The organism is Lysobacter firmicutimachus (genome assembly GCF_037027445.1).
Taxonomy (GTDB): domain Bacteria; phylum Pseudomonadota; class Gammaproteobacteria; order Xanthomonadales; family Xanthomonadaceae; genus Lysobacter; species Lysobacter firmicutimachus.
Map to the genome: position 1 here is coordinate 4,949,005 of NZ_JBANDL010000002.1, position 230,014 is coordinate 5,179,018.

The 230,014-nt window shown below is 70.2% G+C and carries 184 protein-coding genes (2 of these 184 running past the window's edge); 85 read left to right on the forward strand and 99 right to left on the reverse strand.

Translation table 11 applies throughout. From position 1 onward, the window contains the following. The 4 genes from V2J18_RS21365 to V2J18_RS21380 form a co-directional block, all read left to right on the forward strand. Positions 1-199, forward strand: partial view of a nucleotide-binding protein gene (locus V2J18_RS21365; RefSeq protein WP_336132831.1) — the end only. Its footprint begins 431 nt before the window's first position; only the last 199 of its 630 coding nucleotides appear in the window; its start codon lies beyond the left edge, outside the window; it ends in the stop codon at positions 197-199. A 157-nt stretch (positions 200-356) separates the two neighbouring features. Beyond that, positions 357-833, forward strand: coding sequence for a SixA phosphatase family protein (locus V2J18_RS21370; RefSeq protein ID WP_064745936.1), 477 nt, complete (start codon positions 357-359; stop codon positions 831-833). Beyond that, the gene (locus tag V2J18_RS21375; RefSeq protein WP_261369967.1) at positions 830-1,537 is read left to right on the forward strand and encodes a YceI family protein; all 708 of its coding nucleotides are present in this window, start codon (positions 830-832) and stop codon (positions 1,535-1,537) included. The genes V2J18_RS21370 and V2J18_RS21375 overlap by 4 nt, the downstream gene beginning before the upstream one ends. Beyond that, positions 1,534-3,528 carry a phospholipase D family protein gene (locus tag V2J18_RS21380; protein ID WP_064745937.1) on the forward strand — a complete coding sequence of 665 codons (1,995 nt, stop codon included), beginning with the start codon at positions 1,534-1,536 and terminating at the stop codon, positions 3,526-3,528. Before V2J18_RS21375 ends, V2J18_RS21380 begins: the two co-directional genes overlap by 4 nt. A 130-nt stretch (positions 3,529-3,658) precedes the next feature. Here the strand turns inward: V2J18_RS21380 and V2J18_RS21385 are convergent, their stop codons facing one another. Then, positions 3,659-4,171 carry a hypothetical protein gene (locus tag V2J18_RS21385; RefSeq protein WP_141233293.1) on the reverse strand — a complete coding sequence of 171 codons (513 nt, stop codon included), beginning with the start codon at positions 4,169-4,171 and terminating at the stop codon, positions 3,659-3,661. A 53-nt stretch (positions 4,172-4,224) separates the two neighbouring features. Continuing rightward, the gene (locus V2J18_RS21390; protein ID WP_336132834.1) at positions 4,225-7,083 is read right to left on the reverse strand and encodes a hypothetical protein; all 2,859 of its coding nucleotides are present in this window, start codon (positions 7,081-7,083) and stop codon (positions 4,225-4,227) included. 726 nt (positions 7,084-7,809) lie between these two features. On the opposite strand from V2J18_RS21390, the gene V2J18_RS21395 reads away from it, so the two are divergent. The 3 genes from V2J18_RS21395 to V2J18_RS21405 all read left to right on the forward strand — a co-directional run bounded on the left by V2J18_RS21395 (position 7,810) and on the right by V2J18_RS21405 (position 9,783). Further along, positions 7,810-7,995, forward strand: a complete 186-nt coding sequence (locus V2J18_RS21395; RefSeq protein ID WP_064745940.1) for a hypothetical protein — start codon at positions 7,810-7,812, stop codon at positions 7,993-7,995. 215 nt (positions 7,996-8,210) lie between these two features. Next, positions 8,211-8,663 (forward strand): hotdog fold thioesterase, encoded by a 453-nt coding sequence (locus tag V2J18_RS21400; RefSeq protein ID WP_064745941.1) that lies wholly within the window; start codon positions 8,211-8,213, stop codon positions 8,661-8,663. Between the two features lie 64 nt (positions 8,664-8,727). Continuing rightward, positions 8,728-9,783 carry a LacI family DNA-binding transcriptional regulator gene (locus V2J18_RS21405; RefSeq protein WP_064745942.1) on the forward strand — a complete coding sequence of 352 codons (1,056 nt, stop codon included), beginning with the start codon at positions 8,728-8,730 and terminating at the stop codon, positions 9,781-9,783. A gap of 152 nt (positions 9,784-9,935) precedes the next feature. Here V2J18_RS21405 and eda read toward each other — a convergent pair whose 3' ends face one another. The 5 genes from eda to zwf all read right to left on the reverse strand — a co-directional run bounded on the left by eda (position 9,936) and on the right by zwf (position 15,770). Then, positions 9,936-10,580 (reverse strand): bifunctional 4-hydroxy-2-oxoglutarate aldolase/2-dehydro-3-deoxy-phosphogluconate aldolase, encoded by a 645-nt coding sequence (gene eda, locus V2J18_RS21410; RefSeq protein WP_064745943.1) that lies wholly within the window; start codon positions 10,578-10,580, stop codon positions 9,936-9,938. 32 nt (positions 10,581-10,612) lie between these two features. After that, the gene (locus V2J18_RS21415) at positions 10,613-11,293 is read right to left on the reverse strand and encodes an HAD family hydrolase (protein WP_064745944.1); all 681 of its coding nucleotides are present in this window, start codon (positions 11,291-11,293) and stop codon (positions 10,613-10,615) included. Positions 11,294-11,347: 54 nt separating this feature from the next. Next, positions 11,348-13,180 carry a phosphogluconate dehydratase gene (gene edd / locus V2J18_RS21420; protein ID WP_336132836.1) on the reverse strand — a complete coding sequence of 611 codons (1,833 nt, stop codon included), beginning with the start codon at positions 13,178-13,180 and terminating at the stop codon, positions 11,348-11,350. A 333-nt stretch (positions 13,181-13,513) separates the two neighbouring features. Next, positions 13,514-14,269: a 6-phosphogluconolactonase gene (gene pgl / locus V2J18_RS21425; protein ID WP_186442479.1), complete on the reverse strand. Its 756-nt coding sequence runs from the start codon at positions 14,267-14,269 to the stop codon at positions 13,514-13,516. Beyond that, positions 14,253-15,770, reverse strand: a complete 1,518-nt coding sequence (gene zwf, locus V2J18_RS21430; protein WP_336132838.1) for a glucose-6-phosphate dehydrogenase — start codon at positions 15,768-15,770, stop codon at positions 14,253-14,255. Before zwf ends, pgl begins: the two co-directional genes overlap by 17 nt. A 150-nt stretch (positions 15,771-15,920) precedes the next feature. Here zwf and V2J18_RS21435 point away from each other — a divergent pair, with 150 nt between their 5' ends. Genes V2J18_RS21435 through nagA form a run of 3 tightly spaced genes read left to right on the forward strand, consistent with a single transcriptional unit; the run spans position 15,921 to position 18,863 of the window. Next, positions 15,921-16,673, forward strand: coding sequence for a GntR family transcriptional regulator (locus V2J18_RS21435; RefSeq protein WP_064745950.1), 753 nt, complete (start codon positions 15,921-15,923; stop codon positions 16,671-16,673). Positions 16,674-16,708: 35 nt separating this feature from the next. Then, positions 16,709-17,719: an SIS domain-containing protein gene (locus tag V2J18_RS21440; RefSeq protein WP_064745981.1), complete on the forward strand. Its 1,011-nt coding sequence runs from the start codon at positions 16,709-16,711 to the stop codon at positions 17,717-17,719. 10 nt (positions 17,720-17,729) lie between these two features. Then, positions 17,730-18,863: an N-acetylglucosamine-6-phosphate deacetylase gene (nagA, locus tag V2J18_RS21445; RefSeq protein WP_336132839.1), complete on the forward strand. Its 1,134-nt coding sequence runs from the start codon at positions 17,730-17,732 to the stop codon at positions 18,861-18,863. 13 nt (positions 18,864-18,876) lie between these two features. Here the strand turns inward: nagA and V2J18_RS21450 are convergent, their stop codons facing one another. The 4 genes from V2J18_RS21450 to V2J18_RS21465 form a co-directional block, all read right to left on the reverse strand. Further along, the gene (locus V2J18_RS21450; RefSeq protein ID WP_336132840.1) at positions 18,877-19,194 is read right to left on the reverse strand and encodes a hypothetical protein; all 318 of its coding nucleotides are present in this window, start codon (positions 19,192-19,194) and stop codon (positions 18,877-18,879) included. 65 nt (positions 19,195-19,259) lie between these two features. Continuing rightward, complete coding sequence (locus V2J18_RS21455) at positions 19,260-19,556, reverse strand: cyclic-phosphate processing receiver domain-containing protein (RefSeq protein WP_336132841.1); 297 nt, start codon at positions 19,554-19,556, stop codon at positions 19,260-19,262. 207 nt (positions 19,557-19,763) lie between these two features. Further along, on the reverse strand, positions 19,764-20,318 hold the full coding sequence (locus tag V2J18_RS21460; protein WP_336132842.1) for a GNAT family N-acetyltransferase: 555 nt from the start codon (positions 20,316-20,318) through the stop codon (positions 19,764-19,766). 66 nt (positions 20,319-20,384) lie between these two features. Continuing rightward, complete coding sequence (locus tag V2J18_RS21465; protein ID WP_336132843.1) at positions 20,385-20,750, reverse strand: hypothetical protein; 366 nt, start codon at positions 20,748-20,750, stop codon at positions 20,385-20,387. Positions 20,751-21,090: 340 nt separating this feature from the next. On the opposite strand from V2J18_RS21465, the gene V2J18_RS21470 reads away from it, so the two are divergent. Further along, positions 21,091-24,786 (forward strand): indolepyruvate ferredoxin oxidoreductase family protein, encoded by a 3,696-nt coding sequence (locus V2J18_RS21470; protein WP_336132844.1) that lies wholly within the window; start codon positions 21,091-21,093, stop codon positions 24,784-24,786. Between the two features lie 67 nt (positions 24,787-24,853). On the opposite strand, the gene V2J18_RS21475 is transcribed toward V2J18_RS21470, so the two are convergent. The 3 genes from V2J18_RS21475 to V2J18_RS21485 are packed head-to-tail and all read right to left on the reverse strand — an operon-like array spanning position 24,854 to position 26,449. Further along, positions 24,854-25,096, reverse strand: a complete 243-nt coding sequence (locus V2J18_RS21475; protein ID WP_064745960.1) for a hypothetical protein — start codon at positions 25,094-25,096, stop codon at positions 24,854-24,856. A 23-nt stretch (positions 25,097-25,119) separates the two neighbouring features. Beyond that, on the reverse strand, positions 25,120-25,875 hold the full coding sequence (locus V2J18_RS21480; protein ID WP_336132845.1) for an anti-sigma factor family protein: 756 nt from the start codon (positions 25,873-25,875) through the stop codon (positions 25,120-25,122). Between the two features lie 58 nt (positions 25,876-25,933). Further along, the gene (locus tag V2J18_RS21485; protein WP_336132846.1) at positions 25,934-26,449 is read right to left on the reverse strand and encodes an RNA polymerase sigma factor; all 516 of its coding nucleotides are present in this window, start codon (positions 26,447-26,449) and stop codon (positions 25,934-25,936) included. Between the two features lie 273 nt (positions 26,450-26,722). Here V2J18_RS21485 and V2J18_RS21490 point away from each other — a divergent pair, with 273 nt between their 5' ends. Beyond that, positions 26,723-27,799 (forward strand): catalase family peroxidase, encoded by a 1,077-nt coding sequence (locus tag V2J18_RS21490; RefSeq protein ID WP_336132848.1) that lies wholly within the window; start codon positions 26,723-26,725, stop codon positions 27,797-27,799. Continuing rightward, entirely contained in the window at positions 27,796-28,368 is a 573-nt protein-coding gene (locus V2J18_RS21495; RefSeq protein ID WP_336132849.1) for a cytochrome b, read from the forward strand. The genes V2J18_RS21490 and V2J18_RS21495 overlap by 4 nt, the downstream gene beginning before the upstream one ends. Before the next feature lie 156 nt (positions 28,369-28,524). Here V2J18_RS21495 and V2J18_RS21500 read toward each other — a convergent pair whose 3' ends face one another. From V2J18_RS21500 to V2J18_RS21510, 3 genes are all read right to left on the reverse strand, one after another. Beyond that, positions 28,525-28,827, reverse strand: a complete 303-nt coding sequence (locus V2J18_RS21500; RefSeq protein WP_336132850.1) for a putative quinol monooxygenase — start codon at positions 28,825-28,827, stop codon at positions 28,525-28,527. A 235-nt stretch (positions 28,828-29,062) separates the two neighbouring features. Further along, entirely contained in the window at positions 29,063-30,964 is a 1,902-nt protein-coding gene (locus V2J18_RS21505) for a M61 family metallopeptidase (protein ID WP_336132851.1), read from the reverse strand. A gap of 395 nt (positions 30,965-31,359) precedes the next feature. Further along, positions 31,360-33,051, reverse strand: coding sequence for an NAD(P)/FAD-dependent oxidoreductase (locus V2J18_RS21510; protein ID WP_064745967.1), 1,692 nt, complete (start codon positions 33,049-33,051; stop codon positions 31,360-31,362). A gap of 308 nt (positions 33,052-33,359) precedes the next feature. Here V2J18_RS21510 and V2J18_RS21515 point away from each other — a divergent pair, with 308 nt between their 5' ends. Beyond that, positions 33,360-34,949, forward strand: a complete 1,590-nt coding sequence (locus V2J18_RS21515; protein ID WP_064745968.1) for an OpgD/OpgG family glucan biosynthesis protein — start codon at positions 33,360-33,362, stop codon at positions 34,947-34,949. A 427-nt stretch (positions 34,950-35,376) separates the two neighbouring features. Here the strand turns inward: V2J18_RS21515 and mnmG are convergent, their stop codons facing one another. Together mnmG and V2J18_RS21525 are read right to left on the reverse strand one after the other, a co-directional pair. Continuing rightward, entirely contained in the window at positions 35,377-37,266 is a 1,890-nt protein-coding gene (mnmG, locus tag V2J18_RS21520; RefSeq protein WP_064745969.1) for a tRNA uridine-5-carboxymethylaminomethyl(34) synthesis enzyme MnmG, read from the reverse strand. A 600-nt stretch (positions 37,267-37,866) separates the two neighbouring features. Beyond that, the gene (locus V2J18_RS21525) at positions 37,867-38,370 is read right to left on the reverse strand and encodes a hypothetical protein (protein ID WP_064745970.1); all 504 of its coding nucleotides are present in this window, start codon (positions 38,368-38,370) and stop codon (positions 37,867-37,869) included. A 613-nt stretch (positions 38,371-38,983) separates the two neighbouring features. Here V2J18_RS21525 and V2J18_RS21530 point away from each other — a divergent pair. The 9 genes from V2J18_RS21530 (at position 38,984) to V2J18_RS21570 (ending at position 47,798) form a co-directional block, all read left to right on the forward strand. Next, positions 38,984-39,658, forward strand: a complete 675-nt coding sequence (locus V2J18_RS21530) for an ABC transporter ATP-binding protein (RefSeq protein WP_064745971.1) — start codon at positions 38,984-38,986, stop codon at positions 39,656-39,658. Then, a complete protein-coding gene (locus V2J18_RS21535) occupies positions 39,642-40,616 on the forward strand; it encodes an HlyD family secretion protein (protein WP_064745972.1) in 975 nt (324 codons plus the stop codon). The genes V2J18_RS21530 and V2J18_RS21535 overlap by 17 nt, the downstream gene beginning before the upstream one ends. Further along, positions 40,613-41,587: an HlyD family secretion protein gene (locus V2J18_RS21540; RefSeq protein WP_336132853.1), complete on the forward strand. Its 975-nt coding sequence runs from the start codon at positions 40,613-40,615 to the stop codon at positions 41,585-41,587. The genes V2J18_RS21535 and V2J18_RS21540 overlap by 4 nt, the downstream gene beginning before the upstream one ends. Continuing rightward, a complete protein-coding gene (locus V2J18_RS21545) occupies positions 41,584-42,933 on the forward strand; it encodes an efflux RND transporter periplasmic adaptor subunit (protein WP_336132854.1) in 1,350 nt (449 codons plus the stop codon). The genes V2J18_RS21540 and V2J18_RS21545 overlap by 4 nt, the downstream gene beginning before the upstream one ends. Further along, complete coding sequence (locus tag V2J18_RS21550) at positions 42,930-44,180, forward strand: ABC transporter permease (protein ID WP_336132855.1); 1,251 nt, start codon at positions 42,930-42,932, stop codon at positions 44,178-44,180. Before V2J18_RS21545 ends, V2J18_RS21550 begins: the two co-directional genes overlap by 4 nt. 107 nt (positions 44,181-44,287) lie before the next feature. After that, a complete protein-coding gene (locus tag V2J18_RS21555) occupies positions 44,288-45,295 on the forward strand; it encodes a pyridoxal-phosphate dependent enzyme (RefSeq protein ID WP_064745976.1) in 1,008 nt (335 codons plus the stop codon). A gap of 219 nt (positions 45,296-45,514) precedes the next feature. Continuing rightward, positions 45,515-46,321, forward strand: coding sequence for a V4R domain-containing protein (locus V2J18_RS21560; RefSeq protein ID WP_064745977.1), 807 nt, complete (start codon positions 45,515-45,517; stop codon positions 46,319-46,321). 143 nt (positions 46,322-46,464) lie between these two features. After that, on the forward strand, positions 46,465-47,217 hold the full coding sequence (locus V2J18_RS21565; RefSeq protein ID WP_064745978.1) for an MHYT domain-containing protein: 753 nt from the start codon (positions 46,465-46,467) through the stop codon (positions 47,215-47,217). Between the two features lie 152 nt (positions 47,218-47,369). Beyond that, on the forward strand, positions 47,370-47,798 hold the full coding sequence (locus tag V2J18_RS21570; protein ID WP_336132856.1) for a ketosteroid isomerase-related protein: 429 nt from the start codon (positions 47,370-47,372) through the stop codon (positions 47,796-47,798). Between the two features lie 27 nt (positions 47,799-47,825). On the opposite strand, the gene V2J18_RS21575 is transcribed toward V2J18_RS21570, so the two are convergent. The 6 genes from V2J18_RS21575 to bioB all read right to left on the reverse strand — a co-directional run bounded on the left by V2J18_RS21575 (position 47,826) and on the right by bioB (position 53,334). Then, the gene (locus tag V2J18_RS21575) at positions 47,826-48,818 is read right to left on the reverse strand and encodes a multidrug resistance efflux transporter family protein (RefSeq protein ID WP_064745983.1); all 993 of its coding nucleotides are present in this window, start codon (positions 48,816-48,818) and stop codon (positions 47,826-47,828) included. After that, positions 48,815-49,723, reverse strand: coding sequence for a malonyl-ACP O-methyltransferase BioC (bioC, locus tag V2J18_RS21580; RefSeq protein WP_064745984.1), 909 nt, complete (start codon positions 49,721-49,723; stop codon positions 48,815-48,817). Before bioC ends, V2J18_RS21575 begins: the two co-directional genes overlap by 4 nt. Further along, positions 49,720-50,529 (reverse strand): pimeloyl-ACP methyl ester esterase BioH, encoded by an 810-nt coding sequence (gene bioH / locus V2J18_RS21585; RefSeq protein ID WP_336132858.1) that lies wholly within the window; start codon positions 50,527-50,529, stop codon positions 49,720-49,722. Before bioH ends, bioC begins: the two co-directional genes overlap by 4 nt. An 82-nt stretch (positions 50,530-50,611) precedes the next feature. Beyond that, the gene (locus V2J18_RS21590) at positions 50,612-51,049 is read right to left on the reverse strand and encodes an ACT domain-containing protein (RefSeq protein ID WP_064745986.1); all 438 of its coding nucleotides are present in this window, start codon (positions 51,047-51,049) and stop codon (positions 50,612-50,614) included. After that, positions 51,046-52,278 carry an 8-amino-7-oxononanoate synthase gene (gene bioF, locus V2J18_RS21595; protein ID WP_064745987.1) on the reverse strand — a complete coding sequence of 411 codons (1,233 nt, stop codon included), beginning with the start codon at positions 52,276-52,278 and terminating at the stop codon, positions 51,046-51,048. The genes V2J18_RS21590 and bioF overlap by 4 nt, the downstream gene beginning before the upstream one ends. A gap of 18 nt (positions 52,279-52,296) precedes the next feature. After that, positions 52,297-53,334, reverse strand: a complete 1,038-nt coding sequence (gene bioB, locus V2J18_RS21600; protein ID WP_425606086.1) for a biotin synthase BioB — start codon at positions 53,332-53,334, stop codon at positions 52,297-52,299. A gap of 91 nt (positions 53,335-53,425) precedes the next feature. Between bioB and V2J18_RS23190 the strand changes: the two genes are divergently transcribed. Next, positions 53,426-54,337 (forward strand): ComFC family protein, encoded by a 912-nt coding sequence (locus V2J18_RS23190; protein ID WP_425606087.1) that lies wholly within the window; start codon positions 53,426-53,428, stop codon positions 54,335-54,337. Between the two features lie 389 nt (positions 54,338-54,726). Here V2J18_RS23190 and V2J18_RS21615 read toward each other — a convergent pair whose 3' ends face one another. The 4 genes from V2J18_RS21615 to V2J18_RS21630 form a co-directional block, all read right to left on the reverse strand. Then, positions 54,727-56,433: a M64 family metallopeptidase gene (locus tag V2J18_RS21615; RefSeq protein WP_064745990.1), complete on the reverse strand. Its 1,707-nt coding sequence runs from the start codon at positions 56,431-56,433 to the stop codon at positions 54,727-54,729. 844 nt (positions 56,434-57,277) lie between these two features. Next, entirely contained in the window at positions 57,278-58,564 is a 1,287-nt protein-coding gene (locus tag V2J18_RS21620) for a hypothetical protein (RefSeq protein ID WP_064745991.1), read from the reverse strand. Between the two features lie 730 nt (positions 58,565-59,294). After that, complete coding sequence (gene plsB, locus V2J18_RS21625) at positions 59,295-61,961, reverse strand: glycerol-3-phosphate 1-O-acyltransferase PlsB (protein WP_336133155.1); 2,667 nt, start codon at positions 61,959-61,961, stop codon at positions 59,295-59,297. A 290-nt stretch (positions 61,962-62,251) separates the two neighbouring features. Next, positions 62,252-63,205, reverse strand: coding sequence for a hypothetical protein (locus V2J18_RS21630; protein ID WP_336132859.1), 954 nt, complete (start codon positions 63,203-63,205; stop codon positions 62,252-62,254). Positions 63,206-63,531: 326 nt separating this feature from the next. Between V2J18_RS21630 and V2J18_RS21635 the strand changes: the two genes are divergently transcribed. The 4 genes from V2J18_RS21635 to V2J18_RS21650 are packed head-to-tail and all read left to right on the forward strand — an operon-like array spanning position 63,532 to position 68,179. After that, a complete protein-coding gene (locus tag V2J18_RS21635; protein ID WP_064747485.1) occupies positions 63,532-64,035 on the forward strand; it encodes a Csu type fimbrial protein in 504 nt (167 codons plus the stop codon). A 10-nt stretch (positions 64,036-64,045) separates the two neighbouring features. Further along, positions 64,046-64,801 (forward strand): fimbrial biogenesis chaperone, encoded by a 756-nt coding sequence (locus V2J18_RS21640; protein WP_064747487.1) that lies wholly within the window; start codon positions 64,046-64,048, stop codon positions 64,799-64,801. 4 nt (positions 64,802-64,805) lie between these two features. Beyond that, a complete protein-coding gene (locus V2J18_RS21645; RefSeq protein ID WP_336132860.1) occupies positions 64,806-67,163 on the forward strand; it encodes a fimbria/pilus outer membrane usher protein in 2,358 nt (785 codons plus the stop codon). Next, positions 67,160-68,179: a Csu type fimbrial protein gene (locus V2J18_RS21650; RefSeq protein ID WP_336132861.1), complete on the forward strand. Its 1,020-nt coding sequence runs from the start codon at positions 67,160-67,162 to the stop codon at positions 68,177-68,179. Before V2J18_RS21645 ends, V2J18_RS21650 begins: the two co-directional genes overlap by 4 nt. Positions 68,180-68,325: 146 nt before the next feature. Here the strand turns inward: V2J18_RS21650 and V2J18_RS21655 are convergent, their stop codons facing one another. The 7 genes from V2J18_RS21655 to V2J18_RS21685 form a co-directional block, all read right to left on the reverse strand. After that, positions 68,326-81,075 (reverse strand): autotransporter-associated beta strand repeat-containing protein, encoded by a 12,750-nt coding sequence (locus V2J18_RS21655; protein WP_336132862.1) that lies wholly within the window; start codon positions 81,073-81,075, stop codon positions 68,326-68,328. Positions 81,076-82,214: 1,139 nt separating this feature from the next. Then, the gene (locus V2J18_RS21660) at positions 82,215-83,120 is read right to left on the reverse strand and encodes a 5'-nucleotidase, lipoprotein e(P4) family (RefSeq protein WP_336132863.1); all 906 of its coding nucleotides are present in this window, start codon (positions 83,118-83,120) and stop codon (positions 82,215-82,217) included. Between the two features lie 73 nt (positions 83,121-83,193). Continuing rightward, positions 83,194-83,754 carry a hypothetical protein gene (locus V2J18_RS21665; RefSeq protein ID WP_186442598.1) on the reverse strand — a complete coding sequence of 187 codons (561 nt, stop codon included), beginning with the start codon at positions 83,752-83,754 and terminating at the stop codon, positions 83,194-83,196. 64 nt (positions 83,755-83,818) lie between these two features. Further along, a complete protein-coding gene (locus V2J18_RS21670; protein WP_336132864.1) occupies positions 83,819-84,328 on the reverse strand; it encodes a GNAT family N-acetyltransferase in 510 nt (169 codons plus the stop codon). A 104-nt stretch (positions 84,329-84,432) separates the two neighbouring features. Next, positions 84,433-85,458, reverse strand: a complete 1,026-nt coding sequence (locus tag V2J18_RS21675; protein ID WP_336132865.1) for a DUF4272 domain-containing protein — start codon at positions 85,456-85,458, stop codon at positions 84,433-84,435. Between the two features lie 97 nt (positions 85,459-85,555). Then, a complete protein-coding gene (locus tag V2J18_RS21680; RefSeq protein ID WP_336132866.1) occupies positions 85,556-86,143 on the reverse strand; it encodes an HNH endonuclease in 588 nt (195 codons plus the stop codon). Positions 86,144-86,182: 39 nt separating this feature from the next. Then, positions 86,183-88,165, reverse strand: coding sequence for a UvrD-helicase domain-containing protein (locus V2J18_RS21685; RefSeq protein ID WP_336132867.1), 1,983 nt, complete (start codon positions 88,163-88,165; stop codon positions 86,183-86,185). A 235-nt stretch (positions 88,166-88,400) separates the two neighbouring features. Here V2J18_RS21685 and V2J18_RS21690 point away from each other — a divergent pair, with 235 nt between their 5' ends. Together V2J18_RS21690 and V2J18_RS21695 are read left to right on the forward strand one after the other, a co-directional pair. Further along, complete coding sequence (locus tag V2J18_RS21690; RefSeq protein ID WP_336132868.1) at positions 88,401-89,138, forward strand: SEL1-like repeat protein; 738 nt, start codon at positions 88,401-88,403, stop codon at positions 89,136-89,138. 110 nt (positions 89,139-89,248) lie between these two features. Then, positions 89,249-89,875: a thymidine kinase gene (locus tag V2J18_RS21695; RefSeq protein WP_064748546.1), complete on the forward strand. Its 627-nt coding sequence runs from the start codon at positions 89,249-89,251 to the stop codon at positions 89,873-89,875. Positions 89,876-90,108: 233 nt separating this feature from the next. Here V2J18_RS21695 and V2J18_RS21700 read toward each other — a convergent pair whose 3' ends face one another. Further along, positions 90,109-90,936 carry a nucleotidyltransferase domain-containing protein gene (locus V2J18_RS21700; RefSeq protein WP_064748545.1) on the reverse strand — a complete coding sequence of 276 codons (828 nt, stop codon included), beginning with the start codon at positions 90,934-90,936 and terminating at the stop codon, positions 90,109-90,111. A gap of 126 nt (positions 90,937-91,062) precedes the next feature. On the opposite strand from V2J18_RS21700, the gene V2J18_RS21705 reads away from it, so the two are divergent. Together V2J18_RS21705 and V2J18_RS21710 are read left to right on the forward strand one after the other, a co-directional pair. Beyond that, complete coding sequence (locus V2J18_RS21705) at positions 91,063-91,590, forward strand: GNAT family N-acetyltransferase (protein ID WP_064748544.1); 528 nt, start codon at positions 91,063-91,065, stop codon at positions 91,588-91,590. A 4-nt stretch (positions 91,591-91,594) separates the two neighbouring features. Continuing rightward, complete coding sequence (locus tag V2J18_RS21710; protein ID WP_336132869.1) at positions 91,595-92,212, forward strand: YiiX family permuted papain-like enzyme; 618 nt, start codon at positions 91,595-91,597, stop codon at positions 92,210-92,212. Here V2J18_RS21710 and V2J18_RS21715 read toward each other — a convergent pair. Then, positions 92,122-93,495 carry a hypothetical protein gene (locus V2J18_RS21715; protein ID WP_336132870.1) on the reverse strand — a complete coding sequence of 458 codons (1,374 nt, stop codon included), beginning with the start codon at positions 93,493-93,495 and terminating at the stop codon, positions 92,122-92,124. The two genes, V2J18_RS21710 and V2J18_RS21715, sit on opposite strands and share 91 nt — an antisense overlap. Before the next feature lie 88 nt (positions 93,496-93,583). Then, complete coding sequence (locus V2J18_RS21720; RefSeq protein ID WP_336132871.1) at positions 93,584-94,228, reverse strand: DUF938 domain-containing protein; 645 nt, start codon at positions 94,226-94,228, stop codon at positions 93,584-93,586. 178 nt (positions 94,229-94,406) lie between these two features. On the opposite strand from V2J18_RS21720, the gene V2J18_RS21725 reads away from it, so the two are divergent. Together V2J18_RS21725 and V2J18_RS21730 are read left to right on the forward strand one after the other, a co-directional pair. Further along, complete coding sequence (locus V2J18_RS21725) at positions 94,407-95,270, forward strand: helix-turn-helix transcriptional regulator (protein ID WP_336132872.1); 864 nt, start codon at positions 94,407-94,409, stop codon at positions 95,268-95,270. Continuing rightward, on the forward strand, positions 95,270-96,586 hold the full coding sequence (locus V2J18_RS21730) for a type II toxin-antitoxin system HipA family toxin (protein ID WP_336132874.1): 1,317 nt from the start codon (positions 95,270-95,272) through the stop codon (positions 96,584-96,586). The genes V2J18_RS21725 and V2J18_RS21730 overlap by 1 nt, the downstream gene beginning before the upstream one ends. A 26-nt stretch (positions 96,587-96,612) precedes the next feature. Here the strand turns inward: V2J18_RS21730 and V2J18_RS21735 are convergent, their stop codons facing one another. After that, complete coding sequence (locus V2J18_RS21735) at positions 96,613-98,061, reverse strand: Hsp70 family protein (RefSeq protein WP_336132875.1); 1,449 nt, start codon at positions 98,059-98,061, stop codon at positions 96,613-96,615. Between the two features lie 164 nt (positions 98,062-98,225). Here V2J18_RS21735 and V2J18_RS21740 point away from each other — a divergent pair, with 164 nt between their 5' ends. The 6 genes from V2J18_RS21740 to V2J18_RS21765 all read left to right on the forward strand — a co-directional run bounded on the left by V2J18_RS21740 (position 98,226) and on the right by V2J18_RS21765 (position 104,496). Next, entirely contained in the window at positions 98,226-100,820 is a 2,595-nt protein-coding gene (locus V2J18_RS21740) for a DEAD/DEAH box helicase (protein WP_336132876.1), read from the forward strand. After that, positions 100,817-102,184, forward strand: coding sequence for a ribonuclease H-like domain-containing protein (locus V2J18_RS23195; protein WP_425606088.1), 1,368 nt, complete (start codon positions 100,817-100,819; stop codon positions 102,182-102,184). The genes V2J18_RS21740 and V2J18_RS23195 overlap by 4 nt, the downstream gene beginning before the upstream one ends. A gap of 318 nt (positions 102,185-102,502) precedes the next feature. Beyond that, complete coding sequence (locus V2J18_RS21750; protein WP_064748534.1) at positions 102,503-102,814, forward strand: I78 family peptidase inhibitor; 312 nt, start codon at positions 102,503-102,505, stop codon at positions 102,812-102,814. Between the two features lie 121 nt (positions 102,815-102,935). Then, a complete protein-coding gene (locus tag V2J18_RS21755; RefSeq protein ID WP_336132878.1) occupies positions 102,936-103,355 on the forward strand; it encodes an I78 family peptidase inhibitor in 420 nt (139 codons plus the stop codon). 242 nt (positions 103,356-103,597) lie between these two features. Further along, the gene (locus V2J18_RS21760) at positions 103,598-104,062 is read left to right on the forward strand and encodes a guanyl-specific ribonuclease (protein WP_336132879.1); all 465 of its coding nucleotides are present in this window, start codon (positions 103,598-103,600) and stop codon (positions 104,060-104,062) included. Beyond that, entirely contained in the window at positions 104,059-104,496 is a 438-nt protein-coding gene (locus V2J18_RS21765; protein ID WP_336132881.1) for a barstar family protein, read from the forward strand. The genes V2J18_RS21760 and V2J18_RS21765 overlap by 4 nt, the downstream gene beginning before the upstream one ends. 9 nt (positions 104,497-104,505) lie before the next feature. Here the strand turns inward: V2J18_RS21765 and V2J18_RS21770 are convergent, their stop codons facing one another. Together V2J18_RS21770 and V2J18_RS21775 are read right to left on the reverse strand one after the other, a co-directional pair. After that, entirely contained in the window at positions 104,506-104,739 is a 234-nt protein-coding gene (locus tag V2J18_RS21770) for a hypothetical protein (RefSeq protein ID WP_064748531.1), read from the reverse strand. Between the two features lie 66 nt (positions 104,740-104,805). After that, positions 104,806-106,071, reverse strand: coding sequence for a TCR/Tet family MFS transporter (locus V2J18_RS21775; protein WP_336132882.1), 1,266 nt, complete (start codon positions 106,069-106,071; stop codon positions 104,806-104,808). A 483-nt stretch (positions 106,072-106,554) separates the two neighbouring features. On the opposite strand from V2J18_RS21775, the gene gltB reads away from it, so the two are divergent. Beyond that, a complete protein-coding gene (gene gltB, locus V2J18_RS21780) occupies positions 106,555-111,024 on the forward strand; it encodes a glutamate synthase large subunit (protein ID WP_064748529.1) in 4,470 nt (1,489 codons plus the stop codon). 301 nt (positions 111,025-111,325) lie between these two features. Then, positions 111,326-112,858 (forward strand): FAD-dependent oxidoreductase, encoded by a 1,533-nt coding sequence (locus tag V2J18_RS21785; protein WP_064748528.1) that lies wholly within the window; start codon positions 111,326-111,328, stop codon positions 112,856-112,858. A gap of 271 nt (positions 112,859-113,129) precedes the next feature. Here the strand turns inward: V2J18_RS21785 and folE are convergent, their stop codons facing one another. The 8 genes from folE to V2J18_RS21825 form a co-directional block, all read right to left on the reverse strand. Next, positions 113,130-113,723, reverse strand: coding sequence for a GTP cyclohydrolase I FolE (folE, locus tag V2J18_RS21790; protein ID WP_064748527.1), 594 nt, complete (start codon positions 113,721-113,723; stop codon positions 113,130-113,132). Positions 113,724-113,931: 208 nt separating this feature from the next. Then, positions 113,932-114,294 (reverse strand): hypothetical protein, encoded by a 363-nt coding sequence (locus tag V2J18_RS21795; protein ID WP_336132883.1) that lies wholly within the window; start codon positions 114,292-114,294, stop codon positions 113,932-113,934. Positions 114,295-114,426: 132 nt separating this feature from the next. Continuing rightward, positions 114,427-116,115, reverse strand: a complete 1,689-nt coding sequence (locus tag V2J18_RS21800) for a sensor domain-containing diguanylate cyclase (RefSeq protein WP_336132884.1) — start codon at positions 116,113-116,115, stop codon at positions 114,427-114,429. 444 nt (positions 116,116-116,559) lie between these two features. Further along, the gene (locus V2J18_RS21805; protein ID WP_064748524.1) at positions 116,560-118,011 is read right to left on the reverse strand and encodes an efflux transporter outer membrane subunit; all 1,452 of its coding nucleotides are present in this window, start codon (positions 118,009-118,011) and stop codon (positions 116,560-116,562) included. After that, positions 118,004-121,174: an efflux RND transporter permease subunit gene (locus V2J18_RS21810; RefSeq protein WP_064748523.1), complete on the reverse strand. Its 3,171-nt coding sequence runs from the start codon at positions 121,172-121,174 to the stop codon at positions 118,004-118,006. The genes V2J18_RS21805 and V2J18_RS21810 overlap by 8 nt, the downstream gene beginning before the upstream one ends. Positions 121,175-121,311: 137 nt before the next feature. Further along, on the reverse strand, positions 121,312-122,526 hold the full coding sequence (locus V2J18_RS21815; RefSeq protein WP_064748522.1) for an efflux RND transporter periplasmic adaptor subunit: 1,215 nt from the start codon (positions 122,524-122,526) through the stop codon (positions 121,312-121,314). Further along, positions 122,523-123,470 carry an SDR family NAD(P)-dependent oxidoreductase gene (locus V2J18_RS21820; RefSeq protein ID WP_064748521.1) on the reverse strand — a complete coding sequence of 316 codons (948 nt, stop codon included), beginning with the start codon at positions 123,468-123,470 and terminating at the stop codon, positions 122,523-122,525. Before V2J18_RS21820 ends, V2J18_RS21815 begins: the two co-directional genes overlap by 4 nt. After that, a complete protein-coding gene (locus tag V2J18_RS21825) occupies positions 123,467-123,850 on the reverse strand; it encodes a DUF2798 domain-containing protein (RefSeq protein WP_079248224.1) in 384 nt (127 codons plus the stop codon). Before V2J18_RS21825 ends, V2J18_RS21820 begins: the two co-directional genes overlap by 4 nt. Positions 123,851-124,193: 343 nt before the next feature. Here V2J18_RS21825 and V2J18_RS21830 point away from each other — a divergent pair, with 343 nt between their 5' ends. Further along, positions 124,194-125,351 carry a LysR family transcriptional regulator gene (locus V2J18_RS21830; RefSeq protein ID WP_064748518.1) on the forward strand — a complete coding sequence of 386 codons (1,158 nt, stop codon included), beginning with the start codon at positions 124,194-124,196 and terminating at the stop codon, positions 125,349-125,351. A gap of 337 nt (positions 125,352-125,688) precedes the next feature. Here V2J18_RS21830 and recD read toward each other — a convergent pair whose 3' ends face one another. From recD to recC, 3 genes are read right to left on the reverse strand one after another with little or no spacing between them, the layout of a single operon-like run. Then, a complete protein-coding gene (gene recD, locus V2J18_RS21835; RefSeq protein WP_336132885.1) occupies positions 125,689-127,521 on the reverse strand; it encodes an exodeoxyribonuclease V subunit alpha in 1,833 nt (610 codons plus the stop codon). Then, positions 127,518-131,090 (reverse strand): exodeoxyribonuclease V subunit beta, encoded by a 3,573-nt coding sequence (gene recB, locus V2J18_RS21840; RefSeq protein ID WP_336132886.1) that lies wholly within the window; start codon positions 131,088-131,090, stop codon positions 127,518-127,520. The genes recD and recB overlap by 4 nt, the downstream gene beginning before the upstream one ends. Then, a complete protein-coding gene (recC, locus tag V2J18_RS21845; protein ID WP_336132887.1) occupies positions 131,087-134,470 on the reverse strand; it encodes an exodeoxyribonuclease V subunit gamma in 3,384 nt (1,127 codons plus the stop codon). Before recC ends, recB begins: the two co-directional genes overlap by 4 nt. A 537-nt stretch (positions 134,471-135,007) precedes the next feature. Between recC and V2J18_RS21850 the strand changes: the two genes are divergently transcribed. From V2J18_RS21850 to V2J18_RS21875, 6 genes are all read left to right on the forward strand, one after another. Then, the gene (locus tag V2J18_RS21850; protein ID WP_064748510.1) at positions 135,008-135,796 is read left to right on the forward strand and encodes an ABC transporter ATP-binding protein; all 789 of its coding nucleotides are present in this window, start codon (positions 135,008-135,010) and stop codon (positions 135,794-135,796) included. Beyond that, the gene (locus tag V2J18_RS21855) at positions 135,796-136,545 is read left to right on the forward strand and encodes an MlaE family lipid ABC transporter permease subunit (protein ID WP_064748508.1); all 750 of its coding nucleotides are present in this window, start codon (positions 135,796-135,798) and stop codon (positions 136,543-136,545) included. The genes V2J18_RS21850 and V2J18_RS21855 overlap by 1 nt, the downstream gene beginning before the upstream one ends. A 334-nt stretch (positions 136,546-136,879) precedes the next feature. Next, positions 136,880-137,446, forward strand: coding sequence for an outer membrane lipid asymmetry maintenance protein MlaD (gene mlaD / locus V2J18_RS21860; RefSeq protein WP_064748552.1), 567 nt, complete (start codon positions 136,880-136,882; stop codon positions 137,444-137,446). Continuing rightward, entirely contained in the window at positions 137,443-138,105 is a 663-nt protein-coding gene (locus V2J18_RS21865) for an MlaC/ttg2D family ABC transporter substrate-binding protein (protein ID WP_064748506.1), read from the forward strand. Before mlaD ends, V2J18_RS21865 begins: the two co-directional genes overlap by 4 nt. Before the next feature lie 2 nt (positions 138,106-138,107). Beyond that, positions 138,108-138,395: an STAS domain-containing protein gene (locus V2J18_RS21870; RefSeq protein ID WP_064748504.1), complete on the forward strand. Its 288-nt coding sequence runs from the start codon at positions 138,108-138,110 to the stop codon at positions 138,393-138,395. Between the two features lie 309 nt (positions 138,396-138,704). Then, positions 138,705-139,682, forward strand: coding sequence for an MlaA family lipoprotein (locus tag V2J18_RS21875; protein ID WP_075575164.1), 978 nt, complete (start codon positions 138,705-138,707; stop codon positions 139,680-139,682). 234 nt (positions 139,683-139,916) lie between these two features. Here V2J18_RS21875 and V2J18_RS21880 read toward each other — a convergent pair whose 3' ends face one another. Beyond that, entirely contained in the window at positions 139,917-141,506 is a 1,590-nt protein-coding gene (locus V2J18_RS21880) for a DNA recombination protein RmuC (RefSeq protein ID WP_336132888.1), read from the reverse strand. A gap of 182 nt (positions 141,507-141,688) precedes the next feature. Further along, positions 141,689-142,693: a LysR family transcriptional regulator gene (locus tag V2J18_RS21885; RefSeq protein WP_079248222.1), complete on the reverse strand. Its 1,005-nt coding sequence runs from the start codon at positions 142,691-142,693 to the stop codon at positions 141,689-141,691. Between the two features lie 92 nt (positions 142,694-142,785). Here V2J18_RS21885 and V2J18_RS21890 point away from each other — a divergent pair, with 92 nt between their 5' ends. The 3 genes from V2J18_RS21890 (at position 142,786) to V2J18_RS21900 (ending at position 144,751) form a co-directional block, all read left to right on the forward strand. Then, positions 142,786-143,724, forward strand: a complete 939-nt coding sequence (locus V2J18_RS21890; protein WP_336132889.1) for a DMT family transporter — start codon at positions 142,786-142,788, stop codon at positions 143,722-143,724. Between the two features lie 206 nt (positions 143,725-143,930). After that, positions 143,931-144,254: a hypothetical protein gene (locus V2J18_RS21895; protein ID WP_336132890.1), complete on the forward strand. Its 324-nt coding sequence runs from the start codon at positions 143,931-143,933 to the stop codon at positions 144,252-144,254. A gap of 95 nt (positions 144,255-144,349) precedes the next feature. Continuing rightward, a complete protein-coding gene (locus V2J18_RS21900) occupies positions 144,350-144,751 on the forward strand; it encodes a hypothetical protein (RefSeq protein WP_336132891.1) in 402 nt (133 codons plus the stop codon). 114 nt (positions 144,752-144,865) lie between these two features. Here V2J18_RS21900 and V2J18_RS21905 read toward each other — a convergent pair whose 3' ends face one another. Then, the gene (locus V2J18_RS21905; RefSeq protein WP_221670735.1) at positions 144,866-146,035 is read right to left on the reverse strand and encodes a class I SAM-dependent rRNA methyltransferase; all 1,170 of its coding nucleotides are present in this window, start codon (positions 146,033-146,035) and stop codon (positions 144,866-144,868) included. Positions 146,036-146,171: 136 nt separating this feature from the next. Between V2J18_RS21905 and V2J18_RS21910 the strand changes: the two genes are divergently transcribed. The 3 genes from V2J18_RS21910 to V2J18_RS21920 are packed head-to-tail and all read left to right on the forward strand — an operon-like array spanning position 146,172 to position 148,339. Beyond that, a complete protein-coding gene (locus tag V2J18_RS21910) occupies positions 146,172-146,954 on the forward strand; it encodes a rhomboid family intramembrane serine protease (RefSeq protein WP_336132892.1) in 783 nt (260 codons plus the stop codon). 33 nt (positions 146,955-146,987) lie between these two features. Then, on the forward strand, positions 146,988-147,578 hold the full coding sequence (locus tag V2J18_RS21915; RefSeq protein ID WP_336132893.1) for a hypothetical protein: 591 nt from the start codon (positions 146,988-146,990) through the stop codon (positions 147,576-147,578). Next, entirely contained in the window at positions 147,575-148,339 is a 765-nt protein-coding gene (locus V2J18_RS21920; RefSeq protein WP_336132894.1) for a transporter, read from the forward strand. The genes V2J18_RS21915 and V2J18_RS21920 overlap by 4 nt, the downstream gene beginning before the upstream one ends. Here the strand turns inward: V2J18_RS21920 and V2J18_RS21925 are convergent. Continuing rightward, a complete protein-coding gene (locus V2J18_RS21925; protein ID WP_064748492.1) occupies positions 148,301-149,215 on the reverse strand; it encodes a hypothetical protein in 915 nt (304 codons plus the stop codon). The two genes, V2J18_RS21920 and V2J18_RS21925, sit on opposite strands and share 39 nt — an antisense overlap. 399 nt (positions 149,216-149,614) lie before the next feature. Between V2J18_RS21925 and V2J18_RS21930 the strand changes: the two genes are divergently transcribed. The 3 genes from V2J18_RS21930 (at position 149,615) to V2J18_RS21940 (ending at position 152,726) form a co-directional block, all read left to right on the forward strand. Further along, positions 149,615-151,336 (forward strand): M20/M25/M40 family metallo-hydrolase, encoded by a 1,722-nt coding sequence (locus V2J18_RS21930; protein ID WP_336132895.1) that lies wholly within the window; start codon positions 149,615-149,617, stop codon positions 151,334-151,336. Positions 151,337-151,387: 51 nt separating this feature from the next. Beyond that, positions 151,388-152,113, forward strand: coding sequence for an aspartate/glutamate racemase family protein (locus V2J18_RS21935; RefSeq protein WP_064748501.1), 726 nt, complete (start codon positions 151,388-151,390; stop codon positions 152,111-152,113). A gap of 94 nt (positions 152,114-152,207) precedes the next feature. After that, on the forward strand, positions 152,208-152,726 hold the full coding sequence (locus V2J18_RS21940; RefSeq protein WP_064748490.1) for a cytochrome c oxidase assembly factor Coa1 family protein: 519 nt from the start codon (positions 152,208-152,210) through the stop codon (positions 152,724-152,726). A 7-nt stretch (positions 152,727-152,733) separates the two neighbouring features. Here V2J18_RS21940 and V2J18_RS21945 read toward each other — a convergent pair whose 3' ends face one another. Next, positions 152,734-153,210, reverse strand: a complete 477-nt coding sequence (locus V2J18_RS21945) for an Lrp/AsnC family transcriptional regulator (protein ID WP_064748489.1) — start codon at positions 153,208-153,210, stop codon at positions 152,734-152,736. A gap of 131 nt (positions 153,211-153,341) precedes the next feature. On the opposite strand from V2J18_RS21945, the gene phhA reads away from it, so the two are divergent. Next, complete coding sequence (gene phhA / locus V2J18_RS21950) at positions 153,342-154,238, forward strand: phenylalanine 4-monooxygenase (RefSeq protein WP_064748488.1); 897 nt, start codon at positions 153,342-153,344, stop codon at positions 154,236-154,238. A gap of 234 nt (positions 154,239-154,472) precedes the next feature. Here the strand turns inward: phhA and V2J18_RS21955 are convergent, their stop codons facing one another. The 3 genes from V2J18_RS21955 to V2J18_RS21965 form a co-directional block, all read right to left on the reverse strand. Next, positions 154,473-155,861, reverse strand: coding sequence for an FAD/NAD(P)-binding protein (locus tag V2J18_RS21955; protein WP_336132896.1), 1,389 nt, complete (start codon positions 155,859-155,861; stop codon positions 154,473-154,475). 413 nt (positions 155,862-156,274) lie between these two features. After that, the gene (locus V2J18_RS21960; protein WP_064748486.1) at positions 156,275-157,651 is read right to left on the reverse strand and encodes an alpha/beta hydrolase family protein; all 1,377 of its coding nucleotides are present in this window, start codon (positions 157,649-157,651) and stop codon (positions 156,275-156,277) included. A gap of 137 nt (positions 157,652-157,788) precedes the next feature. Next, positions 157,789-158,499, reverse strand: a complete 711-nt coding sequence (locus tag V2J18_RS21965) for a hypothetical protein (RefSeq protein WP_336132897.1) — start codon at positions 158,497-158,499, stop codon at positions 157,789-157,791. 28 nt (positions 158,500-158,527) lie between these two features. On the opposite strand from V2J18_RS21965, the gene V2J18_RS21970 reads away from it, so the two are divergent. The 4 genes from V2J18_RS21970 to sigJ all read left to right on the forward strand — a co-directional run bounded on the left by V2J18_RS21970 (position 158,528) and on the right by sigJ (position 162,236). Further along, positions 158,528-159,772 (forward strand): sensor histidine kinase, encoded by a 1,245-nt coding sequence (locus V2J18_RS21970; protein ID WP_425606089.1) that lies wholly within the window; start codon positions 158,528-158,530, stop codon positions 159,770-159,772. Beyond that, a complete protein-coding gene (locus V2J18_RS21975; RefSeq protein WP_425606090.1) occupies positions 159,769-160,419 on the forward strand; it encodes a response regulator transcription factor in 651 nt (216 codons plus the stop codon). The genes V2J18_RS21970 and V2J18_RS21975 overlap by 4 nt, the downstream gene beginning before the upstream one ends. A gap of 391 nt (positions 160,420-160,810) precedes the next feature. Beyond that, positions 160,811-161,254, forward strand: coding sequence for a carboxymuconolactone decarboxylase family protein (locus tag V2J18_RS21980; protein WP_336132899.1), 444 nt, complete (start codon positions 160,811-160,813; stop codon positions 161,252-161,254). A gap of 94 nt (positions 161,255-161,348) precedes the next feature. Beyond that, complete coding sequence (sigJ, locus tag V2J18_RS21985) at positions 161,349-162,236, forward strand: RNA polymerase sigma factor SigJ (protein ID WP_336132900.1); 888 nt, start codon at positions 161,349-161,351, stop codon at positions 162,234-162,236. A 334-nt stretch (positions 162,237-162,570) separates the two neighbouring features. Here the strand turns inward: sigJ and V2J18_RS21990 are convergent, their stop codons facing one another. The 5 genes from V2J18_RS21990 to V2J18_RS22010 form a co-directional block, all read right to left on the reverse strand. Beyond that, on the reverse strand, positions 162,571-163,269 hold the full coding sequence (locus V2J18_RS21990; protein WP_336132901.1) for a helix-turn-helix transcriptional regulator: 699 nt from the start codon (positions 163,267-163,269) through the stop codon (positions 162,571-162,573). Between the two features lie 79 nt (positions 163,270-163,348). After that, positions 163,349-164,608 (reverse strand): NIPSNAP family protein, encoded by a 1,260-nt coding sequence (locus tag V2J18_RS21995; protein ID WP_336132902.1) that lies wholly within the window; start codon positions 164,606-164,608, stop codon positions 163,349-163,351. A 25-nt stretch (positions 164,609-164,633) separates the two neighbouring features. After that, the gene (locus V2J18_RS22000) at positions 164,634-165,230 is read right to left on the reverse strand and encodes a hypothetical protein (protein ID WP_222423760.1); all 597 of its coding nucleotides are present in this window, start codon (positions 165,228-165,230) and stop codon (positions 164,634-164,636) included. A gap of 310 nt (positions 165,231-165,540) precedes the next feature. Continuing rightward, positions 165,541-167,049 carry a sensor histidine kinase gene (locus tag V2J18_RS22005; protein ID WP_336132903.1) on the reverse strand — a complete coding sequence of 503 codons (1,509 nt, stop codon included), beginning with the start codon at positions 167,047-167,049 and terminating at the stop codon, positions 165,541-165,543. A gap of 2 nt (positions 167,050-167,051) precedes the next feature. Next, on the reverse strand, positions 167,052-167,717 hold the full coding sequence (locus V2J18_RS22010; protein ID WP_336132904.1) for a response regulator transcription factor: 666 nt from the start codon (positions 167,715-167,717) through the stop codon (positions 167,052-167,054). 219 nt (positions 167,718-167,936) lie between these two features. Between V2J18_RS22010 and V2J18_RS22015 the strand changes: the two genes are divergently transcribed. Next, complete coding sequence (locus V2J18_RS22015) at positions 167,937-168,464, forward strand: GNAT family N-acetyltransferase (protein WP_336132905.1); 528 nt, start codon at positions 167,937-167,939, stop codon at positions 168,462-168,464. Position 168,465: 1 nt separating this feature from the next. Here the strand turns inward: V2J18_RS22015 and dinB are convergent, their stop codons facing one another. After that, a complete protein-coding gene (dinB, locus tag V2J18_RS22020) occupies positions 168,466-169,602 on the reverse strand; it encodes a DNA polymerase IV (protein WP_336132906.1) in 1,137 nt (378 codons plus the stop codon). Between the two features lie 59 nt (positions 169,603-169,661). After that, the gene (locus V2J18_RS22025; RefSeq protein WP_064748145.1) at positions 169,662-170,114 is read right to left on the reverse strand and encodes a hypothetical protein; all 453 of its coding nucleotides are present in this window, start codon (positions 170,112-170,114) and stop codon (positions 169,662-169,664) included. A gap of 215 nt (positions 170,115-170,329) precedes the next feature. On the opposite strand from V2J18_RS22025, the gene V2J18_RS22030 reads away from it, so the two are divergent. From V2J18_RS22030 to V2J18_RS22045, 4 genes are all read left to right on the forward strand, one after another. Further along, complete coding sequence (locus V2J18_RS22030; RefSeq protein ID WP_336132907.1) at positions 170,330-170,818, forward strand: hypothetical protein; 489 nt, start codon at positions 170,330-170,332, stop codon at positions 170,816-170,818. 77 nt (positions 170,819-170,895) lie between these two features. Then, the gene (locus tag V2J18_RS22035) at positions 170,896-171,939 is read left to right on the forward strand and encodes a class 1 fructose-bisphosphatase (RefSeq protein WP_064748143.1); all 1,044 of its coding nucleotides are present in this window, start codon (positions 170,896-170,898) and stop codon (positions 171,937-171,939) included. A 187-nt stretch (positions 171,940-172,126) separates the two neighbouring features. Beyond that, positions 172,127-173,581, forward strand: a complete 1,455-nt coding sequence (locus tag V2J18_RS22040) for a sigma-54 dependent transcriptional regulator (RefSeq protein ID WP_336132908.1) — start codon at positions 172,127-172,129, stop codon at positions 173,579-173,581. 69 nt (positions 173,582-173,650) lie between these two features. Then, the gene (locus tag V2J18_RS22045) at positions 173,651-173,878 is read left to right on the forward strand and encodes a sigma-70 family RNA polymerase sigma factor (RefSeq protein ID WP_336132909.1); all 228 of its coding nucleotides are present in this window, start codon (positions 173,651-173,653) and stop codon (positions 173,876-173,878) included. Between the two features lie 203 nt (positions 173,879-174,081). On the opposite strand, the gene V2J18_RS22050 is transcribed toward V2J18_RS22045, so the two are convergent. The 7 genes from V2J18_RS22050 to V2J18_RS22080 all read right to left on the reverse strand — a co-directional run bounded on the left by V2J18_RS22050 (position 174,082) and on the right by V2J18_RS22080 (position 179,927). Then, entirely contained in the window at positions 174,082-175,419 is a 1,338-nt protein-coding gene (locus V2J18_RS22050; RefSeq protein ID WP_336132910.1) for a transporter, read from the reverse strand. Positions 175,420-175,454: 35 nt separating this feature from the next. Beyond that, positions 175,455-176,171 (reverse strand): hypothetical protein, encoded by a 717-nt coding sequence (locus V2J18_RS22055; RefSeq protein ID WP_064748140.1) that lies wholly within the window; start codon positions 176,169-176,171, stop codon positions 175,455-175,457. 57 nt (positions 176,172-176,228) lie between these two features. After that, a complete protein-coding gene (locus tag V2J18_RS22060; protein ID WP_075575124.1) occupies positions 176,229-176,957 on the reverse strand; it encodes a C39 family peptidase in 729 nt (242 codons plus the stop codon). A gap of 89 nt (positions 176,958-177,046) precedes the next feature. After that, positions 177,047-177,865, reverse strand: coding sequence for a hypothetical protein (locus V2J18_RS22065; protein WP_064748139.1), 819 nt, complete (start codon positions 177,863-177,865; stop codon positions 177,047-177,049). Between the two features lie 68 nt (positions 177,866-177,933). Beyond that, positions 177,934-178,701 carry a hypothetical protein gene (locus V2J18_RS22070; protein ID WP_336132911.1) on the reverse strand — a complete coding sequence of 256 codons (768 nt, stop codon included), beginning with the start codon at positions 178,699-178,701 and terminating at the stop codon, positions 177,934-177,936. A 51-nt stretch (positions 178,702-178,752) separates the two neighbouring features. Beyond that, positions 178,753-179,391, reverse strand: a complete 639-nt coding sequence (locus V2J18_RS22075; RefSeq protein WP_336132912.1) for a hypothetical protein — start codon at positions 179,389-179,391, stop codon at positions 178,753-178,755. Continuing rightward, positions 179,388-179,927, reverse strand: coding sequence for a hypothetical protein (locus V2J18_RS22080; RefSeq protein ID WP_336132913.1), 540 nt, complete (start codon positions 179,925-179,927; stop codon positions 179,388-179,390). The genes V2J18_RS22075 and V2J18_RS22080 overlap by 4 nt, the downstream gene beginning before the upstream one ends. A gap of 353 nt (positions 179,928-180,280) precedes the next feature. Between V2J18_RS22080 and V2J18_RS22085 the strand changes: the two genes are divergently transcribed. After that, positions 180,281-180,997, forward strand: coding sequence for a 2OG-Fe(II) oxygenase (locus tag V2J18_RS22085; RefSeq protein WP_064748135.1), 717 nt, complete (start codon positions 180,281-180,283; stop codon positions 180,995-180,997). A gap of 320 nt (positions 180,998-181,317) precedes the next feature. Here the strand turns inward: V2J18_RS22085 and V2J18_RS22090 are convergent, their stop codons facing one another. Both V2J18_RS22090 and V2J18_RS22095 read right to left on the reverse strand, forming a co-directional pair. Beyond that, positions 181,318-181,752 carry a response regulator gene (locus V2J18_RS22090; RefSeq protein ID WP_064748134.1) on the reverse strand — a complete coding sequence of 145 codons (435 nt, stop codon included), beginning with the start codon at positions 181,750-181,752 and terminating at the stop codon, positions 181,318-181,320. Continuing rightward, positions 181,745-182,911: a sensor histidine kinase gene (locus V2J18_RS22095; RefSeq protein WP_075575123.1), complete on the reverse strand. Its 1,167-nt coding sequence runs from the start codon at positions 182,909-182,911 to the stop codon at positions 181,745-181,747. Before V2J18_RS22095 ends, V2J18_RS22090 begins: the two co-directional genes overlap by 8 nt. Before the next feature lie 122 nt (positions 182,912-183,033). Here V2J18_RS22095 and V2J18_RS22100 point away from each other — a divergent pair, with 122 nt between their 5' ends. The 3 genes from V2J18_RS22100 to V2J18_RS22110 all read left to right on the forward strand — a co-directional run bounded on the left by V2J18_RS22100 (position 183,034) and on the right by V2J18_RS22110 (position 187,670). Further along, positions 183,034-184,839: an SLC13 family permease gene (locus V2J18_RS22100; protein WP_336132914.1), complete on the forward strand. Its 1,806-nt coding sequence runs from the start codon at positions 183,034-183,036 to the stop codon at positions 184,837-184,839. Positions 184,840-185,028: 189 nt separating this feature from the next. Then, complete coding sequence (locus V2J18_RS22105) at positions 185,029-185,259, forward strand: hypothetical protein (protein ID WP_064748131.1); 231 nt, start codon at positions 185,029-185,031, stop codon at positions 185,257-185,259. A 536-nt stretch (positions 185,260-185,795) separates the two neighbouring features. Continuing rightward, positions 185,796-187,670, forward strand: a complete 1,875-nt coding sequence (locus V2J18_RS22110; protein ID WP_336132915.1) for a M4 family metallopeptidase — start codon at positions 185,796-185,798, stop codon at positions 187,668-187,670. 110 nt (positions 187,671-187,780) lie between these two features. On the opposite strand, the gene V2J18_RS22115 is transcribed toward V2J18_RS22110, so the two are convergent. The 3 genes from V2J18_RS22115 to V2J18_RS22125 all read right to left on the reverse strand — a co-directional run bounded on the left by V2J18_RS22115 (position 187,781) and on the right by V2J18_RS22125 (position 190,391). Next, a complete protein-coding gene (locus tag V2J18_RS22115; protein WP_336132916.1) occupies positions 187,781-188,506 on the reverse strand; it encodes a lysozyme inhibitor LprI family protein in 726 nt (241 codons plus the stop codon). A 9-nt stretch (positions 188,507-188,515) separates the two neighbouring features. Next, positions 188,516-189,355: a lysozyme inhibitor LprI family protein gene (locus V2J18_RS22120; RefSeq protein ID WP_336132918.1), complete on the reverse strand. Its 840-nt coding sequence runs from the start codon at positions 189,353-189,355 to the stop codon at positions 188,516-188,518. Between the two features lie 133 nt (positions 189,356-189,488). Continuing rightward, positions 189,489-190,391, reverse strand: coding sequence for a LysR family transcriptional regulator (locus tag V2J18_RS22125; protein WP_336132919.1), 903 nt, complete (start codon positions 190,389-190,391; stop codon positions 189,489-189,491). Positions 190,392-190,508: 117 nt separating this feature from the next. On the opposite strand from V2J18_RS22125, the gene V2J18_RS22130 reads away from it, so the two are divergent. Beyond that, positions 190,509-192,080 (forward strand): MFS transporter, encoded by a 1,572-nt coding sequence (locus V2J18_RS22130; protein WP_336132920.1) that lies wholly within the window; start codon positions 190,509-190,511, stop codon positions 192,078-192,080. A gap of 69 nt (positions 192,081-192,149) precedes the next feature. Here V2J18_RS22130 and V2J18_RS22135 read toward each other — a convergent pair whose 3' ends face one another. Continuing rightward, entirely contained in the window at positions 192,150-193,253 is a 1,104-nt protein-coding gene (locus V2J18_RS22135; RefSeq protein WP_336132921.1) for a PA0069 family radical SAM protein, read from the reverse strand. Positions 193,254-193,381: 128 nt separating this feature from the next. Further along, positions 193,382-194,122 (reverse strand): SIMPL domain-containing protein, encoded by a 741-nt coding sequence (locus tag V2J18_RS22140; protein ID WP_336132922.1) that lies wholly within the window; start codon positions 194,120-194,122, stop codon positions 193,382-193,384. Positions 194,123-194,314: 192 nt separating this feature from the next. Between V2J18_RS22140 and cls the strand changes: the two genes are divergently transcribed. The 3 genes from cls to V2J18_RS22155 all read left to right on the forward strand — a co-directional run bounded on the left by cls (position 194,315) and on the right by V2J18_RS22155 (position 197,043). Continuing rightward, positions 194,315-195,751: a cardiolipin synthase gene (gene cls, locus V2J18_RS22145; protein WP_425606091.1), complete on the forward strand. Its 1,437-nt coding sequence runs from the start codon at positions 194,315-194,317 to the stop codon at positions 195,749-195,751. Positions 195,752-195,914: 163 nt separating this feature from the next. Then, positions 195,915-196,181: a hypothetical protein gene (locus tag V2J18_RS22150; RefSeq protein WP_064748124.1), complete on the forward strand. Its 267-nt coding sequence runs from the start codon at positions 195,915-195,917 to the stop codon at positions 196,179-196,181. Between the two features lie 106 nt (positions 196,182-196,287). Further along, positions 196,288-197,043, forward strand: a complete 756-nt coding sequence (locus V2J18_RS22155) for a pyridoxine 5'-phosphate synthase (protein WP_336132923.1) — start codon at positions 196,288-196,290, stop codon at positions 197,041-197,043. Between the two features lie 270 nt (positions 197,044-197,313). On the opposite strand, the gene V2J18_RS22160 is transcribed toward V2J18_RS22155, so the two are convergent. The 12 genes from V2J18_RS22160 to dnaA all read right to left on the reverse strand — a co-directional run bounded on the left by V2J18_RS22160 (position 197,314) and on the right by dnaA (position 211,595). Next, complete coding sequence (locus V2J18_RS22160) at positions 197,314-197,724, reverse strand: ExbD/TolR family protein (RefSeq protein ID WP_336132924.1); 411 nt, start codon at positions 197,722-197,724, stop codon at positions 197,314-197,316. Between the two features lie 319 nt (positions 197,725-198,043). Continuing rightward, a complete protein-coding gene (locus V2J18_RS22165; RefSeq protein WP_064748121.1) occupies positions 198,044-198,457 on the reverse strand; it encodes an ExbD/TolR family protein in 414 nt (137 codons plus the stop codon). 15 nt (positions 198,458-198,472) lie between these two features. Continuing rightward, a complete protein-coding gene (locus V2J18_RS22170) occupies positions 198,473-198,889 on the reverse strand; it encodes an ExbD/TolR family protein (protein ID WP_064748120.1) in 417 nt (138 codons plus the stop codon). 43 nt (positions 198,890-198,932) lie between these two features. Beyond that, positions 198,933-199,682 (reverse strand): MotA/TolQ/ExbB proton channel family protein, encoded by a 750-nt coding sequence (locus V2J18_RS22175; RefSeq protein WP_064748119.1) that lies wholly within the window; start codon positions 199,680-199,682, stop codon positions 198,933-198,935. Positions 199,683-199,780: 98 nt separating this feature from the next. Then, positions 199,781-200,458, reverse strand: coding sequence for an energy transducer TonB (locus V2J18_RS22180; protein ID WP_336132925.1), 678 nt, complete (start codon positions 200,456-200,458; stop codon positions 199,781-199,783). A 146-nt stretch (positions 200,459-200,604) separates the two neighbouring features. Beyond that, complete coding sequence (locus V2J18_RS22185; protein ID WP_064747140.1) at positions 200,605-201,831, reverse strand: tetratricopeptide repeat protein; 1,227 nt, start codon at positions 201,829-201,831, stop codon at positions 200,605-200,607. Positions 201,832-201,975: 144 nt separating this feature from the next. Further along, positions 201,976-202,779, reverse strand: a complete 804-nt coding sequence (locus V2J18_RS22190) for a M48 family metallopeptidase (RefSeq protein ID WP_064747141.1) — start codon at positions 202,777-202,779, stop codon at positions 201,976-201,978. A 70-nt stretch (positions 202,780-202,849) separates the two neighbouring features. Then, the gene (locus V2J18_RS22195) at positions 202,850-203,446 is read right to left on the reverse strand and encodes a CPBP family intramembrane glutamic endopeptidase (RefSeq protein ID WP_336132926.1); all 597 of its coding nucleotides are present in this window, start codon (positions 203,444-203,446) and stop codon (positions 202,850-202,852) included. 178 nt (positions 203,447-203,624) lie between these two features. After that, positions 203,625-206,054 (reverse strand): DNA topoisomerase (ATP-hydrolyzing) subunit B, encoded by a 2,430-nt coding sequence (gene gyrB / locus V2J18_RS22200; protein WP_064747143.1) that lies wholly within the window; start codon positions 206,052-206,054, stop codon positions 203,625-203,627. A gap of 955 nt (positions 206,055-207,009) precedes the next feature. Further along, positions 207,010-208,095, reverse strand: a complete 1,086-nt coding sequence (gene recF, locus V2J18_RS22205; RefSeq protein ID WP_336132928.1) for a DNA replication/repair protein RecF — start codon at positions 208,093-208,095, stop codon at positions 207,010-207,012. 534 nt (positions 208,096-208,629) lie between these two features. Continuing rightward, positions 208,630-209,730 (reverse strand): DNA polymerase III subunit beta, encoded by a 1,101-nt coding sequence (gene dnaN, locus V2J18_RS22210; protein WP_064747145.1) that lies wholly within the window; start codon positions 209,728-209,730, stop codon positions 208,630-208,632. 521 nt (positions 209,731-210,251) lie between these two features. Then, the gene (gene dnaA, locus V2J18_RS22215; protein ID WP_064747146.1) at positions 210,252-211,595 is read right to left on the reverse strand and encodes a chromosomal replication initiator protein DnaA; all 1,344 of its coding nucleotides are present in this window, start codon (positions 211,593-211,595) and stop codon (positions 210,252-210,254) included. A gap of 294 nt (positions 211,596-211,889) precedes the next feature. Here dnaA and rpmH point away from each other — a divergent pair, with 294 nt between their 5' ends. The 4 genes from rpmH to mnmE all read left to right on the forward strand — a co-directional run bounded on the left by rpmH (position 211,890) and on the right by mnmE (position 215,942). Then, entirely contained in the window at positions 211,890-212,030 is a 141-nt protein-coding gene (rpmH, locus tag V2J18_RS22220; RefSeq protein WP_036139660.1) for a 50S ribosomal protein L34, read from the forward strand. Positions 212,031-212,091: 61 nt separating this feature from the next. After that, positions 212,092-212,526 carry a ribonuclease P protein component gene (rnpA, locus tag V2J18_RS22225; RefSeq protein WP_064747147.1) on the forward strand — a complete coding sequence of 145 codons (435 nt, stop codon included), beginning with the start codon at positions 212,092-212,094 and terminating at the stop codon, positions 212,524-212,526. Between the two features lie 15 nt (positions 212,527-212,541). Beyond that, positions 212,542-214,266: a membrane protein insertase YidC gene (gene yidC / locus V2J18_RS22230; protein WP_336132931.1), complete on the forward strand. Its 1,725-nt coding sequence runs from the start codon at positions 212,542-212,544 to the stop codon at positions 214,264-214,266. Between the two features lie 308 nt (positions 214,267-214,574). After that, positions 214,575-215,942 (forward strand): tRNA uridine-5-carboxymethylaminomethyl(34) synthesis GTPase MnmE, encoded by a 1,368-nt coding sequence (gene mnmE / locus V2J18_RS22235; protein ID WP_336133158.1) that lies wholly within the window; start codon positions 214,575-214,577, stop codon positions 215,940-215,942. A gap of 57 nt (positions 215,943-215,999) precedes the next feature. Here mnmE and V2J18_RS22240 read toward each other — a convergent pair whose 3' ends face one another. Next, on the reverse strand, positions 216,000-218,486 hold the full coding sequence (locus V2J18_RS22240; protein ID WP_336132932.1) for a S8 family peptidase: 2,487 nt from the start codon (positions 218,484-218,486) through the stop codon (positions 216,000-216,002). Positions 218,487-218,803: 317 nt separating this feature from the next. Here V2J18_RS22240 and V2J18_RS22245 point away from each other — a divergent pair, with 317 nt between their 5' ends. From V2J18_RS22245 to V2J18_RS22265, 5 genes are all read left to right on the forward strand, one after another. Continuing rightward, the gene (locus V2J18_RS22245; RefSeq protein WP_336132933.1) at positions 218,804-219,643 is read left to right on the forward strand and encodes a DUF6689 family protein; all 840 of its coding nucleotides are present in this window, start codon (positions 218,804-218,806) and stop codon (positions 219,641-219,643) included. Between the two features lie 76 nt (positions 219,644-219,719). Continuing rightward, positions 219,720-220,607, forward strand: a complete 888-nt coding sequence (locus V2J18_RS22250; protein ID WP_336132934.1) for an FHA domain-containing protein — start codon at positions 219,720-219,722, stop codon at positions 220,605-220,607. Next, positions 220,607-223,954, forward strand: coding sequence for a protein kinase domain-containing protein (locus V2J18_RS22255; protein WP_336132935.1), 3,348 nt, complete (start codon positions 220,607-220,609; stop codon positions 223,952-223,954). The genes V2J18_RS22250 and V2J18_RS22255 overlap by 1 nt, the downstream gene beginning before the upstream one ends. Further along, on the forward strand, positions 223,951-224,742 hold the full coding sequence (locus V2J18_RS22260; RefSeq protein WP_336132936.1) for a sensor histidine kinase: 792 nt from the start codon (positions 223,951-223,953) through the stop codon (positions 224,740-224,742). Before V2J18_RS22255 ends, V2J18_RS22260 begins: the two co-directional genes overlap by 4 nt. Before the next feature lie 55 nt (positions 224,743-224,797). Further along, on the forward strand, positions 224,798-225,424 hold the full coding sequence (locus V2J18_RS22265; RefSeq protein ID WP_336132938.1) for a response regulator: 627 nt from the start codon (positions 224,798-224,800) through the stop codon (positions 225,422-225,424). Between the two features lie 182 nt (positions 225,425-225,606). Here the strand turns inward: V2J18_RS22265 and V2J18_RS22270 are convergent, their stop codons facing one another. From V2J18_RS22270 to V2J18_RS22285, 4 genes are all read right to left on the reverse strand, one after another. After that, positions 225,607-226,707 (reverse strand): alkene reductase, encoded by a 1,101-nt coding sequence (locus V2J18_RS22270; RefSeq protein ID WP_336132939.1) that lies wholly within the window; start codon positions 226,705-226,707, stop codon positions 225,607-225,609. A gap of 617 nt (positions 226,708-227,324) precedes the next feature. After that, positions 227,325-228,128 (reverse strand): 2,5-didehydrogluconate reductase DkgB, encoded by an 804-nt coding sequence (dkgB, locus tag V2J18_RS22275; protein WP_336132941.1) that lies wholly within the window; start codon positions 228,126-228,128, stop codon positions 227,325-227,327. Positions 228,129-228,466: 338 nt separating this feature from the next. Further along, positions 228,467-229,576: a TFIIB-type zinc ribbon-containing protein gene (locus tag V2J18_RS22280; protein WP_064749370.1), complete on the reverse strand. Its 1,110-nt coding sequence runs from the start codon at positions 229,574-229,576 to the stop codon at positions 228,467-228,469. Beyond that, positions 229,576-230,014, reverse strand: partial view of an SPFH domain-containing protein gene (locus V2J18_RS22285; protein WP_336132942.1) — the final stretch only. The gene runs 626 nt beyond the window's last position; the window shows 439 of its 1,065 coding nt (coding positions 627-1,065); its start codon lies beyond the right edge, outside the window — the gene reads right to left on this strand; the stop codon is at positions 229,576-229,578. The genes V2J18_RS22280 and V2J18_RS22285 overlap by 1 nt, the downstream gene beginning before the upstream one ends.

Genomic DNA, 230,014 nt, shown 5'->3' on the forward strand with positions numbered 1-230,014 from the left:
CAAGCCCTGGACCAACGCCTCGCAGCAGGCGGTGGAACTGCTGCGCGAATGGCCCTACCCGGTGGTCGGGCAGATCCGCGACAGCCAGGCCTATGTGGTCATGACCGCGCTCGGCAAGAGCCTGTTCGACTACCACTCGCAGCAGATCCGCGACCACCAGGCCGACTGGCAGCCGCTGCTGAAGTGGATCCGCAAATAAGCCCCTCGCCCGCGCGCGCCGGCGTCGCCGCCTGCGGCGCGCGTTCACGCGCCTGCCGCCGATGCGCCGCTACCCTTGGGCGACGCCGGCAGGCATGCTTCGACCACGTTCGCGCCCCCGCCGCGGTCCGTTTCCTTTCCTCACCACACTGGCTCTCATGCGCGAATTGATCCTGTTGCGTCACGCCCACGCCGAGCCCGCCGCCCAAGGCCAGGCCGACCTCGACCGCCCGCTGTCCGCCGAGGGGCTGGCCGAAGCCGAAGCCGCCGGACGCTGGCTGGCACAGAACAAACTGGTCCCCGACTGCGTACTGTGTTCGCCGTCGCGGCGCACCCGCGAGACCCTCGAGGCCGTGCTCGGCGCGGTCGGCTATGTCGAACAGCGCATCGAGCCGTCGATCTACGAGGCCACGCCGGGCACCCTGATCGGCCTGGCCGATACCCACCCGGAGGCCGACCGGCTGATGCTGGTCGGCCACAACCCGGGCCTGGAGCGGCTGGCGGCGCTGCTGCACAGCGGCCAGTCCGGCGACTACCGCGGCATGCCGCCGGCGGGCATCGCCGTGCTCACCGTGCCGCCCGGCACCAGCCTGGAACCGGGCATCGCCCAGCTCAGCCAGTTCTGGTGGCCGTGAGCCCATCGGCGCCGGCGCCGAGGCGCTGGCGGGGCCGGGCCCTGCGCGTCCTGGGCGGTATCGCGCTGGCGCTGTGCGCCGCAGCGGCCGGCGCGGCGCAGCCCCCGGCCGCGCCGCACAACCCGCCGTCGAGCCAGGGCTTCGATCCGCTCCACACCCGTTTCGGCTTCGAACTGCGCACCCGCTGGGGCCAGAAGGTCAGCGGCGAGTTCCCGCGCTACGAAGGCGAGGTCGCGACCCTCGCCGACGGTCGCCACCAGGTCCGTATCCGCCTCGCCACCGCCGCGGTGGTGGTCGGCGACTCCGAGCGCTACACCCGGCTGGCGCGCGGCGAGCGTTTCTTCGATGCCGCCCGCTATCCGACCATCGAATTCGTGTCCGAGCCGCACGCCGCCGACCTGGTCCGCACCGGCGGCCCGCTGCGCGGCCGGCTGACCCTGCATGGGGTCAGCCGCTGGGAAACCTTCGTCCTGCCGCCGGGCGCCTGCGCCCGCCCCGGCGAGGACTGCGACGCTTACGCCTACGGCAGCGTCAGCCGCTACGACTACCGCCTGGACGGCTGGCAGCTCGCGCTCGGCGACCGGGTCCGTTTCACCATGCAGGTACGGTTGAAGCCTGCAGGCCTCAGAATGGCCGACCCGAAACCCAGCGATAGCAAGACTCCGGCCGGCGACGGCGCGGAACGCAAGGAGCCGTCCCGTTGAACCCCGTGCCGCGCGGCCTGGCCGCCGCCCTGCTGGCCTTGAGCCTGTCCGCCTGCGCGACCCTGAGTCCGGCGCAGCGCGACCGCGCCAGCGAGATCGCCGCGCAGGCCCGCTCGCAGCAGCTCGACTGCACCGCCGCCGACGCCTGCGCCCAGCCCTCGCCGCTGCGCGAACTGGGTCTGCGCGCGCGCGCCGCCTCGACCCCGGAACAACCGCGCCATTACGCCCTGATCCTGGACCGCGGCCCCGACGCGATGCTGGCGCGGCTGGACCTGATCCGCGGCGCCCGCCGCAGCCTGGACCTGCAGACCTACATCTTCGACGAGGACGACGCCGGCAAGCTGGTGCTGGACGAACTGCTCGCCGCCGCGCGCCGCGGCGTGCGCGTGCGCCTGCTGCTGGACCAACTGTCGGCGCTGCGCCACGTCGACACCCTGGCCGCGCTGTCGGGCGCGCACGTCAACTTCGAAGTCCGGCTGTACAACCCGGTGCTGCAGCGCGCCCGGATAAGCTATCCGCAGTACGTGCTCGCCGCGGCCTGCTGCTGGCGCCGGCTCAACCAGCGCATGCACACCAAGCTGCTGCTCGCCGATCGCCAGACCGGCATCGCCGGCGGGCGCAACTACCAGGACGACTATTACGACTGGGACGACGAGTACAACTTCCGCGATCGCGACGTGCTGGTCGCCGGTCCGGTCGCCGACCTGATGGGCGACGACTTCGAACTGTTCTGGAACGACCGCCGCAGCGTGCCGGTCGAGCGCCTCGGCGATGTCGGCCGGCGCCTGCTCAAGCAGGGCGTGCCGGAACTGCCCAAGGCCGAGTTCGAACGCCCGCAGCGCGCCGCGCGCATGCGCGAGGACGCCGCCGACACCGAGCAGGTGCGCCAGCGGCTGGCCGCGCACGCGCTGGAGGTCGGCGCGGTGCGCTACATCTCCGACACGCCGGACAAGCATCGCGAGGACAGCGCCGCTGCCGCGCTGGCCTCCGATTCGCTGCGCAACCTGATCGCCAACTCGCGCAGCGAAGTGATGCTGCAAACGCCCTACCTGGTGCTGTCGAAGTCGGCGCAGCAATTGTTCCGCACCCTGCACGAACGTCCCGACGCGCCGCGGGTGATCGTCTCGACCAACAGCCTGGCGGCGACCGACGCCTTCATCGCCTACGCGCTGTCGTACAAGTACAAGCGCCGCTACCTGCGCGAGTTCGGCTTCGATATCTACGAGTACAAGCCCTTCCCGGCCGATGCGCCGATCGACATCGCCGCCACCGGCGCGCAGCTGCCCGACCTGGATCTGCCCGGCCTGCCCGACTCGGACGGCGCGGACCAGAGCGTGCGCCGCGATCGCAGCCGACCCAGCCGCGTCGCGTTGCAGGGCAGCGGATCGCGCGGCAGCCTGCCCGACCGCAGCAGCGTGCTCTACGGCCAGCGCTACCGCCAGCCGCTGGCGCGCGAGTACGCCGCGATCCGCTACGCGCGCCGGCGCAGCAACGAGCCGGTGCCGCTCAAGCGCGCCGGCGTGCGCATCGGCATGCACGCCAAGTCGATGGTCATCGACGAACGCATCGGCGTGATCGGCACCCACAACTTCGACCCGCGCGGCGATCACTACAATACCGAAAGCGCGGTGGTGATCGACGATCCGGCCTTCGCCCGCGCATTGGCGGACAGCATCCGCCGCGACATCGCCCCGGCCAACTCTTGGGTGATCGCGCGCCGCGACAAACCGCCGGTGTTCTCGGGCCTGGAGTATTCGCTGGCCAAGATCTCCGAGCATTTGCCGATCTTCGACCTGTGGCCGGTGCGTTACGCGACCAGCTACGAATTCGTGCCGGGTCCGAACTGCCCGCACCCGCTGTACCGCAACGACCCGGGCTTCCGCGCCTGCTACAAGCCGGTCGGCGACTTCCCCGAGGTCAACCTCGGCGTGAAGAGCCTGACCACGCGCATGTTCACCGCCTTCGGAGCGGGCTTGGCGCCGATTCTTTAGAAGCGCGGATCGTAGACGCGGCGGCGCCCGACCGTCCGCACGCTGCGGCGTTGCTGCAGCGGGGCGCGAGCGCAGCCGCTTCGAACGCAAGGACGCGCCCCGGGCATGGCCCGGGGTCCGCCGCCGGGCGCTACCTCCGCCCGGGGTCGCGTTCGACGATCGTGCCCGGGGGAAGATCGGGCCGAGCCGGGCCGTCGTCGGTGATCACCCAGTAGCGGCCGTCCCTCTGCTTTTCGATACGCGCCCTGGGAATGTTGGAGCGGACGCTTTCGGCCGGCGTCGGCGCAACCCTGGGACCGAACCGCTCGCGGGCCACGTAGGCCATGCGTTCGGCTTCCGGCAGCGTTTCGGGATCGGCCGGCGCGATCGGTTCCTCGGCGGCAGCGCGCGCCGGCGTTCCCGGGTCGTGGTCGGTCAGGTGCCGGTTCAGCAGTTCCTGGTCGCGCACCTCGGACCGCCCCGCGCGCTCGGATCCATCGCCGCTGCGCTGCGCTCCCGGGACGGACGCCGAGCCGGTGGCCGATCGGGTGGCGTCTTGCCCGAACCACCCCGCGAGCTTGCCCCGCAGCGGCTCGCAAGCCACCAAGAGCAACCCTCCGAACAGCGCCGCCAGCGCGGCGCCCCAGACCCATTTCGCTTGCATGATTCGCTGCCTCATTGGTAGGCAGCGCCCCGTCGCCGGGGCGCTGCGCGCGATCACTCCACCAGCTTGCCGGGATTTTCCCGTACGAACTGCTCCTTGGCGCTGCGCATGCCCTGCGAGAACGGCGCCTCGTACATGTTGCGCAAACCGCCCGCGTAGTAGTCGTTCGCCGTAGCGTACGCGCCCGCTCGCTTGCGGTCGTTGAGGTAATCGAGCTGCGCCGGGTCCTTGTCGATCAGATACTTGTAGATGCTGGTATTGATGTCGTAAACGCAGCCGCCGCGGTTCTTGCAGTACGCGCTGTCGTCGTGCAGGACGCCCGCCCGCCAGATTTCCGTCGTCGACTTCGCCGACACCGTGCCGTAGGCGGCATGGGCCAGGAACGAGATCGGGCGGCCGGTGGCCTTGGTGGTGAGATACCGGCTATCGGCCAGCCGGTCCAGATCTTCGTTCAGGTACGTCTGCACGACTTCCGCCAGGCCTTCGGTGATCGCCGTGCTCGGCCAACCGTTGTTGCCCGCGTGACTCAGGAACAAACTCTTGCGATCCAACTCGTGCGCCATTTCGTGCCCAAGCTCCCAAGGGACGTACATCCCGGCGCGGTAGGACGGATTGTCGGCGAAGGCATAGATCCAGAAGGCTCGGTTCAAGCCCGCCTCCGACCGGTCGGACACCTCGCCGTACGAGGTGCCGCCTGCGAACGTCGCGTTCTGGTGATATTCGTTGAAATCGATGATCCCTTCGACGAACGGCGAGAAGCTTTCCTGCCAGTTGTAGGAGTTCGCGGTTACGTAGAAATCGCCGGCGCGATAGTTATGGCCGTTCTTCTCCGATTCGCTCCAGCGGTTCCGCAACACCTTCTTGTAGAAGTGCTCGTGCGCCAGATCGAACTCTTTGACGATCCGATCCATGATGTAGGTAGATGAAGCTGCGACCAAATCGCTCGGCTTCTGCGCCCAGACGCGCCAATCGTAGCCGCCGCGGTTGTAGGTGAACTTGACGTCGAAGTAATAGTCGTCTGCGCCCGCCCGGTCCCGATAGGGCCGGCACATGCTGTATTGCTCGCAGCCCCCCAGCAGACCGGTCTTGCTCAGTACGTAGCTCAAGGCCATGACCATGCCCTTGTGCCGCGTCTTGCCGGCGAGGATCGCGTTGCTGACCGTGGCGGTGATCGGCTTGATCCGATCCCTCCACCAGGCCAGCAGCACGTCGTACTGGAGAGCGGCCTGGTAGCGCGAGGAGAACTGGTACGTACCGTAGGCCTCCATCAGCTCGCGCATCAGTGCGGCCTGCGCCCCGCCCGATTGGTAAGGACTCTCGGACAGGATCGCGCTGTTGGCGGCGTCGAACGCCGCGCCGTAGGTGTTGTAGAAGGCGTTGCGCAACGTCGATTCGTTGCGGATCCGTTCGGCGGCCACCTGCCCCCTCGTCGTCCGGCATTGGTACTTGAACTTGCCGATGCTGACTTCGGATTGGCTGTAGCTGCCCCGGCTGTCGGTGACCAGCAGGGTTCCGTCGCTATTGCGATACACCGGAAGCCCTTGCAGCAGCTGGACGTCGAACATGGTCAGGGGATATTCGACCGCATCGATCCCGCTGCCGGCGTTGAGCTTGAAGGTCGCCGAATAGGTGTAGCTGCCGTTGCGCGCGTCCGTAGCCTGCAGATAGACCTTCTGCGGCAGGCCGCCAGGCGTGGTGCCATAGCTGGTGTTGGTGGCGATATTGCGCTTGTCCTTGGCGTCGTAGTACCCGGCCGAGCCCACGCTGAGGCTCAACGGAAAGTACAACGGGTTGTCGCCGACGGACTTCGGCGTGTAGTTGGGCTTATAGACGATCTCGAACTGCACGCTGTCGCAATGCGGCGCGACCGCATTCACCTCGACGTTCGGGTTCTGGTAGCTCTGATCGTAGGCCCGGTTCGACATGCTGAAGCTGACCCAGCTCCCGGTCGAAATCGCTTGTCGATAGCCCTTATCCGTGCCTGCGGCGAACGCGACGTCGACCCGGTCGTCCGCGCCCGGCAGGGCGCCGGAGTCGGTCTTGCGCTTCGGGTAGCGCACTTCGGTGGTGAACGGCTGGGCGTTGTGCGCCAGCTTGGTCGAGAACAGGCTGTTGCGCAGCACGTTCATCAGATAGCCGGGCAAGCGGCTCATGAACGCGTTGGCGTTGAGGTATTCGTGCGCCCGATGTCCCGGCGCGTCGGCCGGAACGAACAAGGACACATAGTTGTTCATGTACTTCAGACGCTCGATCACCGCCTGGGTGGTGGTGATCAGATAGTCCTTGCGCGCGGCGTCGTAGGGCAGCGTATCGGCGCCGTCGGCGAACAACAGGGCGATGTTGCGGACCAGTTCGCTGTTGGTCGCGGTGGGGAAGTTCGCCGGCGCGTCGCTGTTGAACGCGTAGATGGAGCGGTTCGGCGTGCCCGAGCTGTAGACCAGCACGTCCATGGCGGTCTGGATCTTCTCGATCAGCCAGCTCGGCTGGCTCGAGATGGGCCGGTCGATCGGCTGGTTGACCAGCCCCATGCGCAGGAACGCCACCAGGCTGTTGAGCTCGTTGAGCTTGGAATCGAACGCATCGGCGTCGCCGCTCAGGCCCGGCAGCTCCCGCGCTTTGCCGGCGATCGCGTCCGCGACCCAGTACAGGTGGTCCGCGGTATAGACGTCGCTGGCCGAAACCTGGCCCGCGCCCATCCCCACATTCGAATTGATGCAGACGATTCCGCCGCTGAAATTCATCTGCGCCACCTTGGCGGCGAAGTTGGAATCGTTCCAGAACTTGGCGACGTTGTTTTCCGGACGACTGCATGTGTCGTCGCGCGGATTGCTTACCGCAGCCGCGGTCGCTGCCGCCGGAACGGCCCCCGCCGCCATCAGCAACAACGCCAATGAACCACTTTTCGCTCGCATGATCGAACCCCTGTTGGCGAGGCCCCGGGCGTGGCCCGGTCTCGGATACGTGGAGAAACGCGTTTTGGGCACATGCGGTAGCCGGATCCGCTATCCGTTTCGGAGTCTCCCCCCGGCTGGGTGGCACAGCCGGTTCCGATGCCGCGGCGACACGCCCAAGCGCGGATCGAGCGTCGGCCGGCGCACCCGGGCCGGGCTCCGACGTTCGACTGCGCGCTCAGGGCCTCGCTCGACGGCGTCCGTCGATCCTGCGTTCCCCGGGACGATGTTCCGCTCCGGGGCCTTCGAGCCCGATCCCATTAGGGCAGACCTGCGCGCAAAATCGTATACGGAATACTCTTAGATGCCGGACCGGGCACAGCCCTCGTCCGACGCGGCCTGATGCGGGCCCAAACGGCCCGGAGGGCTCGGCACAGGGGCGAAAGGCAGCGGGCGGGGGGCGTCGCAGGCGGCCCGGGTGCAGCGGCCGCGCGCCCGGGCGGTCACATTTTCCGCCCTTGCTAGGTCTTCAGTCATAGGCGCGGCGATGCAACCAAGCCGCTCCAGCAGACATCATCTACGAACCCTGGCAGGTGCGCCGCACCCGCCGCCCGGTCCGGACCCCCTGTTCAGGATCTCGCCGAAAGAACCATGACTTACGGCACGGGTGGGAACTACGTTAGGTGTTGTACTTTACCAACACACCGAAGCACTACGACTCCACAACACGAGGAAGAGGAAACCGCCATGAACGCTCTGACCACCAACCGCACCGCCACCACGACCGCCCCGACCAACGCCAAGACCGCCGCTCCGGTCCGCCACCTGCACCGCCAGCGCGATTTCGGCGTCGGCTACGGCAACAGCAGCGGCTACGCCAGCAACCGCAGCTACACCAGCAACTGGGTCCAGCCGCGCTTCCGCTTCGCCTGATCGCCGGTCGCCGACCATGGACCGGCCGATCGCAGCAATACCCCTGCCCCTTTCACCCCGACCCGGATCGGCGCGCCCTCGCAGTCACTGCCCGGCGCGCCGAATCCGGGCTTCTTGATCCACCGCGCGGGTTCCGCGCCGCTGCCGTTTCCGTCGCAACGCGTTCCGCCGCATCGCGGCTGGCCGGGCCTCGCCCGCGCCGCTATCGTGGCGCGATGAACGCCCCCGACTCCGCTTCCGCCGCGCGCCCTGTGTTCCGCGGCACCACCACCGTCGACGACCTCAACCGGCTTTCGCGCAACACCGCGATGGAACCGCTCGGCATCGTCTTCACCGAAATCGGCCCCGACTACGTGCGCGGCACCATGCCGGTCGACGCCCGAACCCACCAGCCCTACGGCCTGCTGCACGGCGGCGCCTCGGTCCTGCTCGCCGAAACCCTGGGCAGCAGCGCCGGCAACCTGTGCTGCCCCGAGGGCAAGGTCTGCGTCGGCATCGAGATCAACGCCAACCATGTGCGCGGCGTGCGCCGCGGCCTGGTCACCGGCACCGCGCGGCCGCTGCACATCGGCGGCAGCACCCAGGTATGGGAGATCCGTATCGAAGACGAGGCCGGCCGCCTGGCCTGCATCTCGCGCCTGACCCTGGCCGTGGTACCCAAGGTCTGAGCCGGCGAGTAGGCTAGACCTCCGACGGCGCCGTCCGCGCCGGCCGCGCCGCCGCAGGAGCCCCGTGCGCCGACCCACCATCAAAGACGTCGCCGAACTCGCCCAGGTCTCGCTGAAGACCGTCTCGCGGGTCATCAACGACGAATCCGGCGTCCGCGCGCGCACCCGCGCGCGGGTGCACGAGGCCATCGCCGAGCTCGACTACCGGCCCGACCCCTCGGCGCGCAGCCTGCGCAGCGCCCAGCCGTATGCGCTGGGCGTGGTCTACGACAATCCGAACCCGTACTACATCATCAGCGTGCAGAACGGCGTGCTCGCCGCTTGCCGCGAGACCGGCTACGGACTGCAGATCCATCCCTGCGATTCGTCCTCGCCGCTGTTGGCCGCCGACCTGATCGACCTGGTCCAGGGCGCGCGTCTGGCCGGGCTGGTGCTGGCGCCGCCGATGTCCGAGCGCATGGAGCTGGTCAGCGAACTGGTCGCGCACGGCATCAAGCTGGTGCGCATCGTGTCCGCCGCCGAGGACCCCAAGGACGGCTCGCCCTGCGTCTGGGTCGACGACCGCGACGCCGCCTACGACATCACCGAGCACCTGATCCAGCTCGGCCACCAGCGCATCGGCTTCCTGTGGGGCGGCAAGTCGCACCGCTCCAGCTGGGAGCGCTACAAGGGCTATGCGCAGGCGCTGGCCGACTACGGCATCGGCGAGGACGAAAACCTGGTCCTGCCGGGCGACTATTCCTTCGACGACGGCTTCCGCGGCGCGCGCCGCCTGTTCGCCCTGCCGGACCGGCCGACCGCGATCTTCGGCAGCAACGACGAGATCGCCGCCGGCGTGCTGGCGGCGGCCAAATCCTCGGGCATGCACGTGCCCTACGACCTGTCGATCGCCGGCTTCGAGGACAGCCCGTTCTCCAAGCAGTCCTGGCCGACGTTGACCACGGCGCGGCAGGCCACCGAAGAAATCGCCCGGCATGCAGCGTACCGGCTGATCGCCGAGCTGCGCCGCGAGACCGACCAGCCGGTGGAAGCGCCGGCCAACGAGGGCTTCAGCCCGATCCTGGTGGTGCGCGGCTCGACCGCGCCGCCGCGGCCGGCCGGGGGCCCCGGGGGCGCCTGAGCCGGCGCAGCGGTCGGAACCGGAACCGGTCGTCGCGCGCCCTCACCCCGGCCCTCTCCCGCAGGCGGGAGAGGGAGACCGGCCGGCTTCGCCGCAATTTCCCCGGGCGGCGCATCCGTCCCCTCTCCCATACGCGAGAGAGGAAAACACACTCACTTCAACGCCGCCGCCTCGCGCGCCAGCGCTTCGATCTTGGTCCAATCGCCGGCCTGCACCGCCGCCGCCGGCGCCACCCAGGAGCCGCCGACGCAGGGCACGTTCTTCAACGCCAGATACTCGCCGGCGTTGTGCGCGCCGATCCCGCCGGTGGCGCAGAAGCGCAGCTCGGGCAGGGGCCCGCCGATGCCCTTGAGCGCGGTCGCGCCGCCGATCGATTCGGCCGGGAAGAACTTGAGCTGGGTGTACCCCTGCTCCAACAATGCCATCGCTTCCGAGGCGGTGGCCGCGCCGGGCAGCCACGGCAGGTCGATGTCGCGCGCGGCGGCGAGCAGGCCCGGCGAACTGCCCGGCGACACCGCGAAAGTCGCGCCGGCCTTCAACGCGTCGGTGAAATCCGACGGCCGGCGCACGCTGCCGACGCCGACCGCAGCGCCTTCGACTTCGGCCGCGATCGCGCGCACCGCGTCCAGCGCCACCGGCGTGCGCAAGGTGACTTCGATCGCCGGCAAGCCGCCGGCGACCAGGGCGCGCGCCAGCGGCACGGCATCCTTCACGTCCTCGATCACCAACACCGGCACCACCGGCGCCAGCGCCAATACCGCGCCGACGCGCTTTTGCAGATCCTGGATCGAACTCATGGATTGAAACTCCGGATTCACGGGCGCCGCGCTTACGGACGCGCAGCCACTTCGTCGATGTGCTTGAGCAGGTCGGCCGGGTCCTCGTAGACCCGGAACGCGCCGGCGCGCTCGAGTTCTTCCTGGCCGTAACCGCCCGACAGCAACCCCACGCCGAGCGCACGCGCGCGGCGCGCGGCGAGCAGGTCCCAGATGCTGTCGCCGACCACCACCGAATGCTCGATGTCGGCGCCGACCTGGTCGGCCGCGGCCAGGAACAGATCCGGGTCGGGCTTGGCGTGCTTGACCATGTCGCGGGTGATCACCACCGAACGCTCCGGATCGACGCCGAGCGCGACCAGATTATGGCGCGCGGTCTCCATCCGGCCGCTGGTCGCGATCGCCCAGGGAATGCCGTTGTCGCTCAGATACGCCAGCAGCTCGACCGCGCCCGGCAGCGGCCGGATCTGGGTCGCCTGCGCGGCGTAGGCCTGCGCATGCAGACGGTGCAGGCGCTCGACCCGCTCCGGGGTGATGTCGATCCCGGTCTCGCGCAGCAGGATGTTGGTGAACAAGCCGCCGCTCATGCCGATCTTGCGGTGGATCCGCCACACCGACAGCGGAATGCCGTCGGCGTCGAGCGCGTGCTTCCACGCCAGCACATGCTGGTAAACGCTGTCGACGAGCGTGCCGTCGAGGTCGAACAGGAAGGTGGTACGTACGGGGGCGGGCATGGGCGGCCGGGATTGGGGATGAGGGGATTCGGGATTCAGGACTCGAGCGGGCGATCAAAGCGGCAGCGGCGGAAACACCCCGGCGCCCTGATCGGCCGGCGCCGCGTAACCGCGGAAGGCGGCGAACAGCTCGCGGCCGAAACCGACGTGGTGCGCCGACAGGTCGGCCGTGGTCTGCTCGCGCGCGGCCCAATCGGCCGGCTCGATCACGCTCAAGCTGCCCGCCACCGCATCCACCCGCACCACGTCGCCGTCGCGCAGCTTGGCCAGCGGGCCGCCGGCGCTGGCTTCGGGGGTGACGTGGATCGCCGCCGGCACCTGCCCCGACGCGCCGGACATGCGCCCGTCGGTGACCAGGGCGACGCGGTGGCCGCGCTTCTGCAGCACGGTCAGGGTCGGGGTGAGCTGGTGCAGTTCGGGCATGCCGTTGGCGCGCGGGCCCTGGAAGCGCACCACCACGACCACGTCGCGGTCGAGTTCGCCGCGCTCGAAGGCTTGCTTGACCTCGTGCTGCTCGGCGAACACCCGGCACGGCGCCTGCACCGTCCAACGGTCTTCCGGCACCGCCGAGACCTTGATCGCGGCGGTGCCGAGATTGCCGTTCAGCACGCGCAGGCCGCCGTCGGCGCGGAACGGCTCGGCGACCGGGCGCAGCACCGCGGTGTCGGCGCTGGCCGGCGCCGAGGGCACATAAGCGACCGTGCCGTCGTCGGCCAATCGCGCTTCGACCCGGTAGCGCGCCAGGCCCGGGCCGGCGACGGTTTCGACGTCGCCGTGCAACAGGCCGTGGTCGAGCAGTTCGCCGATCAGGAAGGCCAGCCCGCCGGCGGCGTGGAAATGGTTCACGTCGGCGCTACCGTTCGGATACACCCGTGCCAGCAGCGGAATCGCCGAGGACAGCGCGTCGAAGTCTTCCAGACGCAATTCGATGCCGGCCGCCGCCGCCATCGCGATCAGGTGCAGCAGGTGGTTGGTCGAACCGCCGGTGGCGTGCAGGCCGATCACGCCGTTGACGATCGCGCGCTCGTCGACGATCCGGCCGATCGGACGGTAGTCGTCGCCCAGCGCGGTGATCTGCGCGGCGCGCTGCGCCGCCTGCGCGGTCAGCGCATCGCGCAGCGGCGTATTGGGATGGACGAAGCTCGAACCCGGCAGGTGCAGGCCCATCATCTCCATCAACATCTGGTTGGAGTTGGCGGTGCCGTAGAAAGTGCAGGTGCCGGGCCCGTGGTAGCTGCGCGCCTCGGCCTCGAGCAGTTCCTCGCGGCTGGCCTCGCCGGTGGCGTAGCGCTGGCGCACGCGCGACTTCTCGTCGTTGGGCAGGCCCGAGGTCATCGGCCCGGCCGGCACGAAGATGCCCGGCAGGTGGCCGTACTGCAGCGCGCCGATCAGCAGGCCGGGCACGATCTTGTCGCACACGCCCAGGTACAGCGCCGCATCGAACATGTCGTGCGACAGCGCGATCGCGGTCGACATCGCGATCACATCGCGCGAGAACAGCGACAGCTCCATGCCTTCGCGGCCCTGGGTGACGCCGTCGCACATCGCCGGCACGCCGCCGGCGACCTGGGCGGTGGCGCCGCAATCGCGCGCCGCGGTCTTGATCAGTTCGGGAAAGCGCTCCAGCGGCTGATGCGCGGAGAGCATGTCGTTGTAGGAATTGACGATGCCCAGGTTGGGCGCGACGCCGCTGCGCAGCGCCTGCTTGTCGCCGACCGTGCAGGCGGCGAAGCCGTGGGCCAGATTGCCGCAGGACAGACGCCGCCGGTGCGGACCGCTGCCGCTGGCCGCCTCGATGCGGGCCAGATAGGCGGTCCGGCGCGCTCGGCTGCGTTCGACGATGCGTTGCGTGACTTGCGCGACTACGGGGTGCAGTTGGGTATTCACGGGTACTCGGTCAATGCCAGGCGCTGGCGGAAGAAGCCGGACGCTCCTCTCTCCAACGACAGAGGCCGACCGGTTCCCCCTTCGAAAAGGAGGTAGGGGGGATGTGCTCTTCCTACACCTTCCGCAGAAGCAAAGGCAAAAGCAAATCCCCCCACGCCCGCGAAGCGGGCGCTGCCCCTTTCGTCGAAAGGGGCGACAGCAAAAGCCGTAACTTGGGAGGGGAGGGAGTCAGGGCTTGGCTGTCTTGGGCGCCCAAGCTGTGGCGGGCGCCAAGGAGTCCGAGATTAGGGATTCGGGATTAGGGATTGGCAGAGCAGAGCGGACGGCTCTCGCTCACGGGCTCCAGTAAAGGGTCGGGGGGTGCGGGGCGCCCAGCAGCACGGAACGGATCGGCAGGTTGTTGCGCGGGTCGCGCTGGGCGTTGTCGAGCACCGCGCGCTTCTTCTCGCCTTCGATGTGCAGGTACAGCGCCGGCGCGGTGAAGATCGCGCTCAGGGTCAGGGTCATGCGCGGCTCCGGCATGGCCTCGGTGCGGATCGCCATCACCGGCGCGCGGCCGCGCGGCTGCAGGCCGATTTCGCGCAGCGCCGGGTTGTCGCGGCCCAGGTCCGGAAACAGCGAGGCGACATGGCCGTCGTCGCCCATGCCGAGCACCGCGACGTCCAGCGGCAGGCCTTCGTTGGCGATCTTGGTCAGCACCGGCATCAGCGCCGCTTCCGGCGTCTCGGTCGGCCGGTACAGCGGCAGCAGGCGCGCCGCGACGGCGTTGTGCTGCAACAGGTGCTCGCGCAGCAGGCGTTCGTTCGAACGCGGATGCTCCGGCGGCAACCAGCGTTCGTCGATCGGCAGCACGGTGACCCGCGCCCAGTCCAGGGTCTGGGTCGACAACGCCTGGAAGAAGCGCTTGGGCGTGTTGCCGCCGGACAGGGCGATGCAGGCCTCGCCGTGGCGAGCCAGGGCACCGCGCAGGTCGGCGGCGACCTGGCGCGCCAGCGCCTGGGCCAGGTGTTCGCCGTCGTCGAACAGGCGCTCGTGCAGCGGCAGCGGCAAGGGTTCGATCACTTTCAGTCGCTCAGCCTGCATCTTCATGCCAGGTCCTCCCATCGCGTTCGATCAAGGCCACCGCGGCGCTCGGGCCCCAGCTGCCGGCGGTGTACGGACGCGCCGCGTCGGCGCTCGCCGCCCAGGCGGCGCGGATCGGGTCGATCCATTTCCAGGCCGCGTCGACTTCGTCGCGGCGCATGAACAACATCGGGTTGCCGCGCACCACGTCCATCAACAGGCGCTCGTAGGCGTCGGCCTGGCGCCCGCCGAACGCGGCGGCGAAGCTCATGTCCAGCGGCACGTGGCGCAGGCGCAGGCCGCCGGGGCCCGGCACCTTGTTCATCAGCCACAGCTTCACGCCTTCGTCGGGCTGCAGACGCAGCACCAGCTTGTTCGGCGCCAGGCGGCTGGACGGGTCCTGCTCGGTCAGGTCTTCGAAGATCGAATGCGGCACCTGGCGGAAGGTGACCACGATCTCCGAGACGCGCTCGGCCAGGCGCTTGCCGGTGCGCAGGTAGAACGGCACCCCGGCCCAGCGCCAGTTCTTCACTTCGGCTTTGAGCGCGACGAAGGTTTCGGTCAGCGACTGCGCGCCGAGTTCCTGCGCATAGCCCGGCACCGCGCGGCCTTCGACCGCGCCGGCCTTGTACTGGCCGCGCACGGTCATCTGCGCGGCGTTGCCGTTCTCGATCGGGCGCAGCGCGCGCAGCACCTTCAGCTTCTCGTCGCGGATCGCGTCGGCGGCGAGCGAGGACGGCGGTTCCATCGCCACCAGGCACAGCAACTGCAGCAGATGGTTTTGGACCATGTCGCGCAACGCGCCGGACTTGTCGTAGTACGGCGCGCGCGATTCCACGCCGACGGTTTCGGCGACGGTGATCTGCACGTGGTCGATGTGCTCGGCCTTCCACAGCGGCTCGAACAGCGCATTGCCGAAGCGCAGCGCAGTCAGGTTCTGCACCGTCTCTTTGCCGAGGTAGTGGTCGATGCGGAAGATCTGGGTTTCGGCGAACACCCGCGCCAGCGCGTCGTTGATGGTGTCGGCGCTGCGGCCGTCCTTGCCCAGCGGCTTCTCCACCACCACCCGCGTCTTCGGGTTGACCAGGCCGTGCGACTGCAGGCGGTCGCCGACCACGCCGAACAGGTCCGGGCCGACCGCGAGATAGAACACCCGCACCCGTTCCTGGTCGGGAAACTCGCTCGCGAACTCCGGCCAGCCGGCATCGGAACTCAGGTCCAGGCGGCGGTAATGCAGCAGCGCCAGGAAACCGTCCAAGGCCTCGCCCTGCTGCGCCTGCTCGCCGGCGAAGCTGCGCAGCGCGTCGCGGACCTTGCCGCGGTAGTCCTCGTCGCTGCGCTCGTCGCGGGCGATGCCGACCAGGCGGGTGCCGGCGACGATCTGGCCGTCGACATAGCGATGGAACAGCGCCGGCAGCAGCTTGCGCAGGGCCAGGTCGCCGGTGCCGCCGAAGATCACCAGATCGAACGGGGCCAGCGGCGCCGAATGCGGGGCCTGGGAGGGGGACGGCACGGAGTAGACGCTCATGGTCGGGCTCGGACTGGTCTGGGTGAAACCATACCAGCAAAGATACCAGTAAGATACCACTCCGACAAATTAACCATAATTCAATCATTTATACGCGACTTACGCGCCTTTGTTGCCGCCATTGGTCTTGCACTGGTATCTTTTCACACTATGCAGCCCTACCTGCTCGACGAGTTCCGCCGGCAGTCCGACGCGCGACGCGCGCCGGCCTACCAGCACCTGCGCCGGACCCTGCAGCACGCGATCGAGAACGGCGAGCTGACCGCCGGCCAGGCCCTGCCCGGCGAGCGCGAGCTCGGCAAATGGCTGGACCTGTCGCGGGTCACCGTGCGCAAGGCCATCGCCGGCCTGGTCGCCGACGGCCTGCTGGTGCAGCGCCAGGGCGCCGGCACCTTCGTCGCCGAGCGCATCGTCAAATCGTTCTCGCGCCTGACCAGCTTCACAGACGACCTGCGCGCGCGCGGCCTCGATCCGCGCTCGACCTTCCTCGAGCGCGGCGTCGGCGAGGTCACGCCGGAAGAAGCGATGGCGCTGAACCTGTCGCCGGGTGCGCAGGTGATCCGCTACTACCGCCTGCGCACCGCCGACGGCGTGGCGCTCGCGCTCGAGCGCACGGTGGTTCCCGCATCGGTGCTGACCACGCCCGACATGGTCGAGAACTCGCTGTACGAAGCCTTCGCCAAGCTCGGCATCCGCCCCAGCCGCGCCCTGCAGCGGCTGCGCGCGATCGCCTTCGACGCCGAGCAGGCGCGGCTGATGAACCTGCCCGAAGGCGCGCCCGGATTGTTCATCGAACGCCGCACCTTCCTCGACGACGGCCGCGTCGTCGAATTCACCCGGTCCTTCTACCGCGGCGACGCCTACGACTTCGTCGCCGAACTACAGAGCGAAACCACGCCGTGACCACCCAGACCCTGCTCGACCCGACCGGTACCCGCATGTACGCCGAGGCGCAGGAGGCCGGCGATGCGGTCGCGCGCCAGTTCCAAGCCAATGCCGACCTCGTCGACGACCTGGTCGACCGCCTGCGCCAGCGCCCGCCGCGCTTCATCGTCACCTGCGCGCGCGGCAGCTCGGACCACGCCGCCACTTACGGCAAGTACCTGTTCGAAACCCAGCTCGGCCTGGTCACCGCCTCGGCCTCGCCGTCGGTGGGCTCGGTCTATGCGGTCAAGCCGCAGCTGCAGGACGCGCTGTTCGTCGCCGTCTCGCAGTCGGGCAAGAGCCCGGACCTGGTGCGCAACGCCGAGATCGCCAAAGCCGCCGGCGCCCACGTCGTCGCCCTGGTCAACGTGACCGATTCGCCGCTGGCCCAGATCGCCGACACCGTGCTCGGCCTGCACGCCGGGCCGGAGACCAGCGTGGCGGCGACCAAGAGTTACCTGTGTTCGCTGGCCGCGCTGCTGCAGCTGACCGCGCGCTGGAGCCACGAGGCGCGCCTGTTCGACGCCGTGCACGCCCTGCCCGACGCGCTGCGCGAGGCCTCGCGCCAGGACTGGTCGGCGCTGGTCGACGGCCTGGTCGATGCGCGCAATCTGTTTGTGATCGGCCGCGGCCTCGGCCTCGGCGCGGCCCAGGAAGCGGCGCTCAAGTTCAAGGAAACCTGCGGCCTGCACGCCGAGGCGTTCAGCAGCGCCGAGGTCAAGCACGGGCCGATGGCGATCGTCGGCCCGGGCTTCCCGGTGCTGGCCTTCGCCCAGGACGACGGCACCGGCGACGGCACGGTCGCGGTGGCGCGCGAATTCCGCCAGCGCGGCGCGCCGGTGTGGCTGGCCGCGCCGGGCATCCACGGCGGCGACAGCCTGCCGCTGGCGCGCTCGCTGCATCCGGCGATGACGCCGCTGATCACCGTGGCCAGCTTCTACAAAGCGGTGAACGCCTTGTCCGTGGCGCGCGGGCACAACCCGGACCTGCCGCCGCATCTCAACAAAGTCACCGAAACGGTTTGAGGACACTGCCATGACGGCCACCGCCTTCGTCAACGGCCGCGTGCTCGGCGAGCGCGGCTTCGAATCCGACCTCAGCGTGATCGTCGAGGAAGGCCACATCGTCGCGGTGCTGCCCGGCCCCGCGCCGCGCAGCGCCGACACGATCGATCTGCGCGGCCGCTATCTGGTGCCCGGCTTCATCGACACCCAGGTCAACGGCGGCGGCGACGTGCTGTTCAACGACCAGCCGACGGTCGAAGGCGTGCGCCGCATCGCCCAGGCACACCGCAAGTTCGGCACCACCGGCCTGCTGCCGACCCTGATCAGCGACGACGTCGCGGTGATGCGCGACGCGATCGGCGCAGTGCGCGAGGCCATGCACCAAGGCCTGCCCGGCGTGCTCGGCATCCATCTGGAAGGCCCTTACCTGGCGCAGGCGCGCAAAGGCGTGCACGACCCGGACAAGTTCCACACCCCGGGCGAGGACGAACTGGAGCTGGTCGCCTCGCTCGGCATCGGCAAGACCGTGCTGACCCTGGCCCCGGAACGTTTCGACGACGCCGTCCTGCAGGCCCTGGCCGCGCGCGGCGTGCTGGTCTGCGCCGGCCACACCGCCGCCGATTACCAACGCCTGCGCTCGGCCTTCGCCCACGGCGTGCGCGGCGTGACCCATCTGTTCAACGCCATGACCCCGCTCGGCAGCCGCGAGCCCGGCGGCGTCGGCGCCTGCATCGACGACCCGGACAGCTGGTGCGGGGTGATCGTCGACGGCGAACACGTGCACGACGCCTCGCTGCGCATCGCCATCGCCGCCAAGCCGCGCGGCAAGATCATGCTGGTCACCGACGCGATGCCGCCGGTCGGCGGCGAGCGGGAGGACTTCGTCCTCTACGGCCAGACCATGACCTGCCGCAACGGCAAGTGCAGCACCGCCGAAGGCACCCTGGCCGGCTCCGCGCTGGACATGGCCAGCGCCGTGCGCAACACCGTGCGCCGGCTCGGCCTGCCGCTGGACGAAGCCTGCCGCATGGCCTCGGCCTACCCGGCCGACTTCCTCGGCCTGGGCGACGAGTTGGGCCGGATCGCGCCGGGCTACCGCGCCGACCTGGTCGCGCTGGACGAGGACCTGCAGGTGACCGGGACCTGGATCGGCGGCTTGCCTTGAGCGCTGCCGGGCGCTAGATCCGTTCCGGCGCGGCTTCGGCGCCGAGCAGGATCGGGTTGAACACCTCCAGCACGGTCGCGAAGCCGACCGGCCGCGCGCCCTCGCTGATATCCAGGCGGCGTCCGACCCAGAGCGTGCCCGGGTAGTGTTCGGGCGTCAGCAGCCACACTTCAGCCTCGGCGGATTCCCCGGTCAGGACTTCGGTCGCATCGAGAAAACGATGCTGAGCGGACGTGTGGTAATCCGGCCGGATGCGGTAGTGCGGCCGGTAGCCGTCGAACACGCGCCTACGCCGGCCGTCCGCGCCAAGCCCGGTCAGTTCGAAGCGCACGCGAGCATCGGCGGCGCGCATTGGGTACAACACTTGGGTCATGGGACTTGGGTCATGGATTCGGTTCAGGGGATCCGCGCCAGGCGCTCGATCGCGGCGATCCCCGCTTCCATCTGCAACCGCGCCGAAGGATTGGCCGAGTGCACGCGGATCGACGGCGGCACGAACCCGTCCAGGGCGACCGCCTCCTCGATCCAGGCGATCACGTCGTAGCCGGTGCCGCGCGCGTCGTCGCCGAGGTCGTGATCCAGGCTGATCTCGGTCACCCCGCCTTGGCGCAGCAGGGCGATGGCCTCATCGGGCCAGTACACCCGCACCCAGCCCTCGGGCGTGGAGCGTTCGTCGTCGAGATACACACGCATGGCGGCAATCTAGCCGATGCGGCCGGCGCGCCGCCAGGAGCGCGGCTCACGGTACCCTTGTAGGAGCGGCGTGAGCCGCGACCACCGAAGCGGTGAGATACCACGCCATTCGCCGAAATCCGGGAAGGGCAAATCGCAGCCGCAGGTCCGAATTTCGCCGAAATATGCTTACGTCCACCTCTTCGGTGGTCGCGGCTCACGCCGCTCCTACAGGGGACTAGCGCGCCAGTCTCGACGTAGCAGGCCGTACAGGGCGGTGTCGGAGACTTCGCCGGCGACGATCCAGCGCTCGCGCAGCAGGCCTTCGCGGACGAAGCCCAGACGCTCCAGGCAACGCACCGAGGCGCGGTTGCGCGGGTCGGTGTCGGCCTCGACCCGGTGCAGGTCGAGCGCGTCGAAGCCGTAGTCGAGCAGGGCGCGCAGCGCTTCGCCCATGTAGCCCTGCGACCAGGCCGCGGCGGCGAGCACGTAGCCCAGTTCGGCGCGACGGTTCTGCGCGTCGAGCTGGAACAGGGTGCAGTAGCCGATCAGGCGGCCGTCGCGCTCGAGGCCCAGGCGCAGGTACTGCCCGGCCGCCATCGCCTCGCGGTCGCGTGCGATCAGCGCCTGCGCCTGGTCGATCGCGTGCCACGGCGGCGAACTCCAGTAACGCATCACCCTCGGGTCGGAGCAGATCGCCAGCAACGCCGATGCGTCGTCGCCGCGCAAGGGACGCAGCCGCAGGCGCGGGGTGCTCAGGACGACGGAATCGAAAGCGGCCATGCGTGCATGGTAGCCGCGCCCGGTATCGGCCGTAGCGGATCGGCAACGCGCTGCCGCCGCGGGCGCTCAGTTCGCGCGCGGCGTTCCGCAATCCGCGCAAAAACTCGCGCGCGGCGTGCGCAAGGGCTTGCCGCAGTGGGCGCAGGGCGGGCCGATCTGGCTAAGCCGATGATGATCGATCGCATAGGCCTCGAAAAAACTGCAGCCCGGCTCGACCACCGGATAGCCCACCAGGCTCTCGTAGAAGTCCGCGACGACTTCCACGCGGCTCTTCGCCGGCTGCGGCAAGCGCCGGCCGGAGGCGTCGCGGCTGCCCTCGCGCTTGTACTTGCCTACGTAGTCTTCGATCAGCGCCAGGTACCGCGCCCACTCGGCTTCGTCGAGCATCGGCACCACGCGCTTGCATCGCCAGCAGTACAGGTCCTGGGTCACGCCTCCTCCTCCTCGGCATCGTATGTCGCGCCGGCTGCGAGGCCGAACCGGACCGGCCGCGCTCGCGCCGCCGTGCCCGTCGCCGCCTCGCCGGCGCGGCCGCGAATCATGGCATCCACGCAACCGAAAGCGCAGGCCCGGCAATGCGCTTCGGTACGGATGTCGCATTCAGCCAACGCCCGCCGCCCCCGTCGGGCACCCCCGGCGTCGCCTGGCGGCCCGATTCGGCACAAAGGCTATAATTCCGAGTCTTTGTTCGGGCCTCGGCGCGCCACCGCCGTCCCGCCGGACGCCGCCCCGCCCCGCCAGCCAACCCGCGGCACCGCCGCGAGAGCCCGCCATGACCAGCACCGCAGAACTCAGCTCGCCGTCCTCGGCGAACACCGAACTGACCAACTCCGTACTCGATCCGGATTACACCCTGGAGCACAAGTACACCCGTCAGGAAGGCCGCATCTATCTGTCCGGCGTGCAGGCGCTGGTGCGCCTGCCGCTGATGCAGCGGCTGCGCGACCAGGCCGCGGGGCTGAACACCGCCGGCTTCATCTCCGGCTACCGCGGCTCGCCGCTGGGCGGCTTCGACCTGGAACTGTGGCGCGCGCGCAAGCATCTGGAGGCGGCCGGGGTGAAGTTCGCCCCGGGCCTCAACGAGGACCTGGGCGCGACCATGGTCTGGGGCACCCAGCAGACCAACCTGTTCCCGGGCGCCAAGGTCGAAGGCGTGTACGGCATGTGGTACGGCAAGGGCCCGGGCGTGGACCGCACCGGCGACGTGTTCAAGCACGCCAACGCCGCCGGCACCAGCAAGTACGGCGGCGTGCTGGCGCTGGCCGCCGACGACCACGCCTGCCGCTCCTCGACCCTGCCGCACGGCTCGGAGGGCGAGTTCACCAGCGCGATGATGCCGATCCTCAATCCGGCCGGGGTGCAGGACATCCTCGACATGGGCCTGATCGGCTGGGCGATGTCGCGCTATACCGGCCGCTGGGTCGGCTTCAAGACCATCGCCGAGACGGTCGAATCCTCGGCCTCGGTCGACGTCAATCCGCTCGCGCTGCAGATCGTCGCCCCCGACGACTTCGTGATGCCGCCGGGCGGCCTCAATATCCGTTGGCCGGACCCGCCGATGGACCAGGAGATGCGCCTGCACCAGTACGCGGTCAAGGCCGCGCAGGCGTTCGCGCGCGCGAACCGGATCGACCGCATCGTGATCGATTCGCCGAACCCGCGCCTGGGCATCATCACCACCGGCAAGAGCTACCTCGACGTGCTGCAGGCGCTGGAGTACTTGGGCCTGGACGCGCGCGCCTGCGCCGACCTCGGCATCCGCGTGTACAAGGTCGGCATGACCTGGCCGCTGGAGCCGGTCGGCCTGCGCGCGTTCGCGCGCGGCCTGGACGACATCGTCGTGGTCGAGGAAAAGCACGCCTTCATCGAAAGCCAGATGAAGGAGTCGATGTACAACTGGGACGAGGGCCGCCGGCCGTCGATCGTCGGCAAGTACGACGAGAATGGCGAGTGGATCCTGCCCTCGACCGGCGAACTGACTCCTGCGCGCATCGCCGGCGTGATCGCGCGCCGCATCCAGCGCTTCCACAACTCCGAGCAGATGCAGAACGTGCTGCGCTGGATGGAGGAAAAGGAAAGCGAACTGGCGCTGCCGCGCGCCGCGTTCCCGCGCGTGCCGCACTACTGCTCGGGCTGCCCGCACAACACCTCCACGGTGGTGCCGGAAGGCTCGCGCGCGCTCGGCGGCATCGGTTGCCATTACATGGTCACCTGGATGGACCGCGCCACCGACACCTTCACCCAGATGGGCGGCGAAGGCGTGACCTGGTGCGGGCAGTCGGCGTTCACCGAGACCGAGCACGTATTCCAGAACCTCGGCGACGGCACCTATTTCCACAGCGGCTCGCTGGCGATCCGCCAGTCGGTCGCCGCCGGCGTCAACATCACCTACAAGATCCTCTACAACGACGCGGTGGCGATGACCGGCGGCCAGCCGGTCGACGGCACCCTGTCGGTGCCGCAGATCGCCCACCAGGTGCGCTCCGAAGGCGTGCACACGATCGTCCTGCTGTCCGACGACATCGGTAAGTGGAACAAGCGCGAGCTGTTCCCGAGCGACGTCGAGTTCCACGACCGCAAGGAGCTCGACGCGGTCCAGAAGCGCCTGCGCGAAACCAAGGGCGTCAGCGTCCTCATCTACGACCAGACCTGCGCCACCGAGAAGCGCCGCCGGCGCAAGCGCGGCAAGATGGTCGACCCGCAGAAGCGGGTCATGGTCAACACTCTGGTCTGCGAAGGCTGCGGCGACTGCGGCAAGAAGTCGTTCTGCGTCTCGGTGTTGCCGAAGGAAACCGAGTTCGGCCGCAAGCGCGAGATCGACCAGTCGAACTGCAACAAGGACTATTCCTGCGTGAATGGTTTTTGTCCCAGCTTCGTCACCGTCGAGGGCGGCGGGCTGAAAAAGAAGAAGGGTTCCTCGGCCAAGGACCGTTTGTCCGATCTGCCGATGCCGGTCCTGCCGTCGCTGGACCAGCCCTGGAACATCCTCATCACCGGCGTCGGCGGCACCGGCGTGGTCACCATCGGCGCCCTGCTCGGCATGGCCGGCCACCTGGAAGGCAAGGGCGCCAGCGTGCTCGACCAGACCGGCCTAGCGCAGAAGGGCGGCGCGGTCACCACCCACATCCGCATCGCCAAGACCCCGCACGACATCCACGCCGTGCGCATCGCCGCCGGCGAGGCCGACCTGGTGCTGGGCTGCGACATGGTCGTGGTCAACGACTACTGGGCGCTGTCGAAGATCCGCGCCGGCCGCAGCCAGGTCGTGCTCAACAGCTACGAGGCGATGCCGGGCACCTTCACCACCCGTCCGGACATGCAGTTCCCGGCCACCGACATCGTCGCCGCGATCAAGCTCGCGCTCGGCGACCAGGACCCGCATCTGGTCGACGCGACCCAGCTCGCCACCGCCCTGCTCGGCGACGCCATCGCCGCCAACCTGTTCATCCTGGGCTACGCCTGGCAGCGCGCGCTGGTGCCGATCGCCTTCGACGCGCTGATGCGCGCGATCGAACTCAACGGCGCGGCAATCGAGATGAACAAGACCGCCTTCGCCTGGGGCCGCCTGGCCGCGATCGATCCGCTGGCGGTGGCCGAAGCCGCCGGCGTCACCCGCAAGGTGCCGACCGCCGCCGAAGCCACCCCGCACGATCTGCCGCACCTCAAGCCCGGCGAGTGGGAGGGCAACGAATGGGGCGCGACCTCGGCGCCGCGCGCGACCCGCAACGAGGACGAGCTGCGCCACGTGCCGGCGAAGGCCGCCGACGGCGACGGCGTCGCCTTCCTGCCGCTCGACGACCTGCGCCTGTCGCGCTCGCTCGACGAACTGATCGCGCGCCGCGTCGCCTTCCTCACCGACTACCAGGACGCCGCCTACGCCAAGCGCTACAGCGATTTCGTCGCCAAGGTGCGCGAGGCCGAGCAGAGCAAGGCGCCGGGCTCGACCGATCTGGCCGAGGCGGTGGCGCGCTACTTCTTCAAGCTGATGGCCTACAAGGACGAGTACGAAGTCGCGCGCCTGTACACCAGCGGCGAGTTCCAGCGCCGCCTGCAGCAGCAGTTCGACGGCGACTACAAGCTCAAGTTCCACCTCGCTCCGCCGCTGCTGGCGAAGAAGGACGCGCAGGGCCGGCTGATCAAGCAGGAGTTCGGTCCCTGGGTGTTCACCGCGTTCAAGTGGCTGGCCAAGCTGCGCAAGCTGCGCGGCGGCACCTTCGACCTCTTCGGCTACACCGAAGAGCGCAAGATGGAGCGCCGCCTGATCGCCGACTACGAGAAGACCGTCGGCGACCTGCTGTCGTCGCTGGACGGCGGCAACGTCGACCTGGCGGCGGAAATCGCCAGCATCCCCGAGCACATCCGCGGCTACGGCCACGTCAAAGAAGACCACCTGCACAAGGCCAAGGCGCGCGAGGCGGAGCTGCTGAAGGAATTCCGCAATCCGCTGCGGATCGTGCAGGCGGCGTAAGCCCACAGGCAGCGAAAAAGCCCCGCTCGCGGGGCTTTTTCTTTGGCCGCCGGACGCGCGCGATGCCTCAGGCGTTGAAGCGGCGGCCGATCTCGTCCGCCAGCGCCTGCACTTTGGCCGACTCGGTCGGCATCTGCGGTTGGTGTTGCGAGGCGCGCACCAGCGCGACCCGGGCCAGTTCCAGCGCCGGGTCTTGATACTGCGCGATCGTGAAGCGGCGCCAGTCCTGCTGCGTCGCCGAGCCTTCCGCCAGCGAGCGCAAAAACGTTTCGAACGCGTCGCGCGTTTCCGGGGTGTGCGCAGAGATCATCGTCGTGGCCTTGGCTGAATGCGTCAGATGGCGCCGGCGAGCGCCCGCCTGACGACCGCCGCCGACGCTCCGTCGCTCACCATTGCATAGTTGTACGCGCCGCGCGACCAATACTGGGCCAGCAGGCCGCCGTCGCGGCGGTCGCCGCGCGGCAGCAGGTAGTGGCGCGGGCCCGGCGGGCGGATGTAGAAGCTGATCGCCGCGCCGGCCGGCCCCTGGTAAAGCACCAGCGCCGCGGGGCCCTGGTCGGTGGCGAGGGCGCGCGCGCCGACCGGGCGATAGCCCGCGGCACTCAGATCGGGCAGGCGCATGGGTTCGCGGAAATTCGCATCCAGCCACGACTGCACCTCGCCGCCGGCCGCGTCGGTGCGCAGATCGCGGCGCACAGCGAACAACCGGTGTGCGGCGATCGCGTCGGCCATCGGCGCGGCCGCGATCATCGACCGCGGCGCAGGGCGGCTCCATTCGCGCGCCTGCCAGCCGACGATGCCGCCCACGCCGAGGCTCAGCAGCACCGACGCGGCGACCGCGTAGCGCGCGCTGCGCCTGCGCGCGAGACCGCTGCGCAGGCGCGCGGGGTCGAGCATGGGCTCGGGCGGCGGCACGGCGCCGGCGAGTCCGGCGCGCAGTTGCTGCGCGTCGCGTTGCCAGGCCTGCAGTTCGGCCAGGCGCTCGGGTTGGCGCGCCAGCCAGGCCTCGACCTCGGCGCGGCGCTCGGGGTCCAGGCGCCCGTCGATGTAGGCGTGCAGGTCGTGTTCGTCGGGGGCTTGGGGCGTCATACGGAACTCGCAAACGGAAGCAGAGCGCGGCGGCGCGGGTTACGGCGGGACGGGATGGTCATTTCAACAGCCTCAACGGCGGCGCCGCGGTCTCGCCTTCGCTGAGCCGGCGCAGCGCCTGTCGCGCGCGCGACAGGCGCGACATCACCGTGCCGATCGGAACCTCGAGGATGTCGGCCACCTCCTGATAGCTCAGTCCTTCGACCGACACCCACAGCAGCAGGCTGCGTTGCTCCACCCGCAACTGCTGCAACGCTTCCAGCGCCGAACGCGCCATGAACTCGCGTTCGGCCGAGGGCTGGCTTTCCGTCGCGCCCAGCCCGATCCGCGCCAGCAGGCCGGCGTAGCGCTGGGCGCGGCGCTGGCCGTCGAGGAATTGGCGATACAGGATCGAGAACAGCCACGGCCGCAGCGCGGCTTCGTCGCGGCGCTGGCCCCAGCCGGCGATCGCGCGTTCGAGCGCGCTCTGGACCAGGTCGTCGGCGGCGTGCGGGTCGCGCGCCAGCCAACGCGCGAAGCGTCGCAGCGAGGGCAGCTGTTCGCGCAAGGCCTGATCGAGTTCGTGCGGGGACATGGGCGCAGGGCCGGTTCGGAAGGGATTCGTCCGTAGGACGCCGCCGAGCGCAGTGTATTCCCGCGGCGCTCGCCGCGCCGGCGACGTCCGCGTTCGCGACCGGCCGACGGCGCGGGGATCGAAGCGTCGCCGACGGCGGCGACGCGGCCGCGGCTTGCGCCGCCCCTACCGGGGCCGCGTCGCGCCTGGCCAATCCCCGCGCATCCCCGATCCCGGCGGGAATAAACCGCGCCCGTACGCGTCCTACCCGGTATCGCAGCCACGGCCTTCGCCATGAACCAGCCCCTCGCCCCGCCCCGACCGCCCTTCCCCTTCGCCCGCTGGGCCCTGATCGCGCTCGCGGTCGGCGGCCTCGGCACCGCTTTCGCCTACGTCGCCGGCCCGCTCGACCCGCAGCGGCTGACGCCGCATCGCCTGGTCGACCGGTTGCAGGCCAACGGCGGCACGCATCCGGGCTATCGCCGCAATCACGCCAAGGGCGTGTGCGTGATCGGCCGCTTCGACAGCAGCGGCGCGGCGGCGCCCTACTCGCGCGCCGCGCTGTTCGCGGCCGGCGCGCGCACGCCGCTGGTCGGCCGCTTCGCCCTGCCCGGGGGCAACCCCTACGCGCCCGACGGCGGCGTGCCGATCCGCAGCTTCGCCCTGCGCCTGACCCAGGCCGACGGCCAACAGTGGCGGACCAGCATGAACAACATGCCGGTGTTTCCGGTGGCCACGCCGCAGGCTTTCTTCGAACAGCTGCAGGCCACCGCGCCCGATCCGGCCACCGGCAAGCCCGATCCGGCCCGGCAGAAGGCGTTCTTCCAGGCGCACCCGGAAACCGCCGCGTTCCGCGCCTGGATCAAGGACCAACGTCCGTCGGCCAGCTACGCGACCGAACCCTACTACGGCCTCAACGCGTTCTATTTCGTCGCCGCCGACGGCGCGCGTCACGCGGTGCGCTGGCAGGTCGAACCGGACAACGGCGCGGCCGCCGCGCCGCTGGGCGCCCAGGACGTCGACGCGCTCGCCGGCGAGCTCGAGCGCCGTCTGGCGCGAGGGCCGCTGCGCTGGCGCCTGTGGGCGACCTTGGCCGCGCCCGGCGATCCGATCGACGACGCCACCCGCCCCTGGCCCGCGCAACGCCAACGGATCGACGCCGGCACGGTGGTGATCGAACGCGCCCAGGACCAGGACAGCGGCGAATGCCGCGACATCAATTACGACCCGCTGGTGCTGCCCGACGGCATCGTCGCCTCGGCCGATCCGCTGCTGCCGGCGCGCTCGGCCGCCTATGCCGAGTCCTATCGCCGCCGCACCCTCGAGGAAGCGCGCGCCGGCGGCCGTCCGCCCAAGGAGAGCGCACGATGAACCGCGACGAGACGATGTTCTGGTGGCCGGCGCGCGTGCTGCACTGGCTGATGGCGATCATGATCCTGGCCATGCTGTTCGTCGGCGCGGGCATGGTGGCGAGCGTGTCGGAGCGGCACGCCTGGCTGTTGGCGCTGCACAAGCCGCTGGGGATCGCGATCCTGGCGCTGGCGGTGTTGCGCATGGCGCTGCGGCTGTGGCGCCGGCCACCGCCGTTGCCGCGCGAACTCGGCGCGGCGCAACGGCTGGCGGCGCAGGCTTCGCACTGGCTGCTGTACGCATTGATGCTGGCGATGCCGCTGATCGGCTGGGCGATGCTGTCGGCCGGCGGGTATCCGGTCGAGCTCGGCGGCGGCTGGCGGCTGCCGCCGATCGCGCCGTTCGACCCGAGCTGGTTCGCGACGCTGCGTTGGCTGCATCGGACTCTGGCCTATGCGCTGTTCGCGCTGGTGCTGCTGCACCTCGGCGCGGCCCTGCATCACGGGCTGATCCGACGCGACGGGGTGTTGCGCAGCATGTTGTGGCGACGCCGCGATGCCGTCGCGGCAGCCGAAGGCGATGCGGATTGAAAGATCGCGCTCGCGCAGCGCGGGACGCTCCCGCGAGCCTGCGTTCGCGAACCGCGCCGGCCTCGTCGCTGCGGTTTCGCGGCCGCGGCTTGCGCCGTTCCTACCCCGGTGCCGGTGCGTTCGCCGGCATCGGCAACCACACGCTGCGCACCGGCGTTAACCGGCCGGCGCCCACCCATGGCCGCCGACCGGTTCGGTTTCGACGTGCGAATCGAAGCCGGCGATCAGCGGCCGGGCCCGGGCGATCGCCGCCTGCACCTGCGGCAGCGCCAACGAGGCGCGGTGGCTGTCGGCGCTGTCCCAGACTTCGGTGATCCAGATCGCGTCGGCGTCCTTGGGATCGCGCGCGACGACGTAGCTGAGGCAGCCCGGCATCGCCTCGATGCCGTCGAGCAGGATCGCCGTCAGCGCATCGCGCTGGCCGGCGACGGCGGTCATTTTTCCGATCAGTCCGTACATGGCGGGAGCATCCGAAGAGGTAGGGGCGACGCCGGCGGCGTGCGCCGGTCGTGGCGGTGCGGCGGAAGCGTTATCTGCGGGCCGGTCGCGGCAACCGAAGCGGACGCGCGCGGCGTGGGCCGGGGCCGCCGCGACTGTCGCGCCGAACTGTAGCGCCGAACCGAGGACAGATCGCGGACAAGCCCGGCGCGTCGGGAGACGGCGACCCGCGGCAGGTCGCCATGCCGGGCGCCGTTCACTTCGGCGCGAAGATCTTGCCCAGGCGATCCGGCGTACCGGGGACGCGCTCCAGCCGCGGGTACTTCAGGCCTTCGCGGTAATCGATCCGCACCGTGCGCACCACATCGGCGTTCTTGACGATCAACTCGATCGGCTTGCCGTCCTTGGCCGCGGTCACCGCGTCCTTGAGCCGTTCGCCGTTGGCGGCATAGCCGTTGACCGCGAGCAGGTGGCTGCCCGGAGCGATGCCGGCATTGAACGCCGGCCCGTCCCAGCGCACCGAGACCACGTTGGCGTCGCTGTTGGCCACGCTCATGCCCAGCGAATAAGTCAGGTCGGTCGCCTTGCGTTCGCCCTCGGCGAGCTTCTGGTACTCGCTCGGGGTGTCGGCGAAACTCAGTTTCCAGCCGCTCGCGGCCAGGCCGTCGAGCGGCGGCGCATGGGCGTCCAGGCGCGCGCGCAGGAAGCCGGCCCAATCGAACGCGACGACGCCGTTCAAGGCCGCGACCACGTCCTCGAACGCGTACGGCCGGACCCGGTAGTCGCCGTCCTCGCCGCCGAAAAAGGCGCGCGCGAAATCGTCGAGAGAACGCTTGTCGCCGCTGAGTTCGCGCAGCTTGGCGTCGACCGCGAGCCAGACCAGTTGGCCGCCGCTGTAGTAGTCCTCGCTGAGCTGGTAACTGCCGTAGGGCTTGGGCCGGCGCTGGGCGATCACCGGGTCGTAGGTGGTGTCCTGCAGCGAGCGCCAGGCCAGGCCAGGCCGATCGTGCGCGTAGCGCGCCACCACCTGGGCCAGCGCGTCGCGGGCGAACTCCTGCTTCCACAGGCCCGAGCGCGCGGCGAGCACATAGCCCCAGTACTGGGTCTGGCCTTCGTAGACCCACAGCAGCTCGTCGTTCAAGGGCTGGTTGAAGTTGTCGACCACCAGCCCGGCCGGGCGCCGCGACTTGCCGTTCCAGGCGTGGACGAATTCGTGCGCGAGCAAGTCGCGGCCGGTCGCACTGCCGCCATCCCAACCGGTGAAATAGTCGGTGTCGACGCCGTTCTCGCTGGAGCGGTGGTGCTCCAGGCCGATGCCGCTGAGCTGGCCCGACAACGACAACAGGAAATCGTAGCGATCGTAGGGCTGCGAACCGAACAGACGCCCGGCCTGCACCACCAGCTCGCGATGCGGCTTGAGCTGTTCGGGTTTGGCTTCCAGATACTTGGCCGCGTCGGCGACCACGTTGAGCCGCACCGGAATCTTGGCCCCCGGCGCCAGATCGAACTGCTTGAAATGGCGGCCGGCGAACACCGGCGAATCCAGCAGGGTATGCAGCGGTACCGTGCGGTAGCGCAGGCGGTCGCCGTCGCGCGCTTCCAGCTCGAGCGCGGTGCCGGCCTGCCAGCCGGCCGGCAGGGTCAGGCTCGGCGCGACCTCGATCGTGCGCGCCGGCACGCCGGCCGGGTACAGCGCGACCTGGTTCCACTGCAGGTTGAGCACGTCCGGCGTCATCACCACTCGGCCCTGGTTGCCGGCGGTCGGGGTCAGCACGTCGAAGCTCAACTCCAGCTCGTTCACGCCCTCGGGCACGACCAGCTTGAACGCGTACACGTCGAGCGGATCGCGCTGCCAGGCGATGGCCTGGCCGTTGCCGCGGATGCGCAGGCCGGCCAGCTTCTCGATCGGCCCGGTCGGCGAATGGTTGCCTTGGATCCATTGCGGATACAGCAGGGTCAGCGCGCCCGCCCGTACCGAAATGCGCTGGCGCGCGTGCAGCACGCGCCGCGACAGGTCGCTGGCGTCGACGTCCAGGCGCATGACGTCGGCAGCGGCCGCCGCCGTCGACGGCGCAGTTTGCGCGGCGGTCGGGAACGGAACCGGGGCGAGGGCCGAGGCGATCAACAGCGGCAAGGCGGCGGCGGCGAGTCGGGGCATGGCGAGTCCGGTGGCACGAAGACGATCCCGCATCCTACCCATCGCACCCGCCCTGCCCCCTGCCATTCGGCATGACCGCGCCGACCGGGCCGTGCTTGGCCCGATCGCGCACACGGCATGCGCAACGAGGGCGCAAGGCGAGCCTCCTGCGGTCGTGCCCGCGAAGGCGGGACATCGAGACTTCATCCCAGCATGGCGCTGAAGTCTCTGGATGCCCTGTCTGCGCCGGCATGACGGGTTCGCCGCGATGCGATCAAGCCCATCCAGCGTCGATCCCGCGAAGGCGGGAGCCCAGCGGTCATTCCGGCCGGACGCTCCGATCTGCGGAGCCGGGCGAACTGGAAGGGCCCGGCGGCAGCGCCGCCGGCGACGCCCGCTCGAGCCTGGGCGCGGCCTCAGCCGCGCGCCACTCCCGCCAGAATGCTCAACGCCACCGCTTCGGCGGTCTTGATCCCGTCCACCGCCGCCGACAGGATGCCGCCGGCGTAGCCCGCGCCTTCGCCGGCCGGGAACAGGCCGCGGGTATTGAGGCTGTGGCCGTCGGGGCCGCGGGCGATGCGCACCGGCGAGGACGTGCGCGTTTCGACGCCGGTCAACATCGCATCGGGCATCGCGAAGCCCTTGATCTGCTTGTCGAACGCCGGCAGCGCTTCGCGGATCGCCGCGATCGCGTACTCGGGCAGCGAGTTGCCCAGGTCGGTCAGGCGCACGCCCGGCGTGTACGACGGCTGCACCGCGCCGAGCGCGGTGGAGGGCCGGCCGGCGAGAAAGTCGCCGACGGTCTGCCCCGGCGCTTCGTATTCGCCGCCGCCCAGGGCGAAGGCCTGCGCCTCCCAATGCCGCTGCAGGGCGATGCCGGCCAGCGGGCTGCCGCCTGGGTCGGCGGTGTCGTCGTAGGCGCGATAGTCCTCGGGCGTGATCCCGACCACGATCGCCGCATTGGCGTTGCGTTCGTTGCGCGAGTATTGGCTCATGCCGTTGGTGACCACCCGCCCGGGCTCGCTCGCGGCCGCGACCACGGTCCCGCCGGGGCACATGCAGAAGCTGTACACCGAGCGGCCGTTGCGGCAGTGATGGACCAGCTTGTAGTCGGCCGCGCCGAGGATCTCGTGGCCGGCCTGCGGCCCGAAGCGGGCGCGATCGATCAGCGATTGCGGGTGCTCGATGCGGAATCCGATCGAGAACGGCTTGGCCTCCATGTACACGCCGCGCGCGTGCAGCATGGCGAAGGTATCGCGCGCGCTGTGGCCGAGCGCGAACACCACGTGGTCGGCGCGCAGTTGCGTGCCGTCGGCGAGCTGCACCCCACGCAGTTGCCCGTCTTCGATCAGCACGTCGTCGACCCGCTGCGAGAAGCGGATCTCGCCGCCGAGCGATTGGATGGTCTCGCGCATGTTCTCGACCATCGACACCAGGCGGAAGGTGCCGATGTGCGGCTTGCTGACGTAGAGGATTTCCTCCGGCGCGCCGGCCTTGACGAACTCGGTCAGCACCTTGCGGCCGTGGTGCTGCTTGTCGCTGATCTGGCTGTAGAGCTTGCCGTCGGAAAAGGTGCCGGCGCCGCCTTCGCCGAACTGCACGTTCGACTCCGGGTTGAGCACGCGCTTGCGCCACAGGCCGAAGGTGTCGACGGTGCGCTCGCGCACCGCCTTGCCGCGTTCCAGGATGATCGGGCGGAAGCCCATCTGCGCCAGCACCAGGCCGGCGAACAGGCCGCAGGGGCCCATGCCGATCACGATCGGCCGCAGCGGCAGCGAGGCCGGCGCGCGGGCGACGAACTTGTATTCGGTGTCGGGCGTCGGCAGGACCTTGACCTTGTCGGCGCCGGCCGCGCCTTGGCGCGGGCCTGGGGACGGCCCGGCCGCGGCGGCGTGTTCGCGCTGCAGGATCTCGGCCTCGCGCGGCGTATCGACGTCGATCGAGTAGATCAGCTCGATGCCGCCGCGCTTGCGCGCGTCGTAGCTGCGCTTGGCGACGGTGTAGCCGCTCAGTTCGGCCGCGGCGATGCCCAGGCGGGCGAGGATGGCGTCGGTGAGCGCGCTGGTCGGATGGTCCAGCGGCAGTCGGAGGTCGGTGAGTCGAAGCATGGCGATATTCTAGAGGCTTCGGTCGCGAGCGGTTTTTGCCGCGGCGCGGGACCCGGTTTTCGCGGCGCCGGGCGGCCGCCCCGGCCCTCTTGGCGTCGCACGTCCTGCGATCGCCGACGCGGAGCGTGCGCCGGAAGCGATCGTCGGAGCGGTCGCAAGCCATCGACGTCCCTGCCCCCTTCGCGCAAGAACGGCCGGCCCTTCAAGCCCATTGGCTCGGGATGCCCCGCTCTCAACGCCCGCATAACCATCGCCGCAGCGGGATTGGCTAGCATGCTGCGTCCCGTTGCCACGACGTCGCCTGCCCCATGATCCGACGCCAGTTCCTCAAGCGCGCCGCCGGCGCTCTCGCCGCCGCCGGCCTGCCGCTGCCCCTGTTGGCCTTCGCTGCGCCCTCGGCCCGGCTGGGTCCGCCGCAACCGTTCGATTTCGCCGCGCTCAAGGGCCAGGCCCGGGCCCTGGCCGAGCGCGCTTACGTCGCCCGCAACGCGACCCTGCCGGCGCCGGTGGCGGCGATGGACTGGGACCAGTACCAGTCGATCCGCTTCCAGCGCGACCATGCCTTGTGGGGCGCGGACGACGGCAAGTTCCTGGCCCAGTTCTTCCACCTCGGCCTGTTCTTCAAGTCGGCGGTGCGCATGTACGAAGTCGCCGACGGCCAGGCGCGCGAGATCGGCTACGACCCGACGATGTTCGATCGCCGCCGCAGCGGCCTGGACGGCAAGCCGCTGCCGGCCGACCTGGGCTTCGCCGGCTTCCGCCTCAACACCCGTCGCGACCCGGACCGCGATTTCGCCGCCTTCCTCGGCGCCAGCTATTTCCGCGCGGTCGGCGGCGAAGGCCAGTACGGCCAGTCCGCGCGCGGGCTGGCGATCGACACCGGCACCGGCCGGCCCGAGGAATTCCCGGACTTCACCGCGTTCTGGCTGGAGCGCCCCGCCCCGGGCTCGGACACGCTGATCGTCTACGCCCTGCTCGACTCGCCCAGCATCGCCGGCGCCTATCGCTTCGCGATCACCCCGGGCGAGGTGTTGCTGATGGACATCGACTGCGCGCTGTATCCGCGCAAGACCATCGAGCGCATGGGCCTGGGCCCGTGCACCAGCATGTACCAGGTCGGCGAGAACGACCGCCGCATGGACTGGGACTGGCGTCCGGAAATCCACGACACCGACGGCCTGGCGATGTGGACCGGCCGCGGCGAGTGGATCTGGCGGCCGCTGTGCAATCCCGAGCGACTGCGCTTCAACATGTTCGCCGACGAAAACCCGCGCGGTTTCGGCCTGCTGCAGCGCGACCGCAACTTCGATCATTACCAGGACGACGGCGTGTTCTACGAGAAGCGCCCCTGCCTGTGGGTCGAGCCCAAGCAGGCTTGGGGCGCCGGGTCGGTGCAGTTGGTCGAGATCCCGACCGTCGACGAATCCTTCGACAACATCGTCGCGTTCTGGAACCCGCGCGAGAAGCCGCAGCCTGGGCAGGAACTGCTGTACGGCTATCGCCTGTACTGGGGCGCGCAACCGCCGGCGACGCCGCCCCTGGCGCGCTGCGTCGCCACCCGCACCGGTCTGGGCGGGCGCATCGGCTTCAAGCGCGATTACTTTTCCTGGCGCTTCGCGGTCGACTTCGCCGGCGGCCGCCTGGCCGAGTTGGCCAAGCGCAACGCCAGCGTCGAACCGGTGGTGCAGATCGGCCGCGGCGGCCGACTGGAAACGGTGTCGTGCCGGCCCCTGCACGAGATCGGCGGCTACCGGGCGATGTTCGATGCGGTGCCGCCGGACGACTCGACCGAGCAGATCGATCTGCGCCTGTTCCTGCGCGACGCCAGCGGGGCGCTGAGCGAGACCTGGCTGTATCAGTGGTCGCCGCCGAGCAAGAGCGAGCGGCGCTTGTACTGAGGCCGGGAACGCGCAGCACGAGCAGGAACGAATCCCCCGTCTTCAACGGGGGGAAGTGCAACGCCAAGCATCGTCGCTCGTGCAGACATGCCGCGGCACGGCGACGCCGACGTTGGCAGCGCGTTGCGTTGTCCGTCAGCCGCTGGCCTGGGCGCTTGGTTGCCGTTGGCGGTCGACGATCGGTGCTTGGCCGCGAGCGACCGGCCGTTGGCTGTTAGCCATACTGTTTCGCCTCTTCGACGAAGCGCGCCAGTTCGCCCTTTGAAAAAAGCGGCTGGCGCTCGCGCTGGCCCGGCATGCGGACGCACGGCCTGCGCTGGGGGATTTGCCTGAGTCGCGCAACGCGGCGAACCCGCAGCAGCGAAGCCCTCGCCAAGCCCGGCTCCGCTTCAACCAATCCCCAATCCCGGCTCCCTAATCCCCGCCCTCAAGCCACTCGCGTACGCCGCGCTCGGGCCAGGTGCACCAGCAACAGCGAAATCGCCGCCGGGGTCATGCCGGGAATGCGCTGCGCCTGGCCGACGGTCTGCGGGCGCACCCGATCCAGCTTCTGCTGCACTTCCGCCGACAGGCCGCGCACCGCGGCGTAGTCGAAGCCGTCCGGAATCGGCGTGCTCTCGTTGCGCTGCTGACGCTCGATCTCGTCGCGCTGGCGGTCCAGGTAACCGGCGTACTTCACCCCGATCTCCACCTGCTCGGCGACCTCGTCGTCGGCCACCGCCGGCCCCAGCGAGGCCACCTGCATCAGCTTGGCGTAGTCCAGTTCGGGGCGCTTGAGCAGATCGCGCGCGCTGCTTTCGCGGCTGACCTCGACCCCGAGCGCCTGCGCGATCTCGCGCCCCAGCGCATTGTTCGGCGCCGCCCAGATCGCGCCCAGGCGCGCGGTCTCGCGCTCGATCGCCTCGCGCTTGCGCGCGAACGCGTCCCAGCGCGCGTCGTCGACCAGGCCCAGCTCGCGCCCGAACGGGGTCAGGCGCAGGTCGGCGTTGTCCTCGCGCAGTTGCAGCCGGTACTCGGCGCGCGAGGTGAACATGCGGTACGGCTCGCTGGTGCCGTGGGTGATCAGATCGTCGACCAGCACGCCCAGGTAGGCCTCGTCGCGGCGCGGGCTCCAGCCTTCGCGGCCGAGCACGAAGCCGGCGGCGTTGACGCCGGCCAACAGGCCCTGCGCGGCGGCTTCTTCGTAGCCGGTGGTGCCGTTGATCTGGCCGGCGAAGAACAGCCCGGCGACCGACTTGGTCTCCAGCGTGCTCTTGAGCCCGCGCGGATCGAAGAAGTCGTATTCGATGGCGTAGCCCGGGCGGGTGATGTGGGCGCGCTCGAAGCCGCGGATCGAGCGCACCAGGTCCAACTGCACGTCGAACGGCAGCGAGGTCGAGATCCCGTTCGGGTAGATCTCGGCCACGTCCAGGCCCTCGGGCTCGACGAAGATCTGGTGGCTGGCCTTCTCGGCGAAGCGCACCACCTTGTCCTCGATCGAGGGGCAATAACGCGGGCCGATGCCTTCGATCTGGCCGGTGTACAGCGGCGAGCGGTCGAGCGCGCCGCGGATGATCTCGTGGGTGCGCTCGCTGGTGTGGGTGATCCAGCACGACACCTGACGCGGATGGTCGGCACGCGTGCCGAGGAAGGACATGACCGGACGCGGATCGTCGCCCGGCTGCTCCTCCATCACCGAGTAGTCCAGGCTGCGGCCGTCGATGCGCGGCGGGGTGCCGGTCTTGAGCCGGTCGACCACGAACGGGCCTTCGCGCAGCCGTGCCGCCAGGGCCACCGCGGGCGGATCGCCGGCGCGGCCGGCGGCGTAGGTGGTCTGGCCGACATGGACCTTGCCGGCGAGGAAGGTGCCGGCGGTCAGCACCACCGCCGGCGCGCGGAAGCGCAGGCCGGTCTGGGTCAGCACGCCGACCACCCGGCCGGCGTCGAATGCGATGTCGTCGACCGCGGCCTGGAACAGGGTCAGGCCGGGCTGGGCCTCGACCGCTCGGCGGATGAAGCTGCGGTACAGGGCGCGGTCGGCCTGGCAGCGGGTGGCGCGCACCGCCGGGCCCTTGCTGGCGTTGAGCCGGCGCCACTGGATGCCGGCGGCGTCGGCGGCGCGGCCCATGATCCCGCCGAGGGCGTCGATCTCCTTGACCAGATGGCCCTTGCCGATGCCGCCGATGGCCGGGTTGCAGCTCATCGCGCCGACCGTCTCCACCGAATGGGTCAACAGCAGCGTGCGCGCGCCGGCACGCGCCGCGGCCAGCGCGGCCTCGGTGCCGGCGTGGCCGCCGCCGACCACGATCACGTCGTATTGGTAGAAGGAGTCGCTCATCGCATCGTCGTCGTGGCTGCGGTCGTCGCCCGCGGACGACCCGGTCGCAATTTTAGGCCAGGCGCGCGGCCCGGGGCTTCACCCAGAGTTGGCACACTTCATGCTTGGGATAGAAGTGCACCTTGCGGGGCAGGCGCTAGACGCCGGCTGGAATTGGAACAGGGGCTGGCCAAGCGCTCGCGGGGGAAGCCGGGGGGCCGAATGTCGGGGGACATTCGGCCCCTTTTTTATTGCGCGTTTTTTGCGCGCGCGGCGCGCTCGCTGCGCCATCGCCGCCACTGCGAGGCCGCCGCCGCCGAGTCGCTCGCGACGCGCAAGTCCTTGAATCGCATAAAGCAAAAGCGCACGCCGATGCGTGCGCTTTGGCTGTGTCCCCGGCTTGCGGGGGAATGGGCGCCGACGCCTGACGGGGACGGAACAGGGGGGATCCGTGATTCCTCGCCAGGCGCCGACATAGAAGTCTTGCTTACCGAAAACGTCCAAATACGACGTAAGCGGTCAGTAGCGGTAGATTGCGGTCACTTCGGCCTGAACGCAAGTGCGCACCGTTCCACTTTGCAGTGCCGGGGCGCACGACCGTGCACCCCGGCAGGGCTCCGTTCAGCGTTGGACCTCGCGCCAGGGCACGCCGCGCCGGCCGCTGGCGGGCGGGCTCGACGGCTGCGGCCGCGGCTGCGGGATGCTGCTCGGTTGCGGGATGCCGCTGGGGCCCGGGCCGCTCCAGCGCTGGCCGCGGTCCGTACGCGCGTCGCGCCACGGAATGCCGCGCGGATGGTCCGGCAGCGACGGCCGGGTGGTCGGCGGGCGGTGCGGACGGTTCGGGTAGTAGTGGCGCGGATACGGCGACGGGTAATAGCCGTAGGGATAGCCGTAACCGCCGTAACGGTAGGGATTGCCGTAGTAGCCGCCGTAGCGGTAGTACGAGCTGCCGTAGCCGTAGGGGTAATAGCCGTAGCCGTACGGCGCGCCGTAGTAGCGATAATCGACGCTCGGGCGGCCGTAGTAATACGAACCGCCGCCGCTGCCGCCGCGCAGGGAATAGTCGGTGACGCAGCCCGCCAGCAGGGCGGTTGCGAGCAAGGGCAATAGCAGTTTGCGAATCATGTCGGACCCCCGGTATCAGGGGTCCAGCTTCGATCCGGCGTTTTGAACTCGGGCTTAATTCGGCCCGGCCCGGCCTGTACGGTTCAGCCCGCGGCCTGGGCGTCGGCCGTGGCCTGGGCGTTGGGGGCCGACACCATGGTCGGGTCGAGGCGGGGCGGTATGCATCCGACGAGCAGGACCGCGAGCAGGCATACCGATAATTTGCGGAGCATGATGCATCCCCTGTTTTATTGGGCGTCGACGGAATACCGCGCCGTGGGTTCGCTTGGGCCATCGTGGCGCGTCGCCCGGAGTATAGCCAACCGCACTCCGGCGTCGTTCCGTGACCGGATCGGCGCACGATGAGATCCAAACTAGCCGCGGCCGGGCGCGAATTCCGGTACGGGCTCACAGATTCGCATGGCGCGGCCGTGCCGCGCGCGGCCGCGATCGGCACACTTGCCGCGCGCCCCTGGGCTTGAGGTAGATTGCCGCCACGGTCGACCGGCCCGTCCGCGCGATGCGCGGAGGCGATCCGCCGGCGGGAACCTTCCGCGTCTGCGGCCGGTCCTGTATCGCGGCGCCGGGAGCGGCGCCGTCGCGCACCACCTCATCTTTGGCCCGGCAGTTCTCGATGATCGAATTGGAAGCGGTCCATCGTCGCTACGAGATGAATGGGCAGGCGGTAAACGCATTGGATGGGGTGGACCTGAGCATCGAAGCCGGCGAATTCGTCGCCATCACCGGCGCCTCCGGCTCGGGCAAGTCCAGCCTGCTCAACATCCTCGGCTGCCTCGACCGCCCCACCCGCGGCCGCTATCTGATCGAAGGCCGCGACGTCGCCGCGCTCGACGACGAAGCCGCCAGCGACATCCGCAACCGCCGCATCGGCTTCGTGTTCCAAAGCTTCCATCTGCTGCCGCGGCTGAGCGTGCTGGAGAACGTGCTGCTGCCGCTGCGCTTCCATCGCGCGCCGCCGGCCGACAGTGCGCAGCGGGCGCGGCACTTGCTCGACCGGGTCGGCCTGGGCGCGCGCAGCGGGCATCGGCCCAGCGAGCTATCCGGCGGCCAGCAACAACGCGCGGCGATCGCCCGCGCCCTGCTGCTGCAGCCGGCGCTGCTGCTCGCCGACGAGCCCACCGGCAACCTGGACTCGAAAAGCGCCGCCGACGTGCTCGACCTGATCGGCGAAGTCCATGCCGGCGGCCAGACCGTGGTGCTGGTGACCCACGACCGCGACCTCGCCGCGCGCGCGCCGCGCGAGGTGCGTCTGCACGACGGCAGGATCGAACATGACTCGGCGGCCTGATCGCTACGGCGCCGCGGCGCTGGCGCTGCTGGCCTGCGCGCCGGCGGCGGCGGCCGTGCTGACCGGCGAGGTGCGCTCGGTCGGCGCGCAGCCGATCTACACCCCGCAATCCAGCACCGCGCCGGTGACGATCCGCTACTTCGTACCCGAAGGCCAGGCGGTCAAGGCCGGCGAAGTGGTGCTGCGCATCGACCCCGGCCAGGCCGGCACCCAGATTCCCGAGCTCGACGCCAAGCTCGAACAGACCCGGGCCAAGGCCGCCAAGGAATTGGTCGAACTTGAGGTCAAGACGGTCGACGCCGAAGTCGCGCTGGCCGACGCCGAGGCCGCGCTGGCCACCGCCAGGATCGAAGCGGCGATTCCGCGCGGCCTGATCTCGCAGCTCGACTACGACCGCCATCAGGGCGAATTGGACAAGACCACCCGCGAGCTCAAGCTCAAGCGCGAGCAACTCGCCGCCGCGCGCGCCGCCCATGCGCGCCGGAGCGAGGACGCGCGGTTAGAGCTGGCCAAGCTGAGCGGCCAACGCGACTACTACGCCCTGCTGCTGCGCCAGTCGGAGGTGCGCGCCGAACGCGACGGCATCGTCCTGCACGGGTTCAATACCAGTTGGAGCGGTGGCCGCATCGACGAAGGCAGCTCCACCATGCCCGGCAGCAAAGCCGGCGAGATCGCCAGCGGCGGCAGCGGCATGCAAATCCGCGCCTGGGCGCTGGAGCCGGACCGGCGCGGCTTGCGCGTCGGCCAGCCGGTGCAACTGGCCTTCGACGCTCTGCCGCGGCAACGCCTGCAGGGACGCATCACCGCGATCGCCGGCGCACCCGACCGCAAACCCGAATGGGGCGAAGGCCGTTACTTCAGCGTCGACATCGCCCTGCCCGAACGGCATGCGCTCAAGTTGCTGCCGGGCATGAGCGTGCGGGTCAGCCCCCTGGCCGCACCCGGAGCGGCGCGATGAATCCGCGCCGCGGCTTCCTCGCCTTGGCGCTGGCCGCCGGCGCCACCGCGGCCGCGGCCGCGGCCGCGCCGTTGCGCGTGGACGGCGAAGTCTATGCACGCCGCACGTCGGCGCTGATGCCGCCGACGGTCGAGCGCATGTGGCAGTTCAACATCACCCAGCTCGCCCCCGACGGCGCGCCGGTCAAGCGCGGCCAGCCGGTGATCGCCTTCGACAGCAACGAGGTGGTCAAGCAGCTTGCGGAAAAGCGCAGCCGGCTCAAGGAAAAGCAGGTCGAGCTGGACAAACTCGACCTGGAACTGGCCGAGCGCGAGCGCACCGAACGCCTGGCCACCGACGAGGCGCGCGCCGCGCTCGACAAGGCGCAACGCAAGACCCAGCAACCGGCCGAGCTGATCGCCGGCATCGAGTACCGCAAGCTGCTGATCGCACGCAGCCAGGCCGAGCGCAAGCTGGCCCTGGCGCAACGCCGCGAAACCTTGTCCGCCGAGCAACGCCGGCAGGAGCGGCGCCTGCTCGCCGCCGAGCGCGCGCAGCTGCAGGCCGACGTCGACCGCCTGCAGCGCTCGCTGGCGGCGCTGGAAGTGCGCGCGCCGCGCGACGGATTGATGATGCACCGAAGCAATTGGGAAGGCGAAAAGTACGACGTCGGCTCGCAGGCCTGGGTCGGCCAGACGGTGGCCGAGATTCCCGACATGAGCACGCTGGCGGTGCGCGCCGAACTGCCCGAGCGCGAGCTGCAGCGCGTCGCGGTCGGCGCGCCGGTGCGGATCGTGGTCGAAGGCGGCGCCGGCAGCGTGCTGCGCGGACGGATCGAGTCGGTCGGACGCGCGGTGCGCAGCAAATCGCAAGTACAGCCGGTGCCGGTGCTGGACCTGGACGTGCGCCTGGACGATCCGCGCGCGCCGTTGCGTCCGGGCCAGGCGGTGCGGGTCGAGATTCCGGCGCCGACGCGGAGCGCGCGGCCATGAGCGCGTACCGGCTTCGATTGCGCGCCGTCGCGGCAGCGAGCCTGGCGCTGGCCGGCGGCTTGGGCGTCGCATCGACGACCGGTTGCACCGCCGAGCAGGCCCCGGCGGCGACCGAAATCGTGGCCACGGCGCCGCTGCGGCTCAGTGTCGCCGGCGAAGGCGAGCTCAAGCCGGCCAAAGCCACGCCCTTGCAGGTGCCCGGGCGCAATTGGTCGGCGCGGCAACTGGAGTGGATGTTGCCGGAGGGCAGCGCGGTCAAGCGCGGCGACCTGATCGCGCGTTTTTCCGCTGCGCAAGGCCAACAGGAACTGGCCCAGACCCTGATCGACCTGCAGCGCAACGAACTCGCCCGCGCGGCCAAGCAGGGCGATCTCGACACCGCGCAAAGCAAGGTCGCGGTCGACCTGGCCCAGGTCGCGGTGCAACTGGGCATCGCCGAGCGCTACGCCGGCGCCGACCTGAGCACGATGGCGCGCAACGAGGTGCTGGACGCGGTCGAGGACGCACGCTTCCTGCACGCCAAGCGCGACACCTTGGAATGGCAGCGCGACCAGGCCGGCGTGCGCGGCGGCGCCGAGCTGGCGGTGCTCGACGCCCAACGCGCGACCTTCGACATCACCGCCAAAGCGCGCCAGGCCGACCTGGACGCGCTGGAACTGCGCGCGCCCAACGACGGCGTGCTGATGCTCAGCGCCAACTGGTCCGGCGACAAGCCCAGCGTCGGCGCCACCCTGCGCGCCGGCTTCGACTACGGCAGCCTGCCCGACGCCTCGGCGATGGAACTGGAACTGAGCCTGCCGCAGATCGAGGCGCAGGGGGTCGAGGTCGGCGACGCGGTCGAGATGGCGCCGGTCGGCCGCCCCGAGCAGCGCATCGTCGCCAAGCTGTCGTGGGTCGCCAGTGCGGCCAAGGTCCGCAGCCAGGAAAGTCCGGTGAAGTATCTGTCGATGAAGGCGCCGATCCCGGCCGAAGCGATCGCGCGCTACAAGCTGGTGCCGGGACAACGCCTGCGCGCGCGGGTGATTCTGTTCGACGCGCCGCGTACGCTCAGCGTCGCCAACGTCGCCATCGAGGGCGATGCCGGCAAGGAGTACGTCAGGGTGCGCCAGGGCGGCGACTTCCTGCGCCGCGAGGTGCGCCTGGGCGCGCGCGGACCGGCGCGCTCGCAGGTGCTGTCCGGCTTGCGCGACGGCGACGAAGTGCTGCTGGCCGCGGCCGGCGCGGTCGCCGCTCACGACGGAGCCGGCGACGACGACACGGATGCCGGCGGCGACGCGGTGCCGGCCAGTACGGCCGCCGACGCTCCCGCCGCGGCGGCGCGCAGCCCGCGCCAGGCCCGGCCATGAGCGCGCTGTTGAAGGCGTTGCCGCCGATCTGGCGCGAGGCGGTAGAGGAGCTGTGGCGGCGACGCCTGCGCACGCTGCTGACCCTGCTCGGCCTGATCTTCGGCGTCGGCGCCATCGTCGCCATGCAAGCGGTCGGCGAAGGCAGCCGGCGCGAAGCGCTGCGCCTGGTCGAGAGCCTGGGCCTCAACAATCTCATCGCCGAAGCCAAGGCCCAGGACGAAAACAGCCTGCGCGAGACCCGCGCGCGCAGCCTCGGCCTGAGCCTGGCCGACGCCGACGCCGCGTTGGCGGTGGTGCCTGGCGCCGAGCGCTACGCCGCGGAAAAGCCGGTGCGCACCCATTCGGTGTTCAGCGACTACGGCCGCAGCGACGCCCAGACCAGCGGCGTGAGCCCGGACTACTTCGCCCTGTCCTCGCTGCGCATCGCCCGCGGGCGCGCCCTCGGCGCCCAGGACGACCTGCGCCTGGCCGCGGTCGCGGTGCTCGGCCATCAGGCCGCGGCGGATCTGTTTCCCGGCATGGACCCGATCGGGCAGTTGCTCAAGGTCAATCACGTCTGGCTGGAAGTGGTCGGCGTGCTGGCCGACCGCGACCTGAGCAAGGACCAGTTCGAAGGCGTGCAGTTGGGACTGGAGAGCAACCGCGTCTACCTGCCGCTGGCCAGCGCCCGCGCGCGCTTCCGCTTCCAGCCGCAAGAGGACGAAGTCGACCGCTTCCTGCTGCGCCTGCGCGATCCGTCGCAACTCGCCGCCGGCGCGCGCGTGCTGTCGACCGTGCTGACCCAGCGCCACGCCGGCATGGCCGATTTCCGTCTGGTGGTGCCGCAGCAGTTGTTCCAGCAGCACCAGAAGACCCAGCGCATCTTCCGCGTGGTGATGGGGGCGATCGCCGGCGTCAGCCTGCTGGTCGGCGGCATCGGCATCATGAACATCATGCTCGCCAACGTGCTCGAACGCCGGCGCGAGATCGGCTTGTTGCGGGCGCTCGGCGCGCGCCGGCGCGACGTGATCGCGCAGTTCCTGCGCGAGGCCACGGTGATCTGCGTCGCCGGCGCCGCGCTGGGATTGCTGTTCGGCATCGCGCTGGCCTATCTGATCGCCTTCTTCGCCGGCTGGCAGGTGGCCTGGGCGCCGCTGCCGGTGCTGTCCTCGGCGCTGTTCTGCGCCGCCGTCGGCCTGGCCTTCGGCGTCTACCCCGCGCGCCAGGCGGCGCGCCTGGACCCGATCGCCGCCCTGCGCCACGATTGATCCACCGCCGGGCCCGGCGCCGGACCCGGCACACACTTCGCAGCCGTCCCGACGCACCCGCCACGCCCCGCACGCTGCGTTCGCCGCCCCTGCGCTACGCTTGGGCCATGAACGACCTGACCGTCTCCCCCGCGGCCGATGCCGCCCTCGCCCCGGCCGCGCCGGAATTCGCCGACATCCTCGCCGCCGCCGCGCGCATCGCGCCGCACGCGCACGCCACGCCGGTGCTGCGCTCGCGCGCGATCGACGAATTGGCCGGCTGCGAGCTGCACTTCAAATGCGAGAACCTGCAGCGCGGCGGCGCGTTCAAGTTCCGCGGCGCCTGCAATGCGGTGTTCGCCCTCAGCGACGAAGACGCCGCACGCGGCATCGTCACTCAAAGCTCGGGCAATCACGGCGGCGCGATCGCGCTGGCCGCGCGCCTGCGCGGCACCACCGCGACCGTGGTCGCGCCGCACAACACGCCGCAGGTCAAGCTCGCCGCGATCCGCGCCTACGGCGCGCGCATCGTGCCCTGCGAGCCGCTGCAATCCTCGCGCGACGCGGTCACCGCCCAGGTGCTGGCCGACACCGGCGGGGTGCTGGTGCATCCGTTCAACGATCCCAAGGTGATCGCCGGCCAGGGCACTGCGACCCTGGAACTGCTCGGCCATGCGCCGCAGTTGGACGCGGTGATCGCCCCGGTCAGCGGTGGCGGATTGCTGTCCGGCACCGCGATCGCGGCGCACGGCGTCGATCCGGCGATCGAGGTCTACGGCGCCGAACCGCAAGGCGCCCGCGATGCGCACGATTCGCTGCGCGAAGGGCGCAGGATCACCGGCCGCACCCCGGACACGATCTGCGACGGCCTGCGCGCCGAGCTGGGCACGCTCACCTTTCCTATCCTGAGCCGGCACGTGCGCGAGATCCTGCTGGTCGACGACGCCCAGGTGATCGCGGCGATGCGGCTGATCTGGGAACGCATGAAGCTGGTGGTCGAGCCCTCCGGCGCGGTGCCGCTGGCGGTGGTCCTGGCCCAGCGCGAACGCTTCGCCGGACGCCGGGTCGGGCTGATCGTGTCCGGCGGCAATGTCGATCTGGGATTGGCGTCCGCCTGGTTCGCCGACGCCTCCTGACCGGTTCGCGAACGGTTTCGCGTTTGTTATGCGGCAGCGTTTTCTACGGACGCGTACGGCCGCATAAAACGCGGAAAAACTCCCTTCATCTGTGATCTTGGTTTGCGTTTTTTGTGAACGCAGCTGGCACGCTGCGCCATCGCGCGCCAGTCCCTGTCATGACGCGCCGCTCGGACAGCGAGCGTCTTCAGGAACATGCACAGGCCAGGGGAGTTACACATGGTGGATGTCGAATTCCGCGTGGTGTCCGACCGGCGCGACGGGCTGCTGCTCGCGCTGGGACAGGTGGTGATCGCCAACGGTTTCACCCTGCTGCGCCAACGCATGCTCAACAGCGAGGAGGGCGTGGTCCTGAGCATGGTCGTGCGCGGCCCGGCCGAGTCCTTGCTGGTGCTGGAAGAACGCCTGGGAACGCATCACCTGGTGCAGAGCTTCGAGGCCTCGGCCTACGAGGGCGGCAACGGCGCGGCCGCAGCGCCGGCACCGGTGCGCAGCAACGGCGCGGCCAGCGCGCCGAACATCCCGCCGCCCGCCGCGGCGCCGGCCGCCGCAGCCGCGCCGGCCCAGGCGACCGCGGCGCCGATCGATACCCAGCGGGTGGAGACCCTGCTGCCGCAGCTGGCGCGCAACTACCCCAACATCCTGCTGCAGTTGGTGGCGCTGGAACGCGAGCTACCGCCGAGCCAACGCGAAGCGACCCTGCGCTACATCGGCCAGCGCGTCGGCGCCTGGGTCTACAAACGCGACTACGCGCTGGGCGGACAATTGCCGCTGCACGACTCGGTGCGGCGCATCGCCCTGCCGGCGATGCGCCAGCTGGTCCAGGCCGAACTGCAGGACGACGCCCTGCGGATCCGCAATAGCCCCTTCTGCCATCGCGGCGAAAGCGGCGAATGCTGCCACTTCCTGCGCGGCATGCTCGGCGGCCTGCTGGAAGGCCAGCACGGCGCCGACGGCGTGCGGGTGGTGGAAAGCCAATGCCGCAACACCGGCGCGGAGGCGTGCCGGTTCGAGTTCCAGGCCTGACCGGTCCGACACCGGTCGGCCACGGCGCGGACGGCCGTGGCGCTACGGACACTCCGGTCGACCGCCGGAGCCGCATTGCCGCTACGGCGCGGGGAAGGCGCCGGCGCGGCCCCTAGCCAGACAACCCACCAGGGGGTTCCGCCATGCCGATCGATCACGCCATCCAGTGCATCCATGACCCGTTCCTCGTCGTCCTGTCCTATGTCGTGTCGGTGCTGGGCTCGTTCACCGCCTTGCAGCTGGCGATCGCGATCCCGAGCGCGACCACGCCGGGACAACGCTGGCGCGCGGTGACCGCCGCCGGCATCGCGATGGGCGGCGGCGCGATCTGGGCCATGCATTTCATCGCCATGCTCGCCTGCAAGATGGACGTGGCGGTGACCTACGACCTGCCGATCACGGTCGGCTCGGCGATCATCGCGGTGGTCTCGTGCATGGCCGGCCTGGCCATCGCCGGCAGCGGCCTGTTCAACTGGGGCAAGCTGATCCTCGGCGGCGTGCTGATGGGCCTGGGCGTGACCGGCATGCATTACGCCGGCATGGCGGCGATGCTGATGCCGGCCGACACCGTCTACAACACCAACCTGGTGCTGGCTTCGGCGGCGATCGCCGTGGTCGCCTCGATCGTCGCCCTGTGGCTGGCGTTCAACCTGCGCGGCTGGGGCCAGATGCTCGGCAGCGCCCTGGTCATGGGCGTGGCGGTGTGCGGCATGCATTACACCGGCATGCTCGCGGCCAGCTTCATCCCCAACAAGGCCGGCAGCGCCGCGCTCGCCGGCGGCATCAGCGGCGGCTACCTGGGCATCGGCATCTTCGTCGTCACCACCGCCCTGCTCGCCGCGGTGCTGACCCTGAGCCTGCTGCGCCAACGCCAGCGTGCGATGGTGCGGATTTGATCCTGCGCGCCCGATCCCGCCGATCGGGCGACCGCCGCGACGACACAAGGCCCGCCACGCGCGGGCCTTGTGTCGTCCGGCCGCCGCGGCCACGGCGCGCGCCGGCGGGATCGGCGATCATGTCCGCCGGCCCCGCACCGCCTGGAGTTCCGATGAAGATCGACGGCACCCGCCGCGACGACCGCGCCACCGAGCTGGTGCTGTCCTATTACGCCGCGTTCAACCGCGGCGACTGGGACGGCATGCTCGCCACCCTCGCCGACGACGTCGCCCACGATCTCAACCAGGGGCCGCGCGAAACCGGCCGCGCGGCCTTCGCCGCGTTCCTGCAGCGCATGGCCCGGCATTACCGCGAACAGTTGCGCGACGTCGTGGTGATGACCGCGCCCGACGGCGCCCGCGCCGCGGCCGAGTACGTGGTCCATGGCGAGTACCTGGTCACCGACCCGGGCCTGCCGGAAGCGCGCGGGCAACGCTACGTGCTGCCCGGCGGCGCCTTCTTCGAGATCGCCGACGGCCGCATCCGCCGAGTCAGCAACTACTACAACCTCGGCGACTGGACCGCCCAGGTCGGCGCCTGAGCAGCGCCGCGCGGCCCGGCGCGGCGCTCAACCGCCGCGGTCGCTGCGCAATTGCTTCACCCGGCGTTCGTTGCCGGCCGCGGCGCGCGCGGCGACCACGCTGAACATCACGATGCCGACCCCGACCAGGCAGGCGCCGGCCAGGGTCCGGCCCTGCGGCCAGGCCTCGCCCAGCCACAGCGCGCCGATCACGGTCGCGAACAGGATTTCCGCCGCCTGCATCGCCTCGGCCGCGGCCAACGCGGTCGGCTCGTTGCGCACCATGCCGGTGGCCTGGAAGAACAGCACGGTCGCGATCACGCCCGCGCCCAGGGCCACGCCCGCCGCCAGCCACAGCTGTCCCGGCGGCGGCGCACCGGCCTGGACGCCCGCATACGCGGCCACCGCCCACCATAGCGGCTGGCTCGCCAGGGTCATGCCGAACACGCGCTGGGTGGCGTTGAGTTCGATGCCGCTGCGCTCCAGATGCAGCAGCAGGCCGCGATTGCCCAACGGGTAAGCGAAGGCCGAAACCGCCACGCACAGCAGCGCGATCCAGCCGGCGCGATCCAGCCGGCCGCCGCCGTGGCCGAACTGCATGATCAGCACACCGGCGACGATCAGCAGGCCGACCAGCAGCGCCGGCAGCGGAATCCGCGCACGCGCGTCGCGGTACAGGAACGGCGCGCACAGCATCCCGGCGATCACGGTCAGTTGGAAGGTACCGGCGATCAGCCACGAGGGGCCGCTGGCGGCGGCGTAGCTGAGGCAGACGTAGAACAGCACGAAGCCGATGCCGCTCCACAGCAGCCACGGCCAGGGATGGGCGCGGATCGCCTTCCACACCGGCTTGACCCCGCCGAGCAGCGGCATCGCCAGCAACAGCATCGGCAGGGTGAACAGATAGCGCAGCGCTGCGGTCCACGCCCAATGCCCGCCGGCGGTGGCGGCGGCGCGGTTGAGCACGTAGGTGCAGGTGAAGAACAGCGCCGAGGCCAGCGCGATCAACACCGCCCACAGGGCGTGGCGGCGCGCACTCATCGCTGGCGCACGCGGATGCTGGACACCGGCACCTGCACCTCGTCGACGCCGCCGACCCGGATCGGCGCGCCCGGCGCCGGGCCCCAGGCATGGGCGTAGATGACTTCCCAGGTCGCCGGCAGGCGCCCGTCGCCGCCGCGCAGCGCTTCGTAGGCCTGCGCGGCGCGGGCGAAGCGGGCGCGGCCGGTCAAGCTGCGGCGACGGTCGCTCATCGCATTGGTCGCGCCGAGCGTGCGCAATTCGCGCATCAGATGGCCGAGGTCGGGATGGCCGAGCACGAACTCATCGCGGTCCAGCACCGGGTTCTTGAAACCGGCGGCGATCAGCGCATCGCCGAATTGGGCGATCGACGGGAACAGGCTGACGTGCGGCGCCGAGTCGGCTTCGGCGAAGGCGCCGCGCAGCTCGAACAAGGTGTCGGGGCCGAAGGTCGATACCAACAACAGGCCGCCGGGCTTGAGCACGCGGCGGAAGCCGGCGAACACCGCCGGCAGGTCCTCGACCCACTGCAGGCACAGATTCGAGAACAGCACGTCGACGCTGGCATCGCGCAGGGGCAGCGCACGCGCGTCGGCGCAGACCAGGTCGGGCCGGCGCGGGCCGCCGAGCAGGCGCGGCCGCCAACTGCCGCTGCCGGCGTGGCCGCGCGCCTCGCGCAGCATCGGCAGGGCCAGGTCGAGGCCGATCACCTGCGCGCGCGGCCAGCGCTGTTGCATCGCCGCGGTCAGATGGCCGGGGCCGCAACCGACGTCGACCACCACTTCGGGCACCCGGTCGTCGAGATAGTCCAGGGTTTCCGACAAGCGCGCACCGACTTCGCGCTGCAACGCGGCGGCGCCGTCGTAGCCGTGCGCGGCACGCGAGAACGAGCGCCGGACCTGGCGATGGTCGAACAGATCGGTCATGGCGAACACACGGCCTGTGCGGCGTTGGAGCGAACCGGCGCGACGAACTCGCGCAGCAACTGCGCGACCTGCGCGGTGGCGCCGAGGAAGGGCGCGTGGCCGGCGCCGGCGATGACTTCGCTGTGCGACTGCGGCGCCAGCGCCGCGGCGGCGGGCATCGCGCCGGCCGGCACCAGCCGGTCGCGACGACCGGAGATCCACAGGCTGGGCACGCGCAAGCCGGGCAGTTCGCCGCGCACGTCGAAGCCGTCGAGCAGCGCCAGGCCTTCCTGCAAGGCGCGCTCGGCCGGCTCGCCGCGCTCGAACGCGCGCTGCTTGAGGCAGCGCAGGTCGTCCTGGGCGCTGCTGGAACCGAGCGCTTCGAGAGCGAGGAAGCCCTCCAGCGTGCCGCGGAAGTCGCTCTTCAAGGCGCGGCCGAAATTGCGGAACAACTCCGGCGAGACGCCGTGCGGCCAGTCCTCGCCGGTGACGAAACGCGGCGACGAGGCGACCAGGATCAGCCCGCGCACGCGCGCGGCATGGTCGAGCCCGGCGCGCAACGCGACCTGTCCGCCCAGCGACCAGCCCAGCCAGTAGGCGTCGGGAAAACGCCCGACCAATTCGCTCGCGAGCGCCCCGGGGTCGAGCGGCGTGGCATCGTCGCGGGCGTAGCCGTGGCCGGGCAGATCGACCAGATACAGGGTGCAGTGGTCGGCCAGCGCCTCGGCCAGCGGCGCGAACAAGCCGCCGTGCATGGCCCAGCCGTGGATCAGGACGAGCGCCGGGCGGCCGCTGTCGGGCGCCGCGCCGGTGGTTTGGATGTACATGGAGAATCCGTAATGCGTCGTTTCGTTGCCGGGCGCCCGATCCGGTTCGGTCCGGACGCTGCGGCGGTCGTTGCGGGGCGAATCAGGCCGGTGCCGGCGCGGCGTCGCCGCGCAGCGCCAGCAGCGCGGCGATCGCGTCCTCGCGCCGTGCCGTCGGCACCAACAGGTGATCGTGGTGATAGCCGGCCAACACGTTGCAGGCGATGCCGTGCCGCGCCAACGCCTGCGCCACCGCCGCGGTCAGGCCGACCGCCTGCAGCGCCGAATGCACCCGCAGGCTCAGCCAGGCGGCGACGAAGTCGTAGCCCAGGCCGTGCGCATCGGCGTGTTCGCGGCGCAGCACGCAGGTCGGCCCTTCGGCCTCGACGATGCTGGCCTGGGCCAACTCGCGCGGCAGCGCCTCCCAGTGCGGCGCGCTGACGAACACGTACTCGCCCTCGCGCACGTCGATCTGCAAGCTGGCCAGCATCTTCGCCAGATCGGTTTCGGCGCGCGCGGCCGGCGGTACGGCAGCGCTCATCGGGCCGCGGTCGCCGGCGCGGCCGGCGCGTCGTCGCTGCGCTCGATCGCGACCCGTTCGGCGGCGCGCGCCAAGGCCTCGATCAGGCCGTCGACCTGCTCGCGCGTATGCAGCGCCGAGAAGGTCACGCGCAGGCGCGCGCGGCCGTCCGGCACGGTCGGCGGGCGGATCGCCGCGACCCAGTAGCCTTGCTGCTCCAGCGCCTGCGCCATCGCCAGCGCACGGCGGTCGCTGCCGCATACCACCGGCTGGATCGGCGTGGACGAAGGCAGCAGCTCCAGGCCGAGCTTGGCCGCGCGTTCGCGGAAGTGCGCGGTCAACTCGCTGAGCTTTTCGCGCCGCCAATGATCGTTGCGCGCCAGCTTGAGCGCCGCGCGCGTGGCCGCGGCCTGCGCCGGCGGCAACGCGGTGGTGTACAGATGGCTGCGCGCGGTTTCGGCCAGATGGCCGATCAGGTCGGCATCGCCGTGCAGCGCCGCGCCGTAGCTGCCCAGCGCTTTGCCGAAGGTCGCCAGCTGCAGCGGCACTTCCTGCGCCGACAAGCGCGCCGCGGCGACCGTGCCGCGGCCGTCGGGGCCGGTCACGCCGACGCCATGCGCATCGTCCACGTACAGCAGCGCCTTCTGCGCGCGCGCCACCAGCGCCAGATCGCGCAGCGGCGCGATGTCGCCGTCCATGCTGAACACGCCATCGGTGGCGAGCATCGCCAGGCCATCGGGCACGTTGCGCAGCTGCCGGATCGCGCCTTCGGGATCGGCGTGCGGATAGCGCCGCAGGCGGCAGCCGGACAGGCGCGCGGCATCGATCAGGCTGGCGTGGTTGAGCTTGTCCTGCACGCAGACGTCGTCTTCGCCGAGCAGGGCCTGGACCGCGGCCAGATTGGCCATGAACCCGCTGCCGAACAGCAACGCGCGCGGCGAGCCCAGCCAGTCGGCCAGTTCGCGCTCCAGGGCCTCGTGCTGGGCGTGATGGCCGCAGACCAGATGCGAGGCCAGGCCGCCCACGCCTTCGCGCGAGGCCGCGTCCTGGAACGCGTTGATCACCGCGAAGTGCTGCGACAGGCCGAGGTAGTCGTTGCCGCAGAAGTTGAGCAGCGAGCGCCCGTCGATTTCGCAGCGGGCCCCGTCGCGATGAGCGACCGCGCGGTGATGGCGCGTGCGCGCCTCGGCCACGCGCTGGTCGTGCGCCGCCTGAATCCGTTCGCGCCAAAGGGGTCGCTGGCTGCTCATTGCGATAGCTCCGCCGCCTCAGGCGGCGCAGGTGTGGACGGGCTCGACCGGGGGCTCGAGATGCTCCTCAATACTCGCATGGACGGTGCCCGCGGTCTCCACGATCTGCATCGGCCGCAGGCCCAGGCGGGCGAACAGGGCCAGGTCGCGCTCGGTGTCCGGGTTGCCGGTGGTCAGCAGCTTCTCGCCGTAGAAGATCGAGTTGGCGCCGGCCAGGAAACACAGCGCCTGCAGTTCGTCGCTCATGGCTTCTCGCCCGGCGGAGAGACGGACCATGGACCTGGGCATCATCAGCCGCGCGACCGCGATGGTGCGCACGAACTCGAACGGGTCCAGCTCGGCGGTGCCGGCCAGGGGCGTGCCCTCGACCTGGACCAGGCGGTTGATCGGCACCGAATCCGGGTGCGCCGGCAGGTTGGCCAGGGTCTGCAGCAGGCCGGCGCGCTGTTCGCGCGATTCGCCCATGCCGACGATGCCGCCGCAGCAGGTCTTCATGCCGGCGTCGCGGACGTGCTCCAGCGTGTCCAGGCGGTCCTGGAACTCGCGGGTGCGGATGATCTCGTTGTAGAACTCCGGCGCGGTGTCCAGGTTGTGGTTGTAGTAGTCCAGCCCGGCCGCCTTCAGCGCCTGGGCCTGGTCGCCGGAAAGCATGCCCAGGGTGGCGCAGGTCTCCAGCCCCAGCGACTTCACTTCGCGGATCATCGCCGCGACCTTGGGGATGTCGCGGTCCTTCGGCGAGCGCCAGGCCGCGCCCATGCAGAAGCGCGAAGCGCCGGCGGCCTTGGCCTGGCGGGCCTTTTCCAGCACCGCTTCGGTGCTCATCAGCTTGGTCGCGTCGACCCCGGTGTGGTAACGCTGGGCCTGCGGGCAGTAGGCGCAGTCCTCGGGGCAGCCGCCGGTCTTGACCGACAACAGCGTGCTGACCTGGACCTCGGCCGGGTCGAAGTTCTCGCGGTGCACGGCGCCGGCGCGATGCAGCAATTCCGGGAACGGCAGGTCGAACAGGGCGCGCACTTCGGCGCGGGACCAATCGTGGCGAAGCGGGGTCGTTGGCACTAGGGCTGGCTCCACAGCGGGGACTTCACTGACGGCGGGCAGAGGAACGCACCGACAGCAGGGGCGAGTCGGAGCCGGCAGTCTGGGAAGCATGACCCAGACTGTCAACCGCGCCCTGCCCGTTCCAGTTGACAGTCTCTGGCGGCGATTGGGCTGGGCGCTGTGGCCGGCACACTGCCTGGTCTGTCGCGAGGCTGCCGCGGCGGGCTGCGATCTGTGCCCGGCCTGCGCCGCAGACTGGCCGCACGCGGGGCCGGCCTGCCTGCGCTGCGCGCTGCCGCTGCCGCTGCCGCTGCCAGCAGCGATGCCATTGGGCGGCGATGACGGCACGTTGGCGGCGATTGCCGGCCCATCGCGCGATTTGTGCGGAGATCGCGCCGGCGCCGCGCTCGGCGAGCGGCCCACGCACGGCGGCCTGCCGGTCGTGGGCGATGCTCCGGTCTGCGGCGACTGCCTGCGCCGCCCCCCGCCGCTGGACCGGGTCCGCGCCGCCTGCCTGTACCGGCCGCCATTGGATCGCCTGCTGCCGCGCTTCAAGTTCCACCGCGACCTCGCCGCCGGCCGCCTGTTGGCGACGATGATGGCGCAGGCCTTCGCCGGGGCCGGCACGGCGGCGCCCACCGAGGCCGGCGACCTCGGCGCGGTTCCGCCGCCGGTGCTGATCCCGGTGCCGCTGCACCCGGCCCGGCTGCGCCGGCGCGGCTACGACCAGGCCCTGGAGCTGGCCCGGCCGCTGGCGCGCCGGCTCGGCCTGGACGTGCGCGACGGCGCCCTGCGGCGCTGCCGCGACACCGCCGCGCAATCGCGGCTGGACGCGCGCCAACGCCGGCGCAACCTGCGCGACGCCTTCGCCTGGCACGGCGGCCCGGCGCCGGCGCATGCGGTATTGATCGACGACGTCATGACCACCGGCGCCACCCTGCATGCCGCCGCACGCACCCTGCGCCGCGCCGGCGCGCGACGCGTCGAAGCCTGGGTCTGCGCGCGCGTACCGCTGGGGTGACGCCACGCGGGAGCGGCGTGCCACGGGAATCTCCTTCGGTCGCCAGCGGCGATCACCGCAGCGGTGAATGCCGCGTCGCCGCCCGACCTCGGGCGGTACGGGGCGAGCCGATCGGAAGCGCGGTCTGCGCTCGGCGTCCGGGCCATTTGCCGCCCTGTCGTGGCCCGCCCTCCCCCCTCTCCCGCTCGCGGGAGAGGGGTTCGATGCAGGCGATGAGCGCCGGGGCTATCGGCGGTGTTTTTTGGCACGAGCCCGCTTATCCGAGCTTCGGCTGCTGCGCTTGGATACGTCGGTGGGGCGCGGCGTGCGGCCGAAGCAAAACCCAGTGGGACGCCGCTGCTACAGCGCCATGACGACGCGCGGGCGTCGCGACATCGCGCGGCCGCGCCTCAGCGCACCTGCGCCAGCGTGCGCGCCGCGTTGCCGACCCGGATCGTCCAACGCCGCTGGTGCCGCAGCAGATCGCCGGCCATCGACGGCTGCACGAACGCGGTGCGGTCGGTCACGCGCAATTCCAGGGTGCGGGTCGCCGGCGTCGTCGCGGTCTGGACGAAGTCGTAGCTGGGCGAGGTCGCGCCGGGGATCGCCACGCCATCGAGATACCACTGCACGCCGAGCGTGCCGGCGCCGGGCCGCAGCAAGCGGGTCGAGAACCGGCGCGTGCTGCCGCGCACGTAGTTCACGGTGGCCGACGGCACCGGCGACTCGCTGCCCGGCTCGATCAGGTCGATGCCGGCCGCCGGCGAGCCGAAGCCGCCGCGATACAGCTTGCGCACGTACTCCTGCCGGCACACTGGGCAGAACGAGGTGCCGAGCGCGCGCATCAGGCAGCTCGCATCGACCGGCCGGTACATGCCGGCACTGCGATAACGCGCGCCTTCGAACAGGCCGGTGCCGGCCGTGCCGTCCGGCGTCGGAATCGGCAAACCGGGGGTGAACCAGCTGCGCCACTTCACCAGGCTGGCATTGCTCTGGTTGGTGACATTGGCTTCGCAGGGCACACTGCCGCCGACGTCGCTGCAGGCCGGGAAGCCGGGATAGGGCGTTTCGTACTCGTCCGCCAGGCCGTGGAAGCTGTGGCCGAATTCGTGGATCGCGATCAACGCGGCGCTGGAGTGCGCCGACAGCACCGCATAGGAGCCGCCCGCGCCGCCATAGACGGGGTCGTTGACGGTGACGATGATCTTGTCCCAATCGGGAAAGCCCGCCGCCGCGGCCATCACTTTGGACGAACGCGCGGTCAGCAGGCGATGGATCTGGCTGGTGCAAAAGGTCGCGTCCAGCGCGGTGGCGACGAAGCGGCCGGCGCGCGGGTCGCTGCGCGCGGCGCTGTCGGCGCAGCAGTTCGTGCCGGTGCAGCCGGCCTGATACGGCGGGTGGTCGGCGCCGGACTGGCCGGAGGCGACGAAGCCGGCCTGCCAGTTCACGAAGCTCTGGTACTCCTTATACGGACTGACCTGGAACATCGCCGTCTTCAAAGCGGCGGCATGTTCAGCGAACAGACTTTGCTCGGCGGCGGTGTAACCGTCGCCGAGCACCAGGATATCGAGCCGATTGGCAGAGTTGAGCGCCTTGTCGCCCACCGCGCCGGATACGCCGGCGGACACGGTCGTCGCCGCCAACCGCAACCGCGACGCGTCCAGGGCCAGCGCGCGCAGATCGAATCGCTGCGCAGTCCGGCCGGCGCCTTCGCCGAACTCGATCGCATCGGCATCGGCCAACGGCACCCGCACCACGAAGGCGCGATGCGGATCGCGCAGCAGCGGATGCGACTCGATTGTTCCGTCGCCGTACCGCGGATCGCGGGCGAACTCGGCGCGCAGGAAGTTCGCCTGTCGTGCTTCATAAGCCATGGCGCTCTTGGCGCCGTTGCGCAGCGCGCGGTAGGCGATACGTTCGACCCCACGCTCGACCGCCAGCGCGCCGGCGCGGTCGTGCTGCCCGTCGGCCAGTTGCACCTGGGTGTAGAACACCGGCTCGGCGCGCCCCTGGGCGTCGCGTTCGAACACGATGTAATGGGCCGGCACCGCGGCCTGGGCGGACGATATCGCCAGCAGGCACAGGCCGGCGAAACGCAGCAACGGCGAGAACGTCATGACGGACACTCCGACGGGCAAGGTGGGCGAGGACGCGCGACGCGCGATTCACGCCGGCGCATCGTCCGGCCGCGATCGACGACAACGGCACGCTACGCCAGGTCGGCCCACGCCTTGGTCGGATCGGTCACAGTCTGCCGCCCCCGGCCCCCGGGCGATCTGTGATGCACGGCGGCGAACGAGAACATCGCGGTTATGCCGCTTCTGCCCGGCATAGCCGGAGCACCGAGTCCGCCGTTGCCGTTGCCGTTGCCGTTGCCGTTGCCGTGAAGAGCTTGGCGCCGCCTCGAACTCGCGAGACCGCCCTGAGCCCCGGAGGGCGGCCCGCAGGGAGACGGGCCGTGCGCAGCCAGGCCCGGGAGGGCCTGTGCGGAGCAGCCCCGCGCATGCTCCGTCCTATAGTGGCTTTTGACTCGAACCCCCCCCCACGTTTTCTTTGGTTGCTTTTGACCGAAGGAAATCCAGTAGGGCGTTGTCGCGTTGGACAAAGAAAGTGACCCGGCCGCTTGCAGACGGAAGCTTTGCTTGAAGCGTTGAAGCTTTTGAGGCCTTCGAGCGACAAACGCCGCGAGACCGCACGAGCGCGGTCGCGGCTTACGCCGCTCCTACAGGGGGCCTTGGACAAAGACGCGGCGAGAGTGATGGATGGCGGTCGCGGCTTGCGCCGCTCCTACAGGGGGCCTTGGACAAAGACGCGGCGAGAGTGATGGAGGGCGGTCGAGGCTTGTGGCCGAAGGAAATCCTTGTGGGGATGCCGCTCCTACTCCACGACGGTTTCGGGCTTCGATCGATGGCGTCGGCGTTGGGTTTTCTGCGCGTACCGTGATCCCGGCTTGCGCCGCTCCTACCCTTCGCGCGGCAAGCGGGCGATGGCGCGATCGAAGGTCGCGGCCAACAGCACCACCCGCAGCACATCGGTCAGCAACGACGTACGGAACGACAGCGGCGTAGTCAGGAACACCGCCCAGGGCTGGCCGATCACCCGCTGCCAGTCCGGATCCTGCGGACCGATCCACAGCGTCATCAGCCGCCACGACCAGGAATCGAGGTAGGCCAGCAACTGCCAGCACACGCACAGGGTCAGCAACGCCGGCAAACCCGCGCGCAGCACCAGGCGCAGGCTGTTGACCACCGGCACGCCCTTGCTGGTCCAGCCGGCGCTGGCCTTGTCGGCGAGCATGCGCAGGGTGAAGTGCATCGACTTGAAGCGCTGGGTGACCTTGCCCAATGCCTCGTCGGCGGCGTCCAGGCGTTGCGCGCGGCGCAGGTCGATGCCGTAGACGATCGCGGTGATCGCCAGCCAGATCAGCGGCAGCGCCACCGCGCCGGCGGCGGTGGAGAAGAACTCCCACAGCGGCGCCAGACCGCGCTTGGTCGGCGCCAGGGTCTTGTACAACGCGGTCGGGCTTTCCCACCACGTGGTCACGGCGACGTAGACCACCCGCTCGTGCCACCAGTCCTGGGCCAGCTTGGTCAACTGCGCGATCGCGGCGACGCCGACGAACACCCAGTAGGCCTCGCAGCTGGTCGCGATCACGTTCCACAGCGCGTGCCCGCTGGCGGTCGCGCGGCGCTTGCTGAACCAGCGCACCGCCCAGGCCACCGCCAGCGCGATCCACAGGCCCTTGAGCTTGAGCACCTGGTTGAGGTTTTCCTTTTCCCAGACGCTGAACACGTACTCGGTGCGGAATTGCCGGCGCAGGTCCTCCAGCAGGCCCCAACCGGCGTAGTAAGCGAAGAACGGCAACATCGCGATCGCCAGCGCGGTGATCCACTGCTTGCGTACCGCCTTGGTGTCCGGCGTGAGGGTGCCGCCGGCCAGCATCGGCAGCGACGGCCGCAGCGACTGGAACATCAGGATGGTGCCGGCCAGCTGGGTCACGATCAGCACCGACAGAGCCGCGAACGACAGCAGCACCGAGCGCTCGCCGAGCTTGACCGCCAGGTCCATCAGCAAGTCGTAGCAGACCCGCTGAGCGAAGAACCAGAACGCCAGCGCCGGCCAGTGCCGCCACAGCAGGCGCGCGGTGAGCGCCGGAATCTCGAGCCAGGCGTTGCCCGTCGCCGGAGCGGCGTCGGAAGCGACGGTGGTCGCCGAGGGCGTCGGCAGGGACAACGTGGACGTGGACATCGACGGCAACCGGGCAGAGTCGGAGGCGATGGTACCCGGCGAACGCGGCGGTTGGCAGTGACGGGTATCAGGCGCCCCTGGCCGGCCGAAGCATCGCGTCCTCACGCGGCCTCTGCGGTTGCCTCTGCGGTTGCGGTTGCGGTTGCGGTTGCCGTTGCCGTTGCCGTTGCCGTTGCCGTTGCCGTAAAGAGCTTGGCGCCGCATCGAACTCGCGAGAACACCCTGACACCCCGAAGGGCGGCCCACAGGGAGGCGGGCCGTGCGCAGCCAGGCCAGGGAGGGCCTGTGCGGAGCAGCCCCGCGTCAGCTGCGTCCCATAGTGGCTCTTGATCCGAAACGGCCATGGCGTTTCTTTGGTTACTTTTGACCGAAGGTCATCCAGTAGGACGTTGTCGCCTTGGACAAAGGACAAAGAAAGTGACCCGGCCGCTTGCGGACGGAAGCTTTGCTTTAGAGCTTTAGAGCTTTAGAGCTCTAGAACTCAAGAGCTTCAGAGACCTGCGAACGACAAACGCCGTGAGACCGCAAGAGCGCGGTCGCGGCTTACGCCGCTCCTACAGGAGGCCCAGGACAAAGACGCGGCGAGCGGGAGAGCGCGCGGTCGCGGCTTGCGCCGCTCCTACCCCCGCGAGGGTTTTGAGCTTCGATTAATGACGAAGGCGTTGATTTCTCTGCGCGTCCCGTGGTCGCGGCTTGCGTCGCTCCTGCTGGGGGAGCGGCGCAAGCCGGGTCAGGACGAAGCCGCGGTTTTTTCCGCGCCTTCCGGCTCCGGCTTCGCCGCCATCTCCGGGCTGATCTTCTCGATCGTGTGGCGCAGCTCGCGGCCGAGGATGACCTTGGCGTCCTTGGCCCAGGCGTCCAGGCGCTGGTCGAAGGCCAGCTTGCTCTCGCTGTCCGGCCACACCAGCTTGAGTTCGCGCAGCTTCTGGATGAAGCCGCGGAACAGGGTCTTGTCGAAGAACTCCGGCGCTGCCGGCGCGTACAGCAGCGACAGGCGTTGCGCGGCGAGCTGGCACAGGCTTTCCAGTTCGCCGGCCGAGAGCGTGCCGGGGCCGTTCTTCACCAGCACCGAAATGGCGATGTAGTAGCGCTCGAAGGCCTGTTGCAGCGAATGGCCTATCGCGCGCAGGCGGAACACCTCGTCGGTCTGGCCGGCGTTGCGGGCCAGGATGCCGCCGTCGTCGTCGCTGACCCGCTCCAGCAGGCCTTCGCGGATGAATACCTCGACCGTGCGGGTCAGGCGCTGCGCCCACTCGTCTTCGCTCCACGGCAGGAACAGCTCGGCCTGCAGGAAGGGATACACGCTGCGGCCCAGGCGCAGCACGCCGGCCAGGCTCATGCGCCGGTTGTGCTGGAAGCAGCAGGCGATCCACGAGGCCGCGGTGAACAGGTGCAGGACGTTGTTGCGGAAGTAGCTCAGCAGCACCGCCTTGTCTTCGCCGTCGACGCCGAGCACGTCGCCGAGCGGGTGGGCGACGCGCTCGAGCACGCCGATCTCCTCGCCGTGGGCGACGATTTCCTGCGGCGTGTGCGGGGTCACCGTGACCCGGTCGGAATACGGCAGCTCGGCCAGCAAGGTCTTGCTGAGCGCGATCTGCGCCAGCAGATCGGCTTCGCCCATCGCGTGCTTGGGCGTGGACAGCAGCGCCAGCGCCAGCAGGTTGATCGGGTTGACGTCGGCGGCGCGGTTGACGTTGACCTGGATCCGTTCGGCCAGGGCGTCGACGGTGTCCGACAGCCAGGCCGGCTTGTCGTCCTCGCCGATCGGCTGGCCGGTCCACTGCGGCGCATGCTCGGCGAGCAAGTCGTTAAGCCGGATCGGCTCGCCGAAGTTGACCACCACCTGGCCATAGTTGGAGCGCAGCACCTTGGGAATGCCCCACAACAGCTGCCAGATCGATTCTTTTTCCTTCGGCTTGCCGGACAGCTCGTCGAGGTAGCTGTTGCCCTCCATGAGCTTCTCGTAGCCGATGTAGACCGGCTGGAACAGCACCGGCCGGGTCGGCTGGCGCAGAAAGCCGCGCACGGTCATCACCAGCATGCCGCCCTTGGGCGGCAGCAGCCGGCCGGTGCGCGAACGTCCGCCCTCGATGAAGTATTCGATCGAATAGCCGCCGGCGACCAGCTGCGCCACGTATTCGGAGAACACCGCCGAGTACAGCGCGCTGCCGCGGATGCTGCGGCGCAGGAAGAACGCGCCGCCCTTGCGCAGGATGGTGCCGACCACCGGCAGGTTGAGGTTGATGCCGGCGGCGATGTGCGGCGGCACGATGCCCTTGGTGTAGAGCAGGTAGCTCAGCAGCAGGTAGTCGAGGTGGCTGCGGTGGCTGGGCACGTAGACCACTTCGTAGCCGGGCGCGGCCTGCTTGAGCTTGTCCAGGTGGTGGACCAGCACGCCGCGGTAGATCCGGTTCCACACCGGGGTCAACAGGAAGCTGGCCGAACGCACCACCGGGTGCGAATAGTCGGCGGCGATCTCGTAGGCCATCGCATGGGCTTTCTTCCATGCGTCGGCGTTGCTGCTGTTGTCGCGCTTGGCCTGGTCGGCGATGGCGTCCTTGACCGGATCGGCGGCGAGCACGCGGTCGATCAGCATGCGCCGGGTCGACAGGTCGGGGCCGATCACCGCCGCGCGGATGCGGCGGAAATGGGTGCGCAGCACGCGCGAGAGCTTGCGCACCGTGCGCTCGGGCTCCAGGCCTTCGGCGACGATGCCGCGCAGCGACACCGGCGGGGCGAAGCGGACCGTGGTGTGGCGGCCGTTGAGGGCGATCGCCAGCAGCCGGCGGAAGCGGCCGACCAGGGTCCAGTTTTCCGAGAACAGCACCGAGAACCAGCCGCTGGTGCGGTCGGGGGCGCGGCCGACGAAGATCGACACCGGCACCAGCTGCACGTCCAGCGCCGGGTCGGCGCGATGCGCCTGCAGCAGGCGCGCCAACGAGCCGGAGTGGGTCTTGGACGACGGCGGGCCGGACGGGGCCAGGGTGCCGGCGTGGCGCCGCGACAGGGCGACGTAGGCGCGCTTGCGGCCGAGCGGGTCGCCCGGCAGCGGCTGCAGCGGCGACGGCAGGCCGGCCTCGCGGCAGGCGCGTTCCAGGATCAGGGCGTTGGACAGGCCGTAGTCTTCCAGCACGTAGCAGACCGGGCGGCCGTCCCATTCTTCGGCGACGTGTTCGGCCGGGTCCTTGGGCTCGATGCTGATCGACACCCACGGCGCCATCAGCTTGCCGAGCAGGCGCGCCCACCACGGTCGCGGCGCCGCCGGAGCGGCCGGGCGCAGGGCGAGGGTCGCGGCACTCATCGGCAGCTCGGGCTGGGACGGCGGCGGCTCGGCGCCGGCCGGGGCCGCGCTCACGGCGGGCCGGGCCGCTACGGGCTCGTCCGAAGCGGTTTCCATCGGCGCCGGTTCGCCCGCCGGCTCGTCGCTCTCGGGCGAGGCGGCCGCAGACGCAGCGATGTCGGACGCAGCGGGTTCGAAGGTCGGCGACGCGACGGGAGCGGGTTCGTCGGCGGCCTGGTCGGCCGGCGGCCGGGCTTCGGCCGAGCGGGCGGGTTCGGCCGGGTCGCCCGCTTGGGCATTGGGGAACGGCAGGGGCGTTTGTTTCGGCATCCGAATCATTATGCCTATTCGGCTTCGGCGCGCGCCTGACCCGCTGCGGCGGCGCCACCGGCCGGCGACGCGGCGGTTCAGCGCGCCGGTACGGCGGTCGCGGCCGGTGCCGCGGCCTTGCCGGCACGCGCGCCCGCGGCCGGTGCGGCCCGCGGCTTGGCCGGCGCGTCGGCCTCGGCCTCGGCATGGCGCAGCAGGTCGCTGAGGTACCAGCGGCCGTCGCGGCGCTCAACCAGGACGTAGGCATCGACCGCCTCGCCGGCCAGGCGGTAGCGGATCCGCACCCGGGCGGTGTCGCCGGTCTGCTCGGCCAGGCTGGCCTGGACGCTGCCCAGGGCGGCGTCCAGGTCCAGGCCGTAGCCGGTCAGCACCCGCTTGAGCCGTTCCACGAACGGCCCCAGCCGGCGCAGGCTGCGGTCCATGCCGGCATGGGCGAAGGCGTCCGGTGCGGCCAGGCCGGTCGCGCGCGCGGCCGCGACCAGCTGCGGGATCGCCTCGCGGGCGCGCTTGGAGTCGCCCAGCGGCGCGGTCTGGGCCCAGGCGCTGATCGCGACGATCAACTGCGCGTGGTGGTCGCGCTCGGTCTCGCTGTAGCCGGGCTCGTTGCGTACGTACTGGGTCGCGAACAGGCCCAGGGTCTTGGCCGCCGAGCGCAGTTCGGCGTCGGCACCGGCGAACTGGCGCCGGTAGGTCGCGACCAGGGTGCGTTCGGCGTCCTGCGCGGCCAAGGCGGCGATGAAGCTGGGGAAGCGGTCGTCCAGCGGCAGTTCGGTCAGCGGCCAGACCGTGCGGCCCTCGCTCCAGGCCGTTTCCAGGCGCGCGTGCAGCGGCGCCGGCACGGCGTGGCGGGCATAGGCCTCCAGGTCGTTGCGGCGCAGGTCGGCGACCAGTTGGGTCACCGCCTGCACCGGCTGGGTCGCGACCGGCTCCGGCGGCGACGGCGCGCGGCCGCAGCCGACCGCCGCCAGCACACCGACCAACAGCACGGCGGTCGGCAGTAGCGCGGCGCAGGCGCGTCGGACGATGGTCATCGGGTGCGGCTCCCCAGTCGCGGACCGGCATCTTGGCCGTGGGCCGGGACCGACACAAGCGGATCGGGGATCACAGCGACGGCGACGCGCACTAGTTGCCGCGTCGTGTCGGCTTTTCGCGCAAACGGCCCAAATGTAAATACGTGAATTAAATCACGTTATCGGGACTGAACAGGCACAGGACCGCCGCCTGTGACCGGCGGCTCCTTGTGTCCGTTTATGGCCGGCTATGGTGCCGGTATTGGCATGTTTTCTGCGTTGTATGAGTTTAGCCGGCAGCCTCGCCGGCACGCCCGCAGCGCGATCCGCGCAAGGAGAACCGATCCATGCGTTCCGCCTCGCTCCGTTCCGTCGCCGTCCTCGCCCTGCTCGCCGCCGCCGCGCCCGCGCTGGCCGCCGACGACAGCACCACCTTCGACGTCACCATCACCATCACCAGCAGCTGCACCATCAGCGCCACCGCGCCGACCGACGTCAATTTCGGTTCGGTCGCCTCGACCGCGACCAATGTCGATGCGCAGGGCCAACTGGTCGTCACCTGCACGCCCGGGACGGCCTACACCATCGCCCTGGACAACGGCCAGAACGGCAGCGACGTCAACAGCCGCAAGATGAGCGACGGCACCACCGAGGTGCCCTACCAGCTCTACCGCGCCGCCGCGCGCGGGTCCGGCGACGTCTGGGGCAGCACCACCGGCAGCGGCGGCAACGTCCTGGCCGGGTCCGGCTCCGGCGCGGCGCAGAACATCCCGGTCTACGGGAGGACCCCCAGCGCCAACTTTCCCGCTGCGACTTATAGCGACGTGGTGACCGCCACGATCACCTATTGACCGGGCGCCGATGCGCGGCCGTCGGCCTGCCACCGCCGTCCGCGGCCTGGCCGCAGCGTTGTGCTGCGCGGCGGGATTCGCGCTCGCGCCGGCCGCCGGCGCCGGCGGGCTGCAACTGACCCCGACTCAACTGACCCTGAGCGCGCGCAGCCAGGCCGACGGGCTGTGGCTGATCAACGGCGGCGACCGGCCGCTGCAGGCCCAGGTGCGAGTCTTCCGCTGGGTCCAGACCGACGGCGAAGAGCGCTTCGAACCCGGCCGCGCGCTGGCGGTGAGCCCGCCGATGCTCGAGCTGGCGCCCGGCGCGCGCCAACTGGTGCGGGTGATCCGGCTCGGCCCGCCGCCGGCGGAGGAGGAAAGCTATCGCCTGATCGTCGACGAACTGCCGCCGGCCGAAGGCGAGCGCAAGCCCGGGCTGCAATTCGTCTTGCGCTATTCGGTGCCGGTGTTCCTGGCCCCGGCCGGCGACCCGGCGATCGCGCCGGCGCTGAGCGCGCAACTGCGCTTCGAAACCGACCGCCCCAGCCTGGAATTGCTCAACCAGGGCCGCCGGCACGCGCAGGTGGCCGATCTGGTGTTCGTCGACGCGCAACAGCGGCGCCACCCGATCGCCGCCGGCCTGCTCGGCTACGCCCTGCCCGGCCAACGCGTGCGCTGGCCGCTGAACGCTCCGGCCGAGCTGCTGCGCGGCCCCGGCACCCTCAAAGCGAGGATCAATGGCGAACCCACCGAGCAGGCCCTGGCGCTGGACCCGCCGGCTCGCTGATGCCATGACGGCCGGCCTGCTCGCGGCGATGCAGCCGATGCATGCGGCGGAGCCGCCGCCGCTGCTCGCCCGTGCCGGCGAAGCCCAGGCCGCGAGCATGCCGCTGTATCTGGAAGTCAGCCTCAACCAGGGTCCGTACGGGACGCCGCAACCGTTCGAGCTGCGCAGCGGCCGCCTCCACGCCAGCGTCGCCACCCTGCGCGCGCTCGGCTTCGTTCTCGCCGAGCGCGACCCGGCCGAGGTCGTCGCCGTGGACGGCCTAGCCGGCGTGGTCGTGCGCTACGACGCCGCACTGCAACGGGTCGCGATCGACGCGCCGCTGGCGCAGCTGTCGCTGGCCACCACCCGGCTCAATCAGCCCGGCCTGGACCTGCCCGAAGCCACCGCCTCGCCCGGCCTGCTGCTGAACTACGACCTCTACGCCAGCCGCGACCGGCGCAGCGACAACGTCACTGCCTATGCCGAACTGCGCGCGTTCGGTCTCGGCCCGGGAGTGTTCAGCCAGACTGTCGCGACCCGCCACTACCGCAACGAGGACGCACCGCGTCGCACCGACTCGGTGCGCCTGGACAGCACCTGGCGCTGGTCGGCACCGGCCTCGATGCTCAGCCTCAGCGTCGGCGACGTGGTCAGCGGCCGGCTCGACTGGACCCGGCCGCTGCGCCTGGGCGGCCTGCGCCTGGGCCGCGATTTCGGCTTGCAGCCGTACCGCATCACCACCCCGCTGCCGACCTTCGCCGGTGAGGTCGCGGTGCCGTCGGCGGTGGATCTGTACGTCAACGGCCTGCGCCAGTACAGCGGCGAGCTGCCGCCGGGCCCGTTCCAGCTCGCTACCGTGCCCGGCATCAGCGGCGCCGGCAGCGCCCAGATCGTCATCACCGACGCCTTCGGCCGCACCCGCCAACTCGACTTCCCGTTCTACGCCGCGCAGCAATTGCTCGCGCGCGGCCTGTCCGACTGGTCGTTGAGCCTGGGCCTGGCACGCGAGGACTATGCGCAACAGTCGTTCTCCTACGGCGATTCGGCATTGGCCAGCGCCGAACTGCGCTACGGCCTGAGCGACCGCCTGACCGTGGAAGCGCACGGCGAAGGCGGCGACGGCATCGCCAACGCCGGATTCGGCGCGGTCGCCCTGCTCGGCCGCGCCGGCGTACTGAGCGGTTCGCTCGCGCACGGTCGCGACGCGCGCGACGGCCGGCCTTGGGAACGCAGCGGCTGGCAGTACGCCGCGGCCTACAACTGGGGCAATGGCCGCTTCAATGTTTCGCTCGACAGCCGCCGCGCCGAGCGCGGCTACCGCGACCTGGCCTCGCGCTACGGCCTCGGTCCGGCGCGGGTCAGCGAACGCGCTCTGCTCAGTTGGAACGACGAGCACCTAGGCAGCGTCGGCCTGAACTACGTGCGCCTGGCCTATCGCGACGAAGACGGCCGCCGCCAGGCGCCGGCGCGTTACGCCGGCCTGCATTGGAGCCGCAGTTTCGGCGGCCGCGCCCACCTGAGCCTGAGCTACAACCAGAACCTGGATCTGGCCTCCGACCGCAGCGCCTACCTCGGCCTCAGCCTCGACTTGGGCGAACGCACCCGCCTGGCGGCATCGCTGCAGCGCGATCGCGGCCGCGATCAGGCGATGCTGGACGTTTCGCAGCCGGTGCCCGGCGACGGCGGCTTCGGCTGGCGCCTGCAGGCGCGCGGCGGCGACGGCGCCGAAGGCGGGCTGGCCGAACTGGGCTGGTTGAACTCGGTCGGCCGCTTCGGCCTCGGCGTCGCGCGCGTCGCGGACCAGGACTACGCCTACGCCAGCGGCAGCGGCGCATGGGTGTGGATGGGCGGCCACACCTTCGCCGCGCGTTCGGTCAGCGATGCCTTCGCGGTGGTCTCCACCGACGGCGTCGCCGGCGTGCCGGTGCTGCTGGAGAACCGTCCGATCGGCCGCACCGACGCCGACGGCATGCTGCTGGTGACCCCGCTCAACGCCTGGCAGCGCAACCGCCTCGGCATCGACCCGATGGCGCTGCCGGCGCAGTGGCGGGTCGATCGGGTCGAAGCCCAGGCCACGCCGCGCGACCGCTCCGGCACGGTGGTGCGCTTCGGCCTGACCCCGGTCCGCGCCGCGGTGGTGGTGCTGCACGACGCCGCCGGCCGACCGCTGCCGCCGGGCAGCCGGGTGCGCAGCGACCACGGCGAAGACGCCTGGGTCGGCTACGACGGCGAGACCTATCTGGAAGCGCTGCAGGACGACAACCGCCTGCGCGCGACCGCGCCGGACGGCCGCATCTGCCAGGCGCGCTTCGCTCACGCCGACGGCAGCGACGGCATCGCCCGCATCGGTCCGTTGACGTGCCGCGCGGAGGCGCCGCGATGAACGCCCCGGTCCGCACGCTCGTCGCGCTCGCGCTGCTGTGGCTGTCGCTGTCGATCGCGCCGGCGGCGCGCGCGGCGACCACCTGCAGCGCCTCGATGACCGACCTCAACTTCGCTCCGAGCAACGGCGGCGTGGTCGACGCCACCGCGACGCTGACCGTCACCTGCTCGACCTTCGGCCTGTCGCTACTGGCCAACGCCAAGGTCAACATGTGCGTGAGCATCTTCAGCGGCACCGACGGCGGCGGCACGCTCAATCCGCGCAGGATGATCAACAGCTTCGGCGATCCGCTGCAGATGCAGCTCTACACCGATGCCGGACGCAGCGCGATCTGGGGCGCGCGCGGCAACGCCACCGTGCCGAACTTCCTGCCGCTGCAATTCAACTACTCGGTGCCGGTGCTGGGCGGCAATCAGACCCTGACCGCGACCCTGTACGGCCGCATTCCGGCGCAAAGCGGGCTCAATGCCGGCACCTACCTCAATCGCTTCACCGCCGCCGCCGACACCAAGATCGAATTCCGCTACGACGAAGTGCTGCTCGGCAATGCGACCATGCCGACCTCCTGCACCGCAGGCGGCAGCGCCGGCACCTCCAGCAGCTTCCCCTTCACCGTCAACGGCTCGGTGCCCAACGCCTGCACCCTGACCCCGAAGCCCGTGCCGGCGCTGGGCTTCGGCAGTACGCCCGGCTTCATCACCGGCAACATCGACCAGACCACCAGCATCGGCCTGGTCTGCACCGGCCGCACCCCGTGGCAGATCGGCCTCAACAACGGCCTGCACGCCAGCGGCAATGTGCGCCGCATGGCCAACGGCAGCGGCCAGTTCGTGCCCTACGAGCTGTACCGCGACGGCGCCCGCAGCCAGCGCTGGGGCAACACGCTCAACAGCGACACTCTCAGCGGCACCGGCAGCGGCACCGGCCAGTCGCTGACCGTGTACGGCCGGGTCGCGCCGCAGACCGCCACGGTCGGCAGCTACAGCGACACGATCACGGTGTTGGTGACGTACTGACGCGGTCCGCGGACGCGGACACGACCGTCGCACGCGGGCGCCGGACGGTCGCATCCGCGACGAAGGCGGTGTTTCGGGCCGCGCCGTAACGCAGCGGGGCGGCCGGGCCCGGCGGCCGGCTCATGCCGAGCCGGCCGCCTCGGCGGTCACCAGCGGACCCTCAGCCCCAGGTTGGCCTGACGCTGCTCGACCTCGCTCCCGTCCAGGCTCTGGCCGTACGAAAGCACGCCGAACAGGCTGACGGACGGGTTCAGTTCGGCCTCCACGCCGACATCGAGGGTCGCCATCAGCCCCAGTTCGTGATTCGGGAACGCCTGCCGCTGCGCGTTGGCGCCGGGCGGCAGCACGACCAGGGCATCGTCCTTCTCGCCCAGCGTGTCCTGCACGCCCAGCGTCGCCCACGGCCGCACCCTCGCGCCCGCCGCGGTTTCGAACAGCTTGTCGACGCGCACGGCCAGCCGCGCGGTGCCCAGCAAATCGTCGTCCATCACCAGCCGCTTGCCGCCGGCATCGAGCTTGTCCTGCCACTGCATCGCGCTGGCGCTCAGGTTGAACTGCGGCTCGACGGTCCAGCCGTTGTCGAGATGGAAGCGATGTCCCAGCTGCGCGCTTGCGGTCAGGCTGTTGCCATCGATCTTTTCCTTGAAACCGTCGGCCACCGCGATGCTGGCCTCGGGCCGCTGGCCGACCAAGGTCAGGTCGAGGTAGGTGCCGCGCTTCCAGCTGACGCTGCCGTACATGCCGACCATCGGCGTATCCACGCGCACATGGGCCTCGCCGATGCCTTGCAGATCGGTCGAGTTGGCGCCGCTGGCCCAGTAGTTGCCGCGCTGGAACGCCACGAACACGCCGCCGCGCAGGTGACGCGTCTCGCGGTCCTGCAGCAGGGTGTCGACGCCGGCGTACAGCCCGAGCGTGTCGCCGCTGAAGGCGAAGCCCGGGTCGGCGCCCATCTTCAGCTCGCTGCCGGTGACGGCCATCCAGAAGCCCTGGCATTCGCCCTCCAGCTGCCAGTAGGCGCGCTCCATGTCGTCTTCGTGCGAGCCGCAACGCGGCGTGTCGCCGCGGATGCCGGCCATGCGTTCGAACAGCAGGCGGTTGCTTTCCTGGATCAGGCTGGCGCCGATCCCGGGCAACACCGCGTAACCGCCGATCTCCGGCAGGATGTCGCTGGCCTCGGTGTTGAGATACCAGCCGTCGCCCTGGCGATCGAAGGTCCATGGGAACACGCTGCCGTTCAACCGCACCACGCCGTCGGTCGCGTCCGCGGCGATGAAATGGCCCTCGGTCGCGGCGTTGTCGTTCGGGGCCGCGATCACCCGGATCGAGGCCGGCTGTTGCGGCGTCTCGCTGCCGTCGCTGGCGAAAGCCACCGCGGTGCTGCCGACCACATCGCCGCCGATATCCAGGCCGCCCGAGCTCTGGCCGCCCGGCGACACGGTCAACGCCAGCCGGCCGCCGCCGGTGTAGTTGCCGCTGACGCCGAAGCGCGCGTTGCCGACCGTGATCAGACCCGAATTGGCCAGGTTGCCGGTCAGGCCGGCGCCGCTCATGCCGATCAGCTCGGACGTGCCGTCGATCGACAGCAGGCCGCTGCCCAGGTTCAGCGGTCCGGTCAGGGTCAGCTGCGTGCCGGTGAGCAGATCCACCCGCTCCCAGTTGGACAGCGCGCCCACGTCGGCCTGGTCCAGGACCATGTCGTGGAAATTCACCCGGTCCTCGCCGCCGGCGCCGCCGTCGAAGCGGCTCAGGCCGCTCAGGTCGCCGCCGCGGAAATCGGCGGTGTCGTTGCCGGCGCCGAAGTCGAAGCGGCCGATCACCGTGCCGGCCGAGTCGAAGCGGTCGTTGCCGGCGGTGCCGCTGTAAAGGCCGCTCGCCTTCAGGGTCGAGCCGGCCGCGACGGTGGTGTTCTGCGCCGCCACACTGCCGCCGGCGGTGACCTCGAGCAGGCCGCCGATCACGTCGACATCGATGAACTCGGACGCACCGTTGATCTGCAACGCGCCCGCGCCGGATTTGGCCAGCGATTCGAAGCCCAGCATGCTGCCCAGCGGCACGTTGAACCCGGCGCCGATGTTGGCCTCGAGCGTATCGCGGCCCTGGCCGCCGTCGACCGTGCCGATCGCCGCGGTGGTTTCGTGGACGATGAAGCGGTCGTCGCCGGCGCCGAGCGCGAAACTGCCGCCGCCGGTGTCGAGCGTGCCGGCCAGATCGAACACATCGGCACCGTCGCCGAGGTCGCCGGAGGCGAGCAGGCTCGCCCCTACGGCCACGTCGACCGTATTGACGCCCGCGCTGCCGGTCAGCACGGCCGGAGCCGACGCCAGACCGCGCACGCTGCCGTCGATCGCCAGCGTGGTGGCATCGGCCATCGCCAGCGTCGGCGTCTGCAGGCTGCCGGCCACGCTCAGCACGCCGCCGTTGAGCGTGGTGCCGCCGCTGAAGCTTTGGCTGCCCACCAGCGTCGCTTCGCCGGCGTTGTCCTTCTGCAGATACTCGAAGTTGATCGTGCGGGCGGCGTCGAAGGTCAAGGCGTTGGCGTTGTCGAGCACCACCGTGTCGCCGCTGCCGTGGCCGCCGCCGCTGATCACCGCTTGGATGGCTGCGCCGTCTTGCAGGGTCAGCACGTCTTCGCCGCCGCACAGGTCGATGCTGCCGCTGCCCGAGACGGTGCCGGCCACGGTCATGCGGTCGTTGGCGGCGCCGCAACCGAAGCTGCCGTCGACGTTCAAGGTCGCGCCGGCGCCGACCACGGTGGCCAGCGCGCTGCCCGCGGTCGCGATCACGCTGCCGGCCGGACCGATGTTCAGGGTCCCGCCGAGCACGCTGACCTCCTGCAAGTCGGTCGCGCCCGGACCGGTGACGTTGAGCACGCCGGTACCGGTCTTGGTGACGCCCTCGAAACTCGCCAGCGAGCCCAGGTTGGCGCTCAGGTCGATGTCGTAGACGCGCGTGTCCAGGCCGGCGCCGCCGTCGATCGTGCCGATCACGGTCGTGCCGTCGTGGACCACGAAGCTGTCGTCGCCGTCGCCCAGGGCGAAGACGCCGCCACGGGTGTCGAGGGTGCCGACGACGTCGAGTACGTCTTCGCCTGCGCCCAGATCGCCTTCGGCCAAGGCCGTGCCGTTGACGGTCACGGTGTTGGCGCCGGCGCTGCCGGCGATCGCGGCGACGAGGCCCGCGCCGCCGTCCAGACTGCCGTCGACGGTCAGTGCGGTGTCGTCGCCCATCGTCACGACCGGCGTGCTCAAGCCGCCGGCGATCGCCAGTTCGCCGCCGTTGACGGCGATGCCGCCGCTGAAGTTCTGGGTCCCGGTGAGGGTGGCGGTGCCGGTGTTGTTCTTGGTCAGGAACTCGAAATTGACCACGCTGCCGGCGCCGAAACTCAACGCCCCGGCGTTGTTGAGCACGACGGTATCGCCGGCGCTGTGCGCGCCGCCGTCGAGCAGGCCGGCCAAGCCGCTCAGGTCGGCGCCGTCGTTGAGGGTCACCGTGTCGTCGCCGTCGCCGAATGCGATCGCACCCGTGCCGGCAACGGCGCCGGACACCGTCATGCTGTCGTTGCCGGTCGATCCGGCGAAGTTGCCGTCGACGTTCAATGTGGCGCCGCTGGCGACGGTCGTGGCGACCACGCCGCTGACGCTGCCGGCGGCGCCGATGTCGAGCGTGCCGCCGGCGACGTTGACGGTCGTGAAGTCCGACGCGGCCGGGCCGTCGATGTGCAAGGTGCCGATGTTGGTCTTGGTCAGGGTCTCGAAATTGGTGGCGCCGCCGAGCGTCGCGGTGCCGGCATAGTCCGCGGTCAGGGTATCGATACCGGCACCGCCGTCGATCGGCGCGGCCAGGCCGTCCATGTCGGCGCCGTCCTGCAGGATCAGGTGGTCGTCGCCGTCGAGCAGGTCGATCGCGCTCGAGCCGCTGACCGTGCCGGCCACGGTGAAGCTGTCCGCGCCGGCGGTGAAACCGAACGCGCCGTCGACGATCAGGCTGGCGCCATTGGCCACGGTCGCGGTGTTGATGCCGTTGATGCTGCCGCCGGCGCCGATATCGAGCGTGCCGCCATCGACATGGACCGTGCTGAACGCCGATGCGGCCGGACCGTCGACGTGCAGGGTGCCGGTGTTGGTCTTGGTCAGGGTCTCGAAGTTGACCGCCCCGCCCAAGGTCGCGTTGCCGGCCAGATCGGCGACGAAGGTATCGGTGCCGTTGCCGCCGTCGATGGCGTTGTTCAGTCCGGACAGGTCGGCGCCGTCCTGGATCGTGAAGGTGTCGTCGCCGTCGAGCAGGTCGACGGTGCCGACGCCGGTCACCGTGCCGGCCACGGTGAAGCTGTCGCTGCCGCCGGTGCCGGCGTAGCTGCCGTCGACGTTCAGCACCGCGCCGCCGGCGACCGTGGTGTCCTGGGCCACGACGCTGCCGGTGGCGGCGACGTTCAGGCGGCCGGCGAGCACGTCGACGGTAACGAAATCCGAGCTCGCCGGGCCGTTGATGTTGAGCGCACCGAGGCCGGTCTTGCTCAGCGTTTCGAAGCCCTGCACCGCACCGAGGTCGGCACTGGTCGCGATGTCGGCGTTCAGCAGATCCGTGCCGGCGCCGCCCGCGACGATACCGGCGATGGCGGTGCCGTCGTGGATGCCCAGCGTGTCGTCGCCGGCGCCCAGGTCGAAGATGCCGGCGCCGGTGTCGAGGCTGCCGGCGACGTCCAGCACGTCGTTGCCGTCGCCCAGGTCGCCGTTCGCCGAGAGGCTCGCGCCGGCGGCGACATTGACGGTGTTGCTGCCGGCGCTGCCGCTGATCGCCGCCGCCGCGCCGCCCGCCGCCTGCAGGCTGCCGTCGACATTGAGCGTGGTGCCGTCGCCCATCGTCAGGGTCGGCGTGTCCAGGCTGCCGGCGACGGTCAGGGTGCCGCCGTTCAAGGCGGTGCCGCTACTGAAGCCGTGTGCGCCCGTGAGCACCGCCTCGCCGCCGTTGTCCTTCTGCAACGCTTCGAAATTGGCGATGTCGCCGCTGTCCAGCGTCAGCAGGCCGGCGTTGTCGAGCACCACCCGGTCGTCGCCGGCGTCGCCGTCGATCGGATTGAGCAGCCCGGCGATGTCGGCGCCGTCGCCCAGCGTCAGGGTGTCGTCTCCTCCGCACAGATTGACGCTGCCGCTGCCGCTGACCGTGCCGGACACGCTCAGGGTATCGGCCTGGCTGCCGCAACCGAAGGCGCCGTCCACGTTCAAGGTGGCGCCGGACGCCACGGTGGCGTTCAGCGAACTGCCCGGGGTGGCGACAATACTGGCGCCCGCGTGCACGTCCAGCACGCCTTCGAGCACCTGCACTTCTTGCAAGTCGGTCGCACCGGGGCCGGTGATATTGAGCACGCCGGTACCGCTCTTGGTCACGCCCTCGAAGTTCTGCAGCGCACCCAGGTCGGCGCTGGTGTCGATGTCGTAGGTGCGGGTATCGACGCCGGCGCCGCCGTCGACGGTGCCGATCACCACGGTGCCGTCGTGGACCACGAAGTTGTCGTCGCCGTCGCCCAGCGCGAACACGCCGCCGCCGGTGTCGAGGGTGCCGAACACGTCAAGCACGTCGTTGCCCGCGCCCAGGTCGCCGTTCGCCAGCAGCGTGCCGCCTGCGCCGACCCGGACGGTGTTGATGCCGGCATCGCCGCTCAGCGCGGCCGCACTGCCGACGCCGGCCTGCACGGCGCCGTCCACGTTGAGCGTGGCGCCGTCGGCCAGGGCGACGGTCGGCGTCTCCAGCGCACCGTCCACGTCCAGCGTGCCGCCGTCGATCGTGGTGCCGCCGGCGAAACTCTGGCTGCCGCTCAGCGTCGCGGTGCCGGTGTTGGTCTTGCGCAAGAGTTCGAAACCATCGGTGTTGCCGGCATCGAAATCGAGCTGGCCGGCATTGTCGAGCACCAGGCTGTCGTTGCCGCCCAGGCCGCCGTCGATGGCGTTGTTCAGCACCGCGCCATCCTGCAGGGTCAGACGATCGTCGCCGCCGCACAGGTCGATGGTGCCGGTACCGGCCACGGTGCCGGCCACGGTCATCGAGTCGTTGCCGCTGCCGCAGCCGTAGCTGCCGTCGACGACCAGGGTCGCCCCGTTCGCCACCACGGTATCCAGCGCGTTGCCCGGCGCGGGCACCACGCTGCCGCCCGCAGCGATGTTCAACGTGCCTGCGGCGACCGTCACCGCGGTGAAATCCGAACTCATCGGCCCGTTGATGTTCAGCACGCCCGAGCCGGTCTTGCTCAGCGTCTCGAAGCCCTGCACGGCCCCCAGGTCGGCGACCGTGTCGATATGGGTGTCGAAGGTGTCGTTGCCGGCGCCGGCTGACACCGTACCGATGATGTTGGTGGCCTCGTGGATGGTCAGGGTGTCGTCGCCGTCGCCCAGCGCGAACACGCCGCCGGCGGTGTCGAGAGTGCCGGCGACGTCCAAGACGTCGTTGCCGGCGCCCAGATCGCCGTTCGCCCGCAGCGTGCCGCCCGCGCCCACGCTGACGGTATTCGCGCCGACGCTGCCGCCGATCGCGGCGGCGGGGCCAACGCTGCCGCCGACCGTGCCGTCCACATTCAACGCAGTGTCGTCGGCCAAGGCGATGGTCGGCGTCTGCAGCGTGCCGTCGATGTCCAGCGTGCCCGCATCGATCGCGACGCCGCCGCTGAAGCTCTGGCTGCCGGTCATGCTGGCGGTACCGGTGTTCTGCTTGGTCAAGGTCTCGAAGCCGGCCGTCTGGCTGCCGTCGAAGGCCATCGCCGAGGCGTTGTCCAGGATCAGCCGGTCGCTACCGCCCGCACCGGCGTCCACGCCGCCGGCACCGCTCTCGATGACGGCCCCGTCCCGCAAGGTCAGCACATCGTCGCCGGCGCCCAGGCCCAAGGTGCCGGCGCCGGTGCCGAGCAGTCCCGCCAGGGTCACCGCGTCGTTGCCGTCGCCGAGGTCGCCGTTCGCACGCAGCGTGCCGGCGGGGCCGACATCGATCGTGTTGACGCCGGCGCTGCCGGTGACGGCCGTCGGCGTGTTGCCGGCGGCTTCGACGGTGCCGTCGATGTCGAGCACCGTACCGTCGGCCATCGACAGGGCCGACGTCTCCAGCCGGCCGTCCACGTCGAGCGTGCCGCCGTCGAGCTGGGTGGCGACGGCGAAGACGTGGTCGCCGGTCAGGGTCAGCGCGCCGGTGTTCTGCTTGGTCAGAATTTCGAAGGTGTCGATGCTGCCGCCGTCCAGGGCATAGCCCAGCGCGGTGTTGACCACCAGGGTATCGGTGCCGCCGCCGGACGTGCCCACGCCGCCGCCGAGCATTTGCGCGCCGTCGTTGAGCACCAGCGTGTCGTCGCCGTCGCCGAGCTGCAACGTGCCCGCGCCGGTATCCAGCAGGCCGGTGAGAGCGATCGTGTCGTTGCCGCCGCCGAGGTCGCCGGCGGCGCGCAGCGTGCCGCCGGGGCCGACGGTGACGGTCTGGGCGCCGACATCGCCGCTGAAGGCGACCTGGGTGCCGCCCGCGGCCTGCACGATGCCGTTCACCTGCAGCGCGGAGGTTCCGGTCATGCCCACCGTCGCCGTCGCCAGACCGCCGTCCACCTGCAAGGTGCCGGCGGCGATGGCGGTGGCGCCGATGCTGTTGCCGGGCGAGGTCAGCACGCTGGTGCCGCTGCCGATCTGGGCCAGCGTGCCCGGCCCGCTCAGCGTGCCGCTGAAGGTGAAGGTGTCGCTGCGGTTGAGCGACAGGGTCGACGTCGGCGAATCCACGATCACGTTGCCGACGCCGGCGTTGCCGGTGGTGCCGCCGTTGCCGATCACCAGGTTGCCGTCGTTGATGACCGTGTTGCCGGAATAGGTGTTGTTTCCGGTCAGGATCCAGGTGCCGCTGTCGTTCTTGGCCAGGGTGGTGGCGCCGGTACCGTTGTTGCCGATGGTGCCGCCCATGGTGTTGTTGCCGGTATTGGTGCCACCCAGCGCGATGGTGCGCGGGGTATTGGTGCCGCTCAGCGTCACCGGCCCGGTGTTGGTGAACTGCAGCGCGCCGGTGCCCGAGGACTCGATGAAGGTGACGCCGGGAGCCAGGGTGAACTGGCGGTTGGTGCTGTCGCCCGTACCGGTGTAGCGCAAGGTGGAACCGTTGCCGATCACCAGGTTGGCGGCGGCGGCGGACGAGGCGCCGATGCTGCTGGCGAGGCCGCCGTCGGCCATCTGGTCGACGCTGAGCACGCCGCCGCTGATGGTGGTGATGCCGGTGTAAGTGCTGTTGTTGTTGCTCAGGCGCCAGGTGCCGGTGCCGGTCTTGGTCAGCGACGTGACGCCCGCGCCATTGTTGTTCAATTGCGCGGCGAACAGGTTGTCGCCGGTGTTGGTGCCGGTCAGGGTGAACGTTCGGGCGACGTTCGCGCCCGCCAAGGCCACCGGCGCGGTGGAGGTGAAATGGACGATGCCGGTCCCGGAGGCGTCGAGCGTACCGCCGCCGGTACCGAGGGTGAATTGACGGTCGGTGCTGCTGCCCGTGCCCACGTAACGCAGGGTGCCGCCACTGAGCATCAGATTGGCGGGATCGGCGGCGGAGGCGCCGATCGAGCTGTTGACCCCGCCGTTTTCCAGACAATTGACCGCCAGCACGCCGGCATTGATCGTCGTGGCGCCGGTGTAGTTGCTGTTGCAGCCCGACAGCGTCTGAAGGCCGGCGCCGTTCTTGATCAGGTTGCCGGGGCCGCCGATCGCGCCGGCATACGTCTGAGTCAGGCCGTCCCGGATCGTCAGCGTGCCGGTGCCCAATGCGATGTTGCCGCCCAGGGTCCCGCCGCCGACCAGAGCGCCCGCGTTGACGTTGAAGTTGTTCAGATCCAGCAGCACGCCGGCGCCGTTGGTCATCACGAAAGCGTTGGTGGTGCCGAATGCCGTGGCCGATCCGGCGCGCAGGATGCCGCCCTCGACCTGGGTGTTGCCGGTATAGCTATTGTTTCCCGACAGCACCAGGGTTCCCGCTTCGCGCTTGATCAGCGCTCCTGCGCCGATCGCAGCCCCTTCGAATTCCAAAGTGGTTGCGGCGTTGCTCACATGAATGCCGCCGGCTCCCAATAGCTGGAAGCCGCGATCAATGGCGATGCTGCCGCCGGTGTATAGCAAAGATCCGTTATTGAACACGAGGTTGGTGGACGCAGAGCTGGACGCGCCGATACCGCTGGCGAGGCCGCCGTCGGCCAAGCAATCGACGAGCAGATTGGACCCTTGTAGGGTGGTAGGGCCGGTGTAGGTGTTGTTGCAGCCGTTGAAGGTCTGGATGCCGCCGTTGGTGAGCAGAACGCCGCCGGTGCCGCTGATCGCACCCGAATAGTTGCCGCCACCGCCGGCGATGCGCAGCGTGGCGGAACCCAAAGTGACGTTGCCGCCATTAGCGCCCCCGCCATTCAGCGGCCCGATGGTGTTGTCGAAATTGTTCAGATCCAGCACCACGCCGGGCGCATTGGCCAGCGTCATGACCGCTGAGGTGCTGGGAGCGCCGAAGGCCTGTGTGGACCCGGCGCGCAGGATGCCGGCATTGACGGTATTGCCGCCGGTGTAGGTGTTGGTGCCCGACAGCACCAGCGTGCCGGCGCCGTTCTTGGTCATGGAATTGCCGACCCCCGCCACGATGCCGCTTACGGTCAGTGTCGTCGCCGCGTTGCTCACATCGACGATGCCGTCGTTGGTACCGAGGGTAAAGCCGCGGTTGGTGACGACGGTACCGCCGGTGTACTGCAGCCCGCCGCCGTTGAGTACCAAATTGGCCGAATCCGCCGAGGCCGCGCCGAGGCCGCTGACCTGGCCACCGTTGGCCAGGGTGTCGACCGAGAGCAGGCCGCCCGTGACCGTGACGATGCCAGTGTTGTTGTTGGTGTCGTTGGCGAGAGTCAGCGTACCGGCGCCGCTCTTGGTGAATTCCGCGCCGTCGGCGCTGGTCACCAAGCCTTGGAGGGTGAGGTTGGTCGCGGCATTGCTCACCTCGATCCCGCTGCCCAGGATCGCGCCCGATTTGCCGATGGTGAAACCGCGGTCGCTGGTCGTGGTGCCGCCGGTATAGCGCAGCGTGCTTCCTTCCAACACCAGATTCGACGGATCGGCCGCCGATGCGCCGATGCTGCTGGCCGCGCCGCCGTTGCCGATGTTGTTGACCGACAGCGTGCCCTGCACCACGCGGGTCGGACCGGTGTAGCTGTTGTTGGCATTGGTCAGCGTGACCAGCCCGGTACCGGACTTGGTGAAACCCGTCGCCCCGCCGTTGTCGACGATTTGCGAGGCGATGGTGAAGTTGCCGGTGCTGTTCTGCTGTACCGCCAGGTCGCCGCCGTTGGCGCCGGTCAACTGCCCGCCAGTGATGGTCTGGTTGGTATTGAGCACCGTAGGCGCGACGATGATGGTGCCGTCCACGCCGAGGGTATTGCTGGCCGACACGGTCACGGTGGTCGACACCGGACGCGTATAGCGCAGCCCGCCGAGCTGCTTGGTGCCAGTCACCGTGCCGAAGAAGCCGACGGTGTCGGTGATGAACTCGTTGTCGAGCCAGTTGGCGGCGTTGTCTTTCTGGGTGTAGTCGGCCAGGGTGAAGGCGGTGATGTTGCCGCCCACCACCTTGGCATAGTCGGTACCGTTGACCGTCGCCCAGCCGCCCAGTGTGGTGTTAGTGGTGGTGATGTTGCCGCTGACCGGCAGGTTGAAGTTGATCAGTCCGCCGGTGCGGTTGATGGCGCCCAGGTTGAGGGTAGCGCTGCCGCCGCTGCCGGCGACGACGCCGATGGTGTTGTTGCTGGCGGTGACGTTCAGGCCGTTGAAGTTCTGGGTGTTGGCTTCGCCGGCCGCTCCGACCACGTTGAGCGTGCCGCCCGTCATGTTAAGCGTCGAAGCGCCGGCGATGATGTCGCTGGTCGGGCCGCCCGCCGTGCTGAAGTCCAGGCGCAGCGTTCCGCCGCCGACGGTGGTGGCGCCGGCATAGGTACTGGCGCCGGTCAGGGTCTGGGTGCTGGCCCCCAGTTTGGTCAGACCGCCGCTTCCGGTGATGCTGCCAGCAAAGGTCGAGGTAACGCCCGCGGCACCGTTCAGGGTCAAGATGGCGCTGTCCAGCTCGACTATGCCGCCAGTGCCGGATAGCGTGCCGAAGGTCCTGTCGAATCCGTTCAAATCCAGCGTGCCACCGTTGACCTGCGCCGCAGCGGACGCACCGAAGGCGGTGGCGGTGCCTGCGCGCAATACGCCGTTGTCGACGATGGTGGTCCCGGTGTAGGTATTGGCGCCGGTGAGCAGCCAGGTCGCCGCGCCGCCGCTGCGCAAGCTGCTGTTGCCGGAGATCACGCCGGTAATGACGTTAGGCGCGCCGGTGAAGCTGCCGGCGAGGGTGGCGCTGGTGGTGAGGGCCATGGGGCCGCTCAGCGACAGCGCGCCGGTGCCGTCGTTGGCCAGCGTGCCGACGCCTATCTGCCAATCGCGATCGCTGCTGGCGCCGGCCCCGGTATAGCTCAAAGTGCCGTTCGCGCTGAGGTTGACGATATTGCCGGCGCCCAACGAACTGATGACGCCGCGATCGGTGAGGGTATTGACCACCACCCGTCCTGCGTCGCGGATCACCGCTCGGCCGGTGAAGGTGTTGGCGTCGCCGAGGCGGACGGTGCGACCGGCCTGGGCGACGAACCAAGCATCGCGGGCATTGTTGCTACTGATCACGCCCAACAGCTCCATGTCGGCATTCAACGCCTGGAACTGAGCGGCATTACCTGCGCCGCCGCCCAGGGCGATGTTCCCGGTCAGGGTCAAAGTGCCTGTCCCTCGGTTGCGCAGATACGCCGCCTCGCCGCTCGGGCCCGCCGGCGGATTGATTTGCCAGCCACGGTTGGAGGTGTCGCCGTCGCCGAAATAGTCCAGAACGGCATTGGTTTGACCTGGTGATCCGATGGTAATGATGCCGTTCGCGGCGCTGGTCGGCGCCCCCAGAGAACTGGCGATTCCCAAGTCGGCAATGGAGGTGAAGCTGGACGCGGCCCCACTGGAGAAAATGGTCCTGCCCGTGTAGTTGCTGAGATTGTTGGTCAATGCCAAGCCGAGGAAGTTGGCGTTGCCGCTGCCGGTATAGAAGCCGGTGCCGGCGCCGCCACCCGAGATCACGACGGTTCCGGTAAGCGAAACCGTCCGTCCTGCCAAACCGCCCCCGGTGGTGCCCACGCTAAGTTGGGTACCGTTGGCCATGTTGACGGCATTTGCGATGTTGCCGAATGCGCCGTTGCCGCTCGCGGTCAGGCTGCCGGCGTTGACGTTGACCGCACCGGTGAACGTGTTCGCACCGCTCAAGGACAAGCTACCGGTGCCGGCCTTCGTCAGGCCGGCGCTGCCGGCGATGATCGAACCGATGGTCGTGGTGACGCCCGCATTGGTGGTGACGGTGGGCGTCGCGCCGGCCAGGGTCAGGGTGCTGCCGGTGAGGGTGTAGCCGGTGGTCAGGAAGGTCAGATTGTGAGCGGTGATCGGCACGCCCAGGGTCACCGTGCCGGCGGTTCCGCCGAAGAACGCATCGTCGATCGCGGCGTTGTTCCAGGCGCTGTAGGGGCCGCTGACGCCGTCGCCGTTGGGGCTCCAGAACGGACTGGTGAGGTTCCAGGTGCCGCTGCCGCCGGTACCGACCGCGGTGCCGTTGAAATCCCAGTACCGGTCCGCGGCCTGCACCGGCGCGTGCAGCAACAACAGCGCCACGAAGATGCCGCGCAGCAAGGACGGGTTGTGTCGATGGGGCGGCCCGGTGTCGCGAAGCTCCGCCAAGGGCCGTTCGTCCGCGCCGCCGCCTTCGTCCGCGCCGCCACCGCACTTGCCGCGCGCGGTGGCGAGTTCGGACACGACCACCCAGGCATTCAGGGTCCGCGACCAAAGGATGCGAAAAATGCGATTCATGATGCCCCCGTGTAGAACTGCTATGCCGATACTTGAAGATCTGAAACCGATCCACTGCCTTCGCTCGCAGCGCGTGCTGCAATCGTCGACCGGCGCGCAGCCGATGCCGGCGACGCGATACGCAAGACTGGGAAGCGCCGCGGAGACGACGACTCTGCGTCGATCGCTCTTCGGGGCTGTCGATATCCCGCTTCTTCATCGGCAGACTCAACGCTGGGACGACCAATTACTCCTGCGTTTCGCAAACATCAAGGAGAGGTCGCGTGTCGGGCGTCAAATTTGAAAAGTAGTGCGGTGAGAAAAGGTGAATCTAAGAATATTCTTAGATTTTCCGGCGGCCGCGACGGGTGCGCGAACCGAACGGGAGCGCGCGGACGGCCTTCTCACGACGACTGTCGGCGGCACGCGAACCACGCATCGCGCAGGGCTTTCGCCCTCGTTCGGGATGCGCCGGCGACGTCCGATGCGATGCGCTCACTCGAGTCGGGATGGGCTCTCGCGCATTCGATTCGCGAGCGCGGCCGTTCGACATTCGCGCCACAGGAAGTGCGCGCGTTCGTCGCCGCGCCTCTCTCGCGCAGCGCGATCGGCGCCGTCGTCGCGGGCCGCTTCGCGCGCGGCCGGAAACGGTTCGGTCGATGGCGCCGGAATGCTCCGTACGCGAAGTCGCGATCGACGCGCGCGAGGTCGGACGGATCGAACTCGAAGCGCGACGTTCTGCCGCAGCCATCGGACGACCGCAACCGCGCCGCCGTTGCATTCGCCCGCGCATCGCCGCTCGCGGCGGGAAATGCGCGCGGTGCTCGCGAAGCGACTACGCCGTCGCGCGTTTTCGCCGCTGCATCCGCATGGCCGGCAGAGGCCACGACGACAACGGCTTCGAGCGCGCGCGAGGCGATAGCAGCGATACGACCGGGAGTGCTCGGGATCGCGCAAGAACATCGCCAAAGAAAAAGGAGGCGCGAGGCCTCCTTGCAAAACCGGCTTGCGCCGGCAGATGTCGAGTTGTGGCACGGCCCCGGCTGGCACCGGGATGGGTGCAGCCTAGCGCCGACCTCAAGTTAACGCAATACCTGAAGAAACAAGATTTAAGTGTTTGATTTATATAAATCTATTGTCGCTTTTCCAGCGGAGATGGCTCAGGGCGCCACGTCCAGCGCGGCGCGCTTGGCCGTGCGGCGGGCCTCGCGCGGCTGACCGTAGTCGTTGTTGAAGGTCATCGCCTCCCACGAACCGTAGCTCGGGTTGGGCAGCATCCACCAGCGTTCGCCGAACCAGTCGTGGTACTGCTGCAGCAAGGCGTCGCGACCTTCCGGCGTGTTCGCCACGACCTGCACGAAGTCGCCCATCTGGTCGCCGAACTGCATCAGCACGCGGTACTGGCGGCCGGCCAACAGGCGCCGGCAGTTCTTTTCGCTGCCGTTCTGCTCGCAGCCCTCGACCACCGTGCCCAGGCCAAGGAACACCTGATCGTCGGCGACCGGCAGGCCGGCGCTGCGCAGGTTGGCCAGGGTCGCGTCCTTCAGGTGCACGGCACGGTTGGACAGGTACAGAATCGTCACGCCCTTGGCCTGCGCGGCCTTGGCGAAATCGACCACGCCCGGCAGCGGCTTGGCCTTCTTTTCCGCGACCCAGGCGTCCCAGGTCGCTTCGTCGTATTCCTTGCCGTCGCGCACCAGGCGCGCCTGGTACGGCGAGTTGTCGAGCACGGTCTCGTCGACGTCCATGACCACCGCCGGCTTCAGGCCCTTGGCCGGATTGCCGCGCTCCTCGGGCACCAGCGCGTCCCAGTTCGGCTGCTTCAGCGCGAGGTCGAGCTTGTCGGCGGCGGCGCGGTAGATCGTCTCGGTGCTGGCGCGGTACTCGACCGCGCGCTGCATCCACAGCACCGCATTGAGGTTGTCGTCGGCCTGCCCGGCGGCGGGCTTGGCGGCCGGCGCGGCGACGGATGCGGCCGGCGCCGCGGTCTGGCCCGGCTGGGGCTTGCAGGCGGCCAGCGCCACGGTGGCGGCGAGGACGGCGATAGGCAGGGCGCGGATGTGCATGCGCGAGAGGTCCCGGGAAACGGCCGAGTTTAGGCCGTGGCGCAAAACCGTGTCGAGCGCGGCCGGCCCCGCGTCAGGGCGATTGCGCGGCGGCGGCGCGGCGCGCGCGCCAGGACGCGCGGCGCAAGGTCAGCGCGACGCCGCGCTCGCGCGCATCGCGGACCACCTCGTCGACCCAAGGCCGCGACACCAGGTAACTGCTGCCCCGCATCGCCGCTTCGTCGGCGACCACATCGCGGCGCAGGTCGATCCGCGCCTTGCCGCGATACCAATCCAAGGCGAGGTCGTCGTGACGCTGGCGCGGATCGGCGCAGCCTGCGCGGCCGAGCTGGACCAGCAAGATCGCCTGCGAGCGCGGCCAGTACACCCGCACGGTGTCGTGGTCCTGATCGGGATGTTCGATCACCCGCCCGATGTGGAACGTGTTGGTGCCGCCCGGGCCGTCAGCGTCGAGCAATTGCTGCAACAGGGCGACCAGGCAGGGATAGTCCGGGTGGCGGTCGGCAGGCGAACTGCCGAGCTCGGCTTCGGCGGCGGCCGGCAGCGCCCTCGCCAGGCCCAGGGCCAGGACCCAGGCGCGCAGCGGCGGAGAGAGCCGGCATTGAACGAAGCGATGCGCGCGGCGGCGGCTCATCTTCGGCATGTCCCTATCCCGTCCTTGCGCTTCGTGCAGCGGCCCGATGCCGCGGCGGTGATGTCTAGCCGTTCGCGGCCGCCACCGGCGCGATCTGCAGCGATACCTGCCTGCGCCCCTGCGCGACCCATTGCGTGCCGACCTCGGCGAAACCGTAGCGGGCGTGGAAGCGGCTGGACGCCTGGTTGAACGGCACGATGTAGAACTCGCAGGCGACGCGCTCGAAGTCGCCCTCGCGGGCGAAACCGAACAGATCGTCGTAGAGCAATCCGCCGAGTCCGCGCCCGCGATGACTGCCCGCGACCGCGATCCGGTCGACGTAGAGGAACGCCGGATAACGTTCGCCGAACCACAAGTAGTTGGGGCTGTCGTAGGCGGCGCCCTCGCGCATCGCCAGCAGGAACGCGACCACCTCGTCGCCGTCGCAGACCACCCGGTGATAGGCCGACGCGCGTTCCAGCTCGAGCAGCCGCGCGGCGTCCATCGGACTCATCAAGTCCTCCGACTCCAGATTGAGGGCGAGGATGGCCGGATGGTCGGCGCAGGCGGCGTCGCGGACGATGAAAGAAGACATGGCGGCCCGATGCATGAAAGCTGGAAGATAACGGATCGGCGGCAAAAATCAGCAGCCACCGGGCGAGCGGCCGGCTTCTGGCGCCGATCCCTGGTCTGCTGTCCCTAGGTGGGCGTACCGACCTCGTCCCAATCCTGCTCGTCGAAGCGCAGCAACCAGTTGAGGGCGTAGTGGCGCTCGTACACGACGCTGGGGTGCAAGCCGATCGGCGGCTCGCGTTCGTCCAGACGGGCCTGGCGCACCAGCCAGTGGCGACGGTAGATCGCGTCCAGGGCGTCGAGCAGTTCGGCGGTGGGACGCAACCGGGCCTGGGCGATGCGCGCCTCGTCGGCCTCGGCGATCGCGACCCGGGCGACATCGGCGGCGTCGCAGGTCGCGGTCGGCTCGGGCAAGGCCTCGCGCAAGCCCAGCGCCCATTGCAGCAGCGCCGCGCTTTCGTAGCGCCAGCCCTGGTCGGCCCAGGCTTCCTCATCCGGCGCTTGGGCGTCGATGAAGTCGCGCTCGGCCGGGCTCAGCGCGGCGACGCCGGGGCCGAGCTTGGCCGCGATTTCCTGGGTCGACAGCGGCTGCGAATGCAACGACTCGGCGCGCACCGCGACCGCGCACAGGGCCAGCATCCGCCGCATGCTTTCTTCGCTTCCGCGCAGCCGCACCTCGCCTTCGCCGAGCACCGGCGGCAGGTGCGCCGGCGGCTGCGCGCCGAGCGCGCGCAAGGCCCGCTCGCTGCGCGCCTTGCGCTCGCGCGCGTCGGCCGGGTACGGCAGCGCCGCATCGGCCTCCACCGGCGGTTCGCCGCGGCTGACCAGGACGTTGCCGGCGGCATCGCGCACGCTGCCGTCGGGCAGGAAGCAGATCGCGTTGGCGGCCTGGCCCCAGGCGGTCAGGGCGTCGAAGGCGTCGTCCTCGACCTCGAAGCTGTAGTGGGTCTGGACCCGTTGCAGGTGCCGGATCACCGCGAAGGTGCGCGCGTCCATGCCCTGTTCGACCGTGCCCAGCACATAGCCGACGAACCCCTGCAGATGCGGCACCAGTTCCGGATCGCTGCGGTCGCGGCGGTTGGCCGGCGCGCGCGCAAACTCCGGCGCCGGCGGCGCGGCGAGGGTGGAATAGGCGTTGATCAGCAGGGTCATGGCGATCCGCTCGGTGGGTTCGGCAGCGGCCAGCCTAGCCAATTCAGACGTCAAATGCCTACGAAGACATGTCCGTCCTGCCCAGTCGATCCCCTGCTCACACCACCTCCCCCGTACTGTCCTCTGCTCGCCGCAAAACCCAAGCAACCGTTGCAGGATTAATCTTCCCTTGCCCCCAATGAACACTGGTTTTCTGCGAGAGTTCTTTCATTGCCTTGCACACCCGGAGCAGCGTCGTTTCCGGATCGGAAAATCTGGAGAAAGGTTTCTCCCCAAAAATTACTTCGTACTCCTGAAATCCGCGCTGCTGCCAGTAGCCCCCATAGAAAACGGCAGCATGCGCACGCAACCAAGTCCACATAAATTCTGGATCAGCCACATTCGGCGCTTCCGAATGACACTGCGCACATAGCAGCACCAGATTACTCGGCTGCTCCCCGCCCCCCAAAGCACGCGGGACAATATGGCATCGTTGAAGTTTTCGCTTTCCTGTACAGCGCCAACAGCGATTCTTCGCCTCATCCCAATCAACGGACAAGCCACATTCACTTTGACGGGATGCCCAATAGTCGACAATTTCACAATGAGTAACAGGGGATATTTTCATTTCGTCGGAATCACCCCGTAAGAACAACGCCAATCCAAGCGACAAAAAATCCCGCTTCGTCGACAAAGACACAGTCATCCGGCACAGATGAGTTTAACGTTCAATCTCGATCTGGCCTCAGCCCTCTTCCAACAGGGCCTTGATCGCCGCGAATCCGGCCATCGAGCGCTCGCGCTTGCGCGCCGCGTCGGCGACCGGGTCGGCGCCGTCGCGCTGCAGTTCTTCCGCCGGCAACTCGTCGATGAAGCGGCTGGGCTTGAGCCGGATCCGCTCGCCCCAGCGCTGGGTCTCGCGCGAATGCGACAGGTACAGCACTTCCTTGGCGCGGGTGATCCCCACGTACATCAGCCGGCGCTCCTCGTCGAGGCGGCCTTCGTCGAGGCTGGCGTCGTGCGGCAGGTTGCCGTCCTCGACGCCGACGATGAACACGAAGCGGAACTCCAGGCCCTTGGCCGCGTGCAGGCTCATCAGCCGCACCTGGTTGCCGGGCTCGCCCTTGTCGGCGTGCGACAGCAGCGCCAGCTGCGCCGCCAGTTCGCCGGGGCCGGAGCCGCGGCCGCCGTCGAACCAGCCCGACAGTTCCTCCAGGTTTTCCTTGCGCCGCTGGAAGCTGGCCTCGTCCTTGCACTGCGCGCGCATCGCCGACAGCAGGCCGCTGCGCTCGGCGAGCACGCCGACCAGTTCGGCCGGGCTGATCTTCTGCGCCTGGTCGCGCAAATAGCGCACGATCTGGACGAAGCCGTCCAGGGCGGTGCCGGCGCGCGGGGTCAGCTGCTTGATCGCGTGGATCGACTCGGCCATGCGCGACATCGGCAACTGCGCGTTCTGGGCCATTTCGGCCAGCTTGGCCAGGGTGGTGGCGCCGATCTCGCGCTTGGGCGAGGTCACCGCGCGCAGGAAGGCGGTGTCGTCGTCGGGATTGGCGATCAGGCGCAGCCAGGACAGCGCGTCCTTGACCTCGCCGCGCTCCAGGAACGCGGTGCCGCCGCTGAGGTGGTAGGGCACGCGCAGCAGCTGCAGCGCTTTTTCCAGCGCGCGGCTCTGGTGGTTGCCGCGGAACAGGATGCAGAAATCGCTCCACGGCGCCTGGTGCTTCTGTGCCAGGAAGTGGATCTCGGCGGCGACCTTCTCCGCTTCGTGGGCGCTGTCGCGGCATTCCCAGACCTTGATCCGCTCGCCGTCGGCCTGGTCGCTCCACAGAGTCTTGGGGTGTTCGTGCGGGTTGTTGGCGATCAGCGCGTTGGCCGCGCGCAGCACCCGGTTGCTGCAGCGGTAGTTCTGCTCCAGCTTGATGATCTGCAGGCTGGGATAGTCCTTGCCCAGTTCGAGCAGGTTGTCGGGATTGGCGCCGCGCCAGGCGTAGATGGACTGGTCGTCGTCGCCCACGCAGGTGAACAGGCCCTTCGGTCCGGCCAGGGCCTTGAGCAGGCGGTACTGAGCGTCGTTGGTGTCCTGGCATTCGTCGACCAACAGGTAGCCGATGCGCTCGCGCCAGGCCAGCTGCAGGTCGGTGTGGCTTTCCAGCAGCTCCACCGGCAGCCGGATCAGGTCGTCGAAGTCGACCGCGTTGAAGGTGGTCAGGCGCGACTGGTAGCGCTCGTACAGCACCGCGGCCTCGATCTCGCGCGGGGTGCGCGAGGCCGCCATCGCCTCGCCCGGCGACAGGCCGGCGTTCTTGGCCCGCGAGATCAGGTTGCGCATGTCCTCGAGCACGTCGGGCTTGGTCCCGGCCGGCATCAGGTCCTTGACCTGGGCCGCGCTGTCGTCGCTGTCGAACACGCTGAAGCCGCGCCGCAGGCCGGCCTTGGCGTGCTCGATCTGCAGGAACTTCAGGCCCAGGGCGTGGAAGGTGCAGATGGTCAGGCCGTCGGCGCCGTCGCCGCGGATCCGCTTGGCCACGCGCTCGCGCATTTCCTTGGCCGACTTGTTGGTGAACGTGATCGCGGCGATGCGCTTGGCCGGCATGCGGCCGCTGGCGATCAGGTGGGCGATCTTCTCGACGATCACGCGGGTCTTGCCGCTGCCCGCGCCGGCGAGCACGAGCAGGGGGCCGTCGGTGTGCAGGACGGCGGCGCGCTGGGGGGGATTGAGGCCTTGCATGCGATCTTCGTCGCCGGCGGGGAGCCGGCCCGGGCGCGGCAGTTTAGCCGACCGGCCGCGACCGGGCCGAGCGCGCCGGCGGGTACCGGCGAGTAAATGGGCGGCACCCCGTCCGTGCGGGACGAATCCGGCCGAAATCGCGATCGATGCGATTCCCGTCCGCCCCGGCGCGGCGTATGGTTCGCTGCATGGGGCCCGGCCGCGAAGCCGCCGCCCCCACCGAGGAGGACCCGGCATGAAACGGCTGCTCACACTCGCAATCGCCCTCGGCGGCGCGTTCGCCGCCCCCGTCCTGGCCGCACCGGACGACGCCTCGGCAGCCGCCGACGCGGTCGGCGCCGACAGCGACCGCATGCAGCGCGAGCAGTTCGACCTGCGCAGCCGCATGGCCAAGACCCATCCCAACGAGTTGTGGCGCCTGTACGGCAGTCAGGCCGCCGCGCGCGGCGCCTGGGACGACGCCTTCCGCCATTTCCGCCGAGCGGCGCGCTACGCCGACAAGTATTCGCAGCACCGGCTGAGCCTGATGTACTGGTACGGCCTGGGGGCGCCGCAGGACTGCTCGCTGGCCTACGCCTGGGCCGACCTGGCCGCCGAACGCCAGTACCCGCAGTTCGCGATCCTGCGCGAGAAGATGTGGCAGGCACTGGGAGAGGCCGAGCGCGAACGCGCCCTGCGCGAAGGCGGCGCGCTGTACGACGAATACGGCGACCGCGCCGCCAAGCCGCGCTTCGAACGCGCGCTGGCGCGGTCCAAGCGCGAGATCACCGGCAGCCGTACCGGCGACGTCGGCCAGCTGCAGGTCATGACCCCCGGCCCGGCCCGCCTGTTCGAGCCCGGCGCCATCGACCTGACCGCGATGTACCACGACTGGCGCTTCGACAGCGCGCGCTACTGGGCGGCCGAGGACGTGGTCTGGCGCGACGGCAACGTCGAGGTCGGCCCGGCGCAGACCGCGCCGCGCACGAACTGAACCCGCCGGGGGCGGCCCCTACACCGCCCCCGGCGGACCGGCCGCTGCGGCGCCCGTCGCGGGCGCCGTCAAGTCTGTGGCGCGGACCGGGCGCGGCCTACACTGCACGCATGGCCAAGCTCTATTTCTATTATTCGGCGATGAACGCCGGCAAGACCACGACGTTGCTGCAGTCGGCGCACAACTACCGCGAACGCGGCATGCGCGTGGCGATCCTCACCCCGCGCCTGGACGACCGCGCCGGGCGCGGCACGGTGGCCTCGCGCATCGGCCTGCGCGCCGACGGCGTGGCCTTCGATCGCGACCAGGACCTGGAAGCGCTGATCCGTGCCGACATCGCCGCGCGCAGCGCGCTGCATTGCGTACTGGTCGACGAGGCCCAGTTCCTGACCAAGGCCCAGGTCTGGCAGCTCAGCGAGGTGGTCGACGCGCTGCGCATTCCGGTGCTGTGCTACGGCCTGCGCACGGATTTCCGCGGCGAGCTGTTCGAGGGCAGCCAATACCTGCTGGCCTGGGCCGACGAACTCAGCGAGATCAAGACCATCTGCCACTCGGGCAAGAAGGCGACCATGAACGTGCGCGTCGACGGCAGCGGGCGCGCGGTGCAGGACGGGCCGCAGGTCGAGATCGGCGGCAACGACCGCTACATCTCGGTCTCGCGCGCCGAGTACAAGAAGGTGATGCGCGGCGAGGGCACGATCGAGCCGCTGCAGCCGCCGCTGCCGTTGTCGAACTGAGGCGCGCGCCGGGCCCCCGGACGGGCGGAGGAGGCAAGGCAGAAGCCAATCCGCCCTTCCCCCGTTTTCAAGCGGGGACGACTTGCGGCGGCGGCGGCCTGGCGCGCGTTCGCGAGAATTCGCTTCCGCTTTCAAGTGGCCCCTAGGAAAATTGGGGGCTGACGCGGGCATCGTCCGGATGCCCGCGTCGCGGCGGCGCCGGGGGATTCGCTCTTGCTCGGCGCTCTACCCGCTCACCCCAGCGCCGAGCGGAAGTACGCGTCCAGCGCCTGCTGCCGCCCGCCGCCGGCGGGCAACGACGGCGGCGGCGCCTGCATCCGCGCCAACTCGGCTTCGAGGAAATCGCTGATCGCGGCGATCCGCGGCCCGGCCTCGGTTTCGGCGCTGCGCCGCTTGCGCTCCAGCAGGGCGTCGATGGCCGCACGCACCGGCCCGTCCGGCAGCAGGGGTTCCAGCAGGTGTTCGAACGCCATCGGCGGCGGCGTGCGCTCACGTTCGATCCATTGACAGGCCAGCACCGGGCGCAGCGCGTACAGGTACTTCTTGGTGCGGATCGCCTCGCCGCCGAGGTGACCGCGGAAGGTGCCGCTGGCCAGGCTCAAATAGTGGTGCCAGGCCGCGATCGGCGAGTAGCACTGCTCGGCCAGCCGGCGCAGGCCGGGGCCCAGCACGGGGTCCTCGCGGTACACCACCGGCGAGCGCACCCATTCCAGCAGGGTCGGGTTGGACTTGGACAACAGGCGCAAGGCCTTGCGCAGGTCCCAGCCGCTGACGTCCAGGTCGTGCTCGATCGGCAGCTCGATCACGTCGCGCTGCGGCTGGTTCGGACCGGTCAGCTCGTTGACGGTCAGGTACCAGTCGCGCTCGTGCACGTAGACGAAGCGCGCGTCGTAGTCGCTGTCGGGCGAGGAGAAGCCCCAGCCGCGGCTGCCCGACTCGCAGGCATAGACGATCCGCACCGCGTGCTCGCGCTCGATCGCCGCCAGGGCGTCTAGCACCGCGCGGCGCTTGTCGTCGGCGATGGGATGCAATAGTTCGGGCGGAGCGGACAGGACGGTCATGCGCGGACGACGACAGCGGACGGCCGTCCAGTCTAGCCGCGTCGCCGCGCCGACTTCATCGTCGCCACACCGGCGCCCGCCACTGTCGTATCGTTGCCCGCGTCCTCACTCCCGCCCGCTCGCCCGATGCCGCCGACCCTGCCGATCCAGACCGAACGCCTGCTGCTGCGCGAACTCACCCCCGCCGACGCGCCTTTCATCCTCGAACTGGTCACCGACCCGGCCTTCCTGCAGAACATCGGCGACCGCGGGGTGCGCGATCTGGACACCGCCGCGCGCTACATCGCCGACGGCCCGGCGGCCAGCTACGCCCGCAACGGCTTCGGCCTGTGGCGGGTCGAACTGCGCGACGGCGGCGAACCGATCGGCATGTGCGGCCTGCTGCGCCGCGATGCCCTGCCCGACCCGGACATCGGCTACGCCTACCTGCCGCGCCATCGCGCGCGCGGCTACGCGCAGGAGGCCGGCGCGGCGGTGCTGCGCTACGCGCGCGATGTGCTGGCGCTGCCGCGGGTGCTGGCGATCGTCCATCCGGCCAACGCCGCCTCGATCCGGGTGCTGGAGCGCCTGGGCCTGCGCGACGAAGGCACGATGCGCATGAACGGCGAAAGCCACGACGTGCGCCTGTTCGCCACCGCGCCGGTCGCGGACTGAACCCATGCGCCGCGCGCCGACCCCGCTGTTCGCCCCGCTGTTCGCCTTGCTGCTGGCGGCCAGCGCGGCGGCGCAGGCGCGGCTGCCGGCCGTGCGCGACGGCGACCTGATCTTCCAGGTCTCGCGCTCCTCACAAAGCCAGGCGATCCAGCGCGCGACCGGCTCGCGCTACAGCCATATGGGCGTGATCCTGCACCGCGACGGCCGGCCTTACGTGTTCGAAGCGATCGACCCGGTCTCCTACACCCCGCTGGCGACCTGGATCGCGCGCGGCGAACGCGGCCACTACGTGCTCAAGCGCCTGCGCACGCCACCGGACGCGGCCCAGCAGGCGCGGCTGCGTGCGCAGGCGGCGCCGTTCCTCGGCCGGCGCTACGACCTGGCGTTCGAATGGTCGGACCGGCGCATCTACTGCAGCGAGCTGGCCTGGAAGCTGTACAAGCGCGGACTCGGCCTGCGCATCGGCCAGACCCGGCCGCTGCGCAGCTTCCGCCTCGACGATCCGGCGGTGAAGGCCAAGCTGCGCGAGCGTTACGGCAAACGCGTGCCGCTGGACGAGCCGGTGATCGCGCCGGCGGCGATGTTCGATTCGCCTTTGCTGCGTACCGTCGCTTCGGGCTGAACCCAGGCCCCGCGCAGCCGCGCCCGGCCATCGACCAGATCGGTCCAGACCGCATAGGCCCTGCCGCCGGCCAGGGCCAGTTGCGGGAAGCCGGTGCCGCGGCCGCGGCCGCGCACCTGGGCCAGATTCAATCGCTGCCGTTCCTGCGCCAGATCCGGCGCCAACCGCGCCAACTGCAGGCGCTGTCCATCGCGATCCTCGCGCAGCCACAGCACCCAGGCCTGATCCGCATCCAATGCAAGATCGACCCGGCCCTGGACGGCTTCGCCGCGGTCCAGGATCAAGGGCGCGCCGAAGCGCTCGCCGCCGTCGGCGCTGGCGGCGACCCGCACCGACGGCGCCTCGCCGGCGCCGGTGTACCAGGCCACCAGGGCGCGGTCGCCTTGGGCCGCGACCGCCGGCCCGTTGACCGGACACCCCGGCATCACCCAGCCGTCGCCGTGCACCGGTTGCGGCGGCGTCCAGGCGCCGTCGACCAGACGGGTCGCGGCGATGTCGCGCACCTCCTGCTCGCCGCGGTCGCGGTAGACCAGCAAGGCGCCGCGCGCGGTCGCGACGGCGTCGGTCTGGCAGCAGTCGCAGGTGCGGGTATCGAGTACCGCTTCGCCGGAACGTTTGAGGTCGGCGCCGAAACGCACGCTGCGCAAGGTCATGGCGCCGCCGTGGCCGGCGTGTTCGCCATGGCCCTCGCCTTTGCCGCTGGCGCGGCCGTCGAGCCACGCCACCCGCATCGCGTCGGCGCCCTCGGCCCACAGCGAAACGAAGCCGTGTTCGGTCGCGGTGCCGTCGTCGTTGACCGCCAACGGCGCCGACCAATGCGCGCCGCCGTCGGCCGAGCGCACCAGCACCACGTCGTAGGCGTAGGGTGCGGCGCCCGACTTGCGCAGCCAATGGGCCCACAGCGCGCCGTCGGCCGCCATCGCCAAGTGCGGCGTGTCGGCCCAGTTCACGAACCAGTCGCGGCCGTGCGCGACGGTCCGCGGCGCGCCGCGCCAGCGCCCGTTCGCATCGGCCTGGGCGAACTTCAGCGCGTGCAGGCCCTCGCGCGATTCGATCCACGACAGCAGCAGGCCGCCGTCGGGGGTGGCGATCAGATCCGGCTGGGCGCCGCCGTCGACCGGCAGCGGCCAGTCGTCGACCTGCCAAGGCGGCGAGGCGGCTGCGGCCGGCGTCGGGTTCGCCGCCGAAACCGCGGCGCGTTGCGGCGCCTGGGACGTATCGCAGGCGACGACGGCCAACGCGGCCAGGGCCGGCAACCAACGACGGATCGAAGAAGGAAGCATCGGCGCAGACCCACAGCGAGGACGGCGCCATTGTGCGGGGCGGCGGCCCGTCGCCGTCAACGCCGATACGCGGCATTTCGCCGCGCACTCAAGCGCCGCGCCGCCAGACCCGGCAGCGGTTGTTGGCCGGCATGGCCAGGTCGGCGGCCAGGGCCAGGCCGTGGCCGGCGGCCAAGGCGTCGACCGCCTCGGCATCGCGCAGGCCCGACGCCGGATCGCGCGCCTTCAGCCAGGCATCGAATTCGCGGTTGCTGTCGCTGGTGTAACGCCCTTGGTAATTGAACGGCCCATAGACCGCGACCGTGGCCTGCGCGGCCAGCACCGCCGCCAAGCCGGCGAAGAGCGCCTCGACCTGCGGCCAACTCATGATGTGCAGGGTGTTGGCGCTGAACGCCGCATCAAAACCCGGCCCGCGTCTGTCCGCTGCGGGCGGCGGCGCCGGCAACGGCACCAGCCCGGTCGCCGACCCGGCCACCGCCTCCAGCGCGATCGGTGCCGGCGTGTTCGCCAGCCCCGCCTCGTCCAGCCACAGCCGGATGCCGGGCAGGTGCTCGGCGCGATCCGAACACTGCCAGCGCAGCCACGGCATCGCCGCGGCGAAGTGCACCGCGTGCTGGCCGGTGCCGCTGCCGATCTCCAGCACCTCGCGGCGATCGGCGAAGCATTCGCGCAGCACGGCCAGGATGGGCTCGCGGTTGCGCTCGCAGGCGGGGGAATGGGGTCGTCCTGGCATCGGTATTTCCTAAGGATCAGCGCGCCGGCCTATCGGCGGATGGCATGCCTTTGCCAGCGCAGCCCGACTATGTAACCGATCGACGACATTAGCCAAATGTAATCGATCGTCGACATTCACCTGATGTACACGAACGGCGACATAATAAGTTAGTCAACGATCGCTGACTTCCGCCGCCATGCCCATCATCAAGACCCCGCAAGATCTGGCCGCCGTGATCCGCAGCCGCCGCAAACAACTCGGCTGGGATCAGGCGACGCTCGCGCGCCAGGCAGGAGTCAGTCGTCAATGGGTGATTGATGTGGAAAAGGGCAAACCTCGCGCCGAACTGGAACTGATACTGCGCAGTTTGAACGCATTAGGCTTGTCTTTGACGAGCGCAGTCCTCGAAGGGCCAGCTACGCAGAATGCGGTCGATGCGTCCCGCGCACGACCCGATCGAACCCGGCGAAGCAAGTCTCGCTCGGATATCGCCTCTGCTCCAAGATCCGCCACGACGGAAGAATCCAGCACCAGCGCTGCCGCGCGGCTGGCCGAACTGAGTCGTTCGCAGCCGAACTCCGCGGCAGCGGCCATTCTGCGTAGTTCCAGTGTTTTGCGACAAGCGGCCCAACTCGCTCCGCCGAGACAATCCAAATCCGCCGCGGAAATTCTGAGAAGCTCCACCACGTTGCGGGCCGCCGCCCAACTCGCCCAGCCACCGCTACCCAAGTCCGCCGCCGAAATCCTGAGAAGCTCCACCACGTTGCGGGCCGTCGCCCAACTCGCCCGGCCACCGCTACCCAAGTCCGCCGCAGAGATCCTGCGCGGCTCCAGCGCGCTGCGAGCGGCCACTCAATTCGTCGAACGCCCGCAGCCGCAATCGGCCGCACAATTGTTGGCCGCAACCGGTACGCGCAAAGGCAAGGCCGACGCTGCGACCTCCCCCCGCGCGCCCCAGCCGCGGAAGCCGAAGGACGCCAAAACCAAGGCGAAGAAGAAACCGGCCTCGGAAAAATCCGCCGCCTCCGATAGCAGCGTGAAAAAAGGAAAGAAGCGCTGATGGAGCTTTGGACACTGCTCAACGGGCAACATATCGGAACCGTATGGACCGATCGGGCCGGCGGCCTCCATTTCCGCTATGAAAGCGCTTGGCGCGACTCGCCCGAAGCGATCCCTCTTTCTCTTTGCTTGCCGTTCTCCTTCGAAAGCTTCGACCAAGAAAGGATTTCGGCGGTGCTTTGGGGCTTGCTCCCGGACAACGCACACACCTTGCAACGCTGGGCTCAGGCCTACCAAGTGTCGGCCAGCAACCCCGTAGCCCTGCTTGCGCACGTGGGCGAAGACTGTGCCGGCGCTTTGCAGTTCATCAAGCCCGAGCGTCTGCAGGACTTGCTCGAAGGAAAAATGGACGGCCAAGAGCCGCTGGACGAGGCGGACATCGCCGATCGGTTGCGCCGCCTTCGCCAGGACAGCGGCGCGTCACGCCGACCCGACGATGTCGGCCAGTTCAGCCTGGCCGGCGCGCAGCCGAAGATCGCCCTGCTCGAAGAAGATGCTCGGTGGTATGTTCCGAGCGGCCGGATTCCCACTACCCATATCCTCAAGCCGCCCAGCGGGGATTTCGACGGATTCGCCGAAAACGAGCATTTCTGCCTGCGTCTTGCGGCCGAACTGGGAATGAACTCCGCGCGAACGCAGGTCGTTCGATTCGGGAACGAGAAAGCGATATGCGTGGAGCGCTACGACCGTGATCGGCGCGAAGACGGCGCTTGGCAGCGAATCCATCAGGAAGATTTCTGCCAAGCGCTGGCAACGCCTCCTCAACGCAAGTACCAGAACCAAGGCGGCCCTTCGCCAAAGAGCATGGCCGCCTTGCTCAGATTGCATTCGAGCGATGCCAGAGAAGACGTCGAACAGCTGTTCCTCGCATTGGGCTTCAATTGGATGATCGCCGGAACCGACGCGCATGCGAAGAACTACTCGCTGCTCCTCGGAGAACGCGGCGCCATTCGTCTGGCGCCGCTATACGACATCTCCAGCGTGCTTCCGTACAAGAAACGCCTGCAGAGAAAGATCAACTTGGCGATGAAGATCGGAAATCACTATCGCTGGTGGGACGTCAACATCAACGATTGGATTTCGCTGAGTTCGGAGCTGTCCCTCGAACCGGGTTTCGTCGTCGATGTCCTCAAGGGGATGGCATCCCAGCTGCCGGACCTGGCGCTGACGGAGGCCAGGCGAATGCGGGAAGACGGCCTGGATCACCCGATCCTCCCCCGGCTCACCGACGAGATCCAGAAGTCTTGCCTGCGGGCATCGCGATTGCTGTCGCTGCCGTCGCGCGTGCGCGCCAAGGGAGAAGCGCCTGTCGCGTAATCGGCTGGCTCCGCGACGACCTTGGCTCACCCCTTGCGCAACGCCGCGAACGCCAGCCCCGACACCACGCCCAGCGAAGGATCGCCGGCGACCTGCTTGGCGTCCGGGAAGCAGCGGCGCACGGCTTCGCGCACGTAGGGCGCGCGCGACATGCCGCCGGTCAGGAACACGGTCGCGGGCGGCTCGCCGATGTCCGCCGCGACTTCGGCCAGCAGTTCGCCGACGAAGCCGAGGAAGGGCTCGGCGGCCTGGCCCAGGTCGGCCGCGCTCGATGCCAGGCCGAGGCCGGTTTCGATGTAGTCGAGTTCGACGCGGCTGTCGGCCTGGCTGCTGAGCCGGATCTTGGTCGCTTCGACCGCGCGGCTGAGGCGGGTGGTGTTGCCGGTCTGCTGCAAGGCGATCAGGCGCGGACCGAACGGGGCCTCGACCTCGCGATAGCTGTCGCGGCGCTGGAAGTCGCGCTGGCGCACCACGTCGTGCACGGTCGCGGCCTCGACGAAGTGGTGCGCCGGCACCCGGGTGGCGCCCTTGCCGAACAGCGGCATGAAGCGCGACAGGCTCAGCGACAGGTCGACATCGACGCCGCCGCGGGCGATGCCCCAGGAACCGAGCACGACCGGGGCCTGGTCGCCGCCGACTTCGGCCAGGGTCACGTCGGTGGTGCCGCCGCCGATGTCGACCACCAGGGTGCGGTGGCGGTGCGCGCTCTGCGCGTGGTAGCCCAGCGCCGCCGCCACCGGCTCTTCGAGGAACTCGACCTCGTCGAAGCCGGCGCCCTGCGCGGCCTCGGTCAGGATCGCCAGGGCCTGGTCGCCGCCGGCCGCGCCCATCGAGCTGCGGAACTGCACCGGCCGCCCCAGCACCGCCGCGCGCACGTTGGCGCCGAGCTGCTGGCTGGCGCTGAGGCGGATGTGTTCGAGGATGTAGCCGGCGATGCCGACGATGGTCTGGCGCACGTTCGGCGCCAACTGGTAGCCGAGCATGGACTTGGGCGACTGCACCAGGTTGCCGAAGCCTTCGCTCAGGTAGGCCTCGACCGCGTCCTCGCCGTAGACCGCGTTCTGCAGGGTCGCGGCCGAAGCGCGCGCCTCGCGCACCTGTTGTTCCAGCCATTGCCGGCGCACGGCGCGGATCGCGTCGCGGCGCAGGTCGGCCTCATTGCGCTGCGCCGGCGCCGGGATCAGCGCCAACGCGGCCTCGCGCTGTTCGGCGGGCAGGCGCGCGGCCTGCTCGCGCCGGGCCTGGGCCTCGTTGAACGCGCGGGTCTGCTGGGCGCGGGCGCTGCGCACCAGGGCATCGACCTCGGCCTCCAGCGCATCGGTCAGCTCGAACCGGCTCGGGTCGGGCACCGCCTCGGGAAAGTACACGGTGGTGCGGAACTGGCGTTCCTCGCCGAACTGGACCGTGCGCACCGCGCCGTCGATCACCGCCGCGGCGGCGGAGTAGCTGGTGCCGAAATCGATGCCGATCTTCATGGGACTGGAGCGTTTTGCGGCGCGCAAGGATACCCGCTGCGCGGCGCCGCGGCCTGAATCGCATGTGGCCGGAGGCGGGAACGCCCCGCATGCGGCCGTCTCATACGCTGAGACCCGCGTCGCGTACAACGAGACTCCCGTTCGTCGCCGGTAGCCCGCCGCCCATGTCCGCCCTGATCGATCCGTCCCCGCGCGACCTCGTCCCCGCCGCGCAGCGCTCGCAGGCCCTGGCGCGCAGCGAGGAGGCGATCGACGCCGGCCACGGCGGCGCCCTGGCCGAGCGGCTGCAGCGCCGCTACCGCGACCGCATCACCGGCGCCTTCACCCTGCCCGGCCGCGAGGGCCGCTACGCGCCGCTGCCGGAGGATCTGCCCGAACCGCTGCGGCGGGCGTTGCGCGCACGCGGGATCGAGCGGCTCTACAGCCATCAGGCCGAGGCCTGGGCCGCGACCCAGGCCGGCGAGGACGTGGCGGTGGTGACCCCGACCGCCTCGGGCAAGTCGCTGTGCTACACCCTGCCGGTGGTGGCCGCGGCCATGGCCGGCGCCCGCGGCGCGCCGGCGTCGAAAGCGCTGTACCTGTTTCCGACCAAGGCCCTGGCCCAGGACCAGGTCGCCGAGCTGCTGGAGCTCAACCGCGCCGGCGACCTCGGGGTGAAAGCCTTCACCTTCGACGGCGACACCCCCGGCGACGCGCGCCAGGCGATCCGCCTGCACGGCGACATCGTGGTCTCCAACCCCGACATGCTGCACCAGGCGATCCTGCCGCATCACACCAAATGGGCGCAGTTCTTCGAGAACCTGCGTTACGTGGTGATCGACGAGATCCACACCTACCGCGGCGTGTTCGGCAGCCACGTCGCCAACGTGCTGCGCCGGCTGCAGCGGATCTGCGCCTTCTACGGCGCGCGGCCGCAGTTCATCCTGTGCTCGGCGACGATCGGCAATCCGCAGGCCCACGCCGAGGCGCTGATCGAGCGTCCGGTGCGGGCGATCCTGGAATCCGGCGCCCCGACCGGCGACAAGCACGTGCTGCTGTGGAACCCGCCAGTGATCAATCCCGACCTGGGCCTGCGCGCCTCGGCGCGCTCGCAGAGCAACCGCATCGCCCGCATCGCGATCAAGGCCGGGCTGAAGACCCTGGTGTTCGCCCAGACCCGGCTGATGGTCGAGGTGCTGACCAAATACCTCAAGGACGTGTTCGACCACGATCCGCGCAAGCCGGCGCGGATCCGCGCCTATCGCGGCGGCTACCTGCCGAGCGAGCGGCGCGAGGCCGAGCGGGCGATGCGCGATGGCCGCATCGACGGCATCGTCTCGACCTCGGCGCTGGAACTGGGCGTGGACATCGGCAGCCTCGACGTGGTCGTGCTCAACGGCTACCCGGGCTCGGTCGCCGCGACCTGGCAGCGCTTCGGCCGCGCCGGGCGCCGCCGGCAGCCGGCGCTGGGCGTGCTGGTGGCCAATTCGCAGCCGCTCGACCAGTACATGGTGCGGCATCCGGACTTCTTCGCCGACGCGCCGCCCGAACACGCGCGCATCGCCCCCGACCAGCCGCTGGTGCTGTTCGACCACATCCGCTGCGCCGCGTTCGAGCTGCCGTTCCAGCACGGCGAAGGCTTCGGTCCGATCGATCCGGCGGTGTTCCTGGAAGCGCTGGCCGAAACCGGCGTGGTCCACCGCGAGGGCGAGCGCTGGGAATGGATCGCCGACAGCTACCCGGCCAACGCGGTCAGCCTGCGCTCGGTCGCCGACGGCAACTTCGTCGTGGTCGACCGCAGCGACGGCCGTCAGGCGATCATCGCCGAGGTCGACTACTCGGCCGCGGCGCTGACCCTGTACGAAGGCGCGATCCACATGGTGCAGTCGGTGCCCTACCAGGTCGAGCGGCTGGACTGGGACGGGCGCAAGGCCTATGTCGCCCGCACCCACGTCGACTACTACACCGACTCGATCGACTACACCAAGCTCAAGGTGCTGGACCGCTTCGACGGCGGCGGCGCCGGACGCGGCGACAGCCACCACGGCGAAGTGCACGTGGTCCGGCGCGTGGCCGGTTACAAGAAGATCCGCTACTACACGCACGAGAACATCGGCTACGGCCCGGTCAACCTGCCCGACCAGGAGCTGCACACCACCGCGGTGTGGTGGCAACTGCCGCAGGGCGTGCTGCTGTCGCGCTTCGATTCGCGCCAGGACGCGCTGGACGGTTTCCTCGGCGCCGCGCACGCGCTGCACGTGGTCGCCACCGTGGCGGTGATGGCCGACGCGCGCGACCTGCAGAAATCGGTCGGCAACGGCGACGGCGCCTGGTTCGCGACCCAGGACGCGAGCGGCCGCGGCCAGTTGCGCGGGGTCGAGTCCGAGGTCGCGGCCGGGTCGCTGGCGACCCTGGAGGTGCAGCAGTTCGTGCCCACCGTATATCTGTACGACAACTTCCCCGGCGGGGTCGGCCTCAGCGAACCGCTGTGGCGGCGCCAGGCCGAGCTGGTCCAGCGCGCGCGCGAACTGGTCGGCCGCTGCGACTGCCGCGCCGGCTGCCCGGCCTGCGTCGGCCCGGTGCTGGCCGCCGACGAGGACCGCAGCGGTGCGGCGACGCCGAAGGCGTTGGCCTTGAAGGTGTTGGCGCTGCTTGGCGAAGACTCGGGCGACGGTGCATCGCTCGACGCGGACGAGTTCGACGAGGCCTCGCACGAGCCAGACCGGCTCGTCTCAAGCTCGCGCGAGCAGATCCTGCTCGGCGAGGACGGCGCGGCGTGAGCTTGGACCTGGCCAAACTGCGCCTGTTGCAACGGCAGGCGGGGCAGACCGAGGGGAGTTCAGCGCCGGCGGCCGCCTCGCCGCCCGCACCGATGGCGCAGGCCGCGACGCCGGCATCATCCGCGGCCGCAAGCGCAGGCCGTCGCCATGCCGCGGACGCACAGCGCATTCCCCGCGCCGACGCCGGCGCTCCCGCCGTCGAAGAACGGAGGCTGGGGGGGCTTCGCTCTGCGCTCGGAACATCCACGCCCAGGCCGCATCCATCGCCACAGCGAACGTCCGTCTCTGTCGCCGCCACCGACATTCCTTTTCTGGACGATGCGCAAAGGCGCTCTCCCGCCACCGACAGCGAGCAACTGCGTCGCCTGATCGCCTTGCGCGAGCGCAAGCCCGGCACGGATACGGCCGTCGCGGTGGTCGCCGCACCATCGGCGTTCGCGGTCGGCAACGCACCCGGACAAACCGCGGCCGGACCGGCCGCCGTGGGTGACCAAGCGCCGGCTCCCGCCCGCGCCGCCCGCACCGACATCGATGCCCTGCGCCGGCTGATCGCCTTGCGCGAACGCAAACCGCTGCCGGCCGTGGCGGACGCTGGACCGCCCGCGTTCGACGTCGCGCCCTCCGCCGCCGGCGCCCCGCCCGACCTCCTCCCGCGGCGTTCGCTCGACCGTTCCTTGCCGGGCGAGGAAATCGCCCCCGGCCTGTACTTCCAACAAGCGCACTTGCCGCTGCCGCTGCCGGCCTCGGCGCTGTCGCTGGGCTTCGCCAAGCGCGCCGACGAAACCGTCGAACCGCAACGCCTGCTGTTCTTCGACACCGAAACCACCGGCCTGGCCGGCGGCACCGGCACCCGTGCCTTCATGATCGGGGCCGCCGACTGGCATCGCGATCCGCTGCATGGCGACGGCCTGCGCATTCGCCAACTGACCATCGCCAGCCTCGCCGCCGAGCCGGCGATGCTGCGCGAGTTCGCCGGCTGGCTATCGCCGGACACGGTGCTGTCGAGCTACAACGGCCGCTGCTACGACGCACCGCTGCTCAACACCCGCTATCGGCTTGCGCGCCTGCCCAATCCGCTGAGCGGGCTCGACCATGTCGACCTGCTGTTTCCGACCCGGCGGCTGTACCGCGGGGTGTGGGAGAACTGCAAGCTGGCGACGATCGAGCGCGAACTGCTGCGCATCCTGCGCGAAGACGACCTGCCGGGCGCGCAAGCGCCCGCGGCGTGGCTGCAATACCTGCGCGGCGGCAGCGCCGCGCTGCTGCGCCGGGTGATCGCGCACAACCATCAGGACGTGGCGACCCTGGCCCAGTTGCTGCCGCGCCTGGTCCAGGCCCACGCCGAGCTGGCCGCCGCGGAGTAGGAACGACGCAAGTCGCGACCGCGACACCGCAACGGCGACGCAAGCGGCCACAACGCATGGCGGCTGATGACGCGCCTACCAAAAGACAGGCGGAGGCTTGCCGCCCGGTTCGCTGCAGCGGGCAAGGGCGCGGTCGCGACTTGCGTCGCTCCTACCCCGATGCCGGCCCTGCGGCCTGTCGCCTGCAAGGGCCGCAAACCGCACAGTCCGGCGCGTTCCCGCGCCATCGGCGCCGGCTACACTGCGCGACCCGCGGCCTTCATGCGCCGCACACGTCGCCGGCCGCAGGCTCGCGACACCCGATCAGGAGCCTCCGCCATGTCCTCCTTCGCCCGTTTGCGCGTCCTGCTGCCGGCCGCCGCGATGTCCCTGTTGCTCGCCGCCTGCGCCACGCCGATTCCGCCCACCGACGTCGGCGGCGGCCCCGGCATCTGCAAGCCCGAAGCCGCACGCTGGGCGATCGGCCGCTCGCCCTCGGCCGACGTGGTCGAACGCGCCCGGGTCGAGAGCGGCAGCCGGTCGGTGCGGGTGCTCGAACCCGGCACCGCGGCCACCATGGACTATCGCGAAGACCGTTTGAACATCGACGTCAACGAACGCGGCGCCATCACCGGGTTGCGCTGCGGCTGATCGCGGACGCGACCCCGGTCGCGGATCGCACGATCCGCGATCGGCGTTAACCCTGGGCACAGCCGCCACGAGGCAGGCTCGGCCGGACCGCGCCGCGCGCGCTTTCGCCCAGGACCCCGTCATGCCGAGCCGGACCCCGCGCCGTTTTGCCGATCGCCCCACGCTGCAACGCCTGCTCGCCGCAGCCGCCCTCGCCGGTTCGCTGTCGTTGGCGCTGAGCGCCTGCGCCGGCACGCCCCGCGCCGACGAGATGCCCAGCTCCACCGAACCAGCGCCCTCGCCGGCCGACAGCGCCGCGATCGCCGCGGGCGAACCCGCGCCGCCGCCGCCGCGCCCGCACTGCAACGCCGAACTCGCCCAGGCCCATGCGGCCGGCAAGACCGCCGACACCGCCACGGTCGAACGCGCCCGGGTCGATGCCGGCGGCGATGTGGTGCGGGTGCTCAAGCCGGGCCAATTCGTGACCAAGGAGTACCGCGAAGGCCGGGTCAACGTGTACGTCGACGAGAACAACGTGGTGATCAGCGTCAGCTGCGGCTGAACCCGCGCCGCCAACGCGACGATGCGATGGCGTCCGCGGCGATGGATCGGCCGGCCCGGTCCGTCGCAACGCGACGCGTCGGCCTGCCCCATCGCCGACGTCGGCCGCGTTGCGAACGCTGCAATCCCGTCGCCGTGCCCACAACGCGGATGCGGCGATAGCCGACGACCCCGATCGGGCGCGCCGCCGCGCCCGTGCCGCGCCGTTTGGCCTACACTGCCGCGGTTCGCCAGGAGTCCGTCATGCGCCGCCATTTGTGGCTGATCGCCGCCGTGTTGTTGATCGGCCTGTGGGCTTGGAGCCAGCGCGGGGAACGCGCGCCCACCTCGCCCGCCCCAACCACGCCCGCGTCGGCGCCGGGTGCGCGGCCGTCGCCGGTCGTCGCCTCCGAACGCAACGTCCACGACGAAACGCCGCCGATCGCTTCGATCGCGCTGCCGCCGGAAGCGGCCGACACCCTGCGCCGCATCGCCGCCGGCGGCCCGTTCGAGCATCGCCAGGACGGCAGCGTGTTCCAGAACCGCGAACGCCGCCTGCCGCGCCAGCCGCGCGGCTACTACCGCGAATACACCGTGGACACGCCGGGCGAGAACGACCGCGGGGCGCGCCGCATCGTCACCGGCGGCGATCCGCCGGCCGAGTACTACTACACCGACGATCACTACCGCAGCTTCACCCGCTTCGAACCGAGCGGAGGTGGACGATGAGCCCGGTCGATCCGCGCGAGCTGCTCGCCGACCCGGCCCAGGCCGGGGCGTATTTCATCGACGCGCGCGATGCGCGCGCGCTGGCCGACGCCGCGACCGAACTGGAGTTCGCGCTGGCGCGGGTGGACTTCGCCGGCTGTCAGGACAAGCGCGACGCCCTCGACCGCATCGGCCGCGGTCTGCGCTTCCCCGACTGGTTCGGCCACAACTGGGACGCGCTCAACGACTGCGTCAACGACCTGTCCTGGTGGCCGGCGCCCGGCTATCTGCTGCTGATCGAGAACGCCGGCCCGTGGCAGGCGCAGTTCGGCGACGATGCGGCGACGCTGATCGAGATCCTCAACGACGCCGCGCAGGACTGGGCCAAGCAGCGCATCGCATTCTGGACGTTGCTGCCGCTGCCGGAAGCCGAGCTGGCGCAGATGGCGCCTTGAGCCGCCGGCTCAAGGCCGCTCGTCGCGCTTCTTGAAGTCGACCGGTTCGCTCTTGCGGTCCGAGCCCCACTGGGCCTCGAGCTTGCGCTCGCACCACGAGGGCGGCGTTTCGCCCGGGCGCAGCGGTCCGCTGGCGCACTCCGGGCGGGCATCGACGGCGGCGTTGGTATCGCGGTATTCGACGCTGCCGCAGCCGCTCGAGGCGGCGGCGAGCACGAAGGCGGTAAGCGCGGGCAGACGCATGGACGGACTCCGATGGACGAGCGGGCAGTGTCGCTGCCCGCGCTCGCCCGCCGCCTGTGCCATCGGTTAGACGGTCGCGTCGGCGGCCGGTGCGGCCGGCGCCGGTGCGCGGGCGAAACGCCAGGCGATCGCCACGCCGACCGCGAGCAGCGCGGCGGCGATGAACCACGGCGCGCCGGGCAGGTGCAGCGGCGTGTGCTTGCCGATGAAGTAACCGAAGCTGCCGGCGAACAAGGCCGGGCCGAGCACGCCGGCCAGCGACACCAGGCTCATCAGCGCGCCCTGGATGCGGCCCTGCGCATCGGCGCCGACCTGGCGCGTGATCAGGGCCTGGGTCGCCGGCGCCGCCATCGCCCACAGCGCGCTGATCGGCAGGCCGAGCAGGAACAGCCAGCCGGTGCCGGCCAGGCCGTAGATGATGAAGCCGGTCACCCCGCAGCTCAGGCCCAGCAGCAGGGCGCGGCGCTCGCCCAGGCGCGCCACCACCCGGCCGACCAGGCCGACGTTGACGATGATGTTGAACACGCCGACCACCAGCAGCACCCAGCCGACTTCGCGCAGGCCCCAGTGGTACTGGTAGTCGGCGAACAGCACGAAGATGCTCGGGTAGACGTAGTGCGCCATGTTGGCGATGAACACCACCGCGGCCAGGCCGAACACCTGCGGGTAGCGCCTGAGCAGCACCAGCGCGCCGAACGGATTGGCATGGCTCCAGTCGAAGCGCGGCGTGCGCTTCTCCGGCGGCAGCGACTCGGGCAGCACGAACAGGCCGTAGAGGAAGTTCAGCAGGGCCAGCCCGGCCGAGAACCAGAACGGCAGGCGCAGGTCGATCTCGCCCAGGTAGGCGCCGATCACCGGCCCGATCACGAAGCCGACCCCGAACGCCGCGCCGATCATGCCGAAGCTCTTGGCGCGCTGTTCCGGCGGTGTGATATCGGCGATGTAGGCATTGGCGGTGGTGAAGCTGGCCGCGGTGATGCCGGCGATGATCCGCCCGACCAGCAGCAGCGGCAGGGTGTTGACCACCGCCATCAGGATGAAGTCCAGGCCCAGGCCCAGGCACGACAGCAGGATCACCGGCCGGCGGCCGTAGCGGTCGGACAAGGCGCCCTGGATCGGCGAGAACACGAACTGGATCGCCGCGAACACGGTGCCGAACACGCCGACCCAATACGCCGCCTTGGCGGTGTCGCCGCCGACGAAGTTCTCGATCAGATGCGGCAGCACCGGAATGATCAGGCCGAACGACAGCACGTCGATCAGCACGGTGATGAAGATGAAGAGCAGCGCAGCGCGCCGCGCGCCCGGGACGGGAGCGGAAGCAATGGTCATTGGGAGACGAAAGAGGCGGCGGGGACGTCCTTGCGGCGCAGTCTAGCGCGCAGCTGCGCCGGCGCCGCTGACTATGGTCATTTCATGATGGTTTCTTACGTTACCAATTGTCTCCGGAATCTGGAATTTTTCCCGATACTTCATAGCCTTACGAACGCGCTTGTGAGCGCACGCGCTAACAGACGTCCCCCCTCGCGCTTACACGCCGCGCAGTCGCCGCAAGCGAATTGCCGCATCGCACAAATTGTGGTTTAGTCGAAACACGCTCGGTTCGGACGCCGCGGTGCGGGAGGCATTCCCGCGCCATTGGCCGATGCGCCCTGCGTGACGGCAACACCTACGGCGAAAACAGCGACGACATCGCGCGAGCGCGCTCGCGTTGGGGACAGCACTTAGGGATGCACCACTAAGGGACACGGCGACACCACAACGCGCAGCGGTAGCGAGCTAGCGATCACGGAGCACCCACGGTCCGGAGATGCGATGCAAGCCAAGCAACAACGTCTGTACGACCCCCGCGACGAGCGGGACAGCTGTGGATTCGGGCTGATCGCGCAACTCGACGATCGTCCCAGCCGCGCTTTGGTCGATCGCGCTCTGGAAGCGCTGTCGCGCATGACCCATCGCGGCGCGGTCGCCGCCGACGGGCTCAGCGGCGACGGTTGCGGTTTGTTGATCCGTCACCCCGACGCCTTCCTGCGCCTGATCGCGCGCGAGGCCAACATCCGCCCGGGCGCGCATTTCGCCGCCGGCCTGGTGTTCCTGCCGCACGACCCGGCGCTCGCCGCGCAGGCCCGCGACACCCTCAACGAGACCGTGCGCGCCGAAGGCATGCGGGTGACCGGCTGGCGCATCGTGCCGGTCGACCTGGCGGCCTGCGGCACCCTGGCGCGCAGCACCGTGCCGCGGATCGAGCAGATCTTCGTCGACGCCGCCTCGCCGTTCGACCCGGCCGCATTCCAGCGCTCGCTGTTCCTGGCCCGGCGCCGCGCCGAACAACGCCTGCGCCGCGCCGACGCCGACGGCTTCCGCGATTTCTACGTGGTCAGCCTGTCCGCGGCCAGCATCGGCTACAAGGGCATGGTCCTGCCGGACCGGCTGATGCAGCTGTACCCCGATCTGCAGCGGCCGGAGCTGGCCGCCAGCGCGGTGGTGTTCCACCAGCGCTTCTCCACCAACACCACCCCGCGCTGGCCGCTGGCGCAGCCGTTCCGCCTGTTGGCCCACAACGGCGAGATCAACACCGTCGCCGGCAACCGCGCCTGGGCGCAGGCGCGCGCCCACGCCTGGCGCACGCCGACCCTGGACCTGCGCGAGTTCGATCCGATCGTCAGCCTCGACGGCTCCGATTCGCAGAGCCTGGACAACATGCTCGAGGTGCTGCAGGCCGGCGGCATGGACCTGCTCAAGGCGATGCGCATCCTGATTCCGCCGGCGACCCAGTCGCTGGAGTACAAGGACGCCGACCTGGCCGCGTTCTACGAGTACTACGCGCTCAACTCCGAACCCTGGGACGGCCCGGCCGGCATCGTCACCTGCGACGGCCGCTACGCCGCCTGCACTTTGGACCGCAACGGCCTGCGCCCGGCGCGCTGGCTGCGCTCGCGCGACCGCCACTTCCTGATCGCCTCCGAAGCCGGGGTGTGGGAACTGCCGGCCGAGGAGATCGAGGCCAAGGGCAAGCTCGGCCCGGGCGAGATGATCGCCGCCGACCTGTACCAGGGCGAGCTGCTCGACTCCGAGGCGATCGACCGCATCAACCGCGCCCGCGCGCCCTACAAGCGCTGGCTCAAGCAGGGCGTGACCTACCTACACAGCGAACTGATCGACCCCAACCTGGCCGCCGAGCCCTTCGACCACGAGACCCTGTCGGGCTTCCAGAAGCTGTTCCAGCTGACCCGCGAAGAGCGCGAGCAAGTGCTGCGGCCGTTGGCCGAGATCGAGCAGGAAGCCACCGGCTCGATGGGCGACGACGTGCCGATGGCGGTGCTGTCGCAACAGGTGCGGCCGCTGTACGACTACTTCCGCCAGGCCTTCGCCCAGGTCACCAACCCGCCGATGGACCCGCTGCGCGAGGACTGCGTGATGTCGCTGGCGACCCAGATCGGGCGCGAGGGCAACATCTTCGTCGACGTGCCGGGCAATGTCGGCCACATCCACCTGAACTCGCCGGTGCTGGCCCAGCGCAAGCTGCGCCAGCTGCTGTCGATGGCGCCGTACGACCAGTCGCACCGCTACATCGACCTCAACTACACCGCCGAGGAAGGCCTCAAGGCGGCGATCGAGCGCATCTGCGCCGAAGCCGAGCAAGCCACCCGCGACGGCAACGTGCTGCTGATCGTCACCGACCGGCGTCCGCGCCGCGACGCGCTGATGATGCACGCCCTGCTCGCCACCGGCGCGATCCACCAGCACCTGGTCCGGGTCGGCCTGCGCTGCGACGCCAACCTCATCATCGAGACCGGCACCGCGCGCGACCCGCACCATTTCGCCTGCCTGATCGGCTTCGGCGCGACTGCGGTGTATCCGTACCTGGCCTACCAGACCCTGCACGACCTGGGCGCGCGCGGCATCCTGCGCACCAAGCACGGCGAGGTCGCGCAGATCGGCCGCAGCTATCGGCGCGCAATCAAGAAGGGGCTGCTCAAGATCATCTCCAAGATGGGCATCGCCACCATCGGCAGCTACCGCGGCGCGCAGCTGTTCGAGATCATCGGCCTGGACCCGGAAGTGGTCGAGCTGTGCTTCGCCGGCACGCCTTCGCGCATCCGCGGCGCCGGCTTCGAGCAGTTGCAGCAGGACAACGAGCTGCTGGCGCAGATCGCCTGGGACGCCAACCGCCTGCCGGAGATCGGCGGCCTGCTCAAGTACACCCCGGGCGGCGAGTACCACCTGTTCAATCCCGACGTGGTCACCCGCCTGCAGCGCGCGGTCGGCAGCGGCGAATGGAGCGACTGGCAGCGTTACGCCGAAGCGGTGAACGAGCGCCCGACCGCGGCCCTGCGCGATCTGCTCGAGCTCGACGCCGATCCGGCGCGCGCGATCTCGCTGGACGAAGTCGAACCGGTCGAAGCCATCGTGCGCCGCTTCGACTCGGCGGCGATGAGCCTGGGCGCGCTGTCGCCGGAAGCGCACGAGGCGCTGGCGATCGCGATGAACCGCCTGGGCGGCCGTTCCAATTCCGGCGAAGGCGGCGAAGACCCGGTCCGCTACGGCACCGACAAGGTGTCGAAGATCAAGCAGATCGCCTCCGGCCGCTTCGGCGTGACCCCGGAGTACCTGGTCAACGCCGAAGTGCTGCAGATCAAGGTCGCCCAGGGCGCCAAGCCCGGCGAAGGCGGTCAGTTGCCCGGGCACAAGGTCAACGAGCTGATCGCGCGGCTGCGCTACGCCATGCCCGGGATCGGCCTGATCTCGCCGCCGCCGCACCACGACATCTATTCGATCGAGGACCTCGCCCAGCTGATCCACGACCTGCGCCAGGTCAATCCGCAGGCGCTGATCTCGGTCAAGCTGGTCTCGCACGCCGGCGTCGGCACCATCGCCACCGGCGTGGCCAAGGCCGGCGCCGACCTGATCACCGTGTCCGGCCACGACGGCGGCACCGGCGCCAGCCCGCTGTCGTCGATCCGCTACGCCGGCACGCCGTGGGAACTGGGCCTGGCCGAAGCGCGCCAGGCGCTGGTCGCCAACGACCTGCGCGAGCGGGTGATCCTGCAGACCGACGGCGGCCTCAAGAGCGGTCTGGACGTGGTCAAGGCGGCCCTGCTCGGCGCCGAGAGCTTCGGCTTCGGCACCGCGCCGATGATCGCGCTGGGCTGCAAGTACCTGCGCATCTGCCACCTCAACAACTGCGCCACCGGCGTGGCGACCCAGGACGCCGGCCTGCGCCGCGACCACTTCACCGGCCTGCCGGAACGGGTCGAGAACTTCTTCCGCCTGCTCGCCGAAGAAGTGCGCCATTGGCTGGCCGCGCTGGGCGTGCGCAGCCTGGGCGAGATCGTCGGCCGCACCGATCTGCTGCGCCAGCGCGACGGCGACAGCCGCCGCCAGCAACGCCTGGATCTGGCCCCGCTGTTGGCCGGCGACGGCCTCGCCCACGGCGGCCATTGCGGCATGCCGGCGCCGCCGCAGGCGCCCGACGGCCTGTCGGCGCAACTGGAAAGCGAGCTGGCCGACGCCATCGCGGCCAAGGCCGGCGGCGAATACAGCTACAAGATCCGCAACACCGACCGCAGCATCGGCGCGCGCCTGTCCGGCCGCATCGCCCGCCTGCACGGCGACCGCGGCATGAACGACGCGCCGCTGACCCTGCGCTTCCACGGCACCGCCGGGCAGAGCTTCGGCGCGTTCCAGGCCGGCGGCCTGCACTTCGAGCTGTCCGGCGAAGCCAACGACTACGTCGGCAAGGGCATGGCCGGCGGCCGCATCGTGTTGCGCCCGCCGACCGGCGCGCGCTACGCCGCGCACGAGACGCCGATCCTCGGCAACACCTGCCTGTACGGCGCCACCGGCGGCGAACTCTACGCCGCCGGCCGCGCCGGCGAGCGCTTCGCGGTGCGCAATTCCGGCGCCACCGCGGTGGTCGAGGGCGCCGGCGATCACTGCTGCGAGTACATGACCGGCGGCGTGGTCGCGGTGCTCGGCCGCACCGGCCTGAACTTCGGCGCCGGCTTCACCGGCGGCATGGCCTACGTGCTCGACGTCGAACGCGATTTCGTCGATCGCTACAACCACGAGCTGATCGACATCCTGCGCATTTCCGCCGACGGCTTCGAGCATCATCGCTCGCATCTGCACGACCTGCTCGAAACCCACGCGGCCCTGACCGGCAGCGTGTGGGCGCGCAAGATCCTCGACGAGATGCGCGACTTCCTCGGCAAGTTCTGGCTGGTCAAGCCGAAGGCGGCGAGCCTGGAGTCGCTGGCGGAAGCCTTGAAGAGCGCGGCGTGACGGCGATGGAGCGTGCGCAGGCGAAGGCGGAAGCAACGGCGCGAGCAATCCCCCCCTGCCCCCCTTGTTCTAAGGGGGGAACGGCAAAAGCGAAGGCCGGAATGTTGGCCGAGGCAAAAACGGAAGCGACGACGATGATTGGAATTTCGCGTTTTCAGCGCCCGAGCGCAGACCTTCGGATCCGGTCGGTAAAACCGATCGGTTTCTCCCCGCTGAAAAAGGGGGGGGCGCGGGGATTCGCTTCGGCGTCCAACGCGAACCCCAACGTCTCCTATCGACAACGCCAGCCGGTCCCGCAAGCATGAGCAAGAAGCCCGTCTTCCAATTCCGCGATGCGCCGCGCGAGATGCCGGCGCGGATTCCGCTGCAGCTGCGCCTGGACGGCGACTGGGGCGAACTGTACGGGCGCTTCGCCGAAGCCGAAGCCAAGAAGCAGGCCGGCCGCTGCCTGGACTGCGGCAACCCTTACTGCAGCTGGGCCTGCCCGCTGCACAACTACATCCCGAACTGGCTGGAACTGGCGCGCGAAGGCCGCCTGCACGAAGCCGCTTCGCTGTGCCATGAAACCAATCCCCTGCCCGAGATCTGCGGCCGCGTCTGCCCGCAGGACCGCCTGTGCGAAGGCAGTTGCACGCTCAACGACGGCTTCGGCGCGGTTACCATCGGCGCGGTCGAGAAGTACATCGTCGACAACGCGCTGGCCAGCGGCTGGCGCCCGGATCTGTCGACGGTGCAGGCCAGCGGCCACCGCGTCGCCGTGGTCGGCGCCGGCCCGGCCGGTCTGTCCTGCGCCGATCGCCTGGCCCGCGCCGGCATCCAGGCGGTGGTGTTCGACCGTTACGAGGATATCGGCGGCCTGCTCCACTTCGGCATTCCCAGCTTCAAGCTGGAGAAGTTGGTGATGCGCCAGCGCCGCGAGGTGCTGGAAGGCATGGGCGTGGAGTTCCGGCTCGGCATCGAGATCGGCCGCGACCTGAGCTTCGACGCGCTGCTGGCCGAGTACGACGCGGTGTTCCTCGGCCTGGGCGCTTACCGCTACACCGACGGCGGCCTGCCCGGGCAGGACCTGCGCAACGTGCTGCCGGCCCTGCCCTTCCTGGTCCAGAACGGGCGCGTGGTGCATTCCGACGGCGATGCGCTGCGTTCGCAGCCGATCGCCGGCTGGGAAGACCAGATCGAGCTGCCCGACCTGCGCGGCAAGCGGGTGGTCGTGCTCGGCGGCGGCGACACCGGCATGGACTGCGTGCGCAGCGCGGTGCGCCTGGGCGCGGCGCAGGTGCGCTGCGTCTACCGACGCGACGAAGCCAACATGCCGGGCTCGGCGCGCGAAGTCGCCAACGCGCGCGAGGAAGGCGTCGAGTTCCTGTTCAACCGCCAGCCGCTGGCGCTGCTCGGCGACGAAACGGTGCGCGGCGTGCGTGTGGCCGAAACCCGCCTCGGCGAGCCCGATGCGCGTGGCCGCCGCAACGCCGAGGTGGTCGCCGGCAGCGAATCCGAACTCGACGCCGACGTGGTCATCATCGCTTTCGGCTTCCAGCCCGATGCGCCGCAGTGGCTGGCCGAACAAGGCATCGAGCTGGCGTCCAACGGCCGGATCAAGGTACTGGCCAACAGCGAGGGCTGCGCGTCGCGGCGCAGCGCAGCCGGCGCCGGCTTGCCCTACCAGACCACCCATCCGCGCGTGTTCGCCGGCGGCGACGCGGTGCGCGGCGCCGACCTGGTGGTGACGGCCGCATTCGAAGGCCGCGAAGCGGCCGCGGGAATCGTGCGCCTGCTCAGCGAGCGTACGCCGCTGGCGGCGGCGGGCGATGCGCGCTTGGCGCGAACGGGCTGAGGCGGCCCTCACCCCAACCCCTCTCCCGCAAGCGGGAGAGGGTTCGCAGCGGTTTCGCTTGTCTCCCCTCTTTGCCTTGTAGGAAACGGGCTCGAAGCAGGGTCGCTTGTTCCTGTTCTTCCCCTTGGCGAAAGGGGCTCGAGGCGATGTCGCGCGCTCCCCTCCCCCTGCCTGCGGCAGAGGAGCTCAGCGCGATATCGCTTGTTCCCTTCTCCCGCTTGCGGGAGAAGGCGCCCGCAGGGGCGGATGAGGGGCGCTCGGACAGGCGCCGTCAGCGCCCCGGGCCGACGTCGATGAAGCGCAGGAATTCCGCGCGGGTGCGTGCGTCGTCGCGGAACATGCCGAGCATCTTCGAGGTGATCATGCTGACCCCGCGCTTGTGCACGCCGCGGGTGGTCATGCACTCGTGCGCTGCCTCGATCACCACGCCGACGCCGAGCGGCTGCAGCACGTCCTGGATCGACTGGGCGATCTGCGCGGTCATCTTCTCCTGCACCTGGAAGCGGCGCGCATAGGTCTCGACCACGCGCGCCAGCTTGCTGATGCCGACGACCTTGCCGTTGGGCAGATAGCCGACATGCGCCTTGCCGATGATCGGCGCCATGTGGTGCTCGCAATGGCTTTCGAACTCGATGTCGCGCAGCACGATCATCTCGTCGTAACCGGCGACTTCCTCGAAGGTGCGCGCCAGGTACTCGCGCGGGTCGTCGGTGTAACCGCTGAACCAGTCGCCGTAGGCTTCGACCACGCGCTTGGGCGTGTCGATCAGGCCCTCGCGGCGGGGGTCTTCGCCGGCCCAGGCGAGCAGGGTGCGGACCGCTGCCTCGGCCTGCTCGCGGGACGGCTTGTCGGGGGTATCGGCCATGGTGCGGCCTCTGGCAAGGGGGACCGAAATGCTACCGCAGGCGGGGCTTCACCGGCGTGCCGGTTGAGCCGGGATTCGGGATTGGGGATTCGGGATTGGTTAAGAGCACAAACCCGCACCGCGCCCACCAATCCCGCATCCCCAATCCCGGCCAAAAACAAAAGAGGCCGCCCGGAAGCGACCTCAAGACTCCCTGGGGGAGAGAGACCTAGGGAGCGGACCGCGGCGCACGGCGCGGCGGTCGGTCGAGCGCATGCGGAAGGCTGCGCTCGATGTGGTGCCAGCCGTCGCGCACCGCTTCGCGCGCTTCGGACCAGTGCAGGCGCGAACTGGCGCGATGGCCGCTCCAGTCGCGGGCCAACTCGGCCTCGATGTCCTCGAAGCGGCGCCCGCCGCAGTCCTGGAAACGTTCGTAGCCGTAGCGGTAAGCCGGTTCGTAATCGAGCCATTCGCGCCCAGCGCTGTAGTAAGGGGCGAAACGGAACTCGCGATGGAAATGCTCGCGATACTCGCTCGGGGCGATGACCTCGGCCACCGCGGCGCCGACCTCCTTTCCCTCGTGCTGTCTCATGGCCCCTGAACCGAGCGCGGCAGATCCGCGCTTGCCTGGGGCCTAAGCTAGGCCCAGGCCGATGCAATGCAGGTGAAGACCGGCGCCGTCTCGTTCAGCGCGCTCAGCCTCGTCAGGACTGCGTGAGGACGCTCAGTCCGGGAGCAGGGCGGTGGCCACGTCGCGGCCGCTGTTCTGGGCCACGCTGACCGCGTTGCGGCCGGCCGAAATGGCGTTGCGCAGGGCCTGGCCGACCCGGTCGAACAGTTGCGGCACCGACTCGCCGCGCTGCGACATGGCCAGGCCGATGCTGACGCTGATCGTGATCTCGTGGCTGTCGATGCGGAACGGGCGGCGGGCGAAGGTGTCGGCGATGCGCCGCGCGAGCAGTTCGCACTCCACCCGTTCGCATTCGCTGACGATGCCGAAGCAGTCGCCCTCCATGCGCGCGATGGTGTCGTCCGGACGCAGCACGCCGCGCATGCGCGACAGCGCCTGCTGCAGCAGCGCGTCGCCGACCGCGCGGCCGTAGCGGGCGTTGATCTCGCCGAAGCCGTCCAGGTCGACCAGCAGCAGGCCGTAGTTGTTGACGTTGAGGCTGCCCGGCGACGACCAGGCCTCCAGCATCTGCTCCAGCACCTGGGCGTTGAGCGCGCCGGTCAGCGGGTCGCGTTCGACCGACTGCCGCGCCAGCAGCAGGATGCGGTGGCGGTTGGCGGCGTGCTGGCTCAACGCCAGCGCCAGCACCGCCGATTCCAGCACCGCGGTCAGGGCCAGGCCGCGCTCGGCCCACTCGGCGTCCTGCAAACCCAGGGTGTTCGCGGCCAGGGCGGCGGCGAACACCAGCATCGGCGTCCAGCCCAGCAGGTAGTAGCCGGCGTAGGGCGCGCCGCGACGCCAGGCGATCACCGCGATCACCAGCATCAGCGGCACGCCGAGCAGCAATAGCGCGTTGCCGCCGATGTACCACCAGCCGTAGGACTGCTCGCGCAACACCACCAGCACCAGCAGCCAGAACATATTGGCCCACTGGATCAGGCGCAGCACCCAGGTCACCCGCGGCATCAACCGCGGCAGATCGAGGAAGCGCAGGCTGAAACCGAGCTGAAAGATGGTGGCCAGGGTCGCCAGCGCCCAGCCGACCGCCGGCTCGCTGGCCAGCCCGGCCAGGCCCCACATTTCCGAGGCGTCGCCGGACAAGAACAGCAGATAGGTGGCGATGCAGGCCAGGTAGGCGCCGTAACCGAGGTAGACGAAGTCGCGGAACGCGACCCAGACGCCGACCATCGCCACCGCCATCAGCATCATCGCGGTGAAGGCGGCGGCCATGAAGCGGGCGTCGCCGCGCTCCTGCCGGGCCAGGTCGGGAATGCTGGCGAAGGACAGGCGGATCTCGCTCATCGCCGCGCGCCCCTTGATCCGCAGGTACGCCACCGAGGACGGCGGCCAGCCGTTGGGCAGGGCCAGCACCCAGCCGCGCCGCATCAGCGGCACGCCGCCGTGCTCGGCGTCCTCGACTTCGCGCGCGCCGGCGCCGGGCGGGTAGTACAGCAGCGGGCCCATCGCCCGCGGCCCGCGCAGCACCAGCAACTGGCCCTCGTGCGGGGCGATCGCGCGCTGGCTGGTCAGGCGCAGCCAATAGCCGGCGTCGCGGCGCGGCAGGCTGAAACGGATCACCTCGTCGGGACGCTCGGCGACCAGGCGCTTGATCACCGGCGCGCCGACCGGCGGGGCCTGCAGGTCGGTATCGGTCAGCAGGACCTCGACCTTCAGCGATTGCGCGGCGGCCGGCAGGCAGGCGCAGGCCAACGCGATCAACAGCGCCCACAGGCCGATGCGCATACGTTCAGTCCGCTCCCACGTCCGAAGCGCAGCAGTCTAGCCCGAGACGATGCGAGCCGTGCGGCAGCGAAGCCGGATGCGCCGGCGGGGGACAAAAAACCGACGATCCGGCCGCTGCGCCGAAGCACGGCGGACGCGCTACCAGGTCGCGTCCGCCGTTCCGCCGGCGGCGGGCGGGCCGCGCCGCGGGACGTCGCGGCCGGACCGTCGGGTCGAGGAAAACGGCCGCCGTGCGGCGGCAGGGCCTCGGACGGGGACCGGTCGCACCGGTCCGCCGCGGGACTGCAAAAAGACCGGCGCCGGTGCGCGGCGATCGAGAGGGGAAGGGCCGCGCCGCGCCCCGGGAATCGCGCCGGTCAAGAAACCTCAGGAGCTTTCGCCGCGGCTCAGCCGACGGCCGGGGACGCTCGCCGGGCATGGCCGACGAGCGCCCCGTCGCTGGGCTCAGCGCCCGGCCACGCCCTCGCGCACCGGTTCGCGGGCCGGCCAGCCGCCGGCCATCGCCTTGTACAGGGCGATCGCGCCGGTAACGCTGCGGGTGCGGCCGTCGGCGAACGCGTCCTGGGCCTGCAACTGGGTGCGCTCGGCGTCGAGCACCTCGAACAGGTCGGCGGCGCCGGCCTCGTAACGCACCCGCGCCAGCTGCGCGGCCTTGGCGCTGTCCTGCGCGGCGCGTTCCAGGTGCTGGTCCTCGACCCGCGCCCGGGCGTAGCGCACCAGGGCGTTCTCGGTGTCTTCCAGCGCCAGCAGCACGCTCTGCTGATAGCGCGCCAGCTCGCCTTCGGCCTGGGCGTCGGCGGCCTTGATCCGGGCGCGGACGCGGCCGATGTCGAGGAACGACCAATCGATGCCGAGCGCGACCAGGCGGGTTTCGCTGGCGCGTTCGAACAGCGCGCTGGTGTCGATCGCCTGCGAACCGATCAGGCCGCTGAGGGTGAAGCGCGGGAACAGGTCGGCGGTGGCCACGCCGATCCGCGCGGTCGATGCGTGCAGGCGGTGCTCGGCCGCGGCCACGTCGGGCCGGCGGCGCAGCAGTTCGCCCGGGGTGCCGGCGTCGAGCCGCGCCGGCAGCGCCGGCAACGGCGCCGCCGCGTCCAGGGTGGCGATCAGCGCGTCCGGGGTCTGCCCGGTCAGCACGGCGAGGCGGTGCTGGGTGACCGCGACCTGGGCTTCCAGGTTCGGCACCCGGGCCAGGGTCGCTTCGAGCTGGGCGCGGGCGCGCGAGGTATCGAACTCGGTGCCGCGGCCGGCGTCGAAGCGCGCCTGCACCAGGCGCAGGGTTTCCTTCTGGTTGTCGGCGTTGACCCGCGCGACCCGCAGGCGTTCCTGCAGGCCGCGCAGTTCGACGTAGCTGCGCGCCACTTCGCCGACGATCGACACCTGCATCGCCTGCAGGTCGGCCGCGCTGGCCCAGGTTTCGGCGCGCGCCGATTCGACGCTGCGCCGGACCCGGCCGAACAGGTCGAGTTCCCAGCTGGCGTTGGCCTGGACGCTGTAGCTCTCGTTGTCGCGGCCGTCGTTGGACACGTTCGGCATCTGGTCGGAGCTGGAGCGGCTTTCGCTGCCGCTGGCGCTGCCGGTGATGGTCGGGAAGCGGTCGAACTTGGCGCCGCGCAGCAGGGCGTTGGCGCGGTCGTAGTTGGACAGGGCGATGCGCAGGTCGTGGTTGGCCGACAGCGACTCCTCGATCAGCCGGGTCAGCAGCGGATCGTTGAAGTTCTGCCAGAACTCGTTGTCGGGCTGCGGCGCGACGCTGCCGTCGGTGGCCGCGGCGGCGTCGCCGCGGGCGAACGAATCCGGCGTGGCCAGGGTCGGCCGGACATAGTCCGGACCGACCGCGCAGGCCGCCAGGGCCAGGCTCAAGGCCGCCACGGCGGGGAGTTTCAGATTACGCATGGACTTTCTCCAGAGCGCTGTGGTGGTCGCCGTGCGAGACCAGCTTGGTCCCGACCAGCTTGCGCAGCGCGACATAGAACACCGGAGTCAGGAACAGACCGAACAGGGTCACGCCCAACATGCCGGCGAACACGGTGATGCCGGTGACCGAGCGGACTTCCGCGCCGGCGCCGTGCGAGAGCACCAGCGGCACGGTGCCGGCGATGAACGCGATCGAGGTCATCACGATCGGACGCAGGCGCAGGCGGCAGGATTCCAGAGCGGCTTCCACAATGCCCTTGCCCTGCAGTTCCAGCTCGCGGGCGAACTCGACGATCAGGATCGCGTTCTTGCACGCCAGGCCCATCAGCACCACCAGGCCGACCTGCACGAACACGTTGTTGTCGCCGCCGGTCAGCCACACGCCGAGCAGGGCCGAGAGCATGCACATCGGCACGATCAGGATCACCGCCAGCGGCAGGGTCCAGCTTTCGTACAGCGCCGCCAGCACCAGGAAGGCGAGCAGGATGGCCAGCGGGAACACGATCAGCGCGGCATTGCCCTGGCTGGCCTGCTGGTAGCTCAGGTCGGTCCATTCGATGTCCATGCCCTTGGGCAGGACCTTGTCGGCCACGCCCTTGACCACGTCCATCGCCTGCGCCGAGGACATCACCCGCGGGTCGACGTCGCCGGCGATGTCGGCCGCCGGATAGCCGTTGTAGCGCAGCACCGGGTCGGGGCCGAAGGTCTGCTTGACCGTGACCATCGAACCGATCGGCACCATTTCGCCGCGGTCGTTGCGGGTGCGCAGGTTGGCGATGTCCTCGACGCTGTCGCGGTAAGCGCCGTCGGCCTGGGCGATGACCTGCCAGGTGCGGCCGAACTGGTTGAAGTCGTTGACGTAGGCCGAACCCAGGTAGGTCTGCAGGGTGTCGAACAACTCGGTCAGCGGCACGCCCTGCGCCTTGGCCTTGACCCGGTCGACTTCGGCGTCGAGCTGGGGCACGTTGGCCTGGTAGGTGCTGTTGGCGTAGCCCATGCCCGGGGTCTGCATGACCGTGCCCTGGAACGCGCTGACCGCGTTCTGCAGCGCGCCGTAGCCGAGGTTGTTGCGGTCCTGGATGAACATCTGATAGCCCGCGCCGTTGCCCAGGCCGAGGATCGGCGGCGGCATCAGGGCGAAGCTGAAGCCCTCCTGGAAGCCGGCGATCTTCTGGTTCAACTCCGCGGTGATCTCCACCGCGGTGCGGCTGCGTTCGTTGAACGGCTTCAGCGGCAGGAACGCCACGCCGGTGTTGGGCGTGTTGGTGAACTGCACCGCGTTCAGGCCGGGGAAGGCCATGGTGTTCTGCACGCCGTCGATCTTGCCGGCGACGTCGGTGACCTTCTTCAACAGCGCGTCGGTGCGCGCGATCGAGGCGCCTTCCGGCAGCTTGACCGCGGCGATCAGGTACAGCTTGTCCTGCAGCGGGATGAAGCCGGCGGGCACGATCTTGAACATGAAGCCGGTGCCGATCAGCAGCGCCGCATAGACCGCGAACACCGCGCCGCGCTTGCCCAGGGTGCGCGAAACCGCGCTCTGGTACTTCTCCGAGCTGCTGTTGAAGAAGCGGTTGAACGGACGGAACAGCCAACCGAACAGGCGGTCGATCAGGCGCGTCGGCGCATCCTTGGCCGCGCCGTGCGGCTTGAGCAGGCGCGCGGCCAGGGCCGGCGACAGGGTCAGCGAGTTGATCGCCGAGATCACCGTGGAGATGGCGATGGTGACCGCGAACTGCTTGTAGAACTGACCGGTGACGCCGGACAGGAAGGCCATCGGCACGAACACCGCGCACAGCACCAGAGCGATGGCGACGATCGGTCCGGACACTTCCTTCATCGCCTGGTGCGCCGCTTCCAGCGGGCTCAGGCCTTCTTCGATGTTGCGCTCGACGTTTTCCACCACCACGATCGCGTCGTCGACCACGATGCCGATCGCCAGCACCAGGCCGAACAGGCTCAGGGTGTTGATCGAGAAGCCGAGCAGGTACAACGCGGCGAAGGTGCCGACCACCGATACCGGCACGGCCAGCAGCGGGATGATCGAAGCGCGCCAGGTCTGCAGGAACAGGATCACCACCAGCACCACCAGCAGGATCGCTTCCAGCAGGGTGGTGACCACCGCCTTGATCGAGTCGCGCACGAAGATGGTGGTGTCGTACACCGCTTCGTACTTGATGCCCTCGGGGAAGCTCTTGGACAGGCGATCCATGTTGGCGATCACCTGTTCCTGGATCTCCAGCGCGTTCGCGCCCGGCGACTGGAAGATGCCGATGCCGACCGCGTTCTTGCCGTCGAGCTGCGAGCGCAGGCTGTAGTCGCCGGCGCCCAGCTCCAGGCGGGCGATGTCGCCCAGGCGGACGATTTCGCCGTCGCTACCGCTCTTGACCACGATGTTGCGGAACTCTTCCTCGGTCTGCAGGCGGCCCTTGGCGTTGATCAGGGTCAGGAACTCGCTGTTCGGCATCGGCTCGGCGCCGAGCTGGCCGGCCGAGACCTGCACGTTCTGCTCGCGCATGGCGCGCAGCACGTCGCTGGCGGTCAGGCCGCGCGAGGCGACCTTGTCCGGGTCCAGCCACACGCGCATGGCGTAGTCGCCGCCGCCGAAGATCTGCGCGTCGCCGACGCCCTGCAACCGGGCCAGTTGGTCCTTGACGTGCAGTCGGGCGTAATTGCGCAGGTACAGGGTGTCGTACTTGCCGTTGGGCGAGGTCAGGTGCACCACCATCAGGAACACCGGCGCCTGCTTCTGGGTCGTCACGCCTTGCCGGCGTACGTCCTCGGGCAGTCGCGCCAGCGCTTGGCTGACCCGGTTCTGCACGCGCACCGCGGCATCGTCGGGATTGGTGCCGGGGCGGAAGGTGACGGTGATCGCCAGCACGCCGTCGGAACCGGCGACCGACTTGATGTACATCATGTCTTCGACGCCGTTGATCGCTTCTTCCAACGGCGTGGCGACGGTTTCGGCGATGACCTTGGGGTTGGCGCCCGGATACACCGTGCGCACCATCACCGAGGGCGGTACCACTTCGGGATATTCGCTGATCGGCAGGATCGGTATCGCGATCAGGCCGGCGGCGAAGATCACGATCGACAGCACCGCGGCGAAGATCGGCCGGTCGATGAAGAATTTGGAAAAGTCCATGAAGGAGTCCTTGGTGCGGTTTGCAGCCGCATGAGTCCCCGGCCGCCCCCGCGACGGGAGCGGCCTTCGATTGCTTTTGAACCGGCCCGGGCGGAGCGCCCGGGGCCGCCGGTTCGGACGGTCGCGCTAGCCCGGGATCACTTCGACCCGGCCGCCTGCGCCACCTGCGGACCCGGAGCCGGCGCGCCCATCGCGATGGTCTTGGGCGACACCGGCATGCCCGGCATGAACACCTTCTGCACGCCGTGGACGATGACCTTGTCCTGCGGCGACAAGCCGGAGGTGACCACGCGCAAGCCGTCGATCATCCGCCCCGGCACGATGTCCTTGCGCAGGGCCTCGTTCTTCGGCCCGAGCACGTAGACGTACTTGCGGTCCTGGTCGGTCAGCACCGCCTTGTCGTCGACCAGCAGGGCCTGGAAGTCGCCGCTGCCTTCGAGCTGGACGCGCGCGAACAGGCCCGGGGTGAACAAACGGTCCGGGTTCGGCAGCACCGCGCGGGCGCGGATGGTGCCGGTGCTCGGGTCGACCTGGTTGTCGGTGAAATCGACCGTGCCCTCGTGCGGGTAGCCGGTTTCGCTGGCCAGACCGACGCGCACCGGGTTCTTGCTGTCGGCGCGTTCGCCCTTGCGGGCCAGTTCCTTGTAGCGCAGGTAGGTCTGCTCGTCGCTTTCGAAGTAGACGTACATCGGGTCCTGCGAGACCAGGGTGGTCAGCAGGGTCTGGTCGGCCGAGGCCAGGTTGCCGACAGTGACCAGGGCGCGGCCGGCGCGGCCGCTGATCGGCGAACGCACTTCGGTGAAGGTCAGGTCGAGCTGGGCCGAGGCGACCGCGGCTTCGGCCGCGCGCACCGCGGCGTCGCCCTGGGTGCTGGCGGCGCGGCGGGTCTCGAACTCTTCGCGCGAGATCGCCTTGGCCTCGACCAGGGTCTGGGCGCGCTTGTCCTGGGTCTGGGCCAGGCGCGCTTCGGCGCGCGCGCGCTCGAGTTCGGCCTGGGCGCGCGCGAGCTCGGCGCGGTAGCGGCGCTGGTCGATCACGAACAGCAGATCGCCCTTCTTGACCTCCTGGCCTTCCTGGTAGGCGACCCGCTCGACATAGCCGCTCACGCGCGGACGCAGCTCGACCGTTTCGATCGCGCTGACCCGGCCGGTGAACTCGTCCCACTGCCGGACCTGCTTGTTCAGCACCTGGGCGACGCTGACTTCCGGCGGCGGCGGCATGCCTTCCGGCGTGGCGGCCTGGCTGCCGCAACCCACGGCGACCAGGGCGATGACGATGCTCGCGGCCAGCGCGAGCACGGAGGGTCCGACGCCGGTACGGGCGGAGCGGACGAGAGATTTGCGAGTGCTCATCGGGGGGTGGGTTCCTGTTTGGGATTCTTGGAGGTCAACGACTTCAACAGCGCACGCGCGTCCTGCAGACAGCGTTGCGCCTTTTCGTCCGATGCGCAGTCCGGATCTTGCGCACCCGAAGGCGTCGACTCGGGGAGGATGGAACGGGCGGCGGGATCGGAATCGCTGGCGGGCTGCGAGCGCGCGGGCTCGTCGCGGGCGGGCGGAGGCGGAACGCGCGCGGCGCCGCGCGGCGGCAGTTCCGGCGGCGGCAAGCGCAGCGCGTAGGGCACGATCGGGCGCGGCAGCTCGCCGCTGACGTCGTGATCGACCAGGGCCAGGGCGCGCTGCCCGACCGACAGCGCGCTCGGCCATTCGGGGCAGGAATGGCGTTGGTTGAACTCGGTGCACACCGGCGTGTCGACGGCGAGCAACTGCACCCGCACCGACAACTGGCGCGCTTCGTCGTGCAGCACGCGCGCGAGCATGCGCAGCGCGGCGGCGCCGATCGAACGGTGCCCGTAGCCGGCCCAGGGATGCTCGCTGCCGGGACCGCCGATCAGCACATACGTGCCGCCGCGATCGTATTCGGCCAGCAGAGGCAGCAAGTGACGCGCCGCGGCGAGGTGGGGGAGGAGGTCCTCGTCGAGCTTGCGGCGCAGAAACTCGGCCGGGTTGTCGAGCAGGCGGCCGCGTTCGGCGTTGCCGCAGACCGCGGCGACCACGCCGGCGAGCGGGCGCCCGAGCTTGCGCAGCGCGCGCGCGAGCTTGGCGCCGGCGGCGTCGTTGGCGACCGAACCGGCGATCGTGGTCAGGTCGGCGTGGGGGTAGCCGGCCTTGAGCGCCTTGAGTTCGGAGGCCTGGCGCGCGACCGCGACGACCGGCCGGCCGCTGTCGATCGCGGCGCGGACGACCCCGCGGCCGATGCCGCCGGTGGCACCGAGTACAACCAAAGGGGCTTTCATTGTCCCGCCCCTGGGACTTTTGATCCCACGACCGGGATGATCCCATGACGCGTGTCACCCTCGGAATGACCTCGGGTGTAATGCGCCAGCAGCGCGCTCACCGCCGGCATCAGCAGCATGGCCGCCGGCAGGGCGATGGTGAACGCGAGCACCCAGGCCAGCATCCAGGCCTCTTCCGGGCCTTGGGCCAGGCCCTGGCGAAACACGACCACGGCCAGCCCGATCAGGGCGGACATGGCCACCAACATCAAAGGTAGAAAAGCGAATCGGGCTTGACGGGGGGTCAACATGGCGGGGGCCTCGTGTCGATCTGCGGCACAGAGTAGAGAAGCCAACGGCACTTGATTAGCCACTGATTCAGGGAATAATTGTCCCGACATCGGGCCAATACCCCCTGTACCCTCTTGATCGCACCGCGTCCGGCCCCCACGCCTGGAACGGAAGCAAGGGGGAAACGACCGCCGGCGCAGGAAGCGCCGCACGGCCGGGACGACGACGTGCGCCACTGTCGCCGCCGCGCGCCATCCACGGCAGTGGACGGGATCAGTCGACCGCGGTGACAGACGTCATTGCCGCCCGCCCGTTCATGCACCGACGCTCTTGCGTGGTTATCCGCTCATCCGCTTCGCGTTTTCGTTCCAGCACCGACGGGCCACGGCCGGGCCGCATCGCGCGGCGACGCCGGTTCGGCATCGCCCACATTCGCAAAGGAGGCCATCCCCCATGGCTCACGATCTCAACGACACCCTGATCTTCGTCAAAGTGGTCGAAAGCGGCAGCTTCATCGCCGCCGCGCGCGCGCTGCGCCTGCCCAAGACCACGGTCAGCCGCAAGGTGCAGGAACTGGAAACCCGGCTCGGCGCGCAACTGCTGCATCGCACGACGCGCAAGCTCGGCCTGACCGAGGCCGGCAATCTGTACTTCGAGCATTGCCAGCGCATCGCCCGCGAGCTGGCCGAGGCCGAAAGCGCGGTCGGCCAGCTGCAGGGCGGCCCGCGCGGCTGGTTGCGCATCACCGCGCCGTACTCGGTCGGCATCACCTGGATCGCGCCGCTGCTGGGCGAGTTCCACGCGCGCCACCCGGAAGTGCGGGTGGAGATGAACCTCAGCAACGACAACGTCGACCTGATCGACAAGGGCATCGACGTCGCGCTGCGGGTCGGCGACCTGCCCGATTCGAACCTGATCAAGCGCCGGCTGGCGATCTTCCGCACCCAGATCTACGCCAGCCCCAATTACCTGGCGCGCCACGGCGAACCGCTGCACCCGGACGATCTGCGCCATCACCGCACCCTGGCGATGCCGAAATCGCGCCGCAACAACGAATACGTCTGGCCGCTCAGCGACGGCGAACGCAGCGTCGACTACGTGATCGACCCGGTGATGGTCGCCAACGACCCGGGCCCGCTGCGCGGCGCGCTGCTGTGCGGCGAGGCGCTGATGCTGGCCGCCGACGTCACCGTCAAGGCCTTCGCCGAACAGGGCTACGTGCAGCGCGTGCTGGCCGGCTGGACTGGGCCGGAATACGAGTTCAACGCGGTGTTCCCGCGCGGCCAGGTGCAATCGCCCAAGGTCCGCGCCTTCATCGACTTCCTGGTCGAGCGGCTCAACTTCGACGCCGACTACATGCAGGTGCTGTGCCCGGACGCCAAGCGTTTCCGCAAGGCGTCGGAGGAAGCCGAAGCGGCGTTGGCGCACGGGCTGGCCAAGGAGGCCGGCGAATCGCGCACGATCGCGGTGCCGGTGGTGGAGGCGATCGAAGCGATCGCCGAAGCGGTGGACGGTCGCGGCGGCAAGGCCCCGGCGCGCGCCGGCAAGGCGGCCCCGGCCGATGCGCGTCGCGACGATACGCCCAGCGACGAGGACGCGGCGCTGGTTTGAGGACCGCAGCGTCGGATCGAAGACGCTGAGAGCGAATCCATCCCCCCTTTTCCAAGGGGAGGATGCTTCGGGTACGTACGCGTTCCGAAAAGGGGCGAAGGCTCCGGGTGCGTACGCGCACCCCAAGCGGGCACGCGCCGGGCGAGTATGGGAACGGGCAGGTGACCGGCGCCGTGTTGCGACACGCCCTGGCTGCACGCGCCGATCGATCCCCCTCCAACCAGCCGCTCCCACTAACCCTTTTGAAGCTCCTGCCGTTCCCCCTTTCAAAAAGCGGGGCAGGGGGATTTGCTGTTGCTGTTGCTGTTGCTGTCGCCGCTCCAGCCCAACGCCGACCTCACCCGCCCAATCGCCACGCCAACCCCGAGACCCGCGCCGCATGCCGCGACAGCGCCTGGCGCAGCACCGCCTCGCTCGCGGCCAGATGCAGCTCGCGCCGGGCCCGGGTCAGTCCGGTGTAGACCAGCTCGCGCGACAGGTGGCGCGCGTCCTGGCGCGGCAGCTGCAGCCACACCGAATCGAACTCCGAGCCCTGCGATTTATGCACGGTCATCGCGAACGCGCCGCCGTGGGCGGGCAGGGCGGAGGGATGGAACGGCCGCGCGCCGCCGGCGCCGCCGGCGAACCAGGCCAGCACCGGCGCGCCGGGCACGTCGCGGCCCTGCTCGTCGCGCGCGCGCAGGCACACGCCGATGTCGCCGTTGAACAGGCCGTGGCGATAACTGTTCTCGGTGATCAGCAGCAGCCGGCCGTGGAAATAGGTCGGCCGGTGCGAACCGGCCAGGGCCTCTTCGATCCGCGCATTGAGCGGCGCCGCGCCCTGGCCGCCGTCGCGCAGCGCGGTCAGCAGGCGCAGGCGCGTGGCCAGGGCCAGGGCCTGCAACGGATCGCGCGCCTCGCTCAAGGCGCGCCAGGCCGGCAACAAGGCTTCGCGGCCGACGCCGGTCAACGGGTCGTGCAGGTCCTCGTGGAAATGCACCCCGGCCAACTCGCCGCTGCGCAGCAAGGCCAACGCGGCATCGGCATCGCCGGCGCGTACCGCCGCCGCCAGCGGCGCCAGGTCCAGGCTTTCGGTCTGGCGATAGCCGCGGCGCAGATGCACCCGACAGGCGCCGAGCGAACCCGGGTCGGCGCGCACAGGCAATTCGCCGAGCAGGGGCCGCAGGCGTTCGGCGACCGGCGCCGGCAGTCCTTCGTCCTCGCCGGCGGCGTCGACGATCGCCGCCAGCACGTCGCCGGCTTCGACCGAGGGCAGCTGATCGCGATCGCCGAGCAGGATCAGCCGCGCGCCGTCGGGCACCGCCTCGACCAGCTTGCACATCAGCGGCAGGTCGACCATCGAGGCCTCGTCGACCACGATCGCGTCGTAGGCCAGCGGATGGACCGCATCGTGCTTGAAGCGCGCGCTGTCGGGCACGCTGCCGAGCAAGCGATGCAGGGTGCTGGCCGATGCCGGCAGGGCCGCGGCCAAGCCGGGTTCCAGCGTCTGCAGCGCGCCCGTCGCCATGCGCAGGCTTTCGGCCATGCGTTCGGCGGCGCGTCCGGTCGGTGCGGCCAGGGCGATGCGCGGCGGCGTCGCTCCGTCCAGGCGCGCCTGCGCGATCAGCAGCGCGAGCAAGCGGGCGATGGTGGTGGTCTTGCCGGTACCGGGGCCGCCGGTCGCCAGCAGCAGCGATTGCAGCAGCGCCAGCGCCGCCGCGCGCGCCTGGCGGTCGCCGTCGCGCGCCTGCGGGAACAAGGCCGCGAACAACGGCGCCAGCGCCTGCAGATCGGGCGGCGGCGGCGCCTGCGCGGCGATCCGGCGCAACCCTTGGGCCAGGCGGCGTTCGTACTCGCGATAGCGGCGCAGGTAGAGCAGGCCGCGCTCCAGCACCAGCGGCGTCTCGGCGTCGGCCGGCTGCTGCGGGTCGGGCGTGGCGACCCAGCGCGACTGCGCCAGCGCCTCGCGCCAGGCCTGCGGCTCGGGCCAGTCGATCGCGGCCTCGCTGTAGGCCTGCGGTTGGGCCGGATCGAACGCGGCGTGGCCGCGCGCGATCGCCTGCGACGCCAGTGCCGCCGCGGCCAGCACCGGGTCGGGCGTGTCGCGGTCGAGCCGTCGCAGGGCCTGGGCCAGGGCGTGATCGACGGTGCGCAGGCTGCCGTCGCGGAACAGCGCGTCGAGCAGGCTCATGCGCTGACTCCGTGGCCGGCGAACAAGCCGTCGACCGCATCGACCAGGGCCGCCGGCGGCGTGAACGCGCACACCCCCGCGGCCGGATCGGCCGGGTCCAGGCCACGGCAGAACAGATAGCGCACGCCGCCGAAATCGCGTGCGTAGTCGTAGTCCGGGCCGAGGCGGAAGCGCAGCCAGCGGTGCAGGGCGACGGTGTAGATCAGCGACTGCAGGGTGTATTCGCTGTCGGCCATCGCCCGCTCGAGTTGCGCCGGGTCGTAGGCCGGCAAGCGGTTGGTCTTGTAGTCGAGCACGTAATAGCGGCCGTCGTGGGCGTAGACCAGGTCGATCTTGCCGGTCATCAGCCCGTCCAGGCGCCGACGCAGGCCGAAGCCGCGACGCTCGCGCAGCCAGCCGTGCGCGTGCAGCGTCGCCAGCAAAGCGTCGACCGGCGCCGCTTCCAAAGCGAAGTGGAACTCCATCTCGGCGCGCCGCGCCGCATCCGGCAGCGCGCACAGGCGCGCGCCTTCGGGCAAGACCGCGGTCAAGGTGCGGCCGACCAGCGAGGCCAGCAAGGCCGTACCGTCGTCGATGTCCTGCTCGGCGTAGCCTTCCTTGCGCAACGCCTGCACCAGCAGCGCGGCCTGGTCCGGCGCCGGTGCGCCGTCATCGCGCCAATCGCTCCAGCGCTGGAAATCCACCCGTTCCAGCGCCTCGTGCAACACGTTGCCGAAACGGCTGCCGGAGAAACGCGCATCGCCCGGCGCCAGCAGCACCGGTGCGGTCTCCGGCTCGTCTTCGGCGCCGCGCTCCTCGGCCGCGGCAGCGCGATCGTCTTCCTGGGTCAGCTGGGTGAAGCTGTACACCCACCAGTCGCGCGCCGGACCGGCGCGGCGCGCGATGCGTGCCGCCGGTACCTGTCCGCTCGCCGCCGGCGGCAGCGGCCGCGGCGGTGCGCCGAGCGCCACCGTGTCGAGTTCGATCGCCTGCGGCCACGCCGCGGCCAGGCCGTCGAGGTCGCCCAGCATCGGCTGCAGCGGCGATTCGGCGCTGCGGTACAGCGGGCCGCAGGCGATCCACAGTGCGTGGCGGGCGCGGGTCAGGCCGACGTAGAGCAGGCGCGCGTCCTCGGCGCGCTGCTCTTCGGCGGCGCGCGCGAAGGCCGTCTTCCAGTCGGGCGCGCCGACGCTCAGCTCGGTCTTCAGCTGCAGCACCTTGCCGTGCTGGGGGTCCGGGTACTCGCACCAGCGGCCTTCCTTCGGCTCCTTGTTCATCGCCGCGAACGGCAGGAACACCAGGCCGAACTCCAGGCCCTTGCTCTTGTGCAGGGTCAGGATCTGCACCCGGCGCGCGTCCGATTCCAGGCGCAGCTGCTGCTTCTCGTCGCTGTCGTCGGCCTCGGCGATGCGCAGGCGCAACCAGTCGCGCAGACCGTGTAAGCCCAGCGCGCGGGTATCGGCTTCCTGCAGCACTTCGCCGAGTTGGAGCAGATTGGTCAGGCGCCGCTCGCCGTCGTCGAGCGCGAGCAGGCGCGGCGCCTGCGCCGCGCACAGGTCGGCGATCAGCGCCAGCGGCCCGTGGCGCTGCCAGCGCTCGCGCCACAGCAGCGCCTGCGCCTGCCATTGCGCCTGCTCGGCCTCGTCCTGCGCCAGGCGCGCGATCGCCGCGCCGTCCAGGCCGATCAGCACGCTGGCCAGGGCGGTACGCAGGCGGCCGCTGTCGCCGGGGTGGAGCAGGGCGTCGAACAAATTCAACACGTCCTGCGCCTGCTCGGTCGCGAACAGGCTGCGGCGGCCGGCGGCGACCGCGGGAATGCCGGCGGCGGTCAGCGCCTGCTGGATCCGCGCGGCCTCGTCGTGGCTGCGCACCAGCACGGCGATATCGGCCGGCTGCAGCGGCCGGCCTTCGATCGTCGCCCGGCCCTCGCGCGCCTGCGCCAGCCAGGCGTGGATCGCGGCGACGCAGGCGCGCGCGGCCTGTTCGCGCGACTCGCCGGCGTTCCATTCGGCCTTCTTGCGGCCGTCGTCGGGCGCGGGCAGGCGGCGCAGGGTCAAGGCCGGCGCGACCGCGCCGTCGCGCAGCAGATCGGTATCGGCGACCGCGCCGCCGGGCGCGACTTCGCGGAAGCGGATGCGCGGATCGACGAAGGCGGCGTCGCCGGCTTGCGCGTACAACGCCGAGATCGCCGCCAGCAGCGACGGGCGCGAGCGGAAATTGTGCTCCAGCGGCGGCGCCGGCTCGGCCTGGGCGGCCGCGCCGAGGTAGGTGTGCACGTCGCCGCCGCGGAAGCCGTAGATCGCCTGCTTGGGGTCGCCGATCAGGAACAGCCCGGCCGGCGCCGCGCTGCGCGGGCCGAACACGCGCTCGAAGATCGCCCATTGGCGCGGGTCGGTGTCCTGGAATTCGTCGACCAGGGCGACCGCGTACTGCTGGCGCAGGCGTGCGGCCAAGGCCTCGCCATGCGGCCCCTGCAAAGCCTGGTACACGTCGTCGATCAGGTCGTCGAAGCTCTGCACCCGACGCACGCGCTTGAGTTCGGCCAGGCGGCCCGCGGCCGCTGCGCGCAAGCGATGCACCAGCGCGATCGCCTGCGCGTCCAGCCATTGCGCGCGCGACCGGGCCGCATCGAGATACGCCGCGACCGCATCGAACAACGGCGAGGCCGGTGTCGACGCGTCCTTGCCCTTGTTGGTCTTGGCCGCCAGCGCGGCCGGGGTCAGCTTGTCCAGGCGCGGGTCCGGCGCCTGCGCGGCATCGCCGTCGGCGCACCAGCGCTCGAGCAAAGCCCAGGCCTCGCGCGGGAAACCGGCGCGGTAACTGTTGCCGTTCAACGCCTTGGCCGCGATCGCGTTCTCCAGCGCGATGCAGGCCTCTTCGCCGTGGGCGCGGAACGATTCGCGCAAGGCCTGCGCCGCCGCTTCCAGCGCCGGCAGCGGGTCGGCCGCCTCGGCCGGCAGCGGCGGCCGCAGCAGCGGCGCGCGCAGCAGCGCGCCGAGGTCGGCGGCCAGAGATTCCGGTCCGCCCGGCCACTGCCGCGACAGCAGCTCGGCCGCGCCGGGGTCGTCGCCGAACGCGCGCCACAGGTCGACCGCGATCTCGTCGAGCAGCTCGCGCTCGCTGCCGATCATCTCCGGCGCGGCGAACGGCTGTCCGGTTTCCAGCGCATGCTCGGCCAGCACGCGCGCGCAGAAACCGTGGATGGTGACCACCGCGGCCAAATCTATTTCGCGCGCGGCGCGCTGCAGGCGCGCGCGCAACGGCGCGACACCTTCGGCTTCGGCTTGCGCATCGACCAACTGCCGGGTCAGGGCGCGCTCGGCATCGTCGCCGGCGCGCGGCAGGGTCGGGTCGGCGGCGGCGATGCGCGCGGCCAGCAGCAGACGGCGGCGCAGGCGATCGCGCAGTTCCTGAGTGGCGGCGTCGGTGAAGGTCACCGCCAGGATCTGGCCGATGCGCAGGCCGCGCTCGATCACCAGCCGGGTGACCAGGGTGGCCAGGGTGTAGGTCTTGCCGGTGCCGGCGCTGGCCTCGATCAGGCGCAGCCCGTCCAGCGGCAGGTCGAGGAAGGGGTCGCGTGCCGCGCTCATGCCGCGTCCTCGTCGCGGCCCAGCAGCACCGCGCCGAACACGCGCCGGGCGATGGCGCGGAACTGCTCGCCGAGTTCGGGGTCGGCGAACGGGTCGCGTCCGCGCAGCGCCAACTGCGCGCCCGGCGTGCTCGCCTCGCCCCAGCTGCGCGGGGTGCCGCGCCACTGGCCTTCGGCCTTGTTCCAGCCGGCCTCGCTCCAGCCCTGCGGGTCCTGCATCGCCGCCTCGTACCACAGCCAGCCGGCGCGCGGCAGGAACGGCAGCGGTTCGCGCAGGCCGTAGTCGCGCAAGCGCAGCAGGGCGGCGAGCGCGGCACGCGCCTGCGCCGGCGGCGCCGGCGCGCGCAGGTGCGGACCGGGGCCGGCATCGGTCTCGGCGAACTGGGCCAGCGGCCGCGCATCGCCCAGCGCCGACAGCACCAGCCAATCCAGGCCGTGGGCGATCTGCGCCGGCCCGTGCACGCGGTCGAAGCGCAACCGCGCCAGACCGCCGCGGTACAGCGCGTCGAGCCGGCCGGACAGGCGCCGGCCGTCCAGGTCGACGGCGAAATCCAGCGTCTGCGGCTCGCCCTCGCGCCAGCGCGCGAACGCGTCCGCGTACGGCCGGACCTGGCCGAGCAGGGCATCGAGCTGGCGCCGGCCCAGCGGCCCGGACGGCAGCAACGCACGCGCGCGCAGCTGTGCCTGCAGCCGTTCGCGGTCGACCGCGCCGGCGCCGCTCAGCAGTTCGTCGAACACCGCCTGTTGCAGCTGCTGGCGGAACAGGCCGGGGCCGGGCAGCACCAACGGTTCGACGTCGTCCTCGGCTTCGATCCGGTCGGGCAGGCGCAGGCCCAGGCGCTGGCGCAGGAACGCGGTCGGCGGATCGCGCAGGAACGCGCGCAGCTCGGCGTAGGCGACTTCGTCCTCGCTTGCGGCCGGCGCCAGCGGTCGTTCCAGCCAAGGCCCGATCGGCGCGCGTTCGCCGCGCGCGCCGGCATCGACCGCGGCGCGCCATTCTTCGCGATAACTGAAGCGGCGCGGCTCGCGTTCCCCCTCGCGTTCGCCGGCGCCGAACGCGGCCGCGGCGAAGGGCTGCAGCGGTTGCCGCACCACCAAGGCCTTACGCGCCTGCGCCGGATCGGCGTGGTAGCGCGCGGCGACGTCGAGCAGCTCGGCGACCAGGGCCGAGGGCTCGCGCTGGCTGCCGTCGCGCGGGTCGGCGCCGAGGTAGCTCAGATAAAAACTGTCCGATGCCGCCGCGAACAACTGCAGGAACAAGAAGCGGTCGTCGTCGCGCAGCGAACGGTCGCCGTGGCGGCGCGCGGCGGTGCCCAGTTCGGCGGCGAGCCGGTTGAGGCCGTCGGCCGGATCGCGGCGCGGGTAGTCGCCGTCGTTCATGCCGAGCAGGCAGATCGCCCGGAACGGAATCAGGCGCATCGGCACCATGCGACCGAAACTGATGCCGCCGGTCAGCAGCGGCGCGCGGGTGTCGGCCTCGGCCAGCGCGGCGCGGAAATGCGCGCGTACCACCTCCGCCGGCACCGTGGTTTCGACACCGGCCAAGGCGGCGTCGCGGGCGAAGCTTTCGATCAGGCTGCGCAGGCGCTCCAGGGTGCGCTGGTCGCCGCCGCCGCGCGGACGCTCGGGCAGCAGGGCGCGCAGCAGACCGAGTAGGCGCTCGGCCCATTGCGCCGGGCTCAGCTCGGCGTCGAGCGCGCGCTCGTGGCGGGCCAGCACGCGCAGCAGGCGGATCAACGCATCCAGCGCGTCGAGCGAGGCGCCTTCGAGTTCGGCATAGGGCGCGATGCCGGCGACCAGTTCGCCGCGGCCGTCGCGGTCGTGGCCGACCGCATGACCGAGCAGCAGCCGATCGAGGGCAAAGGCCCAGGTGTAGGCGTCGTCGCCGGGCGCGTCGTGGCGGCGGCGATGGGCGGCGTCGATGCCCCAGCGCGCGCCGGCCTGCAGCAGCCAGGTGCGCAGGCGGTCCAGGCCGGCGCCGTCGAGCCCGGCCTGTTCGGCGATCGCCGGCGTCGCCAGCAGATCCAGTATTTCGCTCAGGCCGAAGCGCGACACCGGCAGCGCGAGCAAACGCAGGAAGACCTCGGCCAGCGGCTCGGCGGCGAGCGGGCTGACGTCGGCGAGCGCGTAGGGGATATAGCCGGCACGCCCGGCCAGGCCGCCGAACACCGCGGCGATGTGCGGCGCGTAGGGGTCGATGTCCGGGGCCAGCACCGCGATCTCGCGCGGCTGCAGCGGCGGATCGAAGCGCCGGCCCTGCGGCGAATCCGGATCGAGCAGGGCCTGCAACTGGTCGTGCAGCACCTGCACTTCGCGCAGCCGGGTGTGGCAGGCGTGGACCTGCAGGCTGGCGTCGTCGCGCTCGACCTCGGCCCGCCACGGCTGCAGCGGCGGCGCGCGCCGGTGCAGCAGGTCGCGCTGCAGCCGTTGCAGCAGGCTGTCGCGCGCCGGGTCGTCGTGGCGGCTGTCCTCGGGGTCGGCGTAGGCGGCGATTTCGCCGGATGGGTGCACGACTTCGTAGCCGCCCAGCACCGCCATGAAATCGCGGCCGGCCGCGCCCCAGGCCTGCAGCAGGGGGTTTTCTTCTTCGTCCGCGGCCTCGACCCCGCCGGCGGCGTCTAGCTGGCGCAGGCGCTCGCCGTAGCTGCTCAGATCGCCCCAGTACTTGCGCGTCGGGGTCGGCAGATAGAAGTGCAGGGTGCCGGCATGGGCCTGGGTCGCGATCACCCGCAGCACGTCGGGCGAGACGTTGAGGGTGGCGAAGGCGAACAGCCGCGGCGGCAGGCCGCGCGGCGCCAGCGCCTGGTCGCCGCCGAAGCGGCTCAGGTAGTCGTCGATGCGGCGCGCGCGGTAGCGGCGGCCGGCGGCGACCTTGCGCCACAGCGCCGCCTGCGGGTCGTGGCGCTCGCCGCCGGCGTCCCAGGCCAGCAGCCAGTCGCGGCGCCAGGCCTGGTACTTCTCGAACAGCGAAGCCAGTTCGCCGGCCAGCGACCAGGCCTTGAGCGGGTCGTCGCCGTCCAGGTAAGCGCGCAGCGGCGCCAGCGCGGGCTCGCGCCAGTGCGCCGGCTGGGCCAGAGTCGCATACAGCCGCCAGCGCATCGCGGCGGCGTCGAGGTCGTCTTCCTCGCCCGGTACGTTGGCCTCGAGCGCGCGCCGGACGAATTCGCCCGGGGTCAGGAATTCGAGATTGGCGGCGATGCCGTACGCCTGGGCCAGCGTCGCCTGCAACCAGCGTCGCATCGCCACCTGCGGGATCAGGATCGTGTCCGGCTCGAGCAGGCCCCGCCCCGGCGCGGGCGTGCGCAGTTCCTGCGCCAGCAGCCCGGCGAGCACGTCCAGCGCATTGGAATGGTAGAGACGGAAATCGGCGCGCACGGGCATCGCGACATCTTGCCGCAAGGGCGCGCAATGCGCTGCGGCAGGGTGTGGCGTTTGCGGGGCGGGACCGAAGCGGGGACTCCAAAGAGTGGGCAACGGCAGGAGCGATTCTTCTCTTGGGGATGCCGCGATGCCGCACACGGCCTTGCCCTCGCCCTAGCCCCGGCCCTCGCCGGAGGCTCGCCCTTCGACCTCGCTACAAGCGCTCCCCATCGAAACCGCCCGGGCATCCTCCCATCCAACTCACCAGCCCCCTGACGTCGCCCGAGCCTTGCTCCTTTGAACAGCAGGGATTCGCTGTTGCTGCTGTCGCCCCCCAACCGCCCGCCGGCACGCTTAAAGCCGCCTTAATCGCCCCCGGCCACGCTGGCGCGACGGCGGCCGAACGCTCCGTCCCTGCCGCCGCCGCGAGACCGGCCGCCTAACCTGCGACAATGGCGCGCTCCACCCCGGTTCAGCCTGGTTCGGCCAAGCTGCGCCGTTTTGCAGCCGACCCGCCCCGCCGTCCACTCACCGCCAGCCCAGTCCAGCCACGAGCGCATGACGACCGAATCGCCCATCGTCCGCCTGACCGACCTCCGCCTCGACCGCGGCGGCCGCAGCGTGCTGAGCGGGATCAACCTGTCGGTGCCGCGCGGCGCCATCGTCGCCGTGCTCGGCCCCTCCGGCAGCGGCAAGTCGACCTTGCTGTCGGCGCTGACCGGCGAACTGGTCCCGGCCGCCGGCCGGGTCGAGGTGTTCGGTCGCGAAGTGCCGCGCCGCTCGCGCGAGCTGCTGGAGCTGCGCAAGGGCATCGGCGTGCTGCTGCAGGGCAACGGGCTGCTGACCGACCTGACCGCGGCCGAGAACGTGGCCTTGCCGCTGCGCGCCCACACCCGCCTGCCGAACCCGCTGATCCGCCGGCTGGTGCTGATGAAGCTGCACGCGGTCGGCCTCGGCGCCGCCGCCGACGTGTACCCGCGCGAGCTGTCCGGCGGCATGGCGCGCCGGGTCGCGCTGGCGCGCGCGCTGGCGCTGGACCCGCCGCTGATGATCTACGACGAGCCGCTGACCGGCCTTGACCCGATCGCCTCCGGCGTGGTCATGAGCCTGGTGCGCCGGCTCAACGACACCCTGGGCCTGACCAGCATCGTGGTCACCCACCACGTCCACGAAACCCTGCCGGTCGCCGACCATGCGATCGTCATCGCCAACGGCGGCATCGTGTTCTCCGGCACCCCGGCCGAACTGGAGCGCAGCGACGACCCGCTGGTGCGCCAGTTCCTGCGCGGCGAGCCGGACGGCCCGATCGGCTTCGATGCCGCGCCGCGCCAATCGGAGGCCGCCTGATGCCCTTCATCGCCGCGACCCGTTCGCTGGGCCGTGCCGGCCTGTTCTCGCTGTCGGTGCTGCGCGCCTCCAGGCCGACGCTCGACTTTTTCCGCGAGCTGGTCCGCGAAATCTATAAGATAGGCGCACGTTCGCTGCCGATCATCGCCGTTGGCGGTGCATTCGTCGGACTTTCGGTGACCCTGCTGGGCTACCGGGCGCTCGACACCTACGGCGCCGCCAACCAGGTCAGCGCCATGCTCGGCCTGGGCCTGTATCGCGAACTGGGGCCGGTGCTGACCGCGCTGCTGTTCATCGGCCGCGCCGGCAGCTCGATCGCGGCCGAACTCGGGCTGATGCGCGCCACCGACCAGATCACCGCGCTCGGCCTGATGGCGATCGACCCGGTCGGCAAGGCGGTGGCGCCGCGCTTCTGGGCGGCGGTGCTGTGCGTGCCGCTGCTGACCGGCTTCTTCTGCAGCCTGGCGATCTGCGCCAGCTACTTCGAGTCGGTGCACGTGATCGGCCTGGAGTCGGGCACGTTCTGGCAGGTGCTCAAGGACAGCGTCGACTTCGTCGACGATTTCCTGATGGCGTTCGTGAAGTCGGCGGTGTTCGGCGCCACCGCGGCGCTGGTCGCGGCCTACGTCGGCTACCACGCCGAGCCGACCATCGAGGGCACCTCGGTGGCGACCACCCGGGCGGTGGTCAACGCCTCGCTGCTGGTGCTGATGTTCAACTTCGTGATGTCGGCGTTCTTGTTCAAGTAAGTGCGGTTTGTTTTCCTTCCGCCGCGTTGCGGGAGGGTGGGCTGTTTTTCCCTTCTCCCGCATTGCAGGAGAAGGGGCTCGCAGGGCGGACGAGGGTGTGAATGAGGTGACCGGAGCCGCGCCGCGCGCGCCCTCACCCCAACCCCTCTTCCGCACGCGGATGAGGGGTGCGCTCCGCAGGCGCGGGCGAGGGCACCGCGGCTCCGACAGACCGCTGCCTCGATGGACCGACCGCTCCGATAGTTCCGCTGCCTCGATCCGATCCACCAACGTCAACGAATCGTTATTCCCAGGCGCATTGAACCGCGCCGGCTTTATCCCCAAGGTGACCTCCATGTCCGTCCGCAGTCCCCGCATCGAATTCGCCGTCGGCGCCTTCCTGCTGCTCGCCCTGGGCTCGCTGCTGGTGCTGGCCATCGCCTCCACCAACGGCAAGTTCGGCTTCGGCGGCGACACCTACGAGATCAAGGCCCGCTTCACCGCGATCGGCGCGCTGCGCCCGAACGCGCCGGTCAAGATCGGCGGCGTCACCGTCGGCCAGGTCGCCGATATCTCGCTGGACCCGGTCAAGTACAACTCGATCGTGACCCTGGCGATCAACAAGCGCTACGACAAGCTGTCGGCCGACACCGCCGCCGGCATCTTCACCAGCGGCCTGCTCGGCGAGAGCTACATCGGCCTGACCCCCGGCGGCGACCCGGACAACCTCAAGCCCGGCGACGAGATCTACCTGACCCAGCCGGCGATCGACCTCATTCAGCTGGTCGGCAAGTACATGTTCAGCGGCGGTGGCGCACAAGGCGGCAATGCGGGCGGCGGCGACGCCAAGCCCGCCGACGCCGGCGTCCCCGACTACCTCCAGGGCGAAGCCGCCCCCACCACGGACGAGACCCAGAAATGAAGCGTTCCCTGATCTCCATCGTCGTCGCCTCGGCCCTGCTGGCCGGCACGCCCGCTCTCGCCTTCGCCCAGGCCACCGCGGCCGCGGGCCAGGCCGCCCCGGCCGCCGGCACGCCGAGCGCGATGGTGCTCACCAACAGCACCCGCATCCTCTCGACCCTGGAAGCGCGTCGCGCCGAGTTCACCAAGAACCGCAGCGCGCTCAGCCAGTTCATCGCGACCGAGTTCAACCAGGTGTTCGACCGCAACTACGCGGCGCGCCTGGTGCTGGGCACGCACGGCCGCGGCGCTTCCGACGGCGACGTCAACGCGTTCGCCGATGCCCTCACCGGCAGCCTGATGCAGCGCTACGGCTCGGCCCTGCTCGACTTCAACACCAAGCTCAAGGTGCGGATCAAGTCCGAGACCCCGCTGCGCGGCGGCGCCATCGTCAAGGTGTCGAGCGAGTTCCTGCGCCAGGGCGGCGAGCCGGTGCCGGTCGACTACCTGCTGCGCAAGAACGGCACGCAGTGGAAGGTGTTCGACGTGATGGTCGAAGGCGTCAGCTTCGTGCAGACCTTCCGCAATCAGTTCGACGCGCCGCTGAGCCAGAAGTCGATCGCCCAGGTCGCCGCCGAACTCAAGGCCGGCAAGCTGCAGGCCCAGGCCGGCAGCAACTGAGCATGGCCGGCGCCCCCGCCAGCGTGCGCAAGGACGGCGATGCCCTGAGCTTCGCCGGCGCGCTCGACCGCACCGCGGCGGCGACGCTGTGGCCGCAGGCGCGCGCGCTGGCGCCCGGCGCGCGCCGCTTCGATCTGTCGGCGGTGAGTTCGGTCGACAGCGCCGGCCTGGCGCTGCTGGCCGAGCTGGCGTCGCTGGCGCCGGGCGTCGAGGTGATCGGCACGCCGCCCGGCCTGACCGAGTTGCGCGCCGCCTATCGCCTCGACGACGCGCTAGGCTTCGGTCGCTGATTCCGTTCTCGCGTCGCATATTCCGCTGTTGCGGTCGTCTTCGCCCGAAGTCCGGGCCAGGCCGCCCCCACCCGTTCGTCCTGGAAGACTAGACTGCAACCCATGCGCCCCCACGCACTCACTCTCGCACTCGGCCTGACCCTCGCCGCGCTGCCTGCCGTTCCCGCCTTCGCCCAGTCGGGCGCCGATCCGGCGCCGGCGGCCGAAGTTCAGACCGTAGAACTCGCCGATCCGGGCAGCGGCCACGATGCGCCGATCGCAGCGGTCGCCGCCGCGCCGGTGCAGACCGATTCGGCGCGCGCGCTGGCGATGGCCGGCAGCGCCGCGGTCGCCGCCGGCGAAAGCGCCGCCGCGGCTGAGCAAACCGAGCCGGCCGCGCCGACGCCGGCCGACGCCAGCGCGACCGTCGACCCGGCGGCCTCCGCCGCCGGCATCGATTCCAACGCTCCGCCGCCCGCCACGACCGGTGCGGACGACCCGCGCACCGACGCCGAGCGCGATTTCGACGAGATCTACGGCGTGCAGCCGCAGGAATACGACCCGGTCGCCGACCCGACCCTGCCGGCCCCGGCCAACGTGCCGGGCGCTTACGATCCGTGGGAGCGCTACAACCGCAAGATGCACCGCTTCAACATGGCGGTGGACCGCGGCATCGCCCGCCCGCTGGCGCGCGCCTACAGCAAGGTCGTGCCGCGGCCGATCCGGCTGGGCGTGAGCAACTTCTTCAACAATCTCGGCCAGCCGGTGTCGGCGCTCAACGCGCTGCTGCAGGGCAAGCCGAAGCAGGCTGCGCAGTCGCTGGGCCGCTTCGCCCTCAACACCACCCTGGGCATCGGCGGCATCTTCGATCCGGCCAGCGACGCCAAGCTGCCCAATCGCAGCGAAGACTTCGGCCAGACCCTGGGCGTGTGGGGCTGGAAGCGCTCGCGCTACGTCGAGCTGCCGTTCTTCGGCCCGCGCACCGTGCGCGATTCGTTCGGCGCCCTCGCCGATGCGCCGTTGAGCCCGCTTCGCCAGGTCGAGCGCGACCGCATCCGCATCCCGCTGCAGGGCCTGCAGTTGGTCGACGTGCGCGCCCAGCTGCTGCCGCTGGACAGCCTGCGCGACGGCGCCGAGGACGAGTACGCCCTGGTCCGCGATTCCTGGATGCAGCGCCGCGACTACCAGATCTTCGGCGACCGCATGGACAAGAACGGCGACAGCCAGTTGCCCGAGTACCTGCAGGACGACAGCAACCCCAGCGTCCCCGCCGACGCCATGCCGGTGATGCCGACCGACGGCACCTGAGCGGCGAACGCGCGACGCACAGCGAAAACGAAACGGCCCGGAGCGATCCGGGCCGTTTCGTTTTGTGCGTCTGCGTCGCCCACACCTGCAGGAACGACGTAAGCCGCGACCATCGCAGCGATGTACGAAAACGCCCTCGCCGAAGCGCAGACAATCGGGCTCGTTCGACCGCGGCGTCGTTTCGGAAGGCGGCGTGGTACTCCGCCGCGCCGGTGGTCGCGGCTTACGCCGCTCCTACAAGGGTGCGGCTTCGTCGCTCGGCGGTGGTAGGCCGGCGGCGCCTTCGATCGGCTGTGGGCCGTCGCTGAGCGGGCCGTTGCCGGACGCGTCGCCGGCGGGCGCATCGTCGTCGGCCGAAAGTTCGACCAGAGCGGCCGGCAAGGCGCGATTCGGCTTCACCCCCAGGTCGCGCAGCATCTCCGCCTGGCGGATCACGTTGCCCTTGTTCTGCGCCAGCTTGCCGCGCGCCGCATCGAAGCTTTCCTTGGCCTGCTCGATGCGCTCGCCGACCTTTTCCAGATCGGCGACGAAAGCGCTGAGGCGGTCGTACAGCTGCGCGCCGCGCTTGGCGATCTCCTGCGCATTGCGGTTCTGCGCCTCCTGCCGCCACAGGTGGGCGACGGTGCGCACCACGAACAGCAGGGTCGACGGCGACACCATCAGCACGTTGCGCTGCCAGCCGTCCATGAACAGGTTGCGGTCGTGGGTCACCGCGAGCATGAAAGCGGGCTCGATCGGCACGAACATCAGCACGAAATCCAGCGAACGCAGGCCGTACAGCTCCTGGTAGCGCTTCTCCGACAGCCCTCGCATGTGCTGGCGCACCGATTCGATGTGACGCTTGAGCGCACGCGCGCGCAAGTCTTCGTCCTCGGCGTTGACGAACTCTTCGTACGCGGTCAGCGAGACCTTGGAGTCGATGACCAGGTGCCGGTCTTCCGGCAGGTGCACGGTGACGTCCGGGCGGCGCTCGCCGTCCTCGGTGCCGTGGCTTTCCTGCACATCGTATTCCTCGCCCTTGCGCAGCCCGGCCGATTCCAGCACCCGCTCCAGGATCAGCTCGCCCCAGGCGCCCTGGGTCTTGCTCGAGCCCTTGAGCGCGGTGGTGAGGTTCTTGGCGTCCTCGCTGAGCGACTGATTGAGCGCCATCAGCTGGCGCACCTGCTCGCCGAGCGCGGTGCGGTCGCGGGTCTCCTGGTCGTAGACGGTTTCGACCTTGGCCTGGAACTCGCTCAGCTTCTGCTGCAACGGGTCGAGCAGTTGGCCGAGGTGGCTGCGGTTCTGCTCGGTGAAGCGCTTGCTCTTCTCTTCCAGGATGTCGTTGGCCAGGTTCTTGAATTGGACCGACAGATCCTCGCGCACCTCGCGCAGCTGGGCGATCTTTTCCTGCGCCTGGCGCCGTTCGGCGTCGAGTTGGGTCGACAGCCGCTCCAGCTCGACCGAGCGCTGCTGCGACTGCGCGGCGATCTCGTCGCGCGAGCGCTCCAGCGCGTCGTAGTCCTGGCGCAGGCGTTGCAGGGTCTGTTGCTCTTTTTCCAGTTCGGCGGCGGTGCGGCCGATGCTCTCGCGCAGGCCGCCGCTGTCGCGCACCAGCGCGTCGCGCTGGTGCTCCAGCTCGTCCAGGCGCGCCTGCAGTTCGGGGATGCGCGCGGCGCGCTCGGCCAGCTGGGCGCGTTCCTGCTGGGCCGCGTTCAACTGCGCACCGAGCTCAGCGCGCGCGGTCTCCAGCGCGCGCACAGCGCCGGCGCGGGCCATCAGCCAGGCCAGGACGGCGCCGATCAGCACGGCGAACGCGATGGAAACGAGGGCGGCGGTCAGGGGCATCGGGACGCTCGGTCAATAGGGGCGCAGGGAGCAAGCCAGAGGCTCGACCCCCTGCGTCCCTGCCACATTCGATTGCGATTGTTCGCCACCAGTCTAACGAGATGAGTCTCAGCTTCTGAGATGCGCGGCCGGCAGCGCAGTTGCGGCGACGCCCGCGGCGTGCGTCCCCAGGGCGGAAGGAATCAATCCTGGGGCTCGATCCCCTCCGCGCGTTGCGCGCCTTGCGCGACCGGCCGGCGCGGCTGGAGCGAACGTGCGTCGCTCCAGCCGCCGCCGTGCATCCAGCTGTCGATCAGATGCTCGACGAAGGCTCGCACCTTGGCCGGCACGTAACGCCGCTCCGGCATCACCGCATGCACATCCAGCCCCGGCAGCTCCCAATCCGGCAACACCTGCACCAGTGCGCCCTCGGCCAGTTCGCGTGCGACCGCGAACTCGGGCACCCGCACGATGCCGGCGCCGGCCAGCGCCGCCGCCTTCAAGGCCAGGCTGGAATTGGCGTCCAGCCGCGCGCCCAGCGCCACCCGCACCACCTCGCCGTCGCGGGCGAAGCTCCAGGTGCGGCCGCTGGCGGACAGGGTGAAATGCAGGCAGTCGTAGCCGCCGAGTTCGTCCGGGCGCTGCGGCCGGCCGGCGCGCTGCAGGTACGCCGGCGCCGCGCACACCACGACCCGGCTGTAGGCGATGGCGCGCGCGACCAGGCTGGAGGCTTCCAGCCGGCCCAGGCGGATCGCCAGGTCGAAGCTGCCCTGGACCAGGTCGTGTTCGCGGTCGTCGAGCTGCAGATCCAGGTCGACTTGCGGATAACGGGCCAGGAACCCGGCCAGCCACGGCGCCACGTGCAGCGCGCCGAAGGTCATCGGCGCCGACACCCGCAGCCGGCCCTGCGGCGCGGCGTGGGTGCCGGCGACCGCGTCCTCGGCCGCGCGGGCCTCGGCGAAGGCGCCCTGGGCATGGCGCAGATAGGCCTGGCCGGCCTCGGTCAGGCTCAACCGGCGGGTGGTCCGGTGCAGCAATTGGGCGCCGAGCCGGCGCTCCAGCGCCGAGACCTGCTTGCTGACCGCGGCCTTGGACAGGCCCAGCGCGTCGGCGGCACGGACGAAACTGCCGAGTTCGGCGACGCGGACGAAGGCGAGCAGGCCGGCGAGGTCGGGCACCGGCAGCTTGCTGGGGGCGATTGTTGACATGAGGAAACAGTCTAGCCACTTCGGGGCCGATTATCCGCGCGCCGCTCCGGCCTAATCTGGCCCCCGTCCTCACTGCTCCTGCCCCCGCCGCCATGAATGCCACCGCACTGCGCCTCGTTCTGACCCTGACCGCCGGCAGCCTGGTCGGCGCCATCTTCGTGCTCAGCAAGCTGTTGCTGAGCAGCGGCCTGAACCCGTTCATCGTTTCCTTCGTGCAGACCGCCGGCGCCGCCGGCCTGATCCTGGCCGTGCTACGCGCCCGCGGCCAGCGCCTGCCGCTGGACCCGGCGGCGCTGCGCTTCTACGCCACCGCCGGCGCGATCGCGGTCGCCGGTTCGGCCTTGCTCGGCAACTGGGTGCTGGCGCGGATCCCGGCCGGCATCTTCACCGTGCTGGTGACCCTGTCGCCGATGTTCACCTCGCTGTTCAACGCCCTGGTCGAGCGCCGCTGGCCGACCCCGACCGCGCTGGCCGGCACCGTGCTCGGCCTGGCCGGGGTGCTGCTGGTGCTGGTGCCGCGCGCGCAGTCGGTGGAACCGGAGCAGGCCCTGGCCCTGACCGTGGCCTTGGGCGTGCCGGTGCTGCTGGCGATCGGCAACGTCTACCGCAGCCGCCGCTGGCCGGCCGGCGTAAGCGCGCCGATGTCCACCGCCGGCACCATGCTGGTCCAGGCGCTGGCGGTGCTGCCGCTGCTGGCCGGCGCCGAACTGCAGGGCAGCGCGGCGCAGGTCGCCGCGGTGTGGCCGCTGCTGCTGGCGATGGTGCTGGTGACCCTGGCCGCCAACGTCGCCGCCGCCGCCCTGCAGCGCATCGCCGACAGCGTCGCCTACAGCCAGCTGGGCTATGTGGTCGCGCTGACCGGCGTGGTCTGGGGTGCGGTGCTGTTCGACGAACGCCTGGGCTGGAGCTTCGTGCCGGCGGTGGCGCTGGTGTTCGCCGGGGTGATCCTGGCCAACCGCCGCGTCGCCGCGGCACCGGCGGCGGCCGCGCCCAGCGTCGTCTCGGACCGTCTGGCCGGCGCTGCCCGCTGAACGCCGCCTGGTGTCCGCTCCCGGCCCGGTGCGCCCGCACCGGGCCGGAGCTTTTTTGTGAGGCGGATCGCAATCCCGGCATCGGCGGGCCGCGGCGCCCTTTCGCCGCCGCCGATCGCGGGTATGAAATCGAAGCGAACAGGAATTCCCCTTCGAGCAAGGCCGGCCGCCGCTCCCCCGGTAGCCGCGATCAGGACGGCCCGCCGATGAATCCCCATGCTCCACGGCTGTACGCCGACCCACGCGGCGTCTGGCGCGACGACGGCGTCGGCCGGATCCACGGCGTCCGCTGGAACGAGATCGACGGTGTCGACGCGTACGCGATCGACGCCGACGGCACGCGCCAGGTGTTCGTCGAATTGGGCACCGCAGCCGGGCACCGCCTGGAACTGCCGATCGACTGGCCCGGTTACCGCGAAGTCGCCACGGCGTTGAGCCTGCGCCTGGCGGGGCTGCGCCTGGAAACGCTGCTGGGGGCCGGCCACCTGCGCCCGGAGGACCCGCCGGCGGTGCTGTGGTGGCGCGATTGAGCCTGCCCGATGCGACAGCGGCGACCGCCCCTGTCGCACCGTCGGACCGGCCTGGGTGCAAAATCCCGCCCCATCGCCATCGCAAGGGACGTCCCATGAGATCGCCAGCGCTGCTGCTGTGCCTGCTGCTGCCCGCCTCGCCCGTACCGGCCGCGGACGACGGCCCGGCGGGCGCCATCGCGTCGGTCGCCCGCGCGACCGGCATGAGTTATCGATTCGGCGCCCGCTGCGGCTTCGACCCGGACCTGCTGCGCCGGCACAAGAGCAAGTTCCAGGCCGAAGCGAACACCGCCAACGCGGCCCTGCCAGCCGGCCAGGCGGTGGACATCGCGGCCGAGTTCCAGGTCGGTTTCGACGAAGCCGACCGCTTCTACGACGGGATCAAGGACACGCCGCAGCGCGGCATGGTGTGCCAGCAGTTCGCCCGGCAGATCGAGCAGGCGGTGGAGCACCCCAGCGTGCTGAGCCTGCCCACGCGCGCGATGCGTCCGCGCTAGTCCCGCACCGGCGACGATTCGCCGGCGTCGTCCCGCTATCGCAGGGGAACAATGGCAGCGGCGGCCGGACCGGCGTCGGCCGGCGCTGCGGACACCGCGCTCGCCCGGCCGCGCTCAGTCCAGCACGCGGCAGAACACCGCCTTGAGGTAGCGCGACTCCGGCACCTGCGCCAGCCAGGGGTGGTCGGCGCCGGCGCCGGCGACCTTGAGCACCTGCACCGTGCGCCCGGCGTAGAACGCGGCGCGGCGCAGCATGTCCAGGAACTGGTCCTCGGACACCAGGCCGGTGCAGGAGAAGGTCGCGAACAGGCCGCCGGGCTTGACCACGCTCAGCGCCAGCTTGTTCATGTCCAGGTACTTCTTCAGCGCCGCGATCACCTGCTCACGGTCGCGGGTCATCTTGGCCGGGTCCAGGATCACCACGTCGAAGCGCTCGCCGGCGTTACCCAGGTCGCGCAGATAGGGGAAGATGTCGGCCTGGACGAACTTGACGTGGGCGCCGTTGAGCTTGGCGTTGCCCTTGGCGATGTTGATCACGTCGGCGTCGATGTCCACGCCGATCACTTCCTCGGCGCCGCGCGCCTTGGCGTAGACGCCGAAGCCGCCGGTGTTGCAGCACAGGTCGAGCACGCGCTTGCCGGCGACCTGCTGCGACAGCCACTCGCGGTTCTCGCGCTGGTCGGCGAAGAAGCCGGTCTTGTGCGCGCCGGCCGGATCGGCGCGGAACTTGATTCCGTACTCGGTTATGATCGCCGGCGGCACCGCTTCGGTGCCGCGGAAGTCGAAGCTTTCCTGCTTCTGCACGTGTTCGTCGGCGAAGGCGTAGAAGCGGCAGCCGGGGAACTGCGCGCGCAGCGCGTCGTAGATCCATTCGCGATGGCGGAACGCGCCGGCGCTGAAGTACTCGACCACCAGCAGGTCGCCGTAACGGTCCACGACCAGGCCGCTGATGCCGTCGCCTTCGCTGTGCACCACGCGCCAGGCGTCGCTGACCTGGTCGAGCTTGAGCACGTCGCGGCGCAGCGACACCGCCGCGGCGATCTTGCGCGCGAACCAGTCGGCGTCGATGGCCACGTCGGGGTCGTTCTCCAGCATGCGCAGGGCGATGCGCGAGTGGCCGTTGTAGAAGCCGCGGCCGATCCAGACGCCGTCGACGCCGACCACGTCGACGATCGCCCCCGGCTTGGGACGCTGGGCGGGCTTGTCGACCAGGCGCTGGAAGATCCAGGGATGGGTGGATTTCCAGGCGTTCTTGAGGCGTACGGTGGGGATTTCGGTAGTCATCCGCCCATTCTACCGGGCCCGGCGCCGCCGGCCCGGCGCGGGCGCGGGCCGATCGGCGTCGCAATCCCGCCTGCGGGACGAAGTAGCCCGCCGCGGCCGGCTTGTTTTGCCCGCCACCGGTGCCAATCTGGTCTCCATGCACCTGCCCACCGACGCCCCGATCCCCGACACCCCGGCCCAGCGCAAGGCCGACCGTGCGCGGCTGCTGCGCGCGCTCAACCTCAGCCTGGGCTTCGTCCTGGTCCTGGTCGCGGTGTTCAGCGCCCAGAGCCTGTTCGACCCGCGCCCGTTCACCGTCCAGCCCTGGTCGGCGGCCGGCCTGCTCGGCCTGCTGACCGCACCGCTGTTGCACGGCTCGATCGAGCACCTGGCGGCGAACGCCACCTCGCTGCTGCTGCTCGGCAGCCTGGCCGGCGCGGTCTACCCGCAGGCGACCGCCCGCGCCCTGCCCTTGCTGTGGCTCGGCTCCGGCCTGGGCGCCTGGCTGCTCGGCGAGCCGGGCAGCTATCACCTCGGCGCCAGCGGCCTCACTCACGGCCTGATGTTCCTGGTCATGACCCTGGGCCTGCTGCGCCGCGACCGGGCCTCGATCGCCGCGGCGATGATCGCCTTCCTGCTCTACGGCGGCATGCTGCTGACCGTGCTGCCGCGCGAGATCGGCGTGTCCTGGCAGGCCCACCTCGGCGGCGCCGTCGCCGGCGTGATCGCCGCCTACGCCTTCCGCCTGCGCGACCCGCTGCCGCCGCGCAAGCGCTACAGCTGGGAAGACGAGGAAGACGCCGAACTGGCGCCGCTCAACGACGAACTGGAACCGCCCAAGCCGCGCGACGTGCCGGTGCTGTGGAACCGTCCCGACCCGCGCGACGTGCAGACCGGCACCGTGCTGCGGTTTCCGCCGCGGCGCGAGCCGGAGGAGTAGCCGCGCCCGAGGCCGGCCGCCTGTAGGAGCGGCGTGAGCCGCGACAAGGGACGCGCAGAGAAAGCAGCGCTGCCGACGCCAATCAAAGCCGCGAACCGCTACGCATCGATGCCGCGCAATCGCGATCCTCTCGCCGAGACCGCGAGGAAATCGCCTCTGTGCTCGCTGCGCCGCTCGGCGTTCTGCAGTAAGGTCTGCGCACCGCGGGCGTTGCCCGCTCCTGTGACGAAGGAGTCCGTCATGCGTCAGGTTCGCGTCCTCGCGGCTGCGATCTCGTTCGGTATCGCCCTGTTCGCCCTCGCTCCGCTCGCCCACGCCGGCAGCGCCTGCCTGCTGGAAGGCCAAGTGATGGGCCAGCCGGTCAACGAATGCACCCAGACCGATCAGCCGGTGCCGGAAGAGGTGCAGCAGCAGCAATGCAACGGCAGCGTGCCGGGGCTGGCCGAAATGGGCGGGCAGGTGACCGCGCGGCGGGTCGAAAGCTGCCCGGCGGGCGCCAACGGCGTGTGCGAGTCGCCGATGGGCACGCAGGCGCGGATCCATTACTACAAGCGCAGCCCGGAGCAGATCGCTGCGATCAAACAAGCCTGCGAGATGCAGCGCGGCCGCTGGGTCGCGCGATGAGGGCCGGCTTCGCCGCCGTCGCGCTGGCCGCGATGGCGTGGCCGGCGCTGGCGCAGGAATCGACGCCGACGCCGTCGTTCGACCGTCCGGGCATTTCCTTCTCGACCGCCACCCTGCCGCGCGGCGCGTTCGCCTGGGAACAGGGCCTTCCGGATTTCGAGCGCGACCGCGGCGGCGGTGCGCGGCGCACGCTGTACAGCGCCAACACCAATCTGCGCCTGGGCTTGAGCGACCGGGTCGAATTGCAGTTGTCGGGCTCGCCCTACAACCGCTTGCGCGAGCGCGACGCGCACGGGCGCCGCTCGCGCCACGGCGCCGGCGACACCGGGCTGGCGCTGAAAGCGGCGCTGCCGAGTTCGCACGAGGCCTTCTCGTGGGCGGTGCTGGCCGGCGTCGCCGCCGCCAGCGGCGATCGCGAGTTCAGCAACGGCGCGACCCAGTACACGCTGGGCACCACGCTCGGCTACGACTTCGACGAACGCCTGGCCGGCGCGCTGTACGTCAATCTCGACCGCAGCGACGGCGTCGACACCTGGACCTGGTCGCCGAGCCTGAGCCTGGCGCTGAACGACCGCACCGCGGTCTACGTCGAAGCCGGCCTGTCGCGCAGCGACCACGCGTCGACCACCTCGGTCGCAGGCGGCGGGGTCACCTGGATGGCGACCCCGCGGGTGCAACTCGACGCCTCCTTCGACGTCGGCCTGGACCGCAACAGCCCCGATTTAACGGGGGGTGTTGGGGCGTCGTTCTACTTCGACTGAACCGCGCAACGCCGCGGCCGTGCCCACGCCGGTGGCGATCGCCGCGGCGTAGTCCGGGGCCTGCGTGCCCGCCGATTCGTAGGTCCACAGGAAGCCGCCGCCGATGCCGTCGCTGGCCCATTGCGCGTACTGCTGCTGGACCTGGTTCGGGGTCGAATCGGTGGACACGCCGGGGATCACGAAGCTGGCCGGGAAACCGGCGCCGAGCTTCTGCCGCAGCGCCTGGATCCAGTCGTCCGGATCGTTGCCGGCGCCGCCGGAATAGCACTGCAGGTTGAACGCGATCACCAGGCCGGGGTCGGTCTTCTCCAGTTCGGCCAGGCAGCCGACCCAGAAGTCCGGGTTGTAGTAGGGGCAGAAGGTGACGTGGAAGCCGATCTTGCCGAGCATGCGGCTGAATTCGACCACCAGCTTGGTGTCCTGCATTTCCTCGTCGTCCAGGTCGATCGCCTCGATCGCCGGGAAGGTTTTCTTCAGCGCGACCAGATTCTGGTACAGCGGGTTCTTCTCGCTGATGCCGTATTCGGCGATGAGCTTCTGGATGTTGGCGTAGTCGCCCACGCCGCCGCCGCCGATCGACAACCAGACGCGTTCGATCCCGGTCTTGCCCTGGGTCAGCGAATTGACCAACGGCACCCACTCGGCCGGGCCGACGTACTTGCCGTTGGCGAAGATTTCGGTGTCGTTGTAGTACAGATCGCCCTTGTAGGTGTCCGGCGCCGGCGGCGACTTGTCCTGGTAGTGCGGGTGCGCCAGCGCCAGGATCGCGGTGTTGAACTTGGAGTTCTTGAGTCCTTCGATGTAGCTCTTGCCGCCGGTCTTGGAGAACAGGCCTTCGCAGTAAGCGGCGACGACGGGCGCGGTGATCGTAGGCATGATCGACTCCTTGGTGGGGGGTGGCGTAGGGGTGAACGCGCCGGTTCCGTCGCTGCGGACAGGCCCGGACCGCGGATGTTCGGTTCTGGGACGCACGGCGCGGGCGCGGCGGGCGCGTGGTCGCCCGGCCTATAGATTCGGTGAGCGTGGCGGCGGCGCCGGCGGCGAAAGAGGCTCGGTCGGCGCGGTCTGAATGCGTCCATCCGACTGCGTTCGCCCGCGCTCTCAGCACTGCGACCGCGCGCTCAGCGCCGGATTGCGACCGCGATGCGGGTTCGCCGCGTTTCGCGCCCAGCCCGGCGCAGGCGCAGGCCGTGGCGGCGCGCGCGCGACGGTGCTAGCGTCGGCGGCATTGGCGCGCCGCCGGGTGCGCACCGCTTCGAGACCGTGGGGGATCCGATGCGCCGTGGGTTCCGTTCCGGCCGCCTGGCCGTCCGTCCGTCGTCGTCGCCTCTGGCCTGGGCCGCGGCGCTGTGCCTGCTGGCCGCCTGCCAGCGCACCGCGCCGGTGCCGGCGCGGGACGTCCACGACACTGCCCCCGGCGCCGATGCGCGGCGGATCGAGGCCGACGTGCGCTTTCTCGCCGACGACCTGCTCGAAGGCCGCGAAACCGGCACCCGCGGCTACGACCTGGCCGCGCTCTACGTCGCCCAGCGCCTGCGCGCGATCGGCCTGCAGCCGGCCGGCGACGACGGCGGCTATTTCCAACGCGTGCCCTTGTTGCGCGCGCAGCGGGTCGACGGCGGCGGCAGCCTGATCGTGCACCGGCCCGGCGCGACGGTGGCGCTGAAGTACCGCGAACAGTTCCTGCCGCAACTCGACTTCGACCGTTCGCAGGCGCGGGTGGCGGCGCCGGCGGTGTTCGTCGGCCAGGCGGTGCATGCGCCGGAACTCGATTACGACGACTTCGCCGGGCTCGATCTGCGCGGCAAGATCGCGGTGCTGCTGCACGGCGCACCGGCGCGTTTCGACATCGACCGGCGCGCGTTCTACAGCTCGATGCAGGAAAAGTTCGCCGCCCTGGTCGCGCGCGGCGCGGTCGGCGCGGTGATCGTCGCCAGCGAGGACGAGGAGCAGCGCCAGCCGTGGGCGCGCAGCGCGCAGAACTGGGCGCGGCCGGGCATGCGCCTGCGCGGCGCCGACGGCCGCGCGCTGGACACGTTTCCGCAACTGCAGGTCGTCGCCAGCGTCTGCGCCGCAGCCGCACCGCTGCTGCTCGACGCCGGCGGCCGCAGCGCGCGCCAGGTGTTCCGCGACGCGCGCGAAGGAAGCCTGCGCGGTTACGACTTGCCGGGCACGCTGGAGCTGTCGTCGCTGACCCGGATCGCGCCGACGCAATCGCGCAACGTCGTCGCGCGCCGTCCCGGCGCCGACCCGGCGCTGGCGCGCGAGCACGTATTGTTCAGCGCCCATCTCGATCATGTCGGCATCGGCGCGCCGGTGCGCGGCGATGCGATCTACAACGGCGCACTCGACAACGCCTTGGGCGTGGCCATTCTGCTGGAAGCCGCACAGCAGCTGGCGCGGGCACCGTCGCCGCCGCAGCGCTCGCTGCTGTTCCTGGCGGTGACCGGCGAAGAGAAGGGCCTGCTCGGCGCGCACTGGTACGCCCGCCATCCCAGCGTGGCGCGCGAGTCGATCGTCGCCAACATCAATATGGACATGCCGGTGCTGCTGACCCCGACCCGCGACGCGGTGCCGGTCGGGGTCGAGCATTCCAGCCTGCAGGCGACGCTCGAGCGCGCCGCCGGCGAGGTCGGCCTGCGCCTGAGTCCGGACCCCAACCCGGAAGAAAGCGTGTTCATCCGCAGCGACCAGTACGCCTTCATCCGCGCCGGCATCCCCGCGGTGTACCTGACCGGCGGCATCCAGGCGCAAGCCGCCGGCACCGACGGCCGCGCGGTGCTGCGCGAGTTCCTGCGCGAGCGCTATCACCAGCCCGGCGACGACGTCTCCCAGCCGATCCAGTACGCCGACGCGGCGCGGCTGGCGCGGCTCAACGCGCGCATCGGCCAACGGGTCGCCGACGACCCGGAGCGGCCGCGCTGGAACCGCGGCGATTTCTTCGCCGAGCGCTTCGCCCGGCCGACGACCGCCGCCGCGAAAACGGCCGCGCCGTAGCCGAAGGCGGCGCCGAGCGCGTGACATACTGCGGCGATGACTGCGACCGCGATGAAGACCCTCGGCCTGCTCGGCGGCATGAGCTGGGAATCGACCCTGCCGTACTACCGCCAGATCAACGAAACCGTGCGCGAACGCCTCGGCGGCCTGCATTCGGCGCGCCTGCTGCTGTACAGCGTCGACTTCGCCGAAGTCGAACGCCTGCAGCACGCCGGCGACTGGGTCGCGGCCGGCGCCCTGCTCGGCCGGGCCGCCTGCAGCCTGCGCGACGGCGGCGCGCAACTGCTGGTGATCTGCACCAACACCATGCACAAGGTCGCCGACGCGATCGAAGCCGCTTCGGGCTTGCCGCTGCTGCACATCGCCGACCCCACCGGCGCGGCGATCCGCGCCGCCGGGCTGAGCCGCGTCGGCCTGCTCGGCACGCGCTTCACCATGGAGCAGGATTTCTATCGCCGCCGCTTGGCCGAACGCCACGGCCTGGAGGTGATCGTGCCCGAGGCCGAGGCGCGCGAGCGCGTGCATCGGATCATCTACGACGAGCTGTGCCTGGGCCGGATCCGCGACGAGTCGCGGCGCGAATACCAGGCCATCATCGCCGGCCTGGTCGCCCAGGGGGCGCAAGGCGTGATCCTGGGCTGCACCGAGATCGGCCTGCTGATCGGCCCGGACGACGTCGCGGTTCCGCGCTTCGACACCGCCGCCTTGCACGCGCGCGCCGCGGCGCTGGCGGCGATCGGCCAGATCGATGGGAGGCAGGGGGGTGAGCTCGCTTGATTTCCCCGGTCCGCCCAGAACCGGGGCCGCATCGACTGGCCGCTGCGCGCGAATGCGGCCACACTGCTAACGACGCGACGCAAGGAGCCATCGCATGAACGACAGCGCCAACCCCGGCTGGTGGAGCCGGCATTGGAAATGGGCGGTGCCGACCGGCTGCCTGAGCCTGATCCTGTTGGCCGGGCTGATGCTGGGCGCCCTGGTCGTGTTCGGCCTCGGCGGGCTGGGCGGGCTGATGAAGCCGGGCGAGCCCTTCCGCCACGCCGCCGGCCTGGCGCGCAACGACCCGGCGGTGATCGCCGCGCTCGGCACGCCGCTGGATTCGGGCTGGATGCGCAGCGGCCGCTTCGACATGAACGACGATCGCGGCGAAGTCGACGCGGTGTTCCCGCTGCGCGGCCCCAAGGGCGAGGCCGAGGTGCATCTGCGCGGCGAACGCAGCGACGGCCGCTGGACTTACTCGCGCATCGAGGTCGAACTCGACGACGGCCGCCGCATCGACTTGCTCGCGCCGCCGGCGCCGACCGCGCTTCCGCCGCAGGCGCCGGCCGCGGCCCCGCAAGACACCGCCACCGAAGAGCCCGAACCGGACGCCCCGGCGAGCGACCCCTGAAACGCGCTCAGCGCGCCGGCAGCGGCAGGCCGCGGAAGGATTTGACCGTGCGCAGCACCAGGCTGGAATTGATGTCGGCGCCGCCGGCCTGGTTGAGCAGGCGATCGAGCAGGAAGCGCGACAGGTGGTCGAGGTCGCGCACCACGATCTGCAGCAGATAGTCCATGTCGCCGGTCAGCGCATAACAGGCGATCACCTCGTCCCAACTGCCGACGAATTCGGCGAAGGCGTTCACCGCCTCGCTGTCGTGGCGGCCCAGCCGCACCCGCACGAAGGCCTGCAGGCCCAGGCCCAGGCGCTCGGGATCGACCTCGGCGCGGTAGCCGGCGATCACGCCCTCGCGTTCCAGCCGCTGCACCCGGCGCAGACAGGCCGAGGCCGACAGGTGCACGCGCTCGGCCAACTCGGCATTGGTCAGGCGGCCTTCGCGCTGCAGCTCGGCGAGCAGCACGATGTCGGTGCGGTCCAGTTCGATCGTGGCCATTCGCTGCGCCCTTCGGCTGATTGACGCAACGATATTGCGCCAATCCCGCCACAGCGCGCAACAACGCAAACCTATTGCGCCGACCCACGGTTACAGTCGTAGCGTCCCCTTCGGGACGTACGGAGCGTTCCATGGCCACTCAGTCCACCCCGCAGCGCGTCGAACACCAGCTCACCGACAAGGGCTACGTCCCGGTCTATACCACCGCCGTGGTCGAGCAGCCGTGGGCTTCGTATTCGAGCCAGGACCATGCGGTGTGGGCGCAGTTGTTCGAGCGCCAGCAGCAGGTGCTGGTCGGCCGCGCCAGCGACGAGTTCCTGGCCGCCCAGCGCGCCATGCACATGAGCCCCGACCGAATCCCGAAGTTCGACGACCTCAACCGGGTACTGCGCGCACACACCGGCTGGGAGCTGGTCGGCGTCGAAGGTCTGCTGCCCGAATTGACCTTTTTCGATCACCTGGCCAACCGCCGCTTCCCTGTGACCTGGTGGATCCGCCGCGCCGACCAAATCGACTACTTGTCCGAACCGGACCTGTTCCACGACCTGTTCGGCCACGTGCCGCTGCTGATGAACCCGGTGTTCGCCGACTACATGCAGGCCTACGGCCGCGGCGGGGTGAAAGCGCACGGCATCAACCCCGAAGCGCTGGTGCACCTGACCCGGCTGTACTGGTACACGGTCGAATTCGGCCTGATCCGACAGGCCGACGGACTGCGCATCTACGGCAGCGGCATCGTCTCGTCCAAGAGCGAATCGATCCACTGCCTGGAATCGAACGCGCCGAACCGGATCGGCTTCGATCTGGAGCGGATCATGCGCACCCGCTACCGCATCGACACTTTCCAGAAGACCTACTTCGTCATCGACAGCTTCGAACAGCTGATGCAGGCGACGACCCCGGACTTCACCCCGATCTACGAACGCCTGGCCCGGCAGGACTCGATCCCGGCCGGCGAGGTGCTGCCCGACGACCGCGTGTTCAACCGCGGCACCGGCGAGGGCTGGCTGGCGGACGGGGACGTCTGAGCGTAGCGATCCCGCCGCGTTTCCCAGCGACATGAACCGCTCCTTGTAGGAGCGGCGTAAGCCGCGACCGCCGAAGCGACATCGCGCCCTGTCCGTCATCGAGGCCAGCGCTACGATTTTGTTCGCCGATACCGCATGACCGTCTTCGGCCACTGCGCTCGCGACCACCGCTGCGCTGGTCGCGGCTTACGCCGCTCCTACAGGCGGACGGCGGCGCGATGTGGCGGCATGGCGTCAGCCGGCCACGGCCAAAGGCTTCGCGCCGGCGCGCGCGATCGAGGCGGTCGCCAGCAACTCGCCGGCCAGTTCGCGAGCCGCTTGGCGCAACTCCGGCACCGCGGTGATCTCCCAACGCTGCGCGCGCAGCAAAGGGCCGATCGCGTACAAGCCCCTCACCGCGCCGCCCTGGGCGTCCAGGACTTCGAAGCGGTCGGAGGCGCGCAGCCCCAGACCCAGCGGGTCGGCCGCGACCAGGCCCGATTCGCGCAGGTGCGCGATCAAGGGGTGGGTGGTGCGCTCGATGTCGGTGTCCAGGCCGGTGGCGCGGATCAGCACGTCGTAACGCTCCTGCAGCAGGGCGTCGTCGCCGCGCTCGCGGATCAGCACGTCGACCGAATCGGCGCCGCGGCGCGCGCGCACCAGGCGGCCGGCGCGGATGCGCAGGCGGCCGTGTTCGCGCAGGCGCAGCAGTTCCTCGGCCAGTTGCGGCGCGATCCGATGGCGTGCCGCCTCCCAGTACGAACGCAGGTGACGCAGGAAGCTGCCGCGCTGCGCCAAGGGCATGCCGCGCCAGAACGCCTGCAGGTGCGGACGCAGCGCGTCGACCAGACTGCGCCAGTCGTCGACCACCGGCATCAGACTGCGCAGCGCGCGCGACAGTGCGCGCGGTGCGTGCGTTTGCAGCGCCTGCAGCACCGTCGGCGGCAAGGCGATCGGCGGCGGCGGGTACTCGCCGTGGGCTCGCGGCAGCAGGCCGTGCCGCGACAAAGCGACGATCGGACCGCGGTGGCCGCGGCGGTGCAAGGTCACGACCACGTCGGCCATGGTCAGGCCGGTGCCGACGATCAGCAGGCGCGCGTCCGGGTCGATCGCATCGATGGCACCGTCCTGCCATGGCCAGCCCAGGTAACTGGAATGGATCGCCAACCTCGGCCCGACGCCCGCCAGCGGCTGCGGCGGCAGCGCGCCGACCGCGAGCACGACCTTGTCGCTGAGGAAATCGCTGCCGTCGGCGAGGTGGATGCGTAAACCCGAGGCCGCGCGTTCCACCGCCACCGCTTCCTGACGGATCTGGTTGAACGCCGCCGCACTGCCGGCCAGCGCGGCCTGCAGCTGCGCATGCAGGTATTCGCCGTACAACAACCGCGGCAGATAGCTGCTGCGCGCGCGATCGGTGAGGTTGAGCCAGTCGGCGAAGCCGCCGGGATGGTCGGGTGTCGCGCCCAGTTCGCTGGCGCGCACGTTGAGCAGGTGCTCCGGGCGCGCTTCGCCGTAAGCCACGCCGCGGCCGTAGCTCTCGCCGATGCCGACCAGGCACAGCTCCACGCCCGGCCCCGCCTGTCCGACCAGTTCGCGCGCCAAGGCGCTGCCGCTGAAACCCGCTCCGACGATGGTGATGCGCATGCCGCCCCCGCTCGTATGTGAGGAGGCTCCGTTCTAGTGGATCGCGTACGTCGCTGCGTAAAGCGGCGGTTACCGGTTCGTAAATCGGCGCGGACGATGCGGAACCTCGTCATGGCGACACGGCATGAGCGCGGTCGCCGAATTGCAATGAGGGTCGCAGTGCGGCTTTTTCCGGCGCGGATCGCATCGCGTCGGCCCGCATCGCAACGGTGCGCCGAAGCCTGTGGATCCGCGCTTTCGTGGGGACGACGGTCGAAGGCGACGCGGCGACGCCCACGGCCACCTCGGTTATGGGTGGAAGACCGCCGCGCCTCCCCTACCGTCCTCCCCGCGAAAGCGCGGACCCAGAGCTTCATCCAGGCATCGCCCCGAAGTCCGCCGCCATGCGGGCGACGGACGTCGAGCAGAGGCGATCACTTCGGCTGCGCCAGCACCTGCGCCGATCCGTACGGGGCATGATCCAGCGCGCCGCGCTTGATCCAGTCCAGCTGCATGCGGAAGTAGCCGTCGGCGACCCGAGTGTGCTGGCGCTCGCCCTTGGCGTCGACGTCGAACTCCAGCATGCCGTGGTCGGCGGCCGGAAACACCGCGGTGGTGATCGGCCGGCCCTCGCCGGCCAGGCCGACCAGGCGCTTCTGGGTTTCGTCCGACGGCGCTTCCAGGTCGGAACCGCCGACGATCCACAGCTGCGGCGCGCGCAGCCCGCGCAGCACCGGCATCGGGTCGTAGTCCCAGCTCACGTCGACGTCCTGCTTGGCCAGCTCGGCCAGCACTTCGGCGCGGGTCTTGTTGATCACCAGGCCGGTGTATTCGCCCTTCAGCGCCTTCCACCACGGCTGCTCGCCGTACTTGGCGCGCAGCGCGGCCAGTTCGTCCCAGCCGCGCTGGCCGTCGCTGGAGGCGATCAGTCCGGTGACGTCGGAGACTTCGCGCGCCTTGGCCAGGGTGTCGGCATCGCCGAAGCCGGCCGCGCGCAGGTCCATCGCGACCTGGTCGCGGTCTTCGGCCAGCACGCCGTCGGCCAGACCGAAGCCGACCACGACGAACTCGGCCTGCGGCTCCTTGCTCGCCGCCAGCGGCGCGACCCAGCCGCCCTGGCTGCCGCCCTGGAAGCCGGTGCGGCCGGCGCGCGCGCCGGCCAGACGCTTGGCCTCGCGCAGCGCCGCCGCGGCGTCGTCGGACAGTTGATAGAAATTCTGGTTGTACTTGCCGGTCGAGCCGCCGGTGCCGCGCTTGTCGTAAACGAACACGCCGACGCCGTTGGCCGGGAACAGATTCTGCAGGTGGTACAGGTCGACCCCCGAGTAGTTCTCGGACCCGTGCACCAGCACCACCAGCGGCACCTTGTCGCGCCCTTCCGGCAGCACCAGGCGGCCGCGCAGCTCGACGCCGTTGCCCTGGAAGCGGGTCTCGCGGATGTCGAAGCGCAGCTTCCGGCCGGCGTGGCCGTCGTAGCGGATGCGGCCCTGCGCGCAGTCGCCGAACGACACCGCGACGCCGTCGGGCCGATCGGTCCAGCCGCGGGTGCTGGTCCAGGCGCCATCGCGCTGGGTCAGCTTGCCGGTGCGGCCGTCCATCAGGCGCCAGCGCAGCGTGCCGGGCGTGGCGACCGCGCCGATGTCGACCACGCGGCCGTCGTCCAGGCGATAGGCGCCGGCGTGGCAGCGCGCCGGATCGGCGGCCGGGGCCGGTTCGGCGGCGTGGACCGCGCCGACGCCGGCGATCAGGGCCAGGGACAATGCGGCGCGGCGGAAGACGGCAGCGCGGGGCTGGGGGCGGCGGTCGGTCATGGAGCGGTTTCCGCTAGGAGTTATCCGATCGGATGCGCGCATGCGGGGCGCGGTTGCAATCCGAGCGCGTCGCCGGCCCTCAACCGGCGACACTTTCTTTTTCGTCGCGGCTGTGATTTTCGCATCCAGGTCGCAGTTCAACCGGTCTGCGCTTGCGCTCGCATCGCCGTCGCCTGCGGCGCGCGCCAACGGCGGTCGAACCAGAGCTTGGCGCCGATCGCGACCGCCAGCGGGCCGAACCAGGCCGCGTAGTGCAGGGCGGCGCCGTCGATCGCCGGAAACAGCCGCGGCAGGCCGATGCCGAGGAAGGCGATGTGGGTGGCGATGCCGTTGCCGATCATCGCGGTGTAGTGCTCGATCAGCCACCAACGCGGCCGCGCGGCCAAGCGCTCGCGGCGCAGGCGCTTGAGCAGCAGATCGGCGCCGATGAACAGCCCGATGCTGGAGAAGCCGGTCAGCAGCGGCGCGCCGACGCGCAGGCCCAGCGCCAGGATCGCCGCACCCGACAGCAGCGACAAGCCCGCCAGGGCCACGTACGCCGGCCCGGTGTAGCGGCGCACGTCGCGCTTGTCGGCGATCGCGCGCCAACCGGTCCACACGCCGGTCGCGGTGATGACCAGCAGATAGCCGAGAAAGGCGGCGGTGACGGGATGGCCTTGCTCGAGCTTGTAGGCCGCCATCGGCACGCCGGTGATCAGGATGCCGGTCATCGCCGACAGGAAGATCTGCCCGGCGCGACGATGCAGGGGACTGCCCTTGCGCGCCAGGCCGGCGCTCCAGAAGCCGATCAGCGCGATCACGCCGACGGCGATGTGCAGGGTCTTGATCCAATCGTAAACGGACAACATGGCGGCGGCTCCGGTAAGGCGCCCGGCGATGGCAGTGGGCGCATCGCCATGCTGCGCCGCGGCCCGCACCGGCACAGGGGCCAGGAGTCGGCAATCGACCCTGCCGGAAGTCACTTTCTGCGTCGCGGCCATTGCCTGCGCGCGACGCGACGCGCAGCATCCGGCCATGCCCGGCCGTCTGCGCTCGCTGCTGCAACCCCTGAACCTGCCCGCCGTGCTGACCTGGCTGGCGGTGCTGCTGTCGCTGCGCTACGACAACGATGCCGAACGCGGTGCGCAATGGCTGGCGATGGCGTTGTTCCTGGCCTGCTTCCTCGGCCACGACCTGCTGCCGCCGTCGCGGCCGCGCTGGCGGGCGTGGCTGTTCGTGCCGGAATGCCTGAGCGCGCTGGCGGTGAGCTGGCTGGCGCCGACCGGCGGCACCGCGCCGGCCTTGCTGGTGATCGTCGCCGCGCACCTGGCCCTGGCCCTGCCGCCGCGACCGGTGCTGCTGATCGCGCTGCTGCTCAACCTGGCTCTGTACCTGATCCTGCGCCACGCCGGCCACGGCGCGCCCTTCATCGTCACCCTGATCTTCGCCGGCTTCCAGAGCTTCGCCGCGCTGGTCGCGCACTACGCGCGCAGCGCCGAGCAGACCCGCGACCGTCTGGCCCTGGTCAATGCCGACCTGCTCGCCACCCGTGCCCTGCTCGCCGACAGCGCGCGCGACGCCGAGCGCCTGCGGGTCGCACGCGAGCTGCACGACGTCGCCGGGCACACGCTCACCGCGATGACCTTGAACCTGCGCGCGGTCGCCGCCGAACCCGAGCTCGGCCAACGCCGTGAAGTGCAGCTGGCCCAGCGACTGGCCGGCGAACTGTTGGGCGACATCCGCAACGTGGTCCAGGCGCTGCGCGATGCGCGCGGGCTGGACTTGGCGACCGCCTTGCGCGCGCTCGCCGCACCGCTGCCGAAGCCGACGCTGGAGCTGGACATCGATCCGCGCCTGCACCTGACCGACCCGGCCCTGGCCGAGACTCTGCTGCGGCTGGTGCAAGAGGCGCTGACCAACAGCGCGCGCCATGCCGACGCCGAACGGGTGCGGGTCGAGATCCGCGCCGAACCTGACCGCTTGCGGGTGGCGATCGAAGACGACGGCCGGGTGCGCGGCGCGTTGCGCGAGGGCAACGGCCTGACCGGCATGCGCGAACGCATCGCCGCGCTGGGCGGCCGCCTGCAACTGGCCACCAACGCGCGCGGCGCGCTGCGCATCGAGGCGGACCTGCCGATATGACTCCCACCATGCAGCGCGCGCCGATCCGGCTGGCCCTGGCCGACGATCAGATGCTGGTCCGCGCCGGCCTGCGCGCCCTGCTCGAACGCCTGGGCCTGCAGATCGCGTTCGAGGCCGACGACGGCCAGGCCTTGCTCGACCGCCTCGCCGACACGCCGGTCGACGTGATCCTCAGCGACATCCGCATGCCCGGCCTGGACGGCATCGACGCCCTGCGGCGGCTGCGCGAGCGCGGCGACGCGACCCCGATGTTGTTGCTGACCACCTTCGACGACAGCGACCTGCTGCTGCGCGCGACCGAAGCCGGCGCGCAAGGCTTCCTGCTCAAGGACGCCGCACCGGAAGACCTGCGCGATGCTATCGCCCGGGTCGCCGCTGGCGAAACCCTGCTGCAGCCGGTCAGCACCGAACCGGTGCGGGCCCGCTACCGCTACCACGCCGACGACGCCCCGCGCGCCTTGTTCAGCGAACGCGAGGTTTCGGTGCTGCGACTGATGGCCGGCGGCTACTCCAACAAGGAAATCGCCCGCGCCATGTTCCTGGCCGAGGGCACGGTCAAGAACTACGTCTCGACGATCCTGGAAAAGCTCGACACCCGCGATCGCACCCGCGCGGTGTTGAAGGCGATTACCTTGCGGGTGATTTGAGTGTTGGGGATTGGGGATTGGGGATTGGGGATTCGTACGAGCATGCTTCGCCTGTAGGAGCGGCGTGAGCCGCGACAGGAGATGCGCAGAACGCCCCGTGTTCATCATCGACCACCGAAATCGTTATGCCGTCCTGGGGTAGGAGCGGCGCAAGCCGCGACCAACCGAAGCGATGGGGTGCCACGCCCGCTTCCGGAGCCCAGCCCGATGGCCGGATGCCAGCGCCTGGCGTTCTCGACTTCGGCGGACTGCGCTCGCGTACACCGCTTCGGTTGGTCGCGGCTCACGCCGCTCCTACGGGGGGGGAGAATTTTTTGGCGGGGATGTCACACGCGGGCGGGGTGGATCGTCGAACCGGTACCAATCCACTGAATCCCACCGGAGCCCCGCCATGAGCCAGACCCACGCCGTCAAGTACGAACGCGAAATCCCCGAGATCCTGAGCCAGCTGGGCGCCATTCACGGCAGCGTGCAAGCGGCCATCGACCAGCGCGGCCTGCCGCGGGCGATCTACCATCTGATCCAGCTGCGCGCCTCGCAACTCAACGGCTGCGCGTTCTGCATCAAGATGCACTTGCGCGAAGCGCGCGCCGACGGCGAAACCCAGGTTCGCCTGGACCACCTGACCGTCTGGCGCCACGTCGGCGACTTCAGCCCGGCCGAGCGCGCCGCCCTGGCCTGGACCGAAGCGCTGACCCGGATCGAGGAACGCAGCGACTACACCGCGTTGCGCACGGAATTGCGCGCGCATTACGACGACGCCCAGATCGGCGCGCTGACCGCATTGGTCGGCATGATCAACCTGTGGAACCGCCTGCAGATCTCCAAGCATTGAACGCGATACGCCGCATCCCCGGCAGCGCGCGTGCGAAGGCGTCGGCAGCGGCCGTCGCGCTGGCTATCATCGGCGCCGTTCCCAGGAATCGATCATGACCGCCACCGACGACCACCGCCTGTTCGCCCAGACCGCGCCGATGCTGACCGGCCTGGCCTACCGCATCCTCGGCTCGCGCGCCGACGCCGAGGACGCGGTGCAGGACACGTTCCTTAAATGGCAGCACACCGATCGCAACGGGATCGACAACCCGGCGGCGTGGCTGACCACCGCCTGCACCCGGCGCTGCATCGACCTGCTGCGCTCGGCCCACCGCAGCCGGGTCGACTACGTCGGCTCCTGGTTGCCCGAGCCCATCCACACCGAAGCCGCCGACCAGCCCGAGCAACAGCTGGCCCTGGCCTCGTCGCTGTCGACCGCGTTCTTGCTGCTGCTGGAACGGCTGACGCCGAAGGAGCGCGCCGCGTATCTGCTGTACGAGATCTTCGAGCAGCCCTACCACGATGTCGCCAGCACCCTGGACATCGAGGAAGCCGCCTGCCGCAAGCTGGTGCAGCGCGCGCGCGAGCACGTGGAGCGATCCAAGGTCCGCCACGTCACTCCGGCCGAGCAGCAGGAACAACTGTTGGCCGCGTTCGAAGCCGCCCTGGTCGAAGGCCGCACCGCGCCGCTGGCGGCGCTGCTGTCGGAACAGATCGCCCTGCGCGCCGACGGCGGCGGCAAGGTCACCGCCGTGGCCGAAGCCCTGCACGGCCGCGACGCGGTGCTGGGCTTCATCGAAGCCGTACTGCACCCGGCCTGCCGCAACGACCGTTGGCTGTTCGTCGACCTCAACGGCTCGCGCGGCGTGATCCTGGAACGCGACGGCAAGATCGAGGCGGCGATCAGCTTCGGTTACGACGACGCCGATCGCCTGCGCGACATCTTCATCATGCGCAATCCGGACAAGCTGGCTCGGCTGGAGGCGGTGCGGATCCGGTGAGGCGGGGGTTCGGGATTCGGGATTCGGGATTCGGGATTCGGGATTAGGGATTCGGGATTCGGGATTCGGGATTCGGGATTCGGGATTCGGGATTCGGGATTCGGGATTCGGGAAAAGCAAAACAGGGCGACGGTTGTCGCGCAACCCGGAAACCCGTGCTGTCGCCGCCTTGGAGAAGGGGCAGGGGATTTGCTTTTGGCGTCGCGCTCGACAAAGCAAATCCCCTGCGTCGCCGGTCCGATCGGACTTCAAGCCCGCAGCGGGCGCTCGCCCCTTTTTCAAAGCGGGCGATGGTTCGCGATACGTCCAAGGGGATGGCGACCCGGCGCTTCGCTTACGCCGGCTCCAGGCCCTGCCCGCCCACCGAGCGCAGGTACGCATCCAGGCCGCGTTCGCGCGATTCGGCGAAGCGTTCGCCGGTGGCGGCGTAGCCGTCGATCCGGTCCGGACGAAAGCTGCGGAAATCGGCGCGCAGCCGGCACCAGGCGCCGAGGGTCCAGCTTCCGCCCCAGAACGTCAGGCACAGCGGCTCGATCTCGCGTTCGCTGGCGCGCGCTTCGCCGTCGCGGTAGCGCAAGCGCAGCACCCGCTGTTCCGACACCGCCGCATGCAAGGCGTCGATCAGGCCGCTGGCCTCGATGCGGTTGTCCAGCTGCGGGGCGAAGATGCGGGTGCGGGCGCTGCGGGCGCGCAGTTCCGGCGGCAGTACCGCCTCGATCTTGAGCAGCGCCGCGGTGGCGGCGCGGCCCAGGCGCTCGCCGCCGAAGGCCCGCACGAAGCGCGTACCGACCACCAGGGCTTCGAGCTCGTCGGGGTTGAACATCAGCGGCGGGATGTCCGCGCCCTTGCGCAGCAGATAGCCGACCCCGGCCTCGCCTTCGATCGGCACGCCGGAACGCTGCAGGTCGGCGACATCGCGGTAAACCGTGCGCAGCGACACTTCCAGGGTCTGCGCCAGCTGCTGGGCGGTGATCGCATGGCGGCGGCCGCGCAGGGCATGGATCAGCAGAAACAGGCGGTCGGCGCGGCGCATGCGGCATGATCCCGCGCCGCCGCGCTGCGCTCAAGCGCGCCCGCATGCGGGTGGCCGCGGCCCCCGCGACCGCGCGCGCTCACGCACGCAGCTCCGAACGCGGCGTCGGCGCCAGGCGCAGCCATTGCGGCGGCTCGCGCAGCGCCTCGCGCTCGGCCTGCGCCCAGCGCGCACGCCAGACCGGATCGGCCTGCAGCCGCGCCGCGGCCGCCGCATCGCCGACCCGCGCGAACCAGACCAGATGCGGTCCGTCCTCGCGCACCGGCAAGCGCGGAAACTTGTTCGGCGTGTCGTCGCTCAGATACACGCCCAACAGCTCGGCGCCGACCGCGCGCAGGACCGGCACGAATTCGCGTTCGAAGGTCGCGGCGAAGCCGGCGGCTCCGGCCTGATTCAACGCGCAGACGCCGGCCAGTATCCGCCCCTGCGCCGCCTCGTCCGCCGCGCCCGGCGCCGCTCGCGCTTGCCTGGCGGCGGCGAAGCCCGATCCCGGCCAGGCCGGTTTCAGCATCAGCACGTCGTCGCTGTCGAGCATGGTGGCGTTGGCGGCTTCGCGATGGCGCTTCCAGGTCGGCCCGCCGTAGAAACCCTCCAGTGCGCTGCGACGCACCGTGTGATCGGGAAAACCGCGGATCCAGGTGTAGCGATCGGGGTCGTCGAGGTCGCGGAACTGGCCGATCAGGTGCATGCCGACCGCCTCCTGCGATTCGACGAATTCGCGTTCGAACAGTTCGATCAGTTCGTCGCGGCGGCCCGGATGCAGGCGGTAGCGGCGCAGCTCGATCACCGCGTCCTGGTGCAGCAGGCGGCCGTCGTCGTCGCAACGGCGCAGCCACATATGCCAGTTGGTTTCCCAGCTCGCTCCACCGTCGACGGAGAACTGCTGGTGCCAGTGCGCGGTGTGGGCGCTGATGCCGCTCCAGACGAAGCGTGCCCGCACCGGCCGTCCGGCATGCTCCAGCTCGCCTTCGAACGTGCCGACGCCGTCGCGATAGGCGCCGACCACCGGCGGTTCGAGCACGCCGTCGTGACTGCCGGCCCAGTAGATGCTCCATTGCCGGCGTTCGGGGTTGAACAGGCGCAGGGTCATGCCTTCGAATCCGTCCTCGGCGCCGGCGCGGCTCCAGTCGCTGAGGAAGGCGTCGACGTTGCCGAGCCCGCCCAGCACCGGCGCGCAGGTCTGCAGCGCCGGGAAGATCTCCCAGTCGTCGCTGCCGGCCAGGCGTTCGCGCAGGCGCTCGTTGCGCACTTGCCAACGGCCGTGGAGAAAGTCGAAGTCGTGGCGACCGTCGTCGCGCACAGGTGCGGATGCCGTCGTTGTGGCGTGCGTGGCGGACATGGGGCAGGCCTCGCTGTGGTCGGAGTCAATCGATCCGGGTCATGCGCATGACCCAGTTGGTTTCCCAGGTGCGGCCGCCGTCGGGCGACAGCGCCTGTTCCCAGCGCACGCTGTCGGCGCGGATCTGCGACCAGACCGCGCGCGCCGGCAGCATCCGGCCCTGATGCGCTTCCAGGCCTTCGAACAGGCCGATGCCGTCGCGGAAGCCGCCGATCAGCGGCGGTTCGAGCACGCCGTCGCGGTCGCTGGCCCAGTACACGTGCCACTGCCGGGTTTGCGGCCGGTACAGGCGCAAGGCAAAGCCTTCGATGCCGCCGTTCCAGTCGGTGCGGTAACGATCGACGCTGCCCAGCCCGCCGAGCACCGGTCGGCATTCGTCGGTGGCCTCGAATTCGATCCACTCGTCGCTGCCGGCCAGGCGTTTCGCCAGGCGCCGGTTCTCGACCCGCCAACGGCCGTGATAGAAGTCGAAATCGCGGCGGCCGTCGCGTTCCCCGCCTGCGGCCGGCACGGCCTGACTCGCCTCGCCGACCGCCGCGGCACCGGCCGGCAACAGCGTCCCCCATGCCGCGAGCTGCGCGCTCGCCCCCAACCGCAAGATCGTCCGTCGCTGCCGGTCCATGCCGCATCCCTCTGCCGTGCCGATCGCACCGGAGCACTGTGCGCGGGGGCTGCTGCCAGCCTGTTGTCAGCAGGGCGGCGAGCGTGGGGATGTTCGCAATGAAGGCCAAAGCGGGAGCGCCCCCGTCTGCCCCCCGTTGGCAGAACGGGGAATGCTGCGGATCGGTCCGACGCGGCCGGGTGTCCGCGGCATCCGGTCCGATCGCGACGCCCCGACTGCATCGTGACCCGCTATGTCCCCACGACGCCCCTTTTGTTCGCCTTTTTGCGAAAGGGGCCAGGGGGGATTTGCCGTTGCTGTTGCCCTGCGCCTAGGCCGCCGGCGGCCCCGGAAACCGCACCCGCACCTCGAAGCCGCGGCCGGGGCCGCGCGGGTCGTCGGCGCCGCGCTCCAGGCCCGGGCCGCATTCGATCCGCGCGCCGTGGGTCTGGGCGATGCGCGCCACCAGCGACAGGCCGATGCCGCTGCCGCCGTCGGGGCTGCCCGGGGCCCGGTAGAAGCGGTCGAAGATCCGCTCGCAGTCTTCCGCCGCCACCCCGCAGCCGCTGTCGGCGACGCTGAGTTCGACCGCGCCGCCGTCGCCGCGGATGCAGCTGACCGCGATCTGGCCGTCGCTGCCGGCATGGCGGACCGCATTGTCGAGCAGGTTGCGCAGCAGGATGCCCAGCTGGTCCACGTCGCCGAGCAACGGCGCCGGCCCGGTGCGCAGGCTGATGCGCTGGCGGCGCTCGCGCGCCAGGGTCTCGAAGTCGCGGATCACCAGGACGATCAGGTCCGACAGGTCCAGTGGCTTGAGCCGCACCGACTCTTCGCCGGCATCCAGCCGGGCCAGATCGAGCAACTGTTCCGACAAGCGCGCTGCGCGCTGTACGCCAGCGCTGAGCCGGTGCAGTGCGCCGTTCTTTTCTTCCAGGGTGGGCGCGCGCAAGGCCAGTTCGGCGTGCGTGCTCAGCACCGCCAGCGGCGTGCGCAGCTCGTGCGCGGCATCGGCGATGAAGCGCCGCTCGTGCTGGACCGCGGCATCGACCCGCTCCAGCTGGCCGTTGAAGGCGTCGACCAAGGGCCGGAACTCGCTCGGCAGCGCCTGGGTCGGCAAGGGCGTGAGATCCAGCGGCTGGCGCCGGCGCAGAATGTCGCGCACGGCGGTGATCGGCCGCAACGAGCGTCCGATCACCAACCAGGTCGCCAGCGCGAACGCCACCAGGATCAGCGCCGCCGCGAGCAGACTGCCGACGATCCAGCCTTGCAGCTCCTCGATCGCCATGCGCTTGGTCCGGCCCACTTGCACCACCAGCCCGCGCTGCGGATCGGTGAGCGTGTAGACCTGCCAGCGCTCGCCGTCGATGATCCGGCGCGCGAAGCCGTCCTTGAACTCGGGATTGAGCGGCTGCAGCGGCGCCGCCGCGGAATACACCACGTTGCGGCCGTTGGCCCAGACCTGGAAGCTCATCTTGCGGTCGGCCTCGACCGGCACCGTCGGCCGCTTCGGGTCGCGCGTGGGCAATCGCTCCAGGCCCTCGGGCATCGAGCCGAGCACCTGTTCGGCGATCTCGCGCAGCGAGTTGTCGAGCATGCCGGTGTGTTCGCGCCCCAGTTGCCAGACCTGGCAGCTCAGCCATACGAACCAGGCCAGCAGCACCGCCTTGATCAGCACCCAGGTCAGCTTCCAGCGCAGCGAATGCCCGCCCGGGAACTCGCGCATCCGCCGGCAATGTTCGCGGCGCGCGCGGCGGCGGCGCGCACGCCAGCCCACGGCGTCCTCGGCGGAGGACCCGGCCGCGTTCGTGCCCGCGGCGGTGGCGTCGCGCCCGCGTTCCATGCTCAGTTCGGCCCGCCGCCGATGCGGTAGCCGTAGCCGTGCACGGTCACGATCAGGTGTTCGCCGAGCTTGCGCCGCAGCTGGTGGACGTAGACCGCGATGGTATTGCTCTCGATCGTTCCGGAACTGCCGTACACCGCTTCCTCCAGTTGCTCGCGCGTCACCACCCGCCCTTGGCGTTCGAGCAGCAGCATCAAGGTGCGGAACTCGTGGCCGCTGAGCGCGACCGGCTCGCCGTCGCGGGTCACCAGGCGCCGCGCCGGGTCCAGCACCACGGTGCCGCAGCTCAGCACCGGCGACACCCGGCCCTGGCTGCGCCGCATCACCGCGCGCAAGCGCGCGCCGAGTTCGTCGAGCTGGAAGGGTTTGACGATGTAGTCGTCGGCGCCGGCGTCGAGCCCGGCGATGCGCTCGCTGAGCTTGTCGCGCGCGGTCACGATCAGCACGGGGGTGGCGTCGTAGCGGTTGCGCAGGGTGGCCAGCACGCTCAGCCCGCTGCCGCCGGGCAGGCCGAGATCGAGCACCACCGCATCGTAGTCGTGATCGACCAGCGCGGTCTTGGCCAGCGGCGCGTCGGCGACCCAGTCGACCCGGCCGCCGTCGTGGCGCAGGCCGGTGCGCACCGCCTCGGCGAGCATGGCGTCGTCTTCCACCAACAGGATCTTCATGCTCCGTCCGTCTGCGTCGTTGCGTCGCTCCACCGGCCGCACTGTGCGCCGGCACGATTAAAAAGTTCTTAAAGGCCGGGGCGCAGGATGCGTCGGGTCGTGCCGGCGGTCCGCGCCTGCGCGTCCGGCGCGGCCTGCGACGATGCTACCGCGCCGACCGCGTTCCGGCCCCGTCCGGACCTGCGTTCTTTCAGCCCCGATCTTTCAGGAGCCCCCGCGATGAAAGCCCAGTACGCCGCCCCCGATCCCGCCGGACCGAACGCCGTCGCCGGTCTGGTGGTCCGTCCCGTCCTGCGCCAGGACGCCGATCTGTTGATCGCCCTGTGCCAGGAACATGCCGACCAGCGCGCCCTGGAACGCCGCCCCTATGGCCCGCCGCGCAACGACGCGCTGGAGCTGCTGGAAGTGCTGTTCGAACCGCCGTTCGCCGCCTGGGCCTGGATCGCCGAGATCGACGGCCGGGCGGTCGGCTACGCCAGCGCCACCGCCGGCTTTTCGATGCTCGAACGCGCCTACTGCCTGCACCTGGACGATCCCTACCTGCGCGCGCCCTGGCGCGAACGCGGCATCGAGGTGGAACTGTTCCGCCACGCGCGCGAGGCCGCGCAACGCTTCGGCTGCCTCAACCTGCAATGCCAGTCGCCGCAGTGGAGCGAAGCGGCGCGCCTGCTCGACGCGCCGTTGCGCGCGGTGCGCTTGGACGCGGTGCGCTACGTGGTGCAGATGGAAGAACCGGCGGCGGCGTGAGTCATTCCGCCGCATCCGCGTCCGCGACGTCGAACAGATCGGACTGCGGCTGCGCCTCGTCCTCGCGCACGAAGCCCGACAGGCCGACCCCGACCAGGCGATAGCGGGTCTGCGCCGGCAGCTCGACCCGGCCGCGCAGCGCACCGGCGATCCGCGCCAGTTCGGCCGCGCCGGCCGGCGGCTGGGCGCCGGTCAGGCTGCGGGTGAGGATGCGGAAGTCGGCGGTCTTGAGCTTGAGCACCACGGTGCGCGCGATCCGGCCCGGGCTGCGCTGCAACTCGCGCTGGTAGCCCGCCCAGGTCTTGTCGGCGAGGCGGCGGATGTCCTCGTCCAGCGCATCCAACGGCAGATCTTCGGCGAAGGTGTCCTCGGACGAGATCTGCAGGGTCGGCCGCTCCGGCTCGACCGGATGCTCGTCGATGCCCAGCGACAGCTCGTGCAGGCGCCGGCCCCAGCGGCCGAAGCGTTGCTCCAGCGCCTGCGCGCCCAGTGCGCGCAGGTCGGCGACCACCGCCACGCCCAGGTCGGCCAGTTTGCGCTCCATGACCTTGCCGACCCCGGGCAGGCGCCCGACCGGAAGCGGCGCCAGGAAGGCCGCGACCTGGTGCGGCTTGATCACGAATAAGCCGTCGGGCTTGTTCCAGTCGGAGGCGATCTTGGCCAGGAACTTGTTCGGCGCCACCCCGGCCGAGGCGGTCAGCGCGGTCTCCTCGCGGATCGCGGCGCGGATCGCCTCGGCGGTGGCGGTGGCCGAGGGCAGGCCGGTCTTGGTCGCGGTGACGTCCAGGTAGGCCTCGTCCAGCGACAGCGGTTCGATCAGGTCGGTATGGCGGGCGAAGATCTCCCGCACCTGGCGCGACACCGCCTTGTAACGGACGAAATCCGGCGGCACGAACACCGCCTGCGGACACAGCCGCTCGGCGCGCACCGCCGGCATCGCCGAGCGCACGCCGAACTTGCGCGCCTCGTAGCTGGCCGCGCACACCACCGAGCGCGCGCCGCGCCAGGCCACCACCACCGGCCGGCCGCGCAAGGCCGGGTCGTCGCGCTGCTCGACCGAGGCATAGAACGCGTCCATGTCGATGTGCAGGACTTTGCGGCGCGGCGCGGGTTCGGCGGTGGCGGCGGTCGGGAGCAAGGCGGCGTGGCATCGGGCGACGCCGCCATGGTAGCGCCGCCGCGCGGCGCAGCCGGCTCTCAGGCCGCGATGTAGCGGCCTTCCAGTTCGTCGACCTGGTTCAGCGCGCCGGAGTAGATGCCGTCGTCGCCGGACAGGTAGTCGGCTTCGCCGATCTGATTGACCAGGTTCTGATAGGCGGCGCTGACGGTCGGCGTGTCCTCCCAGATCGTGGTCTGGCCGACGATCCAGCGGTTGTCGGGGTAGTTCTGCAGCACCGCCATGACCTGCGCCACCGCGCCGTTGTCGAACCAGTTGTCGTTCGTGTCCATCAACGACAGGTGGATGCCGACGATCTGGGTGTCCTCGCCTTCGCCGCTGCTGGCGAGGATGCCGATGCAGGAGGTGAACGGGGTGAAGCGCACGGTGTCGATCAGCGGACCGCCGTTCGGCGGCACGGCCTGCGCGCTGGCCCAGTAACGCTCCGGAATCTGCAGCGGGTCGCCGGTCCATTGGAAGATCTGATAAGGCATGTCGGTGTTCTCCTGTAGCACCGCGTGGTCGGGAAGCAGGCCCCGTTGCGGCACGACGCCGCAGATTGGACTTGTAGCGACGCCGTCGCGGCGGCGACATGCGGATCGAATTCCCAGTGCGTCGAGCGCCGCCATCGGCCGCCCGCGCAGCTGCATCGGCGATCTTCGCCGCGCGCACCGCTTCACGACTTCGGCGCGGCTGCGTTCTGCCGGACATGAACTTCGTACTGACCCTGCAAAGCGGCGCCCCGCGCGTCCCGGAACCCTGCTTCGCCGGCCTGCCCGAACCGGACTCGCCCGCGTTCGAATCGCTGTGCCGGTTCTGCGAGGACCATCAGGTCGACGTGCTGGCTTCGCTGCCCTGGGTCGCCGCGGAAGTCGCCGGCAAGGCCGGTTTCGGCGCGATGCTGCGGCTGGTGCACCGCCACGGCGGCCGCCGGCTGTACCTGCCGCGCGGCCGCGCCGCCTGCTCTTCGCGCATGGGCCTGTCGCTGGACCCGCTGACCCATCGCCAACTGCTCGACCGGGCCAGCGCCGCCGGCACCATCGAGATTCCCTCGGCCTGGGGCGTGTTCGTCGGCCTGCGCCGGGTCGGCATCCGCGCCGCGATCCGCAGCGGCCGCAGCTTGCGCGAGGTCGCCCATGCCTTCGGCGTGACCGAGCGCCACCTGCGCCGCGAGGCCGACGGCCTGCGCCCGAGCTGAACGCGGGCCGGCGGCGAGGCGCCGCGCGGCCCGGCATCGGCGACAATGGCGCCCCTCGCCGCCACCGCCCCGAGCCCATGTCCGCCGTACCCACGCCCAGCCCCAGCTCCGCCATCTCCCTGACCCGCTACCTGATCGAAGAACAGCGCGCCGGCCGCATCAACGCCGACCTGCGCCTGCTGATCGAAGTCGTCGCCCGCGCCTGCAAGACCATCTCGATCGCGGTCGGCAAGGGCGCCCTCGGCGGCGTGCTCGGCGACGCCGGCACGGGCAATATCCAGGGCGAGGCGCAGAAGAAGCTCGACGTGCTCAGCAACGAGATCCTGCTCGAAGCCAACGCCTGGGGCGGTCATCTCGCCGGACTGGCCTCGGAAGAGATGGACACCTCGCACCCGATTCCCGACGTCTACCCGCGCGGCAACTACCTGCTGCTGTTCGATCCCCTCGACGGCTCGTCCAACATCGACGTCAACATCTCCGTCGGCACCATCTTCTCGGTGCTGCGCGCGCCCGACGGCGTCACCCAGGCCGAGGACAAGGACTTCCTGCAGCCCGGCACCGAGCAGGTCTGCGCCGGCTACACCACCTACGGCCCGAGCACGATGCTGGTGCTGACCATCGGCCACGGCACCCACGCCTTCACCCTCGACCGCGAGGTCGGCAGCTTCGTGCTGACCACGCGCGACATGCGGATCCCCGAGGAAACCAAGGAATTCGCGGTCAACATGTCCAACCAGCGCCACTGGCAGCCGCCGATGCAGCGCTACGTCGCCGACCTGCTGACCGGCAAGGAAGGCCCGCGCGGCAAGGACTTCAACATGCGCTGGGTGGCCTCGATGGTCGCCGACGTGCATCGCATCCTGACCCGCGGCGGCATCTTCAGCTATCCGCTGGACGCCAAGTGCGCCGACAAGGGCGGCAAGCTGCGGTTGATGTACGAGGCCAACCCGATGAGCTTTCTGGTCGAGCAGGCCGGCGGCGCCGCCAGCACCGGCCGCCAGCGCATGCTGGAGGTGCGGCCGACCGGCCTGCACCAGCGCGTGCCGGTGTTCCTCGGCAGCAAGCACGAAGTCGAAGCGGCGGTGCGTTACCACCTGGAATACGATGCTGAACAGGGATAAGCGCAGGTCCCGACGCCGCCGGCAGCGCTGAACCGGCGAACCGGGCCCCCAGCCCGGCTCGCCGCATACCACAATTTTTTTGCCGTATATCGGACAGATGTCACATTGTCCGCATCCGGTTGCTATCTTCGTTTACATAAAGACTTGCGGTAGTTCATGGCGCGCTCGCGCCGGTGGGGAACCTGCGATGTCGAATCACGCACAGCGCGACCTGGGGGGTCGCCACGCGGCCACGATCTTGCCGCCGCCGCTCGCGGCGGCGCCGGACGGCCTGCGCGAACTGCTCTATCTCAGTCCCGGCGGCGCCGGGCGCATGCATGCGCTGACCGCGCTCAAGGCGCTGGGCTGGAACCTGCGCCGCGCCGCCGACGCGCGCAGCGCGCTGCGCCAGCTGCACGCGAGCCCGCACACGCCGCATGCGGTGCTGGTGGACTTGCGCGAAGGCTTCACCGCCCGCGATCTCAGCGAACTCGGTCCGGCCCTGACCGCGGCCAACGCGGGCTGGATCGCCGGCATCCACGCCGAACAACTCGGCGACGCGCTGGTGCGGCGGCTGATCCGCGACTATTGCTACGACTACGTCACCCTGCCCTGTCCCGAGGCGGTGCTGCACACGGTGATCGGCCACGGCCACGGCATGGCGGCGTTGTCCTGCGGCCAGCATCGCGGCGCCGAACACCACCACGTCGACGGCATGATCGGCGAATGCGAAGGCGTGCGCACGTTGTGCCGCATGCTCGGCAAGGCCGCCAGCAGCGACGCGCCGGTGTTCATCGCCGGCGAGACCGGCACCGGCAAAGAGCTGGCGGCGATGGCCCTGCACCGGCATTCCTCGCGCAGCCGCGCACCGTTCGCGGCGATCAACTGCGGCGCGATTCCGCACAACCTGGTCGAATCCGAGCTGTTCGGCTACGAGCGCGGCGCCTTCACCGGCGCGCAGCAGCGCAAGCTCGGCCGGATCGAGCTGGCCAACGGCGGCACCTTGTTCCTCGACGAAATCGGCGACCTGCCGCTGGACAGCCAGACCTCGCTGCTGCGCTTCCTCGAACAGGGCACGATCGAGCGCGTCGGCGGCCAGGGCCCGATCCCGGTCGACGTGCGCATCGTGTCGGCGACCCACCACGATCTGGACGCCGCGGTCGGGGCCGGCCGCTTCCGCGCCGATCTCTATCACCGCCTGTGCGTGCTGCGCATGCAGATGCCGCCGCTGCGCGAGCGCGGTGGCGACATCGACCTGCTCGCCGACTACGCCCTGCGCCGCTATTCGCAGGAAGGCCGGCGCGGCTTCAAGGGGTTCTCGCCCTGCGCGCGCCAGGCCATGCAGCGCCACGCCTGGCCCGGCAACGTGCGCGAGCTGATCAACCGCGTGCGCCAGGCCGTGGTCATGGCCGAGGGACGCTACATCACCGCCGCCGACCTGCGCATCGGCGACGCGGCCTCGGAACGGCCGATGACCTTGGAGGAAGCGCGCGACGTCGCTACCCGCGAGGCGATCGAGCGCGCGCTCAAGCGCAATCGCCAGCGCCTGGGCGAATCGGCGCGCGAGTTGGGCGTATCGCGAGTGACGCTGTACCGGCTGATGCTGAAGCTGGGCATGCGCAGCGGCGAGGACGACGCCGAGCAGGACGCGCAACCCGCCTGAACCGGCTGCCCGAACGTCCGGTTCCCCTCTCATTCGCAGCGCCGCTTCGGCGCCATCACCGGGTGCGCCATGAGCGAGCACGGCGAAGAACTCAACGAGTGGCTGATGGAATTGTTCGCCGGGCTCAACGAGCGCGAACGCAAAGTACTGCATCGGCGCTTCGGCATCGACGACCCGATCGCGGCGATGCGCGCGGCCGCCGGCGAACTGGAGTCGACCCGGGCGCGGGTACGCGCCATCCAGGCCCGCTTCGAGCAGGACGCTGCCGAGGACGAAGGCCCGGACCGCGCCGCCTGAGCGGCCGCGGCGCGGACAAAAAAAGGGCGAAAGCCTCACACTTTCGCCCCGGCGCCCGCGCCGGAACGGCGCTGCAGCGCGAAACCCGATCTGTCGATTGCGTCGTCTCGGCGACGCGGCCCCTGTTCTCCCCCTGTCTTTGCCCTTTGCGGCGATCCGGTTCCGGCGGTTCGGTCGCGGCGATCGGCCCCTTTCGCTGCGGATCAGAACGACTTGGAACCGCGCAGTGAAAACACGAAGTTCGGCGCGTCCGGGGTCAGTCCGGCGGCGAGCTGGCCGTTGAGGGTCCAGCCCGACGGCAGCACATAGCTGGCGCCGATGTTGAGCGTGGTGCTGTTGCTGGAACTGCCCGGCACGCGCCGCATGGGCCCGCCGGGCGCGGTGGTGTGGGTGGCGCCGGTCTGGGCGGTGGCGACGCTGAAGCTGATCGCCGAACGGTCGTTGAGCGCGATCGCCAGGCCGCCGCTGAGCTGGATGGTATTGCCCAGCGCCACTTCCGCCGGCGACACCTGTTCCAGCACCGGCGAGATATCGTCGAAGTCGGTCGGTCTGTTGTAGGTGTAGCCGATGTTGCCGAACAGGATCACCGGATCGTAGGTGCGCAGGGCCGATACGTTGAAGGTCGCGCTCCACACGCCCGAGCCGGTCGGCAGCTCTTCGGGGATGTTGAGGTTGTTGTTGTTGTCGTCGGGCTGGATCAACTTGAGCCCGAACGGATCGCGCCCGGTCGGCGCGCGCACGCGCAGGCTGGTGACGATGTCGGGCCAGCGCGGCGATTCCTTGACCCACTGGTAGTACACCGCGGCGCTGGCGTCGCCGAGCCCCTGCGAGCGCATGCTGACTTCGCTGACCACGCTGGACGCGCCGCCGGCGCCGCCGCTGACGAAGCGCGAATCGCGATAGACGTAGGGCACGCTGGCCTCGACGCTGAGCCGGTCGGTCAGGCCGTAGCGGCCGGTGAGCTCCAGCGTGCCGACGGTGGCTTTGGTCTGGTCGAGGTTGATGCTGCCCAGAAAGATCGCGTCCAGGGCCAGGAAACCGCTGAGCGCGAGTTGGCGACGGTCGTAGTAGCTGTAGCTGAAGCCGGCGTCGAAGGTGAACTTGCGCTGGAACAAGGGCGCGTGCTCGCGCACCACCAGCGCCTTTTCCTGCTCGCGCCGCTGGGCGTCCTCGTCGCGCTGGGTCTGGCCGATCTGCACCGTGCCGTCCTGCGCGCTCTGCGCGACCCGCGCCTCCTCCTCGGTGGCGGTGGCCGAGGCCTTGCGCTGCGCCTCTTCGGCGACCGTGCGCGCGACCTTGGCCGCATTGTCCTGCATCGAGGCGTCGCCGCCGAGGCCGCGCCCGCGCTGGCTCAGTTCCATCTCGTCGACCTGCTGGCGCAGGCGTTCGATCTCGGCGCGTTGCGCGGCCAGCTCGCGGCTCATTTCGAGCATGCGCTGGTGCAGGGACAGGGTCGGGCCGTCGTCGGTTTCGGCGGCGACGGCCGGGAGCGCGATCGCGAGCATCAGCGCGACCGACAAGGGAGCGAGGGCTGGGCGCATGGTCTCGGCGTCCGTGGCAAGAGGAGAGGGAGCGCTCAGCGAGGCAGCGCGCGCAGGCTTTCCAAGGCTTGTTGCAGACCCAGTTGCTGGCTCAGTTGCGGCGTGATCGGAGCGCTGACGAACTGCAACTGCAGGCTGTTGCTGCCGGTCAGATCGTTGCCGGCGATGCGGCCGAACTGGACGATGCCGCCGCCGGCGGCCGGGTCCAGACGCTGTTGCAGGGTCGCGCCGGGACCGGCGACGCCGAGCTGCACGCCGCCGTCGAGGAAGGTGACTTGCGCGGTCATCGGGCCGGCGCTGGAGGCGGCCTGGGTCTGACCGTTGAAGCCGCTGGCGTCGACGCTGTCGACGAAGCCGATCCGGGTCAGGTTGGACAGACGGTTGCGGTCGCCGGCGATCTGGGCGATCTGGCCGATGCCCTGCACCGATACCTGCTCGGCGCCGCTGGCGGTCGCCGGCGTCGCCTCGGGCAGGCCGGAGCCGGCTTCGGCCTGGCTGCGCGCATCGGTCTGCACCGAAAAGCCGCCGCCCTCGCGCTGCACCAGCATCGAGCCGCGGGCGCTGGCCAGGCCTTGCTGCGGCGTGTGCAGGCTGGAGACCAAATCGACCCGCAGGCCGACCAGCATCTGCGCACCGAAGTAACGTCCGCTGATCGTCGCCAGGGTCGCCTCATCGACCAGATCGACTTTCAGAGGGGGCAGGGCGGCCGCGGGTTGGACCGCGGCCGCCGCTGCCACGAGGGCCGCGAACATGGCACAGGGGGATGGACAGTTCATCGGGCACCTCGCAAGCGGTACGCGTCGCACGTGTCAGAACAAATCGGTAACGACCAGGCCGAACTCGACCACCCGCGGCGGCGCGGTGGCGCGGTCGAGCGCGTCCACCCGGCGCTCCAGCGCCGGCGAGCTGCGGTGGTTGACCAGATAGGAATCGGCGCGCATCGGCCGGTCGCCGACCACCGCGAGCACGATGCCGTTCCAGCCGCGGACGAAATCGGCTTCCGGCATGACCCGGTGGCCGAGCGCCGGATCGGCGACGAACACTCGCCCGCCGGCCGCGCCCTTGACCACCACGAAATGGCGATAGCCCTTCAGGTCGAGCAGGGCGATCACCGGCATCTGCAAGCGGTACAGCGCGTCGGGCTCGATGCGGAACCCGTGCGCGCGCATGCCGATGCCGGAGACGTAACGCTTCATGTCCAGCATCGAGAACCCGTTGCGCACCACTTCCTTCGGATCGACCCCGACCATCATCTTCTTGATCAGCTCGGCCTCGCTCACCTCCAGGCCGTAGCCGTAGTGGAGCAGGCTGGCCAACGCCGCCGAGCCGCAACTGAAGTCGTAGCGCTGCTGCATCAGGTCGCGGTAGCGCAGATCGCGCATCGTGCGCATCGGCTTGATGCCGGGCACCGCGCCGTTGCCGACCAGACGGGTGACGTCGACCGGCACGCTGCGCTCGCCGGGCGACTGCGCATGCGCCGCGCCCGCGGCGAGCAGGGCGCAGAGGCAGACGGCGAGGGTACGGATCGGCGGGGTCATGGCCTTGGATAACGACGCTGGACGCGATGCGCGGGAGGGAACTCGATCCGCGGCGGCCGGGGGCGACCGTCGCGGACCGAGAGTGCGGCTCAATCGCCGCAGTTGCTGCCACAGGTCGGCGGCGGCGGGGGCGCCGCGCAGGTGCCGCAGGACGCGGTGGCGATCGACAGCCCGTTGTGCTGCAGATTGCCGACGCCGGCGGCGACGTTGACGCCGATGTTGCCCTGTGCGCCCGACAGGGCGTTGCCGCCCAGGGTGGCGTACAGGTCCAGGCTGATGCGCCGGCCTTCGCTGTCGAGCAGATTGAACATCGCGCTCTGTTCGCTGTCGGCCGCGGCCAGGGCCAGGCGGCCCGAGCTGTTGACCGAGGCGGCCATCGCATTGCTCTGGGCGTTGCCGACGCCGGCGGCGACGTTCACACCGATGTTGCCCTTGGCGGCGGACAAGGCGTTGCCGTCCAGGGTCGCGCTGTAGTACGTGTGGTCGGTGTTGGTGGTGGCGTAGTTGTCGCTCGCGCTCTGGCTGCTGAACACCATCGCCGAAGCGAAGACCTTCTCGCCGTCGACCGCGGACAGGGCGGTGTCGTTGGCCTGCGCGTTGCCTACGCCGGCGGCCACGTTGACGCCGATGTTGCCTTGCGCGTCGGACAACGCGTCGTCGCCGAGATGGGCATCGTGATCGCCGTCGCCGAGCGAGAGGTTGTGCTCGGTGGTCTGGTCCTGATCGACCGTCGCCGAGGATTGCGAGGCGATCTTGATCTTGCCGCGTACCTTGACCCGGCCGTGCACGTCGATGTCGTTGTTGACGCGGGTCGAGCTATGGATGTCGGCGTCGTCGCCTTCGGCCCAGACCGGCAACGCCAGGCTGGAAACCAGCGCGATGGCGAGCAGGGTGTGGTGAAGTTTCATAACGATTCTCCGTAGCGGTGCCTGGAGCGGAACGGCCGCGGCCCGATGCGGCCGCGGCCGTGCGCGGATCAATCGCAGCTGCCGCAGGACGCAGTGGCGATCGACAAGCCGTTGTGCTGCAGGTTGCCGACGCCGGCGGCGACGTTGGCGCCGATGTTGCCCTGCGCGCCCGACAGCGCGCTGCCGGCCAGGGTGGCGAAGGTGTCCAGATCGCAGTCGGCGGCGAGCTCGTTGAGGAAGCTGGTCTGCTCGCTGTCGGACGCGGCCTTGGCGATGCGGCCGGAGCTGTTGACCGAGGCGGCCATCGCGTTGGTCTGCGCATTGCCGACGCCCGCGGCCACGTTCACGCCGATGTTGCCCTTGGCGTTGGACAGCGCGTCGCCGTCGAGGGTGGCGCTGTAGTAAGTGTCGTCCACGCCCGAATAGGCGAAGTTGCCGACCGAGGCCTGGCTGTTGAAGGTCATCGCCGAAGCGAACACCTTTTCGCCGTCGACCGCGGACAGGGCGGTGTCGTTGGCCTGGGCGTTGCCGACGCCGGCAGCGACGTTGGCGCCGATGTTGCCCTGCGCGTCGGACAGCGCGCTGTCGCCGAGATGGGCGTCGTGATCGCCGTCGCCCCAGGAGGCGTTGCCGAGAGTCTTCTGGTCCTGATCGACGGTCGCGGCCGATTCGGACTTGATGTAGATCTTGCCGCGCACCTTGGCGCCGCCCCAGACGCCGATGCGGTTGCTGATGCTGGTGTTGCTGTAGATGTCGGCATCGTCGCCTTCGGCATAGGCGGGAGCGGCGATGGCGACGCCGAGTGCGAGGGCAAGCAGGGTGAAATGGACTTTCATGGCCTCTCTCCTGGTGATGGTGGGTATTGCCTTGGTCTCTGCCGCTTTGTTCTAAGGAAGGCCCCCGGGCAGTCGGAGCACGATGGCGTTGGCCGACGCGTTGTCGGCCCCCGCGGTCTGATTGAGTTGCAGCACGCCCTGGCCGCCGTGGAAGGCGCCTTCGGCGATCGAGGCTTCGCGCAGCGGCGAGGAAGACGCAGCGGCCGCATCGGCGGGCGCGGACGCGGCGCCGGCGACATCGGCCAGCACCGCATCGTCCAGCCCGGACACCATCCCGCCGCGGCTGACCGCGAACAGGTTGGCCTGGGCATTGCCGGCGCCGGCGCTCTGGTTCACCGACAACAGGCCGTGGGCATCGGCGAACGCACCGGCCGCGATGTGCGCCACCGCGTCGCGCACCGATGCGGCGCCGGCGACGCCGTGCTGGGAGAGCTGCGCGTCGGCCAGCGCCAGGCCGTCCGAAGCGTGGGCGATCGTCGCCAGATTGGCCTGCATCTGACCGCTGCCGGCGGCCTGATTGACCGCGGCGCGGCCTTGCAGGCGCTGCGCGGCGCCGGCCTCGATGCGCGCTTGATCGCGTGCCGGGGCGGGCTCGGTGGCGCGGGTGTCGGTGGCGACCGCGGTCGCCAGCAGGCACACCGCCAGCCACAGCGGCGCGATGCGCTCGGCGCGGGTGCGCGGCGCGCTCATCGCCCGTTCCCCTGCGGCGACAGCGCCTGCATGACGCTGCCGGTGATCAGGTCGCCGAGGCCGGCGGTGGCGCTGGTGACCGCGCCGCCGACGCTGGCGGTCGGGCCCGGGGGGGCGGAGGAGGCGCCGAGCATGCTGCGCTGGCCGGCCGGGCCGCCGATCGCGTCGGCAGGCACCAGCAGGTCGCTCAGTTGCCGGGTGGCGGCCATCGGGCTGAGCCCGGTCGAGCCGTGCTGGCCGAGCTCGGCATCGTCGACCAAGGGCGAAAGCGAGCGGTCGAGCGTGCCGTGGAAAACCTGGCCGGGAAACGTGGTCGCTTCGGTGTGGATCGGATTGTCCTGGGCCGGCAGGGCGCGATAGGCGATGCGCGGATGGACGGTGCGCGCGACCACCACGGTGGTGTCGCGGTGCTCGTCGGCCGGCGCCTGCGCCCGGACGGTCCCGGCCGCCAGCACCCACGCGGCGCCGGCGCAGGCCAGGGCCAGACGGAGGCGACGACGCGACGGACTCGGTTCGAGCAGGCGGCGGACATGCATGGCGATTCCCCAAGGCGACGGCGTCGCAGCGACCGCACGGCGCACCGGCGGTGACAGGGTTGTCGCGAAAGTCGTGCCAACCTCGCAATCAGTTGAAAACCAAAGAAATTTCCAGGTTCTGGCGGACCCTGCGCAGGTTAAGGAAGCGAAAACGTTGCGTCGGCGATACCGGGCGGGAACCGCATGGCCCGAGTTAATGAGCCACATGACACAAACTTACGAAGGTGAATGCCGTGTCAAATCAGGCTCGCAGCCCAGTCGATGCGGCCCCGTCGGGCGGCGACCGCAGGCGTTGCTTCTTTGCAACCTTGCGCCCGTGCGAGGATGGCGCTCCCGCCCCGAACCGCTTGCCCATGTCCGCGACGATCGATGCCCCGGCCGACTTCATCGAGGTCTATCCCGAAGCGCTGAGCCGCGAGCAATGCGCCGACCTCGTGCGCCGCTTCGACGCCAGCCGCGACAGCGAACCCGGCCGGGTCGGCGGCGGCGTGATGCCCGACCTCAAGGACAGCCGCGACCTGACCATCACCAATCGCGAGGGTTGGAAGGACATCGAGATCGCGCTCAACCTGGCGGTGTTCCGCGGCCTGCTGCAGTACCTGCGCCGCTATCCGCACACGATGATCGCGCCGCTGATGCTGGAAGCGCCGTCGGCCGACGGCAAGCGTCACCGGCTCACGCCCGAGCGCATGGCGGAGATGGACGACAACGCGCTGGCGCCGATCGCGCAAACCGTGTTCCGCCCGGGCGCGATCAATCTGCAACGCTACACCGCCGACCGCGGCGGTTATCCGTACTGGCATTGCGAGCTGTATCCGCGCGATCAGGGCGCGGAGACGCTGCATCGGCACGTGCTGTGGACGATCTATCTCAACGACGGCTTCGAGGAAGGCGAAACCGAATTCCTCTACCAGCAACGCAAGATCGCCCCGCGCGCCGGCGACCTGCTGATCGCGCCGGCGGCCTTCACCCACACCCACCGCGGCAACCGGCCCAAGGGCGGCGACAAGTACATCGCCACCAGTTGGATCTTGTTCCAGCGCGCGGAGCGCTTGTTCGCCGGTCGCTGAGAGTCGCGCAGCGGCGTCAGGGCGCCGCGCGAAAAGCAAATCCTCCGGCGCCGCCGCCCCGCCGGCGCAGGTGCCGCCGCCTTTTCCATAGGGGGCGAATCGTCCAGGCGTCGCCCGGGTTCCGCTCCGGGCATCCGCCGTTTCGAAGCGAATCGCCGCGGGTCCGCGCCACAACCAACCGAAGCCATCCCCGCTGAAAGCTTTCCCCCTTTGAACAAGAGGGCCAGGGGAGGATTCGCTTTTAGCGGCTGCGTCTAGCCTTCGCCTTCAGCGGTTGCCGCCGGCTTCGCTACCGTCGAACCCGCGCCGCATCCCCGGCTTCACGGATGCCGCGGATGGTTCAGCACCAGCCAATACAGCCCGACCTGCTTCACCGCCCAAACGAATTGCTCGAAGTCGACCGGCTTCTGGATGTAGCTGTTGACCCCCAGCGCATAGCTGGCTTCGACGTCGAACGGCTCGGTGCTGGTGGTCAGCACCACCACCGGCAGGGTGCGGGTCGGCTCGTGGGCGCGGATCGCCTGCAGCACCTCGCGGCCGTCGACCTTGGGCAGGTTGAGGTCGAGCAGGACGATCGAGGGCAGGTCGTTGGGGTCGCGGTCGGAATAACGGCCACGGGCGAACAGGTAGTCCAGCGCCTCGGCGCCGTCGCCCATCACCACCAGCCTGTTGGCGATCTTGGCCTCGTCGAAGGCGAGCCGGGTCAGCTCGACGTCGTCGGGGTTGTCTTCGACCAGCAGGATTTCCTTATGCATGTGCGTCTTCCCCGCCGGCCGCGACGACCGGCAATTCAACGATGAACGTACTGCCCGCCTCGGCCTGCGACTGCGCCAGCAGTCGGCCGCCGTGGCGTTCGGCGATGCGCTGCGCGATCGCCAGGCCCAAACCGTGACCGCCGCCCTGGTCCGGCCCGTGCAGGCGCTGGAAGGGTTCGAATAATTTATGAGCATAGCGCATGTCGAAACCCGAGCCGTGATCGCGCACGGCCAGGCTCAGGCGCCCGTCCTCGACCGCGCCCGTCACCTCGATCCGCACCGCCGCGCCGGGTTCCAGCCCCTGGCTGGAGAACTTCCAGGCGTTGTGCAGCAACTGGGTCAGCATCAATTTGAGCAGGCGCTCGTCGCCTTCCACCTGCAGGCCGGGCTGCACCTGGATCTGCGCGCGGTGGCTCGGATCGGCGTCCTGAAGCTCGGCGCCGACCCAGTCGGCGAGCAGGCTCAGGTCGACCGGCTCGCGGCGCAGCTCGGTACGGGTCGCGTGCGAGAGTTCGTTCAGCGCCGCCAGCAGGCTGGTCATGCGCGAGGCCGCGGCGCGGATCCGGCCCAGGTAGTCGCGGTCGGTCTCGTTCAGGCGCTCGCCGGCGCGTTCGCTCAACAGTGCCGAGAAACTCTCGATCGAGCGCAGCGGCGCACGCAGATCGTGCGAGACCGCGTCGGCGAACAACTGCAGCTGGCGCTGGCTGGCGTCCAGCGCGGCGCCGTTGGCTTCGGCGCGCGCGCTCAGCGCCAGGCCGGCGGCGCGTTCGCCGCCGATGTCGCGCATGTGCGAGATGAAGTATTGCGGCGCGCCGTCCTCGTCGCGCATCACCGCGATGTTGAGCTGGACCCAGACCTCGCGGCCGTCGCGATGCAGGTAACGCTTGTGCTCGTCGACCGACGCCAGACTGCCGTTGACCAGGGCCGCGACCAGATTGCGGCTGATCTCCAGATCGTCGGGATGGGTGACTTCGCTGTAGTGATGGCCGAGCAGCTCGTCGATGCGATACCCGAGCAGAGCGCACAGCGCCGGATTGACCTCCAGCCAGATCCCGTCGAGCGAGACGATGGCCATGCCGATGTTCGAGGCCGTCATCGCCTGGCGGAAGCGGTCGTCCCCCGCCGGGACGGCGGGCTTCGGGGCAGGCGACAGGCTCATCGGGGCGGTCGGCGGAAGCGGGGCTCGGGTGTGGTGACCCAAGAGTGTAACGGTTGCATCCGTGACGGGAGGGTGGATGGCCGCCACGGCGCGGTCACGGCCAGGTCGCGCACAATGCTGCGATGGACCTTCAACAGATCGTTTTTCTGCTGATACTCGCCGGTGCGCTGTATCTGTTCGTGAGCGAACGCCTGCGCGTCGACGTCACCGCCATGCTGACCCTGCTGGCCCTGGTAATGACCGGCATACTCGACGCCAAGCAGGCGCTGTCGGGCTTCGCCAGCGAGCCGGCGATCATCGTCGCGGCGGTGTTCGTGATCTCCGGCGGCTTGGCTGCGACGGGCATCACCGAACGTTTGGGACAATGGATCGGCCAGGCCGCCGGCCACAGCGAGCGGCGCGCGATCGCGGTGACCATGCCCGCGGTGGCGGCGCTGTCCTCGTTCACCCACCACGTCATGGTGACGGCGATGATGCTGCCGATCCTGACCCGCTTCGCCAAGGCGCGCGGCCTGTCGGCCTCCCGCCTGCTGATGCCGATGTCGTTCGCCGCCTCGCTGGGCACCACCCTGACCCTGGTCAGCGCACCGGCCTTCCTGCTCGCCGACAATCTGATCGAACGCTCCGGCTCGCCGGGACTGGGCATTTTTTCGATCACCCCGATCGGCCTGGCCCTGATCGCGCTGGGGATGGTCTATATGCTGCTGGCGCGCTGGGTACTGCCCAAGCGCGGCGGCGATCACGGCGACGACGGCTATCTGCGCCTGGACCGCTATCGCACCGAACTGCTGATCGTCGAAGGTTCGCGCTGGAGCACGCGGCCGCTGGCCGAGCTGCAGAAGGCGCTGGGCGACCGCTTCGTCCTCACCGGCTGGCTGCGCGACGGTCAGCGCCGCCAGGACCTGGGCCCGAGCAGTCCGCTGATCAGCGGCGACGTGCTGTTGGTGGAAGCCTCGGCCGATGCGCTGGCTTCGCTGCACGACGACGCCGGCCTGGACCTCAACGCCATCGCCCGTTTCGGCGAGCGCGTCAGCAGCGACGGCGACGGCGAGCCGCAACTGGTGCAGGCGGTGATCGCGCCAGGCTCGGAGTTCATCGGCCGCAGCGTGCGCGAGCTGGATTTCGCCCGCCGCTTCAATGCGGTCATCGCCGGCCTGTGGCGGCGCCAGGGCGCGGTCGCGCCGCGCCTGGCCGATGCGCGGCTGCGCGAAGGCGACCTGCTGGTGCTGTGGGGGCGCCCCTCGCGCTTCGCCGAACTCGCCGCGCATCACGGCTTCCTGATGCTGGTGCCGTTCGCCGGCGAAGCGCGCCGGCGCGTGCGCGCGCCGCTGGCGCTGGCGATCCTGGCCGCGACCGTGGTCGCGGCGGCCACCGAATGGCTGTCGGCGCCGCTGGCCTTCCTGCTCGGTGCGGTGGCGATGGTCGCCACGCGCTGTGTCGATGTCGACCAGGCGTATCGCGAGATCGACGTGCGCATCTTCGTGATGATCGCCGGGGTGATTCCGCTCGGCGTGGCGATGGAGCAGACCGGCACCGCGCAATTGCTGGCCCAGGCCATGCTGCATCTGATCGCGCACTGGTCGCCGTTGGCGATCTTGCTGGTGATGTTCTCGGTCGCGGCGCTGTTGACCCAGATTCTCTCCGACGCCGCGACCACGGTGTTGCTGGGACCGATCGCGGTGTCGCTGGCGCAGTCGCTGGGCCTGCCGCCGACGCCGTTCGTGGTCTGCACCGCGCTCGGCGCGGTGGTCGCGTTCCTGACCCCGATCGGCCACCACGGCAATCTGCTGATCCTCGGTCCGGGCCAGTACCGTTTCGCCGATTTCCTGCGCATCGGCCTGCCGCTGACCGCGCTGATCGCCCTGGTCTGCGCGTGGATGGCGCGCTGGTTGTGGCTGGACGGGCCGCTGTGGCCGCTGTCGGGATAGTGCGACGGGCTTCGCGACGGGCTGCGAATCCTAACCGCAAGTAGGAAATTTCTGACCCTACAGCGCGCGCTCTCCTGAGAGCCGGCATCGCCGTCATCGGCCAAGGTAGCCGCGCCGCGCCTCTAGCGCGGTGCCGCCGCGCTGCTGCGACGGGCTTGCGGCGAACGGGGCAGAATCGGAAAGGGCCGGATGAACGAAGCAGCCAAGCGCTACACGGTGCAACTGAGCGAACGCGACTACCAGGGCCGGCGCCTGGCTTGCGAGGTTTCGGACGAACGCTACGGCAATGCCGCCGCCGCTTCGGCCGCGGCCAAGGCCGAAGCCTTCCACCTGTCGGTGCAGCTGCGTCGCCCGATCGCGATCCGCATCTTCGAGGACGAGCGCGTCTATCTCTCCCACATCATGCCCTCGCCGGCCTGAGCGCACCCGCTTGGCCGCGATAGGAGCGGCGTCCCGCGGGGATGGGTTCCGGTCGTAAGCGGCGCCCCGCCGCAACGGCGCACACGAGCGCCGACGTCCGGGCACGGGTCCGATACTTTCGCCACGGCCGATGCCCCGGCGTCGGGTCGCGGTGCGGTATTTCCTCGCCTCGTCTGTCGCGGCTCGCGCCGCTCCAGCGAGCAGCCGCGACATCCGGTGTGCATGCGTCGCCTTGCCCGATCCAACCCGCCGCGCTCGACACGACCCGAGCGCGGCGCGCATGCGCACTCTGACGCCGATCCCATTTCCTGTCTTCGCCGCTTCGGCCCGGCATCGCGCGGGTAGGGGAGCGACGCCGGCGCGCGTTCGACACTATGGGGAGGGGCTGTAGAACAAGCGCCGTCGCTTCGCCGAGCGGCTTGTTTGCGGCATGCAAGACCTTCGCCTTCGCGTACGACCCCGTTTCCGCGACCGCGTTCGCGGAACGGGCATTGGCTGGTCTTTTCCTTTTTTCGTTTACGACTCGGAGAACCTGCATGTCCAGCAAGCAACGTCTTTTGACCGCCTCGATCCTGTTGGCGATCACCGGTTCCACCGCCACCGCCTGGGTGGCAACGCAGTACGGCAGCGATCGCGCGCCCGGCATGGCCGGCGCCGCCGACGGCGCCGCTCGACGCGCGCCTGCCGCGTCCGCGCAGGCTTCGCATGCGTTGTCCGCTTTCGCCGAGGCGCCGGCGCGTTCGGGCGCCACTCCGGCCGACCAGCTCGAGCGGCATCCGGCGGTGGCGCGCGCGCGCGATCTGCTGCAGGCCGAGAAGATCCGCAGCGCCGGCGTACAGGCCGACCGCAACGCGATCGAAGCCGAGCAGTACCGTCCGCGCGACCTCATCGTGGAAGCCGACGGCAGTCAGCACGTGCGTTTCGATCGCAACTATCAAGGCTTGCCGGTGATCGGCGGCGACCTGGTCGCGCACATGAAGGACGGCCTGCTGCGCTCGGTCAGCCGCAGCCTCGATCTGCAGCTGGGCCGGGGCGGCCAGGCGTCGCCGAAGCTGTCGGCCGGCGAAGCCATCGCCGACGCCGGCGTGCATTTCGCCGGCCGCTTCATGCAGGCGCCGAGCTCGCGCATGGTGTATTTCGCCAAGGACAACCAGCCGCGCCTGGCCTACGAGGTGACCTTCCGCGGTCTCAACAAGTTCGAACGCCCGGTCCACGACCTGATCTACGTCGACGCCGGCGACGGCAGCCTGCTCGGCCGCGACAGCCGCATCTACAGCGCCGAATCGGTCGAAGGCCAGGGCTACACCATCACCCGCGGCAAAGTCGCGATCTCGACCAGCAAGGTCGGCGCCGAAGAAAGCGACGGCCGCGGCGCCGGCTTCCTGCTGCGCGACGACAAGCGCGGCGGCGGCACCGTGCACAACACCGGCGGCACCGTGGTCGACCTGTACTTCGGCGGCGGCGACTTCAGCGCCCCGCCGATGTTCGACAAGGACAATCTGTGGGGCAACGAACAGATGTCCAACATCGAACGCACCGGCGTGGAAGCCCACTACGGCGTGTCCAAGACCTGGGACTACTACAAGAAGCTCTACGACCGCGCTGGCATCTTCGGTGACAACAAGGGCGTGGAGAGCTTCGTCAACGTCACTTTCACCATCTTCTACTTCATCGACGCAGGCGGCACCAACGCGTTCTGGGACGGCGAAGCCAAGCGCATGGTCTACGGCAACGGCGACTACGGCATCTCCAACCCGGTGGTCGCGCTCGACGTCGCCGGCCACGAGATGTCGCATGGCGTGACCCAGGCCACGTCCAACCTGGCCTACTCCGGCGATGCCGGCGGCCTCAACGAGGCCAGCTCGGACATCCACGGCACCCTGGTCGAATTCTTCGACAACAGCCCGAAGGACCCGCCGGACTACCTGATCGGCGAGAACGTGATGCTCGACGGCAAGCCGCTGCGCTACATGTTCAAGCCCAGCCTCGATGTCGCCGAGGACGGCAGCGGTTCGTTCGACTGCTACCCGGCCGGCGGTTTCACCGAGGAAGACCCGCACTACACCTCCGGCGTCGGCAATCACTTCTTCTACCTGCTCGCCGAAGGCCAGAAGGTGCCCAAATCGCACCGCAAGACCCTGCAGCCGGCCGACCTGGTCTGCAATGGCGCGACCGGCCTGAAGGGCCTGAGCCCGAATACCGCCGGGCAGATCTGGTACCGCGCCAACACCCTGTACCTGACCTCGCAGGCCAGCTACCCGCAGGCGCGCGAGGCGACCCAGAACGCGGCCCAGGACCTGGTCGACAAGGGCCTGCTCAAGGCCAGCGCGGTCAAGACCGTGGCCTGCGCCTGGGAAGCGGTGTCGGTGCCGCTGCCGGAAGGCTCCAAGGGCGTGAGCTGCAAGAGCTGAGATCTACCCGTGTCAACGCGCTGATTGGCTGTTATTGCACCCCCGTCCATGAGGATGGGGGTTTTTTCTGCACTGCGCTCGCCGTCGTCGCCGCCGCGATGCCGGCGGCTTCAGCGCGATGCGGCGCCGCGCAACGGCAGGTAGGCACCGTCGAGGCTGCCGTTGGCGCCGCAGTACGGCGTCGCGCCGCGGTCGCCGTCGGCACCGAGCGGCCCGTCCTCCAGGGCCAGCAAGGCGCCGTCGCGGCGCAGGCTCACCCGGCGCCGATACTCGGCATCGTCGGCCTGCCAGCGGTCGCCGCGCGCGATCGCCGTACCGTCGTATTCGCACAGCCAGCGCGCGGTGATCGGCTCGGCACCGGACACGACGAGCTGCCATCGGCCATCGCGCGCTTCGACCTGCGCCTGACTTTCCAGATTCCCCCAGCGGCCCGCGGGGCCGCGCCGCGGCGACGTATCGATCGCTTCGAGAAACTCGATCCGGCGGCGCTGCAGGCGCTCCAGGCCGGCCACGCCGCCGTCGTCGGTGGTCAGCGCATGCACCCGGTCGCGTACGTAAAGAAAGTAGCGCTGATCGCGCGCCAGGGCTTCGCGGCCTGTCGCGTCCAGCGCTTGCCGCCGTTGCCGGTACAGCCCGGCGATGCGCGCGTCCTGCCGCGCCAGTTGCGGCTGCGCGCAGATCGCCCGTTCGCTCGGCGTCTGCGCCCGCTTGCAGTCGAACGAAGGCGAGGCCGCCTGCGCCGACGGCAGCAGTGCCGCCAGCGTCGCGGCGAGCGCGACTGTCCGGCGGAAGCGGAACGTCCAGCCGCATCGGTGCGCCGATGTCGTCGCATTCATGACGTCGGCTCAGGGATAGAACGGAACGCGTGCGAGCTTGTACGCGCCGTCGATCTTGCGGAACACCCGCTGCTCGAAGATATCGTCGTCCTCGAGCAGGTACTCGCCCGGCGCGATCGGACCGACGACTTCGACCTCGCCGTCCTCGTCGCGAACTTCGTCGACGGCCGGGTCGTACGCGCGCAGGCGCCGCTCGCGCAGCGCCGTGCGTACCGCCGGCGACAACACCCGTTCGTACTTGGCGCGAAACTCGTCCGGGGTCAGGCTGCTGCGGGTGGCGCGCAGTTCCTGCGTCGAGCAGCCGTCCTCGGCGTTCACGCAACTCAGGCCGGTGGCGTAGTCGGCGAACGGACGAGCGCTCATGCGCGCGACCGCCTCGCGATCGTCGGCGGCGACCGCGCGGCGGAAGTCGTCGATAAACACCTCGAACTCGCCGTGGCGCTCGTAGCGATAGACGGGCATCGATGCGGCCGGTGTCTCCAACGCTTGCACCCAGTCGCGGCGCAGCTCGGCGATGCGCCGGTCGTAGGCGCGCAACAGGCAAGCCTCGTCGGCGCAGGCGTCGCGGCGGGCGAGCCAGGCGGCTTGACCGACCGCGAGCGGGTCGATGCGACGGCCGCTGGCGCCGTCGATGCCGGCGGTTTCGGCCTGGATCTGCCGATACAGGCCATTGAGCTCGGCATCGCGCCGCGATAACTCGTCGCTGGCGCAGATGCGCTGTTCGACCGCGCTGCGCGCATGCCGGCAGTCGAAACCCGGTGCGGCGGCGGTGGCGGCAGCCGCCGCGCCGGCCAGCGTCAGGCCCAGCACGGCGAGGGAATACAGGCGGAGCGGATACAGACCGAGCATGCGAGATCCTTTCGATGCGATGAATCACATGGCGGCGCGCGATCGCAGCCGCCGTTTCCTGCGCAGGCGACGATCCGGCCCGCGCCCTGCGGCATTGTCGTCCGGCCGCGGCGGCGCGCGCCAGTCGCGCGGCTCAAGCCACCGGCGGATGGCGGAACAGGTGCTCGCCGATGAAGTCCAGGAACACCCGCAGCTTAGGCGACATCAGCCGATGCTCCGGCCACAAGGCCCAGAACTGGCCGCGCTGCGCTTCGAAGCCCGGCAGCACCCGGCACAGGCGGCCGTCGGCGAGCAGTTCGCGGACCATGAAATCGGTGGTGTAGACGATGCCCAGCCCGTGCACCGCCGCCGACACCGCCGCTTCGATGTTGTTGCACACCAGCGCCGACGGCAGGTGCGGCGGCGACTCGCCCGGCTCCAGGCGCAGCGACCATTCCTGGACCTTGCCGCTGTTGGCGAAGCGGTAGTGGATGCACTCGTGCGCCTCCAGGTCGGCCGGCCGACGCGGCTCGCCGCGCCGCTGCAAGTAAGCGGGCGCGGCGCAGAGCATGAAGCAGAACGGCCCCAGCCGGCGCGCGCGCAGCCGCGAGTCGGGCATGTCGCCGCTGCGGATCACCACATCGAAGCCGCCCTCGACCACGTCGACCAGTTGATCGTTGAAGTCCAGGTCCAGCAATACCTCCGGGTGCAGGCGACGGAATTCGTCCAGCACCGGCATCAGGAACCGGTAGCCCGCGGTCGGCAGGCCGATGCGCAACCGACCGCGCGGCGCCTGCATGGCGTGAGTCAGCATCGCCTCGGCTTCTTCCAGCTCGTCCAGCAGCGGCCGGCAGCGTTCGTAGAAGGCCTGGCCCTCTTCGGTCAGGCGCACGTTGCGGGTGTTGCGCTGGAGCAAGCGCACGCCGAGCTGCTGTTCGAGCTTGGCCACGCTCTTGCCGACCGCCGAGGACGACAGGCCGAGCAGGCGCCCGGCGCCGACGAAGCTGCGGGTCTGGGCGGTGCGCACGAAGGCCAGCAGGCTGCCGAGTTTGTCCATGGCGGAAATCTTGCGCGATCGATTATGGAAAATTGTTCCACAAAGCCAGGATCGCGGGCCGGTTTTTCCACGATTGCGGCGCCCCTAGGCTGTAACGCCCCGCACGCCGATCCCTCCATGTCCGTTTCCCTGCCCGCCGACCGCCCGGTCGGGCGCCTGGACCGCTATCTGGTCCTTGGCGCCGTCAGTCTCGCCGGCCTGGTCCTGCCCTTGAGTTTCACCGGCCCGCCGGTCGCCATTCCCGCCATCGCCGCCGAACTCGGCGGCAGCCCGGTGGCGCTGAACTGGATCACCAACGCCTTCATGCTTGCCTTCGGCAGTTGCCTGATGGCCGCCGGCACCCTGGCCGACACCTACGGCCGCAAGCGCACGTTCGCCACCGGCATCCTCGCCTATGCGCTGGTGTCGCTGCTGCTGGCGCTGGCGCCGAACCTGCTCGCGCTGAACCTGCTGCGCCTGTTGCAGGGCGTGGCCGCGGCACTGGCGCTGGCCGGCGGCAACGCGGCGCTGTCGCAGGAATTCCACGGCCCGGCGCGAATCCGCGCCTTCAGCCTGCTCGGCACCGCGTTCGGCATCGGCCTGGCCTTCGGCCCCAGCCTGGCCGGCTGGCTGGTGCAAAGCCAGGGCTGGCGGGCGGTGTTCCTGTCCAGCCTCGCCATCGCGGTGCTGGCCAGCGCGTTCGGCGTGCCGCGCATGCGCGAGTCGCGCGATCCCGAGGCACGCGGGCTGGACTGGCCGGGCTGTTTCAGTTCGACCGCGATGCTGAGCCTGCTGACCACCGGCCTGCTGCTGGCGCCGGAGCGCGGCTGGTCCGATCCCTGGGTGCTCGCGGCCCTGATCGGCGCCCTCGCGCTGCTGGCGCTGTTCGTGCGGGTGGAAACCCGCGCGGCGCGGCCGATGCTCGACCTCAGCCTGTTTCGCCTGCCGCGTTTCGTCGGCGCGCAGTTGCTGCCGATCGGCACCGGCTTCGCCTATCTGGTCCTGATCATCGTCTTGCCGCTGCGCTTGATCGGCCTGCACGGCTACAGCGCGATCGAGGCCGGCGCGCTGATGATGGCCTTGTCGGCGCCGATGCTGCTGGTGCCGTTCGCGGCGGCGCTGCTGAGCCATCGCCTCGCCGCCGGCGTGCTGTGCGGCGGCGGCCTGTGGCTGGCCGCGGCCGGATTGGTCTGGCTCGGCGCGATCGCCGGCCAAGCCGGGGCCGCGGCACTGGTCGCGCCGCTGCTGCTGATCGGCACCGGCGCGGCGGTGCCGTGGGGCCTGATGGACGGCCTGGCGATCAGCGTGGTACCGAAGGAGCGCGCCGGCATGGCCGCGGGCGTGTTCGGCGCCAGCCGGGTCTCGGGCGAGGGCATCGCCATCGCCGTGGTCGCCGCGGCCCTGGCCGGCCTGCTGCAGTGGCAGCTACGGGCGCTCGCGCCCGACGCCGGCGCGGCGCTGGGCCAGGCCGCGCAACGCCTGGCCACCGGCGATGCGGCGCACGCGCGGGAACTGCTGCCGGGGCTGGATGCCGCCGCGCTGCGCCACGGCTACGAGCGCGCGTTCGCCTGGCTGATGTACCTGCTGGCGGCGGTCACCGCGGCGATCGCGTGGGGGGCGTATGCGCTGCTCGGCGATGCCTCGGCGCACGAGGCGACGCCGCAATCGGCGACCTCGCACGCCGGGGCGGCCTGCGCCGACGCACCGTAACGTCGGCGGACTGCGACGCGAGCGGCGCGCTGCGATCGATGGGCGGACGGATCGGCCACAGCGAACCGGTCAGAACAGGTCCAACTGCGGCGTCGGCTTGCGCGGCGGCACGAACTGCGCGGTGTCCAGCGCCGGCAAGCGGCCGAAGCCGTGCCGGCGCCAGGCCTTGCGGAAGCGCTGCGCGATCAGTTGCGCGAACGGCCCTTCGCCGCGCTGGCGCTTGCCGAAGGCGGCGTCGTAGTCCTTGCCGCCGCGCATCTGCTGGATCAGGCTCATCGCGTGCGCGGCGCGGTCGGGGTAGTGCAGTTGCAGCCAATCGCGCCAGACCTGCTTGAGTTCGTGCGGCAGGCGCAGCAGCACGTAGCCGGCGGCGCGCGCGCCCGCCGCATGCGCGGCTTCGAGGATGCGTTCGATCTCGCCGTCGTTGATGGTCGGAATCACCGGCGCGACCATCACCCCGACCGGCACCCCGGCCTCGGCCAGGGTGCGCATGGCCTTGAGCCGCGCATGCGGCGCGGAAGCGCGCGGCTCCATCCGCGCCGACAGCTGGTTGTCGAGCGTGGTCACCGAGAAGTACACCGACACCAGCCCGCGCTGCGCCATCGAGGCCAGCACCTCGATATCGCGCACCACCGAGGCGTTCTTGGTCAGCAGGCTGAAGGGATGCGAGCAGGCGTCGAGCACCTCGATCACGCCGCGGGTGATCCGGTAGCGGCGCTCGATCGGCTGGTAGGAATCGGTGTTGATGCCCAGCGCGATCGGCGAGCAGACATAGCCGGGCCGGGCGAGTTCGGTCTGCAGCCGTTCGGCGGCGTTGACCTTGGCGAACAGCCGGGTTTCGAAGTCCAGCCCCGGCGACAGTTCCAGGTAGGCGTGCGAGGGCCGGGCGAAGCAATACACGCAGCCGTGTTCGCAACCGCGATAAGGATTGAGCGACTGACCGAAGGCGATGTCGGGCGAGTCGTTGCGGCTGATGATGCTGCGCGCGGTTTCCTCGCTGACCCGGGTGTCCGGGCGCGAGACCGCATCGGCGTCCTCGTACAGGGAACCCCAGCCGTCGTCCTCGCCGTGGGCGGTGCGGACCTCGTAGCGGCCGGCGAGGTAGGACGCCGAGCCGCGGCCCTTGATCGCCGCCGGCTGCAGATTGGTCAGGGTTTTGCGCGCCGAGTCCATCCGCGCAGCCTACGCCGCCGGCGTCGCAGGATACGCGACACGATCGGATCGCTCGGTTCCAGCGCGGCGTCGCCGGCAAGCTGAATGCGCTTGCGGGCAGGCCGGGACACCCGCGCCGCGCAACCGGCTTATTCGATCGCGAACCGGGTGCTGACCGAAGCGGTGACGCTGATCTGGCCGACCGACAGGGTTTCGCTGTCGCCCGTTTCGCCGCCGCCGGCGCTGTTCTGCATGACGTTCTGCATCATCTGGCCGCCGCTCATGCCGCCGCCCCAGCGGCTGCTGCTGCGCCACCAACCGCCGGCATACGACTCCGACACGTTCAGCACCGGTCCGCGCCGCACCCCGAGTTCGGCGGCCATCGCATCGGCTTTTTCTTTCGCCGCCTGGATCGCCAACGCGCGCGCGGCATCGCGGTGCTTGCGCAGCTGGGTGGTGCGGAATTCGATGCCGTGGATGTATTGCACGCCGCTGGACAGCAATCCGGTCAGCACGTTTTCCAGTTCGCCGATCCGGGTCAGCTTGATGCCGATGCTCTTGCGCACGATGTAGACCTGCGGCGTCGTGAGCGAGTAACCGGAGTGGTAGCTCGGCTCGATGCTGATGAAGTCAGTCTGCACGTCCTTGTCGGGCACGCCGCTGCGCTTGAGAAAGGCCAGGGCCTGGGCGACGTTGTCGTCGTTGCTGCGCTTGGCCTGGTCGAGCCGGGCATGGCGCGATTCGACCCCGACGTCGAGCAGGATCACGTCCGGCACGACCTTGATCTCGGCCGAGGCCGACACGTCGACGCTGCGCGGTTGGGTTTCGGCGGACACCGGCGAGGAAAGCGAGGCGAGCAGGGCGATGGCGAGCACGTGCCGGCGGATCATGGGGGTCCTTCCTGTGGTCTGGCGGGCGAAGCCGCATCCTAACTCGACCCAGCAGGACCGGTCTTTGCCAGCGCGTGCACTCGTCACGGCCGCGAAACACCAGACCGGCGGACTATGCCGGCCGGGGCCCGCGGGCTAGCCTAGCGCTCGCGGCCGTATCGGCGGCGCCGCTCTGCGACGGAGTAACGAAACGTGCTGGACCTGCTGCCCGCTGTTTGGCAAGACCTGCTCGCCATTCCCCACCTCGGCCTGTATCTGACGATCGGCTGGGCGGTGTACCTGGTCTGGCTGAGCCTGTGGATCGTGCTGCAGAAACGCGAGCCGGTGGCGACGATCAGCTGGTTGATCAGTCTGGCCGTGCTGCCCTACATCGGTTTCCTGATCTATTACTTCTTCGGCCCGCAGCGCATCCATCGCCAGCGCCTGCGCCGGGTGCGCGCGCGCGCCGCGCTGCCGCCGCCGCCGCCGGGACTGACGCCGTCGCCGGAAGCGATCGAGCTGGCCAAGCTGAGCCAGGCCACCACCGGCCTGCCTCCGACCACCGCCACCGAAGCGCGCCTGCTGATCGACGGCGGCGCCAAGTACAGCGCCTTGCTCGAGGACATCGCCCAGGCGCGCGAACGCATCCATCTGGAGTACTACATCTACCAGCCCGACCGTACCGGCACGGCGCTGCGCGACGCGTTGGTCGAGCGCGCCCGCGCCGGGGTCCAGGTGCGGCTGCTGTTGGACGCGGTCGGCTCGGGCCAGACCAGCAACCACTTCGTCCGCCCGCTGATCGAGGCCGGCGCCGAGGTGGCCTGGTTCCACCCGATGAAGCTGCGCTGGTTCTGGCGCCGGCCGTGGCTGAACCTGCGCACCCACCGCAAGATCGTGGTGATCGACGGCCGCATCGGCTACACCGGCGGCATCAACATCACCGACGAGGAAGACGAGCGCCTGCGCCAGGACGCGTACCGCGACCTGCATCTGCGCCTGGAGGGCGACGTGGTGCGCGAGCTGGAACTGGTGTTCGCCGAAGACTGGTGCTACGCCACCGGCCAGCCGCCGCTGCGCCTGCATCACCTGGCGCCGCAACCGGGCGGCATCGCCTCGCAGGTGGTCACCTCCGGGCCGGATTCGTCGTGGGAGGCGATCCACCGCGTCCACGTCGGCGCCATCCATGCCGCGCGCAAGCGGGTGTGGCTGGTGACGCCATACTTCGTGCCCGGCGAGGCCGCGCGCATGGCCCTGACCTCGGCCGCGTTGGGCGGCCTGGACGTGCGCCTGCTGGTGCCCAAGCTCAGCGACAGCCGCCTGGTCACCTACGCGGCACGCTCCTACTTCGACGAGCTGCTCGACGCCGGGGTCAAGATCCACGAGTACGGGCCGCGCATGCTGCACACCAAGGCGTTGTTGTGCGACGACGAGTTCGCGATCGTCGGCAGCGCCAATTTCGACCACCGCAGCTTCCGCCTGAACTTCGAGATCTCGGTGATGTTCTACAACGCCGGCCTGGCCGGCGAGCTGGCGGCGCTCATTCAGGAGGAGTGCTCGCGGGCGCCGCGAGTGCGCGCCGACCGCAACCGCTCGCTGTGGCGGACCCGCCTGCCGGAAGCCCTGGCGCGCCTGGTGTCGCCGTTGCTCTAGCCGGTTGTGCCGCCGGTCGCATCCGGGCCCGGGCTCGGCTGCTGCCGCCATCGCCCCGCGCTACACTCGAACTGGACCCGCCCGGTCGCCGCACGGCCGGGGTCGGGCGGCCGGACCGCCGCACCGGTTCGGAGTCGGAGACTACGTCAGGGAGTACGCCGCAATGCCTTGGGTTTATCTGCTGCTGGCCGCCGCCGCCTTCGTGCTGGCGCTGAAGACCAATTCGCCGGCGATCCTCGCGGTCAGTCTGCTGGCCGCGCTCGGCTTGATGATCGCGGGCGTGATGAGCCTGCTGGCGCGGCGCCTGGACAACACCAGCCGCGACGTCTCGGTCATCATCGATCCGGTCGAGCTGCGCCGCCTGCGCGAGCAGGCCGAAGCGCGCAAGCTGGCCGCCGCGGCCACGCAGCCGGAAAACACGCCGCGTTGAGTTCCGGCGCGGCCCGGCGCCGCGCCGCGCGGTTTCTCCGCCGCATCCCGCCGCACTTCCCGAGCCGATGCTCGCCGCGACGCAGCCGGCGGGTTAGGCTGTGCGCATGACCGTACTCAGCGTCAACGTCAACAAGATCGCCGTGCTGCGCAACTCGCGCGGCGGCGCGGAACCCGACGTCGTGCGCGCGGCGCGCGCCTGCCTGGACGCCGGCGCCCACGGCATCACCGTGCATCCACGCCCCGACGCCCGCCATATCCGCGCCGACGACGTGTACGCGCTAGCCGAACTGACCCGCGCGTACGGCGTGGAATTCAACATCGAAGGCAATCCCTTCGCGCCGCCGCGCGAAGGCTATCCGGGCCTGCTGACCTTGTGCGAGCGCACTCGCCCGGCGCAGGCGACCCTGGTGCCGGACGGCGACGACCAGCTCACCTCCGACCACGGTTTCGACTTCATCCGCGATGCCGAACCCCTGCGTCCGCGCATCGCCGAACTGCGCGCGCTCGGCTGCCGGGTCAGCGTGTTCGCCGATGCCGACCGCGCCGGCATCGAACTGGCCGCCGCGCTCGGCGCCGACCGGGTCGAGCTGTACACCGGTCCGTATGCCGAAGCCTACGCCGACGGTCGCGCCGAATCGGCGGTCGCCGCTTTCGCCGCCGCCGCGCGCCGCGCCCAGGCCGCCGGCCTGGGCGTCAATGCCGGCCACGACCTCAGCCAGGCCAACCTCGGCGCCTTCCTGCGCGGCGTACCGAACGTGCTCGAGGTGTCGATCGGCCACGCTCTGATCGGCGAGGCCTTGTACGAAGGCCTCGACGCGACCGTGCGCGGGTATCTGCGGGTGATCGCCGAAGCCGCCTGATTGCGGCCGCTGTAGCGGCCGCGAACCGCCTTGGGTAGGAACGGCGCAAGCCGCGACCAACCGCCGCGGTGCACGCAAGCGCCGTAACCGAAGCTCGGTCCTATGGGTGCTTTCCCCAACCGCATCGCCCAGCCCGACTTCGGTCGCTTGCGTGGTATTCGACCGCTCCGATCGTCGCGGCTCACGCCGCTCCTACAAGGGAGGCCGCGAATCGCTGCGAACGACGACGGCCGCGCGATGGCGGCCGTCGCGTACCGGGGGTGCGCGGGCTCAGCGCGTCGGCGTAGAAATGTTCTCGATCCCGCTGTCCTGCGCAGCCGACAGGGCCTGGGCGAAGCTCTGGTAGTCGGCGTCGGCATTGGCCGCGATTTCGAGCACGGTGTCCGGCGCACTGCGCGCCAGCGACGTCAGCGCCGCCGGCAGTTCGTTCGCGGCCAAGCTGCGGCCGTCGAGCTCGAAACCGCCGTCCTGACGCACCATCAGGCTGGCCTTGGGCGGAGGTTCGACGCTGGTACCTCCGGGCACCGGCAGGCCGAGGTCGATGTTTCCGGTCAGCGCCGGCGCGGTGACCATGAAGATGATCAGCAACACCAACATGACGTCGACCAGGGGGGTGACGTTGATTTCGGCGACCGGCGCATCGCCGGCGTAAGCGGAAGCGGAGAACGCGGAACCGGCCATATGCACCTCCATCCTGGGCGGGCTGCCCGCATTTACGTTAGGCCGGTCACACGGCGTAATGCAAGCCGATCTCATTCCGATCGAGCGCGAGCGGAGCGCCCGGCCGGATCGGGCTGCCGCCCGCCCCCGGAACATCGCGGCACCGCGAACGCCTACCGATCGATCCTGTGCCGCTCGGCACGCTGCGCCGGTGCGCACATGCGGCGCGTCGTGGCGCGGAAGCGGCGGCGGCGTTGCGGGCCGTCGCCACGCCGCAAAAAAAAACGCCGCCCAAGCGGGCGGCGTTTCACGACGGTAAGCGTCGGTTTCGGCGTAGAGCTTACTTCTGGACGAAACCGATCTTTTTCATGTCTGCGTTTTTGGCGTAAGCCAGCACCTTGGCGAGGATGCCGTATTCGGCATCGTCGTTGGTGTCGATTTCTAGCAGAGGTTGATTGGTGGGATCGCGTTGAACCGTTTCCTTCATCATCCCCGGGATCGCCTGCAGCGGCGTGGGGTTGTTGTTCCAGAACACCGTCCCGGTCGCGTCGATCCGCAGCGAGATCGGCGGCGGCGGTTCCTGCGTCTGGGGCGGCGGGTTCAACGTCGGTTGCGGCAGGTTGACGTCGATCGGATAGGACACCGTCGGCGCCGTGACCATGAAGATGATCAGCAGCACCAACAGCACGTCGACCAGCGGGGTGACGTTGATGTCGGAAATCGCGCCGCTATCGGAGTTGTTGCTGAAAGCCATGTCTCTTGTCTCCGATTAGCGTTCTTTGATCGCGACGAAACCGACTTTGCGCATGCCCTGCTTCTGCGCCACCGTGACCACGCTGTTGACGATGCGGTACTTGGCGGTGCGGTCGCCGCGGACGTTGATCTGCGGCTGCGGGGTCTTCTGCGCTTCGACCGAAAGACGGCTTTCCAGCTGATCCATGGTGACGGGCTCGTCGTTCCAGTAGATCGAGCCGTTCTCCTGGATGGCCAGGGTGATCGGCGGCGTCTTCGGCGCCTCCTCGGGCTTGGCGAGATTGGCTTCGGGCAGTTTGATTTCGACCTTATGGGTCATCAGCGGTGCGGTGATCATGAAGATGATCAGCAGCACCAGCATCACGTCCACCAGGGGCGTGACGTTGATGGTGGCCATCGGGCCGCCGCTGTCGTTGCCTGCACTAAAGGCCATGTCCGAACTCCAACTACGCTATTGAGAAGGCTAGGTGGTGCTATTAGCGCTTGCCGGCCACTTCGCCGACGCGCGAGCCGGTAGCGAAGAAGTCGTGCAGGTCGTGCGCGAAGGTGTCGAACTTGTTGTTCGTGACACGGTTCAGACGCACGAAGAAGTTGTAGGCGAGCACGGCCGGGATCGCGACGAACAGACCGATCGCGGTCATGATCAGCGCTTCACCCACCGGGCCGGCCACGGCCTGGATCGAGGACTCGCCCGAGGCGCCCAGACGCAGCAGGGCGTGGTAGATGCCCCACACGGTGCCGAGCAGACCGACGAACGGAGCGGTCGAACCGACGGTGGCGAGCACGGTCAGACCGGCTTCCAGGCGCGAGCTCTCGCGGGTGACGGCCTGGCGCAGGGCGCGGTCGACGAACTCCGAGCGGTTCAGCGACTCGACCAGACGCGAGCCTTCGTGGCGCTGGTGGTGAGCGGCGGCCTGGGCGGCGTCGAGGGCGATCTTGGAGAACGGCTCGCTGCGCGGCTGCTCTTCCATGTAACGGATCGCGTCCTGGGCGTTCGGGGTTTCCCAGAACGTGCTGACGACGCGGTCCGACGAACCGCGCAGGCGCAGATTCTTAACGAAATTGATGACGATCCAGTAAACCGACAGAACCGACATCAGCGTGAGCGTGATGAACACGATCCAGCCGACGAGGTCGAAGTTCTGCAACAGATGCGAAAAGCTCATCTGCTGGAGCGCTTCAGCGTTGGAGCCTCCGGCGGCGGCGGTGGTGGTTTGCTGCAGCATGACGCTTACCTTTGAATGTCGTGGAAAGGAAGAAAGGTTTTACGTGGAACTAACGCAACGACTAGCTGTCGAACAACTAGCTGTCCAACCGAACCCGATCAGTTCGGCGGGACGAAATCCACGGGTACGCGGACGCGGCTGGCGACCGGTTGACCGTTGCGCACTTCGGGGTTGAAGCGCCACTTGCGGGCGGCATCCATGGCTGCGCGGTCCAGATTGCGATTGCGGCTGGACTTTTCGACCTGCACGTCCAGCACGTTGCCTTGGGCGTCGATGCTGATCACGAGGACTACGGTGCCGCCCACGCCCTGGCGGGCTTCGGTCGGCGGGTACTTCGGCGGGTTCAACCGGCGCGAGGACGGGTCGACGCTGGAACCGATGTCGCTGGCGACCTGCGGCGGCGCGGGCGGAGCCGGCGGCGGCGCGGGCGGATCGATCGGGCTCGGGTCCAGGTTCTCGACCGGCGGCTGATCCGGCGGCGGAGGCGTCGGGGTCGGGCGCGGCGGAGACAGCTCCTTCGGGGGCTGCTTGATCTCCTTCGGCGGCTCCGGCGGCGGCGGCGGCGGCGGCGGGGGCGGCGGCGGCGGCTTGATGATGTTCACCATCGTCACCTGCTCTTCCTCCTGCTGTTGGGCAGGCGGCGTCATTGGGGCCAGCAACAACAGGAGCGCCGCGGCATGCACGGCGATCGCGCAGGTGATACCGGCAATGCGTGCCCAGTTCAATCCTTCGCGGTCGTCATCATTCCTAACTTGGAGTTCGAGGTCTTGCGTCATGCCGTCAGCTCGGGAGGTGTTTCCGGACGCCGGGGCGCCGCGGGCCATCGTTCGGTTCCTGCAACCGTTTCCAGTCGCGGGAACCTCCTAGCATATACCAAACCGCGTCACAGGTTCCAAGCGCGGATGGTCATCTCTTCGCCGAATTATTTGCTTTTCAGCGCGAGAATCTTGTTGGCGTCGTCGGGCTTCTTCACGCCCTTGGCGATCGCCTGCTTGGCGGCTTCCTTGGCCTCGGGAATGCGGTCTTCCTGCCACAGCACGCGGGCGAGATTCAGGTACGTCTCACCGTCCGGTGCGAGCGGGGCCGCTTTCTTGTACGCATCGATCGACTTCGCCGACTGCTCGGAGAAGTAGTAGGACTGGGCCAGGGCCACGTAGGCCTGGTAGTCCGGCTTGAGGATGCCCTTTTCCAGGCCCTCGTTGATCACCGTCGCCGCTTCCTTTTCCTTGCCGTCGAGGTTCAGGTAGGTCGCGTAGAGCTGGCGGTAGTCCTTGTCTTCGGTGAACTGCCCGGCGGCGCGCAGCTTCTCGAGCACGGCGGCGGCCTTGTCGAGCTGGTCGGCCTGCGAGTAGACCGCGGCGACGTTCATCTGCGCGCGCTTGTCGCCCGGGTTCTTGGCCGCGAGCGCTTCGGCGATCTTGGCCGCTTCGGCGCCCTGGTTGTTTTCCATGTAGCTGGCCATCAGCAGCTGCTGCCATTCGCCCTTGGGTTCCGGCGAACCGTCGATGGCCTGCTTGATGACCTTGGCCGCATCGGCGAAGCGGTCCATGCGGTACAGCGCATTGCCCTTGACGATCAGGTGCTCGGGCTTGGTGCTCTTGGTTTCGGCGAGGAAGCGATCCATGGTCGCCAGCGAATCGGCGTACTGGTCTTCCTGCAGCTGCAGCTGCGCCATCATGAACATCGAGTTGAAATGGCCGTTGTTGTCCAGGCCATTGAGTTCGATCGCCTGCTTGAGGTAAGCGATCGCGCCCTTGCTGTCGTCGGCGTCGTAGGCCAGCTGCGCGCCGATCTGCGCGGCGAACGAACGCTCATAGGCGTTGAGCGCGGTGTTGGCGAGGATCTCGTCGGCCGCGGCGCGCGCTTCGGTGGACTTCTCCTTGTCGTAGAAGTCCATCATCTTCTGCAGCTTGGCGCCGCCCTTCGAGGAGGCCTTGGCTTCCGGCGCGGTGCGGGTCGCGTTCGGATAGCTGTTTTCGGCCTTGGCCTGCGAACCGCCGCTCTTGCGTTCGTTGTCCTTGGCGGCGCGGCGCTGGGCGCTGCGCTCGGAGGCGGTCTGGGCGTTGACCTGGGACACGGCGCCGAACACGAGCACCGCGCCGATGGCGGCGGCGAGCAGGGTGTTGCGACGACTGGTTTGCTTGTTCATGACACACCTCGAGGGGCTGAGCGGCCGCAGGCCCGGGGCCTCGCGGAGGAACGGCGCAAGGCCAAGGGGCCGCCAAGCTATCAGAAACCTGGGCCGGCGCGATACAGGTTCCAGCCGCCAAAAATCGTCAATAACGAATACTTATCAACCACACTTGGGCGTACGGCCGGCCGCGCGGGCCTGCTCGTAGGTGGGTATCAGGGCGCCCGCGCGTGCACCCAATTCGTGGATGCGCGATTGCGGGTCGGGATGGGTCGACAGCCATTGCGGCGGGCGCGAGGTGCTCGCCGCGATCATGTTCTGCCACAGGTTCACCGCTTGCCGCGGGTCGTAGCCGGCCTGCGCCATCAATCGCTGGCCGACCACGTCGGCTTCGGTTTCCTGGGTGCGCGAACCCGGCAGCAGGAAGGCGGTCTGCAAAGCCGCGCCGCCGAGCTGGTTGGCGGTGCTGGCCATGCCTTCGCCGTAACGCGCGCCGACCAGGCCGCCGAGCACGCCGAGGCCGATCTGCGCGCCCATCTGGCGGGTGATGCGCTCGTCGTGATGGCGCGAAACCACGTGGCCGATTTCGTGCGCGATCACCGCGGCGAGCTGATCCTGATTGCGCGCGACGGTGAAGATGCCGGTGTTCACGCCGACCTTGCCGCCCGGCAGGGCGAAGGCATTGGGCGAATCGTCGACGAACAAGGCCACGTCCCAGCTCGCCTGCCAGCCCTGCGGCAACTGCCGGGTGATCGAGTTGACCACGCAGCGCACGTAGGCGTTCTGGCGTGCATCGCCGCTGAGGCGTTGCTTGCTCTTGGCTTCGGCGAAGGCCTTGGCGCCCATCAGGTCGAGCTGTTCCTGCGATACCGCGCCGACCCGCTGGGTGCGCCCGGTCGGCGAAGTCGTGGTGGCGCAGGCAGCGACGACGGCGGCGATCGACAGGCCGAGCAGGATGCGTTTCATTGAAGATTCCCCGTAGCGATGGACTTTTGTAGCCCTGCCCGGATTAACCGATCGTCAACGGCGGGATCGCTCAGGCGCCGGCCGTCAGCAGGGCCGCACCGGCAATCAGGTTGTTGAGCACGTGCGCGGCATATGCGGTCCACAGGCTGCCGGTTTGCCGGTACACCCAGGCGAACGCGGCGCCCATGAAGGCATACACGGCCCACAGCAGCAGCATGCCGACGCCGTGGCTGGCGCCGAGGCCGGGCGGTTCGTGGACCAGTGCGAAAGCGAGCGAGCTCAGCGCCATGCCGAGCCCGGGGCGGCCGGCGGCCCACAATCGGCCGAACAACACGCGCCGGAACAGCAGCTCTTCGTAGGCCGGCGCGATCAGCGCGGCGAACAGCAGCAACAGCAACGGATGATTGCGGATCGCCTCGCCGAGCACGGCATTGCTCGGCCGCATCTCGATCTGCCACGACTGTGCCGCCAGGCCCACAAGCGCGCTGAAGCCGACGCAGGCGATGACGGTCAAAGCGACCCAGCTGTAGGTCCAGGGATTTCGCCAAGCCTGCAGCGAGGCGCGGCGTTCGGCGCGGCTGGCGGGCCGGCGCAGGGCATAGACCAGCACCGCGGCCAGGCCGGTCGCGACCAGACTCAGCGCGATCGCCGCCCCGGGTCCGGGCATGGCCCGATCGGGCGGAACGCCCTGCAGGCCTAAGACGAAAGTCCAAGCCACGCCGCCAATCAGGGCAAAGGCGAGCAGGGCGGCGATCGCCAAAAACAGGTCGATCGCGAAGCCGCCGAGCCCGGCGAGCAGGGTCGGCGGAGTCGACAGGGCCGGCGCGGAGGCGTCGGCCAGGGGCTCAGACGTCGAGATTGGCCACCTTCAACGCGTTGTCCTCGATGAACTCGCGCCGCGGCTCGACCACGTCGCCCATCAAGGTGCTGAAGATCTGGTCCGCCGCGACCGCGTCTTCGATCCGCACCTGCAGCAGTCGGCGGGTTTCCGGGTTGACCGTGGTGTCCCAGAGCTGTTCGGGGTTCATTTCGCCCAGGCCCTTGAAGCGCTGGATCTGGCGGCCCTTCTTGGCCTCGTCCAGCAGCCAGGACTGGGCGTCGGCGAAGCTGGCCACCGGCTGGGCGCGGTTGCCGCGCAGGATCTGCGCGCCGTCGCGGACCAGGCCGTTCAACATCGCCGCCGCTTCGCGCAGCGCGCGCAGCTCGCCGCCTTCGAACGCGGCCAGCGGCAGCACCTGCTTGAGCTGCTGGCCCATGTGGTCGCGCACGATCACCAACGCGCCTTGGCGGGTGTCGTCGCCGGCGTGCAGCTGCAGTGCGTAGCGCGGCTTGCCCAGCCCGCTTTCGTTGAGGCGCTTTTCGATCCGGTCCAGGGTTTCGCGGCTGGGATTGTGCTGCGAATCGATCGCCGGCGCGTCCACCAGCGCCTGCAGCACGTTGGAGTCGTAGCGGTGCGCGGTGCGCGCGATCGCCTCGCGTGCGCCGGCGTAGGCCAGCAGCAGCTTCTCCAACTGCGCGCCCTCGATCGGCGGTTCGCCCGCGGCCGGGATCAGCGCCGCGCCTTCGACCGCGTTGCCGGCCAGGTACTGGTCCAGCGCCGCGTCGTCCTTGAGGTAGATCTCGTTCTTGCCCTGCTTGATCTTGTACAGCGGCGGCAGGCCGATGTAGATGTGGCCGCGCTCGATCAGCTCCGGCATCTGCCGGTAGAAGAAGGTCAGCAGCAACGTACGGATGTGCGAGCCGTCGACGTCGGCGTCGGTCATCAGGATGATGCGGTGGTAGCGCAGCTTGTCCGGGTTGTACTCGTCCTTGCCGATGCCGGTGCCGAGCGCGGTGATCAGGGTGCCGACCTCGGCGCTGCCGAGCATGCGGTCGAAGCGTGCGCGCTCGACGTTGAGGATCTTGCCCTTGAGCGGCAGGATCGCCTGGGTCTTGCGGTTGCGCCCCTGCTTGGCCGAGCCGCCTGCGGAGTCGCCCTCGACGATGAACAGTTCGCTGAGCGCCGGGTCCTTCTCCTGGCAGTCGGCGAGCTTGCCGGGCAGGCCGGCGATGTCCAGCGCGCCCTTGCGGCGGGTCAGGTCGCGCGCCTTGCGCGCGGCCTCGCGCGCGCGGGCGGCGTCGATGATCTTGCCGGTGATGGCGCGGGCCTCGTTGGGGTGTTCCTGAAGGAACTCCTCCAAACGTGCACCGAACGTGCTCTCAACGACCGGGCGGACCTCGGAACTGACCAGCTTTTCCTTGGTCTGCGAGGAGAAGCTGGGGTCCGGCACCTTGACCGACAGCACCGCGATCATGCCTTCGCGCATGTCGTCGCCGGACAGGGCGATCTTGGCCTGCTTGGCCAGGCCGCTCTGCTCGATGTAGTTGGTCAGGGTGCGGGTGAGGGCGGCGCGGAACCCAATCAGGTGGGTGCCGCCGTCCTTCTGCGGGATGTTGTTGGTGAAGCAGAACATCGTTTCCTGGTAGGCGTCGGTCCACTGCAGGGCGACTTCCACCGAAATGCCGTTCATCTCGCCCGACACCGCGATCACGTTCGGGTGCAGCGGGGTCTTGACCTGGGCCAGGTGCTCGACGAAGGAGCGGATGCCGCCTTCGTACTGGAACACGTCGCGGCGGCCTTCGCCGCGCTCGTCGACCAGGGTGATCTTGACGCCGGAATTGAGGAACGACAGCTCGCGCAGGCGGCGGGCCAGGATGTCGTAGTGGAACTCGATGTCGGTGAAGATTTCCGCCGCCGGCAGGAAACGCAGCAGCGTGCCGCGCTTGCTCGAGGCCTCCAGCTGCTTGAGCGGATACACCGGCTCGCCCAGCGCGTATTCCTGCTGGTGATGATGGCCGTCGCGCCAGATGTCCAGCCAAAGGTGCGCGGACAGCGCGTTGACCACCGACACGCCGACGCCGTGCAGGCCGCCGGAGACCTTGTAGCTGTTGTCGTCGAACTTGCCGCCGGCGTGCAGCACGGTGAGGATCACCTCGGCCGCGGACACGCCTTCTTCCTTGTGGATGTCGACCGGGATGCCGCGGCCGTTGTCGTAGACCGATACCGAGCCGTCGGCGAGCAGGGTCACCACGACATCGTCGGCATGCCCGGCCAGGGCTTCGTCGATCGCGTTGTCGACGACCTCGAACACCATGTGGTGCAGGCCGGTCCCGTCGTGCACATCGCCGATGTACATGCCCGGCCGCTTGCGCACGGCTTCCAGGCCGCGCAGCACGGTGATCTTGCTGGAGTCGTACGTGGTCGAGGGCGGGGTCGGGAGAGTGTCGTCGGTCATTCGCTTCGAGTCGGCTGCAAAGGCTGTCGCTGCCGGGGTCGGAGAGCGGCGCCCGGCCAGACATTAGCTATTGGGATCCAGCGGAAATTATAGCACCTCGCGCCCCCCTGCCCCCTGGGTCCCCCGCCCCGCGCGGGGCAGCGGCCTCTCAGCGCGTCCCAGGCGCGGGAAAGCCCCCGAACTGAGGCGGCGCACGGACCGTTTCGGGCGCCGGGCGACGCCCCCGAGGCGCGACAGTATTCGGGCGGGCGGGCGGACGCCGCCGGTTCTGCGCCGGTTGGAGCTTGGCTGCGCGGGCCCGGATCGGATCGGCCCGAATCGGCCGGCGGCCGTGGCGAGCGGGCAAGCAGGCGCGCCGCAGCGTTGTCATTGCACGGCCGCGCGGCGGCGGGTCGAAGCGGGCGCGCAGCCCGGTCGGGCCGCGCATTGGGCGCGGGTGGTCCGCGTTCGGCCAACCATCGCGACACGCCCGCGGCGCACCGCGCCGATCGCGCCCGCAATCGGCCGCCTGCGACGGGCGGCGTTGCCGGGATAGGCAGCCGGGCCGGCTCATCGATGCGGCCTGCGGCGCGCGGACGACGGGGTATTCGAGGCTCGCCCGGCCCAGGCTGGCGAGTACCGCCGGGCTTCGCGCCTGCTTGGCCTCCGAACCGGTGCAGCCCCCGGGTTCGGCCGCCCATACGGCCCGGCCCGAGGGCAGAAGCGGCTCATCCGCATGGCCTGCCCGCGCCGGCCGCCATCCCGGCGGACGGTTCGAGGCAGGCACAAGCGCGCTCGGACCGGCATCGCCGCCTCCCCCAAGGGCGAACGATTCGACAGTGGCGCCTATGGCGGGGCTTGTCTCGGAGCGGGGTGAACCGGGCCAGCGGACAGCGGGAGACTTGCCCGCACCCACGGTTCCACGTGGAACACCACCCAGCCGGGAGGTTTGCCTTGTTCCACACGTCGGCGAGGATCACTCCGGCCGGAGGGTTCCATGTTCCACGTGGAACCGAGCCACTTCGACCTCCATGTCGGCCAGCGCTGGCGGCGGCTCGGTGCCGGTAATGAAGACCTGGGCCTGACTGGCGATCAGGCGCTCCAGGACTCGGCGCTGATGGCGGCGGTCCAGCTCAGAGGCGAGGTCGTCCAAGGCGATCACCGGCCATTCGCCTTGGACCTGGGCGTGCTGCTCGGCTTGGGCCAGCAGAGCGACCAGCGCCACCAGCTTGGCCTGGCCGCGCGACAAGGCCTCGCGGCCGGGGATCGCGCCGTAGCCGATCCGCCAGTCCGCGCGGTGCGGGCCCACCGAGGTGAAGCCCTGCTGCTGGTCGCGTTCGCGGGCCAACAGCAGGGCATCGGCCAGGGGAAACTCATCGCGGCGCCAACCCGGCGCATAGTCCAGGCGAATCGAGCCCAGTCCCGGCGCCAACTCGGCTGCGAACGCGGAAAAGCGGGGTTGCAGCTCGTCCAGGTACTGCTGGCGTCGCCGGCTCAGCGGTTCGCCGGCCTCGGCCAGCTCGTGATCCCAGGCGTCCAATTGCCCGTCGCGGGCGCGGGCCTTGAGCAGGGCATTGCGCTGTTTCAGCGCCCGGGTGTAGCGCCGCCACAGCGGGGTGAAGTCCGGTTCCACGTGGAACAAGCCCCAATCCAGGTAGCGGCGACGGATCTCGCCGGGCCCGGTGATCAAGGCGTGGCTGCCGGGTTCGAAGCTGACCACGGCCAGGGCGGCGCAGAGCTCGCCGAGCTGGGACACGCTCTGGCCGTCGAGCCGGCCGACCCAATCCTGGCCGCTGTGGCGCAATCCGGCCTTGCGGCGCTGCTCGCGCCGGGCTTCCTGCCATTCGACGAAGACTTCCAGGGCCGGGTCGCCCGCCCGGATCAGCCCGTCGCGGACGCGGCCGCGGAAGCTGCGGCCGTAGGCCATCAAATGCAGGGCTTCGAGCAGGCTGGTCTTGCCCGCGCCGTTCTCGCCCGTAATCAGGTTGATCCCGGGCGCCGGCCACAGGCTCACTTCGGCGAAGCGGCGCAAGCCGCGGGCGTCCAGGCGGGTCACATGCATCGGGAAATGATGGCAGATCGGGCCCGGGGCCGGAGAGGGCCGTGGCGACGGTTCGGCGAAGCGCCCAGGTCGGCATGGGGCTTGAGAGGCGGTTCGAATGGGGGAACGGTCGCTTAAGTGCTTGTTCGGCTTGGTTACGCCGCTGAACCAGGGACTCGGGGCGGAATCGTCCCCGCTTGGCGGGCCGGGGGACGCCATGCCCTTGTCGGGCCGGATCGGCAGTGGCGGATTGCCCGCTGGCCGCGTCAAGGCAGTGGCTGCGGGGCAGGTTCCTCTGGAGGCTGACTGACTTCGCTGCCTTTCCGGCGGGGAATTCGAGCGTCAATGAGGGGAGGTAGGCCTTGGACTGGCTGCGGGTCCCCCGGGGTCGCGGCTGGGCCGCGCGCCCTCCGGCGATGGTTTCGCGCTTCGGTCGCTGACGTCGTCCTTGGCTTTTCTGCGCGTCCCTGGGCCAAAACGAAAACGCCCGGCGCGGGGCCGGGCGTTTCGTGTTCCACGTGGAACCGGACGAATCCGGTTCCGGTACGACTGGGGTCAGAGCCGCAGCGGCATGACCACGTGGCGGCAACGCTCGTTCGAGGCTTCGCGCACCAGCGCCGAGGAGTTGGCGTCGCGCAGGGCCAAGACCACGTGTTCGTCGCGCAGGGCGCCGAGAGCGTCGAGCAGGTAGTTGACGTTGAAGCCCACCGCCAGGTCGTCGACCTTGGTGTCGGCTTCGACTTCTTCCTGCGCCTCTTCCTGTTCCGGATTGTGCGCGCTGATCTTGAGCTGGCCCGGCGATACCTCGATGCGCACGCCGCGGTACTTCTCGTTCGAGAGGATCGCGGCGCGCTGCAGCGAAGCGCGCAGGGTTTCGCGCTCGATCCGCACCTCGCGGTCGGCGCCGATCGGGATCACCGCTTCGTAATCGGGGAAGCGGCCGTCGATCAGCTTGCTGGTGAAGGTGACATCGTCGCGCTTGACCCGGATGTGGCCGCGGCCCATTTCCAGTTCCAGCTCGCGTTCGCCTCCCTCCAGCAGGCGCTGCAGTTCCTGCACGCCCTTGCGCGGCACGATGATCTGGCGCTTGGTCTGCGAACCGCCTTCGAACGCGGCTTCGCACAGGGCCAGGCGATGGCCGTCGGTGGCGACGCAGCGCAGGCTGGATTCGCGCAGGTCGAACAGCAGGCCGTTGAGGTAATAGCGCACGTCCTGCTGGGCCATCGCGAACGCGGTGCGTTCGATCAGCTCCTTCAAGGCCGCTTCCGGCACCCGCACGCGTTCGGTGGCTTCGACCTCATCGATCGACGGGAAGTCGTTGGCCGGCAGGCTGGCCAGGGTGAAGCGCGAACGCCCGGCCTGGACGGTGATCTTCTCGGCGGCCTGACTGACGGTGACCTTACTGCCGTCGGGCAGGGCGCGAATGATCTCGAACAGCTTGCGCGCCGGGATCGTGGTTTCGCCGTCCTTCGCGTCGTCCACGGCGACTCTGGAAATCATCTCGACTTCCAGATCGGTACCGGTCAGCGAAAGCTGCCCGTCGGTGACCTGGACGAGCAGGTTGGCGAGGACCGGCAAGGTCTGCCGGCGTTCGACGACATTGACCACCTGGGCCAACGGCTTGAGAAAGACTTCGCGTTGCAGACTGAAACGCATGCGGACCCCTTGGCCGTCTGTGGGACTAAGCCCAAAACAAAAGAGATGTATAAATCAAAAGCTTGGTGGTGATGGAGCAGCGAAAAACACTGGAAAACCAAAGTAATTATTTGATTTGCAAGGGTTTTTCATCACTCCGAACCCTGTTGGAAGCGGCCTGGGGAAGGCGGTAGAACCTGTGGATAAAAATCGGGCGGATCGCCCGCGCTTTATTTATCCACAGCTTGTACGAGCGTCATCCCCGAACTTATGCCTTTCGCGACAACCACTTAGCCAGTACCTTGTGTCCATCGGCGCTGCGGCGGTGCCGATCAGGGCAGCGACGCGGTCACCGGGACCGAGGTCTCTGGCCCGGTGCGGAACCGGACCGGCCGAACCGGGCGAGCGCAGCCGCGAGGCGCGGACGACCGGAACGGCGGACCGGCGCGGCGGAACCGGCCGACCCGAAACGATGCACAGCGGTACTGCAGCAGCGGTCTTGCGATCTCCTCGGATGAGCGCGAACCGCCGCGCGGTCGAACTCACTCGCTGAGCTTGCGGATCAGCTTGTCCCAATCCTCGCGCAGCTTGCCGTCGGTTTCCATCAAGGTGCGGATCTGCCGGCAGGCGTGCAGCACGGTGGTGTGGTCGCGACCCGCAAAGGCGTCGCCGATCTCCGGCAGCGAGTGTTCGGTCAGCTCCTTGGTCAGCGCCATGGCGACCTGGCGCGGCCGGGCCAGCGAACGCGTCCGCCGTTTCGACAACAAGTCCTTGATCTGTAGGCCGTAGTAGTCTGCCACGGTCTTCTGGATGTTGGGGATGCCGATCGCCTGCTGCTGCGCGCGCAGCAGATCGCGCAGGGTTTCCTGGGCGAACTCGACAGTGACGGCGCGGCCGGTGAAGTTGGCCCGGGCGGTCAGGGTGTTGAGGGCGCCTTCCAGGTCGCGCACGTTCGAGCGCATCTTCTTGGCCAGCAGGAAGGCGACTTCCTCCGGAATCGCGGCGCCGCGCTCCTTGGCCTTGGAGATCACGATCTGGGCGCGGGTCTCGAAGTCCGGCGGCTCGATCGCCACCGACAGGCCCCAGGCCAGGCGCGACTTCAGCCGCGGCTCCAGGCCCTCGACTTCGCGCGGGTAGCGATCGCAGGTCAGGATGATCTGCTGCTTGCCGTCGAACAGCGCATTGAAGGTATGGAAGAACTCTTCCTGGGTGCGGTCCTTGCCGGCGAAGAACTGGATGTCGTCGATCAGCAGCGCGTCGACGCGCTGGAACTGGCGCTTGAACGCATCCATGGTCTTGTCCTGCAGCGCCTTCATCATCGCGCTGAAGAACTGCTCCGAACGCAGGTACATGACCCGCATCGCCGGATTGGCGTCGCGCATGGCGTTGCCGGCGGCGAACATCAGATGGGTCTTGCCCAGGCCGGTGCCGCCGTACAGCAGCAGCGGGTTGTGCGCGCGCTCGCCGGGCTTCTGCGCCGCCTGCCAGGCGGCGGCGCGGCCGAGCTGGTTGCTGCGGCCTTCGACGAAGTTGTCGAAGGTGTAATGGGTGTCGAGATTGCCCTGGAACGGCTCCGCCGGTGCGCTCGCGACCGGACGCGGCGCGACAGCGCCCGCCGCGGTCTCGGCCGGCGGGGCGATCGGCGCCACCCGCGGCAGCGAGCCGATTTCCAGGCTGACCTCGCCGCTGCCGGCGAAATACGACAGCAGCTCGCGGATCCGCGCCAGATAGCGCTCGCGCACGTGTTCGACCACGAAGGCGTTGGGCGCGTACAGCACGGTCACGTCGTCGCGACGCGTCGCCTGCAGGGGCTTCAACCAGGTATGTACGTCCTCGACCGGAAATTCGGCTTCAAGGCGTTCGAGGCAGCGGGGCCAGGCTTCCATCTGTGTAATGCGTCTTCTTATACGTGTAACTGACTCGGTCGGCCGGCCTGGCGGCGCAGCAGACGAAAGCGGCCGTGCGCACGATGCGGACATCGCGCCTGACAAGGCCGGGGGGTCGGTCAGACTACCATCGCGACCGGGTCCGGAACAGGACTAATCCACAGGTTCATGCACAGGCTGCCCGGCGGCCGGGGTGTACCCGCGCAAACACCAAGCCAAACAAAGGCTTGACCCGCCCCAAGGGCGCCCCTAGAATTCGCGGTCCACTCGTCGTCACCCATTCCAGAGCCGATCATGGCCACCAAGCGCACCTACCAGCCCAGCAACCTCAAGCGCAAGCGCGACCACGGTTTCCGTGCCCGCATGGCGACCGCCGACGGCCGCAAGGTTCTCGCCCGTCGTCGTGCCAAGGGCCGCAAGCGCCTCTGCGCCTAAGCCGTTTCAGCCGTCTGCGCCGATCGCGACGATCCGGCGCGGCGCGGCCTGAGCGTCTGCGATGAATTCGAACCGCTTCCCGCGCACCGCGCGGGTTCGCGCGCGTTCCGATTTCGACCGAATCTTCAAGCATGGCCGGCGCGTGGCGCTGCCCGTGCTCGCTTTGCATTTCCAGGCCGATCCGGCGGTGCCGGCGCGCCTGGGCCTGGCGGTCTCGCGCAAAGTCGATCCGAACGCGGTCGGCCGTAACCGCATCAAACGCGTGCTGCGCGACACCTTCCGCCATCTGCGCGGTGAGCTCGCCCCCGGCGACTACGTTCTGGTCGCCCGGCCGGGCGCCTCGCGCTGCAACGGCGAGGAACTGCGCAACCACTTCCGCAGTCTGCTCAAGCGTGCCGGCGCCTGGCCTGGCCTCGCATTGCCCGCGACTGCCGCGACCGGCACAATGCCGGCCGCTTCCCCTTCCGCCCCCATGCCGGACTCCGGTCCCGGCTGAGCCTGCCTGCTGCCCATGAACCAGACCCGTGCTTTCCTGATCCTCGCCTGGCTGATGGTGGCGACCTTGCTGTGGATGGAATGGGGCAAGGAGAAGTCGGCGCCGCCGGCGCCGCCGCCGGCCGCCCTGGCGCCGGCCAGCAGCGTGCCCTCGGCCGCCGCGGCCGCGCCCAGCGCCGCCGGCGTGCCGGGCGCGCCCAGCGCGGTGCCGACCCCGGCCGCGCCGGGCGCTGCGGTCAGCGCCGCCACCGCCGGCAACGATGGCCTGGTCACCGTCACCACCGACGTGCTCAAGGTCAACCTGCGCGGCGGCGAAATGAGCGAGGCCGACCTGCTCAAGTACCCGGTGACCTCGGACAAGGACAGCCCGCCGATGCGGCTGCTGGCCAGCGACGCCACCTTGTACTTCGTCGCCCAGAGCGGCTGGGTCAGCCAGGGCAAGCCGGCGCCGACCCACGAGTCGGGTTTCCGCTACGCCGGCGCCCAGCGCAACCTGGCCTTGAACCCGGGCAGCAACGAGATCGCCGTGCCCTTCGTCTGGACCGGCGCCGACGGCGTCAGCATCCAGCGCACGTACACCTTCCGCCGCGGCGACTACGCCGTGCGCGTGCGCGACGAGGTGACCAATGCCGGCACCGCGCCGTGGCAGGGCTACGTCTACCGCCAGCTCAGCCGCGTGCCGCGCGAGCTGGCCCACAAGGGGCCCTTCAGCCCCGAGCAATACAGCTTCCAGGGCGCGGCCTGGTACAGCCCGACCGACAAGTACGAGAAGCGCAAGTTCGACAAGTTCGCCGAGGACGGCAAGCTCGACAAGTCGGTCACCGGCGGCTGGATCGCGATGCTCCAGCACCACTTCTTCGCCGCCTGGATTCCGGGCGAGAAGGACGCGGGCCAGTTCTCGCTCGAACAGCTCAACGCCGGCGCCGCGCCGCAGTACCTGATCCGCGACCTCGGCCCGGGCGTCAACGTCGCTCCGGGCGCGAAGGCCAGCACCGAGGCGCGCCTGTGGATCGGCCCCAAGCTGGTCAAGCAGATCGAAGCGCAGAAGGTGCAAGGCCTGGACCGCGCGGTCGACTTCAGCAGCTACAGCATCTTCGCCACCCTGGCCAACGGGCTGTTCTGGCTGCTCGATAAGCTGCACGGCCTGTTCGGCAACTGGGGCTGGGCGATCGTCGGCCTGGTGGTGCTGCTGAAGCTGGCGCTGTATCCGCTGTCCGCCGCGCAGTACAAGTCGGCGGCCAAGATGCGCAAGTTCCAGCCGCGCGTCGCCCAGCTCAAGGAGCGCTACGGCGACGACAAGCAGAAGTTCCAGATGGCGCTGATGGAGCTGTACAAGAAGGAGAAGATCAACCCGGTCGGCGGCTGCCTGCCGGTGCTGCCGCAGATCATCATCTTCATGACGCTCTACTGGATGCTGGCCGAGTCGGTCGAGCTGCGCCACGCGCCGTGGTTCGCCTGGATCCAGGACCTGACCGCGCGCGATCCGTTCTTCGTCCTGCCGGTGATCAACATCGCGATCATGTGGACGACGCAGAAGCTGACCCCGATGACCGGCATGGACCCGGCGCAGGCCAAGATGATGCAGTTCATGCCGCTGATCTTCGGCGTGATCCTGGCCTTCCTGCCGGCCGGCCTGGTGCTGTACCAAGTCGCCAACGGCGGCCTCGGCCTGCTGCAGCAGTGGCTGACCACCAAGCGCTACGCCGAACAGCCGGCGGGCAGCGGCAAAGACAAGAGCTGAGCCGTCGCTGCGAGTGCAGCGAATCGGTTCCACCCAGTCGATCCACGCAAGGCCCGCCCTCAGGCGGGCTTTGCGTTTGCGCAGATACCGGGGTGGGAGCGGCGCAAGCCGCGACCGCCGCAACGGTGTGCGCAAGCGTCGCAACCGGAGCCCGGACCTGCGAGCGCTCTTGCCCGAACCGCACGATCCGGTCGGGCTTCGGACTGCGGCGTGGTATTCGACCGCTGCGGTGGTCGCGGCTCGCGCCGCTCCTACAGGGGCAGCGGCCGTTTCACGGCGGCCCGCGCCGGACCACTATCATGTCGCCCATGACCGACGCCCCTGCCCGCGACACCATCGCCGCCGTCGCCACCGCGCCCGGCGCCGGCGGGGTCGGCATCGTCCGCCTGTCCGGGCCGCGCGCGCAGCAGATCGGCGAGACCGTCGCTGCCCGCCGCTTGCGCCCGCGGCATGCGCATTACGCCCGCTTCCTCGATGCCGACGGCGCCGCGATCGACGACGGCATCGCGCTCTACTTCGCCGCGCCGGCCAGCTACACCGGCGAGGACGTGGTCGAACTGCACGGCCACGGCGGCCCGGCGGTGCTGGAAGAACTGCTGGCGCGGGTGTGCGCGCTGGGCGCGCGCCGCGCGCGGCCCGGCGAGTTCAGCGAACGCGCCTTTCTCGAAGGCCGGCTCGACCTGGCCCAGGCCGAAGCGGTCGCCGACCTGATCGCCGCCGCCGATGTGCGCGCCGCGCGCGCGGCCCGGCGCGCGCTGGACGGCGAGTTCTCGCGCCGGGTCGAAGCATTGGCCGGCGATCTGCTGGCGATCCGCATTCACGTCGAGGCGGCGATCGATTTCGCCGACGAACCGCTCGATACCCTAGGCGGCGCCGCGCTGCGTCAGCGCTTCGTTGCCGCTTCCACCGCGTTGGACGCGCTGCTCGCCGCCGCCGAACGCGGCCGGCGCCTGCGCGACGGCCTGCATGCGGTGATCGTCGGCCCGCCCAACGCCGGCAAGAGTTCGCTGTTGAACGCCTTGGCCGGCAGCGACCGCGCCATCGTCACCGACATCGCCGGTACCACCCGCGACCTGCTGCACGAGACGGTCAAGCTCGATGGCGTCGAATTGACCCTGGTCGACACCGCCGGCCTGCGCGAGGGCGGCGACGCGATCGAGCGCGAAGGCATGCGCCGCGCGGTCGGCGAGTTGCAGCGCGCCGACCTGGCCATCGTCGTGCTCGACGCGCGCGATCCCGACAGCGGCCTGGCCTCGGTGGCCGAGGCGATCGCGCAGGTGCCGGCGCGGCTGTACGTCTACAACAAGATCGACCTGATCGAATCCGACTACGCTTCGCCGACCCCGGCCGACATCGGCGGCGAAGACCGGGTGTTCGTGTCCGCGCGCAGCGGCGCCGGACTCGATGCGTTGCACGCGCGGCTGCGCGCGCTGGCCCAGGGCGACGCCGCCGACGCCGCCGACGGTGCGTTCACCGCGCGCGCCCGCCACGTCGACGCCCTGCTGCGCGCGCGCGAGGAACTCGACGACGCCCGCGCCCAGCTCGACCACGAGATGCTCGACCTGGCCGCCGAATCGCTGCGCCAGGCCCACGAAGCGCTGGGCGAGATCACCGGCCGAGTGCGCGCCGACGACCTGCTCGGGCACATTTTTTCCAACTTCTGCATCGGCAAATAAAAAACGGCCCGGTGTCCGCCGGGCCGTCGAAGGGCGGCATCGCCCGGTGGGAGAGAGTCAGTCTTCTGCGCTGCGGTAGGCCTCGAGGTAGCGGCCTGCGGCCACCGCGAAAGCGGCGCGGCTGATCGTCTTGGTGGGGTCGAAGTAGGCGTGCAGGGTCGGCTGCAGGTCGAACGGGCCCTGGGTCACGGCGAAGCGGGCGTTGATCAGGCCGCGATCCAGCGCCAGTTGCACGTAGCCGCGCAGGTTGGCCGGGATCGCGGCCGCGTCGTCGACCGGGATGCGCTTGCCGTCGTAGAACGCGGTCAGCGAGCCGGTGAAGGCGCGCGCCTCGTTCTGCAGCGCCAGGCTCTGCACCAGCGAGTAGGCCAGGCTGACCCGGGTCACGCTGTCGTTGGGGCGGAACGCGCCGTTGAGGGTGCCCATCACCCCGTCCTGGGCCTGACTCAGGTCGCGCAGCGCGCCGCCGCGGGCCACCGCCGATTCGGCATAGGCGTAGCGCGCATCGCCGCTGCCCAGGTCGCTGAAGCTGGAGCGGCCGTCGAAGGGCAGGTGCTGGCGCACGCTCTGGCCCATCAGCAGGTACTGCGCCAGTTCGCCGCGCTTGAGGGTCGCGTCGGGACGGAAGCTGCGGTCGGAATAGCCGTCGACCAGGCGGTTGGCGACGGCGAACTCGATCGCCGGGCGCGCCGGATGGTTGGCGACGTCGTCCAGGCCGCTGTAGCCGCCGCTCTTGAGGAAGCCGATCGTGCCTTCGACCGTGCCCGGCAGGGCATAGCCGTTGGTGACGTTGGCCGGATCCAGGTCGGTGCCGGACAGCGAGCCGATGCCGCGCACGCTGACCTTCCACACTCCCGGCTTGCCCGGCGCGCCGGTGGTGACCGTGTCGCCGAGCACCGGCAGGGCGATCGAGGAGCCGTACTTGATCCCGTCCGGATCGGTCAGCACCAGGGCCAGGGTGTTCTCGCCGATGGTGGCGCGGGCGCTGACCCAGGCGATATCGCTGGCGACGGTGAAGCTTTGTTCTTCGACCGCGCCGACCGGAGCGAAGTCGACCGAGAACGGCAGGTCCGGCACGCCGCCGGAGAGGATCGCGTTGGCGTTGAACGCGCGCAGGTAGTTGACCGTGCCGCCGAAGCCGTAGCGGATGCCGGCCGCCTCGGCGACCGCGGCGTAGGCGTTGATGTGGCCGGCGCCGACTTCCCACGGCAGGCGGCCGGTCATGTTGCTGGCGGTGCGCTGCAGGATCGCCTTGATCTGGGCCGGGGTCAGGTTGGGGTTGGCTTCCAGCATCAGCGCGGTGACGCCGGCCACGTGCGGCGTGGCCATCGAGGTGCCGCTCATGTGGGTGTAGAACGGCAGCTGCGCCGCCGGCAGGGTCTCGGCGTCGTGCTGGGCCTCGGTGGCCGGCAGCGCGCCGGTCAGGGCGCGGGTCGAGACCACGTCGACGCCGGTGGCGACCACGCTCGGCTCGTTGACGTAGGTCCACTGGCGCCCGTCGGGCATGCTGAAGCTGCCGCTCTCGCCGCGCTTGCCGCGCGAGGAGAAGCCGGTCAGCACGCCGTCCTTCTCGCCGGCGCCGACCGAGATCACCCACGGCGCCTGTGCGTAGGGGTTGTGGGTGTCTTCGCCCGGGCCGTCGTTGCCGGCGGCGAACACGCTGACGATGCCGCGCTTGTAAAGCTCGTAAGTCGAGATGTTGACCGGGTTGAGCGGGTCGAACTTGCCGCTGCTGCCCCAGGAATTGCTGGTCACCCGGATCGGGTGGCGGAAGCTGAACTGCTTGGTCGCGGCGTAGTCGAGGCCGCCGACCGCGTCGAGGATCAGCAGCACCGCGCCGGAGCCGTAGCCGACCAGGTCGGCGCCGGGCGCGACGCCGCGGTGCTGACCGTTGGACTTGGCGCCGTTGCCGCCGATCGTGCCGGCGCAATGAGTGCCGTGGCCGGAGCCGAGGTCGGTGTTGATCAGGCCTTCGGTGTAGGTGATCGGCAGCAGGCTGTCGAGCGAGTTGAGGTTGGTGGTGCCGAGGGTGTTCTCGACCACGTGCTCGCGGAACTTGAGATCGTCGTGGCTGGCGTCGATGCCGGAGTCGTTGACCAGCACCGAGATGCCGGCGCCGCTGTAGGGGATCGCGCGCACGAAGTCGCCCGGGTTGTCCGTGACCCGGGCCGCGCCGGAAATCTGCCGCGACTCCTTGTTGTAGTAGCGCAGCGGCGCGTTCCAGTAGATCGAGGCGACATCGTCGCGCTGCGCCAGGGCGCGGATCTCGGCCGGGGTCGCCAGCGCGCCGGCGATCGGCAGGGTGCGCATGGTCACGCCGGTGTCGATGCCCAGCGCCTTCAGCGCGGCGATCTGCGGAGCGGTGACCGGGCCGGACTGCTCGTAGCTGATCACGATCTGCAGCCGGTCGGCGGACGCCGCGGCGGCCATCCGCGACAGCAGCTGCGGATCGAGGTGGGCGTCGGCGAGGGCGATGCCGCTGGCGAGCAGGCCGGCGGCGAGGGCGCTGACGCGAAGGGTGTTGCGGGCGAACTGGGAGGGCATGTCGAAGGGCTCCGGAACCGCCACGGACGGCGTTCACCGAGTATTCGCAGCGCCGGCGGGCGATCCCATCGGGAGTTCGCCTCAGCACGGATGGGGAGAAACCCTCATGGCGCGGGCGCGGTGTTGCGCGCCCGGCCCGCGCCGGGCGCCGGGCCGCGCCGGCCGCCTCGGCCGCCGCCGAATTCTGAACAGGCCCCGGCGTGCGCCGGTCGCCGCGTCGGCCCCGTTCGTCTGCGCTGAGGGGAATCACCTAGAGACACGGGTCACATTTCCGATTAGCCTGCCGCGACGGTGGAACGACCCGCAGGGGGATCACGATGGCCAAGCCGACGCTGGCGTGGAAGTTGTTCGCGGCGGCCACGATGTGGCTGGCTTGGACCCTGGCCCCGGCGCAGTCCCTGCCGGTCTCGGTCAGCGTGTCCGGCGACACCGCCACCGTGACCGTGGGCAGCGGCAGCGTTCCGCTGGCCGATCTGACCCTGAGCTTCGACGACGCCAGCGGCCTGTCCGCGTCCAGCCTCGGCATCAGCGCGCAACTGGTCAGCCTGACCGACACCGCCCTGCTCGCGCGTCTGCCGAACCTGAGCCTGACCCAGCTCGACCCGGCGTTCCCGCTGCTGATCACCATCGAGCCGCCGGCCCTGGGCGGTCTGAGCTTCCATCGCAGCGTGCGGGTGGAGGTGCACACCCACGCGCTGAGCTACAGCCCGGGCAGCTCGTTGCGTCTGTTCAAGGCGCCGCTGGGCGGCGCGTTTCGCGACATCACCGACGAAGTCGCGCCGGGCAGCGTGCGTGCGCGCGGCACCACCGGCGGTTTCTCCCAGTTCCTGGTGCTGCCGGACCTGCGCGGCACCGACGCGGTGGTGGCGCAGAAGATCGCCTGGCTGCGCGCGCGCATCGACCTGTTGCCGGCGAGCGAGCAGGCTGCGTTCGACCTGCTGTTGGACGAGGCCGAGACTGCCGTCGCCGCCGAGGACTACGCCGACGCGATCGCCGCGCTGGACGACTTCCGCAGCCGCGCCACGACCCGCGCCGGGCTGTACCTGGGCGATCGATGGCGCGCCGCGCGCGACCTCGACAACCATGCCGGCGAACTGATCGCCGGCGCGGCGACGCTCAAGTTCAGCGTCGCCTACCTGCGCGACTTCGGCCCCTGAGAGGCGTCCGCCGCGGTCGCCCGCCCGATCCCGGCGGGCGCTGCTCGCTGCGCGGGGCGCGCGCTAAGATGAGCCGATGCAGGCGCGCTTGATCGTTTACCCGCCGGACCAGGCCGCGATCGCCCGGGCGCTCCGTCCGGGCGAGACGGTGAGCATCGGCCGTGCGTCCGAGTGCGACCTGGTGGTCGCCCATGCGTCGATCTCGCGCCGCCATGCCCAGTTGGACTTCGACCAGGGCCAGTGGCGCCTGCGCGATCTGGACAGCAAGAACGGCAGCTTCGTCGACGGCATCGCCGCCGGCGCCCGCGGCCTTGCGCTCGACGGCGGCTGCTGGCTGCGCCTGGGCGATGTGTATTGCGAGTTCGCCCCGCTCGCCGATGCGGAGATCGCCGCCGCCGAGCGCGGCCAGATCGCGCGCCGCGCCGTCGCCGCCGCCCACACCGCGCGCCTGGAGGGCGTGCAGGGGCTCGGCGACCTGCTCGACGGCAGTCTGCGCGCGGTGGTCGAACTGGCCCAATGCGAACGCGGCTTCGTCCTGCTCGAGGACGGCGCCGGTTACCGCGTCCGCGCCAGCCTGGCGCTGGACCCGGGCCGGCTGCACGCGCGCGAATTCGGCGGCAGCGTCGGCGCGGTGCGCAAGGCGCTGGAATCGCGCCGCGCCGTGGTCGTCAACGACATCGGCCGCGAGGCCTGGCTGGCCTCGCGCGATTCGGTGATCGCCGCCGGCCTCAGCGCCCTGGTCTGCCTGCCCCTGCTCGACGGCGAACGCACCCTCGGCGCCCTGTACGCCGACCGGGTGCGTCCGGGGCCGGCCATCACCACCCTCGACCTGGAACTGTTGCAGGCCTTCACCGAGGGCGCCGCGGTGTGGATCGCCGCCTGCCGCACCAGCGAGCAGCTCGACGCGCAGCTCGCCTCGGCCGCGTGGGACGGCATCGTCGCCGCCCACGCCGGAGACGCCTGATGCGTACGCCGGGCGGCTCGGACCCAGGCCGGCCCGGCTCCTCCGGTTCCGACGCGACCGCGACCGGGGTGTACGCGCACGCCGACCTCGCGCCCGGCAGCGTGCTGGCCGGGCGCTTCCGCATCGAGGCGGTGCTCGGCGTCGGTGGCATGGGCGTGGTCTATCGCGCCACCGATCAGGCCCTGGGCGTGCCGGTGGCGCTGAAGCTGCTGCGTCCGGAATGGATGCACAAGCCCGAAGCGTTCGAACGCTTCAGCCAGGAACTGCTGTTGGCGCGGCAGGTGTCGAGCCCGCACGTGGTGCGCATCCACGATCTGGCCCAGCACGAAGGCCGCTGGCTGATCAGCATGGATTTCGTCGACGGCGAATCGCTGGACCGTCGCCTCGATCGCGACGGCGCGTTCGCGGTCGACGACGCGCTGGCCATCGCGCGCCAGCTCGCCGCCGGCCTGGCCGCGGCGCACGCCAAAGGCGTGATCCACCGCGACGTGAAGCCGGCCAACGTATTGCTCGACCGCCAGGGCGGCGCCTACCTCAGCGATTTCGGCGTGGCCCGTTCTCTGGCCGGCAGCGGCCGCACCCAGACCGGCGCGGTGGTCGGCACGCCGGACTATCTGTCGCCGGAGCAGGCGCGCGGCGAACCGGTCGACGCGCGCAGCGACCTGTATGCGCTGGGCCTGATGCTGTACGAAATGCTGGCCGGGCAATTGCCCTTCGCCGGCGGCACCGTCACCGAAGTGCTGGCCCAGCGCATGCTGCGCACGCCGCCGCCGCTGAGCGAACGTCGCGCCGACGTCCCGGCGTGGGTCGCGCGGCTGGTCGACAAGCTGCTGCGGCCGCAGCCGGCGCACCGGTTCCAGGACGCGGCCGCGGTGATCGCCGCGATCGATGCGCGTGCGGTGCCGCGCGACGGTTGGCGCGACGGCGGCGCCCGCCGCTGGCCCTGGCTGGCCGTCGGCGCTTTGGCGCTGGCGGCGGCGGGCGGCGGCTGGTGGTGGCAGCAGCAGCGCGCGCCGGTGCCGCCGCATGTCGCGGCCGCGCCGCTGCAACGTTTGTTGGTGATGCCGCTGGAAGCCGGCGCCGAAGCGGTACCCGAGGCGCGTCGGGCTGCGCTCGGCGCGCATCTGCGCGACGCCCTCGCAGCGCAGCCGGGCGTGGCCGTGGTCGACGGCGAACGCACGGCGCAGGCGCTGCGCCAGCTCGATCCCACCGGCGCGGCGCGGGTCGATCCCGATGCTTTGCGCGCGCTCGCCGCCGCTCGCGACGTGCTGCGTCCGCGCCTGATCCGCCACGACGGCCGCTGGCGCGTGCAGGCGCAGTTGCGCCGCGGCGCCGAGCCGGTGCAGGTGCTGGACGGCGGCGACGCGGCCGATCCGGTCGCCGCTGTGCGCGCCTGGGCCACGGCACCGACGGTGCGTGCCGCATTGGCGAAAGGCGCTGCGCTCGATCCGGCCTTGCCGGCCGCGAACGAAGCGCTGGACGCCTATGGCGCCGGCGTGCTGGCGCAACAGGACGGGCGCTGGAACGAGGCGCTGCAGCGTTACCGCGACGCCACCGCCGCGGCTCCCGAGTACGCCGCGGCCTGGCTGGCCCAGGGCCAGGCGGCCTTGGCCCTGGGCGAGCAAGACGCCGCTTTCGATGCGATCGAGCGCGGCCAGGCGGTCGCCGGCCGCGGCGCTTGGCTGCGGCGACGGCTCGACGCCGAGCACGCACTGCTCGAAGGCGATCCGCCCAAGGCGATCGCGCTGGCGCGGCAAGCCCTGGCGGCCACGCCCGACGACACCGAGGCGGCCTTGCAACTGGCCCGTGCCCAGGGCGCGGGCGGCGACTTCAACGGCGCGGTGGCCGCACTGCAGGCCTTGACCGGGCGCGACGGCAACGACCCGCGCGGCTGGTACGAGCTGGGCAAGTTCTCGATCCTGCAGGGCCAGGCGCAGCGCGCGGTCGACGATTACCTGGTGCGCGCGCTGGTGTTGTTCAAACGCGCCCGCAACCTGCACGGCGAGGCGGAAACGGTCAACGCGCTGGGCGTCGGCTACGGACGCCTAGGCCAGTCCGCCGACGCCGCCGAGCAGTACCGCAAGGCGGTGGAGTTGCGGCGTACGCTCGGCAACCGTCGCGGGGTCGCCACCAGTCTGCGCAATCTGGCCAACGTGCTCGCCGCCTCCGGTCGTTTCGACGAGGCCGCGGCGCAACTGGCGCAGGCGCGCGCGTTGCAGGTCGAACTCGGCGATCGCGCCGGCCTGGCCGCGACCGAGAACGAGCTCGGCCTGCTCGCCGAAGAGCGTGGCGATTATCGCGGCGCGCTGGACGCTTTCCGCCGCGCCCTGCAGAGCTGGCGCCAGGTCGAAGACCCGCATGGCACCGCTCAGGCGCTCAACAACATCGGCTTCGCCGATTACCAACTGGGCCTGTACGACGATGCCCAGGTGTACTGGCAGCAGGCCGGCGAGGCGTATGCCGCGCTCGGCGAACAGACCGGGCGGATCCGCACCGAACAGAACCTGGGCCTGCTCGCCGCCGCGCGCGGCGACTGGGCGCTGGCCCGCCGGCTGCTGGAAACGTCGCTGGCGAGCGCGGAAAAACAGCAGATGCTGGAAGAGGCCGCGGTCAGCCGGCGCAATCTGGCCGAGCTGGAATGGCTGCAAGGCCACGTCGCCGCGTCGATCGCCCAGGCCGAGCGCGCCGGCGCCTTGTTCCGCCAGCGCCAGGACCTGCGCGGCCAGATCGACGTCGAGCTGTTGCAGGCGCAGGCCCTGATCGACGCGCGCGCATTCGCCCAGGCCCGCGGTCTGCTCGACCGGCGCCGTCGCGATCTGGGCGAGGCCTCCAGCGAACAACGCGCGATCGCGCACTGGATCGAGGCGCAACTGGCGACGCAGCAGAACCGGCCGGGCGAGGCGGCGACCGCCCTGCAGCAGGCGCATCGTCTGGCCGAGGCCTCGGGTGTACGCCAATGGCAATTGCAGATCCAGCTCGAACAGGCGCGCGGCGCCGGCGACCCGGGCGGATTGGATCGCGCCACCGCGACCCTGGGGCATGCCGGCCTGCGTTTGGCGTGGCTGGAACAGGCCATGCGGCGTGCGCTGGCCGCGCGCGACAGCGCCCAGGCGCTGCTGCACTACCGCGAAGCCATGCAACGCCTGCGCGGCGGCGATTTCCGCCGCGCCTGGGCATTGCACCGGCTCGGCGCCGAATCGTATGCGGCCGCCGGCGACGTGGCCGGCGAACGCAGCGCGCGGGCCAAGGCCGAGGCCGCGTCGGGCCTCTTGCGCGCCGCCCTGCCCGCCGAGCTGCGCGCCGGTTTCGACGCGGCGGTCGGTTCCGCACAGGAGGCTCCGCGATGACGCCTTCCCGACCTATCGACCCGCCCGCCGACGCGGCAGGCAGCGAGCCGGCGGGCGAAGCCGATCCGCTGCGCTCGCTGGCCCAGGTGCGCGACCAGTACCGGCAACTGCTGCTGCGGCTGGAGGCCAACGAACGCGAGTTCCGCCGGCTCGGCCGCTCGGTGTGGCGAGTGCAGGAAGACGAACGCCGGCGCCTGGCGCGCGAACTGCACGACGGCATCGGCCAGAACCTGACCGCGCTCAAGCATCGGCTGGCCCAGCTCGGCGACGCCTTGCCGCCGGCCCAGCGCGAGCGGTTGGAAGCGGCGATCGCGCTGTGTGCGGACACGCTGGAAGACACCCGCGAGTTGTCGCGCTTGCTGCGGCCGCCGATCCTCGACGATCTCGGCCTGGAACCGGCGTTGCGCTGGCTCGCGCGAAGCCAGAGCGAAGCCGCAGGCATGCAGGTCGCGCTGGAAATCGGCGAACTGCCGGCGCTGGACGGCGATCTGCAGACCCTGGTGTTCCGCGTGGCACAAGAGGCGATCAACAACGTCGCCAAGCACGCCGGCGCGCAGCAGGTGCTGGTGCGCCTGGTCGCGCGAGGGGGGCTGCTGCAATTGCAGGTCGCCGACGACGGTCGCGGCTACGACCCGCAGCGTGCGTCCTACTCCGACGGCAGCGGCCTGGCCGGCATGCGCGAACGCCTGCGCCTGTACGACGGCCGGCTGGAGATCCATTCCGCGCCCGGCGAAGGCACGCGCTTGCGGGCGGTGCTGCCGTTGCCGGCGGTGGCCGAAGGTGCTTGACGGCGCACCGGTCCACGCGCACCGTGCGCCCATGCCGAAGCCGACGATCCGCGTATTGATCGCAGACGACCACACCCTGGTGCGCGAAAGCCTGGTCAATCTGCTCCAGGCCGAGGGCACGATCGAGGTCGTGGCCCAGGCGGCGGACGGGCCGGAAACCGTGGCGCTGGCGTCGGCGACCCATCCCGACGTGGTGGTCGCCGACCTGTCGATGCCGGGCTTGAACGGGATCGAGGTGGTGCGCCGGCTGCGCGAGGCGGTGCCGGCGACGCGGGTGCTGGTGCTGACCATGCACCAGGAAGAGGAGTACGTGCTGCAGGCGGTGCGCGCCGGCGCGGCCGGTTACTTGGTCAAGGACAGCGCCGCGTCGGAGTTGTTGACCGCGGTGAGCAGCCTGCATGCCGGACGCAGCCACTTCGGTCCGCAAGCGGCCAAGGCGATGGCCGAGCAGATGCGCCATCCCGAGCGTGCGCTCGAGGACCCCTACGGGCGACTGACCGCGCGCGAACGCGAGGTGTTCCATCTGATCGTCGAAGGGCTGACCACCAAGGAGATCGCGCGCAAGCTGGAGATCAGCGCGAAGACGGCGGAGAACCACCGCACCCGGGTGCTCGACAAGCTCGACGTGCGCAACACCGCCGAACTGGTCCGCTACGCCTTGCGCAAGGGCCTGCTCGACTAGCGCCGCGCGCGGCTTCTTGTCGGAGCGGCGTAAGCCGCGATAGCCGCAGCGGTGAAATACCACGCTTCTCTACGAAGCGAAGCCGTCCAGACGAAGGCCGATTGCCCTGGCTTCGGCGAGCGCGCTCGCGCACGTCGCTGCGGCGGTCGCGGCTTACGCCGCTCCTACAGAATACGCCGCGCTCAGGCCGCGCGCGGGTAATCCGTATAGCCCTGCGCGCCACCGCCGAAATAGCGCGTGCGGTCGCCTTCGGCCAGCGGCAGGTCGTGCTGCAAGCGGTACGGCAAATCCGGGTTGGCGATGAAGGGGCGGCCGAAGCCGATCAGGTCGGCCCAGCCCGCTCGCAACGCGTGCTCGGCGCGCTGCTTGGTGTACTTGCCGGAGTAGATCATCGTGCCGCGGTAGATCATCCGCAGCGCCTCGCGAAACGCGTCCGGCATGCCCGGGGCGTCGTCCCAGTCGGCTTCGGCGATGTGCAGATAGGCCACGCCGATTTCGTCGAGCACCTTGGCCGCGGCCAGATAAGTCGCCTGCGGCGTGTCGTCGACCGCGCCCTGCAGGGTGGTCAGCGGCGCCAGGCGCACGCCGAGCCGGTCGGGACCGACGACGTCGGCCACCGCCTGCGCGACTTCGCGCAGGAAGCGCAGCCGGTTCGGCAGCGAGCCGCCGTAGGCGTCGGTGCGATCGTTGGCCTGCGAGTCGATGAACTGGTTGATCAGATAGCCGTTGGCGCCGTGCAGCTCGACCCCGTCGAAGCCGGCCTCCAGCGCGTTGCGCGCGGCCTGGGCGTAGTCGGCGACGAGGCCGGGGATCTCGTCGATGCGCAGCGCGCGCGGTGCGGAGTGTTGCACCATCTCGCCGACGCCGGCTTCGGGGCCGCGACCGTCGGGATCGACGAACACCTTGACCCCATCGGCGACCAGCGCCGAGGACGACACCGGCGCGGCGCCGTCGGCCTGCAGCGCGACGTGGGAGACGCGGCCGACGTGCCAGAGCTGGGCGAAGATGCGCCCGCCGGCGGCGTGCACGGCGTCGGTGACCTTGCGCCAGCCGGCGATCTGTTCGGCGCTGTAGATGCCCGGGGTCCAGGCGTAGCCCTGGCCCTGGCGGCTGATCTGGGTGCCCTCGCTGACGATCAGGCCGGCGCCGGCGCGCTGGGCGTAGTACTGCGCCATCAGGTCGGTGGCGACGTCGCCGCGGGCGGCGCGGGAGCGGGTCATCGGCGGCATGACGGTGCGGTTGGCGGTGTCGAAGCGGCCGAGGCGGTGGGGGGTGAAGAGCATGGCGGCGGAGTCGGAAGCGGAGTCGATGGCATCAGTGTGGGGAGCGGACCGGCGGGGAAAAACCGCCGCCGCGGCAAACGATCCTTTCCACAAGCGCAAGAATCGCCGCCGCGCGACCCTGTAGGAGCGGCGCAAGCCGCGACTGCCATCTCGCCCGCTTGCCGCGTCTTTGTCCTGTACCCCTGTAGGAGCCGCGCAAGCCGCGACCGCCATCTCGCCCGTTCGCCGCGTCTTTGTCCTACGCCCCTGTAGGAGCGGCGTAAGCCGCGACCGCGCTGCTGCGGTCTTGCGGCGTCTGTGTTCGAAGGCTTCAAAAGCAAAGCTTCCGTCCGCAAGCGGCCGGGTCACTTTCTTTGTCCAAGGCGACAAAGAAAGTAACCAAAGAAAACGCCATAACTGTTTCGAATCAAAAGCCACTATGGGACGAGGTTTGCGCAGGGCTGCTCCGCACAGGCCATCCCTGGCCTGGCTGCGCACGGCCCGCATCCCTGCGGGCCGCCCTCCGGGGCTTCAGGGTCTTCTCGCGAGTTCGCTGCTGCGCCAAGCTCTTCACGGCAACGGCAACGGCAACGGCAACGGCAACGGCAACGGCAACGGCAACGGCGGGGCGTCGCTGCTCAATCCCACTTCGGCGCCAATCCTTCCGGGTCGACCAATCGTTCGCCGCGGTCCAGTGCCGCGATGCGGGCCATGTCGTCTTCGCTCAGGCGCAGGTTCTGCGCACGCAGGTTGCCGGCGAGGTTCTCGCGGCGGGTCGAGGAGGGGATCACCGCATGGCCTTGCTGCATCGCCCAGGCCAGCGCGACCTGGGCGACGGTGGCGTCGTGGCGTGCGGCGATTTCGCTCAACACGGGGTCGGCGAGGACTTTGCCGTAGGCCAGAGTCATGTACGAGGTCAGGTGCAGCCCGTGTTCGCGGGCGAAGGCGGCCAGGATGCGGTTCTGCAGATACGGGTGCAGTTCGACCTGGTTGGTGGCGATGCGCGGCGCGCCGACCGCATCGAAGGCTTCGCGCAACAGGGCGATGTTGAAATTGGACACGCCGATCGCCCCGGTCAGGCCGGCGTCCTGGGCCTCGGCCAGGGCCTGCAGGGACTCGGCCACCGGCACCGCGCCGCCCGGCGAGGGCCAGTGGATCAGGGTCAGGTCGACGCGGTCGGTGCGCAGCTTGGCCAGGCTGTCGCGCAGGCTCGGGATCAGCCGCTCGCGCGACAGGTTTTCGGTCCAGATCTTGGTGGTCAGGAACAGCGTGTCGCGGGCCACGCCGCTGTCGGCGATGGCCTGGCCGACCTCGGCTTCGTTGCCGTAGATCTGCGCGGTGTCGATGTGGCGATAGCCGAGTTCCAGGCCGGTGCGGACCGAGTCGATCGCGGTCTGGCCCTTGAGGCGGTAGGTGCCGAGGCCGAAGGCGGGGATCTTCATGGGGAAACCTCTTGCGATGGAAACGGGGGAAGACGGGTAGCCGACGATGAGCCCGGCGCTACCGGCGGCGACGGCCTCGGTGGACGGGATGATCGGGCGGAGGGTCTGCCGGATGGGAATGCGCAGTGTCGGCGAACCGACTTTGGCGAAAAACAGCCTGATCGGCGAATTACTCTTGATTTGAAATCAATAACCGTCGCCGTCGAGGGGGCTTGCGCCGCTGCCAGCCCGGTGCCGGGACGCGGCTTGGATCATGGACGGACGAGCGGGGTGTCGTTGCTGCGCGTCCCTTGTCGCGGCTCACGCCGCTCCTGCAGGAGCACGCGCGGCCGGCGAACTCAGCGCTGTCCGCCGAACAGCCCGAACACGATCACGGCGACGATCAGCGCGGCCAGTGCGGCGAAGAAGATCTTGACCCAGCTGTAGGGCCGCTCGCCGGCGATCTGGCCGGTGTAGCCGTTGGCCAGGACCTGGAAATTGCGCGAGCCGTAGGTGTAGCTGACCAGCCACACCGGCACCAGGATGTGCTTGAAGGTGCGGCCGCTGTAGTCGGCCTGGACCTGCAGGTTGCGGTGGGTGTCGCCGGGCACGTCGTTGGCGCACAGCTGCCGGGTCTGTTGCTGCATCGATTCGGTGTTGAGCTCGGAGGCGCGGCGCAGATCGACCTGGTAACGCTCGACCAGCCAGCCGCGCACGAATTCCGGCGAGTAGGCCTTGAGGTCGGTGGTGGTCGGGAACTGGCCGATCTGTTCCAGCAGGCCGGCATGCACGCCGACCGTGCCCGGCACCAGCTCGTCGTCGAAGAAATGCTGCAGCGCGCCCGAGGCCGGTTCCCAGCGCACCCTGCGCACTTCGCGCGTGCGGCGCTGGCCGTTCTCGATGTAGCTCTCGGTCTCGTAGTAGTAGTAGCCGGCCTCGGCGCGCCAGCGCGCGGCGACGTGGGCGTCGAAGGTCCAGTACGGCAGGTACACGCCCTTGAGGGTGTCGGTCAGCGCCGCGGTCTTGAGCCGGTTCGGCGCGAACCAGCGCGTGCCGTACCACTTGCGGATCGCGTCGCGCACCTGGCCGTCGCTGAACTTGAACGGCAGCACGCTCTGCGGAGTGATCGCGTCGCCGAGGGATTCGTGGGCGATGATCGAGGGCGAGCCGCAGAACTCGCAGCGCTGCGCGACCTTGCCGTCGACGAACACCGAGATCGCCTTGCAGCTGCGGCACTGCACTTCGCGCCGCTCGGCGTCGCCGCCGTAGCCGCGCTGCTCGCTGGGGTGCTCGGCCAAGGCCCGGGCCAGGTCGAGTTCGACCACGGCCGTGCCCTGCGCTTCCTGCGCCGGCGACCACGGCACCACGGTGCCGCAGTACGGGCAGGCCAGCGCCTGCTTGGACGCATTCCATTGCAAATCCCCGCCGCACTCCGGGCAGGGATGTTTGCCGACGGTGGCGTTGTCCATCAGCCGCGCAGGAATTCTTCGAGTGCGGACTTGGCGATGCGGGTGGCGGAGCCGATCTTGCGCGCCTTGAGGTCGCCGACGGCGATCGCCGCCATCACGTCCTCGACCGACACGCCCAGGGTCGCGGCGGCCTGCTCCGGGGTCAGCACCTCCAGCGCGCCGGCGCCGGCCGCGGCGGCAGCGCCGGCCGCCGGCGCAGCGGGCTGGGCGTTCTGCATGCTGCGCATCATTTCCTGGGCGATGCCGAAGCCGACCGCCATCTGCGCCGGCACCGCGGCGGCCGCGGCGGCGTCGCCGCCCTGGCCCATCGCGCTGCCCATCTGGAACTTGACGTAGTCGTTGAGGTTGCCGACCGCGCTCATGCTCGAGCGCGCGTCGATCGCCTTCTCCACTTCCGGCGGCACCGACACGTTCTCCAGCACGAAGCCGGTGATCTCG

Excerpts from the sequence above, each read along its gene's own strand:
- V2J18_RS21765 (WP_336132881.1), top strand. The coding sequence starts at position 104,059 with ATGAGCCCGGTCGATCCGCGCGAGCTGCTCGCCGACCCGGCCCAGGCC.
- V2J18_RS21545 (WP_336132854.1), top strand. The coding sequence starts at position 41,584 with ATGAGCGCGTACCGGCTTCGATTGCGCGCCGTCGCGGCAGCGAGCCTG.
- recC (WP_336132887.1), bottom strand. The coding sequence starts at position 134,470 with ATGCCCGTGCGCGCCGATTTCCGTCTCTACCATTCCAATGCGCTGGAC.
- V2J18_RS22115 (WP_336132916.1), bottom strand. The coding sequence starts at position 188,506 with ATGAATGCGACGACATCGGCGCACCGATGCGGCTGGACGTTCCGCTTC.
- V2J18_RS21440 (WP_064745981.1), top strand. The coding sequence starts at position 16,709 with ATGTACGCCGAGGCGCAGGAGGCCGGCGATGCGGTCGCGCGCCAGTTC.
- V2J18_RS21505 (WP_336132851.1), bottom strand. The coding sequence starts at position 30,964 with ATGCCCCGACTCGCCGCCGCCGCCTTGCCGCTGTTGATCGCCTCGGCC.
- V2J18_RS22170 (WP_064748120.1), bottom strand. The coding sequence starts at position 198,889 with ATGGCCTTTAGTGCAGGCAACGACAGCGGCGGCCCGATGGCCACCATC.
- V2J18_RS21725 (WP_336132872.1), top strand. The coding sequence starts at position 94,407 with ATGCCCATCATCAAGACCCCGCAAGATCTGGCCGCCGTGATCCGCAGC.
- V2J18_RS21480 (WP_336132845.1), bottom strand. The coding sequence starts at position 25,875 with ATGACGCCCCAAGCCCCCGACGAACACGACCTGCACGCCTACATCGAC.
- V2J18_RS21805 (WP_064748524.1), bottom strand. The coding sequence starts at position 118,011 with ATGCGTAATCTGAAACTCCCCGCCGTGGCGGCCTTGAGCCTGGCCCTG.
- V2J18_RS21960 (WP_064748486.1), bottom strand. The coding sequence starts at position 157,651 with ATGACCGACCGCCGCCCCCAGCCCCGCGCTGCCGTCTTCCGCCGCGCC.
- V2J18_RS21510 (WP_064745967.1), bottom strand. The coding sequence starts at position 33,051 with ATGCTTCGACTCACCGACCTCCGACTGCCGCTGGACCATCCGACCAGC.
- V2J18_RS22270 (WP_336132939.1), bottom strand. The coding sequence starts at position 226,707 with ATGCTCTTCACCCCCCACCGCCTCGGCCGCTTCGACACCGCCAACCGC.
- V2J18_RS21990 (WP_336132901.1), bottom strand. The coding sequence starts at position 163,269 with ATGCGCCGCGCCGACCGCCTGTTTCTGCTGATCCATGCCCTGCGCGGC.
- V2J18_RS21855 (WP_064748508.1), top strand. The coding sequence starts at position 135,796 with ATGCCCTTCATCGCCGCGACCCGTTCGCTGGGCCGTGCCGGCCTGTTC.
- folE (WP_064748527.1), bottom strand. The coding sequence starts at position 113,723 with ATGGCCGATACCCCCGACAAGCCGTCCCGCGAGCAGGCCGAGGCAGCG.
- V2J18_RS21870 (WP_064748504.1), top strand. The coding sequence starts at position 138,108 with ATGGCCGGCGCCCCCGCCAGCGTGCGCAAGGACGGCGATGCCCTGAGC.
- dnaA (WP_064747146.1), bottom strand. The coding sequence starts at position 211,595 with ATGGAAGCCTGGCCCCGCTGCCTCGAACGCCTTGAAGCCGAATTTCCG.
- V2J18_RS22065 (WP_064748139.1), bottom strand. The coding sequence starts at position 177,865 with ATGAAACTTCACCACACCCTGCTCGCCATCGCGCTGGTTTCCAGCCTG.
- recF (WP_336132928.1), bottom strand. The coding sequence starts at position 208,095 with ATGCATGTGACCCGCCTGGACGCCCGCGGCTTGCGCCGCTTCGCCGAA.
- V2J18_RS21955 (WP_336132896.1), bottom strand. The coding sequence starts at position 155,861 with ATGCGCATCACCATCGTCGGAGCGGGTTTCAGCGGCAGCGCCTTGGCG.
- V2J18_RS22165 (WP_064748121.1), bottom strand. The coding sequence starts at position 198,457 with ATGGCTTTCAGCAACAACTCCGATAGCGGCGCGATTTCCGACATCAAC.
- V2J18_RS21865 (WP_064748506.1), top strand. The coding sequence starts at position 137,443 with ATGAAGCGTTCCCTGATCTCCATCGTCGTCGCCTCGGCCCTGCTGGCC.
- V2J18_RS21590 (WP_064745986.1), bottom strand. The coding sequence starts at position 51,049 with ATGAGCGCTGCCGTACCGCCGGCCGCGCGCGCCGAAACCGATCTGGCG.
- V2J18_RS21385 (WP_141233293.1), bottom strand. The coding sequence starts at position 4,171 with ATGCAAGCGAAATGGGTCTGGGGCGCCGCGCTGGCGGCGCTGTTCGGA.
- V2J18_RS22055 (WP_064748140.1), bottom strand. The coding sequence starts at position 176,171 with ATGTTCGCGGCCCTCGTGGCAGCGGCGGCCGCGGTCCAACCCGCGGCC.
- V2J18_RS21940 (WP_064748490.1), top strand. The coding sequence starts at position 152,208 with ATGAACGACAGCGCCAACCCCGGCTGGTGGAGCCGGCATTGGAAATGG.
- V2J18_RS21830 (WP_064748518.1), top strand. The coding sequence starts at position 124,194 with ATGGCTCACGATCTCAACGACACCCTGATCTTCGTCAAAGTGGTCGAA.
- V2J18_RS21930 (WP_336132895.1), top strand. The coding sequence starts at position 149,615 with ATGCGCCGTGGGTTCCGTTCCGGCCGCCTGGCCGTCCGTCCGTCGTCG.
- V2J18_RS21640 (WP_064747487.1), top strand. The coding sequence starts at position 64,046 with ATGCGCGGCCGTCGGCCTGCCACCGCCGTCCGCGGCCTGGCCGCAGCG.
- V2J18_RS22010 (WP_336132904.1), bottom strand. The coding sequence starts at position 167,717 with ATGAAGATCCTGTTGGTGGAAGACGACGCCATGCTCGCCGAGGCGGTG.
- V2J18_RS21490 (WP_336132848.1), top strand. The coding sequence starts at position 26,723 with ATGAACCAGCCCCTCGCCCCGCCCCGACCGCCCTTCCCCTTCGCCCGC.
- V2J18_RS21695 (WP_064748546.1), top strand. The coding sequence starts at position 89,249 with ATGGCCAAGCTCTATTTCTATTATTCGGCGATGAACGCCGGCAAGACC.
- V2J18_RS22240 (WP_336132932.1), bottom strand. The coding sequence starts at position 218,486 with ATGCCCTCCCAGTTCGCCCGCAACACCCTTCGCGTCAGCGCCCTCGCC.
- V2J18_RS22250 (WP_336132934.1), top strand. The coding sequence starts at position 219,720 with ATGCAGGCGCGCTTGATCGTTTACCCGCCGGACCAGGCCGCGATCGCC.
- zwf (WP_336132838.1), bottom strand. The coding sequence starts at position 15,770 with ATGAGCGTCTACTCCGTGCCGTCCCCCTCCCAGGCCCCGCATTCGGCG.
- V2J18_RS22190 (WP_064747141.1), bottom strand. The coding sequence starts at position 202,779 with ATGAAACGCATCCTGCTCGGCCTGTCGATCGCCGCCGTCGTCGCTGCC.
- nagA (WP_336132839.1), top strand. The coding sequence starts at position 17,730 with ATGACGGCCACCGCCTTCGTCAACGGCCGCGTGCTCGGCGAGCGCGGC.
- V2J18_RS21700 (WP_064748545.1), bottom strand. The coding sequence starts at position 90,936 with ATGACCGTCCTGTCCGCTCCGCCCGAACTATTGCATCCCATCGCCGAC.
- V2J18_RS21565 (WP_064745978.1), top strand. The coding sequence starts at position 46,465 with ATGCCGATCGATCACGCCATCCAGTGCATCCATGACCCGTTCCTCGTC.
- mlaD (WP_064748552.1), top strand. The coding sequence starts at position 136,880 with ATGTCCGTCCGCAGTCCCCGCATCGAATTCGCCGTCGGCGCCTTCCTG.
- V2J18_RS22195 (WP_336132926.1), bottom strand. The coding sequence starts at position 203,446 with ATGCCCGGACCCGGGGCGGCGATCGCGCTGAGTCTGGTCGCGACCGGC.
- V2J18_RS21415 (WP_064745944.1), bottom strand. The coding sequence starts at position 11,293 with ATGCCCGCCCCCGTACGTACCACCTTCCTGTTCGACCTCGACGGCACG.
- V2J18_RS22005 (WP_336132903.1), bottom strand. The coding sequence starts at position 167,049 with ATGGAACGCGGGCGCGACGCCACCGCCGCGGGCACGAACGCGGCCGGG.
- V2J18_RS21630 (WP_336132859.1), bottom strand. The coding sequence starts at position 63,205 with ATGACCATCGTCCGACGCGCCTGCGCCGCGCTACTGCCGACCGCCGTG.
- V2J18_RS21825 (WP_079248224.1), bottom strand. The coding sequence starts at position 123,850 with ATGTCGGGACAATTATTCCCTGAATCAGTGGCTAATCAAGTGCCGTTG.
- V2J18_RS21390 (WP_336132834.1), bottom strand. The coding sequence starts at position 7,083 with ATGCGAGCGAAAAGTGGTTCATTGGCGTTGTTGCTGATGGCGGCGGGG.
- V2J18_RS21965 (WP_336132897.1), bottom strand. The coding sequence starts at position 158,499 with ATGTTGTCCGTTTACGATTGGATCAAGACCCTGCACATCGCCGTCGGC.
- V2J18_RS21715 (WP_336132870.1), bottom strand. The coding sequence starts at position 93,495 with ATGCTTCCTTCTTCGATCCGTCGTTGGTTGCCGGCCCTGGCCGCGTTG.
- yidC (WP_336132931.1), top strand. The coding sequence starts at position 212,542 with ATGAACCAGACCCGTGCTTTCCTGATCCTCGCCTGGCTGATGGTGGCG.
- V2J18_RS22150 (WP_064748124.1), top strand. The coding sequence starts at position 195,915 with ATGCCTTGGGTTTATCTGCTGCTGGCCGCCGCCGCCTTCGTGCTGGCG.
- bioH (WP_336132858.1), bottom strand. The coding sequence starts at position 50,529 with ATGTACATCCAAACCACCGGCGCGGCGCCCGACAGCGGCCGCCCGGCG.
- V2J18_RS21905 (WP_221670735.1), bottom strand. The coding sequence starts at position 146,035 with ATGACTACCGAAATCCCCACCGTACGCCTCAAGAACGCCTGGAAATCC.
- V2J18_RS21815 (WP_064748522.1), bottom strand. The coding sequence starts at position 122,526 with ATGAGCACTCGCAAATCTCTCGTCCGCTCCGCCCGTACCGGCGTCGGA.
- bioF (WP_064745987.1), bottom strand. The coding sequence starts at position 52,278 with ATGAGCAGCCAGCGACCCCTTTGGCGCGAACGGATTCAGGCGGCGCAC.
- V2J18_RS21850 (WP_064748510.1), top strand. The coding sequence starts at position 135,008 with ATGACGACCGAATCGCCCATCGTCCGCCTGACCGACCTCCGCCTCGAC.
- V2J18_RS21730 (WP_336132874.1), top strand. The coding sequence starts at position 95,270 with ATGGAGCTTTGGACACTGCTCAACGGGCAACATATCGGAACCGTATGG.
- V2J18_RS22070 (WP_336132911.1), bottom strand. The coding sequence starts at position 178,701 with ATGAAAGTCCATTTCACCCTGCTTGCCCTCGCACTCGGCGTCGCCATC.
- V2J18_RS21755 (WP_336132878.1), top strand. The coding sequence starts at position 102,936 with ATGCCGAGCCGGACCCCGCGCCGTTTTGCCGATCGCCCCACGCTGCAA.
- V2J18_RS21570 (WP_336132856.1), top strand. The coding sequence starts at position 47,370 with ATGAAGATCGACGGCACCCGCCGCGACGACCGCGCCACCGAGCTGGTG.
- V2J18_RS22080 (WP_336132913.1), bottom strand. The coding sequence starts at position 179,927 with ATGCATGTCCGCCGCCTGCTCGAACCGAGTCCGTCGCGTCGTCGCCTC.
- V2J18_RS22125 (WP_336132919.1), bottom strand. The coding sequence starts at position 190,391 with ATGGACAAACTCGGCAGCCTGCTGGCCTTCGTGCGCACCGCCCAGACC.
- V2J18_RS21710 (WP_336132869.1), top strand. The coding sequence starts at position 91,595 with ATGCGCCGCGCGCCGACCCCGCTGTTCGCCCCGCTGTTCGCCTTGCTG.
- V2J18_RS21555 (WP_064745976.1), top strand. The coding sequence starts at position 44,288 with ATGAACGACCTGACCGTCTCCCCCGCGGCCGATGCCGCCCTCGCCCCG.
- pgl (WP_186442479.1), bottom strand. The coding sequence starts at position 14,269 with ATGAAGATGCAGGCTGAGCGACTGAAAGTGATCGAACCCTTGCCGCTG.
- V2J18_RS21785 (WP_064748528.1), top strand. The coding sequence starts at position 111,326 with ATGAGCAAGAAGCCCGTCTTCCAATTCCGCGATGCGCCGCGCGAGATG.
- V2J18_RS21535 (WP_064745972.1), top strand. The coding sequence starts at position 39,642 with ATGACTCGGCGGCCTGATCGCTACGGCGCCGCGGCGCTGGCGCTGCTG.
- V2J18_RS22260 (WP_336132936.1), top strand. The coding sequence starts at position 223,951 with ATGACGCCTTCCCGACCTATCGACCCGCCCGCCGACGCGGCAGGCAGC.
- eda (WP_064745943.1), bottom strand. The coding sequence starts at position 10,580 with ATGAGTTCGATCCAGGATCTGCAAAAGCGCGTCGGCGCGGTATTGGCG.
- V2J18_RS22090 (WP_064748134.1), bottom strand. The coding sequence starts at position 181,752 with ATGCATAAGGAAATCCTGCTGGTCGAAGACAACCCCGACGACGTCGAG.
- V2J18_RS21495 (WP_336132849.1), top strand. The coding sequence starts at position 27,796 with ATGAACCGCGACGAGACGATGTTCTGGTGGCCGGCGCGCGTGCTGCAC.
- V2J18_RS22280 (WP_064749370.1), bottom strand. The coding sequence starts at position 229,576 with ATGGACAACGCCACCGTCGGCAAACATCCCTGCCCGGAGTGCGGCGGG.
- mnmG (WP_064745969.1), bottom strand. The coding sequence starts at position 37,266 with ATGAGCGACTCCTTCTACCAATACGACGTGATCGTGGTCGGCGGCGGC.
- V2J18_RS21475 (WP_064745960.1), bottom strand. The coding sequence starts at position 25,096 with ATGATCTCTGCGCACACCCCGGAAACGCGCGACGCGTTCGAAACGTTT.
- V2J18_RS22095 (WP_075575123.1), bottom strand. The coding sequence starts at position 182,911 with ATGAGCCTGTCGCCTGCCCCGAAGCCCGCCGTCCCGGCGGGGGACGAC.
- V2J18_RS21460 (WP_336132842.1), bottom strand. The coding sequence starts at position 20,318 with ATGGCCGCTTTCGATTCCGTCGTCCTGAGCACCCCGCGCCTGCGGCTG.
- V2J18_RS22085 (WP_064748135.1), top strand. The coding sequence starts at position 180,281 with ATGTCCGCGACGATCGATGCCCCGGCCGACTTCATCGAGGTCTATCCC.
- V2J18_RS21980 (WP_336132899.1), top strand. The coding sequence starts at position 160,811 with ATGAGCCAGACCCACGCCGTCAAGTACGAACGCGAAATCCCCGAGATC.
- V2J18_RS22140 (WP_336132922.1), bottom strand. The coding sequence starts at position 194,122 with ATGATCCGCCGGCACGTGCTCGCCATCGCCCTGCTCGCCTCGCTTTCC.
- plsB (WP_336133155.1), bottom strand. The coding sequence starts at position 61,961 with ATGGAAACCGCTTCGGACGAGCCCGTAGCGGCCCGGCCCGCCGTGAGC.
- V2J18_RS21670 (WP_336132864.1), bottom strand. The coding sequence starts at position 84,328 with ATGTCTTCTTTCATCGTCCGCGACGCCGCCTGCGCCGACCATCCGGCC.
- V2J18_RS21515 (WP_064745968.1), top strand. The coding sequence starts at position 33,360 with ATGATCCGACGCCAGTTCCTCAAGCGCGCCGCCGGCGCTCTCGCCGCC.
- V2J18_RS22105 (WP_064748131.1), top strand. The coding sequence starts at position 185,029 with ATGAACGAAGCAGCCAAGCGCTACACGGTGCAACTGAGCGAACGCGAC.
- V2J18_RS21705 (WP_064748544.1), top strand. The coding sequence starts at position 91,063 with ATGCCGCCGACCCTGCCGATCCAGACCGAACGCCTGCTGCTGCGCGAA.
- V2J18_RS21735 (WP_336132875.1), bottom strand. The coding sequence starts at position 98,061 with ATGAAGATCGGCATCGATTTCGGCACCAGCTACTCCGCCGCCGCGGCG.
- V2J18_RS22000 (WP_222423760.1), bottom strand. The coding sequence starts at position 165,230 with ATGGACCGGCAGCGACGGACGATCTTGCGGTTGGGGGCGAGCGCGCAG.
- V2J18_RS22035 (WP_064748143.1), top strand. The coding sequence starts at position 170,896 with ATGTCCGCCGTACCCACGCCCAGCCCCAGCTCCGCCATCTCCCTGACC.
- V2J18_RS21400 (WP_064745941.1), top strand. The coding sequence starts at position 8,211 with ATGAACGCCCCCGACTCCGCTTCCGCCGCGCGCCCTGTGTTCCGCGGC.
- bioC (WP_064745984.1), bottom strand. The coding sequence starts at position 49,723 with ATGACCGATCTGTTCGACCATCGCCAGGTCCGGCGCTCGTTCTCGCGT.
- V2J18_RS21470 (WP_336132844.1), top strand. The coding sequence starts at position 21,091 with ATGACCAGCACCGCAGAACTCAGCTCGCCGTCCTCGGCGAACACCGAA.
- V2J18_RS21890 (WP_336132889.1), top strand. The coding sequence starts at position 142,786 with ATGAATGCCACCGCACTGCGCCTCGTTCTGACCCTGACCGCCGGCAGC.
- V2J18_RS22255 (WP_336132935.1), top strand. The coding sequence starts at position 220,607 with ATGCGTACGCCGGGCGGCTCGGACCCAGGCCGGCCCGGCTCCTCCGGT.
- dkgB (WP_336132941.1), bottom strand. The coding sequence starts at position 228,128 with ATGAAGATCCCCGCCTTCGGCCTCGGCACCTACCGCCTCAAGGGCCAG.
- V2J18_RS21540 (WP_336132853.1), top strand. The coding sequence starts at position 40,613 with ATGAATCCGCGCCGCGGCTTCCTCGCCTTGGCGCTGGCCGCCGGCGCC.
- V2J18_RS22050 (WP_336132910.1), bottom strand. The coding sequence starts at position 175,419 with ATGCGCCCAGCCCTCGCTCCCTTGTCGGTCGCGCTGATGCTCGCGATC.
- V2J18_RS21485 (WP_336132846.1), bottom strand. The coding sequence starts at position 26,449 with ATGTCCCCGCACGAACTCGATCAGGCCTTGCGCGAACAGCTGCCCTCG.
- dnaN (WP_064747145.1), bottom strand. The coding sequence starts at position 209,730 with ATGCGTTTCAGTCTGCAACGCGAAGTCTTTCTCAAGCCGTTGGCCCAG.
- recD (WP_336132885.1), bottom strand. The coding sequence starts at position 127,521 with ATGAGCCTGCTCGACGCGCTGTTCCGCGACGGCAGCCTGCGCACCGTC.
- V2J18_RS21395 (WP_064745940.1), top strand. The coding sequence starts at position 7,810 with ATGAACGCTCTGACCACCAACCGCACCGCCACCACGACCGCCCCGACC.
- V2J18_RS21810 (WP_064748523.1), bottom strand. The coding sequence starts at position 121,174 with ATGGACTTTTCCAAATTCTTCATCGACCGGCCGATCTTCGCCGCGGTG.
- mnmE (WP_336133158.1), top strand. The coding sequence starts at position 214,575 with ATGACCGACGCCCCTGCCCGCGACACCATCGCCGCCGTCGCCACCGCG.
- V2J18_RS21820 (WP_064748521.1), bottom strand. The coding sequence starts at position 123,470 with ATGAAAGCCCCTTTGGTTGTACTCGGTGCCACCGGCGGCATCGGCCGC.
- V2J18_RS21525 (WP_064745970.1), bottom strand. The coding sequence starts at position 38,370 with ATGATTCGCAAACTGCTATTGCCCTTGCTCGCAACCGCCCTGCTGGCG.
- V2J18_RS21655 (WP_336132862.1), bottom strand. The coding sequence starts at position 81,075 with ATGAATCGCATTTTTCGCATCCTTTGGTCGCGGACCCTGAATGCCTGG.
- V2J18_RS21885 (WP_079248222.1), bottom strand. The coding sequence starts at position 142,693 with ATGTCAACAATCGCCCCCAGCAAGCTGCCGGTGCCCGACCTCGCCGGC.
- gyrB (WP_064747143.1), bottom strand. The coding sequence starts at position 206,054 with ATGACCGACGACACTCTCCCGACCCCGCCCTCGACCACGTACGACTCC.
- V2J18_RS21740 (WP_336132876.1), top strand. The coding sequence starts at position 98,226 with ATGTCCGCCCTGATCGATCCGTCCCCGCGCGACCTCGTCCCCGCCGCG.
- V2J18_RS21650 (WP_336132861.1), top strand. The coding sequence starts at position 67,160 with ATGAACGCCCCGGTCCGCACGCTCGTCGCGCTCGCGCTGCTGTGGCTG.
- V2J18_RS21910 (WP_336132892.1), top strand. The coding sequence starts at position 146,172 with ATGCACCTGCCCACCGACGCCCCGATCCCCGACACCCCGGCCCAGCGC.
- V2J18_RS22040 (WP_336132908.1), top strand. The coding sequence starts at position 172,127 with ATGTCGAATCACGCACAGCGCGACCTGGGGGGTCGCCACGCGGCCACG.
- V2J18_RS22160 (WP_336132924.1), bottom strand. The coding sequence starts at position 197,724 with ATGGCCGGTTCCGCGTTCTCCGCTTCCGCTTACGCCGGCGATGCGCCG.
- V2J18_RS21775 (WP_336132882.1), bottom strand. The coding sequence starts at position 106,071 with ATGACCATTGCTTCCGCTCCCGTCCCGGGCGCGCGGCGCGCTGCGCTG.
- V2J18_RS22060 (WP_075575124.1), bottom strand. The coding sequence starts at position 176,957 with ATGACCCCGCCGATCCGTACCCTCGCCGTCTGCCTCTGCGCCCTGCTC.
- sigJ (WP_336132900.1), top strand. The coding sequence starts at position 161,349 with ATGACCGCCACCGACGACCACCGCCTGTTCGCCCAGACCGCGCCGATG.
- rnpA (WP_064747147.1), top strand. The coding sequence starts at position 212,092 with ATGAATTCGAACCGCTTCCCGCGCACCGCGCGGGTTCGCGCGCGTTCC.
- V2J18_RS21875 (WP_075575164.1), top strand. The coding sequence starts at position 138,705 with ATGGCCGGCAGCGCCGCGGTCGCCGCCGGCGAAAGCGCCGCCGCGGCT.
- V2J18_RS21995 (WP_336132902.1), bottom strand. The coding sequence starts at position 164,608 with ATGTCCGCCACGCACGCCACAACGACGGCATCCGCACCTGTGCGCGAC.
- V2J18_RS22025 (WP_064748145.1), bottom strand. The coding sequence starts at position 170,114 with ATGCCTTATCAGATCTTCCAATGGACCGGCGACCCGCTGCAGATTCCG.
- V2J18_RS22175 (WP_064748119.1), bottom strand. The coding sequence starts at position 199,682 with ATGCTGCAGCAAACCACCACCGCCGCCGCCGGAGGCTCCAACGCTGAA.
- V2J18_RS22075 (WP_336132912.1), bottom strand. The coding sequence starts at position 179,391 with ATGAGCGCGCCGCGCACCCGCGCCGAGCGCATCGCGCCGCTGTGGCTG.
- V2J18_RS21435 (WP_064745950.1), top strand. The coding sequence starts at position 15,921 with ATGCAGCCCTACCTGCTCGACGAGTTCCGCCGGCAGTCCGACGCGCGA.
- V2J18_RS21975 (WP_425606090.1), top strand. The coding sequence starts at position 159,769 with ATGACTCCCACCATGCAGCGCGCGCCGATCCGGCTGGCCCTGGCCGAC.
- V2J18_RS21500 (WP_336132850.1), bottom strand. The coding sequence starts at position 28,827 with ATGTACGGACTGATCGGAAAAATGACCGCCGTCGCCGGCCAGCGCGAT.
- V2J18_RS21690 (WP_336132868.1), top strand. The coding sequence starts at position 88,401 with ATGAAACGGCTGCTCACACTCGCAATCGCCCTCGGCGGCGCGTTCGCC.
- V2J18_RS21550 (WP_336132855.1), top strand. The coding sequence starts at position 42,930 with ATGAGCGCGCTGTTGAAGGCGTTGCCGCCGATCTGGCGCGAGGCGGTA.
- V2J18_RS21635 (WP_064747485.1), top strand. The coding sequence starts at position 63,532 with ATGCGTTCCGCCTCGCTCCGTTCCGTCGCCGTCCTCGCCCTGCTCGCC.
- V2J18_RS21660 (WP_336132863.1), bottom strand. The coding sequence starts at position 83,120 with ATGCACATCCGCGCCCTGCCTATCGCCGTCCTCGCCGCCACCGTGGCG.
- V2J18_RS21615 (WP_064745990.1), bottom strand. The coding sequence starts at position 56,433 with ATGACGTTCTCGCCGTTGCTGCGTTTCGCCGGCCTGTGCCTGCTGGCG.
- V2J18_RS21720 (WP_336132871.1), bottom strand. The coding sequence starts at position 94,228 with ATGCCAGGACGACCCCATTCCCCCGCCTGCGAGCGCAACCGCGAGCCC.
- V2J18_RS21575 (WP_064745983.1), bottom strand. The coding sequence starts at position 48,818 with ATGAGTGCGCGCCGCCACGCCCTGTGGGCGGTGTTGATCGCGCTGGCC.
- V2J18_RS21645 (WP_336132860.1), top strand. The coding sequence starts at position 64,806 with ATGACGGCCGGCCTGCTCGCGGCGATGCAGCCGATGCATGCGGCGGAG.
- V2J18_RS21880 (WP_336132888.1), bottom strand. The coding sequence starts at position 141,506 with ATGCCCCTGACCGCCGCCCTCGTTTCCATCGCGTTCGCCGTGCTGATC.
- V2J18_RS21665 (WP_186442598.1), bottom strand. The coding sequence starts at position 83,754 with ATGAGCCGCCGCCGCGCGCATCGCTTCGTTCAATGCCGGCTCTCTCCG.
- V2J18_RS22100 (WP_336132914.1), top strand. The coding sequence starts at position 183,034 with ATGGACCTTCAACAGATCGTTTTTCTGCTGATACTCGCCGGTGCGCTG.
- V2J18_RS21800 (WP_336132884.1), bottom strand. The coding sequence starts at position 116,115 with ATGCGCATCGGCCTGTGGGCGCTGTTGATCGCGTTGGCCTGCGCCTGC.
- V2J18_RS21680 (WP_336132866.1), bottom strand. The coding sequence starts at position 86,143 with ATGACTGTGTCTTTGTCGACGAAGCGGGATTTTTTGTCGCTTGGATTG.
- V2J18_RS21760 (WP_336132879.1), top strand. The coding sequence starts at position 103,598 with ATGCGCCGCCATTTGTGGCTGATCGCCGCCGTGTTGTTGATCGGCCTG.
- V2J18_RS21560 (WP_064745977.1), top strand. The coding sequence starts at position 45,515 with ATGGTGGATGTCGAATTCCGCGTGGTGTCCGACCGGCGCGACGGGCTG.
- V2J18_RS21900 (WP_336132891.1), top strand. The coding sequence starts at position 144,350 with ATGAGATCGCCAGCGCTGCTGCTGTGCCTGCTGCTGCCCGCCTCGCCC.
- V2J18_RS21925 (WP_064748492.1), bottom strand. The coding sequence starts at position 149,215 with ATGCCTACGATCACCGCGCCCGTCGTCGCCGCTTACTGCGAAGGCCTG.
- V2J18_RS22015 (WP_336132905.1), top strand. The coding sequence starts at position 167,937 with ATGAAAGCCCAGTACGCCGCCCCCGATCCCGCCGGACCGAACGCCGTC.
- V2J18_RS21455 (WP_336132841.1), bottom strand. The coding sequence starts at position 19,556 with ATGCGTGTGTATCTCGACGACGAACGCTCCACGCCCGAGGGCTGGGTG.
- V2J18_RS21945 (WP_064748489.1), bottom strand. The coding sequence starts at position 153,210 with ATGGCCACGATCGAACTGGACCGCACCGACATCGTGCTGCTCGCCGAG.
- recB (WP_336132886.1), bottom strand. The coding sequence starts at position 131,090 with ATGAGCGCGGCACGCGACCCCTTCCTCGACCTGCCGCTGGACGGGCTG.
- gltB (WP_064748529.1), top strand. The coding sequence starts at position 106,555 with ATGCAAGCCAAGCAACAACGTCTGTACGACCCCCGCGACGAGCGGGAC.
- V2J18_RS22185 (WP_064747140.1), bottom strand. The coding sequence starts at position 201,831 with ATGAACAAGCAAACCAGTCGTCGCAACACCCTGCTCGCCGCCGCCATC.
- V2J18_RS22110 (WP_336132915.1), top strand. The coding sequence starts at position 185,796 with ATGTCCAGCAAGCAACGTCTTTTGACCGCCTCGATCCTGTTGGCGATC.
- V2J18_RS22030 (WP_336132907.1), top strand. The coding sequence starts at position 170,330 with ATGAACTTCGTACTGACCCTGCAAAGCGGCGCCCCGCGCGTCCCGGAA.
- V2J18_RS22120 (WP_336132918.1), bottom strand. The coding sequence starts at position 189,355 with ATGCTCGGTCTGTATCCGCTCCGCCTGTATTCCCTCGCCGTGCTGGGC.
- V2J18_RS21770 (WP_064748531.1), bottom strand. The coding sequence starts at position 104,739 with ATGCGTCTGCCCGCGCTTACCGCCTTCGTGCTCGCCGCCGCCTCGAGC.
- phhA (WP_064748488.1), top strand. The coding sequence starts at position 153,342 with ATGGCCACTCAGTCCACCCCGCAGCGCGTCGAACACCAGCTCACCGAC.
- V2J18_RS22245 (WP_336132933.1), top strand. The coding sequence starts at position 218,804 with ATGGCCAAGCCGACGCTGGCGTGGAAGTTGTTCGCGGCGGCCACGATG.
- V2J18_RS21920 (WP_336132894.1), top strand. The coding sequence starts at position 147,575 with ATGAGGGCCGGCTTCGCCGCCGTCGCGCTGGCCGCGATGGCGTGGCCG.
- V2J18_RS21750 (WP_064748534.1), top strand. The coding sequence starts at position 102,503 with ATGTCCTCCTTCGCCCGTTTGCGCGTCCTGCTGCCGGCCGCCGCGATG.
- V2J18_RS22135 (WP_336132921.1), bottom strand. The coding sequence starts at position 193,253 with ATGGACTCGGCGCGCAAAACCCTGACCAATCTGCAGCCGGCGGCGATC.
- V2J18_RS22155 (WP_336132923.1), top strand. The coding sequence starts at position 196,288 with ATGACCGTACTCAGCGTCAACGTCAACAAGATCGCCGTGCTGCGCAAC.
- V2J18_RS21935 (WP_064748501.1), top strand. The coding sequence starts at position 151,388 with ATGAAGACCCTCGGCCTGCTCGGCGGCATGAGCTGGGAATCGACCCTG.
- V2J18_RS21620 (WP_064745991.1), bottom strand. The coding sequence starts at position 58,564 with ATGTCCACGTCCACGTTGTCCCTGCCGACGCCCTCGGCGACCACCGTC.
- V2J18_RS21970 (WP_425606089.1), top strand. The coding sequence starts at position 158,528 with ATGGCAGTGGGCGCATCGCCATGCTGCGCCGCGGCCCGCACCGGCACA.
- V2J18_RS23190 (WP_425606087.1), top strand. The coding sequence starts at position 53,426 with ATGACCCAGACTGTCAACCGCGCCCTGCCCGTTCCAGTTGACAGTCTC.
- V2J18_RS21370 (WP_064745936.1), top strand. The coding sequence starts at position 357 with ATGCGCGAATTGATCCTGTTGCGTCACGCCCACGCCGAGCCCGCCGCC.
- rpmH (WP_036139660.1), top strand. The coding sequence starts at position 211,890 with ATGGCCACCAAGCGCACCTACCAGCCCAGCAACCTCAAGCGCAAGCGC.
- V2J18_RS21895 (WP_336132890.1), top strand. The coding sequence starts at position 143,931 with ATGAATCCCCATGCTCCACGGCTGTACGCCGACCCACGCGGCGTCTGG.
- V2J18_RS22180 (WP_336132925.1), bottom strand. The coding sequence starts at position 200,458 with ATGACGCAAGACCTCGAACTCCAAGTTAGGAATGATGACGACCGCGAA.
- V2J18_RS21795 (WP_336132883.1), bottom strand. The coding sequence starts at position 114,294 with ATGAGACAGCACGAGGGAAAGGAGGTCGGCGCCGCGGTGGCCGAGGTC.
- V2J18_RS21685 (WP_336132867.1), bottom strand. The coding sequence starts at position 88,165 with ATGCAAGGCCTCAATCCCCCCCAGCGCGCCGCCGTCCTGCACACCGAC.
- V2J18_RS21530 (WP_064745971.1), top strand. The coding sequence starts at position 38,984 with ATGATCGAATTGGAAGCGGTCCATCGTCGCTACGAGATGAATGGGCAG.
- V2J18_RS22130 (WP_336132920.1), top strand. The coding sequence starts at position 190,509 with ATGTCCGTTTCCCTGCCCGCCGACCGCCCGGTCGGGCGCCTGGACCGC.
- V2J18_RS21675 (WP_336132865.1), bottom strand. The coding sequence starts at position 85,458 with ATGACCCTGCTGATCAACGCCTATTCCACCCTCGCCGCGCCGCCGGCG.
- V2J18_RS22045 (WP_336132909.1), top strand. The coding sequence starts at position 173,651 with ATGAGCGAGCACGGCGAAGAACTCAACGAGTGGCTGATGGAATTGTTC.